General features: G+C 47.2%; 203 protein-coding genes and 1 pseudogene (1 of these 204 only partly in view). 70 read left to right on the top strand and 134 right to left on the bottom strand.

Features of this window, described 5'->3' with window-relative positions; genetic code table 11:
• Positions 1-89 precede the first annotated feature (89 nt).
• The 3 genes from NST38_RS28610 to NST38_RS28620 all read right to left on the bottom strand — a co-directional run bounded on the left by NST38_RS28610 (position 90) and on the right by NST38_RS28620 (position 5,466).
• Entirely contained in the window at positions 90-719 is a 630-nt protein-coding gene (locus NST38_RS28610; RefSeq protein WP_143781307.1) for a hypothetical protein, read from the bottom strand.
• Between the two features lie 550 nt (positions 720-1,269).
• On the bottom strand, positions 1,270-2,751 hold the full coding sequence (locus tag NST38_RS28615) for an alpha-amylase (protein ID WP_076253720.1): 1,482 nt from the start codon (positions 2,749-2,751) through the stop codon (positions 1,270-1,272).
• Between the two features lie 402 nt (positions 2,752-3,153).
• Entirely contained in the window at positions 3,154-5,466 is a 2,313-nt protein-coding gene (locus tag NST38_RS28620) for an ATP-dependent DNA helicase (protein ID WP_076253721.1), read from the bottom strand.
• 137 nt (positions 5,467-5,603) lie between these two features.
• On the opposite strand from NST38_RS28620, the gene NST38_RS28625 reads away from it, so the two are divergent.
• Together NST38_RS28625 and NST38_RS28630 are read left to right on the top strand one after the other, a co-directional pair.
• Entirely contained in the window at positions 5,604-6,101 is a 498-nt protein-coding gene (locus NST38_RS28625) for an antibiotic biosynthesis monooxygenase family protein (RefSeq protein WP_076253722.1), read from the top strand.
• A gap of 231 nt (positions 6,102-6,332) precedes the next feature.
• Positions 6,333-8,255: an LTA synthase family protein gene (locus NST38_RS28630; RefSeq protein ID WP_445933729.1), complete on the top strand. Its 1,923-nt coding sequence runs from the start codon at positions 6,333-6,335 to the stop codon at positions 8,253-8,255.
• 184 nt (positions 8,256-8,439) lie between these two features.
• Here NST38_RS28630 and NST38_RS28635 read toward each other — a convergent pair whose 3' ends face one another.
• Entirely contained in the window at positions 8,440-9,333 is an 894-nt protein-coding gene (locus tag NST38_RS28635) for a LysR family transcriptional regulator (protein ID WP_341344243.1), read from the bottom strand.
• A gap of 166 nt (positions 9,334-9,499) precedes the next feature.
• Here NST38_RS28635 and NST38_RS28640 point away from each other — a divergent pair, with 166 nt between their 5' ends.
• Entirely contained in the window at positions 9,500-10,357 is an 858-nt protein-coding gene (locus NST38_RS28640; protein ID WP_339190817.1) for an alpha/beta fold hydrolase, read from the top strand.
• A 159-nt stretch (positions 10,358-10,516) separates the two neighbouring features.
• On the opposite strand, the gene NST38_RS28645 is transcribed toward NST38_RS28640, so the two are convergent.
• The 4 genes from NST38_RS28645 to cidR form a co-directional block, all read right to left on the bottom strand.
• On the bottom strand, positions 10,517-11,188 hold the full coding sequence (locus tag NST38_RS28645) for a GNAT family N-acetyltransferase (RefSeq protein ID WP_282319989.1): 672 nt from the start codon (positions 11,186-11,188) through the stop codon (positions 10,517-10,519).
• A 46-nt stretch (positions 11,189-11,234) separates the two neighbouring features.
• Positions 11,235-11,909, bottom strand: coding sequence for a GNAT family N-acetyltransferase (locus tag NST38_RS28650; protein ID WP_341344244.1), 675 nt, complete (start codon positions 11,907-11,909; stop codon positions 11,235-11,237).
• 254 nt (positions 11,910-12,163) lie between these two features.
• Positions 12,164-13,021, bottom strand: a complete 858-nt coding sequence (locus tag NST38_RS28655) for a carbon-nitrogen hydrolase family protein (protein WP_282319988.1) — start codon at positions 13,019-13,021, stop codon at positions 12,164-12,166.
• A gap of 109 nt (positions 13,022-13,130) precedes the next feature.
• Entirely contained in the window at positions 13,131-14,015 is an 885-nt protein-coding gene (cidR, locus tag NST38_RS28660; RefSeq protein ID WP_047840818.1) for a cidABC operon transcriptional activator CidR, read from the bottom strand.
• 161 nt (positions 14,016-14,176) lie between these two features.
• Here cidR and NST38_RS28665 point away from each other — a divergent pair, with 161 nt between their 5' ends.
• From NST38_RS28665 to NST38_RS28685, 5 genes are all read left to right on the top strand, one after another.
• On the top strand, positions 14,177-14,548 hold the full coding sequence (locus NST38_RS28665; protein ID WP_341344245.1) for a CidA/LrgA family protein: 372 nt from the start codon (positions 14,177-14,179) through the stop codon (positions 14,546-14,548).
• Entirely contained in the window at positions 14,545-15,225 is a 681-nt protein-coding gene (locus NST38_RS28670) for a CidB/LrgB family autolysis modulator (RefSeq protein WP_076251772.1), read from the top strand. Before NST38_RS28665 ends, NST38_RS28670 begins: the two co-directional genes overlap by 4 nt.
• A gap of 105 nt (positions 15,226-15,330) precedes the next feature.
• The gene (locus NST38_RS28675) at positions 15,331-15,849 is read left to right on the top strand and encodes an AbrB/MazE/SpoVT family DNA-binding domain-containing protein (RefSeq protein WP_036612972.1); all 519 of its coding nucleotides are present in this window, start codon (positions 15,331-15,333) and stop codon (positions 15,847-15,849) included.
• Between the two features lie 127 nt (positions 15,850-15,976).
• The gene (locus tag NST38_RS28680; protein WP_341344246.1) at positions 15,977-16,672 is read left to right on the top strand and encodes a Crp/Fnr family transcriptional regulator; all 696 of its coding nucleotides are present in this window, start codon (positions 15,977-15,979) and stop codon (positions 16,670-16,672) included.
• A 77-nt stretch (positions 16,673-16,749) separates the two neighbouring features.
• Positions 16,750-17,589 (top strand): DNA alkylation repair protein, encoded by an 840-nt coding sequence (locus NST38_RS28685; RefSeq protein ID WP_083677525.1) that lies wholly within the window; start codon positions 16,750-16,752, stop codon positions 17,587-17,589.
• 125 nt (positions 17,590-17,714) lie between these two features.
• On the opposite strand, the gene NST38_RS28690 is transcribed toward NST38_RS28685, so the two are convergent.
• Positions 17,715-18,095, bottom strand: coding sequence for a DoxX family protein (locus tag NST38_RS28690; RefSeq protein ID WP_051447288.1), 381 nt, complete (start codon positions 18,093-18,095; stop codon positions 17,715-17,717).
• Positions 18,096-18,518: 423 nt separating this feature from the next.
• Between NST38_RS28690 and NST38_RS28695 the strand changes: the two genes are divergently transcribed.
• Positions 18,519-18,818 (top strand): winged helix-turn-helix transcriptional regulator, encoded by a 300-nt coding sequence (locus NST38_RS28695; protein WP_026081419.1) that lies wholly within the window; start codon positions 18,519-18,521, stop codon positions 18,816-18,818.
• A 104-nt stretch (positions 18,819-18,922) separates the two neighbouring features.
• On the opposite strand, the gene NST38_RS28700 is transcribed toward NST38_RS28695, so the two are convergent.
• The 5 genes from NST38_RS28700 to NST38_RS28720 all read right to left on the bottom strand — a co-directional run bounded on the left by NST38_RS28700 (position 18,923) and on the right by NST38_RS28720 (position 25,101).
• Positions 18,923-19,927: a Gfo/Idh/MocA family protein gene (locus tag NST38_RS28700; protein WP_076329275.1), complete on the bottom strand. Its 1,005-nt coding sequence runs from the start codon at positions 19,925-19,927 to the stop codon at positions 18,923-18,925.
• 68 nt (positions 19,928-19,995) lie between these two features.
• Entirely contained in the window at positions 19,996-21,654 is a 1,659-nt protein-coding gene (locus NST38_RS28705) for a glycerol-3-phosphate dehydrogenase/oxidase (RefSeq protein ID WP_076329274.1), read from the bottom strand.
• Positions 21,655-22,054: 400 nt separating this feature from the next.
• Positions 22,055-23,542 carry a glycerol kinase GlpK gene (glpK, locus tag NST38_RS28710; protein WP_076329273.1) on the bottom strand — a complete coding sequence of 496 codons (1,488 nt, stop codon included), beginning with the start codon at positions 23,540-23,542 and terminating at the stop codon, positions 22,055-22,057.
• 28 nt (positions 23,543-23,570) lie between these two features.
• Positions 23,571-24,140: a glycerol-3-phosphate responsive antiterminator gene (locus NST38_RS28715; protein ID WP_074092664.1), complete on the bottom strand. Its 570-nt coding sequence runs from the start codon at positions 24,138-24,140 to the stop codon at positions 23,571-23,573.
• Positions 24,141-24,333: 193 nt separating this feature from the next.
• Positions 24,334-25,101 (bottom strand): GTP cyclohydrolase II, encoded by a 768-nt coding sequence (locus NST38_RS28720; protein ID WP_076329272.1) that lies wholly within the window; start codon positions 25,099-25,101, stop codon positions 24,334-24,336.
• A 323-nt stretch (positions 25,102-25,424) separates the two neighbouring features.
• Between NST38_RS28720 and NST38_RS28725 the strand changes: the two genes are divergently transcribed.
• The 4 genes from NST38_RS28725 to gntK all read left to right on the top strand — a co-directional run bounded on the left by NST38_RS28725 (position 25,425) and on the right by gntK (position 30,357).
• Positions 25,425-26,699 carry an ABC transporter substrate-binding protein gene (locus tag NST38_RS28725; RefSeq protein WP_053061379.1) on the top strand — a complete coding sequence of 425 codons (1,275 nt, stop codon included), beginning with the start codon at positions 25,425-25,427 and terminating at the stop codon, positions 26,697-26,699.
• A 128-nt stretch (positions 26,700-26,827) separates the two neighbouring features.
• Entirely contained in the window at positions 26,828-27,694 is an 867-nt protein-coding gene (locus NST38_RS28730) for a carbohydrate ABC transporter permease (protein ID WP_036613110.1), read from the top strand.
• Positions 27,695-27,714: 20 nt separating this feature from the next.
• Positions 27,715-28,542, top strand: coding sequence for a carbohydrate ABC transporter permease (locus tag NST38_RS28735; protein WP_036612996.1), 828 nt, complete (start codon positions 27,715-27,717; stop codon positions 28,540-28,542).
• 264 nt (positions 28,543-28,806) lie between these two features.
• A complete protein-coding gene (gene gntK / locus NST38_RS28740) occupies positions 28,807-30,357 on the top strand; it encodes a gluconokinase (protein ID WP_076251786.1) in 1,551 nt (516 codons plus the stop codon).
• Between the two features lie 456 nt (positions 30,358-30,813).
• On the opposite strand, the gene NST38_RS28745 is transcribed toward gntK, so the two are convergent.
• Together NST38_RS28745 and NST38_RS28750 are read right to left on the bottom strand one after the other, a co-directional pair.
• On the bottom strand, positions 30,814-31,335 hold the full coding sequence (locus NST38_RS28745) for a hypothetical protein (protein WP_083684522.1): 522 nt from the start codon (positions 31,333-31,335) through the stop codon (positions 30,814-30,816).
• Positions 31,336-31,532: 197 nt separating this feature from the next.
• On the bottom strand, positions 31,533-31,922 hold the full coding sequence (locus tag NST38_RS28750) for a nuclear transport factor 2 family protein (protein ID WP_047840828.1): 390 nt from the start codon (positions 31,920-31,922) through the stop codon (positions 31,533-31,535).
• A 391-nt stretch (positions 31,923-32,313) separates the two neighbouring features.
• Between NST38_RS28750 and NST38_RS28755 the strand changes: the two genes are divergently transcribed.
• From NST38_RS28755 to NST38_RS28765, 3 genes are all read left to right on the top strand, one after another.
• The gene (locus tag NST38_RS28755; RefSeq protein WP_076251788.1) at positions 32,314-32,631 is read left to right on the top strand and encodes an ArsR/SmtB family transcription factor; all 318 of its coding nucleotides are present in this window, start codon (positions 32,314-32,316) and stop codon (positions 32,629-32,631) included.
• 281 nt (positions 32,632-32,912) lie between these two features.
• Positions 32,913-33,728 (top strand): hypothetical protein, encoded by an 816-nt coding sequence (locus NST38_RS28760; protein ID WP_076251789.1) that lies wholly within the window; start codon positions 32,913-32,915, stop codon positions 33,726-33,728.
• A gap of 118 nt (positions 33,729-33,846) precedes the next feature.
• Positions 33,847-34,806 carry an MraY family glycosyltransferase gene (locus NST38_RS28765; RefSeq protein WP_036613004.1) on the top strand — a complete coding sequence of 320 codons (960 nt, stop codon included), beginning with the start codon at positions 33,847-33,849 and terminating at the stop codon, positions 34,804-34,806.
• Positions 34,807-34,926: 120 nt separating this feature from the next.
• Here the strand turns inward: NST38_RS28765 and NST38_RS28770 are convergent, their stop codons facing one another.
• The 3 genes from NST38_RS28770 to NST38_RS28780 form a co-directional block, all read right to left on the bottom strand.
• Positions 34,927-35,745: a carbohydrate ABC transporter permease gene (locus tag NST38_RS28770; protein ID WP_074092669.1), complete on the bottom strand. Its 819-nt coding sequence runs from the start codon at positions 35,743-35,745 to the stop codon at positions 34,927-34,929.
• Positions 35,745-36,638 (bottom strand): carbohydrate ABC transporter permease, encoded by an 894-nt coding sequence (locus tag NST38_RS28775; RefSeq protein WP_036613007.1) that lies wholly within the window; start codon positions 36,636-36,638, stop codon positions 35,745-35,747. The genes NST38_RS28770 and NST38_RS28775 overlap by 1 nt, the downstream gene beginning before the upstream one ends.
• A gap of 138 nt (positions 36,639-36,776) precedes the next feature.
• Positions 36,777-38,120, bottom strand: a complete 1,344-nt coding sequence (locus tag NST38_RS28780; RefSeq protein WP_076251791.1) for an ABC transporter substrate-binding protein — start codon at positions 38,118-38,120, stop codon at positions 36,777-36,779.
• 480 nt (positions 38,121-38,600) lie between these two features.
• On the opposite strand from NST38_RS28780, the gene NST38_RS28785 reads away from it, so the two are divergent.
• A complete protein-coding gene (locus NST38_RS28785) occupies positions 38,601-39,632 on the top strand; it encodes a LacI family DNA-binding transcriptional regulator (protein WP_076252206.1) in 1,032 nt (343 codons plus the stop codon).
• A gap of 199 nt (positions 39,633-39,831) precedes the next feature.
• Here the strand turns inward: NST38_RS28785 and cydC are convergent, their stop codons facing one another.
• Genes cydC through NST38_RS28805 form a run of 4 tightly spaced genes read right to left on the bottom strand, consistent with a single transcriptional unit; the run spans position 39,832 to position 46,095 of the window.
• Positions 39,832-41,769 carry a thiol reductant ABC exporter subunit CydC gene (cydC, locus tag NST38_RS28790; RefSeq protein ID WP_083684525.1) on the bottom strand — a complete coding sequence of 646 codons (1,938 nt, stop codon included), beginning with the start codon at positions 41,767-41,769 and terminating at the stop codon, positions 39,832-39,834.
• A 1-nt stretch (position 41,770) separates the two neighbouring features.
• The gene (gene cydD, locus NST38_RS28795; protein ID WP_076251793.1) at positions 41,771-43,678 is read right to left on the bottom strand and encodes a thiol reductant ABC exporter subunit CydD; all 1,908 of its coding nucleotides are present in this window, start codon (positions 43,676-43,678) and stop codon (positions 41,771-41,773) included.
• Position 43,679: 1 nt separating this feature from the next.
• On the bottom strand, positions 43,680-44,735 hold the full coding sequence (gene cydB, locus NST38_RS28800; protein ID WP_244898245.1) for a cytochrome d ubiquinol oxidase subunit II: 1,056 nt from the start codon (positions 44,733-44,735) through the stop codon (positions 43,680-43,682).
• A complete protein-coding gene (locus tag NST38_RS28805) occupies positions 44,680-46,095 on the bottom strand; it encodes a cytochrome ubiquinol oxidase subunit I (RefSeq protein WP_076251795.1) in 1,416 nt (471 codons plus the stop codon). The genes cydB and NST38_RS28805 overlap by 56 nt, the downstream gene beginning before the upstream one ends.
• Positions 46,096-46,478: 383 nt before the next feature.
• Here NST38_RS28805 and NST38_RS28810 point away from each other — a divergent pair, with 383 nt between their 5' ends.
• From NST38_RS28810 to NST38_RS28825, 4 genes are read left to right on the top strand one after another with little or no spacing between them, the layout of a single operon-like run.
• A complete protein-coding gene (locus NST38_RS28810) occupies positions 46,479-47,771 on the top strand; it encodes a tetratricopeptide repeat protein (RefSeq protein ID WP_076251796.1) in 1,293 nt (430 codons plus the stop codon).
• Entirely contained in the window at positions 47,771-48,763 is a 993-nt protein-coding gene (locus tag NST38_RS28815; protein ID WP_083684528.1) for a glycosyltransferase, read from the top strand. Before NST38_RS28810 ends, NST38_RS28815 begins: the two co-directional genes overlap by 1 nt.
• Before the next feature lies 1 nt (position 48,764).
• On the top strand, positions 48,765-50,306 hold the full coding sequence (locus tag NST38_RS28820) for a glycosyltransferase family 4 protein (RefSeq protein WP_256720049.1): 1,542 nt from the start codon (positions 48,765-48,767) through the stop codon (positions 50,304-50,306).
• Positions 50,303-50,974, top strand: coding sequence for a class I SAM-dependent methyltransferase (locus NST38_RS28825; RefSeq protein ID WP_076251798.1), 672 nt, complete (start codon positions 50,303-50,305; stop codon positions 50,972-50,974). Before NST38_RS28820 ends, NST38_RS28825 begins: the two co-directional genes overlap by 4 nt.
• A gap of 250 nt (positions 50,975-51,224) precedes the next feature.
• Here NST38_RS28825 and NST38_RS28830 read toward each other — a convergent pair whose 3' ends face one another.
• The 5 genes from NST38_RS28830 to NST38_RS28850 form a co-directional block, all read right to left on the bottom strand.
• Positions 51,225-53,261, bottom strand: coding sequence for a glycosyltransferase family 2 protein (locus NST38_RS28830; RefSeq protein WP_083684530.1), 2,037 nt, complete (start codon positions 53,259-53,261; stop codon positions 51,225-51,227).
• An 82-nt stretch (positions 53,262-53,343) separates the two neighbouring features.
• Positions 53,344-55,314: a tetratricopeptide repeat-containing glycosyltransferase family 2 protein gene (locus tag NST38_RS28835; RefSeq protein ID WP_179087881.1), complete on the bottom strand. Its 1,971-nt coding sequence runs from the start codon at positions 55,312-55,314 to the stop codon at positions 53,344-53,346.
• Positions 55,271-57,553, bottom strand: a complete 2,283-nt coding sequence (locus NST38_RS28840; RefSeq protein ID WP_076251804.1) for a glycosyltransferase — start codon at positions 57,551-57,553, stop codon at positions 55,271-55,273. Before NST38_RS28840 ends, NST38_RS28835 begins: the two co-directional genes overlap by 44 nt.
• 79 nt (positions 57,554-57,632) lie before the next feature.
• A complete protein-coding gene (locus NST38_RS28845; protein WP_256720050.1) occupies positions 57,633-58,937 on the bottom strand; it encodes a DUF6385 domain-containing protein in 1,305 nt (434 codons plus the stop codon).
• Positions 58,938-58,982: 45 nt separating this feature from the next.
• Entirely contained in the window at positions 58,983-59,480 is a 498-nt protein-coding gene (locus NST38_RS28850) for a DUF6385 domain-containing protein (RefSeq protein ID WP_076251806.1), read from the bottom strand.
• 230 nt (positions 59,481-59,710) lie between these two features.
• On the opposite strand from NST38_RS28850, the gene NST38_RS28855 reads away from it, so the two are divergent.
• Together NST38_RS28855 and NST38_RS28860 are read left to right on the top strand one after the other, a co-directional pair.
• Positions 59,711-60,244, top strand: a complete 534-nt coding sequence (locus tag NST38_RS28855) for a hypothetical protein (RefSeq protein ID WP_076251808.1) — start codon at positions 59,711-59,713, stop codon at positions 60,242-60,244.
• Between the two features lie 30 nt (positions 60,245-60,274).
• Positions 60,275-60,856 carry a hypothetical protein gene (locus NST38_RS28860; RefSeq protein WP_076251810.1) on the top strand — a complete coding sequence of 194 codons (582 nt, stop codon included), beginning with the start codon at positions 60,275-60,277 and terminating at the stop codon, positions 60,854-60,856.
• 144 nt (positions 60,857-61,000) lie between these two features.
• Here NST38_RS28860 and NST38_RS28865 read toward each other — a convergent pair whose 3' ends face one another.
• From NST38_RS28865 to NST38_RS28915, 11 genes are all read right to left on the bottom strand, one after another.
• On the bottom strand, positions 61,001-61,795 hold the full coding sequence (locus tag NST38_RS28865; protein ID WP_076251812.1) for an ABC transporter ATP-binding protein: 795 nt from the start codon (positions 61,793-61,795) through the stop codon (positions 61,001-61,003).
• Between the two features lie 2 nt (positions 61,796-61,797).
• Positions 61,798-62,658: an ABC transporter permease gene (locus tag NST38_RS28870; protein ID WP_051154091.1), complete on the bottom strand. Its 861-nt coding sequence runs from the start codon at positions 62,656-62,658 to the stop codon at positions 61,798-61,800.
• A 193-nt stretch (positions 62,659-62,851) separates the two neighbouring features.
• Positions 62,852-63,901: an ABC transporter substrate-binding protein gene (locus tag NST38_RS28875; protein ID WP_076251814.1), complete on the bottom strand. Its 1,050-nt coding sequence runs from the start codon at positions 63,899-63,901 to the stop codon at positions 62,852-62,854.
• 337 nt (positions 63,902-64,238) lie between these two features.
• Positions 64,239-64,490, bottom strand: a complete 252-nt coding sequence (locus tag NST38_RS28880) for a hypothetical protein (RefSeq protein ID WP_076251816.1) — start codon at positions 64,488-64,490, stop codon at positions 64,239-64,241.
• A complete protein-coding gene (locus tag NST38_RS28885; RefSeq protein ID WP_370511428.1) occupies positions 64,487-64,696 on the bottom strand; it encodes a phosphotransferase family protein in 210 nt (69 codons plus the stop codon). The genes NST38_RS28880 and NST38_RS28885 overlap by 4 nt, the downstream gene beginning before the upstream one ends.
• Before the next feature lie 33 nt (positions 64,697-64,729).
• The gene (locus NST38_RS28890) at positions 64,730-65,659 is read right to left on the bottom strand and encodes an Rpn family recombination-promoting nuclease/putative transposase (RefSeq protein ID WP_076251818.1); all 930 of its coding nucleotides are present in this window, start codon (positions 65,657-65,659) and stop codon (positions 64,730-64,732) included.
• 196 nt (positions 65,660-65,855) lie between these two features.
• Positions 65,856-66,503, bottom strand: a complete 648-nt coding sequence (locus tag NST38_RS28895; RefSeq protein WP_081745846.1) for a helix-turn-helix transcriptional regulator — start codon at positions 66,501-66,503, stop codon at positions 65,856-65,858.
• Between the two features lie 12 nt (positions 66,504-66,515).
• On the bottom strand, positions 66,516-67,403 hold the full coding sequence (trhO, locus tag NST38_RS28900; RefSeq protein WP_036606654.1) for an oxygen-dependent tRNA uridine(34) hydroxylase TrhO: 888 nt from the start codon (positions 67,401-67,403) through the stop codon (positions 66,516-66,518).
• A 238-nt stretch (positions 67,404-67,641) separates the two neighbouring features.
• Positions 67,642-68,748: a TolB family protein gene (locus tag NST38_RS28905; RefSeq protein ID WP_076251820.1), complete on the bottom strand. Its 1,107-nt coding sequence runs from the start codon at positions 68,746-68,748 to the stop codon at positions 67,642-67,644.
• Positions 68,749-68,808: 60 nt separating this feature from the next.
• The gene (locus NST38_RS28910; RefSeq protein ID WP_076251822.1) at positions 68,809-70,314 is read right to left on the bottom strand and encodes a sensor histidine kinase; all 1,506 of its coding nucleotides are present in this window, start codon (positions 70,312-70,314) and stop codon (positions 68,809-68,811) included.
• Positions 70,311-71,021 carry a response regulator transcription factor gene (locus NST38_RS28915; RefSeq protein ID WP_076251824.1) on the bottom strand — a complete coding sequence of 237 codons (711 nt, stop codon included), beginning with the start codon at positions 71,019-71,021 and terminating at the stop codon, positions 70,311-70,313. Before NST38_RS28915 ends, NST38_RS28910 begins: the two co-directional genes overlap by 4 nt.
• Positions 71,022-71,449: 428 nt before the next feature.
• Between NST38_RS28915 and NST38_RS28920 the strand changes: the two genes are divergently transcribed.
• The 7 genes from NST38_RS28920 to NST38_RS28950 all read left to right on the top strand — a co-directional run bounded on the left by NST38_RS28920 (position 71,450) and on the right by NST38_RS28950 (position 80,877).
• Positions 71,450-71,629, top strand: coding sequence for an FDLD family class I lanthipeptide (locus tag NST38_RS28920; protein WP_064641713.1), 180 nt, complete (start codon positions 71,450-71,452; stop codon positions 71,627-71,629).
• A 462-nt stretch (positions 71,630-72,091) separates the two neighbouring features.
• Positions 72,092-72,820, top strand: a complete 729-nt coding sequence (locus NST38_RS28925; RefSeq protein WP_076251826.1) for an ABC transporter ATP-binding protein — start codon at positions 72,092-72,094, stop codon at positions 72,818-72,820.
• The gene (locus NST38_RS28930; protein ID WP_076251829.1) at positions 72,817-73,611 is read left to right on the top strand and encodes an ABC transporter permease; all 795 of its coding nucleotides are present in this window, start codon (positions 72,817-72,819) and stop codon (positions 73,609-73,611) included. Before NST38_RS28925 ends, NST38_RS28930 begins: the two co-directional genes overlap by 4 nt.
• A 9-nt stretch (positions 73,612-73,620) precedes the next feature.
• A complete protein-coding gene (locus NST38_RS28935) occupies positions 73,621-74,391 on the top strand; it encodes an ABC transporter permease (protein WP_076251831.1) in 771 nt (256 codons plus the stop codon).
• Positions 74,392-74,428: 37 nt separating this feature from the next.
• On the top strand, positions 74,429-77,638 hold the full coding sequence (locus NST38_RS28940; protein ID WP_083684541.1) for a lantibiotic dehydratase: 3,210 nt from the start codon (positions 74,429-74,431) through the stop codon (positions 77,636-77,638).
• Positions 77,639-77,710: 72 nt separating this feature from the next.
• A complete protein-coding gene (locus NST38_RS28945) occupies positions 77,711-79,498 on the top strand; it encodes an ABC transporter ATP-binding protein (RefSeq protein WP_180361727.1) in 1,788 nt (595 codons plus the stop codon).
• Positions 79,495-80,877: a lanthionine synthetase C family protein gene (locus tag NST38_RS28950; RefSeq protein WP_076251837.1), complete on the top strand. Its 1,383-nt coding sequence runs from the start codon at positions 79,495-79,497 to the stop codon at positions 80,875-80,877. Before NST38_RS28945 ends, NST38_RS28950 begins: the two co-directional genes overlap by 4 nt.
• 281 nt (positions 80,878-81,158) lie before the next feature.
• On the opposite strand, the gene NST38_RS28955 is transcribed toward NST38_RS28950, so the two are convergent.
• The 10 genes from NST38_RS28955 to lspA all read right to left on the bottom strand — a co-directional run bounded on the left by NST38_RS28955 (position 81,159) and on the right by lspA (position 93,054).
• On the bottom strand, positions 81,159-82,568 hold the full coding sequence (locus NST38_RS28955) for an MATE family efflux transporter (RefSeq protein WP_076251839.1): 1,410 nt from the start codon (positions 82,566-82,568) through the stop codon (positions 81,159-81,161).
• A 236-nt stretch (positions 82,569-82,804) separates the two neighbouring features.
• Complete coding sequence (locus NST38_RS28960) at positions 82,805-83,668, bottom strand: carbohydrate ABC transporter permease (RefSeq protein WP_047841074.1); 864 nt, start codon at positions 83,666-83,668, stop codon at positions 82,805-82,807.
• Between the two features lie 216 nt (positions 83,669-83,884).
• Positions 83,885-84,766, bottom strand: a complete 882-nt coding sequence (locus NST38_RS28965) for a carbohydrate ABC transporter permease (protein WP_036606643.1) — start codon at positions 84,764-84,766, stop codon at positions 83,885-83,887.
• 38 nt (positions 84,767-84,804) lie between these two features.
• Positions 84,805-86,124, bottom strand: coding sequence for an extracellular solute-binding protein (locus NST38_RS28970; protein ID WP_076251841.1), 1,320 nt, complete (start codon positions 86,122-86,124; stop codon positions 84,805-84,807).
• A gap of 114 nt (positions 86,125-86,238) precedes the next feature.
• Complete coding sequence (locus NST38_RS28975; protein WP_076251843.1) at positions 86,239-87,033, bottom strand: response regulator transcription factor; 795 nt, start codon at positions 87,031-87,033, stop codon at positions 86,239-86,241.
• Complete coding sequence (locus NST38_RS28980) at positions 87,023-88,786, bottom strand: cache domain-containing sensor histidine kinase (protein ID WP_083684544.1); 1,764 nt, start codon at positions 88,784-88,786, stop codon at positions 87,023-87,025. Before NST38_RS28980 ends, NST38_RS28975 begins: the two co-directional genes overlap by 11 nt.
• 339 nt (positions 88,787-89,125) lie before the next feature.
• A complete protein-coding gene (locus tag NST38_RS28985; protein ID WP_076251848.1) occupies positions 89,126-89,953 on the bottom strand; it encodes a carbohydrate ABC transporter permease in 828 nt (275 codons plus the stop codon).
• Positions 89,953-90,819 (bottom strand): carbohydrate ABC transporter permease, encoded by an 867-nt coding sequence (locus tag NST38_RS28990; RefSeq protein WP_036606633.1) that lies wholly within the window; start codon positions 90,817-90,819, stop codon positions 89,953-89,955. Before NST38_RS28990 ends, NST38_RS28985 begins: the two co-directional genes overlap by 1 nt.
• Before the next feature lie 24 nt (positions 90,820-90,843).
• On the bottom strand, positions 90,844-92,034 hold the full coding sequence (locus NST38_RS28995) for an ABC transporter substrate-binding protein (RefSeq protein WP_370511431.1): 1,191 nt from the start codon (positions 92,032-92,034) through the stop codon (positions 90,844-90,846).
• Positions 92,035-92,562: 528 nt separating this feature from the next.
• Complete coding sequence (gene lspA / locus NST38_RS29000) at positions 92,563-93,054, bottom strand: signal peptidase II (RefSeq protein WP_036606631.1); 492 nt, start codon at positions 93,052-93,054, stop codon at positions 92,563-92,565.
• 238 nt (positions 93,055-93,292) lie between these two features.
• Between lspA and NST38_RS29005 the strand changes: the two genes are divergently transcribed.
• A complete protein-coding gene (locus NST38_RS29005; RefSeq protein ID WP_076252214.1) occupies positions 93,293-93,760 on the top strand; it encodes a heme-degrading domain-containing protein in 468 nt (155 codons plus the stop codon).
• Positions 93,761-93,838: 78 nt separating this feature from the next.
• Here NST38_RS29005 and NST38_RS29010 read toward each other — a convergent pair whose 3' ends face one another.
• The 10 genes from NST38_RS29010 to NST38_RS29055 all read right to left on the bottom strand — a co-directional run bounded on the left by NST38_RS29010 (position 93,839) and on the right by NST38_RS29055 (position 102,577).
• Positions 93,839-94,786 (bottom strand): nucleoside hydrolase, encoded by a 948-nt coding sequence (locus tag NST38_RS29010; RefSeq protein WP_036671600.1) that lies wholly within the window; start codon positions 94,784-94,786, stop codon positions 93,839-93,841.
• A 58-nt stretch (positions 94,787-94,844) separates the two neighbouring features.
• Positions 94,845-95,249 (bottom strand): DUF350 domain-containing protein, encoded by a 405-nt coding sequence (locus tag NST38_RS29015; RefSeq protein WP_076251851.1) that lies wholly within the window; start codon positions 95,247-95,249, stop codon positions 94,845-94,847.
• Positions 95,231-96,634, bottom strand: coding sequence for a glutathionylspermidine synthase family protein (locus NST38_RS29020; protein ID WP_341344247.1), 1,404 nt, complete (start codon positions 96,632-96,634; stop codon positions 95,231-95,233). Before NST38_RS29020 ends, NST38_RS29015 begins: the two co-directional genes overlap by 19 nt.
• Positions 96,635-96,638: 4 nt before the next feature.
• Positions 96,639-96,923 (bottom strand): hypothetical protein, encoded by a 285-nt coding sequence (locus tag NST38_RS29025; protein ID WP_036671603.1) that lies wholly within the window; start codon positions 96,921-96,923, stop codon positions 96,639-96,641.
• The gene (locus tag NST38_RS29030) at positions 96,923-97,390 is read right to left on the bottom strand and encodes a hypothetical protein (protein ID WP_083684547.1); all 468 of its coding nucleotides are present in this window, start codon (positions 97,388-97,390) and stop codon (positions 96,923-96,925) included. Before NST38_RS29030 ends, NST38_RS29025 begins: the two co-directional genes overlap by 1 nt.
• 393 nt (positions 97,391-97,783) lie before the next feature.
• A complete protein-coding gene (gene abc-f / locus NST38_RS29035) occupies positions 97,784-99,865 on the bottom strand; it encodes a ribosomal protection-like ABC-F family protein (RefSeq protein WP_076251855.1) in 2,082 nt (693 codons plus the stop codon).
• Between the two features lie 98 nt (positions 99,866-99,963).
• The gene (locus tag NST38_RS29040; protein ID WP_017691697.1) at positions 99,964-100,125 is read right to left on the bottom strand and encodes a hypothetical protein; all 162 of its coding nucleotides are present in this window, start codon (positions 100,123-100,125) and stop codon (positions 99,964-99,966) included.
• Between the two features lie 113 nt (positions 100,126-100,238).
• Positions 100,239-100,523, bottom strand: a complete 285-nt coding sequence (locus tag NST38_RS29045) for a YesK family protein (protein ID WP_076251857.1) — start codon at positions 100,521-100,523, stop codon at positions 100,239-100,241.
• Positions 100,524-100,576: 53 nt separating this feature from the next.
• The gene (locus tag NST38_RS29050) at positions 100,577-101,575 is read right to left on the bottom strand and encodes a glycosyltransferase (protein WP_047840852.1); all 999 of its coding nucleotides are present in this window, start codon (positions 101,573-101,575) and stop codon (positions 100,577-100,579) included.
• A gap of 18 nt (positions 101,576-101,593) precedes the next feature.
• Complete coding sequence (locus NST38_RS29055; RefSeq protein WP_076251859.1) at positions 101,594-102,577, bottom strand: phosphotransferase family protein; 984 nt, start codon at positions 102,575-102,577, stop codon at positions 101,594-101,596.
• 160 nt (positions 102,578-102,737) lie between these two features.
• Between NST38_RS29055 and NST38_RS29060 the strand changes: the two genes are divergently transcribed.
• Together NST38_RS29060 and NST38_RS29065 are read left to right on the top strand one after the other, a co-directional pair.
• The gene (locus tag NST38_RS29060) at positions 102,738-103,328 is read left to right on the top strand and encodes a TetR/AcrR family transcriptional regulator (RefSeq protein ID WP_076252217.1); all 591 of its coding nucleotides are present in this window, start codon (positions 102,738-102,740) and stop codon (positions 103,326-103,328) included.
• A 310-nt stretch (positions 103,329-103,638) separates the two neighbouring features.
• Positions 103,639-104,217 (top strand): NAD(P)H-dependent oxidoreductase, encoded by a 579-nt coding sequence (locus NST38_RS29065; protein WP_076251861.1) that lies wholly within the window; start codon positions 103,639-103,641, stop codon positions 104,215-104,217.
• A 477-nt stretch (positions 104,218-104,694) separates the two neighbouring features.
• Here NST38_RS29065 and nikE read toward each other — a convergent pair whose 3' ends face one another.
• From nikE to NST38_RS29115, 10 genes are all read right to left on the bottom strand, one after another.
• Positions 104,695-105,495 carry a nickel import ATP-binding protein NikE gene (nikE, locus tag NST38_RS29070; RefSeq protein WP_076251863.1) on the bottom strand — a complete coding sequence of 267 codons (801 nt, stop codon included), beginning with the start codon at positions 105,493-105,495 and terminating at the stop codon, positions 104,695-104,697.
• 156 nt (positions 105,496-105,651) lie between these two features.
• Positions 105,652-106,458 (bottom strand): nickel import ATP-binding protein NikD, encoded by an 807-nt coding sequence (nikD, locus tag NST38_RS29075; protein WP_076251865.1) that lies wholly within the window; start codon positions 106,456-106,458, stop codon positions 105,652-105,654.
• 39 nt (positions 106,459-106,497) lie between these two features.
• The gene (gene nikC / locus NST38_RS29080) at positions 106,498-107,328 is read right to left on the bottom strand and encodes a nickel ABC transporter permease subunit NikC (protein ID WP_036606611.1); all 831 of its coding nucleotides are present in this window, start codon (positions 107,326-107,328) and stop codon (positions 106,498-106,500) included.
• Entirely contained in the window at positions 107,325-108,269 is a 945-nt protein-coding gene (nikB, locus tag NST38_RS29085) for a nickel ABC transporter permease subunit NikB (protein ID WP_076251867.1), read from the bottom strand. The genes nikC and nikB overlap by 4 nt, the downstream gene beginning before the upstream one ends.
• A gap of 75 nt (positions 108,270-108,344) precedes the next feature.
• Positions 108,345-109,979 (bottom strand): nickel ABC transporter substrate-binding protein, encoded by a 1,635-nt coding sequence (nikA, locus tag NST38_RS29090; RefSeq protein ID WP_076252219.1) that lies wholly within the window; start codon positions 109,977-109,979, stop codon positions 108,345-108,347.
• A gap of 293 nt (positions 109,980-110,272) precedes the next feature.
• Positions 110,273-111,214 carry a glycoside hydrolase family 113 gene (locus tag NST38_RS29095; protein WP_076252221.1) on the bottom strand — a complete coding sequence of 314 codons (942 nt, stop codon included), beginning with the start codon at positions 111,212-111,214 and terminating at the stop codon, positions 110,273-110,275.
• Positions 111,215-111,219: 5 nt separating this feature from the next.
• Positions 111,220-112,257: a glycoside hydrolase family 130 protein gene (locus tag NST38_RS29100; RefSeq protein WP_076251869.1), complete on the bottom strand. Its 1,038-nt coding sequence runs from the start codon at positions 112,255-112,257 to the stop codon at positions 111,220-111,222.
• Between the two features lie 268 nt (positions 112,258-112,525).
• On the bottom strand, positions 112,526-113,359 hold the full coding sequence (locus NST38_RS29105; RefSeq protein WP_076251871.1) for a carbohydrate ABC transporter permease: 834 nt from the start codon (positions 113,357-113,359) through the stop codon (positions 112,526-112,528).
• A 2-nt stretch (positions 113,360-113,361) separates the two neighbouring features.
• On the bottom strand, positions 113,362-114,249 hold the full coding sequence (locus NST38_RS29110; protein WP_017691677.1) for a carbohydrate ABC transporter permease: 888 nt from the start codon (positions 114,247-114,249) through the stop codon (positions 113,362-113,364).
• A gap of 195 nt (positions 114,250-114,444) precedes the next feature.
• Entirely contained in the window at positions 114,445-115,758 is a 1,314-nt protein-coding gene (locus tag NST38_RS29115) for an ABC transporter substrate-binding protein (protein ID WP_047840861.1), read from the bottom strand.
• A 224-nt stretch (positions 115,759-115,982) separates the two neighbouring features.
• On the opposite strand from NST38_RS29115, the gene NST38_RS29120 reads away from it, so the two are divergent.
• The 3 genes from NST38_RS29120 (at position 115,983) to NST38_RS29130 (ending at position 119,569) form a co-directional block, all read left to right on the top strand.
• Positions 115,983-117,173 (top strand): AGE family epimerase/isomerase, encoded by a 1,191-nt coding sequence (locus tag NST38_RS29120; RefSeq protein ID WP_076251873.1) that lies wholly within the window; start codon positions 115,983-115,985, stop codon positions 117,171-117,173.
• On the top strand, positions 117,170-118,354 hold the full coding sequence (locus NST38_RS29125) for a glycoside hydrolase family 130 protein (protein WP_076251875.1): 1,185 nt from the start codon (positions 117,170-117,172) through the stop codon (positions 118,352-118,354). The genes NST38_RS29120 and NST38_RS29125 overlap by 4 nt, the downstream gene beginning before the upstream one ends.
• A 138-nt stretch (positions 118,355-118,492) precedes the next feature.
• Entirely contained in the window at positions 118,493-119,569 is a 1,077-nt protein-coding gene (locus NST38_RS29130) for a substrate-binding domain-containing protein (RefSeq protein ID WP_076251877.1), read from the top strand.
• A 75-nt stretch (positions 119,570-119,644) separates the two neighbouring features.
• Here NST38_RS29130 and NST38_RS29135 read toward each other — a convergent pair whose 3' ends face one another.
• The 3 genes from NST38_RS29135 to NST38_RS29145 all read right to left on the bottom strand — a co-directional run bounded on the left by NST38_RS29135 (position 119,645) and on the right by NST38_RS29145 (position 122,880).
• Positions 119,645-120,322: a hypothetical protein gene (locus NST38_RS29135; RefSeq protein ID WP_076251879.1), complete on the bottom strand. Its 678-nt coding sequence runs from the start codon at positions 120,320-120,322 to the stop codon at positions 119,645-119,647.
• A gap of 325 nt (positions 120,323-120,647) precedes the next feature.
• Entirely contained in the window at positions 120,648-122,075 is a 1,428-nt protein-coding gene (locus NST38_RS29140; RefSeq protein ID WP_076251881.1) for a pectate lyase family protein, read from the bottom strand.
• A 289-nt stretch (positions 122,076-122,364) separates the two neighbouring features.
• Positions 122,365-122,880: a DUF2179 domain-containing protein gene (locus tag NST38_RS29145; RefSeq protein WP_036606590.1), complete on the bottom strand. Its 516-nt coding sequence runs from the start codon at positions 122,878-122,880 to the stop codon at positions 122,365-122,367.
• 345 nt (positions 122,881-123,225) lie between these two features.
• On the opposite strand from NST38_RS29145, the gene NST38_RS29150 reads away from it, so the two are divergent.
• Positions 123,226-124,440, top strand: coding sequence for a Leu/Phe/Val dehydrogenase (locus tag NST38_RS29150; protein ID WP_076251883.1), 1,215 nt, complete (start codon positions 123,226-123,228; stop codon positions 124,438-124,440).
• A 377-nt stretch (positions 124,441-124,817) separates the two neighbouring features.
• Here NST38_RS29150 and NST38_RS29155 read toward each other — a convergent pair whose 3' ends face one another.
• From NST38_RS29155 to NST38_RS29200, 10 genes are all read right to left on the bottom strand, one after another.
• Positions 124,818-126,485, bottom strand: a complete 1,668-nt coding sequence (locus NST38_RS29155; protein ID WP_076251885.1) for a hypothetical protein — start codon at positions 126,483-126,485, stop codon at positions 124,818-124,820.
• Position 126,486: 1 nt separating this feature from the next.
• On the bottom strand, positions 126,487-127,272 hold the full coding sequence (locus tag NST38_RS29160; RefSeq protein ID WP_036606587.1) for an ABC transporter ATP-binding protein: 786 nt from the start codon (positions 127,270-127,272) through the stop codon (positions 126,487-126,489).
• A 233-nt stretch (positions 127,273-127,505) separates the two neighbouring features.
• Positions 127,506-129,014, bottom strand: coding sequence for an RICIN domain-containing protein (locus NST38_RS29165; RefSeq protein WP_256720052.1), 1,509 nt, complete (start codon positions 129,012-129,014; stop codon positions 127,506-127,508).
• A gap of 361 nt (positions 129,015-129,375) precedes the next feature.
• The gene (locus NST38_RS29170) at positions 129,376-130,005 is read right to left on the bottom strand and encodes a PepSY domain-containing protein (protein WP_179087883.1); all 630 of its coding nucleotides are present in this window, start codon (positions 130,003-130,005) and stop codon (positions 129,376-129,378) included.
• Positions 130,006-130,243: 238 nt separating this feature from the next.
• The gene (locus NST38_RS29175; RefSeq protein WP_076251892.1) at positions 130,244-131,044 is read right to left on the bottom strand and encodes a PepSY domain-containing protein; all 801 of its coding nucleotides are present in this window, start codon (positions 131,042-131,044) and stop codon (positions 130,244-130,246) included.
• 373 nt (positions 131,045-131,417) lie between these two features.
• Entirely contained in the window at positions 131,418-132,794 is a 1,377-nt protein-coding gene (locus NST38_RS29180) for a sensor histidine kinase (protein WP_076251894.1), read from the bottom strand.
• Positions 132,791-133,546: a response regulator transcription factor gene (locus tag NST38_RS29185; protein ID WP_076251896.1), complete on the bottom strand. Its 756-nt coding sequence runs from the start codon at positions 133,544-133,546 to the stop codon at positions 132,791-132,793. Before NST38_RS29185 ends, NST38_RS29180 begins: the two co-directional genes overlap by 4 nt.
• 55 nt (positions 133,547-133,601) lie before the next feature.
• Complete coding sequence (locus NST38_RS29190) at positions 133,602-134,246, bottom strand: SDR family oxidoreductase (protein WP_076251898.1); 645 nt, start codon at positions 134,244-134,246, stop codon at positions 133,602-133,604.
• A 316-nt stretch (positions 134,247-134,562) separates the two neighbouring features.
• Positions 134,563-135,744 carry an NAD(P)/FAD-dependent oxidoreductase gene (locus tag NST38_RS29195; protein ID WP_036606574.1) on the bottom strand — a complete coding sequence of 394 codons (1,182 nt, stop codon included), beginning with the start codon at positions 135,742-135,744 and terminating at the stop codon, positions 134,563-134,565.
• A 24-nt stretch (positions 135,745-135,768) separates the two neighbouring features.
• A complete protein-coding gene (locus tag NST38_RS29200) occupies positions 135,769-136,215 on the bottom strand; it encodes a DUF1641 domain-containing protein (RefSeq protein WP_017691658.1) in 447 nt (148 codons plus the stop codon).
• Between the two features lie 685 nt (positions 136,216-136,900).
• On the opposite strand from NST38_RS29200, the gene NST38_RS29205 reads away from it, so the two are divergent.
• A complete protein-coding gene (locus NST38_RS29205) occupies positions 136,901-137,077 on the top strand; it encodes a CsbD family protein (protein ID WP_074092719.1) in 177 nt (58 codons plus the stop codon).
• A 165-nt stretch (positions 137,078-137,242) separates the two neighbouring features.
• Here the strand turns inward: NST38_RS29205 and NST38_RS29210 are convergent, their stop codons facing one another.
• Positions 137,243-138,244: an NAD-dependent epimerase/dehydratase family protein gene (locus NST38_RS29210; RefSeq protein WP_179087884.1), complete on the bottom strand. Its 1,002-nt coding sequence runs from the start codon at positions 138,242-138,244 to the stop codon at positions 137,243-137,245.
• 152 nt (positions 138,245-138,396) lie between these two features.
• Between NST38_RS29210 and NST38_RS29215 the strand changes: the two genes are divergently transcribed.
• On the top strand, positions 138,397-138,915 hold the full coding sequence (locus tag NST38_RS29215; RefSeq protein WP_076251900.1) for a cupin domain-containing protein: 519 nt from the start codon (positions 138,397-138,399) through the stop codon (positions 138,913-138,915).
• 279 nt (positions 138,916-139,194) lie between these two features.
• Here NST38_RS29215 and NST38_RS29220 read toward each other — a convergent pair whose 3' ends face one another.
• The 7 genes from NST38_RS29220 to NST38_RS29250 all read right to left on the bottom strand — a co-directional run bounded on the left by NST38_RS29220 (position 139,195) and on the right by NST38_RS29250 (position 149,999).
• Positions 139,195-139,854 (bottom strand): TVP38/TMEM64 family protein, encoded by a 660-nt coding sequence (locus NST38_RS29220; protein WP_083684553.1) that lies wholly within the window; start codon positions 139,852-139,854, stop codon positions 139,195-139,197.
• Positions 139,855-140,122: 268 nt separating this feature from the next.
• Positions 140,123-141,766 (bottom strand): HNH endonuclease, encoded by a 1,644-nt coding sequence (locus NST38_RS31700; RefSeq protein ID WP_370511429.1) that lies wholly within the window; start codon positions 141,764-141,766, stop codon positions 140,123-140,125.
• Positions 141,767-142,149: 383 nt separating this feature from the next.
• The gene (locus NST38_RS29230; RefSeq protein WP_076251904.1) at positions 142,150-143,322 is read right to left on the bottom strand and encodes an acyltransferase; all 1,173 of its coding nucleotides are present in this window, start codon (positions 143,320-143,322) and stop codon (positions 142,150-142,152) included.
• 281 nt (positions 143,323-143,603) lie between these two features.
• Entirely contained in the window at positions 143,604-144,950 is a 1,347-nt protein-coding gene (locus NST38_RS29235) for a cryptochrome/photolyase family protein (protein WP_076251906.1), read from the bottom strand.
• Between the two features lie 35 nt (positions 144,951-144,985).
• The gene (locus NST38_RS29240; RefSeq protein WP_076251907.1) at positions 144,986-146,149 is read right to left on the bottom strand and encodes a response regulator; all 1,164 of its coding nucleotides are present in this window, start codon (positions 146,147-146,149) and stop codon (positions 144,986-144,988) included.
• 95 nt (positions 146,150-146,244) lie between these two features.
• Positions 146,245-149,340, bottom strand: a complete 3,096-nt coding sequence (locus NST38_RS29245; protein WP_076251909.1) for an ATP-binding protein — start codon at positions 149,338-149,340, stop codon at positions 146,245-146,247.
• A gap of 239 nt (positions 149,341-149,579) precedes the next feature.
• Complete coding sequence (locus NST38_RS29250; RefSeq protein ID WP_036612128.1) at positions 149,580-149,999, bottom strand: SRPBCC family protein; 420 nt, start codon at positions 149,997-149,999, stop codon at positions 149,580-149,582.
• A gap of 227 nt (positions 150,000-150,226) precedes the next feature.
• Here NST38_RS29250 and NST38_RS29255 point away from each other — a divergent pair, with 227 nt between their 5' ends.
• Complete coding sequence (locus NST38_RS29255; RefSeq protein ID WP_076251911.1) at positions 150,227-150,994, top strand: class I SAM-dependent methyltransferase; 768 nt, start codon at positions 150,227-150,229, stop codon at positions 150,992-150,994.
• 265 nt (positions 150,995-151,259) lie between these two features.
• Here the strand turns inward: NST38_RS29255 and NST38_RS29260 are convergent, their stop codons facing one another.
• The gene (locus tag NST38_RS29260; RefSeq protein ID WP_017691643.1) at positions 151,260-152,294 is read right to left on the bottom strand and encodes an NADH:flavin oxidoreductase/NADH oxidase; all 1,035 of its coding nucleotides are present in this window, start codon (positions 152,292-152,294) and stop codon (positions 151,260-151,262) included.
• Between the two features lie 60 nt (positions 152,295-152,354).
• The gene (locus NST38_RS29265) at positions 152,355-152,546 is read right to left on the bottom strand and encodes a tautomerase family protein (protein ID WP_017691642.1); all 192 of its coding nucleotides are present in this window, start codon (positions 152,544-152,546) and stop codon (positions 152,355-152,357) included.
• Between the two features lie 442 nt (positions 152,547-152,988).
• Between NST38_RS29265 and pepT the strand changes: the two genes are divergently transcribed.
• A complete protein-coding gene (pepT, locus tag NST38_RS29270) occupies positions 152,989-154,227 on the top strand; it encodes a peptidase T (protein WP_076251912.1) in 1,239 nt (412 codons plus the stop codon).
• A 136-nt stretch (positions 154,228-154,363) separates the two neighbouring features.
• On the opposite strand, the gene NST38_RS29275 is transcribed toward pepT, so the two are convergent.
• A complete protein-coding gene (locus NST38_RS29275; RefSeq protein ID WP_076213954.1) occupies positions 154,364-155,056 on the bottom strand; it encodes a Crp/Fnr family transcriptional regulator in 693 nt (230 codons plus the stop codon).
• Positions 155,057-155,719: 663 nt separating this feature from the next.
• On the opposite strand from NST38_RS29275, the gene NST38_RS31705 reads away from it, so the two are divergent.
• On the top strand, positions 155,720-156,178 hold the full coding sequence (locus NST38_RS31705; protein WP_223200021.1) for a methyl-accepting chemotaxis protein: 459 nt from the start codon (positions 155,720-155,722) through the stop codon (positions 156,176-156,178).
• Positions 156,179-156,323: 145 nt separating this feature from the next.
• On the opposite strand, the gene NST38_RS29285 is transcribed toward NST38_RS31705, so the two are convergent.
• Complete coding sequence (locus NST38_RS29285) at positions 156,324-157,760, bottom strand: alanine/glycine:cation symporter family protein (RefSeq protein ID WP_076251914.1); 1,437 nt, start codon at positions 157,758-157,760, stop codon at positions 156,324-156,326.
• 329 nt (positions 157,761-158,089) lie between these two features.
• Between NST38_RS29285 and NST38_RS29290 the strand changes: the two genes are divergently transcribed.
• Positions 158,090-159,019, top strand: coding sequence for a response regulator (locus tag NST38_RS29290; protein ID WP_036612142.1), 930 nt, complete (start codon positions 158,090-158,092; stop codon positions 159,017-159,019).
• A gap of 175 nt (positions 159,020-159,194) precedes the next feature.
• On the opposite strand, the gene NST38_RS29295 is transcribed toward NST38_RS29290, so the two are convergent.
• Entirely contained in the window at positions 159,195-159,371 is a 177-nt protein-coding gene (locus NST38_RS29295) for an aspartyl-phosphate phosphatase Spo0E family protein (protein WP_017691636.1), read from the bottom strand.
• Between the two features lie 435 nt (positions 159,372-159,806).
• Here NST38_RS29295 and NST38_RS29300 point away from each other — a divergent pair, with 435 nt between their 5' ends.
• Positions 159,807-160,430 carry an acetate uptake transporter gene (locus NST38_RS29300; RefSeq protein ID WP_036671640.1) on the top strand — a complete coding sequence of 208 codons (624 nt, stop codon included), beginning with the start codon at positions 159,807-159,809 and terminating at the stop codon, positions 160,428-160,430.
• Between the two features lie 206 nt (positions 160,431-160,636).
• Positions 160,637-161,149, top strand: coding sequence for an acyl-CoA thioesterase (locus NST38_RS29305; protein ID WP_026081401.1), 513 nt, complete (start codon positions 160,637-160,639; stop codon positions 161,147-161,149).
• 41 nt (positions 161,150-161,190) lie between these two features.
• Here NST38_RS29305 and NST38_RS29310 read toward each other — a convergent pair whose 3' ends face one another.
• Together NST38_RS29310 and NST38_RS29315 are read right to left on the bottom strand one after the other, a co-directional pair.
• Entirely contained in the window at positions 161,191-162,267 is a 1,077-nt protein-coding gene (locus NST38_RS29310) for an anthranilate phosphoribosyltransferase (protein WP_076251916.1), read from the bottom strand.
• Between the two features lie 18 nt (positions 162,268-162,285).
• A complete protein-coding gene (locus NST38_RS29315) occupies positions 162,286-162,879 on the bottom strand; it encodes an ANTAR domain-containing response regulator (protein WP_076251918.1) in 594 nt (197 codons plus the stop codon).
• 590 nt (positions 162,880-163,469) lie between these two features.
• Between NST38_RS29315 and nirB the strand changes: the two genes are divergently transcribed.
• The 4 genes from nirB to cobA are packed head-to-tail and all read left to right on the top strand — an operon-like array spanning position 163,470 to position 167,931.
• Positions 163,470-165,911 (top strand): nitrite reductase large subunit NirB, encoded by a 2,442-nt coding sequence (nirB, locus tag NST38_RS29320; RefSeq protein WP_076251920.1) that lies wholly within the window; start codon positions 163,470-163,472, stop codon positions 165,909-165,911.
• Positions 165,912-165,927: 16 nt separating this feature from the next.
• A complete protein-coding gene (gene nirD, locus NST38_RS29325) occupies positions 165,928-166,245 on the top strand; it encodes a nitrite reductase small subunit NirD (protein WP_076251922.1) in 318 nt (105 codons plus the stop codon).
• Positions 166,246-166,282: 37 nt separating this feature from the next.
• Positions 166,283-167,164 (top strand): formate/nitrite transporter family protein, encoded by an 882-nt coding sequence (locus tag NST38_RS29330; protein WP_076251923.1) that lies wholly within the window; start codon positions 166,283-166,285, stop codon positions 167,162-167,164.
• Positions 167,161-167,931, top strand: a complete 771-nt coding sequence (gene cobA / locus NST38_RS29335; RefSeq protein ID WP_076213931.1) for a uroporphyrinogen-III C-methyltransferase — start codon at positions 167,161-167,163, stop codon at positions 167,929-167,931. The genes NST38_RS29330 and cobA overlap by 4 nt, the downstream gene beginning before the upstream one ends.
• A gap of 233 nt (positions 167,932-168,164) precedes the next feature.
• Here the strand turns inward: cobA and NST38_RS29340 are convergent, their stop codons facing one another.
• Complete coding sequence (locus tag NST38_RS29340; protein ID WP_076251925.1) at positions 168,165-168,803, bottom strand: TetR/AcrR family transcriptional regulator; 639 nt, start codon at positions 168,801-168,803, stop codon at positions 168,165-168,167.
• A gap of 195 nt (positions 168,804-168,998) precedes the next feature.
• On the opposite strand from NST38_RS29340, the gene NST38_RS29345 reads away from it, so the two are divergent.
• Entirely contained in the window at positions 168,999-169,766 is a 768-nt protein-coding gene (locus tag NST38_RS29345) for an SDR family NAD(P)-dependent oxidoreductase (RefSeq protein WP_036612166.1), read from the top strand.
• Between the two features lie 471 nt (positions 169,767-170,237).
• Here NST38_RS29345 and NST38_RS29350 read toward each other — a convergent pair whose 3' ends face one another.
• From NST38_RS29350 to NST38_RS29360, 3 genes are all read right to left on the bottom strand, one after another.
• A complete protein-coding gene (locus NST38_RS29350; RefSeq protein ID WP_370511430.1) occupies positions 170,238-170,525 on the bottom strand; it encodes a hypothetical protein in 288 nt (95 codons plus the stop codon).
• A 136-nt stretch (positions 170,526-170,661) separates the two neighbouring features.
• Positions 170,662-172,011 carry a sensor histidine kinase gene (locus NST38_RS29355; RefSeq protein WP_076251926.1) on the bottom strand — a complete coding sequence of 450 codons (1,350 nt, stop codon included), beginning with the start codon at positions 172,009-172,011 and terminating at the stop codon, positions 170,662-170,664.
• Positions 172,011-172,688, bottom strand: coding sequence for a response regulator transcription factor (locus NST38_RS29360; RefSeq protein WP_036612327.1), 678 nt, complete (start codon positions 172,686-172,688; stop codon positions 172,011-172,013). Before NST38_RS29360 ends, NST38_RS29355 begins: the two co-directional genes overlap by 1 nt.
• Positions 172,689-172,942: 254 nt before the next feature.
• Here NST38_RS29360 and NST38_RS29365 point away from each other — a divergent pair, with 254 nt between their 5' ends.
• The 3 genes from NST38_RS29365 to NST38_RS29375 are packed head-to-tail and all read left to right on the top strand — an operon-like array spanning position 172,943 to position 176,762.
• Positions 172,943-173,761, top strand: coding sequence for a polyphosphate polymerase domain-containing protein (locus tag NST38_RS29365; RefSeq protein WP_076251927.1), 819 nt, complete (start codon positions 172,943-172,945; stop codon positions 173,759-173,761).
• Entirely contained in the window at positions 173,754-174,434 is a 681-nt protein-coding gene (locus NST38_RS29370) for a DUF4956 domain-containing protein (protein WP_036612177.1), read from the top strand. Before NST38_RS29365 ends, NST38_RS29370 begins: the two co-directional genes overlap by 8 nt.
• A 27-nt stretch (positions 174,435-174,461) precedes the next feature.
• Positions 174,462-176,762 carry a carbohydrate-binding domain-containing protein gene (locus NST38_RS29375; protein WP_076251929.1) on the top strand — a complete coding sequence of 767 codons (2,301 nt, stop codon included), beginning with the start codon at positions 174,462-174,464 and terminating at the stop codon, positions 176,760-176,762.
• Between the two features lie 231 nt (positions 176,763-176,993).
• Here the strand turns inward: NST38_RS29375 and NST38_RS29380 are convergent, their stop codons facing one another.
• A complete protein-coding gene (locus NST38_RS29380) occupies positions 176,994-177,572 on the bottom strand; it encodes a class I SAM-dependent methyltransferase (RefSeq protein ID WP_036671660.1) in 579 nt (192 codons plus the stop codon).
• A 26-nt stretch (positions 177,573-177,598) separates the two neighbouring features.
• Positions 177,599-178,270, bottom strand: coding sequence for an FHA domain-containing protein (locus NST38_RS29385; RefSeq protein ID WP_036612185.1), 672 nt, complete (start codon positions 178,268-178,270; stop codon positions 177,599-177,601).
• A gap of 234 nt (positions 178,271-178,504) precedes the next feature.
• Here NST38_RS29385 and NST38_RS29390 point away from each other — a divergent pair, with 234 nt between their 5' ends.
• A complete protein-coding gene (locus NST38_RS29390; protein ID WP_156946129.1) occupies positions 178,505-178,660 on the top strand; it encodes a hypothetical protein in 156 nt (51 codons plus the stop codon).
• A gap of 374 nt (positions 178,661-179,034) precedes the next feature.
• Here the strand turns inward: NST38_RS29390 and NST38_RS29395 are convergent, their stop codons facing one another.
• Together NST38_RS29395 and NST38_RS29400 are read right to left on the bottom strand one after the other, a co-directional pair.
• The gene (locus tag NST38_RS29395; protein WP_076251931.1) at positions 179,035-181,623 is read right to left on the bottom strand and encodes a DUF2339 domain-containing protein; all 2,589 of its coding nucleotides are present in this window, start codon (positions 181,621-181,623) and stop codon (positions 179,035-179,037) included.
• 189 nt (positions 181,624-181,812) lie between these two features.
• Complete coding sequence (locus tag NST38_RS29400) at positions 181,813-182,853, bottom strand: LCP family protein (protein WP_076251932.1); 1,041 nt, start codon at positions 182,851-182,853, stop codon at positions 181,813-181,815.
• A gap of 335 nt (positions 182,854-183,188) precedes the next feature.
• Here NST38_RS29400 and NST38_RS29405 point away from each other — a divergent pair, with 335 nt between their 5' ends.
• Positions 183,189-184,163: an aldo/keto reductase gene (locus NST38_RS29405; protein ID WP_076251934.1), complete on the top strand. Its 975-nt coding sequence runs from the start codon at positions 183,189-183,191 to the stop codon at positions 184,161-184,163.
• Between the two features lie 144 nt (positions 184,164-184,307).
• Here NST38_RS29405 and NST38_RS29410 read toward each other — a convergent pair whose 3' ends face one another.
• From NST38_RS29410 to NST38_RS29420, 3 genes are all read right to left on the bottom strand, one after another.
• Positions 184,308-184,769 (bottom strand): MarR family winged helix-turn-helix transcriptional regulator, encoded by a 462-nt coding sequence (locus NST38_RS29410; protein ID WP_036612197.1) that lies wholly within the window; start codon positions 184,767-184,769, stop codon positions 184,308-184,310.
• Positions 184,770-184,903: 134 nt separating this feature from the next.
• Entirely contained in the window at positions 184,904-185,581 is a 678-nt protein-coding gene (locus tag NST38_RS29415; protein ID WP_017691614.1) for a TIGR00266 family protein, read from the bottom strand.
• Entirely contained in the window at positions 185,578-185,973 is a 396-nt protein-coding gene (locus NST38_RS29420; RefSeq protein ID WP_017691613.1) for a winged helix-turn-helix transcriptional regulator, read from the bottom strand. The genes NST38_RS29415 and NST38_RS29420 overlap by 4 nt, the downstream gene beginning before the upstream one ends.
• A 164-nt stretch (positions 185,974-186,137) precedes the next feature.
• On the opposite strand from NST38_RS29420, the gene NST38_RS29425 reads away from it, so the two are divergent.
• From NST38_RS29425 to NST38_RS29440, 4 genes are all read left to right on the top strand, one after another.
• Positions 186,138-187,352: an MFS transporter gene (locus NST38_RS29425; protein WP_076251936.1), complete on the top strand. Its 1,215-nt coding sequence runs from the start codon at positions 186,138-186,140 to the stop codon at positions 187,350-187,352.
• Between the two features lie 197 nt (positions 187,353-187,549).
• Entirely contained in the window at positions 187,550-188,407 is an 858-nt protein-coding gene (locus NST38_RS29430) for an aldo/keto reductase (RefSeq protein WP_076251938.1), read from the top strand.
• Between the two features lie 617 nt (positions 188,408-189,024).
• A complete protein-coding gene (locus tag NST38_RS29435) occupies positions 189,025-189,555 on the top strand; it encodes a hypothetical protein (protein ID WP_076251939.1) in 531 nt (176 codons plus the stop codon).
• Between the two features lie 26 nt (positions 189,556-189,581).
• On the top strand, positions 189,582-190,199 hold the full coding sequence (locus tag NST38_RS29440) for a hypothetical protein (RefSeq protein WP_036612205.1): 618 nt from the start codon (positions 189,582-189,584) through the stop codon (positions 190,197-190,199).
• A gap of 754 nt (positions 190,200-190,953) precedes the next feature.
• Here the strand turns inward: NST38_RS29440 and NST38_RS29445 are convergent.
• From NST38_RS29445 to NST38_RS29495, 11 genes and pseudogenes are all read right to left on the bottom strand, one after another.
• Positions 190,954-191,268, bottom strand: coding sequence for a pectinesterase family protein (locus NST38_RS29445; RefSeq protein WP_245838418.1), 315 nt, complete (start codon positions 191,266-191,268; stop codon positions 190,954-190,956).
• 228 nt (positions 191,269-191,496) lie between these two features.
• A pseudogene (locus tag NST38_RS29450) lies at positions 191,497-192,715 on the bottom strand (IS3 family transposase).
• Between the two features lie 152 nt (positions 192,716-192,867).
• Positions 192,868-194,967: a glycosyl hydrolase family 18 protein gene (locus NST38_RS29455; protein WP_076251944.1), complete on the bottom strand. Its 2,100-nt coding sequence runs from the start codon at positions 194,965-194,967 to the stop codon at positions 192,868-192,870.
• Positions 194,968-196,539 (bottom strand): chitinase, encoded by a 1,572-nt coding sequence (locus NST38_RS29460; RefSeq protein WP_076251946.1) that lies wholly within the window; start codon positions 196,537-196,539, stop codon positions 194,968-194,970. It abuts the gene before it with no gap.
• A gap of 375 nt (positions 196,540-196,914) precedes the next feature.
• Positions 196,915-197,979 (bottom strand): pectinesterase family protein, encoded by a 1,065-nt coding sequence (locus NST38_RS29465; RefSeq protein WP_101313496.1) that lies wholly within the window; start codon positions 197,977-197,979, stop codon positions 196,915-196,917.
• Positions 197,976-199,088 carry a glycoside hydrolase family 88/105 protein gene (locus tag NST38_RS29470; protein ID WP_076251948.1) on the bottom strand — a complete coding sequence of 371 codons (1,113 nt, stop codon included), beginning with the start codon at positions 199,086-199,088 and terminating at the stop codon, positions 197,976-197,978. The genes NST38_RS29465 and NST38_RS29470 overlap by 4 nt, the downstream gene beginning before the upstream one ends.
• A gap of 88 nt (positions 199,089-199,176) precedes the next feature.
• Entirely contained in the window at positions 199,177-200,145 is a 969-nt protein-coding gene (locus NST38_RS29475) for a LacI family DNA-binding transcriptional regulator (protein WP_076252227.1), read from the bottom strand.
• Positions 200,146-200,184: 39 nt separating this feature from the next.
• Positions 200,185-201,780: an extracellular solute-binding protein gene (locus NST38_RS29480; RefSeq protein WP_076251950.1), complete on the bottom strand. Its 1,596-nt coding sequence runs from the start codon at positions 201,778-201,780 to the stop codon at positions 200,185-200,187.
• Positions 201,781-201,848: 68 nt separating this feature from the next.
• Positions 201,849-202,730, bottom strand: coding sequence for a carbohydrate ABC transporter permease (locus NST38_RS29485; RefSeq protein WP_036612222.1), 882 nt, complete (start codon positions 202,728-202,730; stop codon positions 201,849-201,851).
• 29 nt (positions 202,731-202,759) lie between these two features.
• On the bottom strand, positions 202,760-203,665 hold the full coding sequence (locus tag NST38_RS29490; protein WP_047841090.1) for an ABC transporter permease: 906 nt from the start codon (positions 203,663-203,665) through the stop codon (positions 202,760-202,762).
• A 366-nt stretch (positions 203,666-204,031) separates the two neighbouring features.
• On the bottom strand, positions 204,032-204,835 hold the full coding sequence (locus NST38_RS29495) for an AraC family transcriptional regulator (protein ID WP_076251952.1): 804 nt from the start codon (positions 204,833-204,835) through the stop codon (positions 204,032-204,034).
• Between the two features lie 117 nt (positions 204,836-204,952).
• Here NST38_RS29495 and NST38_RS29500 point away from each other — a divergent pair, with 117 nt between their 5' ends.
• Both NST38_RS29500 and NST38_RS29505 read left to right on the top strand, forming a co-directional pair.
• Positions 204,953-206,176 carry an MFS transporter gene (locus tag NST38_RS29500; RefSeq protein ID WP_076251954.1) on the top strand — a complete coding sequence of 408 codons (1,224 nt, stop codon included), beginning with the start codon at positions 204,953-204,955 and terminating at the stop codon, positions 206,174-206,176.
• Between the two features lie 78 nt (positions 206,177-206,254).
• Positions 206,255-207,037 carry an ABC transporter ATP-binding protein gene (locus NST38_RS29505; protein ID WP_076251956.1) on the top strand — a complete coding sequence of 261 codons (783 nt, stop codon included), beginning with the start codon at positions 206,255-206,257 and terminating at the stop codon, positions 207,035-207,037.
• A 199-nt stretch (positions 207,038-207,236) separates the two neighbouring features.
• Here the strand turns inward: NST38_RS29505 and NST38_RS29510 are convergent, their stop codons facing one another.
• The 5 genes from NST38_RS29510 to NST38_RS29530 all read right to left on the bottom strand — a co-directional run bounded on the left by NST38_RS29510 (position 207,237) and on the right by NST38_RS29530 (position 212,225).
• Positions 207,237-207,965, bottom strand: a complete 729-nt coding sequence (locus NST38_RS29510; protein ID WP_076251957.1) for a class I SAM-dependent methyltransferase — start codon at positions 207,963-207,965, stop codon at positions 207,237-207,239.
• Positions 207,966-208,118: 153 nt separating this feature from the next.
• On the bottom strand, positions 208,119-209,414 hold the full coding sequence (locus tag NST38_RS29515) for a glycosyltransferase family 2 protein (protein WP_076251959.1): 1,296 nt from the start codon (positions 209,412-209,414) through the stop codon (positions 208,119-208,121).
• A 155-nt stretch (positions 209,415-209,569) separates the two neighbouring features.
• Entirely contained in the window at positions 209,570-210,445 is an 876-nt protein-coding gene (locus NST38_RS29520; protein ID WP_076251961.1) for a diguanylate cyclase domain-containing protein, read from the bottom strand.
• Positions 210,446-210,573: 128 nt separating this feature from the next.
• Positions 210,574-211,683 (bottom strand): glycosyl hydrolase family 8, encoded by a 1,110-nt coding sequence (locus NST38_RS29525; RefSeq protein ID WP_076251962.1) that lies wholly within the window; start codon positions 211,681-211,683, stop codon positions 210,574-210,576.
• A gap of 101 nt (positions 211,684-211,784) precedes the next feature.
• Positions 211,785-212,225, bottom strand: a complete 441-nt coding sequence (locus NST38_RS29530) for a MarR family winged helix-turn-helix transcriptional regulator (RefSeq protein ID WP_256720070.1) — start codon at positions 212,223-212,225, stop codon at positions 211,785-211,787.
• Positions 212,226-212,449: 224 nt separating this feature from the next.
• Between NST38_RS29530 and NST38_RS29535 the strand changes: the two genes are divergently transcribed.
• Positions 212,450-212,890 carry a GNAT family N-acetyltransferase gene (locus NST38_RS29535; RefSeq protein WP_076251964.1) on the top strand — a complete coding sequence of 147 codons (441 nt, stop codon included), beginning with the start codon at positions 212,450-212,452 and terminating at the stop codon, positions 212,888-212,890.
• Between the two features lie 169 nt (positions 212,891-213,059).
• Here NST38_RS29535 and rlmN read toward each other — a convergent pair whose 3' ends face one another.
• The 3 genes from rlmN to greA form a co-directional block, all read right to left on the bottom strand.
• The gene (gene rlmN / locus NST38_RS29540; protein ID WP_076251965.1) at positions 213,060-214,154 is read right to left on the bottom strand and encodes a 23S rRNA (adenine(2503)-C(2))-methyltransferase RlmN; all 1,095 of its coding nucleotides are present in this window, start codon (positions 214,152-214,154) and stop codon (positions 213,060-213,062) included.
• A 179-nt stretch (positions 214,155-214,333) separates the two neighbouring features.
• Positions 214,334-215,689 carry a sodium-dependent transporter gene (locus tag NST38_RS29545; protein WP_036612255.1) on the bottom strand — a complete coding sequence of 452 codons (1,356 nt, stop codon included), beginning with the start codon at positions 215,687-215,689 and terminating at the stop codon, positions 214,334-214,336.
• A 283-nt stretch (positions 215,690-215,972) separates the two neighbouring features.
• Positions 215,973-216,449, bottom strand: a complete 477-nt coding sequence (greA, locus tag NST38_RS29550; protein ID WP_036612258.1) for a transcription elongation factor GreA — start codon at positions 216,447-216,449, stop codon at positions 215,973-215,975.
• Between the two features lie 294 nt (positions 216,450-216,743).
• Between greA and NST38_RS29555 the strand changes: the two genes are divergently transcribed.
• Together NST38_RS29555 and NST38_RS29560 are read left to right on the top strand one after the other, a co-directional pair.
• Positions 216,744-217,613: an arylamine N-acetyltransferase family protein gene (locus tag NST38_RS29555; RefSeq protein ID WP_370511432.1), complete on the top strand. Its 870-nt coding sequence runs from the start codon at positions 216,744-216,746 to the stop codon at positions 217,611-217,613.
• Between the two features lie 163 nt (positions 217,614-217,776).
• Entirely contained in the window at positions 217,777-218,460 is a 684-nt protein-coding gene (locus NST38_RS29560) for a 4'-phosphopantetheinyl transferase family protein (protein ID WP_076251969.1), read from the top strand.
• A 166-nt stretch (positions 218,461-218,626) separates the two neighbouring features.
• On the opposite strand, the gene NST38_RS29565 is transcribed toward NST38_RS29560, so the two are convergent.
• Both NST38_RS29565 and NST38_RS29570 read right to left on the bottom strand, forming a co-directional pair.
• The gene (locus NST38_RS29565; RefSeq protein WP_036612268.1) at positions 218,627-219,373 is read right to left on the bottom strand and encodes a Bax inhibitor-1/YccA family protein; all 747 of its coding nucleotides are present in this window, start codon (positions 219,371-219,373) and stop codon (positions 218,627-218,629) included.
• 208 nt (positions 219,374-219,581) lie between these two features.
• Positions 219,582-219,938 carry a nucleotide excision repair endonuclease gene (locus NST38_RS29570; protein ID WP_036612270.1) on the bottom strand — a complete coding sequence of 119 codons (357 nt, stop codon included), beginning with the start codon at positions 219,936-219,938 and terminating at the stop codon, positions 219,582-219,584.
• Positions 219,939-220,611: 673 nt separating this feature from the next.
• Between NST38_RS29570 and pdxR the strand changes: the two genes are divergently transcribed.
• From pdxR to NST38_RS29585, 3 genes are read left to right on the top strand one after another with little or no spacing between them, the layout of a single operon-like run.
• On the top strand, positions 220,612-222,063 hold the full coding sequence (pdxR, locus tag NST38_RS29575; RefSeq protein ID WP_036612272.1) for a MocR-like pyridoxine biosynthesis transcription factor PdxR: 1,452 nt from the start codon (positions 220,612-220,614) through the stop codon (positions 222,061-222,063).
• A 12-nt stretch (positions 222,064-222,075) separates the two neighbouring features.
• Positions 222,076-222,996 carry a D-alanine--D-alanine ligase gene (locus NST38_RS29580; protein WP_076251970.1) on the top strand — a complete coding sequence of 307 codons (921 nt, stop codon included), beginning with the start codon at positions 222,076-222,078 and terminating at the stop codon, positions 222,994-222,996.
• Positions 222,993-223,451: a GNAT family N-acetyltransferase gene (locus NST38_RS29585; protein WP_235193849.1), complete on the top strand. Its 459-nt coding sequence runs from the start codon at positions 222,993-222,995 to the stop codon at positions 223,449-223,451. The genes NST38_RS29580 and NST38_RS29585 overlap by 4 nt, the downstream gene beginning before the upstream one ends.
• Before the next feature lie 133 nt (positions 223,452-223,584).
• On the opposite strand, the gene NST38_RS29590 is transcribed toward NST38_RS29585, so the two are convergent.
• The 4 genes from NST38_RS29590 to NST38_RS29605 all read right to left on the bottom strand — a co-directional run bounded on the left by NST38_RS29590 (position 223,585) and on the right by NST38_RS29605 (position 227,041).
• A complete protein-coding gene (locus NST38_RS29590) occupies positions 223,585-224,370 on the bottom strand; it encodes a glucose 1-dehydrogenase (RefSeq protein ID WP_076251972.1) in 786 nt (261 codons plus the stop codon).
• 224 nt (positions 224,371-224,594) lie between these two features.
• Complete coding sequence (locus tag NST38_RS29595; RefSeq protein ID WP_076251974.1) at positions 224,595-226,103, bottom strand: copper amine oxidase N-terminal domain-containing protein; 1,509 nt, start codon at positions 226,101-226,103, stop codon at positions 224,595-224,597.
• Positions 226,104-226,311: 208 nt separating this feature from the next.
• On the bottom strand, positions 226,312-226,440 hold the full coding sequence (locus NST38_RS29600; RefSeq protein ID WP_256720053.1) for a hypothetical protein: 129 nt from the start codon (positions 226,438-226,440) through the stop codon (positions 226,312-226,314).
• 133 nt (positions 226,441-226,573) lie between these two features.
• Positions 226,574-227,041, bottom strand: a complete 468-nt coding sequence (locus NST38_RS29605) for a YfbM family protein (protein WP_047840919.1) — start codon at positions 227,039-227,041, stop codon at positions 226,574-226,576.
• 96 nt (positions 227,042-227,137) lie between these two features.
• On the opposite strand from NST38_RS29605, the gene NST38_RS29610 reads away from it, so the two are divergent.
• On the top strand, positions 227,138-227,602 hold the full coding sequence (locus tag NST38_RS29610) for a DUF4385 domain-containing protein (protein WP_047840920.1): 465 nt from the start codon (positions 227,138-227,140) through the stop codon (positions 227,600-227,602).
• A gap of 104 nt (positions 227,603-227,706) precedes the next feature.
• A complete protein-coding gene (locus NST38_RS29615; RefSeq protein ID WP_076251976.1) occupies positions 227,707-229,014 on the top strand; it encodes a VWA domain-containing protein in 1,308 nt (435 codons plus the stop codon).
• A gap of 22 nt (positions 229,015-229,036) precedes the next feature.
• Here the strand turns inward: NST38_RS29615 and NST38_RS29620 are convergent, their stop codons facing one another.
• Positions 229,037-229,852 (bottom strand): SDR family NAD(P)-dependent oxidoreductase, encoded by an 816-nt coding sequence (locus NST38_RS29620; RefSeq protein WP_076251978.1) that lies wholly within the window; start codon positions 229,850-229,852, stop codon positions 229,037-229,039.
• A gap of 249 nt (positions 229,853-230,101) precedes the next feature.
• Between NST38_RS29620 and NST38_RS29625 the strand changes: the two genes are divergently transcribed.
• Positions 230,102-230,686, top strand: partial view of a TetR/AcrR family transcriptional regulator gene (locus NST38_RS29625; RefSeq protein ID WP_076251980.1) — the 5' portion only. 75 nt of this gene lie beyond the right edge of the window; only the first 585 of its 660 coding nucleotides appear in the window; its start codon is at positions 230,102-230,104; the stop codon falls past the right edge of the window.

The raw sequence follows: 230,686 nt of genomic DNA on the forward strand, positions 1-230,686 counted from the left end.
AGTAATAACCTTACTATCTCAAATAGATAACCGGCAGCGTCTACTCAGATTCCTCATACGGAACTGGTGGATGCTGCCTTTCTATTAATCTAATCTCTCTCCAATGACTTCATATACTCAATCGTCCTTGGAGACGGCTCGGCCTGAGCATGAAAATAATCTTCCGTTCGCTGATCATTTGGGCCATAGGAAATTTTGATATACATATCTGCATAACGCTGGAGGATATTGCTGTCGATCTCCGCCTTTGGTTTCAAGACATAACTTCTGCTCAGACTCAAACCAAGCGGTTCCTTGTCAGACTCTAAACTAATCTCGTGTGTATTGCTCACATTGGAATGAAATAACGCTCCGGCATCTATTCGATTTATCATGTTGGGATCGAGGGTGAAGGACTGAATGACATTAACCATGGGCACCCGAGCCTCATTCACCAAAATCTCATAAGTAATCCGATCAACTCCGGATTCATGACTCACATCCACCGTTGCTGTCAAATTATAATCATCTGGCGAGTTCATCAGAAAAGACTCAAGGTTCTTCGTAACCCGCTCATTCAAATCTCTTCGCTCCGAATTCAACGTATACTCATCGGTTCGCTTCGGTTCACCCGCTGGCCCCTGGTTTGGTCCCAAACTGCAAGCCCCCAGACACACGGCTATTACACATAGGTACATGACTAACGGGAAGAAACGGTTCATCTCTCTTTTGGGACTCATGCCGCCCCTCCTCTTCTCCAATCTTCTGCAAAGAATATCGCTTATTACGTTCTCTCATTTTGTTTTCTAACACTCCATATTTGGATTATTGTACCATGTATTAAGATGTGGGACCGAACTGTTTCTTTCTCATTTCATGTTTTTACTTGTAGCAGTCATTCGTTTGCGTATGGCGGCGACACTTAGCCCACGTTAAGCTAACGAATCTGAGAGACCTTATTCGGCTGAAATCCGAGTTACCAGTATTCTAACGAATCTCAAACGCGTTAATCAGGTGATGTTGCTCCAATTGGCGCTATTTCATTCGTTTTTGAGAGTAATAAGGTTACTGAGATTCGTTAGAATTCCAATAACGCTAATTCAGTGCAAATAAGGTGCCCTCGGTTCGTTAGGATGAAGTCTCACTTGCACCTAGAAAAATGCAAAAAAACCACCTGAACACAGGTATGCTCTCTCTCCTGTTCAGATGGTTTAACGATAACGATCTATCCTATATACTGTTTTCATATCCAATCGGTGTACCTTTTCTTATCCTGCCTGGCACATGCCGTTACTCAGCGTCAGCGCAGTCCTCATTCTGTTCAGGAAGGGCCCATACCGAGACGCCTCCACCGCACACATGGAAGGTGGCCCAGCCGTCTTCCTCAATGGTAATCTGATCATCACAGCTCTTCGTCAGATCCACCCAGACTTCACCAGCACGATGCTCTCCGATGAACATCCTCTTCTCACCGTCATCCCCGTTGGAGATGACCACTGCACAACCGGAACCTTCGATTTCCTCTACGCCACGACGTACCCAGCCAATCGTATTGGCGTGATCGAAGTAATCTTCCTGCTCTCCATACGCTTTGTTGCAACGGGCAGACAGCAGAATGTCCAGGATTTCTTTTTTGCCATCCACAGGTTCAGGTCCACCAATACCATAATAATCCCCGTAAAATACAACCGGATAACCATCGCGACGTAATAGCGTCAACGCATAGGCGCTTGGCTTAAACCAGTCTCCAATCCATGATTCCAATGCTTCATGAGGTTGGGAGTCATGGTTATCTACAAAAGTTACCGCATGGGTAGGATGTGTCTGAACCAAGGTATCATCAAAAATTTTGGAGAGATCAAAGTCTCTACCTGCAAGCGAAGCCTCATGCAACTTATAGTGAAGAGACACGTCAAACAGGTCGATCTGATAGTCTACCGTATCGAGGAATTCACGACATGCATCCAGGTTTGAATTCCAGAACTCGCCTACGATGTAGAAATCCTGACCACGTTTGCGGATCATCTCTGCTGCGAATTCCTTAATGAATTCATGGTTGATATGCTTAATCGCATCCAGCCGGAACCCACCACACTGGAGGGTATCGATCAGCCATTTCCCCCAATCGATCATCTCGCGCCGAACATCCGGGTGGTTATAATCTATATTGGCGAACATCAGATAGTCATAGTTGCCAAACTCATCATCAACATTCTCATTCCATTTTTTATTCTCTCCTGCGATGCGGAATACACCTGTTCGTTCTCCCTTGGCATCAAAGTCCGTGCCGTTGAAGTGTTCAGAGTTCCATTTAAAAGAGGAGTATTGATCCCCGCGACCCGGGAATGTGAATTTGGTCCAGCCCTCAATCTCAAACGGCTCAGAAATTTCCTTCGTCCGATCATTCGGATCAACCTCAATCACTTTGAAGACTTCTGTCTCATCTGCCCCAGCCTTGTGGTTCATAACCAAATCCACATAGACGGCAATGCCGTTCTTCTGACACTCAGCAATGGCCTCTATCAGTTCCTGCTTGGTGCCATATTTGGTACGCACGGTACCCTTTTGGTCAAATTCACCCAAATCATACAGATCATATACACCATAACCTGTATCCTCAGCTGATACGGCTTTGGTCACAGGAGGCACCCATACCGTATCAATGCCTTTGGCTTTCAATTCCGGGGCCATTTCAGCCAGTCGCTTCCAATGATCTCCGTCTGCAGCCAGGTGCCATTCAAAAAACTGCATCATGGTATGATTTCTCTTCATTATAACCGACCTCCTTGATTGCTATCGAAGCGGACCGCGGAACGGATAGGGTAATCGCCGTTGTTCGTTCGTTGCTAACCAAGTTATAACCCTTTCACCCTACCCTTCAATCATATAAAGGAAAGAAAATCAAAAAATATATGCTGTATAAGCTTAACAAAGATTATTTACACTGATACTACGATGACAGAATAACCTTCCAATCGCTGTTATCCCCAGATTTTTTGATTCCCTTTTTCGAAGGGGAAAATCCGAGGATAGCGTATGCTTCCGATGCAGCTTTCTTTCAGAAAGCTTTTAGGCGAACGCTTCGCTTTTTCAGGTTTTTTCTGTCCTCTCCGTTATCGTGTAAATGATTAGTTCAACTTATATACATGCATCATTTCATTCATAGTTCTTTCATCAAATTCGTTTATAGTCCCGCCACTCCTCGGGCAGCAAGGAACGATACGGTTCCTGGATAAAACGATCATCGACCAGCACCAACACACCCCTGTCTTCTTCTGTCCGAATCAGCCGTCCACCCGCCTGCAGCACCTTATTCATACCCGGGAAAATATAGGCGTAATTGAATCCGTTGCGTCCTGTCCGATCATAGTAATCACGTAATACGTTGTTCTCCAGACCAATCTGCGGCAGCCCCGCACCTACCACAACGACGCCATTCAAGCGGTCTCCCGGCAGATCGACACCTTCCGAGAATACGCCACCCATGACAGCAAATACCAATCGTGTTCGTTCAGGATTGGGTTGGAAACCATCCAAAAACTGCTCCCGTTCCAGTTCATTCATGCCTTGCTTTTGTATAACCGTATCCGCTTCACTTGGAAGCTGTGCATAGGTCTCATATATCTCGCGCATATAAGGGTAGGAAGGGAAGAAGACCATCAGATTGCTGCGCGGCCATTCACTTACCAGCTGTTGCAGCATCTCCGCAATGGGGCGCCGGGACTGTTCCCTGTCCTTATAACGCACGGATAAGGGCAGGAGTCTCACATCCAATTGTTCGCGCTGAAATGGTGATGGAATCTGCAATGTATAATCCTCTTCCTCTGCACCCAGCATATCCCGATAATAGCGAAGGGGTGACAATGTCGCCGAGAAATGAATGAGGGAGCGGAATCCTTTGGCCGTCTGACGAAGCAGTACCGAAGGATCGAGACAGAATAACTTCACTCTCACTTCACTTCGAACACACTCTGCATACGTAATAAAACGTTCATCATACAGCTTGGCAATACGCAGGAAATTCTGTGCCGTGAAGTAGGCATCCAACAGCAGCTGATCCGTCTCGGCATTCCCTGAACCACCTTCAACAAGACATTGCTCCGCAACCATGACAAAAGGCTCCAGTCGTTCAATCAGTTCCTCCGGTGCTTCCTGCTGGATGATCTTTCCTTCTTCTCCACCGTTTTTCCGAAGGGTAATCAGATACTTATCAATGGCCCCGGTGTAGTCAACAATGGCTTTGGCAGCAGGCACACTGCTGTCCAGCGACTGGAACTCTCTTTTCACATCCAGAAATACTGCCTTCTCCAGCTCAGCGGAAAACATCATTCGGCCACGATCGACCAGATTATGAGCCTCGTCCACCAGTAACACCGTCTTGCGTTTCTGCTCCTCCAACATTCTTTTCAGAGAGATCCGTGGATCGAAAATATAGTTATAATCGCAGATCACCGCATCGGCTGCATATGCCGCATCCAGTGAAAACTCAAACGGACACACCCGATGTTTGCGCGCATACTGCTCGATGACCGGACGTGTCATCAACGTCTCATGTTCCAGCATGTCCAGCACAGCACCGTTAATACGGTCATAATACCCTTCACACATGCCGCATTGCCCCGTATCACAAGCTTCTTCTTCCTTAAAACAAATCTTGTCCTTCGCGGTCAGACTGATCACATGCATCTTCAATCCTTCCGATTGCATCCGGGCAAAAGCTTCTTCTGCCGCCACCCGTGTCGTCGTCCTCGCGGTCAGATAGAACAATCGGCTTGCTTCGCCTTCGCCAATCGCTTTGACCGTGGGGAACAGTACGGACATCGTTTTACCAATGCCTGTTGGTGCTTTGGCCATCAATCCCTGACCCTCACGGATTGTTTTGTAAACGGCTCCTGCCAGCTTTCGCTGTCCCTCCCTGTATTTGCGAAAAGGAAACGGCAGCTCTTTCACACTGATATCACGCTTTTCTTCATATGCAGCGATCATCTCTGCATATGGCGCATAACCGGCAATCACTTCTGCCGCAAACTGCTCCAGTTCCTGTCGTTCTGCCATTCGGCGAAACCGTCTTTCTTCATGGGTAACCGAATGCACATACGTCAACTGAACTTGCATACGTGGTTCGTCTTGCTGAACGGCGTACATATAGGCATACATCATCGCCTGCGCCCAGTGTACGGGAAGACCTTCTCCCAGATCATCCAGATTGCCCGCAGTTGATTTGATCTCATCCACCGTCAACTGACCCTCCAACCGGATCAGGCCATCACATCGTCCCTCCACCACATAGGTCAGATCCCCATGTTGAATCTCAGCTTCGAGCACAATCTCTTTTAAATCCTCTTCCGTGTACTCCTTCTGTACCCGCTGATGAATTCGAGTTCCCTCCTGCATCGAGGCATTGGTACGGAACCCTGGACGTATGCTGCCGCTGCGGTACACATACTCCACCAAAGGTCTAACCGATATCCGAATTGTTGTTGTCATACGATCACCCGTTCTGTTTGTAGTGACTATACTTTATCATGAAAAGACGTACTCAAACCAGTTGATCCGCCGATTGGACTCGCACAATCCCATATGCTATGTTGAGATAGAATGTACTTAATAAGGAGGCAGCTTCTATGTATATCTATTTGGTTCCTTCACCGATTCCGGATGCACTTGCTGCATACCCGCATCTGACTTTGCGAAGCGAAGAGCACGTGCGTCTGGCTATTGAATCCGCAGAACGCCTGATGAATATTGAGTCTGATGATAAAATAGCCGCATATGAAGCTTTCGATGCCGCAGGCTCCTGGACTGGCGGTGGTTATGCTGTTCTCAACAATATCCCTGTCACAGAGGATGGTCGTAACGATTTTGAAGAACGGTTTAAGAACCGTGCCCGCAAGGTAGAAGACGAGCCTGGCTTTGTCGGTATTCGTGTGCTTCGTCCTCTGAAAGATGACACATATGTCGTACTTACACTCTGGCAGTCGGAGGAACACTTCAAAGGCTGGCAGGAATCCCAAGCATATAGTCACGCTCACCGTAACCGCAGTACAAGCGAAGGCCTGACCGCACAGAAGCCCACCATGTTCCCCAGACCTTCTTACGTCACAACGTACACTATAGAATAACGAAATTGGGTCGCATCTGGCTTTTATCGCAGTGGCCCCTGTTTTTTCAAACCTCTTCCTGCATGGAAGAGGTTTTTTGCCGTCAATTGTAGAAGGCTCTCATTTTTGACACAGCCATGCTCAGATAGGATAATACTTGTTAAATGAAACTTCGGAAGGGAAGGCGGTACCTTGTCACGCAGTTCACTCACCCGATTTCTAAGCGGACCGTTTATATTCTTTACCATTATCATGATGATCAAAAGTTCACTGGCCTGGATTGTTATCTTTGATGACATCCCTGTCTGGAAACCACTGCTGACCGAATTGCCGCTCATCTGGATCGGCTTCTGTCTAATCGAGTGGTTTGCTGCCAAGCGGCGAATGTGGATATACCTTGCCATGAATTTGCTGCTCTCAGGGATTTTCTTTGCTGCCATCATGTACTACAAATATTATGGTGTAATCGTTAACTATCACGCGCTGGCACAGGTGAATCAGGTGACCTCGGTCAAGAGCAGCATGTTCTCTTTGCTTGACCCCTATTATTTGTTTATTTTTGCAGACGTTCTCATCATTGGAGGGATACTCATTCGTCGTCGGATCAAACTCGGGAGTACAGAACGTCCGAATCGCATTCCGCTTGAACGACGTGCCAGAAGAAGGGTTGCCTCGGTCATACTGACCTTGTCCATGATCCTGTGCATGCTTAATATCTATCCCAATCGGGCCAGCATGAGTGAGCTTACACAAGCAGAACAGATGGGCATCCTCGGTTACGAGGCGTATACCATCCTGGATCGACCTGATAAACCTGTGCCCATCGCTCACATTGATCAGACTGACATCGACCAGCTGAAACAAACGACCGAACTTCCTGCAATTGTGGAGCAGGGTGCCGCGAGCGGACGCAACGTGATTATGCTCCAGTTGGAATCGTTTCAGAACTTTCTGATTGGATTAGAGGTAGATGGACAAGAGATTACGCCTAATCTGAATCAATTGGCTAGACAGAGCCTGTATTTTCCGAACTTTTATCAGCAAGTGGGACAGGGAAATACATCGGATGCAGAATTTGTTGTGAACACATCGTTCTACACCCCGCCGAACGGGGCAGCAACAACTGTATATGCGGATAAAGCTCTGCCGAGTCTACCTAAGCTGATGTCAGCAAACGGATATCAGACAGCTACATTCCATACAAATGATGTTCGTTTCTGGAATCGGGATCAGTTATACAAGGCACTTGGATTCGACCAGTATTATGATATTAATTATTTCGGCACACAGGACTCTATCGCCTTTTCGGCCTCGGATGAAGTACTGTATTCCAAAACACTGGATAAGCTGGACTCCATGCAGTCTTCGGGCGATCCCTTCTATGCCCATATCATCTCCATGTCAGCCCACCACCCGTACACTTTGCCTAAAAACAAGGTGAAGCTGACGCTGCCAGAGCGTTACAAGGATACGTTGCCCGGTGATTATCTGATATCACAGCATTATGCGGATGAGGCAGTTGGACAGTTGATTGCTGGATTGAAAGAACGGGGATTATGGGAAAATAGCTTGTTTGTCTTGTACGGGGATCACCTGGGGCTTCCTATCTACTCACTGGATCGGGATGACAAAGTCCTTATGAAAGAGTTGTATGGTCGGGAATACACATCAGCAGATATGATTAATATTCCACTCATTATCTCGGCCCCGAGTGTTACCCCGGGTGTACAACTGGAACAGATCGGAGGCCAGGTGGATATTCTGCCAACGATTGCCGGACTCACCGGAGTATCGCTGAAGGACCAATTACACTTCGGACAGGATTTGTTACACGAAGGTGGAAATCTCCTACCCGAACGTTATTACCTTCCTTCCGGGTCGGTACTAAACGATGCTTCTCTCTTCATACCGGCGAAAGGATACGGGGATGGGACGCATTATTCCCTAGCTGATGCGGGCAGACAAGATGCCGAGCAACAGCAGATGAATGTTCCTTCAGAAGAAATACTGAAGAATTCGGGAGATGGGGAATCTCCAGCATTCGCCACGCCCAATAACAGTGTGGTGCCCTCTTCACGGTTTATAACGAAGGAACAATATGATCGGGCATTGGATCTTGCACACTTGTCCAACAGTTATTTGAGCCAACTACCGGATCGAAAGGACGCGAACTGATTTTATTTTTCTAATATTCTAAAAAGAGCTTCATAGTGAATCACCAAGTACTGAAGTTTCTTCAAGATTACACATCTATAACGTACATGATCAATCCTGCAAGGATGAACATGTGCGTTATTTGAATTACACACAATCGGTATTCAACCCTTTTCCATTTCAGAAGGCTACAAGAGCTGATGGATCAATATTCTTTAAAATATTTCAGTAGTTCCGATTGGAAACTTTCAGCAGTAAAACTAAGCTCTCGATTTTTATGAACAATCAGACCATGCGTAAAGCTTATTTTAGAAGTAAAAGGAAGAATTTTTAATCTACCCATCTTTAGTTCGTTTTTGATCGCTATTTTAGGGACCAAGGCAAAACCTTTACCACAGCATACAAGTTCCTTGATCATCTCAAGACTTGAAAGCTCTAACGCATCCTTAACCACAATCCCTTCATTCTTTAGAACATCTACAGCAGTCGTATGATACAAACAAGATGTGCCGTTACTGATAAACACCTCGTCATTTAAAATCTGCGCCCCTACACTTTCCACTTTCCGAACCAAATCCTCAGATGCAACAAAAACAATAGTCTCTTCCATAATCGGATAAAAGAGAATGTCATGTCGCTCAGGGTTTTGAGGAACAATGCCAAAATCCAGGGCATAATCCAGCACACTTTTTAGAATATCTTGATGCGCCCCTTGTTCAACACGTAAATTTACGCTTGGAAAGTTTCTCGTATATTCCTGTACAAATGGAAGCATGCGTGTAAGAAAAAAGGATTCCTGTAGTCTAATATTTATTGTTCCGCACGGCTCATTCATATCATTCATACTTTCTTTAAGGGATTCACTTAAGTGGACATACTGATAAGCATATTTGGAAAATACTTTTCCAGCTTCCGTAGGTTCCACCCCTCGTGGAAATCGATGAAACAACTTCTGTCCGCAGATCTTCTCCAGCTGTTGAATATGAGTTGTTACTGTGGACTGGACATAACCTAAGCGCTCCCCAGCTCGGCTGAAACTCTTCTCTTCAAGCAAAGCAATAAATGCCTGAAAAAAACGACCCTCTAAGGAATTTATCATATCTTTCACCCTTTTGTATTTCGATTTAAAATAGCTAGCATTCAATCTATTCGTTATTCAAATGAATAGTTTAATTATACAATAAAAACACGTCATCACCAGTTCTACAAGTAAGTAAGAGAAATAATATTGGACTTCTTAATGAATCCAGAAGGAGATGTAAAAAATGAAGATTAGTTATCAGCACCAGAAAGTTGGAGATGTCGAAGTTTTTTACCGTGAAGCCGGGCCTAAGGATGGCCAAGTTATTTTACTATTACACGGGTTTCCATCCTCTAGTCATATGTTTCGCGACCTTATTCCCAAACTCGCAGAACAATACCGTGTCATTGCCCCTGATCTTGCTGGGTTTGGTCGCACAACAACTCCACCGCGTAGTCAGTTTGACTTCACATTTGACAGCCTGTTTCGAGTTATTGAAGGTTTCACTGAAGCATTAGCTCTTAAGAAATATGTAATGTATGTGTTTGATTATGGGGCGCCTGTCGGTTATCGCTTGGCAGTGGCTCACCCGGAACAAGTTCAAGCCATTATTAGTCAGAATGGCAACGCATATGTCGAAGGGTTTAGTGACGCATGGGGACCTTGGGAGATGTATTGGCACTCTCCAACACCTGAAAATCGTGAAGCATGTCGTGATTCCTTAACCCCTGAAACTATCCGTAACTTTCAGTATCTTCATGGAACTGATGCTAGCCTTGTTTCACCAGACGGATATTCACTGGATATTGCCTACATGTCACGCCCGGAAGCTGAAGAAATCCAACTGGATTTAATCCTCGATTATAGAACAAACGTGGATCTTTATCCTGAATTTCAGACTTATTTCCGCAGTTATCAACCTCCTCTTCTAGCTGTATGGGGTAAAAATGATCCCGCCTTTCTTCCTGCTGGAGCTGTAGCTTATAAGCGTGATATCCCATCTGCAGAAGTGCATTTACTTGATACTGGGCATTTTGCTCTCGAAACACATGTGACAGAGATCCATGAGCTCATTCACCACTTCTTAAAGAAAATATTTTAAAACCAACTTACATTGGCTCAATCTCAACCTTGAACTAAATAGAAAAAACCCGTAGAAAGCAGGTCCAATAATGGCCTGTTCTACGGGCTTTTTGCATCTGTCATCATTCTTCAAGGTACTTGCAACGCCACTATGATTTAATGTTCTATCCCGTCCAGTTTACAACGGCAGTAGCGCAACCGACTTGCGAGCAGTCAATTGCTCTACCATGGCAAGCCATTCTTGTGGTTTGTTAGGAAGCACTGCATAATATCGATTCAGGAAATCAGCCACCAGACTGGCTGGCAGTTCATCAAGCGACTCATCGCCTGGCATGAAACACAGATCCAATCCGCCAACTGCTTCACCGTCACCTTGCCAGGATGGATGAACATACGGGAAGTCCAGACGCTGATATCCCAGATGGGACAGCACTTCGCGACGCACATACGGGTCCATCGGCTTGATGCCGCCAAACTCATGATCCTGACTCAGATAAGGGTTATAGATTTCGGCAAACATACCGAACAATTCTTTCCCGTTTGCTGCAGCCAGCTTTTGCAGATCACGCTTGCGGTTATTCGCCAGGAAACTGCCGATCCCCAGACCTTCACGCCCAATAATCGTAAAGTCCGTCATGGCTACGTTCCAATCCTCGTAATAACGGTACTCTGTCGCTCCAACAACCTGTCCCTCATGCACAGCCACGAACACCCGAATACCCGGATCTTCCAGTGGTTCTTCCCACAGGGGGAAGTCAAGCACTTCTTCCCGCGGGAAAATCTCCTGCATCAACTTGTGCATTTGGGCAAACAATGGATCTTTAATGGATGTAATACGCGTGAATTCCATGAATAAATACCCCCTAGATTGATGATGTATTTCGTTTAACATTTCTTTATCTGAACGGATTCCGCCACTCCATCAGGGCTGCATAGTTGCAGGATTCCTCATCGTCCAGATAGCCCGCTGTCACACCAACTGGCATGCGCCCACAACGAAGCAGGAACGATATCACCGGATCACGTCTTTCTCCCGCTGCCACCTGGTTCAGATATTCCTGCGCAGACAGTTGGTCTGCAACCAGATGATAACCCGGCATTCTACCAGCACCCAGTAACCGATCCATCCCCTGAGCGATGACAAGGTGGTACATCGCCTGCATCATAAGTTGAGCCAGTCCCCATTTGCGGTACTTTGGACGAACACAGAGATCAACAATATACAGCGTGTTGCCATCCGGCTGGTGGTTACGAATATAACCGTCATCCGTTACTTGGGCCCAGGTATGACTTGCTGGATGTGCAGGGTCCCACTGCATCCGTAGCGAGGTCATTGATCCGGCCAACTCTCCATCGACTTCAATACAGATGGCACCCTCCGGGTAATGCTGTACATGACTGGTGAGCTGCTCGTGACTCCAGAGCAGTTCTTCCGGATAAGGAGGAGGGAAACTCTCCGCCTGAATGCGAATGAGTTCCTCAAAGTCGGCAGTAACATAATTGCGAACGACTGCCTTTACCCTTTTACCACTTCGCTCCGGATCGGTGATCAGCATTTCTTTGGTATACATGTTGCCTGTTCACCCCTTTCCACTGACAAAATGAATTCCCTACTCTGTTTCGCTTAGGTTTTAATTATGTGTTCAAAGAGGTCGGTTTTCAGTACCGAGAAGATGGGATGAAGCTAGAAATGGAGTAGCGGAGCGTAGGGAAGACTACGTGAGCAACGGACATTTCGGCTGAATTCCATATTCGATGCTGATGATGCCACTAGGCATCCTTCGTAATCAAAAGCGGGCTTTTTGAACAACCTCTATAAGGTTGCCTACTCCCAATCGGTATATAGATCAGTACGGCGGTCACGCCAGGTCGTTACCGATCCACGTTCACGTACCTCATACAACAAGTCCAGATCCAGATCGGCGGTCACGATCATATCGTTGTTAATCTCACCCTCGGCCAGAATGCCACGTGGCGGGAACGGAATATCATTTGGCGTAATGATCGCAGCCTGTCCATAGTTGGCCCGCATGAAATCAACGGTCGGCAGATTACCCACTGTTCCGGTTAACACAACATACACCTGATTCTCTACCGCGCGGGCATGACTCGTATAACGCACACGGTAGAATCCATGACGATCGTCCGTGCAGGAAGGACAGAAAATTACGTCTGCGCCTTTGGCTTTGGCCATCCGTACAATTTCCGGGAATTCAATATCGTAACAGGTCAGCATCGCAATACGGCCTTTGTCCGTGTCGAACACCTCAAGTCCCTCTCCGGGAGCCATGTTCCATTCCTGGACTTCGGTTGGTGTAATGTGAATCTTGTCCTGCCGCGCGATGCGACCATCCGGGTAGAACATGTGGGCTGTATTATACAGCTTCCCTTCACGTCGAATGACGTGGGTTCCCCCGATGACGTGCATGCCGTACTTGGTAGCGAGTGACGTGAACAGTTGTTCATATTGCTCCGTAAAGTTTGGCAGATCCTCAATTGTCAGTGCATTGCCTTGTTTGTCCCCAATGGACATTAACTGCGTTGTGAAAAATTCCGGGAACAGCACAAATTCGGTTCCGTATTCACTCGCTGTCCGTATGTAATGCTCAGCCTGAGCGGCGAACTGCTCAAACGAGCTGATTGTTTGTAGCTGGTATTGTACAGCGGATACCCGCAATTTCATGTTCGTACACCTCCATCATGATTATGCTTCCATTGTAACAACGATCCGGGGTCAACAAAAGAGTATTTACACTGGGCACTAGAATGGAACAACCTTCCGATCGCTTCCCTTACTCACCCAGCATCGACTGAGTGAATCCAATCCACTCTCTCGTGGCAAATGAAAGATAACGATCCTTCCGCCAGATCATGCCGAGCTGCCATGGAATCACCGGTTCCACCACGGGTATAATGCGCACGCGCATATGGTCTACCTCACGACAGATCGTCTCCGGCAGTAAGGCTACCCCCAAATTGGCAGCAACCATCGCGCTGAGCAGATCCCACTGGGAGCTCTCATATACCACACGGGGCTGGAAGCCAGCATGCTGACAGGCCACAATAATCCGGTCATGCAATGCAAAATCCTCCCTAAACAGCACAAAGGCGTCGTTTTCCAGTTCATGCAGCGCGACCGATTCTTTTCCAGCAAGTGGATGTGAAGGGTGTACGAGCAGGTTCAGCTTCTCTTTCACAAACACAAAATGATCCAACAGCTCATCCACGGTTGGCAGTACAGCAACGCCAATATCCAGTGCACCACTGATCACATCGGCCTCTACTTTTTTGGCACCATCCTCAAATAGTTGAATGGTCACCTGCGGGTAGGCTTTGTGAAATTCACCAATGATCATGGGGAAAAAGCTGGACCCCACCATTGGCGGCAAGCCAATCCGCAGATGGCCTTTCTTCAAGTTCATCAGATCGTCCAATTCGGACGACAGACTGCGGAATGATTTTTCAATCTCAAGTGCCTGCCGAAAAAACACATGGCCTGCATCGGTTAGTTCAACTTTCTTCCCATAACGGTCCAGTAAAGTGATACCCAATTCCTCTTCAAGACTCTTGACCGTCTTGCTGATCGTGGGCTGGGTGATATACAGGACTTCGGCGGCTTTAGTGAAGCTCTGCTGCCGGGCAACTTCCAGAAAATATTGCAAATGGCGGATATCCATCGGTTGATACTCACCTCTCATAGACAAATGGAATAGTAAACATTCTTAATATGCATTTTACTCATGAAAGAATGCCATGTAAAATTTGTGATATCAAATGAATCATTTTCATTTTCATAATAACTTAAACGATTACGTTGATTATACAAGGAGGGATTGAAGTGAAAAAATGGGGCCTTGGTATTGCACAAGTTGCGCTCTTAATGGTTTTTTCACTGCTCATGGACCTGCTGGCCCGTACTCTCCATCTTCCTGTACCGGGTTCAATAATCGGTATGGTTGTGTTATTCATTCTGCTTCAGACTCGTGTCGTGAAGCTGCGCTGGATTGAAGTTGGAGCTGCCTGGCTGCTCGGTGAACTATTGTTATTTTTTATCCCGTCAGCCGTTGGCATTATGAACTATATGCCCATGTTAGAGCATGACGGACTACAGATTTTATTCATCGTACTGCTTAGTACTTTCCTGGTCATGTCCTGCACAGGCCTGGTGGCTACACGAATTGCCAAACGAAAGGAGCGTCACACCAGATGATTGGATTCCTCTGCCTGTTGTTAACCGTCGGTATCTATTGGGTTACCAAACGAATGTATCGCAATCTGCCTAAAGTATATCTGTCTCCGTTGCTCATTACACCGCTTCTTGTTGTTGGCATATTGCTTGCAACCGGAACGGATTATGCCACGTATAGCAGTGGTGGCAAATGGCTGAGTCTGCTTCTTCAACCGGCCACGGTGGCTTTTGCCGTACCGCTCTATACCTTTTTCCATGTACTCAAAAAACATATTTCCGAGATTGTCTTCAGTGTCATGACCGGTTCGGTCGTTGCCGTACTTTCTTCTGCCCTGCTCGCCAAATGGTTGCGCCTGGATTCCGGTCTCATTCATAGTCTGATCCCAAGATCGATCACCACCCCAATTGCCATGAACGTATCCGCCACTATCGGTGGTATACCCGCAGTGACAGCTGTTTTTGTTATTATGACTGGTCTGCTCGGAGTAATTATGGGCCCTTCCATCGTCAAAATGCTGCGCATCGATGGGGAGATTGCACGAGGCACACTGTTTGGAACCGGTGCCCATGGCACAGGGACATCCAAGGCGTTTGAACTGAGTTCCCTGACCGGTACCATCTCCAGCATCTCCATGGTGCTCGCTGCATTGTTCACTTTAGCGGTTGCACCCGTGCTTTCTAAACTTATTTTCCCATAATGGATGGAATTATCCACTTTTTTGAAATATTATTGTTGTATTAAAGCCCTTTCTTCCTTACAATAAGGACAGGTTTTTAATTGTGAATATTGCGGGGGAGATGCGATGAAAAGAACCGGAATGAAGAGATCTCTGGACCGTCTTGGACGAATTGTCCTTCCCAAAGAAATGCGGGATACGATGGAAATCCATATCGGCGATCCGCTTGAGTTTTTCATTGAAGGAAAAGAGTTGATTTTAAGAAAGTACAAATCAACATTATGTATTTTTTGCGGTGATGTAGATACGGAAATGTATTTCAAAGAACAATTCATCTGCCGGACTTGTGCAATTCAATTAAAACACCCGGATGACTCTCCCAACTGGTTCGTACCTCAGAACAAACAGGCTCCTGCACCCGTGGAGCGTCCTGCTTCCAAATCCGCCCCAGTCTCATCTCCCGCTAGGGAAGAAGGGACCACAGCTGACAACCAAGAATACCCGGACCTGCGGCCAAAGACGGCACGTATGCTGCAACAGATGAAAGAAATTGTTGAACAGAATCCCGGTTTGGCTCAACAGCAAATTGCGGAAAAGCTTGGCATCAGCCAAGGACGCGTCTCTCAATTAAAAAAGTTACTATAATCAAAATGGCATTTGATCATTTATAGTCAGAAGACCTTCCGATCAGGAAGTCCCGCTGCAAGAGAACCCGTTGTTTTTCGTGGGTTCTTCTTTTTTTTATATTCATATTGTAATGGAAAGGAGTTCTATGGATAAAATTCTGTATTTATCACAATTCGACCTCATGTCCTCCTTATCCGAGGCAGACCTGATTGAAATGGATGGGATGACTTCTATTACGACCATACCTAAAAACAGACAGATCCAGACACCCGATACGTTTACAGAAGGTTTCTATTTTGTAAAACGGGGAAAGGTTCGTTTATATACATTAAATCCGGAGGGCAAGCAGTTCACTCTCGATATTTTGACGGAAGGTAACGTGTTTGGAGAAATGAACGGAATCTCACTCGGAACACGCGCCGTTTATATCGAAACGATGGAGGAGTGTGATATTTGCCTGATGAACAAACAACGTTTTGAACAGTTTCTGATTGAACATCCAGAATTTATGATGAGACTGATGAACGTACTAAGCGAGCGGATCAAACGAATGAACGAGTTGACACAGACGCTTGCACTCGGAAACCTGCATGAAAAGGTGATACATAATCTCTTCCGGCTGGCTGAACAGATGGGATGCATCGAAGAAGATGAGTACTGCCGGATTCAACTCGGGCTTACCCATCAGGAGATTGCCTGGATGGCAGGAGCCACACGGGAATCGGTTACGATTGTCATGCAAGAGTTAGCAAGAGCCGGCCGTATTCGTACCGGATTCAAATCAGTCTCCCTTCATCGTGACGAAATCGCTAACCTCCGGAAAATCACTGCCCACTTGTAAGATGCCTTACATCCCTGTTCTCCAGCAAGTTGTATTGTATAACGCATGATGTTATACAACCAAGGAGGAGTATACCGTTGGATGCTAAGCCAAATCTATTTATCCCTGAAGACATTTTTCGTCGCAAAGGTGCCCGTAAAGCAACGGAAATTCCTGAGCATATCCGCAATTGGCTACAAGCAGGACATATCGAATCGGTCAATCTGACCGAATGGCTGGCTGTAGATCATGTTTCTCTTTTTCAGAAGGTTACCCATGAATGGGGAATGGATGCCGAAACCAGAGCAATTACAGAGCAGTTAACACAGATGGATGAGCAGCGGATCATGAAAATCATCCCGGCCATAGCCATGCAATGGCTTGATCTGTTGAAACGTCCATCAGTCAATGAAAAAACGAATCTCTTTTGTTCCATTGCAGAGCATCGTTCAGACAGTGTTCGCTGCTGGGCGGCTTATATCATTGGGCTAGATTCCGGTCTGAACCTGACTGAAAAGTTGGAGCATATTCGGCCCTTTGCAGCAGATCATCACTTTGGTGTAAGAGAAATCGCCTGGATGGCTGTACGGGAGTCCATCTCTGCCGAATTATCCTTAGCCTTGCAGCAGTTAATCCCATGGAGCGTTGACCCTGATCCACTGATCCGTCGATTTGCCATAGAATCAATCAGACCTCGTGGCGTCTGGGCCAAGCATATTCAGGAGTTAAAAGAAAATCCGGCCATGGCCCTTCCCTTGCTTGACGCGGTGAAATCCGATGCCCATAAGTATGTGCAGGATTCGGTAAGTAACTGGCTGAACGACGCCAGCAAGACCAATCCAGAGTGGGTGCGGCAGGTCTGTGCCACTTGGACTCAGCAGTCGGATACCAAACATACGCGGCGAATCGTTACACGTGCCACGCGAAGTCTTACATAAAAAAAGATGACCACCGCTTACTGGCAGTGGTCATCTTCTGCATAGGCATCCGCGTTTACATTCCTTTTGACAGGAATACCTTTTCCTCAGTAAATAGCCCAATAACGTTCCCTCTTATCTTTAACTTACGCCTGAATCGCGTCCATCTGGCCTTCTTCTTCCGCTTCCAATCTGCGCATGCCCACAACCAAAACAATTATGTTAGCTACCAACAACACAGCCGGGAACGGAACAGCAGCGTATTGTGCATAGATCAGATGACTTCCCACGGCCCCAATCAGAATGAATGTCAGTATGCCAGAAGCCAGGATGCGAGTACGTGGAATCAGCAAACCTACTGCACTAAGCAACTCCGCGGCACCCAGCAGATACATGGTCCATGTCGGATAAGAGAAACTTTCGAATGTCTGAATCATCATGTCTGCTCCACTAATCTTGTTAAACCCCGTCATGACGAAGACACCTGCTAACACAACCAGAAAAACGTAACCCAAAATCTTGTTCATATGTATATCCTCCTGTAACAAATTATATGTTCCTACTAGGTAATGATTATTTTGCTTCACATTGTAAAAAAAAGAATCTATGTAAAAGTTCCCAAAGGTCACTCTGTTTTCAAGCGTTCAGCCCCGTTCAATTTTCAGAATAGTACGCGTTCATATTATACGTATTATTTATCACCAACTTACTTTTGTGAAGTTAGTATATAATAATAATATAATTTCTTCAAGTAATTTTTCACTGTATGATGTATAATACATACAAAAGGTATGTTACAGTATATTTTGTAGTAACCCTCATTTACTTGGATGTCCTATATTCTTAAAGCGGCAGAAATCATGTCCTTTCATATACAACTTTGAAGAAAATCATTATGAATCGAGGTGAACACGTTGAAGCTGAAAAAAGTAAAATCACCAAGTCCCTGTATGATCACTCAAGCCATAGACATCATAGGCAAGAAGTGGGTACTGTTAATCATGTACCAACTGTTGTCCGGACCCAAGCGGTTTACGGAGCTTGAAGCAGAGATGGCGATCAGTGGACGACTTTTATCGGAGAGATTGAAGGAAATGGAGACGGAAGGTATCGTAACCCGACACATGTTTCCCGAGATACCTCCCCGTGTAGAGTATGAATTGACACCGAAAGGCAGAGCCATTGAACCTGTCATTGATCAGATCTACAGTTGGTCATCCGACTGGTTGAAACAGCAGAAATCCGAGTAGTTGAATTGCTACTTAATAATCTCTACTCAACACAAATACGCCTGAATCAGGCTGATCTGCGGATCATTCCCTGATTCAGGCGTATTTATATTACCTTCAACCTTTTAATGAGAGAGATGTTTTGAAGGCTGAAGCTGTACCGGCAGACCGGAATCTGCCGATGCCAGCGCCGCCGTCGTAATCTCCTGTGTACGGCAGGCATCCGCATAATCGGACAGAATTCGTGAACGGTCTCCCGTACGCAGGGCGTGAATGAACGCTTCATTCTCACGCTCGTATGGGTTATGTCCTGCCGGAATCTCCAGACCTGCCATCGCATGTGTTGCGGCACTTGGCAGAAGCAAACGTTCTGGCGTCCAATCCCATACACCTGCATCCGTGTAGAACTGGAGTCCTGCGCCGCCCTCTCCGTCTGGCAACAGACATGTATTGGCGATACTGGCAATCGCTCCACTTTCCAGCTTGAGCGTCACATTTGCCACATCGGCTACGGTCACATGCTCATGCTTCTCATGCATGCTTCGCTGAGCTGCTACAGCATATACCTCCGTAACTTCTCCTGCACAATACCGAAGCAAGTCTACAATATGTGTAGTCTGCTCTACGAATTGTCCTCCTGAACCGTCCTGACGCCGCCACCAGGCGACTCCTGGCATTCCGCCCATCCAGCGGCCAAGAGCCATGCCGACCGTCTGTTCTTTCATCGATTGCCGCAGGACCTGCGCAGCCTCCTGATAACGGAAATGGTATCCTACAGAGGTTAACAATCCACTCTTTTGCACCTGATCCAACACCTGACGCGGAACATCCATTCCGGTGCTCAACGGTTTCTCCACCAGGAATGGAATACCGCGGCGGATTAATTCGGATTCAATCGATCCGTGAGACATCGGAGGCACACAGATATACACCGCATCCAGCTTCTCACCATCCAGCATATGTTCAAGTTCCCCGTAACCAACAGCATCATAAACGAAGGCCATAGCCTCTGCCTTTTCGAGCGAAGTTCCACAGACACTCGCAACACGAACACCTTCCATCCGTGCGAGAATATCCGCGTGTACCTTACTGAACCAGCCTGTTCCAATGATTCCGATCTGTAATGTCATGGATGTAATCCCCTCTCTATGTTACACGCTTACATGTTCCATTCGACTCTCGATCTTGAAATCCTGCCTTAGATTTTGCCGGATGCTTCCAGCAACAGCTGACCCAGTTCCTGTGTATGTTTAACCACTTCCTCTTCTGACCAGTCCAAACGACCTGCCATATACGAGATAACTGCTGCTTTATAGCGACGAACTTCATCAATACGGAAGAATAAATCACCTGTTCTTCGTACCAAAAAGTCAGATGGGGTTACAGCCATCTCTTCATCAATCGCGTAACGCAGCATCAGCAATAGCTCCTGTGGCATGCCATGAAGCTCGGACTTGGTGCGTGGATCGGGCATTCGCTCATATAGTGCCTCCACATTGGAACCATACGTGTGAACCAGCCGCTCCGCAGCCGGTCGGGCAAGCCCCAAGGCAACACCATCCTTGATCTTGCGCTCCGCATACGATACAAATCCAGCCGATCCCCCTACATCACCGCCGGAGATGGGCATCTTCTTCGTTACACAAGGGCCTATGGAATGCCCACTCTCCTGCTCCATCTGGCGTGCGACCAGATCAACAACCATCTCGGCCATTTTACGGTACCCGGTTAACTTGCCCCCGGCAATCGTAATCAGATTGGATTCGGATACCCAGACTTCATCTTTACGTGATATTTCGGAAGGATTCTTGCCTTCCTCATGAATTAGTGGACGTACACCCGCCCATCCGGATTCCACGTCCTCGGTACCAATGTGTACATCTGGAAACATGCCATTAACTGCATCAATCACATAATCGCGATCCGCGTCGGAAATTTGCGGGTGTGCAGGATCGTCCTGATATACAGTGTCGGTTGTACCTACATAGGTTTTGCCATCACGTGGGACAGCAAATACCATTCGACCATCTGGTGTATCAAAATAGACGGCCTGTCTTAATGGGAATCGTTCACCATCAAAGACCAAATGAATGCCTTTGGTCATCTGCAGTGTTTTCCCCTGGCGTGAACCGTCCAATTCCCGCAGACCGTCCACCCATGGACCGGAAGCGTTGATCACCTTGCTTGCTTTTAGCGTATAGATCTGCCCATCGATCTGATCCACGGCTTCAATACCTGTAATCTTGCCATTCTCCTTCAGGAAACCTTTCGCCTTAACGTAGTTCACTGCCTGTGCCCCACGTTTGACAGCTTCTTTCATAACTTCAATGGTGAGCCTGGCATCGTCAGTCCGGTACTCCACATAGAGTCCACCACCCAACAATCCCTGTTTGCGTAATAAAGGTTCACTGTCTGACACCGCTCCAGCATTCAACATTTGGCGCCGTTCACTGCGCTTCACCCCGGCGAGCCGGTCATACACCATCAGTCCAATGGATGTGCTGAAGCGGCCAAACGTGCCAGCCGTATAGATCGGTAACAACATCGGTTCCGGTGTTGTGACATGTGGCCCATTCTCATAAACTACAGCCCGCTCCCGTCCTACCTCAGCAACCATCTTCACTTCATATTGCTTCAAATAACGTAATCCGCCATGGACAAGTTTGGTCGAACGACTGGATGTACCTGCTGCAAAATCCTGCATTTCTACAAGCGCCGTCTTCAACCCACGCGAAGCCGCATCTAATGCAATCCCTGCGCCTGTAATCCCACCACCAATAATTAATACGTCAAAATGTGCATTCGCCATGCTTTGCAAATATTCGGTCCGGTGTGCTGACGAGAACGTTTCTGTCATTCTTGAACCTCCTATTGATTTTCTCAATTTTTCCGTAAAAAAACAAAAAAAGGACCACGTCATTCGCTCAGCAATTGCTGAGCGGCACGTGGTCCCTCCCGATCTCCAGACATCATTTTTTAACTTGTGCCTTTATCCTATCACAGATTTTTGACGGCGTGAAGTCCTGAAATGACACATTATTCAAAAAAAATTCAAAAAGTTGTTCTGCCAAAGGATGGAATTTCAAATGAATCCACTAACCTTGTTTTTTTCCTTATAGTGGATATATATTTTGCCTTCTCCAGGAAGAATAACCCTGTAAATCATGCATCATTTTCCACCAGTAAATATCATTTATAACATATGTTTAGTTAAAAAGTACAAATACCCACACCAAGAAATATTCATTTCATTCCTTTTATTTAAAAGCCATTGCTGCGTTCACTGCACGCTTCCAGCCTGCATACAGTTCTGTTCGTTGTTGCTCAGCCATAACAGGCTGGAAGACACGCTCCGTATTTTCATGATCGGTCAATTCATCCGCACTCGTCCAATATCCAACCGCCAACCCTGCCAGATAAGCCGCACCCAATGCAGTCGTTTCATTCACCGATGGGCGTTCGACAGGAATACCCAGAATATCACTCTGGAACTGCATGAGAAAATCATTGGCCGCCGCTCCTCCATCCACTCGCAGAGCATGCACGGGAATACCCGAGTCGGATTCCATTGCCTCCAGTACATCTTTGGTCTGATACGCCAACGCCTCAAGCGTAGCACGGATAAAGTGTTCCTTTGTCGTGCCTCGGGTCAGGCCAAACACCGCACCCTTAACCTCACTATCCCAATACGGACTGCCCAGTCCCACAAATGCAGGTACCATATAAACGCCGTCTGTCGAAGGCACACGTGAGGCGTAATCCTCGCTATCTTTTGAAGAGCGAAGCATTCTTAATCCATCACGCAGCCACTGAACCGCTGAACCTGCAACAAAAATGCTGCCTTCAAGCGCATATTCAACCTTGCCATTCATCCCCCAGGCAATCGTTGTAATCAGTCCGTGATTGGATTGTACCGGGTTCTCTCCCGTATTCATAAGCATGAAACAACCGGTACCATATGTATTTTTCATACTGCCCTTGGTGTAACAGCCCTGACCAAACATCGCTGCCTGTTGATCACCTGCCGCTCCCGCAATCGGAATCCGATGACCGAAGAAATGATAGTCTGTTGTGTGTGCATACACCTCGGATGAACCTCGTACTTCTGGCAGCATGGCCTTAGGAATGTCGAGGATATCCAACAATTCGTCATCCCATTGCAGATCATAGATGTTATAGATCAAGGTACGTGAGGCATTGGATATATCCGTGACATGTGTGCCCCCGCTCAGTTTCCAGATCAGCCAGCTATCAATCGTGCCAAATAGCAATTCACCCTTCTCTGCGCGCTCCCGGGCACCAGGGACATGATCCAGAATCCACTTCACCTTTGTTCCCGAGAAGTAGGGATCGATTAGTAATCCTGTTTTACGTCGGAAAAGGTCCCCGAGACCCTGCATTTTCAATTCTTCACAGATATCTGCGGTCTGTCTGGATTGCCAAACCACTGCATTATAGATGGGTCTGCCTGTTTCTTTGTCCCATACCACAACGGTCTCACGTTGATTCGTAATTCCAATTCCGGCAATCTGGACAGGCTTAATTCCGCTCTCTGCCAGACATGAAGCCATCACGGCAAGAATGGAACTCCAGATTTCATTGGCATTCTGCTCTACCCAGCCCGGTTTGGGAAAATATTGAGGGAATTCCTGCTGTGCAATGTGCACAATCTCCCCGCCACGGTTAAATAGAATAGCTCGGGAGCTTGTTGTTCCCTGATCCAGAGCCAATATATATTTTTCCATACAGCCAACCTCCTGTTGTGGGTTCTTTTTAAGGTGTAAGCGATTTCTCGAAGTGTCGGATCAGATCTGTGTTGGATGTGGTCACTGCCGTAGCCCCGACGCCAAGCGCAAGTTCAACCTCTTCCGGTGAACGGATCAATCCCCCTGCAATAATGGGTATCCCTGTACGCACAGATACTTCCGCAATAATATGCGGAATGACGCCAGGTAATACTTCAATATAATCCGGTTGGGTTTTGGCCAGCAGCAGATAACTTTTCTCCAGTGCATGGGTATCGAGCAGAAAAATACGTTGAATCGCTGTAATGCCTTTCTGCTTTGCCTTCTGAATGACACTCGCTCGCGTAGAGATCAGTCCTGCAGGGCGAATGTGCTGACACAGATACTCTGCCGCATACTCATCATTCTTCAATCCTTGGACCAGATCTGCATGCAAAAGTATCTTTTTGTCGTACCGCCGAGCCTCGTCCATTACACTCTGAAGTTGTGCAATATGCGTTTCCAGCATCACCCCATAGGTATAAGGGCCTTCAATCATCGCTTCAAACTGCTTCATGCTCTTTGCAGCCGGCAATATACGTTGTCCCTCAAATGGCACCTTGGTTCCTCCCGCATTCATCAGATGACTATATTGTATAATCCGCACTGCGGGAACGGCAAGCCATTCCGTGAATCAGGAAAACCTGATCGCTACCCTATCATCCATAGTAAAAAGCCGCTGTTGTACTTCTCCATAACAGAGAGTACAACAACGGCTTAATCAGCTAATCGTATAAGTCTATAAATAAAGATTAAGCCTGCGCATGCGGAAGCAGCGTCTCTGCCCCGGCCCATCCATCACTTTCTGCCAAGTGACCGGAACGATTCACTTTCGTTTGCAGATACTTCTCGTTGAAAGCAGAGCGATCTCCCCATAGTGGCACACGTCCACCCACATTCAATCCCGCTTCCTGCAAAGCAGCCAGCTTCCGTGGATTGTTGGTGATCAATGTAACCGGTGCGGAGCGAAGTGCACGCAGCACAGCAATCGCATCGTCATAATTACGAGCATCGTCCGTGAATCCGAGCTGTAAGTTCGCATCTACCGTATCCAGACCTTCTTCTTGCAAAATGTACGCCATGGCTTTGCTGAACAGACCAATGCCACGTCCCTCATGGTTCGCAAGATAGAACAGTGCACCCGCTCCGTGAGCGGCGATCATTTTCATGGATTGCTCCAATTGGAAGCCGCAATCACAGCGTTTGCTGCCAAAGATGTCGCCTGTATGACAGATGCTATGCATCCGAATCAGCGCTTCTTGTGCGTCGGCAAAGTCACCATACACCAGAACACTGGATTGTTGACGCTCTGCCAGTTCAGCTTCAGCAAGAGATTCGATTAACTCGCCGCTCTCCATCGCTTTGTCTGACTTCATCCAGCTATACCACTGGAATGTCTTGGTCTCCCCATCGAGGTTTACCGGGAGTTTGATTGGCCCCACCAGGTATATGAACTCTTTTCCACTCGGAAAAGTCTGAATTTTGGGGGCAAGCAGTTGAATAATATGTGAATTGATCATTGTCGTTCCTCCTGTTTAGGCCAACTTGTCTGTTGATTGATTCGCATCCAAAGCGAAAATGGATCACTTGGATGTTATATAGTACGTATCTATATTATTCTCATCATCATTAGTTACTTTATGTAAGTTAGTTTAGAATAAAAATTATAATGTGTCAAGTAACTTTTATTTTTAAAGTAACTACCCAATTTATGTTACGCAATCGACACAAATATGTGTTTCATTTTAGGAATATTGGGTATGAGTTTATAAACTGCTCATACACTAATGTTGTAGTCCAAAGCACTTCATGCCTCGAACTTAATGATGAGGGGGTAATACACATGATCCGCCGGAAAAGAACATGCTGGACAGCCATACTGATGGTCTGCGTCCTGCTCATAAGCGGATGCTCCATCTGGCCCGGACAGGACGATTCAGCGAACAACAAAAAGGTAGCGCTTACATTATGGTACTGGAATCGTTCCATCGATGATAAGTTGATTGCCAGGGCTAAGGAAAAGTTCCCCAATATCGAACTGACAGCTCAGAAAATCGGCGGTGATTTCAAAGCAAAACTCAAAACAACACTCGCTGCACGCTCAGGTGAACCAGACATTGTAGCATTGAACGACTGGATCATGGAGCTATTCCCCAGTGAGGACCGTTTCTATAATCTGTATGATCTCGGTGCAGGAGATATTGAAGACCAATATCTGCCGTGGAAATGGAAGCAAGGCGTTACGCCAAGCGGACAGATGATTGGTTTCCCGATGGATACGGGCCCAACAGCCCTCTTCTACCGAGAAGATCTGTTCAAGGAGGCCGGATTGCCATCTGATCCCGAGGACGTTACACGCCAGATCAACAGTTGGGATGCATATGCTGCTGCCGGAGAACAGCTCAAGGAAAAATTCGGAGGCAAGGTTTTTCTAACCGACAATATTGCAACCGTTTACAACCAAGTCATATCGCAGTCTGCGGAGCGTTATTTCCGGCCGGACGGGTCCTTTATCGGCATGGATTCCCCTATTGTGGGCAAGAGCTGGGATACGGCCGTTGCTTTCAAAGAGAAGGGACTGCTAGCCAATGCAGATGGCTGGACTCCAAGCTGGAACGCCGCAATGAATAATGGCGAAATCGCCTCTTTCGTGGGCGCTGTCTGGATGAAACAAGTTCTTCAGGAAGCCGCTCCGGATACATCCGGGAAGTGGCGGGTCGCTCGGGCACCAGGGGGAGATGGCAACAACGGAGGATCATTCCTGTCCATCCTGAAGTCGAGTGAACATCCTCAGGAAGCCTTTGAACTGGTTCGCTGGCTGCAAAGTCCCGAAAATCAACTGGAGCAATATCAGACACTGAACCTGTTCCCTTCTGCACCAGGTGTGTTTGATGATCCTGCCATGAAAGAAAAAGAACCTTTCTTCGGTGGACAGGCGACAGGGCCTGTATTTGCCGAATCGGCACAGGATGTGCCGGATGCTTTCTTTGGCGAAAGATACCCATCCGTACACAACATTATCACCCGACGGCTGAATGATGTCGCGAAGCAAAATGCCGATCCACAGCAGGTCTGGACAGATACAGTACACCGCGTCGAGCGGGAATTGCAGCGTTAACCTGAACAACGTGTGGTTTCGTTATCCGCAAAGGAGGAATTCATATGGCTGTAACTGAACCTCGTCTTACTCCCGATCCCGGAAATGCAAGACCTGATCTGGATCGGCAGAAGTCACTATGGGCGAGAATGTGGGAGCATCGTGCACTCTATGTTGCGATATCGCCGTTTTATATTCTGTTTGCGGTATTTGGGCTGTTCCCAATCGGATTCTCACTCTATCTGGCTTTTCATAAATGGGATGGCATCGGTGTCATGACGTTTAACGGACTCAACAATTTCAAATACATGCTGACCGATGCCGAGTTCTGGCAAGCCGTGGGCAACACGTTTATGATCTGGATCTATTCGACGATTCCGATGCTCTTCTTCGCCCTGATTATTGCCTTTTTGCTGCATGCACCATTTGTGAAGTTCCGTACCCTGTTTCGGGTCGGTTATTTTCTGCCAAACGTCACATCCATCGTGGCGGTAGCCATTATCTTCGGTGCTTTATTTGCCAACAATTATGGCTTTCTCAATTATCTGTTGCAGTCGGTCGGGCTACCGGTTGTGGAGTGGCTTAATGCACCATGGGGCATTAAAGTCGCAATCTCCTCCATGGTGGTCTGGCGCTGGACCGGATATAACGCCGTCATCTATCTGGCCGGGCTTCAGAGTATTCCGCAGACGTTATACGAAGCAGCCAAGATTGATGGCGCCTCAGCGATACAGTCCTTTTTCCGAATTACAATTCCGATGCTGCGTCCTGTGATCCTGTTTACGGTCATTACATCAACGATTGGCGGTATGCAGCTGTTCACCGAGCCACAAGTATTGGTAGGCAATGACGGTGGCGCAGGTGCAGCAGGCATGACGATTGTACTGTACCTCTACCGTGAATCCTTCATTAACAATTACTTCGGATATGGCGCTGCCGTTGGTTGGGGCATGTTCCTCATTATCGCCCTGTTCTCGATTGTGAACTGGAAGCTTGTTCAAGGCAAATCATCCTGATGTGATAAGGGGGAGCGCACATGGCGACCAAACACCTCAAATCGCTGGTGTTGTATACCGGTCTTATCGGGGGCATGCTCATATCCATGTTCCCGTTCTATTGGCTGATTGTAATGTCTACCCGGACAACGTCCGATATCTACAAGTTTCCACCCCAGCTCTGGTTCGGGGGCGAATTGTGGAATAATATTACGCGGGTGTTACAGCAGATTGACTTCTGGGGAGCTTTTCTGAATACGTTGTTTGTGTCGGGCCTCGTGACCATACTTGTACTGTTTTTTGACTCACTGGCGGGGTTTGCGTTTGCGAAGTTTGAATTTCCCGGCAAAAAGTGGCTCTTCATCTTGCTGCTTGCTACCATGATGGTACCTTCCCAGCTGTCGCTGGTGCCTTCCTTCGTGCTCATGGCTACGTTCGGCTGGGTCGGTTCCTTCAAAGCTCTCATTATTCCAGGCATGGTGAACGCCTTCGGTATCTTCTGGATTCGCCAGTATGCCACAGAGTCGATTCCGAACGATCTGCTGGATGCGGGCCGCATCGACGGCTGTAATTTCTTCCGACTCTATTGGAACGTAGCGCTGCCAATTCTGCGACCTGCCTTTGCTTTCCTCGGCGCGTTCACCTTTATCGGCGTATGGAATGATTATCTGTGGCCTTTGATCGTCCTGACGGATGAACGCAAGTATACGTTGCAGATTGCGTTGTCTCAATTAAACGGACTGTATAACACAGACTATGCAATGGTTATCGCTGGTACGTTGCTTGCCGTCATTCCACTCATCGTTATGTTCCTGTTCATCAGCCGTCAGTTTATTTCGGATATTGCCGCAGGGGCGGTGAAGGACTAAGATTGTGGCATTTTGATCCGTCCCTCAAGTCTGATATTCTTATCTATAGTTGAAATAACAGATGCCATATAAGTTGGATGAATAGCGCCACGTGCACGAAGGGACAGAAAGGGCCTGAAGAAATGGAGTTAAAAGCTTTCCAGAGGAAAGCTACTTCGAAAGCATATGCTTCGCATTTACGCGATCGGAAGGCTTTCTGTACCCGAAGTGTTAACGTGTAACAGCATTCTTTCACTTATATATTTAAGAAAGAGGGATGACAAAATGGCTTCTTCACCCTATATGATCGGCGTAGATATTGGCACGACCTCCACCAAGGCCGTCTTGTTCGAACAGAATGGAACCATTGTGGCTCAAGGCAGTGCCGATTATCCGCTGCACACCCCCACACCTGCGATTGCGGAGCAGGATGCGGAAGATATTTTCAAAGCAGTCATCGAGTCCGTTAAACAAGCCACTTCCAAAGCGGGAGTGAAGCCAGAGGACATCCTGTTTGTATCCTTCAGTTCGGCCATGCACAGCATTCTGCCAGTCGATCAACAGGGCACACCGCTGATGCGGGCCATGACTTGGGCAGATAATCGCAGTGCAGAGTGGACGGAAGTACTCAAATCGGAGATGAATGGTCACGAAATCTATCTGAGAACAGGTACGCCGATTCATCCGATGTCCCCTCTCACCAAGATCATGTGGCTCACCCGGGATCAGCCTGAATTGTTCAGACAGACGCACAAATTCATATCCATGAAAGAATATGTTTTCTATAAATTATTTTCTGAATACGTCATTGATCACTCCATGGCCTCCGCCACCGGACTCATGAATCTGGAGAAACTCGACTGGGATGCAGAAGCACTGCATGTGGCGGGCATTACGCCGGAACACTTGTCCCGATTGGTCCCAACCACACATGTGCTGAAACATGGATTGCACCCGGAGTACGCCAAGGAGATGGGCATTGCGTTCACCACACCGTTTGTTATCGGGGCCAGTGATGGTGTGCTCTCCAATCTGGGCGTGAACGCCATTGATCCAGGCGTCGTGGCCGTGACCATTGGTACCAGTGGAGCGATTCGTACAGTCGTAGATAAACCGGTGACCGATCCAAAAGGACGTTTCTTCTGTTATGCGCTCACGGAGGATGCCTGGGTCATTGGCGGACCGGTGAACAATGGCGGTGTTATTTTCCGCTGGATTCGGGACGAGTTTGCAGCTTCCGAGGTGGAGACTGCGAAACGACTTGGCATCGATCCATATGAAGTGCTCACTCGTGTCGCAGAAAACGTACCTCCGGGTTCGGAAGGTCTCTTGTTCCATCCGTATATGACAGGTGAGCGGGCTCCGCTCTGGAATCCCAATGCACGGGGTTCGTTTTTCGGCCTGACGCTACATCATAAGAAGGAACATATGATTCGCGCTGCGCTCGAAGGTGTGTTGTTTAACCTGTACACGGTCATGCTGGCGATCGAAGAAAAGATTGGCCGACCGAAAAAAATCCAGGCCACAGGCGGCTTCGCCCGCTCTGAGTTGTGGCGCCAGATGATGGCCGATATTTTCGATCAGGATGTCATCATCCCCGAAAGTATCGAAAGCTCCTGTCTCGGCGCAGCCGTACTGGGCTTGTACGCCCTTGGCCGCATCGATTCCCTAAGTGCCGTCTCCGGCATGATCGGATCAACACATCGGCACCAGCCGAACCCGGACAGTGTCCGCGTTTATCGGGAGTTGCTCCCGATCTTCATCCGCATCTCCCGTAAGTTTGAAGAAGAGTATGCGGATATCGCTGCTTTTCAGAATAAGACGATGCAAGGGTAGGGAAGGCGTGGGACGGCATGCAGGATAACCAGAGAACGGGACGGTGTGAGGGCTAGAAGGTTAAAAGCCTAGGATGTTGCAACACGTTGGACGGTCAAAAGTTGAGCATGGAATAGCTAACGAATCGTAGACGTCTTATATGAAGCTTTTAGCATGTTTTCAAAATCTAACGAACCTGAGCCACCTTATATCGGCTTACATGGGCACAAAACTGCTCTAGAACCTAATATGTAGCCTATTAACGTGTCTGTGGTTCGTTAGAAAATTACTTTTGCCAGTTACCCTCCAATAGCATGTGTACAGTTCGTTAGAATTAATACGAGATGCCGTAAGTTAAAGAGACCCACCCCGCCATGGTTATGTCCATATGGGAATGGGCTTTTTTTCATGCACAGACTATATAAACTCTATTTAGATTGGATCAAATTTATCTCTCATCATACTTGGAGCTTCCCTTTATGTTCTATTAAAGTATCCAGGGGCCGCCACAGCAACCGTCCTAAAATAGAAAAACCTCTTTTCCAGTTCCTGATTCTCTGGCGTAAACTCTGTCAGAAACTCAACTGAATTCATCATTTCTTCGGTCATCACGCTAGGTCTCCACAAAGCCAATTGGATGTCTTTGAAAATAAAAGAAAATCCCAACTCCGCATCGATGTCTCGAGTATATGGTGTCTTACTATCTATTAGCTTAACGAGATCATCAGCCTTTGTTCGAAAAACATCAATATTATCATATGTAAGGACAACATCAGATTCATCAGGTGGATAATCGTGTGGATTAGTTACTTCAATGAAATAGAGTTTATGTTCCGAATCATACTCCATTTGGTTGTAGAGCTGACTAATCTCCGGGGTGATGCACTCAATAATCTCTTCTACCTCTGATTTACTCATTCCCAACTTAAATGGTCCAATACCGACCATCGGTATGACCTCTAAAGGTTCCATGACGTTTCGGTTCCCAACTTCGTTCATGTAGTTCACTCCTCTTTATTCCAACAAATAAGAATTATAACGTTCATCCCTTTATTCTAATCCTACCCTAAAAAGAATGATTGAGCATGTTGGGTATAACAAAACCCCACAGCATGAAAAAGCGGTGGAGTTAAGGTTTCCTATCTTTTATTGATTCAGATTTCTAACAACTATAGAACTGAAATCCTAGATTTTAATTACTGATTATACTTGCTGAACGCATTCTGGTCGGCCTGTACATTCTCCAGATACACAATCTGTCCCGCATCATTTACACGTGCGATATCAATGCCTGCTTTGGCATATACCGTTCCGTCTGCCGCTTGTCCGCATACCGCCCAGTTCGTTTGGTAGCTGCCGTCAGGCTGTTGCACCCACGCGTCCCACATATGTTTTACATCCTTATTGTACTCGTAGAAAGCTTTCATAAAACCGTCGAATCCCGTTCGGCTGGTGCCGTTAAGTACAATCTCTGCGTCCGGTGTAAACAGAGACAATAAGTCCTGCATGGCGCGCTCGTCTGTACGTGAAGCATCAAATAAACGGAAATAGTTGTTCAACAGTGTAGTGGTACTCATAGTACTCATTTATATTCCTCCTAGAATAAAAAGCCGTTTTCCAATCTTTCAGTTCGAATATTTTCGAACTAATTGAAAAGAAATGTATCATACTTCTTATACTGCCTGCAAGAAATATATAAGTTGAGACCGACTTTTACACTAACACGGAGAGTGCAGAACCAATCTGAAGAAGCGAAGCGTGCGCTTAAAGCTTTCTGAAAGAAAGCTACATCGGAAGCATACACTATCACCGGATTTTTCCCTTGGACCAAGGGAATAAAGAAAATCTGGGGATAAGAGCGATCGAAAGATGGTACCGCAATCGGAGTAAACAAGTGTAATAGTTACAGTTCAACTTCTATAGTTCGATATTTTTCAAACATTGAAAGAGAAAGCCGAATATGCTAACGTCATAGATATGAGAACTCCAACGATACCTATGGCTTCGGAACTGAAGCTGACCACGGTCTGCAATGCATTGGGCGATCCGATCCGCATGAAAATTGCACACTGTCTGGCCAGTTCTGGCGAGAAAAACTGCTCCGCCTTCGAAGTTGACCATATTTCCAAATCCACGTTGTCCCATCACATCAAAATTTTACGTGAAGCTGGCGTGATCCAGCCACGCATTGAAGGTAAACAGCACTTTTATTCCCTACGAAAGGAAGAATTAAACGTACGTTTTCCAGGCCTCGTCGACATGATTCTGAATACAAACGAGGAATACGTAACATAGGCCCTAGATAAATTGAATTAACCCTTTAGACAAGAACGTAGAGGGCAGAAATAACCTGAAGAAGCGGAGCTAAAAGCTTTCTGCAAGAAAGCTGCATCGTAAGCATACGCTATCACCAGAATTTCACCTTTTAAAAGTAAATCGAAAATTCGGGGGATAACAGCGATCGGAAGATTGTTCTGTCATCGAAGTGGCAAGGATAAAAACTCTTTAGTTCAAATCTTATAGATCAAAGCATCACATTCATCATAATTGCAATTCCCATAAAGGAGGCTAACCATATGGACAAAAAGGCAGCAAAGATACTGCTGAGCACCTTCTGGGGAGGTGGTGGCTGGAAAACAACCTCTCCACCCTTCTCTGGAGATGAATTTGAATATGCCAAAAGCAAAGGTGTCATGTTCGATCCACTCACGATCACGCATGACGAGATTGTCCAGCGTCTATACGACATGCATCAGGATGACTCGTTCAAGGAACGGGTGATTTCGGCATTTCTACATAGTCTGTCCACCAAAAAAGTCTATCTGCGCAGCGCATTATCCAGCTGGGCTTTAACATCGAACATGCCTTTACACACCTATGCGGAACGCCCTGCCCTTCACCCTAACACCAGTGCCTGTGGAGATTGTAACTTCCTGCGTTTGCAGTCAGACAAGGCATATTCCAATGTCGACTTAAACGTCCTTAATTTTGAACGGATTAAGTGGGGCGGCGTGCGTCACGGCTGGCTTATCTATTGCCTGATGGATCTGGAATTACTGCTTCAGGACAACGATGCGAACTATGAAGTAACCCCTGAAGACCAAGCCATCCTGGTCAACCTGCTTGAAGCAGCTCAGACGGAAGACCCCAAGGACAGTGCTCGCTCACTTGAGAAAAAGTGGAAGGATCTCTTCCCTTCCAGCAAACAGGAGCGGGATGCCCTGCTGGAAATCTGGGCTGCAGCAGGCATACTGGTTCCTGGAGATAAACCGCGAAAAGGCAAAGGTGGTTCCAGCGATTTCATCTTTGCAGCAACCTGGCAAGGTGATGATGGATATCATACAGAAGCCGTAAAACATTATTTCGGCTCCTATCTTCCTCACATGCAATAAAACCTGAACTTTTGCTCACCTTTGCGTACGTCTGGTTACAATAATGACATCGACAGATTTCCTGTTTAACTCGTATAATAAGGGGAAATTGGTAGATGGGAGTGAAACAAGCGAGTTTATGGTATACATACTGGCTTTTATAGTGTCTTTTGCTGTCGTGGTTCTGCTTATTCCACCGCTTGGTCGATTGGCTCACCGGCTCGATTTTGTGGACAAGCCTCGGGAAGATGTGGAGCGTAAGCTACACAGGCAACCTATCCCGCTCACGGCGAGTTACGCGATATTTACTGGATTTTTCCTGACATACATTGCTCTGACAAAAGAAATCACATGGGAAACAGCGGCTCTGGTCGCTGGTGGTATGCTTCTGCTAACGATTGGTACCGTCGACGACTGGTACAAAACAAAAGGCAAAGATTTTCCTGCCCTGCCCAAAATGCTCGTACAAGTCTCTGCGGCAGTACTCGTATTTGCTTCTGGCATTGCGTTCACCGGATTTGTGAATCCCTTCAACGCGGAATATGTCATGCTTCCGATCTGGCTGCAATTCATTCTCACGATCCTGTGGATCTTCGGGGTGACAACAGTCATCAACTTCTCGGACGGCATGGACGGACTGGCTGGCGGGTTATCGGCCATCTCGGCAATTACCCTGTTCATCGTGGCGCTTGCCAAAGGTCAAAGTGATTCCGCACTCATGTCGATCATTCTAGTCGGTGTAACGATTGGTTATCTGAAGTACAACAAAGCTCCTGCCAAAGTGTTCATGGGTGATGCAGGCGCTACGTTCCTTGGCTTCATTCTGGCGGTTATCGCTCTGGATGGTGCATTCAAACAAGCAACCATGTTGTCCATCTTCATTCCGATTCTGGCGCTGGGTGTACCGATCTTCGACAACATCTTTGTCGTTATCAAACGTTTCATTCAAGGTAAAGCGATCTATCAGGCCGATGCAAGTCAAGCTCATTATCGGTTGCTGCGTGCCGGATTGAATCAAAATCAGGTGGTGGGTGTGCTGTATCTAGTCAGCACATGTCTGTGTCTATCCTCCATTATTCTGATGTTAGTGGAGTTATAAAACCAAAATAACGATGAAAATAATAGAAGCCACCTTCATTGCGTTGAGGGTGGCTTTCTTATGATGTTTTTTGGATCGCTTGCCTTTTTTTCTTTTCAGTTAAAGCGGAGTGATTCTAACTTACGATTTAACAGCCCCTGCCATAGCACCTCCAACAATGAAACGTTGCAAAGCAACGTACAGGACAACCAGTGGCAAGGTAACAATCAGAATGCCACACGCGAGCAGCGGCCAGTTGTTCATGTACTGTCCATAAAATGTAAAGAGTCCTTTGGTTACCGGCTGATAATTCGGATCAGATAAATAAATGGTCGGCCCGATAATATCGTTCCATACACCAATCGCGGTAAGAATAATACCTGTTGCCAGGATTGGTTTCATTAACGGAACAAGGATGGTGAACAGATACCTTGTATACCCGCACCCGTCCATGGCAGAGGCCTCATCCAGTTCACGCGATATTGATTTGATATAACCCACAAACATGAGAAAGGCAATGCCCGTACCTGTCGTCTTCAATAAGATGTAACCGATTTGGGTGTTGTAAAGACCCAGATTATTGATCAGGGAAAACTGCGGAATGAGCGGGTTGGGAAGGTACATGGAAATTAGAAAGAAAATATAAATGAGTGTGCTGAATTTAACATATCTGCGTGCGAGCGGGAATGCAGCAAATATAGATAAAATCAACGTCAGCAGGGTGGACATCCCTGTATAGAGCACACTGTTCCACATATACTGAGAGAAGTTCCCTTTGTTCCATGCTTCGGAAAAGTTCTCAAGCCGGATCCCTTCAGTAAGAGCTACAGGATCGAGCAGATACTCTGTCTGTGTCTTCATGGATACATTGAACAGATAGAATAGAGGGAAAACGTACAACGCAAGCATGAGCAGAACGATAACGTAGCTGACCATTCTGGACGTTTGGCTCTGTTTCATTACGCTTCCACCTCTCTTCTGCGAAGGTAAAATAAAGCGACCATCGATATGGTAAATACAAAGAGGAACTGAATCATCGCCACAGCAGAAGCCAAACCGTAATCAGCCGTTCCTGTGCCAAATGCCGTAGCATAAACATCAAACGCAAGCGTCGTTGTATTGAACTTGCCGCCTGTAAGTACATAGATAATATCAAAGGTTTGCAATGCCCCTATGATAGACAAGAGCATGTTAACCGTGAATGCAGGAGCAATCATGGGGAATGTAATGTTCGTAAATGCTTTCCATCCCGAAGCACCATCCATGTAACCCGCCTCATACAGATCGCTCGGAATAGACTGCAGACCTGCAAGAAAAATCGTCATGGAGTAACCCATGTACATCCAGATTTGAACAAAAATAATCAATTCGAAGGCAATATTATAATCGCCAAAAAAGTTGGAACTGGTACCCAAGAAATTCAGAAAGGACTGGGCTGGTCCGCCCAGCGGATTTGCAACGAGTTGCCAAATGAGTCCAGACACAGTAACCCCCAGCACCACTGGCAAAAAGAATACCGCGCGATATAATTTATCGCCTCTAAGCTTTTTATTGATCAAAATCGCTATAAACAAACCCACTGCATTTTGTATGATCACAACAGCAAACGCAAAGTATAAGGATCGCCCAATAGCATCCATTCGGTCTCCAGCATTGGATGCACCAAAAAATGTTTTATAGTTTTCAAAGCCGATAAAGCTCCATTCCTGGCCCCGAACACCAGTAGCATCTGTAAACGAAAACAGTATCGTCACAAGTGATGGACCGAAGCCAAACACGACATAAAGTAACAACGGAATGCTCAAATACAGATAAGGAATAAGTCTTGCCTTACCTTTCCCAAACGGATACATCGTCCTCACACCTTTCATGGGGTAAAACTAAGACATAAGAAAACCGGAATAACAGCCTTGTCTGGCCTGAAGGCTCAGACCCGAGCGCTATTCCGGCGCATGCGGCCAACTTGTGCCATGAATATGAATGATTATGAATTACTTTGGAGCAGCAGCATCCCAGTCCGCTTGGGATTTACCTGCAAGCTCTTCCGGTGTTGCAATCGGTCCGGCTGGCTTGAGCATCTCTGCGTGAACGCTGGCCTCCGAAATGTACTGTCCTACATTCTGACGGTTAATGAACAACTGATCCCAAGATAGTTTAAAGTCCTCCAGGTAAGGCTGAATGCCTTGGATAAACTCACTTGTCATCTCCACATCAGGCTGTGTAGGCAGGAAGCCGGCTGCATTCACAAATTCCGTGTAGTTCTCTTTCTCCGATAACATATCAAGCCATTTCATTGCGTAATCCTTGTTCGGTGAGTTATCCACCACCATCCAGGTCATATCGTATTTACCCGCCAGATTTTTGTTCTTGGCTGCATCATTGCTACCTGGAATTGGGAAATATCCAAACTTCAGATCAGGGTTGGCCGTTTGAATTGTTGTTGCATCCCAAGTGCCGTCAGCAATCATAGCCACCTTGCCTGTAGCGAACAAACTGGGCAATGTTCCGTAGTCAATACCCATGAAACCAGGCATTGCATTGTTCATCAGATCCTGAGATTTCTGCAAGACTTCAAGTTGAACCGGATCAGTCAGCTTGGTTTCACCAGTCCATAGACCTTTGATATAAGCAAGCTGATCTTCATGAATAGAGGCCTGAAGCCCTTGCACCGCAAGACCTATTGGCCATACATCTTTACCCGCCAGACCCAGCGCTTCGACACCATTGTCTTTGAACACTTTGATAACATGTTGCAATTCATCCCAGGTTGTAGGGATTTCCAGATTATATTTTGCGAAGAGTTCCTTATTGTAGAACAGTCCTGTGAATGCCACCTTGCCCATGTTTACACCGTACACCTTATCGTTATACGTCATTGCGTTCTGTACATCCGCTTCATTGTAGTTTTTGATAAAAGATTGATCAGACAGATCACTGATTAACCCGGCATCGATCCATTGCTTCCACATCGGATCAGCAGCACCACTGGACCATTCCTGCGGAGCGCCTACAAAGCTTGATTTGAGTGGAATGATATCTACGTCCCCATTACTTCCGGCGTTCATCCGTGTTTGCATCAACTGATCGTATGTCGCGTCTGCCGGAACCGTAGTATATTCCACCTTTACGTCCGGATATTTCGCTTCAAATTTCGTATTAAACTCTTTGATGTAGTTGTTAATATTCTCTTGCTGCCAGTGAATGATCTTCAAGGTAACTTTTTTGCTGCTGTCTGTAGCCTGAGTTCCTTCTGATTCCGAAGAGCTGTTACTACAAGCGGCGAGCACACATAATAAAACGGTTACAAGTACAATGGTTAAAGTCATTTTCTTCATTTTCGTTGTCCCCCAAATTTTTGAATTAAATCTACGAAATCAGTTTCGTTAATTCCACCCTTATTATGACTTCAGATCTTTATTTTGTAAATAGTCATTTTGTTTTTTTGATTTCCATGCTTTAACACGCTTGATAAAAGCTTTATTTATTGCTGTATACGTTGAAATCAAGGTACCCTTTACGATAGTTACGAAACACAGCACATGACATAATTTCATTTAAGCCCCAGACAACCCGGCATTCCTTTAAATGGACTCAAAATCTGTAAAATAATTAAGATTACGAGCTAAAATTCGTCCTTATTTTCGCGACAAACCTCCTTGATCACTTCAAACCTATGGATGCATATCATTTCAAGTGTGAAACCCTCTCTCTGCTGTTGACTCTCCGGTCTATGTAGCATAGAATACTTGCAAGAAAGCGAAAAAACCGATACAGCCCCAGTTTACGAAACCAGTTTAGGAATCCGAGGGATGTTTATGAATATCAAAACGATAGCGAGTTTAGCCGGCGTGTCTGTAGCCACGGTGTCCAAGATTATTAATAACTATCCAGATATTAGCGAGGAAACGCGCCAGCGAGTGCTTAAAATTATGGAAGAGACAGGCTATCGTCCATCTTCTTCAGCCAAAACACTGGCAACCAAAAAATCCAGCCTCGTTGGCGTTGTGTTTGCAGGGAAGCTGAACGTGGATTTCAGCCACCCTTTCTTCGTACAGGTTATCAATGCGTTTAAGAAACAAATTGGCTTGCTTGGATACGATCTACTCTTCTTCTCGAATGAGAAGTTTCTGGATCAGGGTGAGGACTACTTGGCGAGATCCAAGTATTTTCAAGTGGATGGCTGTATTATTATTGCGGGGGATGAGGTCGAGAGCAGCATATTCGACCTGGATGCCAGCCCGATTCCTTGTATCGGAATAGATATCGAGCTAACAGGACAAAGCTCCTGTTACATCATGTCCGATAACGATAAGATCTCAACCAAAGTTGTAGAACAATTTTATATGAACGGTTATCGAGATGTTGGTTTTATCGGGCTGGAGCGCGCCTCTCTTGTGATGCAACAGAGAGAGATGGCTTTCAAACGTTCACTAAATCAGTTTAGTCTTGATGAAAAGCCCGAGTGGGTTGTATACAGCAAAGATTATGCCGCAGCGGATGGATACGAAGCGGCCAAGAAAATGCTCGCCTGCAAGACTCTGCCACGTGCCGTGTTTGCAGCCACAGATCTACTTGCCTTTGGAGCTATTCGCGCCTTTAAGGAAGTGGGGTTACGCATTCCAGAAGATATAGCTGTGACAGGTTGTGACGACATCGAAGCCTGCCGTTATACCGATCCACCGCTAACAACCGTCAAGCAGGATACGGACAAAATTGGACGCCTTGCTGCCATGATTCTGTTTGATCTGATGAACAAACAAATGGATAATCGTTGCATTAAAGTAGAGCCGGAACTGGTTGTGCGTCAATCCTGTGGCACAGCCATGCTGCTGGCACAGGAAATCTGAGCGTTAAGTCCTTGGGACTGGCTGCTGCAGATCAATTCACATCATAGACATAGCGATTTTTCATAAAACTCCACATCAAGAAACGAAAAGGGGATGTCCCATAAGTCATGAATATGACAAGTGACATCCCTTGTTTGTGTTATTTGTTTTAATGTACCTGAGACACGCTATCCGCTCCCATTTGCCGAGAAAGTTCCTGCTATCTGGAAGCGGCAGTAGGCAGCTTGCCCTCTACTGTCTGCAAGTCAGACCATCCGGGTCGATCAAGTTCGATGAGACGGCGGTATCGCTCTTCCCCAGCCAGCAATTGTTCGTGAGAACCCTGCATGGCAATTTTTCCATTTTCCATAAAAATAAGTTCGTCCATCTGTTCCGCACCAATCAGGTGATGGGTGACCCAGATCATCGTTTTGCCTTGCAAGCTACCCAGGATAGTCCGCATCAGTTCGCGTTCCGTCACCGGATCAAGCCCTACGGTTGGTTCATCCAATATAATAACAGGTGTCTCCCGAAGCAGTACCCGGGCCAGAGCGATCCGTTGCCTTTCCCCACCGGAGAAACGCAGGCCCGTCTCCAGCATTGGCGTATCATATCCCTGCGGCAAAGATTCGATTAGACCGGATAACCCTACTTGGGCGGCCACCTGACGAATCTCCTCATCCGTTGCATGTGGACGACCAATCCGCAAATTATTGGCTACCGTGGTGTCGAACAGGTGTGGGCTCTGATTCAGTACTGCGATGACATCAGTGACACTCTCACCCAAGGTCTGCACAGGCATATTATTGATCAGAACTTTCCCCGCAGATGGAAGCAATGCCCCCTGAATCAGTTTCAACAAGGTTGATTTGCCGCCGCCGCTTCGTCCAAGAATAGCTAATCGTTTGCCTTGTGGCAGATGAAGGGATACGTCCTGTACGGCGTAGGAATCATCCGCTGCATAACGATAACTTACGAGATTAATCTCGATGTCTGCTCTGAGTTTGGGTGGAATGCGAAGACGAATTCGTCTGTCCGGGATAACATTCGCAGCTGGCAAGGACTCCGATGTCTGTCCGGCCATCACATTGCCGTTTTTCACTACAGAGATCGATTCGCCCGTTCCATCCGCATCACCGACTCCATTCTGCACCGGAAGATAACCTTTCCTTTCCAGCTGTTTCAAGCGATCCAGCGACTCCCGATACTGTGGAAGATGCTCCACCGCATCCCCTACAGGCAGAAGTGTTTCCGTGAGCGGGAATAACACCAGCACAAAAGCAGCAATCATCACGGCAGGCAATTGTCCAATAGCAGCGGCATTTCCGGCCCATAACGTAACCGATACCACCAGCAGGCCAATGACAAACTGAGCCATCAGATCACGCCAGCGTGTCCAACGCCGCAACTTGCGACGAACTGTGTCGACCTGTTCTTCTGCCTCTTCCTGCTGCTGAACAAACTCTGCCGCTCGTCCACTTGCAAGCCAATCTCCCAGTCCAAGTACACCGTCGGTCAGACGGGTATACAACCTGCTGTTTTCCTTTTTCAGCCGTACACGCCATTTCCACGTCACTTTCAGGGAGATCGCAGGTAACACGGCAACGAGAAATAACATATACAAGCCCATCCACACCGCAAATCCCAGATCAACACTGCCAAAGGCAATCATAGCCCCACCGTACATCACGAGCGCGGTAACGGCGGGGAAGACTGTACGCAGATAGATATCCTGCAGCCGCTCCACATCATCGGCGAGTGCTCCAAGTACATCCCCGGTCTGCATACGAGAACGCAGGAACAGGGCCTGCGGCTCCAGAATGCGATATAACTTCACCCGCTGATCGGCCAATACCCGCAGTACGGCATCATGTCCTGCCAATCGCTCGATATATCGAAACACGGCGCGGAATATCCCAAATGCACGTACACCAACAATAGGTACATACACCATCAGAATATTTTCAGGACGCAGCGCAGACTTGGAGATCAGAAATCCGGAGGTGAACAGTAGCAGTACCGCACACAAGGCAGCACATGTACCCAGCGCAATAACTGCGATGAATCTCCAGCGGTACTGTGCCACATACGGAGCAATCCAGCTATTTTTTTCTTTTCCGTTACGGACGGTCTCCATATGCTCATATCCGGACTTCATTTTATATCGCCTCCATCTGGGCCTGAATCATCTGATAATATACGCCTTGTCGTGCCAGTAACTCCTGATGTGTTCCCGTCTCTGCCACTGTGCCGCCATCCATGACAATAATCCGATCCATATGCGGCATCCAATGCAGACGATGGGTAGCCAAAAATACAAGTTTTCCTTCAAATAGCGGCAGCATCGTCTGTTTCAGTTCATACTCTGTCTCTACATCGAGATGAGCTGTCGGTTCATCAAGCAACAGGATGTTTCGTTTACTAAGCAAGGCCCTTGCCAGCGCCACGCGTTGCTCCTGCCCACCACTGAGCTGTCTGCCGCCAGCCCCAATAGGCTCATGCAGCCCACCAGATAATGAAGACAGTAGTTTGGTTAATCCAGCTGCGCTAATGGCCTTGGCCACTTCCGCATCCGAAGCCTCCGGCATGTAGAAACGAACGTTATCCGCCAGACTTCCGCTGAAGATATACGGATGCTGCGGGATAGCTGCCGTCTGTCTTCGCCAGGATTCAAGCATATCCTGTGTCACAGGCTGTCCGTTGGCTAATACTTGGCCTGAAGTAGGAAGCTGAAATCCAGCCAATACATCAATCAACGTGGACTTGCCTGCTCCGCTGGTGCCAATAATACCGATTTTGCCAAGACCCGTGATCTGAAATGTGACATCCTTTAGCGAATAAGGACCTTCATCATCGTGTCGTACCTGTACATCCGTTAGAGCCAATCTACTATTCTCATTCCAAGAGAACACCGAGGAAGAGGAAGAAACAAGCTCAGGAGTAGTAGAAGCAGAAGCAGGAGCAAGATGCCCCGCAGCCGCTTTATCATTCAACACGACACTTATGGTCGAAGTAGCGGCTTTCCTTTTACCCAAAGACAATGATGCAGATCCCGTCCCATCCTCTGCCATGTCCGCATGCGCAACAACATTTGCATAGGCTTCTTTTTGTTTCTGTTCAGCAGCTTTCCCCCGTTCAATCACTTGGTTGATAGCCGCTCCAGCTTCCTTACCGTCCAATGTGGCATGATAATCAGCGCCTAGCATACGTACAGGCAGGAAATATTCGGGTGCCAGAATCAGTACCGTCAACGCAGGGCCAAGCAGCATATGCCCTTCCGTCAGACGTAATCCCAGACCAACCGCCACGGAAGCAACGGACAGCATGGTGAAGAAATCGAGTGCAAACGAAGAAAGAAAAGCCATGCGCAGAGTAGACATCGTTGCTTTCCGATACCGCTGACTGACCCGCAGAATGGACCCTTCATGTGTTTTGCTCTGTCCCAATGTTTTTAGCGTTTCTAGTCCACGCAAGGTATCAACAAAATGGTTAGCGAGTGCTTTGTAAGATCTGAATTGTCCGTCTATCTTACGCTGAGCTGCGAGGCCAATCAGAATCATGAATACGATCAGGATTGGGAGTGTCAGCATCAGAATAACCCCGGACATCAGATCCAGCTTGAACACATACAGCAAAATGACGATGGGTGTGAATCCTATGCCCAGCATGCGAGGAATAAATAGTTCCAGATACGTCTTGTATTGAGCTGTTCCCTCACGTGCCAGTGTAACCAGATGTCCTGTGCCCTCCGTCTTGGCATAACGCGGCCCAAGTCTGAACCACTGCTCCACCATCTGTCTACGCAGATCAGTCCCTGTCTTCTCCGCATATCGTGAAGTCACGAGTTGTAACCAGAAGGATAGGGCGTAGCGGGCGGCAAAAGCAGCCAGGAACAGCAGCAGTACAGGATACTGCTCCGTTACGGATGAACCTTCAAATAATGCCGTTATGGCCTGTGCTAGCCATTTAGCCTGCATAATGATCGTCATCGCCTGTAGCATCACCAGCGCTGAGGCCAGCGCAAGTACCGGCCGGATGCCCGGCAGCTTCATCAGCCCCCGTCCCATATCAGTACTCCAGGTGGTGCTGCTCGTTCAGACGTTTGCGGAAGATATAATAACTCCAGATCTGATACCCAAGAACAAACGGCAGCAATGTGCAAGCTACAATGGTCATTACTTTCAATGAATACGCACCCGATGCGGCATTGTATACAGTCAGGTCATACGCCGCCCCAAAGGAACTCACCATCACTCTTGGGAACAGTCCGATAAATACCGAGGCAAAGGCAATTGCAATCACTGCACCTGTCATACCAAAAGCCCAGCCTTCACGCTTCTGACGAACAAAGTATGCCGCAAGTGCAAGCGAAACTGCGCCAAGTACAACCATGATCCAAAGAGCCCAGCCTCGTACGGCGAACACATCCGTCATGAAATACGTCATTAACGCGTAAACAGCGAGTAGTGCAGCCAGCGGCAGCATCAATTTTTGCGCTGTCTTCAAGGCACGCTCTCTGAGATCACCTACTGTTCGTAGTGATGCAAACAGCAATCCATGAACCAGACACAGCAGGGTTACACTCAAGCCACCAATCACGGTGTACGGATTAACAATATCGAGGAATCCTGCACGCAACTGCATCTCCCCATCAATGGGCAGACCTTTCATCAATGTGGCAAAGACCACGCCGAACAGGAAAGGCAACAGCGCGCTGGAGACAACAATGATGATGTCCCATGTTTTGCGCCAGCGCTGCTGTTTCATTTTACTGCGGAATTCGAAAGCAACTCCGCGGCCAATCAAGGCGAGTAACACCACCACAAGTGGCAGGTAAAAACCACTGAACAACGTGGCATACCAGTGCGGGAAGGCAGCAAACATCGCGCCCCCTGCCGTAATCAGCCATACTTCATTACCATCCCAGAACGGACCGATTGAGTTAATCAGGGTCCGGCGTTCACGATCTGTTTTGGCAATAATGCCTGTAGACATCCCCACACCAAAATCAAAACCTTCCAAAAAGAAGAAACCAACAAACAATACGGCAATCAGCAAAAACCACAACTCACTTAGTGACAACGGAATAACCTCCATCCACGCCGAACGGATCGGCCGATTCATCGTGATCTTCTGGCTTCTCGACCGCAAACGGTCCTGCTTTGATCTCACGTACGAACAGGTATACCATCACGATTCCGAGAACCGTATACGCAGCGGTAAAAGCGATGGTCGAGAACAGGATCGTTCCTGCGGATACGTTCGGCGAGACCCCGGCTTCGGTTGTCATATAGCCAAATACTGTCCATGGCTGTCTTCCTACCTCGGTCATAATCCAACCTGACGTATTGGCGATAAACGGCAGGGAGATGGCGAACACCATCAGATGCATAAACCACTTTCCAGCGACCTCCAGCTTCTTACGCATGGCTAGGAACGTACCGTATAGCGCCAATGCAATCATTAAACCACCCGCTGCGATCATAATGCGGAAACTCCAGAATGTTGTCCGTACCGGCGGGATGTAGTCCCCCGGTCCATACGTCTGTTCATACTCAGCTTGAAGCTCCTTCATACCTTTGACACTACCGGAGAACTTGCTGTAGGACAGATAACTGAGCAATCCAGGGATTTTGATCTCACCCGTACTCTCCTGTTTATCCGGGTCAATAAAAGCGACCACCGTCCATGGTGCCGGATCTTCTGTCGTTGTCCATGTGCCCTCACTGGCTGCCATCTTCATCGGCTGTGTCTCCACCAGATATTGCGCCTGGAAGTGTCCGGAGAAAGCTACACCAAATGAAGAAACAAGAGCGATAATGATCGCGATATTAAACGATTTGCGGAAGATCTCCACATCCTGCTTCTTCATCAATTTGTAGGCACTGATCCCGGTTACAACGAAGGCTCCTGTCATCAATGCCCCAAAGATTGTATGTGGGAACTCGACGAGCAACTGACCATTCGTGATGAGTGCAAAGAAATCATTCATCTCGGCTCGGCCGTTGTTAATCTCAAACCCAACAGGATGTTGCATAAATGAATTGGCTGCCAGAATCCACAGCGCGGACAGGAATGTGCCGACAAACACCAGCCAGATGCAGGCTAGATGCACTTTTTTGGACAAACGATCCCATCCGAATATCCACAATCCAATAAATGTAGACTCCATAAAAAACGCCAGTAGCGCTTCAATAGCCAGTGGCGCACCGAACACGTCTCCGACAAATCGGGAGTACTCGGACCAGTTCATACCAAACTGGAACTCTTGCAAAATACCTGTGACTACCCCGACGGCAAAGTTAATCAGGAACAGCTTGCCCCAGAACTTCGCCATCGTTTTGTAGATTTCCTTACCCTTAACAACGTACAACGTCTCCATAATCGCAACCAACAGTACTAGACCGATGGATAGCGGGACAAAAAAGAAATGGAAAATCGTTGTAAGTGCATATTGGATACGCGATAACATAATCGGATCCATACCGTTACCCCTTCTTTCTGTTCACTTCGCAGTATGCGTATTTGGCATTGAAGCTGCACCTTCGCTGTCTGTCCGCCAAATACGTTGATGAACGTATTGTGCCAGATTACCTATTTTATACATGTGAGAATTATCACAATCTTCCTCTCTAGAGCAAAAAAAAGTGATCCTGGTCACACAAAAGATAAAATTCAGCCTTTTATCACAGCTTGCCAACTTCATCTATTCATGGAAGATACTCATGTTTGGGACGGAATGCCCATATGTTAGTCTCAGGCATATCATGCGAAGTACCGTGAGGGCTTTACATATGAAGTGAAAGCATGAAACACATGCAGAGCGAATGACGCTCCATATTACAGTCAAGGTGAGGTGAACTATTCATGGAAAAACCTGCACCACTACCAGGTGAAGACACCGAAGCCAGCCTGGATAAGGCCAGTACAACACTGCCCCCTGTCCGGTATGTTCTCTTCCCTCGCAAAGGAGGCTGGTCATCCTTTCCCTATCCCGATATTGCTGCACTGCTGTCGATCGAGGGAGAGGTCTACTATGTCAGCAGCCTGACGCAAACAGAAGATGTACCTCCGGTCATTACCATCATCTCCCTCCCTGAGGCTGAGCAGCTATTGCTGGAACCTCGCACCGTAGCCGTAGTCGCCCATCCCTACTGGCTAATGGCTACAGCTTCGCTGGAGCCTGAGCTATGTATTGCCCTGCTCCCTGAGCCTGCTGGAAACGAAGCAGAATCTCCGCTATGGGAGAGCAGTATTTCCAAACTGGTCGGCATCGCCGATCTGGTAGGCACATCCTCCGAAACACGTTATATGAAGCTGTTATTCCAAGGCGTACGTGCCATCTGGCTGGGCGGAGAAGACCCTGCACCTGCGGGTACGATGCAAAAGGATGATCTCGAAGTCCCTCTCCGGGACTACGAACTGCTCTTCTTGCATGCGCTGCGGCAGATCCTGTCAGGCACTCCAGATAGCGTCACCCTGCTTCAATGCAGTGTACGTGCCGACTTCTACCGTCAGTTGCGTGCCAAAGCAGGTGCACATGAGACGATATCCTTTTTGCTGGCAGCCTATGAGTACTTGCTTGAAGATCCGCGGGCCGTCCATTCGTTGCAAGAGGCCTTCACCCATGCGGTCATGAATGGTCGCAGTGATTGTGTAGTCTCCCACTATAGATTCCTGTCTGCCATTCATGCCCGGGCCGGACAGTTGGAGGACGCCCTGCGGGTGTACGGAATTAGTGCAGCCGATGAACAAGAACGGCATCATTATGAACAGCTCTGTCGCTGGTTTGAGGCAGGAGAAGATCAACTTGTACGAGCGGAACTACTCCGTATGAACGATGATTACGGAAACGCCCTGCGTATCCTGGACGAACTTGGCGGAGAAACGGCGAGACATTGGAAATTCCGCATTTACCAGGAGACTGGACGTGTGGAAGAAGCACTGGCTCTGGTGCATGCAGTCGATATTCAGGATGATGCCAGTCGCCGGGATTACCAGCAATTATCCGGCAGTGCGCTGGCACTGCGAGGGGAACGACACGGGGCAGTCCGACATTTCCTTGAGACAGCACTGGAGGATGAAGATGCGCTGGTCCGGATTGTCGAGCTGGAGCTGTTGGATCATGCTGTACAGCAATTGCTTGGGGAGGTGCCATGATGCTGGACCCAAAGAAGCGTAGACAACAGTTGAATGGACCAATGGTGCACAGGGATATCCGAACCGAAACCACTTACACGCCAACCGAAACAGTCGATCGAACACATACAGACGCATTGGAAAATGAAGATCACACCCCGGATCATGCACAACCAACGCAGGACATCCGAAGCCAAGTGCATCACTGGAATGATTCACAAGGTCAGGCAGAACAGAATGCTGCTGTAACACATGAGGAAACAAGTATATTCAAAGAACCCTTCTCCATTCGTCGGGTTCGCAAAAACAAAGGCAACAAGCTGACCGCCATGCTCCAGGTTCGCAATGAACGTGGCCGATACCTTGAAGAAGTATTGCATGATCTGAGTGAGTTCGTGGATGAGATCGTCATTGTGGACGATGCCAGCACAGACGGAACACCGGACATGTGCAAAACCTATCCAAAGGTGGTCCGTCTGGAGGTATTGGAGAAACCACTGTTCGCCGAGGAATGGCGACTTCGCAACACCTTGTGGCAAGCGGCTGCGGGAACATGTCCCGACTGGTTGCTTTCAGTTGATGCGGATGAGCTGTACAGCTCAGAGGCCAAGAAAGCCATACGCACTCTGATTAATCAGGAGTATGCGGACTGGTTTGCATTCCGATTCTACGATATGTGGGGTGGCCGGACCCACTACCGGGAAGATGATCTCTGGTCTCTGCACAAACGGCATACCGCTTCACTTGTACGGTATATGCCTGGATATCCTTATTTTTATCCACAACAGAATCATCATGTTCCCCGCCTCCCCTTGTCCTGCACGGTATTGCCTGGGGTCAGCACGGAATTGAAGGTTCAGCATCTCGGATGGGCAGGCAGTCTGGAGGACCGGGTTCGTAAATATTTGCGTTACAAGCGCATTGATCCTAGCGGTGAGTGGGGCAATCTTGCACACTACGAGTCTATTCTCGATCCGGAACCTCGGCTGATTCCCTGGAAGGAGGGACCGTGAGATGGGCGTGGTGAGTATTCTGACGCATAGTTTCACCGACGGGTACAACCGGGAATTCGGTCGTGTATTTGGTGGTGGACTGGAGCGATATATTCTGGATCTGTGCAGTGTCATCCGAGGACTCGGGCATATTCCCGAAGTTCATCAACTGTCCTATTTTGAAGCATTCCAGACTCGGACGGAGCAGATTGACGTATTTGGTTATTCGTACGACATGGATAATGTACCGGAAGCCTTTGACCGGATGGCAGCAGCAGCGCGCGGCCCAGTGATCTATGCCAGCTGTCTGTGGCAACCCATCACCTACAAACCCGGCAGTCTTGGCATCTGTCACGGCATTAACTGGGATCGTCCCGGACTGCCACTGGAGACCAAACAACAAGTCGCGGAACATATTCAACTGGCTCTGGATGGACTCGTGCGCATTGTATCCGTGGATTCTCACTTCCAGACCTTTTGCCGAGCTGCGTGCACCTATACCGATCCAAGGCAGGTTGTCCTGATTCCCAATGCAGTGGATACGTCCTATTTCACACCTGCCCCACCAACGCGAACCTTTGAGCAAGAACAGGAAGACGAATGGCTTGTCGCATGGAGGAATGATCTGGCAAGTCATGTAGAGAGTGCTGGTGCAGTTATATCAGGAGTGCAAGCTGTAGAAGGCAAGGATGGAACAAGTGGTGCTGGAGCGAACAGTGGTAAGGCTAACAGAGATGGAGGTGGAGATACAGATAGCGATCAAGAACGAGAGGGGAAAGAAACGGTAGATTTCCATTTACAGTTATCGAAACTGGAAGAAGTCGAAGCAGATGGCGTAACGTATAGGTTTGCTCATAATCACCGGAATTCAAAGGATTGGGCTACGGAGATTCTAGTAGAAGCAGATGCTGAGTATCAGGTTAATGGTCGGATTCAGGGACAGGTTGAAAAGAAAACTGTGGATGCCCGTATAACCTCTCCCCGCCCAATTCGCATTATCTATCCACGCCGCATCAGCATGGAACGGGGTATTATTCCAATGATGCTGGCAGCGGATAAACTACTTGGAGCCTTTCCAGATCTGGAGATTGAATTTGCCGGGGAACTGGTCGAAGGCAGCACGGTCGGGAGAGTCTTTCGTTACTGGCATCGTACTCATCCACATGCGGAGCGAATTAACCAGCGCACGTATGATTTCCGGGATATTCGGGAGGCCTACCATCAGGCAGATATCGCTGTGATTCCAACTGTGTTCTCGGAAGGCACCTCCTATGCCTGTCTGGAAGCGATGAGCTGTGGACTTCCGGTAATTGCCTCCAATGTTGGCGGATTGAATGATCTGATTCAGGATGGTTTTAATGGGCTACTGGTACCTCCTGGTGAGCAGGAACTAACCGCTGCACTGGTACGTCTTGTACAGGATCGGGCCGAGCGAGAACGACTGGGAATCTATGCGCGCGAGACTGCACTGTCCTATGATCTTGCCAGGTGGCGGAGCCGGTGGAGCACGGTGTTGGAATCTTTTTTGGCAGAGACAGGATTAAAGGAGGGAATTCGGGGATGATGGATACGCCCAAGGCAACGGAATTCATGGAATCAAGATACATTCGGCAAAGTGACCCTAAAACGGACACACTGGTCTTCCCGCTGCATCCGGCATGGTGGAGCCGTCCCTACGAATATGAATGGGCCCGGCGGTTTGCACGTCCAGATGATGTCGTCCTTGATGCAGCCTGCGGCATCTCCCATCCGTTCAAATTCTGGCTTGCAGAACACTGCCGCGAGGTTCACGCTTGTGACTGGGATGAACGTATTTTGTCTGAAGAGGCGATAAGACTGGATATTGTTTCTGATTTTGGCGAGCAAGCCGCTCAGGATCTGCCAGAATCAACTCTCGCCCGATTGCACCGTGCAAAGGCCAATCTGGCCCAGCTTCCGTACGAGTCGGGTAAGTTTGATCGGGTGTTCTGTATCTCTGTACTGGAGCATCTGGATACAGGCACGATGCTGCGAGCGTTTCGTGAATTCGCTCGGGTGCTGAAACCAAACGGACAGTTAATCGCTACCTTCGATGTGCCCGAGATGCGGCCTGATCTGCTGGAGACAATCATGGCTGTCACCGGATTAACCATTGAAGATAAGCTGAATGTGAAAGAGCCAGACGATGCCATCTGGTCTGATATGTACGGCACGCCGATCCGCTGTTTTCGAGCGGTGATATGCAAAGGTTGAGACAAATTGGGTTACTTAGAGTTAAGTGCAGAGTGGAAAATTGAGGGCTTGAGAGCTCGACCCATTAGCAACGGAACAATACACGGTTCGGGAAATGCTCCGATTACCGGTAGCTCCGTTGCTTTTGCAATTTCAATCGGATGGGCTAGTGCGGGAATATGTGGGGATGTACAGGGGTTGGAGGTTGGGGACTAGAGACTAGAAATAAGAGATTAGTGATTAGTGATTAAGGATTAAAGATTAAAGGAAATTATAGGTGTACCAGTAACATGTTGCACTGGTTGGTGTACTCTTTGGCATAGGCTGCGCCGGGTGCTGTCAGGCGCAACAGGGTTTGCAGGCCCGGCGGGATTGTCGTCGCCGGGCGACCTGTGGCGGCAGGTTGCCGCGCAGTGAGTTGGGCCGAATTGGCCCATTCACGCGCCAGGTTCTGCCGCCCGGCGAGCAGCGCGAGCGTGCCCGCGAGGACTGCGTGAGCGGTGCGCTCCGAGGCGGGCACTTCGTCCGCTTGGGGCTGCTGCGCGCCGTCAGGCGTGCCGCATAGCGCAAGCAGCCCTTCGCGGACGCTCGCGGGTGCGCGCAGCAACCCGCAGCGTGCCGCAGGCGGAAGCGCTGCAAGCAACGCCAGCGCACCGCGAGGCGGCAGGGCTTGCAGCAGGCGCAGCCATGCGGCCCAGGCGCCTACGCCGGCGAGCGCTTGCGCAGCCGCGAGCACGCCGCCCGGCGCAGGCGCGGTCGGGCCGCCTGGCGCTGCGCCGCGGGGCGGGCTGCACGCCAGGCCGCTGCTGCGGGCCGTGGCCCCGCGCAGCAGCAGCGCCTCGGCGGCGTGGGCCGCGGCGGGCATCGCTGCCTGCTGGCGAGCCGCCGCTCGGGCGTTGCGCCCGCCGGGCTGCTTGTGGCCCAGCGCCCACAGCGCCAGGGTCGCCTCTGGCCCATGCTGCGCATGCGCCGCCCAGGGCTGCAAAGCCGCCCGAGCCGCGGCGTCCTCGCCCAGCTGGGCCAGCGCAAGCCCGGCGGCCAGCGGCTGTGCCCGCAGCGGGCCAGCAAGCGCCGCCGCATGGCGTAGCAGCCAATCCGGCCGATGCGCGGCAAGCGCGGTCGGGATCAACGCTTGCCATGCCGCAGGTGGCAAGCTTACCCGAGCGGCAACGCTGGCGATGGCATGCGGCCGCCCTGTGGCTGCGGCCAACAACAACAGCCGTTGCCATGCAGCCATGCTGCCGGGTTGCAGGACCAACGCCGCCGTGTATGCGGCTTCTGCCTCTGCCCAGCGGCTAGCCCGCTCATATGCCATGCCTTCCAGTGTCAGGCTGCGGTAGGTTCCAGCACCAGAGACTGATGTATACCTGCTGGCTGTAGAAGCAGCTGATTTAGCCTGTTTTAACCAGTTCAAGGCCACATCCTCTCTCCCTTGATCCAGTTCTAGTACAGCACCAAGCTCCAACAAATCCGGGAAATCCTCATACACGGGCGCCCATGCTTCCACCACAGCAAGCGCCCGTTCTGGACTGCCAATCTCTCGCCAGGCGTAAGCCGTTTTCAGCACCAGATCCGAGTGATATCCACACTCCGGCTTAAGCTGTGCCAATAATGGCTGTAACAAACGGAGTGCTTCATCATACTTCGCTTGCTGAAACCATTCTGCGGCCAGAGCATATAACAACTCCGGTTGATCACCCTCCTGATTCAACGCGAAACGAATCAACTGCATATTCCGTGCGCCTTTATTTTTGTCGGTAATCACCTGCTCCAGATATCCGTAATGAATGACTTCAAATCCAGAATGAAGCACACCTTGCGGAGCCAGTGCCATGATGGAAGAAGCAATCTCTTCATGAATTCTGCCCTGAAAGGCAATTCGGGGATCATTTCGGAACAAACGACACACCGCATCCGTCACATGCTCTTCACCGGACACACCCAGCAGACTTGTGACCTGTATCCAGTATCCCCACACGTCATCCCTACTTGCCGCTAACAACCGCATGAGTTCTGTCTTCATCTGAGGGGTCTGTACCCATACCTCATCCGCATCAAGCACCAGAATCCACGGTTTCGTAGCAGCGGCCAGTGACAGATTACGGGCTTCACTGAAATTTCCGTTCCACTCCGTTCGGATTACAACGGCACCATGAAGGCGGGCAATTTCAGTTGTATCATCTACCGATCCTGTGTCTACAACGATGATCTCATCCACAACATCCCTGACTGCATTCAAGCACCGCTGGAGTGACACCGCTTCATCCTTCACGATCATACACAAACTAATCCCTATACCCATATTCATCACCACCCCTCACCAACGGAGTTCAGCCCCACCCATTAGCCCGCTGAATTAAGTTGAACCCCCGGACCTGCCTGATCCCCTCTCAGCTCTCAAACCCGTCCGCTCCCGGTAACTCCAGCCGAATATGCTGAACGACAGGCCAACAACGGTGCCGCTGTCCATCTGCATGCTGAGCGAACACCTCCAGATGATGGTCCGCAGCACTGACCAATCCTTTCACCAGCCAGCTTGTTCCCGTCAGGGTATCCGAAGCCCCAGGGAACGAATCAATGTCACTCACCTTCCCGTTTTCCTTTTTCCCTTCCATCTCTTTCTTCTTCTCTCCCACTCGAACGCTCTGTTCCACCGATAACCCTTCTCCAGCCAATTGCTGTCGACACATCTGAATCAGGCTATGCAGCTCTTTCCATCTCCCTGACTGTACACATCCTTCCATCATCAGTCCAAGCGCCTGCCAGCCATCATACTCTGTTCCTGCAACCGTTCCGTCTATGCTGGAGTCCATGTCCTTCTTCTTTGTCGCTCTCAGACCAACCGTTCTCCCTGTCTGCACAGCAGATTCCTCATTCTTTCCTTCACCCACCTGCGAACTACGCTTTAACCACAAGGTCAATGGATCATCTCCGTTGGCTTTCTTCCCCTCGATCCACTCCAAACGTTCGAGCCATCGTGCAGACGAGATCGCGAGCAGCCCTTTTTTCCGCTGCACAGGTTCCAATTTCAGACGCGCCTTATTCCATCTTCCCTGTTGGATTTGGAGCATCGCCTCCGCCACAGATAAACGCTCCCTCATCTCTGCGGAAGGTTGTGAGGATATACCCGATAACAATTGCAAAGCCGCATCATAACAACGAGATTGCTCCAGAATGCCCAATACTTTGTGTGTAGCCTCTTCCGAACTGAGTGCAAAACGCTCCCTCACCAGCGCTGGAATCTGATGTTCCTGCCCGGAGACTCGCATAATTCGGAATATCCGATAGAGCGGCGGTAACAGACTCGATTTGGCACGTACCGCTTCCACGTAAGCATCCACCGCACCCTCCAGATCCGCCCTTCCTTCCAGTAATCGTCCTAACGTATACCACGTCTGATAGGTGCCGATGCCTTCCTCCGTATGATATATGGGTGGAGGTGGTCCCATACGGACAGCTTCACGCAGCGAATATTCTGCCCGATCTGCATCACCCAAGGCGTCTGCACATACCCCGCGATGGTGCATCAGATCCGTGTACTCTGGAAAGAGTTCAAGCGCAGCATCAATGCGATCTAATGCCTCCTGCCAGCGGTTCAGATGCTGGAGACAACGAACTTCATATTTGAACAGCAAATGCGCGTAACTGGTCACCGCAGGATCAATCCCCATCCGAGCCACACCAAACGTCTCCAACGCCCGCTCCGCTTCCCCCACACGCAGATACTCGACACCCAGATTATAGTGATGGAACGGCTGATCTGGTTCTTCCTCCACTGCCTGTTGCAGCAGGCGAACATTACGGTTCACCTTATCTTTGCGCTCCACAATCGCCGTCTGATACCCATAATGATGGATGACCATGTCCGTCACATGAAAAGCAGCCTCTGGGTTCCTACGGCAAATCGCCGCGGCAATCTGCTCATGAATCCGACCTTCGAACCGATGCTCCGGGGCATTACGGAAGAGACGCAAAACCGGATTCACGGTAACCCCCTGCTGACCCGTACCTGTATAGTTATGAATGTTTAAAAACAATCCGTCACATCCGCTGACCGACGTCCAGCTCCTGATCTGCTCCCGCGCAGCCCTATCGAGCGCCTCGTCCGCATCAAGAAAGAGAATCCAGTCGCCGGAAGCGCGCTCCAGGCCAGCATTCCGTGCTGCGGCAAAATCTTCGCACCACTCAAATCGCACAACCAACGCGCCATATTGCTGCGCAATCTCCGCGCTGCGATCCGATGAACCGGTGTCCACCACAATAATTTCGTCCACCGCTCCCTGGACACTGGCAAGACAATGAGGCAGCAACTCTTCCTCATCCTTCACGATCATGCATAGGGAAATTCGTTCCGCTCGCAAGCTGATTCCTCCTTTCCTTTGCATGGAAAAGCGTACGCCACGGCATACCCTCTGTCGTTCGCAGCCTTTGTTCCAGTGCATTATGTTGTGCAGCGAGTACACCTGAAGAAGGAGATCGAACCAATTCCTGCCGAATCGCCTCCATTGCCAATCGCATGTAACATACAGCTGCTCCAACTCGGGCCTGCCACATATCAGGCTCCCGCTCCAGAGCCTGCTCGAACAAAGAGAGCGCTTGATCATTGTGGCCTTTGGCATACAGCGTTTCACCCAGCCAGAATAAACCTTCGGCATCCAGTGCACTCTCGGTCATGCACTGAATCAGGATGTTCGCGGCTACCATGGTATACCCCTGACGATACAGCAGACTTGCAAACTTTCGCCTTCGAGTTAAAGTCGTTCCCCAATGATCACACATCATCATGGCCCGCAACTCATGCAGTTGCTCAGCAAGTGTGAGCTGTCCTGTCTTTACGGCTTGCTGTACAACCTTCTCTGCTACCATTTCTGCCTGCGGACCCCATTGAATAAGCTTCTGTTCTTGTGACGCAGGTTCCATGCTTCGCGGCTCTTTCGATAGCTGATCCAGCAGTCGATCCATGACCTTCCAAACGTTCTTTTCTTGTGGAAGCGTAGTTGCGAGGAATGCCTCGGATAATCGTAATCCGTTGGTCCAACAAGCCAGTGCCCAATCCATTCTGTGCTCAGCCGGCAGATTGACTTCATGCACACACCCCACGCTCCAGTGTTCTTCTGCCAGTTGCAGCGCTTCGGAAACCCTATTCGCACATAACATCCAATGTATTTGATCCGCTACATGGATACGAGCAGTACACGCATCTGTATCCAGCATTTTCAATGCCTGTTCATATGCTCCACAGCCTGTTAGAACATAAATCACCATCACCAGATGATCCTCATTTGTCACTGCATATGAATGGGGCATTTCACCACAAATCGAATCACCGTGACCCGATTTCTCGATTCCTCTGCATCTGGCGAGCAATGTTTCTGCTATGTTCTCATCCGTTTCACCGGAGTGTTGCAGCACATCTGCCAACCCGGCCCATGCCGGAGCATATGTGAACATGCTGTCCAGAGCCAACCCGTACAGATGTGCAGACTCTTTATAGAATCTCCGTTTCTGAGCAAGTCTTGCCATCGCAGTATAGGCTCTGTAACTGTTAGAACCCGCTTCCGTTACATATGACGCGTCTAACGTGCTACCGCCATCACTGTGTCCAACACGGTCTATTCCCTCCCAGTATTCCGTTGCTCGGGCATACGATTGATATGCATGCTCCTCCAAACCTTGCAGCTCCAACGTCTCCCCATACAACAGGTGCAGATCAGCATAAGATGGATAACGCTGTCTTTCCACAATCAGAATTGCATGCGCCTCGTCGTAACGTTCCGATCCCACAAGGGTCTTTGCATAATCTCTAACCAGTGTAGGTCGATATGGTGCGAGCAACTCTGTCAGGTGTAATGATTCACTGAACGCTTCAATTGCCTTTTCGACCTCACCAAGCTGGCAATACGTTACTCCCAGATTGTACAGGTGAAAAGGCTGTGCAGGCTCATCTGCGAGTTCCCGCTCAATCAGTTTCAAATTACGTCTTGGCTTATGCTCTTGCGCAATCGTTGAAGCCAGATATCCATCATGAATTAGACATAATGGAGCAAGCGGTTCAGTCTCGATCAATTGGCTTTGTTCATCTGTATAGGTCTCGCTCTTATTCATATCAATCGCCTCATCCTGGCCAAGCCTGCTTGGGCTACTACGAACCAACTGCTCATGGATGCGTCCCGCATATCGATATCCCTGATGAGCACGGAACAGCCTCACTGGCTGAGAGATAACGCTCTCTTCTACCCCTTCACCGTATCGATTTTCTATGGTAATACGTAATCTTGAAATGCTTTTATGGACTTTAGGTAAATAATTCAGCAGTTCTTCCAATCCCTGCGTAACGTACTCATCGGCATCCAAACACAGGACCCATTCTGTGCTCGCCAGAGGCAAAGTGATATTTCGTGCATGGGCAAAGTCATCTTCCCAACAGGCGTGCAACACCGTTGCTCCGTACGTTCTGGCGATCTCGGGTGTACGGTCAGATGAGCCAGTATCGGTGATAAAACATTCCGTGCTGATATGCTTCAAGCTGTCGAGACAGCGGGGCAGGTGATGTTCTTCATTTTGCACAATCATATGGATTCCAAGTAAACGGTTCTTCAAATCCAACCACCTCCAATACAAAAAAAGTACATGAAGTCCACCAAAGGAACTCCATGTACCTATATGACAAATAAATGGGTTATGTGCCTTGTCCATTGAAGAACACATCAATCGTGCTTGGTGCGCCGATTAGGCTGGAGCGGTAGGAAAGACGCGTGTACTTGAGAAAACGCTGCGGTACCAATACATCGACTGACCCGGACAAAATGCCCGTTACCGTCGTCACATCCGTGTACCAGTTCGTTCCGTTGGCGCTGATCTCAACAAGAGCATCTACCCGGTTTACACCCGGCCCCCGGTTATATACAAAGAAAGAATACGTGCCAAATACACTGGTCGTAACCGCCGGGAGCGCTGTGAAGGTGTTGGCGGTCGGGGTGCTTATGAGTTGGGACTCCTGAAAACTCTTCTGTGAAATGGACGTCACACTGCTAAGTGTTCCCGCGGTAATTGTAGCACCGAGCACGCTGGTGATTGTACCATTTAGCAGATTTGTCAACGTCCCTGCAGTTACCGTTGCGCCAAGTACGCTTGTAATGGTTCCGTTCAATAAGTTTGTCAGTGTTCCTGCGGTAATCGTTGCTCCCAATACACTCGTGATCGTACCATTCAGCAAGTTCGTCAACGTTCCTGCGGTCACCGTGGCCCCGAGCACACTGGTAATGGTTCCGTTCAACAGGTTCGTCAGTGTTCCTGCTGTAATTGTCGCTCCGAGTATACCTGTGATGGTACCTGCTGTAATCGTGGCTCCAAGCACACTTGTGATCGTTCCGGCGGTAATCGTCGCTCCCAATACACTTGTAATCGTACCATTCAGCAAGTTTGTCAATGTTCCTGCTGTCACCGTGGCTCCGAGCACACTCGTGATCGTTCCGGCGGTAATCGTTGCTCCCAATACACTTGTGATCGTACCATTCAGTAAGTTTGTGAGTGTTCCGGCGGTCACCGTGGCCCCGAGCACACTCGTGATCGTTCCGGCGGTAATCGTTGCTCCCAATACACTTGTGATCGTACCATTCAGCAAGTTCGTCAGCGTTCCGGCGGTCACCGTGGCTCCGAGCACACTCGTGATTGTACCATTCAGCAAATTCGTCAATGTACCTGCTGTTACTGTGGCTCCAAGCACACTGTTGATCGTACCTGCCGTGATCGTCGCTCCAAGTACACTCGTGATCGTTCCGTTCAGAATGTTGGTAATGGTTCCGGCGTTAATTGTAACCGTGGTCAGACCTGAGATGTTACTGATGGTTCCGTCCAAAATAATGCCAACCACGTTCCCGCTTGTATCCGTTCTGACAGGCTGGGCTGTGCCTGTACTATCCTGGCCAAAAATCAACGTTCTCAGATTATCCGGATTCGTATTAAACGTTGTAAAGTTAGGCATGTGCCTCGTCCTCCTCCCTGGTCAAATCTGTGAGATCATACTCCCTTACGGCATACGCTGCGCCTGAAAGTAAACATCGAGCCGGGTCGGCTGATCCGGTTCAACGGATCGAATTGCAAGCCGGGTATAGTGCAAAAATCGCAATGGTACCAGCGCTTTGGTCTGGCCTCCCGCGACCACCTCCTGGCTGTCCACAGCATAATCTACGGCATTTGGGCTGATCTGGATCTGTATAAGAGCCGGATGTTTGCCCCGATTCACAACGCCATAGGTATACATGCTGAGTGATGAGGTGTCTTGTGCCGGGAGTGAATCCATGCTGCTACTGGTTTCGGCTCCGACATACGTATGCTCTGTAAAACAATGAATAGCACCAGGGAGTTTCGTACGTGAGGAAGCACCCTGCTTGAACCGGGGACGAGTAATCCGGGAACAAGGGGGTTTCAGCAATTTAGCGCGGCAGGAATGACGGGAGCGGCGGCGACTGACATATTTAGTTGGTTGCTTCGTTCTCTTCTTGCTTTGCTTCGCTGTTCGACTCATCTCGATTTCCCCTTAAAAAATGTGCTTACGCATCGTATGCCCGGATTGGATATACGGGCACGGCAACCGCCGTTATTTCCAGATATACGGCTCAGTCCCCAATCCATTTGCTTCTTTTCACATACACTGCAAGTACAATGAAATGCGAATCAAGAGGCACCCTTCGTAATCAAAAGCGGACTTTTTGAACAACCTCTATAAGTTAATCTGGTCTATGGGAGGTGGATGAGATGACCAACTATAATGTATTCAACCAATCTAATCGTCCCCTGTTTACTCAACTGACCAATACCTTCTCAGCCCCGGGCATTGAAGCGTCACCAGACAGCGGTGCAGCTGCTGCAGGCAGTTTTTTTGCCCTGACGACCAACAATACCTTAATTCCTTCCAACCAGAGTCTTCTTCTACAGATCCTGAATGCGGCTGGCAGCGGCCGAACAATACGTATATCCAGCCTCACAGGAGGCACAACAGCGGCAGCTACTCTTGTTATCTATTCAGGAGGAACCGTGACTGTTGGTAGCACACCAGTGCCCGTCAATACGTTACTTGGAAATACCAACGCCAGTGTAGTTACCACAAGACAAAATACAGGTACTCTGGGGGGAACCTTCACGAGCATCGCAAGTATTCCGCTCACCGCAGGAATGTATTCACTGGATCTGAATGGCTCCATTATTGTTCCACCGGGACAAACATTATCCATTAGCGTAGGCACGGGGAATCAGACCGCATCCATTAATCTGTTCTGGTGGGAATTCTGAGTTCGACCCTGATGAAAGGAGGTGCACACTGTGCCAAACAATAATGTATTTAACCCGTTAAGCCAGCCCGTCTATACGTCCAACACCAACACGTATATTTCTCCCGGCATTGTTGCACCTCCGGAGAATAATGCTGGCAGTACAGGCAATCTGTACAATGCAGGTTCCACCAACTCCACAACACTGGGGTTGCTGGGAGGAACGGTTATCGCCACCGTACACTTGGCCAATCCCGCAGGGAGCGGGAAAACCTTATACGTATCGCGGCTCTCTGGTGGAATTACGGTCTCACTCAATCTGTTATCTTCCTTCAGCGGTTCCATGAGTCTGAGCGCTAATGGAACACTGACATCGCCCACCACACTAACATCGGTAAACAGCAATCTTTCCAGCAGCAATACCAGCGTAGCCACGGTACGGTTCTCTGCTGCTACACCTTCAGGAGCGACGCCATTGATGGCTATTCCCCTTCAAGCAGGGCCGTTTCTGTCCAATGAATTTGGCCGTTACGTGGTTCCTCCGGGTCAGGCCATTAACCTCTCTGTCAGCGGATCACTTTCGGTTGGCGGACTGATGGCCTCCACTGCTTATTTTGCTTGGTGGGAAGTATGATTCGTTCAACGATGTATAACAAAGCAACGTGCAAACAGCCGCCTTCGGATGAGTACCGAAAGCGGCTGTTCTTTATATTGTAGATGCAATGATGATAAAAAATGTTGTCCGATTCCCGCACCCGCGAACAAGTGTTCCCTCGTCTTAACCCAGCACGACACGATCATCTGCCATTTTTTTGCCGCTAATCCGTTCGAATTCACCAAGCAACTCAGGTACAGTTAACGTACGCTTGCGCTCTTCGCTGACATCCAGAATTATTCGGCCTTTGTCCATCATGATCAGACGGTTACCCAGACGAATGGCCTGCTCCATATTGTGCGTCACCATCAATGTAGTAAGTCTCATCTCACGCACAAGTGTCTCCGTTAGTTCCGTTATCAGTTCGGCACGTGATGGGTCAAGGGCTGCCGTATGCTCATCCAATAGCAAAATTTGCGGCTGGGTAAACGTAGCCATTAACAGGCTAAGTGCCTGGCGCTCCCCGCCAGACAAGAGACCCACTTTTGCATTCGGCCGCTTTTCCAGTCCAATTCCCAGCTTCTCCAGTTGCGTGTTGAAAATCTCCCGTCTGGCACGGGTAACTCCGAAGCCCAGTCCGCGTCCTTTGCCACGTTTGTATGCCATCGCCATGTTTTCTTCAATGGACATATGTGGTGCTGTTCCTGCCATCGGGTCCTGAAATACCCTGCCAATCCAGCTGCTACGTTTATGCTCCGGCAGGTTTTTAATGGAGCGGTCATTGATCAGCACATCACCCATGTCCGGCTTCATCACACCCGAAATGATGTTCATCAGCGTGGATTTACCCGCTCCGTTACTGCCAATCACCGTCACAAAGTCTCCCGGATTCATTGTCAGATTCACACCGACTAGCGCGGTCTTCTCATCCGCTGTGCCTGGGTTGAACAGCTTGGTTACTTGCGTAATCTCCAGCATGATCACATACCTCCCTTCGCCTGATGACCCCCGGATCGCATCAACTCTTCCGTTCGTTTGCGAGCCAGACTACGCTGCTTCATGGAGCGCTGCATAGTAGGGAATACAAGGGCAATAATGACGATCACCGCGGTGATCAACTTCAGATCAGATGTATCAAACCATTCCACTTGAAGGGCAAGCGCGACCACAATCCGGTATATAATTGAACCAACGATCGCTGCAAGTGTAGCCCAGAAGACCGTTCTTGCTCCAAGAATGGCCTCACCGATAATGACGGAGGCCAGTCCAATAACGATCATACCGATGCCCATCGTAATGTCTGCAAAACCTGATTGCTGTGCAATGAATGCACCAGACAGGGCAACCAATCCATTGGATAAGCTGACACCTACAATAGTAGTCACATCCGTATTTGCACCAAAGCTGCGAATCATACGTTTGTTATCACCTGTCGCGCGGAGTGCCAGTCCAACATCTGTTTTCATGAACAGATCGAGCATAATTTTAAACACCAGCACCACGATGATAATTAGTACCATGACATGTTCACCCGAGAATGGATTGTCCATGCCCATAATGGATTTATTCGGTGCGCCAAGAATACGCATATTAATGGAGTAGAGCGCGATCATCATCAAAATCCCGGATAATAATCCGTTGATTTTGCCTTTGGTATGAAGCAGACCTGTACAAGCCCCAGCTACCATGCCGCCAGCCATTGCCGCCAAACAGGCAAGCCAAGGAGAGAAGTCATTGGAGATCATAACCGCCGCTATTGCGCCTCCTGTTGTAAAACTTCCGTCTACGGTAAGGTCAGGAAAATCGAGTATGCGGAACGTAATATATACACCCAGTGCCATCAGTGCATATAAAAGCCCCAGCTCGATTGCTCCTTCAATTGAATTCCAGCTTATACTCACGCTACTTCCTCCCTGTCTATCGAAAAGAATGAGGCGAACCCGTTGCACGTTCGCCTCGCATCCATACTGCCGGATTATTGTCCGGTCAGATTATTGAATCAATCTCATAACTCATTAAATTTATGAATTGATTCTATTGAATAATGTTGTTTTCCTGATCTTTTACTTCCGCTTTCATCTCATCCGTAACCGTGATACCTTGGGCTTCAGCCGCTTTCAGGTTCAGGATCAGATCCAGTTTGTCCGGAACGGTGACTTTCATATCACCCGGTTTTGTACCATTTTTCAGAATGTCCGCGGCCATCTCACCCACCTGATATCCATGGTCATAATATTTGAAGCCTACCGTTGCGAAAGCTCCTTTTTCAACGGTATCCCGATCACTGGAGAAGAACGGAATTTTATTACTGTTCGCCGTTTGGATGATCGTATCAACCGCACTCACGACGGAATTATCGAGTGTGATGTAGAAGGCATCTACTTTCCCAACCAGAGAATCCGTTGCCTGTTTTACTTCAGATGTATTCGTAACTGGTGCTTTCACCAGCTTGATATTATGTGTTGCCAGCGCTTTTTCTGCGTTATCTGCCATAACCACCGCATTTGGTTCACCTTCGTTAATGACCAAGCCAACCGTTTTCACATCCGGCAGATTTTTAGCGATAAAGTCAGCCAATTGTACAATAGCCTCCGGATTCGTGTCGGATGCACCTGTAACATTGCCGCCCGGCTTATCCATATCGGTCACCAGTTTGGCACCCAGTGGGTCCGTTACCGCTGCGAACAGCAATGGCTTGTCCTTCACTTGTTGAGCCAGAGCCAGCGCAGATGGTGTTGCAATTCCGAGTACGAGATCATTTTTAGAATCACCTGAGATTTTCTGTGCAATGGACAAGTTGTTCGTCGAATCACCTTGTGCGTTATTGTAATCGATTTTGAGGTTCTTGTTCTCTTCAATGCCCGCTTCCTTCAGGGCTGCGATGAAACCTTCACGTGTAGCATCCAGAGATGGATGTTCAACAATCTGCGAGATGGAAATCTGATATGATTTTTCCTCACTGCCTCCACCTGTTGTAGTCCCTGATCCTTCGGATTCCGAGCCTGTACCGCTGTTATTTCCGCAACCTGCCGCAACGATCATTGAAGCAACCATCATCAGTGACATCCAAAATTTCTTTTTCATGTGTGAGAACCCCTCTCCATCTTATAAAATGTGGTTACCCTTATCGAATTCCATTGACACGATAGGGCGGGACAAAGCAAACGCTTCAACGCATTGTTGCTTTGATCGACAAAAGCAGACAAATATAGACTTTTCTCATGCGACTGAAGTCCATGACCCGTGTTGGTGTTTTATTGTTCCCCTAATATTAAGGGGCGTCCCGATATCCGTCAATGGTTGAACCGCTTCCAATTTACTTTCATCGTATGGTTGTGATAGAAAACATTACATAAAACTTAAAAACCACCCACATTGTTCTGTAGATGGTCGCCATGGGTACAGCAAAATAAGGTCCTACTCATGAAAATGGAGTATGAAGTCTTCTTCTAATCTCGTCCACAAGCATTGTTTTCTCCGCTTCCGATACGGCATCCGCGATCAATTTGCGTGCCGCAACAGGCGCAATCCAGGGTTCGATATCTGCATAGCCAATACCGGACAACTTCTCATACTCCTCCATAAAGAGGCGAATGCTGGCCTCTCTGGTAACATCAAGAGCAATCGTCGCTTCATGTGGCAGATGCGGGGGCAGTATGGCGCATCGAATCATAATGATGTATTCGGCCCCAAGTCGGCTTCCGGATTTCCGGTAGAAGCATTGTTCCAGTCAATAATAACGGTATCATGATCTCGAAGGAGTATGTTACCCGGGTTGGGATCACCGTGACATAGTTGCTGCTTCATCATGAGATTTTTCATATTTAAAATTTTCAAAAAAAAGAGGCATCCCTCCCAATGTACTTTGGGTATGGTCACCTTATATCGATCAATGGATAGCTCCAGAGTGCTTTATTCCTTTTCTTTTTGCAGTTCTTCTAATTCAGATGGTGTTAGCCCGGTAGCTTTAATAATAGTAGCCTGATCAAGACCTAAAGTGAGCATATTCATTGCGATTTTCCGCTTGCTCTCAGCTTCACCTTCTTTGATTCCTTCTTTGATTCCCTCTTTGATCCCTTTTTCGATTCCTTTTTGAATTCCTTCCTCCATGCCTTTCTTGAGACCCTCTTCTCGTGCGCCCTCAATCATGGAAGCTTCGTCCCATAGAAATTTCTGACGGTCGATATATCGTTGACGTGCTTGCTCATCCTGGCTCAGAAACTCCAATACACTCATGGCTTTTTTCAAAGCCGGTTCGGGTTCGTGCATCATTAACGCCTCCCAGCTTGATTTAGTCATTCCTTTCAGAAATAACAGCCAACGCACCAATCCATCCTTTATTTGAATATTTTCATCATTCAGCTTTGGTATTTCCATAAAATGAATCTCTATAACATCCGTCAACGGAATATCAGTATGGTCTTCTCTTAAATGAAATACGTTGTGGTACTGATCATTAGCGAGCATTTTGAAATTAACAATGTTGATCGCTACGCATTTTTTGAGTTGACTATATCTCTGTCCTTCAAGTAATTGTCCGGAATATTGTTTACCCCAATAGAACAAAGTCCTCTTCTCTAAATCATACTGATTAAACAACTGCATTTCAACATTGATTAGCTCACCTTGATCTGTTTTGGCCCGTATGTCCAGTATGGACTGTTTATCTCTCGGTGTATCCTTGTCCAGATAAGGGTTGATTAACACAATCTCGGTCAGTAAAGATTCACCTGCATTTTTGAAGGTATGATTCAGAAAAGCCAGAAGAACATCCTTATTCTCTTCACTTCCAAAGATTCGTTTGAACACATAATCGTTCTTGGGATCAAGCAACTCTGTCATTATTATTCACTCCTACGCGCAAAATGAACAGAATATATCTGCTGAAGTATCAGCAAATATAAGGATGCGAACATGCACTGGATGTTAGCTCCATTATAACACGCATCGCCATACGCAAATAGCGTTTATACGTAATTTATTTATCAAAAAAAGAGACTATTTCGATGATTCGAAACAATCTCTTTGTATAAACCAGTTAATTTCCCGACGCTTCGCGAATCTCATACTTGCACCTTTTACCGCCATCGGCGTAACATTCGGTACGCTCCACCTCAGCTTGAAGTAGCGAGCGAAACAGTTCCAGTTCACAGCGGCAAGCCTGCTTGTAGACACTCGCGACTTGCACAATCGGGCAGTTCATTTCCGTAATGACGTAAGTTCCATCGTCTTCTCTGGACGCATCCGCCATATATCCGTTGGCATTCTGGATTCGCGCGAGTTCCTCCACCCGTCCGGCCAGATCCTGGCCCTCCATCTGTGGCAATCCGCTACGAAGCAGTTTGTCCCGGCGACTCTCGAACAATGCATCCACCACACCGCTACCGGCAGAGTCAGACAATTCTTCAAGCAATTCCAGCGTAAGGGACGAATATGATTTTGGAAAAAAGCTGTCCCCGCGTACCGTCAATTGGTACACCGAGGACGGACGTCCGGCCGTAGCCCGGGCCTCCCGAACCTCAATCCAGCCGTCCTGCTCCAGTGCCGTCAGATGACGGCGAATGGCCATGCCGGTCAGACCCAGATCAGCTGTCATTTCCCTCGCGGTCAATGTACCTTGCTGCTTCAGCATGAACAAAATCCGTTCACGCGTCGTTCGTTCCTCTTCGCGCTTCACGATCAGCACCTGCTCTCCTGCTTATGCGTGTACCGGTGCTGCCTCCCGGCAGGCATCCGAGCAAAAGCGGTTATGCGTCTCTTCGCAATCCTCACAGCTTACATGCTGCAGGTTGCAGGTTGGACAATTAATATATCGGTCATGTGTCGTTCCGCAGTGATAACAGCTAGCAATGACAATATCTTCTTCTGTCCGGTTAATCGGTACAGAGATGCGCTCGTCAAACACGTAACACTTGCCATCGAACAGATGGCCTTGTACTTCCGGATCTTTACCGTACGTGACAATACCGCCGTCCAATTGAGCCACATCCTGGAATCCTTCATTGATCATGAACCCGGTCAGCTTCTCGCAGCGAATGCCGCCAGTGCAATAGGTAATAATCGTTTTGTCCTTCATGTCACCCAGGTTCTCCCGAATCCACTCCGGAAACTCACGGAACGACTCCACATCTGGACGGATGGCCCCGCGGAAATGACCAATTTCGTATTCATAATCATTGCGACCATCGATAACGATAACGTCATCACGTTGTAGATGTTCATGGAACTCTTTCGGCGAAAGGCGTTTGCCGCTAGTCACATTTGGGTCAAGTTCATCTTCCACACGGAAGGTTACCAGCTCTGCTTTGTGACGAACAAAGATTTTTTTGAACGCATGCTCCTCGACATCATCAATCTTGAACACCATGTCGCTGAACAGCGGATTAGCCAGCATATCTTTCATGTACTGTTCCGTCTGTTCTGGCGTTCCGGATACCGTACCGTTAATGCCTTCGGATGCGATCAGAATACGGCCTTTCACACCCAGGTCCTTACAGTATTGCAGATGCTCTTGTGTAAACGTCTCTGGGTCTTCAATCTTCACGAACTTATAATATAAAAGCACGCGGTACGCGCTGTTACACATGTATATCACCTGTTCCTATTCCATGTTGTTATTAGCCGGATCATCCGGCAAAACGACTACGTTGCACCCTTACTGTTAAAAAGAAAATAAACAGCCGCCCGAAACATCGTCTCGAACTGCTGCCTGACATTCGACTTTTATTCCTGCATTCTAGTTTATCGGAAGCGGAACAGCTTAGTCAATATAAATGTATAGAAAGGCATGAAAGATATGGAACATATCTTTCTGCATCATTCCCCTATTCCGAGATCGTAATGACCGAGGTTACAAAGTGATACGATTCATTCTCCAATACCGCCTGCGATAACAGGATTTTATTTCCTTTCGGGCTCCAGGCGAGTGGGTCAGAAGCGTTGTCCATATCGGCCGAGATCTGGAACTGTTCTGCCGACTCCGTGTTGGAGACAAATAGCCCTTTCTCATTATCATTCTCAGAATTGATGGTGTATGCAATCTTGGAATCATCACCCGACCAGCTTGTGCCGAAAACCTGTGTACCTCTGGCGAGAGTGGCCTTCTCATTGCCTTCCAGATCGGTGAGCACCAGCGCCCGTTTGGTATCCGCTGTTCTTTTCACAATCGCAAGCCTTGTTCCATCATTAGAAGGGATGACCCACTCCACACTTTTCAGCACCTGTTTTACGTCACCCGTCTTCGCATCGTATGCATTCAACTGGCCATCTTCGCCCGTAATATAATAGAGCATATCGCCTGACACCTTGATACTCCGTACATTGAAATTACCTGTTTCCACCAGCACTTTCGTTGTGCCATCCACACTTGCCGAGATCAGATCACCCTTCATATTGGGGAAAACGACATGTTCATTATCCAGCCACGCGCCCTCTTGGATAAATCCATCCTCCTTACCCGCAGGGGTTGTCTCCCCGTTATGCAGGTTCAAGAAGTAGCCTTTACCCGTATTTTCCTCCGGTTCCCGGTAAAACAGATACTGACCATCCGGTGACACCAGCGGTGCACCCAGACTGGCTTCACTTTCCTTGAGCGGCGTGTCGGTGCCTTTCGTCAGATCATACATATATAAGTTGTGCGGGTATCTTTCCTGACCTTCAACCGTGACGGGTTTCAGGGACTTGTTCTCCTTGTCGGATACAATCCAGTCATCACTAAGCCATGCAATTCCGCGCATATTCGGCAATTTATCAATCTTCTCCAGCTTGAAGCTCTGGTACACGGACGTGTTGGTATTATCTTTTACCGTAATATCCGTGCCCGTTTTCCCGCCTTGTGCGTTGCCCCCCGGCTCCGTTGTTCCCCCACATGCCGCTGTCGTTAACAGGGCAATGGCTCCGAACGTGCCCATAGCTGCTTGTTTCCAATTCATGATGGTCCCCCCTGGTTTCTCTTGCTATAGACCAAGCATACACATCGCATACTTCCAAAGTTATTCAGACTTGTTTCGAACTTGTAAACTTGAATCAGCCAAAGGGAACATGAGCTGGAACGTCACACCTTCCCCATCTTCTGGATCACTCGACAGCAGGGTGATTGTACCGCCCTGTTTTTCAACAAACTGCTTCACGAGAGATAGCCCCAGTCCGGTTCCGCCGGTTTTTCTGGCTCTGTCTTTGTTCACCGTGTAAAAGGGTTCAAAAATCTTCTCCCGCGCCTCTGCCGGAATCGGCGTACCCGAGTTATAGATCCGAATAACCGCTTGACGCTCCTGCATCCGTAGTTCATTCTTCACCCGGATCACACCATCCGGAACGTTATATTTGATGGCATTATCCAGCATATTGATGAAAATATGCATAAGACTCTCCCGATCGCTGCGGATCACCGCCGGTTCAAGATCCAGTTCCATGTTCAGCGCAAACTTCTCCGCTTTCCCACGCATCCGGCCACAGGCATCCTTCAGTAGCGCGCTGACCTCTACATCTTCGGCCTGGTTCTCAAAGTCATACTTCTCCAAGGCAGATAAATGTAAGACTTTCTCGACCATCTCGTACAGCCGCTCCGTTTCTTTGCCAATGTTACTCGTGGCATCATCAAGCAGTTGCGGATCATCCTTATACATGTCGAGCAGCTCCACATAAGCTTTGATCGATGTCAGTGGTGTCTTGAATTCATGGCTGATGTTACCGATATATTGTTTCTGCTGCTGTTCCAGCGCTTGAAGTTTCTCAATCGCCAGTTGCAGCTTCTGCTGCTCCGCATGCATGGCTGTGATATTTTGCTGAATGGATGTACTCATATAATAAATGCCCTGCCCCAGCTCCCCCAACTCATCCTTGCGCTTTAAAGGAGACTCCGTAATGTAATTCCCTTCGCGAATGGAATCTGCGGACCTCTTCAGTCGGGTAATCGCAACGGCAAACCGATTGTAGAACAGATAACCTAATATGAAGCTCAGCGCAACAACGACAATGCCCGCCCATATGAACAATTGAAGGATGCGAGTATAGAATTCATGGTAGCTTTGGACCGGATATTGCATCCATACAGCACCCATCTGTCCATCCGGACCGTCCAACGGTGCCGCATAGAGCAAGGTATCCCCTTGTTCATGATAGGCAATTTTATTTTGCAGTGCATAGTTGAGCGTATCCTGAACAATCGCACTCTCCCCAGAGCTGATCGATGAACCGACTTGTTGGCCTTTCATATCATAGAGCGCTATCGGCAATCCGGTAGAGTTGGCCAGTTCCTGTGCAAGCCTGCGGCCGTTTTGTTGTAAAAAAACGTCCTGTTCCAGATGAACGGACTCCGTGTAGTAGGACTGTCGCACATTCAGATTCACCAGCCGTGTCTGCTGTGATAAAATACCTTCAATTTGTGACTGCTGATTGCGTTCAATACCGCGCAGAACCAGTGAACTGAGCACAACCACCGTTAGGATAAGCAATGCTGCCAGAAAAACACTGAACTTCAGCTTGATGCTGACTCTCATATGGCCCCGCCTGTTTCAGGTGCAGATGCTTTGTAGCCAATCCCGTATACGGTCTGTAATTTTTGCTGATCCGTATCTCCAATTTTTTTACGCAAACGCTGGATGTGAATGTCCACGGTCCGTGTCCCACCCGCATACTCCATGCCCCAGACCCGGTCCAGCAGGTCGTCTCGTGTGTACACACGCTCGGGATTGGACATGAGAATGGTCAGCAGGTCGAACTCTTTTGGTGTCAGATCCAACTTCTCCTCATTCACGGTCACCGTGCGGTGAGCAACATGAATACGCAGTGTGCCATTCACGATGGCCTGATTCTTCGAATCGTCAGGTGGTGGACTGCTTTTCTCGACACGGCGCATCAATGCTTTTACCCTTGCGAGCAGTTCACGGATCTCGAATGGTTTGGTCATGTAATCATCGGCGCCCATTTCCAGGCCAACGATTTTGTCCACGATATCATTTTTGACGGTCAGCAAAATAATGCCGATATCCTCGCGGTCCTCCAGCCTCCGGCATACCCCGTATCCATCGAGCCTGGGCATCATCACGTCCAGAATCATGACCTGTGGGTGAAACGATGCGACCTTAACCAAGGCCTCTTCGCCGTCACTCGCAGTATCTACTTCATATCCTTCGCGCCGCAGCGCGTAAACAATGGCACTGACAATACTTGATTCGTCATCTACCACGAGCACTTTTTTATTCATGGGATTCATCCTTTGCTGTAATGTCATCAAACGCTTTCTGCATCTATGTTAACAAGGAGTCACGGATTCGCCAACACTATCAATCGTTACTGCTAAAAAACTCACTATTGACTAGATTTCCAGAATTAAATTATGTAAAATATTTGATTATAAGAATATATATTTATTATAATTCCAATATTGTATTAAATGTATGATAAGTGCACATATCCCCTATTTAGTTTTATGATAATCATCCTTAATTTGATATAAATTCAATATTTGGAATTATATTCTTTACTTTATTATTTCCTCATGTTACATTGTTTTATGTTAATACTTTTTTATGGAATATATAGAAAGATGACGATCTTTTTATATTTTTTCATACATCACCTAGGATATTACATAATTCGATTTTTCAAAAAAATTAGAGGAGTGTAACGAAAATGGAAAAAGGAATCTTTGATCTTGATGTACAAATTAAAAAATCAGAAGGTACAGTTCAGCCACAAGCTTTAAGTATTTGGAACTGTACTGGTGGTTGCGGAGAGCAAACAAGAACTGCCAATACTTGCGCTCCTACTGCAGGAGTAAAATGTTTCTCTAATATTGGAGCACTTTGTTAATTTTTTCACAATCATATTTTTTCGTTCAACTACTTGAAGAGACTGAATAAGTCTCTTCTTGTTATTTTGAACAACATTTTTTTTACTAGAGCGTGTCTTCAAGTTTAAGCAAGCTGCACCATAATGGACACCAAAGCTAAAAAGAGACTTGAATGTACACGTTAATTTATCATAACGATTCTCCAAACGAAGATAACTCTTTACTTTAATAAAGAAGCATTCCACCCAATGACTCTTTGTAGATATCACAATCATATTTTAGGATCAATTGGCGATTTTTTATTTTGGGAATGACTGGTATGGCTGCGAGACGTCCTCCTTGTGGTTTTCGTTCAGGTGGACAAATCTTGAATTAGACACAATTTTCTCTAGTGAATTTCGTATCTTGTACGCATTTAACATAATTATCTCATGTATTACCATTTAATCCATTTGAAGAAACGCTCTAGAAGGAGGGTCATAATGCCTGATATTGTTATGGAAGTCAACAATCTAACTAAAGTGATAGGCAAACGTGAAATCATTCAAGATACTTCGTTCAACTTGGAAAAAGGAAAAATTTATGGTTTTATTGGCCCGAATGGTGCAGGCAAAACTACGATGATGCGCATGATGACAGGATTGATGCATCCAAGTAATGGCCATGTAAAGATAGATTCATACGAAATAAACAAAAACCGAAAAAATGCATTGGCACAGGTGGGAGCAATTATAGAATCGCCCATTTTTTTCGAGTATATGACAGGTAGGCAAGTATTGCGCAATTTGGCACGACTTCATCCTGATCTGCCTAAATCTGATAGGGAAAATCATATTCAAGAGTTGCTTGAAAGGGTTGGGTTGGGAGATAGAGCGAATGATCGAGTTAAGGGGTACTCGCTTGGAATGAAGCAACGTTTGGGAATTGCTCAGGCACTGCTAGGAAACCCGAAACTTCTACTTCTAGATGAACCCTCTAACGGTCTTGATCCCATGGGGATGAGAGCATTAAGAGATATCATCCTTAGTTTGAGAAACGAATTTAACTACGCTTTTTTTATCTCAAGCCATTTACTGGATGAGCTCCAGCAGATGTGTGATGAATTAATAATCATAAAAAGTGGAAAAGTTATTTGGAAAGGTCCTACTGCCGAGTTGATCCGTGATGGCGAAAGGTTAGAAGATGCTTTCGTGGAGTTAATGAGAGCATGATTACGTTATTCAATAGTGAGTGGGAACGACTTTGGTCCAAACGTTGGACATGGCTATTGGTTTTGGCTATCCCTGGTCTTGCTTATATGACAGCTAGTTTTTTTGAAACGCTTCAAGTTGATCATGATACTCTATCTCAGCTATTTGTTCTTACAGGTTTACGAAATAACTTGTATTTTCCCGTTGATATCATTATGGCTGTATTTGCAGCTTCTATATTCACCGAGGAATATAGAGGCGGTCAGTTGAGGTATGTTTTTCTTCGTCAATTTACCCGCAGGCAAATCTTTTTCAGCAAACTATTATTGATTTGTGTTTGTATTGTTCTGATGCTCATCTTGTTTGCAGTTTGTCTGATAGTTACTGGTTATTTTTTTCAGTTCAATGAAAATGGTTTGCTGAATTATTCTCTTGAGGCTCTTAGCTACACTTTTGTATATTACGGGTTTGCATTTGTTTCACTCTTGGGGATATCCAGTTTGTTTATTTGTATTTCGATGTACAGCAAAAATGTCACATATGCTATCGGAGGCTGTATGCTTTACATTTTAGCATCATTGTTACTGGACGGTGCAGTTATTCAACTTGCGGCATTATTCAGTGACATTCCTCTATTAGAACTCTGCATTACCTATTCCTTGATACCTTTTCTGCAACATACTGGTTTGAACGAAGTTATAGACGGAAATATGAGTGTAATTGTGGCTATATTATCCGTTGTCGTTGTACATCTTATTGTTTTCCTGTGGGGAGCCTACCATCGCTTTGTGAGAAGTGACTACTTATATTAGGGGGTAAACATGTTAGGCATATGGATTAGTGAATTGGAACGAGACTGGAAAAAAAAGTCTAAAATTGTACTATTCTCCTCTTTTTTAATTGTAATTATTTTCAATATTTGGGGTTTAAGCTCATCACAAAAGGGAGTATTTCGTTTTGGAGAAGGCAGTATTATGCTAAACAATCTTAACGCTCCCTGGTTTATGATGGATGGAATGTCATTATTAATGATGGCCGCAATGCTGCCTATTTTTTATATTGATCAGTTAAGTGGCGAATTGAATTCTGGCGCATACAGATTGTATGCACTTCGTCCATACCGACGGTTCGAACTTTGGCTGGGAAAACTATTGGCGTTGGCTGCAACGACTGTTGTTGGGATCGGAATTGTTTACATTATTTCTATGATTGGATCAAAAGCCTTTTTTTCCAGCAGCGATACAGCAGCACTTTACGGTTTTAAGAATGAAGTAGGAAGGTTACCAGCAGAATGGTATACGATCAAATTTTATGGTATTTTTCTACTTACCTGTCTTGCTAAGTTACTATTCTGTAGTGCTATCTGTGTGTTTATCTCAAGACCAATCATAGCCTTTCTCGTGATTTTTGGATTATCTATTGTACTTTATCATTATATAGCAACAGAATTGGTTTTTTTATTTGACCCTTTTCGTCCAATTTTGCTTTCTCTTCAATCAGGAGGTTCAATCAGTTTTTGGCTATATTTAACTGGATCCAGCATTCTTTTTGGGACAATCAGTTTTTGGGGTTGGCAAAGGAAAGTAATATGAGAAGGTTCTCATGTCTGGTATCTAGTGGGAGGAGAATATGATGAAACGTTATTCGTATAAAACTCTGGATTTTTTCATGTTGAGAACTCCAGTTTTACCCTTAAATGAATTTTTTTCTTGTTTCCCCGAGCAACATTCTCTTATTGAGAATGTTGCTAGTTATTCTTTGGAAAATTTGATAAAACTATCTCGTAAACCTGAGATCAGGGAAGCGATCCTTGTTGCAAGCCCTAGCCTATACAGATCACTTTCTAAAATTGATGAATTCAACAATAAGCCTAATGTGACTGAAGCGCAAGTTGTATCAAGCGTAATGAAGTATGTAATCCGGATGATGAGTAGACCTACCCCTTTTGGATTATTCTCAGGCATTACTGTTGGAAGGTTCTCAGCCGAATCTCAACTTGATATTAAGGAGATATCTCATTATCGTAAACGAGCACGACCTGATATGGGATGGATTCTCAAACTAATAGAACAACTCGAAAACGATCCACAGATATTGGAACAACTAACTATTTACCCAAATGCATTAATATATAAACAAGGTAATAGGGCTAAGCTACCCTTCTTAACGAGATATGGGAAAATGAAGAGTGGAGCAAATGATAGCATTTCTGTTAAGGCGACCATTGTATTTGACTGGATTATGAATTATTTGTCTACACCCCAAAAGTTTTCCAAGGTATTAAACCAAATGGAGCTGGAGTTTCCGGGAACAGACCGCGAAATTATCAATAATTACCTGCAACAACTCATAAAAGAAGAGTTCCTCCTTACTGAACTGCGACCATCCACTGTAGATAAAGATCCATTCCACCATGTTTTCAGCCTTGTGGATGGGCTGCAGGGAGTAAATGATATCGGAAAAAAATTGTATGAGATTCACGAAACAATAATGTTTTATAACGAGACTGCTGTTGGAAAAGGGGTAGAGACTTTCGAACAACTTAGTAGACTGACGAATGATCTAATTCCGATGGAGACACCCACTATGCAAGTTGATTTGTCACTTGCAGATCAGTCTATCAGACTCAATGAGCATATTCGCAAGGACGTGGAAGAGGCAGCATACATACTTAATATGCTTTCACACTATTCAGAAGAGCACCTGAAAAAGTATGTAGAAGATTTTTTAGAAAAGTATGGCGATCATAAAGAAGTCCCCGTTTTAGAATTGATTGATGATGAGCTTGGATTGGGTGCTCCAGCGACGTACCGTTATCCTGAAAATCGTAAGAACTCATATGCGTTAAAGCGCAGGGATTCTCAGGGTAAAATGAAACAGGAACAATTATTTATGGAACTGTTGGTATCTGCAATACATAAAGGCCAACATACAGTGGAGTTGGATGAAAACGTTATACAACAACTGGAAGAATTCAATGATGCCCAATTGCCACCGTTACCATCTATGGAATTGTATTTTTCCCTTCACACGATGGATCAAAACAGTCTTGATCGTGGGGAGTACAAACTGGTGTTGGCGCCCAATCCTGGTTCAAACGGAGCGGGGAAAACTTTTGGTCGTTTTTTAGATATCCTTGAACCCAATCTCCAAAAAGATTTAACACTGATTTCAAAAAAGGAAAAGGACTTGTACCCTGATGTAATGTGGGCGGAAACATCTTTTCTTCCCACTTCGGGTAAATCTGCGAATGTAATGCTTACGAAGAACTACCGTGACCATGAACTTTCGCTTAGTCATGGTTCGATAACTCCAAACGAACAAATCATAGCTATGTCTGATCTTGTCGTAGGTGCGAGAGAAGGAAGGTTATATATTAGGTCCGTATCCCAAAACAAAGAAGTAATTCCAATCGCAGGTCATATGTTCAATTATCATCATGCGCCGAACATCTATAGATTCCTGATGGAGGTTGGCTTGATGAGATTTGATCAATGGTCCGCCCCAGACTTTGGGTATTTGATGCATGCTCCATTTATGCCACGAATTCAATACAAAAAAATTGTGTTGTCTCCCGCAAAATGGAGTCTTCGTTACCCAATTAGTAATCTAAAAGAAAGTATTAATGCAGATAAATTAAAAAATTGGGTTTTAATATTCTTGAGTGAATGGAATGTTCCAAGATATGTTTATTTAATTGATTCAGATTATCGCATTTTGCTGGATTTGGACCATCCGCTACATCTAAATGAATTATTAAAAAATTTAAAAACAACACGACATATCAATTTAATCGAACACGTCGGTGGATTTGAAAATTCGCCTATCAATCGTAGTGATGGTTGTTTAGCTGCTGAATTTGTGTTTCCACTCATTATAGATGATGCTATGCCGAAAGGCAGTTCATTCCTTTTCCCTTTCAAAACGCTATCGGACAGAGGGGGTTTAGAGAAAGATATCTATCTTCCTGGCAATGAGTGGTTTTATGCTAAATTATATGGATTGGATAGCAGACAAAATGAATTCCTTGCTCTTTATTGGGAGGAATGTGTGAACGAAGCTAAAGATACTGGTTTAATAGAACAAGCTTATTTTATACGCTACGCCGATCCTGATCCACATGTTAGGGTAAGGTTCAAGTTTAAATCCAATGATAAATCTCAGCTATTCGCTCAATTATTTCAAAAATGGAGTGACGAGTGGTTTAAGGATGGTTATATAACAAAATTCACCTTAGAAACTTATGAACCTGAAATAGAAAGATATGGCGGAATTGAGTTAATGAAGTTAGCAGAATCTCTGTTCTCCGAAGATAGTTATGTGGTGGCTGGATTAATTCGTCTAAACCGTTTCGAGAGACGTGAGCTTGAGATTGAACAAATAGGTGTACTTAGTGTAATTCATCTTCTTACTCATTTAGGGTACAACAAAAGTGAATGTTTCGAAACTTTAAATGAAAAGTTTGATGTTAAAGATTACCTTCAAGATTTTCGTAAGATACGCATCACATATATGGATATGCTTAATACTTTTTTTTGTTTGAATGCTTCCCAAACCTCTGCTTCAGGAAACTTTTCACAAGAATTATTGCCAGTTTTCGAAGCAAGAGCAAACAGCTGTTTAACATACTATCAAAAGCTGGAGCAACATCGTTCAGAAGTTTCATTGACAAATAGCAAAGATGACATCGTGTTTAGCATTATTCACATGCACTTGAATCGACTAGTTGGAACTGATCGAAAGCTGGAACAGAAAATAATGATATTGACACGCCATGCGATGAACAGCTTGATACAATACCATAAAAGAAAAAGAACAGAAAATTTGAGCAGGATATGATTTTTTTTTTTGTAAACAAAAAATTTATAAACGGAAAATGGAGTCATTATGTGGAATTCAGCGAAAAGCAGCATGAAGTTATTTTCACTAATTTTTCAGACTAATAAAGTATTGTTCATAATTAGTGCAATATTGCATATCCTGCAAGGTTTGATTCCCTTTTTTAGTTTGGTTGTAATGCAGAATATGTTGAATGGGATTTCATATTCTTTGATGCATGGAGCGGATCTAGTACGCATACCTTTTATCTTGTTTGTTATTGTGTACGCAGTAAAATTAATCATTAATTCAGGACAAACCTATGTGGAGGGGAATTTAGAAGCATCATTAGCGAAGTCTTTGAATATCATGATCGGGAAAAAATCAACACAACTTGGACTTGCTGACTTCGAAAATTCGTCTATCAACGATCAATTAAAACGTGCAACTCAGGAAGCAGCATTTCGGCCATATCAGCTATATAGCCAATTAGCAGGTATTATCTCTGGTCTTATCACTGTAATTTCATCTTCAACTTGGTTGTTTCTATGGAAATGGTGGACTGTACCGATCATTCTCGTAGTCTCTTTGACATCACTGTATTCTTTATTCAAATTAAACAAACAACAATTCGATATCTATATGAAAAGGACCCCTTTATATCGTCAATCATGGTATCTGACGCATTTGCTTACAAATGATCGAGCAGTTAAGGAAGTTAAGGTTTTTCAATTGAGCACTCATTTACTCAACCGTTACTCTGAATTGCTCGAAAGCTTTTATAAAGTAGACAAGAGAATGTTAGGAAAGCTAACTAAACACACATTTATTTACAATTTTTTCGAGCTTGCAGTAATGCTTTGGTTGGTTTGGTTTGTCATTCAAGAAACTTTGTTAAGTACCTTGATGATTGGCAGTTTGTACGGGTATATTCAGGCAATAGTACTTACACAAAGTCAGATACAATCCATAATGAGGAGTTTATTGCAATTTTCCCAAAATCATCTCTATATGGAGCAATTGTTCCTGTTCTTTGAGTTACCAACATCTGACCCTGTTGCTCGATCTTCTCTGCAAAACAAAAAATCTGATTTTAGCTTAGAACACCTAGAACTCAAGAATGTTTCTTTTCAGTACACTGGGAATGACAAGATAGCGTTGAAGAACATTTCCTTATCGTTACGAAGGGGGCAGACCATAGCAATAGTTGGGAAAAACGGATCGGGAAAAACAACGTTAATGAAAGTATTAATGCAACTTTATGACAATTACGAAGGTGAAATTATCATAAACGGAAAAAACATAACCGATTATGATCTGAATATGTATCAAAAAAAAATCGGTACTGTTTTTCAAGATTTCGTTCATTATGAAATGTCCGCCAGAAGCAACATAGGTTTTGGTTCATTGGATCAGTTGGACCAAGACGAAATGATACTAAATGCAGCCAAGTACGCATCTATTGATGATGTAATCCATTCTTTGCCCCAAGGCCTTGATACGCAGTTGGGTAAATGGTTTGAAGAAGGTCAGCAATTATCTGGTGGTCAATGGCAGAGGTTAGCCATAGCCAGAGCTTTCATGCGTAATGCCGATTTATACATTTTAGATGAACCTAGCGCGTTTTTGGACCCGGTTGCAGAACGAGATTTGTTGGAGTTATTTCTTGATTTAATGAAAGATAAGATCGGTGTATTCATTACGCATCGGCTATCTTCTGCACGCCTTGCTCATCAAATAATTGTCATGGAGAACGGTGAGATTATCGAACAGGGAACACACGAGAAATTGCTTAATGATAATGGTACGTATGCAGAGATGTATCGTATACAAGCTAAGACCTTTCAGGAAAACAACATTGAGGAGGTATATCAGCATTGAGTATTGTAATAAACCCTAATCTGGATAGATGGTTGGGCTTAGAAGGCGACTTAAGAAACAACGTTGCAAGCACTTTGGCGTCTGTTGCAAACAGATATAAAACTCCAAGCGAAATTTCAATGAAATCTCAAAATTCTATATTAGCAGTTGATGGATTCGAAGTAGAACGGTGGACGGAAGAAAGTCTAAGTAACGGACATTCCGGAATTTGTCTATTAATGGGTGAATTGGATTATCTCCAACCGGATGCTGGTTGGGATTATGTAGGGCATCAGTATTTAAAGGAATTGCAGAATAAGCTTGAACAAACGGGGTTGCATGATTTGTCATTATACGGCGGATTGCCTGGTGTTCTAATGGCCATACGTTCCCTATCCCGGAGAGGCACCCGTTACCAGTCAATGACAGAAGGTATTGCAACTTGGATGGAAGAACTAGCAATTAAAAAAGTTGATGAACTAGTTGAAAATTGGGGAAGTACTGATTTAAAAATAGGAGATTATGATACGATTCTTGGTCTAAGTGGGCTTGGAAGAGTTATTTTATCATATTATGATCGCCCGGGAATGAAAAAGGTATGGGAACAGATTGTAAATTGGTTCAAATTATATTGTGCAAAAAAGGAAATAGGAGAAGAAACCGTCCCAGGATGGCATATTTCTGCTCGGAGCCAATTTCATGCTAGTGAGACAAATCAGTATCCTTCTGGAAACTTCAATTTAGGACTTTCCCATGGAATAGCAGGGCCCATTGCACTTATGAGCATTGCGATCCTTAAAGGACTACCTGCCGAACCCTTTAAGGATCAATTAAGTAAACTAACTGATTGGCTTGTTCAGTGGAAGGTCAATGGTGAAGATGGAATATACTGGCCTGGCAGGGTTTCTTATGAAGAATGGAAATTAGGTCATCTGCATGTTGAAAATAAAATGCATCCAAGAGATTCGTGGTGCTACGGAACTCCTGGAATTGCACGTGCAATATGGTTGGCAGGCAATGCTTTGGAAAATAAAGAATTATCTAATCTTGCACTTGAATCATATCTGGATATGGAAAAACGCATAGAGATGGACGGAGGGCTAATCTCACCAACCGTTTGTCATGGCCTTTCAGGTTGGCTTCTACTCATCCAACGGATGTACTCTGAAACCGGAGAAGAACGTTTAAGAATGATGCGTGACCGCCTTGTAGAAAAGACTCTAGATTTCTACAAGCCGGACTCTATATTTGGATATTGCGACATAAACTGGATTGATAATAAACTTCAATATATTGATGAAGCAGGCCTTTTAAACGGAGCAGCTGGGGTCTCTCTGGTCTTGGCATCATTATTATCGGATAAAAGTCCTGAATGGGATCAAGTATTATTGATAAAATAAATTAAAAAAAACGATCATTTACTGACCCTAGACGCATCCACGATTCATTATCATCAAGCTCTGCAATACAATTAGTTACCGCTACTATCCAAGCAACGTAGCGGCCTTTATTCGGTTACCTCGGGACCGGCTCTCCGTTGTTCGGATAGGAAGTAACACTGCGCGTTTTGGTCATTATTTTGGAAATTGAAGCTTGATCCTTGGCTCAACAAAAAAACGAGCAAAGGATCGTTGCTCCCTTTCTCAGTGATGATTGATCGATAATTTTAGTGTTCGCTGTCCTAAACGGCAGGAACAGTCTGAGGAACGGTCTCTTCATCATCATGCTCCACCAGTTCATGTTTCTCCCAAGCTCTACTCTTCCAGCGGAAGTACATAATGACCGCGCGGGTCCACTCATCCGCCGCAATGGCAAGCCACACACCAGCGAGCCCCAGATGAAGCTTGAATATGAGCAGGTACCCCAATGGCAGACTCATGCAGACCATGGAGATCAGACCCATGTACACCGGGAACTTTGCATCCCCTGCCGCACGCAGGGAACCAATGATCACTATATTGCAGGTACGCCCGGTTTCGAGCAAAAGACTGAGTAAAATCACTTGAGCCCCCAGCTTGATAATTTCCGGATTATCCGTAAATATGCTCATCAGCGGCACACGGAAAAAAATGATGATTACATCAATGATAACCGTGGCCAGAAGGGCCCATTTTACACTGTCAAAAACACGTTTGTACGCATCGTCTTTGCGCCGCGCACCCACAAGCCGACCTACAATGATCGATGTCCCCATACCAATTGCCATACTGAACAAGTAGATATAGCTGGAGATATTACCCGCATACTGCTTGGTTGCCATAGCTTCTGCGCCCAGATAGGTCACATACAGCGTGAACACGAGCTGGCAGGAATGATATACCATCGATTCCATCGCAGACGGAATGCCAATCCGCAGAATTTTGCCAATGAATTTCTTGGACAACTTAATGTAGTATTCAAAATCCACCCGCACCTCGCTCACACGATACAACAACCAGAAGAAGATCAGCAGGCAGATAAACCGGCTTCCCACCGTGGAGATCGCTGCCCCTTCCACCCCAAGCTTCGGCAGGCCGAAGTGTCCAAAGATCAATGCATAGTTACCAACAACGTGAATCACGTTCATGAATACAGCAACATACATCGTTTCTTTGGTGTAACCATGTGTACGAATCGTCGCAGCCAGCGCATTAATGAGCGCCTGGAGGAAGATACCGCCACCGACGATATTTATATACGAACGGGCAAAATCATAAATTTCGCCTTGAATGTTCAGGAGTGATAACAAATGTCCTCCGAACAGAAGGAAGATTCCACTCAGGACCAGACCTACGATAAGATTCAGTGTGATCGCATTACCCGTAACTTGTGCTGCTTCACTTAACTTTTTGGATCCGATATATTGTGCGACTACAATCGCAGCACCATGTCCAATGACTTCCAATACAAGGATAGCGATAGAAATAATCTGATTGGCTGCTCCAACGCCGGAGACCGCATTATCGGATACCGAGCTGAGCATGAGCGTATCCACGCTCCCCATCAACATAAATAAGAAGAGTTCCAAGAAAATAGGCCATGTAAGTCGAATCAGATTCAGATCCTTGGCATCAGAACGAAGGGACTCTTTGGTTGAGGATATTGCTGTCATTTTCTCACCTTTCCCATGTGGGCTTTAATTCTTAGGGTATGTTAGCACAGGTGGTTTGAAAATGCAGTAGTTTTGCGAAAATAGTTGAAAGTTTTTTGCAATTCCATAAATAGGTATTTTCACTGCTTTCATAAAGCCCCATTTCCGTAAGCTTATCCGAGGTTTCAGAAGACAAAAAAGGCCCCTCCCAACTCGCTTTTAAGCAAGTAATGGAAGGACCTTGGACCCTTAACCTTTTAACCTTTAACAGAACCCGCAGCAATGCCCTCCACAATTCGATTACTCAAGATGAGAAAAGCAATCAGGATTGGCATAATGCTAATCATCAGCGTTGCACCAATGGCTCCCCAATCCGTTGTGTATTGTCCAATAAAGTTCTGTACCCCAACAGTCAGGGTTTTGTACGAATCTGTACTGATGAACGTATTAACAAAGATGAATTCATTCCAGTTATAGATCATGTTAATGATCGCCGTTGTGGAAATGACCGAAGACGTCATCGGCAGCACAATCCGAAAGAAAATCCGATGCACGGAGCAACCATCCATCACTGCGGCTTCTTCCACTTCCCGGGGGAGCGCGTAGTAGAATCCAAGTAGAATCATAATGGTAATTGGCATATTAAAGGCAATATAAGACAGGATGACTGACAAAGGATGATCTGTGAGATGAAGCTTCAGGAACAAGCTGAACAGCGGGATCAACGTGGAGTGTACAGGGATCATCAGACCCACCATAAATAGCCCCAGCACCAGCGAACGACCCTTCCAGCGCATACGTGTAATGGCAAAGGTCACCAGGCTGGCAAACAGCACAGTGACCACCACCGAGACCACCGTAATCCATACACTGTTGAAGAAGTACAAGCTGATATTTCCCTCTGTCCATACCTTGACATAGTTTTCCCAACGCGGAGTAGCAGGAAGGGAAAAAGGCGCCATGTCGAATACTTCCTGATTATTTTTAAGCGAAAATAACAGCAGCCATACCAAAGGTAAAATTTGCAGCAAAGCTACCAAGGACAAGAGGAAATACAGCAGAATATAGCCAAATCTCCTTAACCATGCCGAACCTCGGCTTGTCCCCGGGTAAGTTGGCAATCTAACGGCCGTATCCGTCTTCACCGGGATGGACCTCCTTTCATTTCACTAGGGCGTGTCTGGAAACTCCGAAGGTGGCAGATTTTGCCGAATTTTCGTTCCAAGCAAGGAAATTTTCCGCAGGCGTGCCGGGGCACGTCAAGGGAAAGTGACGCAGCAGGGGGCGAAAAGGCGGTAAAAGATGCACTTCAGCGAGTTTTCAGACACGAACTAGCGTCAGGAATACTGGATCGTATCTTTGGATGCTGTCGCTTTACGAAGCAGCCAGGTAACAAGCAGACAGATCAAGAGCAGGAAGAACCCTACAGCACTGCCGTAACCAAAGTCGAAGCTACGGAACGCCTGACGATACATATAGGAGGCCATCACTTCGCTGGAGCCATTTGGTCCGCCATCGGTCATCACGTAGATGAGGTCAAAATACTTGAGTGAGCCCACCACTGCCAGTACCACAGTCACCTTGATGACTTCTGTAATAAGGGGCAGCTTGATTCGAAAAGCGATCTGCCAAGGACTTGCCCCATCAATCCGGGCTGCTTCCACCAGAGATTCCGGAATATTTTTGAGGGCCGCATAATAGATCAAAATATAGAAGCCTGCATACTGCCATAGAATCGGTACGAACAATGCATACAGCACCAGTGATGGCTCCGCCAGCCAAGCTGGCGGATTGCTGAAGCCGATCGCTTCCAGAAAGGTGTTCAGCACACCATTGCTGGGATGGTAGATCTTCAGCCATAACTGAGCGATCGCGACCGAAGACAGCAGCATCGGGATCAAATATATTTTGCGGAACAGATTGGCCCCCTTGATCTTGCCTGACAGCACCAAAGCGATCATCAGATAACCGATCAGACTCAGCGCAGAGAACAAAGCAAGCAAAAAGGTATGGTTCGCACTCTGCCAGAATGTTCCGTCTTGAAGAAGTCTGGCGTAATTATCCAATCCAATAAAGGTCATTGCACCGATCCCGTCCCATTGCATCAACCCATAATACCCGGTGAGCACGATCGGGATGTAAACCAAGACCAGCAGCAGAAGCAGTGCAGGAAGCACGTACAACGCAGCAACGAGACGGTTGGACATGACTTTGTCCATCACATTATCCTCCCTTCAAGCGTTCAAACGTGTGTACGTCAATTGCCTTTATCAATTGCAGCCTGATGATTCTTCACAAAGTCCTCCGGTGTTACCGCTTTGCCAAACAACGCCTGAATCATGTCGAGATGGGCCTGAGCGGCTGCCGGTTTCATCTGTACATCTGCAAAGAGTGTAAGGCTGCTGGCCTGATTCAATTCGTTGAGCAGGTCAATGTAAAGCTGTGGCAGCTGTACTGCAGCTGTATCCACTTTGGTAGCCGGGATGACGCCTGCTTCAGTTACAGAACTTTCACCCCATTTTTCCACAAAGTATTGCACAAACTTCTGCGCTTCTTCCTTCACTTTGGAGTTCTGGGCCACGAACAGTCCTACGCCTGGACCACCTACCCAGCTGTTAATATCGCTCTTGCCATCTTCCATTGTTGGGAATTTGAAAAATCCGATCTTGTCCTTAAATTCCTGCGGGATGTCCGGGTTAGTCGTGAAGTTTGGCAGTTCCCAGGTACCCATCAGGTACATGGCAGCTTTTTCGTTCATGAATTCGGATTTACCCTCATCGTTAGACAACCCGTTGAAACCTTTGTTGAAGGCATTCATATCCACCAGTTTTTGTACCTCGGCAGCAGCTTGAGTCAGCGCAGGATCATCAAACTTGCCAGAGCCATTGATCGCCTTTTCCAGTGCATCTCCACCTAACCGATTCGCCAGATACATATACCAGAGTGAGCCGGTCCAGCGGTCTTTATTGCCCAGTGCGATAGGAACCTCACCGTTCTCTGTCAATGTCTTCAGCACACTCAGGAATTCATCGTACGTTGCTGGCGGCTGCAAGTTATATTTCGCAAAAATGGCTTTGTTATAATAAATGGGGGAGATATTCAACTCGATTGGTAACGCATATGTTTTGCCGTCTATGGCATAAGCTTCTGTTGTTCCGGCTATGAATTTCTCGCCCAGAGAGTCACTCAGCAGATCATCGACCGGTGCGAACAGGTTCCCCTTCACATAAGGGTCCAGAAATCCGGCAGCCCAAGTTACACCAACATCGGGAAGTTCATTGGATGCCGACAGAATTTTCAATTTGTTCTTATATTGTTCATTCTCCAGCACTTCCTGCTTAATGGTTACATTGGGATGATCCGTCTGATACTGCTTGATGATATCGTTGACCAGTTTGTTTTGCTGTGCGGAGCTGCCTGCTGGCCAGAGGTGCATAAACTTGAGGGTTACTTTCCCATCTGTGCCGTTGCTGCCTGATTCACCCTCTTCATCCGAACTTGAACTGTTACATCCGGATAAAATTACGGCGAGAACCAGCGTCCATGACAGAAGAATGGCCATCGTCTTTTTGCTCATTATTCCAACCCCCTTGGTTTTTTCGGTTAATGTAACCGCTTTAACCAAATTGTAGCACGGGCCTATCACACCTATAAGACCAGAGTAATTTGGAAAAACTCCACTTTTTTGAGGTTATTTGTTATTTCGTTCAGATAGGGAATGCCGATATTTGCTTGGACTTAGCCCCTCAAGACTTTTAAATACTGTGATAAAATACTTATCCGTCTGATAACCCACCTGTTCGGCAATCTCCGAGATGGGCATCGTTGTCTGTACAAGCAACTCCTTCGCGCGCTGAATGCGTTTGCGGGTAAGATATTCACTAAAATTGATGCCGATCTGTTCCTTGAACAATACGCTGAAGTAACTGGAGTTGAGATGGAGTAGATCAGCGATTTCACGCATGGTCACATGTTCACCCAGATGGGCATCCACATAGGCCAAAGCTTCACTGATCTGGCTATTTAGCCTTTGTTCCCCTCGCTCCTTAACATCCAGCAGCTTGGGGTCAACCATTTCTTGCATCGTTTGAATACGTCGCTGTTGTTCGCTGAACTTTAGGGCTTTTTCGACGGTCTGCAGCAATTGTTCCTTATCAATCGGTTTCAACATATACTCCACAACACCCAGCTTAATGGCCTGCTGGGCGTACTGAAAATCGGCATGCCCCGACATAATCAGGACAACAGGCTTGTTCGAAAAATGTTGAATGGCTTCAATCAGAGACAAGCCAGAGAATTCCGGCATGCGAACATCCGTTATTAACAGATCTGCCGGCTTTTTCTTGAGCCATTCCACTGCCTCGACGCCACTTTCTGCAGTCTGAATGTGATTTCGTCCTGCCGACCATCCTTCCAGTGTTTTGCGAATACCCTCTCTTGTACGCGGCTCATCATCCACGATAAGAATTGTTTTGTCATGAATCATATGCACCCTCCGTTCCCATGGGAATCTCAAAGCAAATGACAGTTCCTTCCCCAACCTTACTTGTTATGGAAAGCTTGCAACGTTCGCCAAGTTGGCTGCCAAAGTAAAGCATCAGTCGCCGATGTACGTTGATTAGACCTACACCTGTCCCCTTCTTGGACACAGCCGGCCCGCCATGTAAAGCATGAATGACAGATTGAAGCCGTAATTCATCCATACCGGGACCATCATCCCGGACCTCAATGCGAACCAGATTTTTCTCGGTCAAAGCATCCACATGGATGCTTATCTTTCCCGGTCCCAGTTTACTTTCAATCCCATGGAGAATCGCATTTTCCACCAAGGGCTGTATGAGCAATTTCGGAATTGTGACCTTAAGCACCGTATCACTGAGCTGAATCTCCCATTGCATTCTATCTCCCAATCGCATCTGCATAATTTGAAGATAACGTTCAGCGTGTTCCAGCTCGTCGGCAATTGTAACCCATTCATCCTGTTGCGAACTGGAGATGATGTAGCGAAATAGTCGGGACATCGCCACAACCATACGTGCCATCTCCTCGTCTCCCTTTTCCTCAAGGGACCAATAGAATGCCTCCAGCGTGTTGAATAGAAAATGGGGATTAATCTGAGATTGCAACGCCTTCAGCTCAGCCCGGGACTGCATGACTTCCTTCTCATGAACCACACGGGTCAATTCATTCTGCCTGTAGACCATCTGGTTATATACGTCGTTGAGTTCATTGATCTCCATCGTAGAGCTGACCATTAGATTAGGTCTCATTGCTCCCGGCTGTGCACTGCGCATGGCCCGCATCAGCCGTATGAGTGGACGTGTAATCATCGTGGACAGAAAGAAGGACATGATAAGGAACAGAACAACACCAATCATTCCCGAAACGAGCAGCGCCGTTCTCAAGATGGATACACCTTCCGTTGTCTCCCGCAGCGGGGTCAGGACAGCAAGTGTCCATCCCGTTAACTCCGATTTTTGCCGGACGACGATATAGGATTCCTCCCCGTTCTGCACGACTGATCCACTGTCCAATATGGCTTTGGGATCGAGATTGATCTCCAGATCGGAAGTCACCACTTCGCCCACCCCATCCAAGAGCATGATAGAGTCCTGCGAACCATCTGCCCCATTCGAATCATTGAGTTGAAAAAAACTGCGCTGCATCCGCACCACCACATAACCTCCATGTTCAAAAGAATGATCCAGCAGGTTAATCCGTCGAATAGCTAGAAGCACACCCGGATCTTCAGGGTCAGCACCTGCCCATACCAGTCTGCCTTTTCCTTCATCCGCCAGGTTGATCCAGTTGCGCTCCACTCTGAGATCGAGGGATCGGTCATCCATCGGAAAGATGCGGTTATAACCCGTGGTGTATATCTCCATACTCTGCGCTCCGTTGATGAAAGACTGATAACTGCCTGCAATCTGCAAGAGAGCTTGGCGCTGATTAAAGGTTGCCGGGTTGCCTTGCTTCTCATCGCTAAGCAGACGCTGCACGTATGAATCATCCGCCACTTGGGCGGTCAGCGAATTCACTTGTGCAATGAGTGCATCCAATCTGCCACTGGCTTGGACAGCGGTTTGATGAATATGTTTCTCCGCATTGCTTTTCAGCAGGGCAGCTACCCGATCATAGGCCGATATGCCTGCGAGCAAAAGAACAACAAGCATCACCATAACAAAACCAATGAAGATCTGATTGCGAAGTGAGTTAAAATGTCCTTTTTTCCCGTGCAACTTCCCCATTCTCCTCTCTTTTTGGCATGTAAAAGAACCCACCACCTTACGCCCGTGCTCTTGAAGACTGGGTACAAACGATGCCGGATTTATCTACGTATTCAGTTCTTCTCGTTAAAGCGCTTGCAGAAATGAACCTTACTCTTCTTCTCTCTCAGTCTTTGTTTATCGATTAAACTAACGACTAAAAAATAGCATAGTTTTACAGGTTAATCAATCCTCCCGAATAGTTCCCAAACGTTAAATGACAAGGATCAAAAAAAGAGAGGGGACTTTTAAAGTCCACCTCTCTTTGTTCATATCCCTTCACACATATCCTTCTCTGTGACACATCTTCAGTTATTTCACGGACCCTTGGGTAACCCCGTTGATGATCCACTTCTGCGCAAACAGGTAGATGATAATCATCGGCAGCAACGCGAGCAGGTAGGATGCAAACGCAAGGTTAAACTCGGTATTGAACTGTCCTTGGAATACATACTGTACCAGCGGCAGCGTGTACTGTCCCGGATCACTGATAATAATGAGTGGCAGCAAGAAGTCGTTGTACGTGGACAGGCAAGTAAGAATACCAACCGTGGCACTGATGGGTGCCATGAGCGGGAAAATGATTTTCCAGAACGTGCCCCAAGTTGTCGCCCCATCCACAAACGCCGCTTCCTCCAGCGCTACCGGAATGGACCGGATGTATCCAACGTACACAAATACGTTAAATGCCAGACCATAGACCGTGTGAAGCAGAATCAGACCTACCAGATTTGTCATCTCCAGCGATGCGGTCAGCTTAACAATCGGCAGCATGATGATTGGAAATGGAATGAACATCGCGCTGACGAAGTAATAGTACAATCCTTTGAAAAACTTGCGTTTCTCCATATTCCGCGCAATCGCATAGGCCACCATCGAGTTACTGAGCAACGTCAAAAGCACGGTGGATGCGGTAACGATCGCACTGTTACGGAACGATTGGAAGAAGTTTGTCATGTCGATGGCCCTCGCAAAATTCTCCCAATGAAGTGTGGTCGGAATGGCAAAGACCGATTGGGCCATCTGTTCCGGATTTTTCAAAGCAATCGTAACGGTCATATACAATGGGAACAGGATAAACAAGGTACCCAACACAACAAGCAACATAACGGGCCAATTGATTCGTGTACGGCTTCTCATTACAGATCCATCTCCCTTCTTTGCAGGAACCGGATTTGCAGGATTGAAATCACCGCAATAACGATGAAGTAAATAACCGAGTTCGCAGATTGATATGCATATTCGCCGCCTTCAAATCCACCGGTGTAGATCAGATGGGAGATGGACTGCGTCGCCCGTCCGGGACCACCGTTGGTCAAGGCTACGATTTGGTCGAAGACCATAAGTGAATTTTTCATCGCCAGCACCATATTAATGGTGAAGAATGGAGCAATGAGCGGGAAGGTAATACTCCAGAATTCACGCCATTTGCCTGCGCCGTCGAGGTTGGATGCCTCGTATAGTGTCGTTGGTATCGTTTGCAGACCAGCCAAATACAGAATTGTATTCAGGGCCACCGATTGCCATACTGCAACAATGACGATACCGATCCAAGCCAGACTCTCGCTGCCGAGAATGTTGGTGGATAGCGCGTTGATGCCCAGATTTTGTCCCCAGATCGGGAATACGTTGGAGAACAGGTAGTTAAATATGTAACCTACGATCAGTACACTCAGAATATTGGGCAGGAAGTAGATGCCGCGGAAAAAGTTACGGAACTTAATCTTGGCATTCAGCCCGAGTGCAATGAGTAGACTCAGAATATTGGTCAAGATCGTCACAACGATCGCGAACTTGAACGTAAACCAGTAGGCGTTGCCTACATTGTCATCCTGGAACAAGTTGAAATAGTTTTTGAAACCAACAAAATCATACTCTTTCCCGAATCCGTTATAATTCGTAAATGAATAATAGATGCCCTGGAGGGCCGGCAGCGTCATAAATACAAAGAACAATACTACCGCCGGAACCGTCATCCAGTAATAGGGTGCGATACGCTTGTTCATACTCCATCCTCCTTCTGACAAGGCTTAGCGCCGATTAGCAACCTTGTCCCATTCTTTGTCGAGTGTATCTAGATAGTTGTCGATGTTTTGGTTCTGCAAAAAGGACTGTACGATGGAATTCAGCTGCACCGCAGCCGGAATATAGTGATCGGGAAAGTCAATAACCTTGCCCTGCTCGATATATGGCATCAATTCCTGTACGGCAGGATCATCCTGCTTCACGCCTTCTACCGCAGAGAACAGCGTCTGTTCGTCAATGTATCTTCCGATATTTTCAGGCTCTAATAGAAACGCAATAAACGTCTCCGCCTGCTCGCGATTAGGCGTGTCCGCCGCAATGGTAAACAGGGAGTCAATCCCGTTCACCAGCTTGATCCCGCTTGCATCGTTGCCTGTTGGGAATGGGAAGAAACCGATGTCAACATTTGGGTTCGCTTTGCGAATCTCCGAGATGGCCCAGGTTCCCTGGATGTACATAAAGGCTTCACCGTTAGCAAAGGCACGGTTACCGTCCGAATAAGCTTTACCAAAGTTATCGCCGTGACCGTATTTCATGAGTTCCAGTTGCTTCTCAGCTACCTCGCGGTACTTCTCCTTGAACGTCACTTTGTTATCGCGTCGCTCTTGGTAGAAATCAATACCAACCAGATTGGAGGCTAGTGCATTGAACGGCAGGCTCGTCTGCCAGTCATCCTTGTATGTGAAATAAAATGGAATCTCACCTGCATCCTTAATCTTTTGAGCGGTTGCAATGAGTTCATCCCACGTCTTGGGCACGTCCAATCCCATTTCCTTAAACAGCGTTTTGTTGTACATGATGCCGTTTGCATTAGTCGCGTAAGGAATACCTGTCACTTCGTCCATACCTGTGAGATCCTTCAGCATTTGTATGTAGTTCGGATCAATCGTCTGGAGTAATGAGCTGTCCGTCAGATCGGTGAAAATATCACTCTGAGCCAGAATGGAATAGGTGTCGGTTGCACCCATGGCCATAATATCCGGTATATCATTTTTGACGACACGCGTCTTCAGTACTGTCTCCGCATCTGGCGGATTCACCTGTGTCACTTGGATATCGTCATGCTCAGCGTTGAACGTCTTGATCAATTCATCAAAGGTTGTTTTGGCTTCAGGCTTGTTCTGGAAAAATTCAATCTGCACTTTGCCATTCGCGCTATCCCCACTGGTACAGGAAGATAGAAGTACAGCCATCATTCCACACAGCAACATTGTCCCGAGAGCCTTGGTAAGCGTTGTTCTCATGTTGTACCTCCCTCAGCTTAATAAATTGAACTAATGTGATTTACACAGTGTCACTCCGATTGCAGTACCGTCTTCCGATCGTTGTTATCCCCAGATTTTTTTGATTCCCTTCCTCAAAGGGAAAATCCGATTTTAGCGTATGCTTTCGAAGCAGCTTTCTTTCAGAAAGCTTTTAGCTGCGCTTCTTCAGATTGGTTCTGCACTCTCCGTGTTCGTGTATATCTTAGTTTCACTTTATATACGTAAAGATTTACCCATACAAATGGTGAAATAACCATTTGGTTAATCCTTCCAAACCGACTTCAATCTGAATGGATAATATACGTCTTTATTATTTCTAAAACGGTTTCGATAAAAATGAATCAAGGCAGTTCTTCCCATGACCCGAATTGGGCATAACAAAAAGGACACTGGATAATATCCAATGTCCCTCATTTTTTCAGCTTATATTCAGCCACTGTAACGCTTTTATCCAACCTATTACGAACGTTCTGCTTTCGGCAAAGCATTACGTAAACGCTTGGCCCGATAACTCTGATATGCACGAATCAACATGCCAATGATAATCATGACCACACCGATGTTAATTGCGACATCAGCGAGATTCAAAATCCCGCGTCCTGACGGAAATACGAGGAAATCCGTTACCCGGGCATAGATAAATCGATCGATCGCATTCCCTAAAGCCCCACCGACCATAAAACCCGCGCCAGCTTGCATCCAGAAACCGCGAATCTCACCTTTACTCCGGTAATACAGCATGCCTGCTATGAACAGAACAGCAATCACACCAAACAGACGCGCATTTCCCTGAAACATGCTGCCCGCCATTCCACTGTTCTCGTAATGCTGTAACTGCATGCCCGAGTTACCCAGTCTCATGACGTCGCCAACTTCCATATACATCCTCACTGCAATCTTGGTTCCCTGGTCCACCAAAGTCACCAGCAGTGCTACAAAATAAAACAGCATCGTGCTTCTCCTCCTGCCTACGTAGCAATAACTTATTTTAACTTTAAGAGTTATGTATATTAGGTTCCCTTCACTTTAACACAGCCGATGTACGGTCTCCAAATGAGCCATCTTCAACCACGTCTATAACGTCGACTAACATCGTTCAGACTGCATCCAGAAGGGACTACACCAATCCATGTCGAATGTAGACATCAATCATATACGTAAAGGGGATGTCTGTAATTTGAACCTGATCATGACAGAGAAATTAAAGGAAATGCAGCAGGAAGAAAAGGACTTGGTATTTGGCAAATTTTATTCTGAAACGGCGCTTAACCTTGGCCTGCATCTGGTCGAAGAAGCGAAGCATCGTTCCCAAGCCGTGACCATCGACATTACTCTGAAGGGGCATCGCCTCTTTTTGCATGCGATGGAAGGCACTCATCCCGACAACGAAAACTGGATTCGACGCAAAAACAACGTGGTGAATCATTTCTCTTCCAGCTCTTGGCATACCGCTCTGCGGTTGAGAAGCGAAAACAAGACGCTTGAGCAGGATTTCAACCTGCCTGCATCTGACTATGTTCTGGCTGGTGGCGCTTTCCCGCTTATTCTGAAAAATGAGGGACAGGTCGGCACCATTACAGTATCGGGTTTGCCTGATGAGGAAGACCATGATCTGGTCACGACAGGAATCCGCTCTTTTTTGTTGCAGCAAGATTAGATTAAAATGGGCAATAAAAAATCCGTACCTGGGATAGGCACGGATTTTCTTCTTTTTCCTGTAGTTAAATTCCTGCGTTTATTGGATTGCCGAGAGAACGTCCAGCAGCATGGATTTGAACTTGGGCCGATCAATGGCTTCACAGACACGTACATTCGGCTCTTTGCCAAAACGTCCGTTGATATCAACCACACTGTATCCACGTGTCAGTTCTCCTGCCGCTTCCACATCCACATAATATTGACCCGACTTGGTCATGATGGATTCATCTGCCGCTACAGCCATCAACAATGTATCCGGATGAGTGGTGCCATTGAGTTTATGTACCGACTTGTTGAACTGCATAACCACTTTGTTGATTGCGGTGAAGAAGTCAGCACCGGATGTACCGAGAGCTGCAATCTCTGCATGATCGTCATCGTCCATCACTGAATATTGCGTGCACATCTCCCAGCCAACCATCGTAATCGGAATACCTGCATGCAGTACAATTTTCGCTGCTTCTGGGTCTACGTAGAAGTTATACTCCGCCGCCGGTGTGATATTACCCAGTGCATTATTCGTTCCGCCCATGATGTACAGGTGAGCAATCTCCGGAATAATGGTTGGGTCCTTCTGGATCGCCATCGCAATATTAGTCAAAGGGGCAATCGCCAGAAGTTCAATTTCACCTGGATGTGCATGCACCTTCTCAATGATAAAATCAACCGCATGCCCGCTCTCGGGACGCTGATCTGCCTTCGGGAAATGCGCGCCGCCCATGCCGTCATCGCCATGCACATCTTCCACTGTGCGGTGCTGAGCCTTTCCGTAGGCCATTAGCGGACGCTCGCAACCTTTATACACAGGCACCTTGCCGCCATGTCCAGCAACCTGTACCGTGTACAGAGCATTTTCAACCTCCTGGTCGAATTGTACGTTACCGCCCGTAATGGTGATGCCTTCCACCTGAAAGTGATGCAATGCCGTCAAGATCGCAATCGTATCGTCTCCTGCTGTATCTGTATCGATGATGACTCTTCTCATGATGCCGCGCTCCTTCTTCCGTTCATATAGTACATTCTATAAAACACTATGTCTTATTTTACATCAAAAACGTACCAATGACGATGGAAACGCCGATGATAATCGAACGCAGCAGCTGGGCTACCGCCATATTGCCTCGTGCAATTTCGTCACACACCCGCATTTTTGGAATCAGGAAATCAAATATAATATAGACCAGGCACAGCACAATAATTCCAAACGCCGACCACAGCAGCATATCCAACCACGAATGCGTCGAGAAAGATACCATGCCCACAATAATACACAGTCCCAGCAATTTGCTGCCCATGTACATGCCTGCCGCCTCGTTACCTTTGGCAATTTCCTCACTATCGTTATACCGGGTCAATTTGCTAAAAGCAAAATATCCACATACCAATATCACCAGCAGAATGCCTACACCCACCGCCACATTCACGAGGTTTAATCCCAAGTTTTCCATTCCTTCTTCTCCTCCTCATCATTCATCCGTTCACTAACCGTAGCCGCGCAATAATAGGCCATATCTCCGGTTACTTTCTCCCCGACCCGTGGTAGTATCCCAGCCAAACGCCCACCGATAACAAACACTCCTGTAAGCAGATAACCGTTGTATACTCCAGCTTCCGTCTCAATCACAACCTGTTCCATCGGAACCAGCTGCTGATAGATTTTGGGCTGATTTTCGTAATACGCTGTAATTTCTTCATCCTCGTCCGTTGCCCCAGATGCAAGATTGGATTCCAGCGCCTCATTAAGAGGATGCTCCCTATCCTGCTTTCCAAAGGCATTGTCCGTTCCTTCATCCAGCAAAAGAGTTCCTCTGCCTTCGCGCCCCCAATAACTCTTCGCTACATATGGCGTGGCGTTCAGCTCGAAAGGCTCTGTCGAAAAATAGGTAGGCAGCAGATATTGGGAGATCACGTCCATCTCTGCTTCATCAAAGAGGGTAAACCCGCAATATTCCGGGGTTTGCTCGTTCCGCTCGTAGAGCGACCAGATTGCCGCCATGAAACCTTTGCTCTGCATCAGTACATGCTGAACCGGATTCATCAGGCCTAGTCGTCCCTCCCGTACAAGTTCAAGCAGCGCAGCCCCAATCTCCACCCCTGTCGTCTCATCTCGATCATCGATCAGATACTCCAGTGGATAAAGGCGATACAGTAGATTAATCTCCCGACCCTTATGGTAAAGCGCCTCTCCCGGAACAATCTCCAGTTCCTCAAGTGGAGCATAGAAAACCTCGTATCCCGCTTCCTGACAACGTCTCATCAGGTATTCCGTATTCGTTCGGTCTTCGACATGTTCGCCAAAAGAAGTGAATGTCACCGGACCCTTTAATCCCTGCTCTGTATAGAATTCCAGCCACATCTTGAAACATTCCCGAATACGTGTATCCATCTCGGCAGATGGCGCAGTTAACGCGGCATCCTCAGCAAGACCGACCAGGATATTTTCCAATGCAGCAGCCTCCGGTATGCCCGTTGGAGTGTCCGTATTATTTTCAATACACTTGGGCCCAGCTTCTCCGATAATCCAGTCCTGACGGGTAATGCCTCCAGTTACCAACTCCATACGTGCCGCCGGGATAAGCCCCGGATGAATACCCAACTGATGCTCTAAAAAAGAATCCGGCATATATTGCTGGATAAATCGCATCACTTTACAGTAAATGCCGTCTACCGCCTCGGCTGCCGCACGCAGCTCCTGCATCTCCGAGGGAGAATAGACCGTCAATGCAGGCACACAATATTGCTTCCCGTACATTCGATGATATGGAATCTGTTGTTCCGTTTCACCCTGAAATACCTCTTCGTGACTTAACGGTAGTTGAACCACTTGCCTCATCCGGTTATCCTCCCGAGCTGCGGAAGAAGCTACCGAAGCCGCTTGATTTGGACTTGGATTTGCTATAGGAGCTGTTACTGTCCTTATTGCTTCGATACGACGACCCACCGTAGTAATAGTGCCCACTGCTGGAATCATATTCACATCCGGTATCATACTCCGGGTCACATTCATCATTGTTGCTACCACAACCGGATAACACGGCAGGAACCGCCAGCATCAGGGAGAAAGCAACCAACTTTGCTTTTGATCCGGGTTTCGATGCTTGCCCCCGCTCTTGGTCACTCATCACAGATCCACCTCTTTCATATAAAACAACACTTTCTTGCGATCCGCATCCAGCACGGAATACAGGAACTCATACGTCTTGCCACCGCGAACCATGTAATGGTCCAGCAGTTGTTCGGCAAGCTCCATCGTATAGGTGGAGGATACTGTGAGTTCCAATTCCTGAAATGAACTTCCATTCCACAACATATACTCTGCACTATACATGGAAGACATTTTGCACATCGCCAGCGCAGCATCCGCAATGGCTGCACCGTACTCGTCCGGCATCTGTTGGTCATACGCCGTCACGTATACTGCATGTTCCCGCCCATCCTGGCATTCATTGGACAGATGCGCCCAGAGTTTGTTTTTCACCAGGGTGGCATCCACCAGTTTGCGCATGAACAGTTCATCTCGTGTGACTGAAGCCTGTTCCAGCACCCCCGTCTCCGCCTGTCGATCATCCGACCAACTCCGATACGTCAATGAATAATAGATACCGATAACCTCCCTTTTTGCGAGCTCTTAGGTGAGCCGTTTCAATTCATACAAACGTATTTAACGCATCAGAAGGAAAAAAGTTACACTAGTGAATCAATTTCATAGTACCTTTAGCTGCTTCAAATCAAGGCTAGACATAGATCAAAATGGTTTAATTTGTCTATGTGTAGTTACAAAACTTCATTTTTAGTGATTTATGAAATTGATTCTATTCACCATGACATGTAATAAAGAACATGTTGGCTACCTTCGTTCTCCGATTAACGAAGCAGGAAATAACATACTGTTTTCTACTTTTAGTATGTAATCCAGTTCAAAAAGGCCGGAGAAGACTCTCCGACCGCACTTTTTTTAATCTTATGCTCATGCCATTCTGACTTATAACTCAGCCCACTGTGCCAATACATCATTATATTCAGCGGACAATTGCTCGCGATCATTCCAGATTTGTTCCAGTTCAAGCGGATTGTTCTGCACCATTTCCAACTGTTGATCCAGCACCTGAATCTCTGCCTCAAGACGAGCCAACGTCTGTTCCAGCTTCTCCGCAGATTGTTGGTTGCCACTGCCACTTCTATGTTTCGATGCAGTTGCTGCCGAAGGAGTCAACGCCTTACCTGATTCAGTAGAAGCTTTATGATCATGACTTCCACCGGCAGCTACAACAGTGGATCCGTTCATTGTCGAGGTTGCTCCTGGCTTCTTCCCTGATCTGGCAGTCCCGCCGGGCGCGGACGTTAAACCTGACTTCATCTCTGACTTGGTGTTCCCACGAGAAGAAACGCCCACGCCTGCTGTAGCCTGAGTTGTCGCCGCCGCACGAGCTTGCAAATCAAGCTTCTTCTCACGATACGCCTCATAGTCTCCCAGATAAGCGGTCATCTGACCGTCCTCCAGTTCCCAGACACGGGAAGCGAGGCGATTGACGAAGTACCTATCATGCGAGATGGCAAGTACGGTTCCTTCAAAATCAACCAGTGACTCTTCCAGCGCTTCTCTCGATGCGATATCCAGATGGTTGGTTGGCTCATCGAGCAACAGTACATTGGGTTTACGTTGCACCAGCAGAGCCAAACGCAGACGCGTCCATTCCCCGCCAGATAATTGCCCGACAGAGCGGAATACATCCGCTCCATAGAACAAATATCGTGCCAGAATTCCGCGAGCCTCTCCCTCTTCCACGCCTGCTTCTAGACGGAAGTATTCGAGCACATTCAGCTTTGGATTCGTAGGTTCCTCCTGTTGAGCCAGATACCCGACATCCACACGCGCCCCCCACTCCAGCTTGCCCGCATTGGGCTGCTCGTCACCAAGCAACAGCTTGAACAGTGTCGTCTTGCCGGAGCCATTGCGGCCAATGAGTGCAATTTTATCTCCATATTCCAGCAGACCCGAGACCCCGTGCAGGATTTCACGCTCACCATAGCTCTTCTCGACCTGTTCCAATACCGCTACCCGTTTACCCGTTCGATCCGTAGGACGCACATCGAACTCGGCATTTCGGCGCTCCAGTACAGGACGCTTCACCTGTTCCATCCGCTCGATGGCTTTACGCATAGAAGCCGCCCGTCTGAAGAACTTTTCATTCCCACCAACTCGGCCCCACTCCTCTAACTGGCGGATCGTTTCTTTCATTTTTTTGATAACCTTCTGCTGCTCCTTGAACTCCTCGAATTGCTGCAACAGCCGTTGTTCCTTCACTTTCATATATTCCGTATAACCGCCAGCAGATGTTTCCGCTTCTCCATCCTCCAGCTCCAGTGTTCGATTCACGACCCGATCCAAAAAATAGCGATCATGCGAGATCAGGACAATGGTGCCGGGATATTCTCGTAAAAATCCTTCCAGCCACTCAACCCGCTCCAGATCAAGATGGTTTGTCGGCTCATCCAGCAATAACAGGTCGGGTCTTACGATTAGCTGTGAAGCCAGAACCACCCGAGTCTGCTCCCCACCAGACAGGGAACCAAAGCGCCAACCATAGTGTGCCTTGGCGATATCCAAACCGTCCGCCACCTGATCGATCCGGGCATCCATTTCGTATCCACCCTCACGCTCGAACTGGTCTTGCAGTGCCGCGTAGCGTTTCAGTAGGCGCTCCAATTGAGTAGGGTCTGCTGCACATGCCGGATCGGACATCTGTTGCTCCATTTCCTTCATTTGCGTGCGACATATCATAAGCTCCTTGAATCCAAGACTCAGTACATCCAGTACGGTATGGTCATCCAATCCTTCTGGAACCTGAGCCACATATCCCATTCGTGTATCTTTCTTGATCATCAATTGCCCTTCATCCGGCTTGTTCAGTCTTGCCATCAGGCGCATAAGTGTGGTCTTGCCGCTTCCGTTGCGGCCAATCAGGGCGACCTTGTCACCTTCCATAATTTCAAACGTAATGCCGTCCAGCACCAGATGTGCTCCGTGGTATTGAGTCAGTTGTTGCGCGCTAATCATTATCATAATAAGGTTCCTCCTATGGTATGGAAGATCCTGACCGCAACACAAAAAGAGCCGCAGGAGGTTAGCTCCGCGGCCCTTCAGAATTCAAGCAATATCGCTTATCGTCCGAAAGAGGTCAAGGCAGGCATCTTCTCGCAAATGTTAACTTCCGTATATTCAAAATTGGACAGACTTCTCCCGTTGGTCAGAAAAGTATGAACAATGCCAGCCATAGCAATCGGCAGCTGGCTAATACGGTTGTTAAGCATCTCGTGATTCACCTGTCTTCACCTCCCTTGTCATAATTAATGTCAATATATCACAGACGAATGCGTTTCCGCAACCATCCCTTCGCCCAATTCAATCATACTGTACAGTAGTTTCATTCTTACGCTTAATTCCTGCCCCGTCGCCGAAGCATTACATCCCTGATCGCTACCGTAATGAGTGTTAACATTCCCGCGGTACCCAGTGATGCGCCCAGCAGGGCATATCCGATGCCGTTCCACCCGCCAATATCGATGCTGATCATGATTACAACGGCACCGCCGAGCAAGGCCACACATGGCAATATATATTGTACCCACGTCATTCGGCGTCCTTGCAACCGGTAGATAAGCCATTCAATCAGCAGCAGCACCGCCCACATTCCCAATGTCCACAAGATCAGTACTTCCATAAGGTTCCCCTCCTGTTGCTGGATGGATTAAGCCCTTTGTTACAGACCTTACGTTACTTCAACCAATCCGAGAAAAAGTTCCGGTACCCTTCTTTCATTTTCGTGCGCGAAAAAGCACCAAACGCATACTCCCGGTTGTCTTCTGACACACTGCGCGGCGCAGCCGCAGCCATGTTCACCAGTTCAAACCAGTTATCCTCGTTGCCTGCAAATGCATGCGTGGATCGAATGTGACCGTAGCAAGCATGCTCCGGTTTCACGACCATTTTGCCCATCGCCATCGCTTCCGTCAGCGGCATCGCAAACGTATCAAAGGCCGAACAGTTCCAATACACCTTGGATGAGTTCATCAACGTAAATATCTCATCCTGCGTGAGCGCAAACTTCAGCTTCACGTTGGAAGGAATGTCGTACTTCTTCATGGTTTCCTTATAGCGTACACCGCCAAACACCATATATACTTCCTTGTCCGGGTTCTGCCGAGCATATTCCAGAACTAAATCCGGGCGACGATTCGCCTCATCCCGACCGATCCAGAGCACCCGATTATGCACAACCTGACTCGGATCATAGTGCCGGTTCGCCAGCTCTTCGCTAAAGCCAATCGGAATAACGTTCACGTCATGTACACCGAAATTGCGACCCAGTTCTGTTTTTAAAAACTCCGTCTGTACAATCGCTTTATCCACCATCGTATAAAATGGCTTCATCATCTCATATCCCGTTAGCGCGGGATCGGGGAAACTGTGCGGGAACAATACACTCTTTGGTAAGAACATCTTCAAAAACGTAAACCCGGATACGGTGTAGATGACATGCTCTATATTTTGGCTATGAATCTGGTCCAGCACGATATCGTAGTTCACCAGGTCACCTTTCTCATGCTCATAACCCGGCAACCAGTCGTATCCGCTGACATGACGCTCCGGTGAGATGAACACAATATCAACACCCAACTCCAGACCAATCTGCTTCAGCCGATCCGCAAATACGCGTGGCCCCTGTGCTTCCGTGAATTGAATTTTACGCATAACAAGTCCGACTTTACGCAAGCTTCTCACCCCTCATTTCTATTCCTCATCCAAGTGCTTCATGCACTGTTCCAGCGTCGCTGCCGTCTCATGCCACTGGTTACGCAACTGTTCCTTCGGCCACACACATTCCTCACTTCTCAGGTCACCATCAATTAAACGCAGCATCCAGAGTGAGAATACAATAGCATAAGCGTCGTACCATTCTGCAAAAGAAACCCGTTCAATCTGTACGCCCAAGCTCCCCAGTTTGTCCAAATAAACATCCATAACCCGCTCTCGCAATGCAAGCGTAACCGTTCTGGGAAACAGTGGATGCGAGAGATCCACCAGATGATATATATCCCACAGTGGCGTATTCAGATGGGCATGCTCCCAGTCCAAGATGACCAGTCTGCCGTCCACCTCAGCCATGTTACCGGGATGCAGGTCTCCGTGACACAAAACGGTTGGAAGTTGCTCCTCAGCTGTGACGATCAACGTGGTAATCTTGTCCCAATCCGATGAAGACAACCCCATATCCAGTCTGGACAACAGGTCATCCGTAGATTGTCTGTGCATTTGCAACTCATCCAATATTGTGCGAATAGACGGTTTCTGGCCCACGCGAGGCAGCTCACTCCAATCCGTAACAGGCAATGCATGCCATGCTGCCATATGTGCCGCTACGCCGAGCATCGTCGCTTCTTGCGAATCATGTACCAGTTGCCCCAGATCCTCGTAGATCATCCAGCTCTGTGCTGGAGCAATGGTAAGATCCGACGCTGCAATGAGTTGCGGATAGATTGGTGGTAAGCCAGACATCACACGCTTGTACATCCATCGTTCCCGTCCATGCTGTACAGGATTCGTTAACGGTTTGAAAATATAACTTTCACCGCTAGGAACAGTGAATCGCTCCACATATCGTCCGTTCATTCCTTTATACAACTGTTCACGGCTTGTTATATATTGATCATTCAGCATTCCTTCGGGCGTCACCCAGCTGTATGCATCCAACTCTTCGTTCACGCTACCCACCATCCATTTCGTTCTCCCTGCTACTCCGATGTTGATTTCTATTCATCATACGTTGCCGCTCACAAGCCTGCAAGCTTTGGTCGTAAGCGCTTATTCAGTGTCTCAATTCAGAGTTTCAAAATTGCTTATTGCATTTTGGTTAGTAATCACTTACTATACAATCATGAAGAACAAATCTCATGTGGATAGCAAAAAGAAAGATATCCTACAAGCGGCGATGCGCTTGTTCGCAACCAAAGGCGTTGACGGCATATCCGTCAAAGAGATCGGTGACGCCGCCGGAGTAACCGATGCGGCGATCTACAAACATTTTAAAAACAAAGATGCCGTTGCCCTGGAAGCCTTCACCCAATACTGTGTCGACTATACTGCACTGATTGACGGGTATGTTCGACAGGAAGGTCCGGTGTTGGAACGCTTCAAGCAACTGGTTACCGAGGTTCTCCATCTGCATGATGAAGATCCCTACGGACTGCTGCTGATTTCACAGAATCATGAAATATTCATTGAAGCCGGAAGCAGCGAGGATTACCGTCAGCCATTGGATGCGTTAATGGATCTGATCGATCAGGGAATGATGCGGGGCGAACTGCCTCAGCAGGATTCACGGCTCACAGCCGTGCTGGTGATCGGTGCAATTACACGTATGGCGGTCTCCAGTATGCAAGGTGAACTACCGGAGCTGTTGGTACCTTATACGGGGGAAACGGTTCACAGACTTGCATCGATGTTAGGGCAGATACCCCAGGAGTAACAATGGAGATGGGATGAAGCTAGAAATGGATTAGCGGAGCGTAGGGAAAACGACGTGAGCAACTACATTGTTTCCGAAGGAAACAACCTTCGTAAGTTTCCGCTTATTTCGGCTGAATCCCATATTCGATGCAGATGATGCTGCTAGGCATGATTTGTAATCAAATACGGACTTGTTGAATAACTTCTAAAGAGAATCGTCAGCATACCATTAGGATATAAGAATGGATTACCGGGTCACACGTGACCTTTTCTTTTTGCACATGAGGTTAGTGTTCATTAACTAAAATAGTCAGGACGTGTCATCTTCCATGAAAAAAATATTAATTATTCAAGGCAATCCCGTCTCCCCCAGTTACAACGGCGCACTAGCCGAAGCTTACCGTAAAGGTGCGGTGCAGGCGGGTGCCGACGTCCGCATGATCACCCTGAACGAGTTGGCGTTCAACATGAATCTGGAGGGAGGATATCGTAATAAACTTCCACTTGAACCAGATTTGCTACAAGCTCAAGAAGCGATTAAGTGGGCTGAGCATCTTGTATGGGTATTCCCAATCTGGTGGGGAGGACCGCCTGCCCTGTTGAAAGGTTTCGTTGACCGAATCTTCATGCCAGGTTACGCCTTCAAGTATCAAAAAGGAAAACCTTTCCCGGATCAACTGCTCAAAGGCCGCACCGCTCGCATGATCACCACGATGGATGGTCCAAGCTGGTACTTCAAATGGTTCCAAGGTGAGCCTGCGCATAAAATGATGAAAATCTCCACATTTGCACTGACTGGCATCAAACCTGTGCGGATAACAACTGTAGATCAAGTTGGTAAAAAGTCAGATGAACAGAGAAAGAATTGGCTTGATAAGATTGAGCAGCTTGGGCGGAAGATGGGGTAAAGATTTCTGCAAGAAAGCCTCATGGGAAGTATATACTTCTCTCCAGATTTTCACGTTGTAAGTTAAATCAAAAATCTGTGGATACGCGCAATTTGAAGGTAGTCCTGTAATCTGCAAGTGGCACAATTGTAATTATAGTCTGACTTATAACAGAAAGCAGAAATGTGCCTATTCCCAGTTACAAAAAAAGGGTTGTCCCCTACGTCTTGAACAAGACGTAGGGGACAACCCTTTTAGTATTCATTATGATCTAACGAACCGTAAACACGTTATTAGCGCCATTTCCGATAAGTCTGAGGTTTAACGAATCGTAGACGCGTTATATCCTCGATCTGTGTATCATTTAATGATTTTAAACTAGTTTGCACCGGAATAACTTCACTGAGGTTCGTTACATTTTGCATTCCACGCTAAATCGCCATTTAACACTGACTCGGTTCGTTAGCGACTTGCCCATCTACAAATACAAACAACGCATTACCTAAACGAAATACGACCTGATGGATGCTCAGGCAAAATAGCTGTAACCAACTGCTGCACAGCCGGATGATCAGACTGCATTACCGAATCCCCGGCATCACCGCTATATACCAGCTTTCCCTGATCCATCACGGCAATGCGGTCACAGATCGTCATGGCAGCTCGAATGTCATGTGTGATAAAAAGGTAAGACAACCCGTAGGATGCTCTTAACTCTCCCAGTAAGGATAGGATTTGCGTCTGGTGCACCATATCCAGGCTGCTGATCGACTCGTCCAGTACGATTAACTTTGGCTTGAGCGCAATGGCTCGTGCGATGTTAACTCGCTGTAATTGCCCACCGCTGAACTGGTGCGGAAGCTTGCTCCCATCCTCAGGTGTAAGCCCAACCTGCTCAAGCAGTTGTCCGACCACACGAAGTTGTTCTTTTGCCGAAAATCGCTCGTAATTATCCAGTGGCTCACCGATGATCTGCGCGGCAGTCATGAGTGGATTCACAGCCGAATAACAGTCCTGGAATACGACCTGCAGATCGCGCCGTAATCCCTTAAGCACGGGTTTGCTGGATCGATAGATATCCTGACCCTGAAACAAAACCTGACCCTGGCTGGGCTTCTCCAGACCAAGAATGATTTTACCCAAGGTACTTTTACCTGCCCCGCTCGTACCCAGGAGCCCCAGACACATACCCTTTTCGATCGTAAGTGAGATATCTGCCAGCACAGGAGGACGCGCTCCCGAACGATCCAGCCAGTTGCGTTTGCCATAGCTATGGCTTACTCCACGTACCTGAAGCATCAGGTCATCCTCCTCTCTTGTACTTGGCAGAAGCAATCTCCGAAGAAGCCGAATTTAAACATCACCATGTTCATTCCACCCCTCCGCTACCCACTCAAAATACAGTTCATACCCGATCTAAACACTCACTGAACGCTTCATCACATCTGTCATTCGCTATCGTCCCAAAGACATACTGGGTCTGGCATTTAACAACATCCGGGTATACTCATGCTGCGGGTGATCGAACAGTTGGTACACATCTGCCTGCTCCACAATTCGCCCCTTCTGCATGACCGCGACTTCATCCGCCATTTGCGAGATCACGCCCAGATCGTGGGAGATGAGCAAGATGGATGTGCCATACTCCGTACGTAGCCGATCCAATTCCTGAAGCACCTTGAACTGATTCACGACATCCAGTGCCGTCGTTGGTTCATCAGCAATAACCAAAGCCGGTCGCAGGCACATCGATATGGCGATCATCACACGCTGCAACATACCGCCACTCAGTTGGAAGGGATATCGCTTCATCAGTTTAGCTGGTTCGGGTAAGTTCATATCTGCCAAGGCAGCAATGGCCCGCTCCCTGGCAGCTGCTCTGGACATTCCCGTATGCGTACGCAAGGTTTCAATGAATTGAGATCCAATCGTATATACGGGTGTAAAAGCATTCATCGGATTCTGCATAATAAATCCGATTTCCTTGCCGCGGATGCGCCGCATCTCCTCACCTGACAACGAGCCAAGCTCCCGTCCATTCAGGTGGATGCTGCCCGACACTTCCATCCTGCGCGGATCAAGCAGATGGAGCAACGCGTTACATGTAACGGTCTTACCGCTGCCACTCTCACCGACGAGACCGAAGACACGACCTTTTTTCAATTCAAAATCAATGGGCTCCAGTAACGGGACTGAACCCTCCGCTGTTCTTAGATTCACTTGCAGACCACGAACTTCGAGTACCTTCGCTGCATCATCCATCGTTACGTTCACCCCTCATATGCCTTCGATTCCGAACCACTACCTTTTTGCAATGCCATAACGCTCGGATAACGCTTCTCCCAAAATGTTGAACGTAATGACTACGAGCAGAATCAATGCCCCCGGGTAGATCATCAACTCCGGATGACTGCGAATATAACCTGTCCCCTCATGAATCATAGCGCCCCATTCTGCATTCGGTGGTTGAATACCGAGTCCCAGGAAAGACAGAGCAGATATATCCATAATCGCCCACCCCATCTCCAGAGTACCCATCACAACGATCGGACGCTGCACGTTGGGGATGATATGTTTCCGAATAATCGTCCACGAAGAGGAGCCGCTAATCCGCGCCGCTGCGATGAAGTTCCGTTCTTTCAGACTAACGACCATGTTCCGGCAGATACGTGCATAATACACCCACTGTACCATCATGAGTGCTAGAAGCACCTGCATCAAACCTGGACCAAAGATCCCTACAATACCGAGTACCAGCACCAGATTCGGAAACGCCATAATGCCTTCACACAAGCGCATCAACAGACTGTCCACCCAACCACCAAGGTAACCGGAGATTGAACCTACAATGACACCTATGAGCAAAGATGACAGGAAGATCAGGGTAGCAAATCCAAGCGACACTCTCGCTCCATACATCAGCCTAGTGAGATTGTCGCGTCCCAGATGATCCGTTCCGAGCCAATGCTCAAGCGATGGACTCGCCAGCTTCTGCAACAGATTCACCTTCACCGGGTCATGAGGAGCAATCCATGGGGCTAATAACGCGATCACGAAGAAAAGCAATATGATCACCGAGCAGATCTGGATGGCTCTCTGCCCTTTAAATACCGCACGCCATTTGTTTATCAATGTTCTGCCCGTCCTTTCGCTGAAATCCGTGGGTCCATAACGAGCTGCACCAGATCAACGAGCAGATTGCATACGATGAACAGGCAGGCCGCCAGGAAGACATAACATTGAATAACGGGAATATCCCGATTAAATATCGCATCGACAAAATAACGTCCGAACCCAGGCCAGGAAAACACCTGCTCTACAATAATGGTGCCTGTGAGCAGCTTGCCCATACTCATCCCCATTCCTGTAATAAGGGGCGATATGGCGATTTTCAGGACATGCTTGAGCATAATCACTCTTTCGCGAATTCCGCGTGTTCTCGCATACTGTACATATGTCTCCTGCAATTGCTCCAGTACACTGGAACGTAACAATCGGGTGTAGACCGCAATAAGAATCAAGGAGAGAGTAATCGTAGGCAGAACCAGATTCTCCCACGATCCACGCCCCTCCACAGGCAGCCAGTCCAATTTCACTGAGAAAAAGAAGATCAGCAAGTAACCGAGCCAGAATTGCGGAATAGATGCTCCTAAATAGGAAATCGCACGACTGACCATGTCAATCCAGCTATTCTTATACACCGCCGCCAGTATTCCCAAGGGAATACTCACCAAAGCCGATAACAATATACTCCAGAAGGCTAGTTCAGCCGTAGCGGGAATCCTTAGTTTCACTTCATCCCATACGGGTTTGTTGGTGAGATATGAGGTGCCAAAGTCGAGCTTGGCAATCTTCTGAATCGTATGCACATACTGGGTTAATAAAGACTGATCCAGACCGAACTCATGCCGCTTTTGCGCAAGCAGCTCCGGTGTTGGATAGATATGAGCGGCTGTCAGATAAGCCTCGGCTGGATCAACTGGCGATATATGAATAAGCGCAAAGGTAACAAGTGTAGCGATAAATACGATAGGAATGATCGCGATCATTCGTTTACCGATATAACTGATCAACAAAACTTCCTCCCTTTTATCAAGCTACATGACCTTGCCAAGGCCTTACCACTCCGAAATTAAAGTAAATACAACTTATTGGTTGCCCAATTCAATGCCTACAAACGGATTCTCATCACGGTTTGCCGGGAAAATAAAGTTGGAAATTTTCTTCTGATATACCGCCGTTTTCTTAACATACGAGATGGGGACAATCGCCGATTGTTCCTGAAGTGTTGTCAGGATGGAGCCATACAGCTCCTGACGTTTCGTCTCATCTGTTGATGATAGTGCGGCATGTACCTGCTCGTCCAGTTCCTTTTTCATCGGCAAGGCACTGAGCGTCTCAGAGATACCAAATCCTGGGCTCGCTACAACGTTAATGAAGGAATGTGGATCATACGGAGCACCATAGTTGTACCAGAAATACAGGTCAAAATCATTGGCTTTCAAACGTTTGATCTGTACCGTCAGTTCCAGCCCAGTGAGGTTTACTTTAACCCCAAGCTCGCTCCATTCCGCCTGAATGGTCTCAGCCATCGCTTTCTGAATCGGGTCCGTCTTGTCAAAAATCATTTCGAATTCAAGCTGTTGGCCGTCTTTCTCACGAACGCTACCATTCGCAGGCATCTTCCAACCCGCTTCATCCAATAAAGCTTTGGATTGTTCCACATTATATTCGATCGGTTTCAGGTCAACATTGGTGTATGGGTAGTTTTTGGATAGTGCCGTATCTGCCGGTTCTTCCAGACCCAGAGTGATGCCTTCCACCATCGCTTTTTTGTTAAATCCTTGCTGGAGCGCCATCCGTACTCTGAGATCAGACAGCTTCGGATTGGAGGAATTCAGCAGCAGATCTCGCGTACCTACCGGATCAGACAGCTGACTCACATATTTATCGTTGTCACGAAGCTGTTGGAACGCATCCAGACTGATCATACCTTCACCATAGATCAGGTCGAGATCACCTTTTTCAAAAGCAAGCACGCGGGTTTCTGCATCAGGGATGATCTTAACCGTAATCTGATCCACCTTCGGTGCGGTTCCCCAATAATTCGGGTTGCGTTTGAAAACAGCATATTCGTCCTGCTTGTAATCAGCCAGCATCCACGGGCCCGTTCCAACTGGCTCTTTGATGCCTTGGGATGTATCTCCGTCATCCGGGAATCCGGCTTCACCCAGGAAGCGGAAAGGACGAACCACAGACAAATCCTGAAGAACAGGATAGTACGGCTCTGTGAGTGTCAACCGGAACGTGTGGTCGTCCACAACCTCTGTCTTGTCGAGCACACCTACAATGCCCAGCCAGCTATGTGTAGCTTTATTTTTCATCACAGCATCAAAATTCTTTTTCACAATCTCAGCATTAAATGGTGTACCATCTGAGAATTTCACACCTTGGCGAAGCTTAAATGTATATACTTTGCCGTCATCGGAGATGGTCCATGATTCTGCCAGCGCAGGTTCCAGTTTTCCGTCCTTCTGGTAACTGATCAGTGGCTCATAGAGCATGGATTGGGCAAATAATTGCGAAGGATTGTACGTGTGCGGATTCATTGTACCGATATCACGTGGCCATGACATCGTAATCGACTTCGTAGATGTTTGATCCGAAGCAGCAGATGAGGATTCATCTCCACTTCCTGTATTGCTGCAACCCACAATAACGAGTAGCAACAAGAGCATAGTTGCCAGCGTGAGGGCCGAAGATTTGCGATGTTGTACAGACATGAATGTTGAACCCCTTTTCTCTATTTTATGATAATGATTATCATATTCATCCATTAAGAATAGGCAGGAGCCCTCCTTTTGTCAACAAAATTCGACATGGTATGTGTTGTTACTAAAATAGCCAAAAAACCTTTCCTGTGGGAGTAAAGGCTTCTTGACATGAATGTGAATTACAACTAAAAAAATAAGCTCCATCATAATCTGTTATTCCTTGCTCACAGCATGGAAATCACGAAAGTACATATGCAGATATATCACTGAAATCCATCTTCATACGCCTTCTTGTTTCTCATTTAAACTTCTACAGCGATGCCCTCATAGAACCGACGAATAACCTTCTCCGCGGGCTTACCATACACCCCGTATCCGTCATCGGTCAGCGCATCCTTCTCCGCATGCAGATGTGCGCTCCAATCCCATAGACCGAATCCGCGCACCCAGTCACGCTGACTGACATGCCGGAACATCGCTTCATAGAAACGCTCCTGTTCCTCCGCGCTGACTTCGCCTTCCAGCCCCCAATCGTTTGGAACCTGGGCCGATCCGTTGCGGCTGGGACAGCCTGCTTCCGCGAAGAAAAAGGGTTTGCCATAGGGAGCAATCGCCTGTTCAATGCGATCCAGCTGTGCCTCCCAATCTCCGATGGGATAGTAACCACTGGAAGAGATGACATCCACGGCATCCCACCATTTCACATGACCTTCCTGATATTTGTCCGTGTTGTATGACACCAGCCCAGTATACACTTCACGCACACCGGCGATCACCTGGCGCCACTCTTCATCCCGACGCTCGGATTGCACCATCTCACAGCCAACAATGAACATCTCACACTTTTCCTGCTCTGCAATCGCTGCATAATGCTTCTGAAATGCTGTGTAGCTACGGAACCAATCCTTCCACTTCGGCTCACAAGGTACATCGATATCAAAAAAGTTAATATGTGCACGCCATGTGCCATCGGTACAATTGACGGTTGGTTTCAGAATGACACGCAGCCCGAGTGTACGGGCATAACGCATCATGTCCACCAGTTCATCATCCTCCACCAGATGTGTGCCCCGATACTTGACCTCTACCGCCTGCGGATGATCCTGATGTGCCGCCAGTGCAAAAATAACATGAGAACTGCCTGTACGTTCTGCCATCAGGCGCAAAGATTCTTTGGCTTCCGGCTTACGGAAGTCACCCTTGCCACTCATCCAGCCAAATGTAAATCCCTTGATATAATCCATATGCATTACAGCTTGCCCTCTTCATGATCTCCGGCGATGACTTCATCCGTCTCGATCACATAGTTCACGATCTCTTCGATGGTTGTGTAAGCCACGCCCACATACGTGTCGGCGGCGCCGTAATAGATAGCGATACGTCCGGTCTCGGCATCATGCAGTGTTGCACACGGGAAGATGACGTTATCAACGAAACCTTGTTCTTCGTACCATTTTTCCGGTGTCAGCACAAAGTTGGAGGAACGATATTTTACTTTGGAGGGCTCATCCAGATCCAGAATGACCGCACCCATGCTATAGACAAAACCATTACAGGTCCCAGTGACGCCATGGTAGAACATCAGCCAGCCTTCGGACGTTTCGATCGGAGCAGGCCCGCCGCCAATTTTTACCGATTGCCACCAGCCTTGGCCGCCCTTGCTCATCACATGACGATGCTTGCCCCAATACACGAGATCCGGGCTTTCACTCAGGAAAATGTCCCCGAATGGCGTGTGTCCACTGTCACTTGGTCTGGACAACATTACATAGTTATCGTTGATTTTGCGTGGGAATAACACGCCATTACGGTTAAACGGCAGCATTGGATTTTCGAGGCGGACAAATGTTTTGAAGTCATCTGTTTTGGCCAGGCCCAGTGCTGCGCCGTAGAAGTCTGTACACCAGATGATGTAATACGTGTCCTCGACTTTGACCAAACGTGGATCGTACGCATAGTTCGGCATAAACGGATCGCCATTTTCATCTACAAATGCAATGCGTTCCTCTTCAATTGTCCACTCCAGACCATCTTCGCTTGCGCCCATGTGAAGGTGTGGACGTCCATTAACGGTTTCGGCGCGGAATACACCAATGAATTTTCCTTCATATGGTACAACAGCACTGTTGAAAATGCGGGCAATGCCTTTGACCGGATTACGCGGAACCACCGGGTTCGCCGAATGTCTCCATACCGGGCCTTCCGTTCCCTCCGGTTTGTTCTCCCACGGCATATTCAGCAAAGCATCCCCAACAATGTGTACGTTTTTCGTTTCGGCAACTGACATTTTTCATTTCTCCCTTCGGTTAGGCTTTATGAAATGAATACTTAAAATTGCACTAGACCACTTTGATGACAGAACAACCTTCCGATCGCCGTTATCCCCAGATTTTTTTTGATCCCCTTATAAAAGGGAAAAATCCGGTTATAGCGTATGCTTACGGAGCGCGCTTTCTTTCAGAAAGCTTTTAGCGTCCCCTCCGTTTCTCCAGCTTTTTTCTGTCCTCTTCGTTCCTGTGTATTCTCATATGCATTTCATATAGCCTTTCGTTTTTTTATTTAACTGAGCCTTGCGCGAAGCCATTGTAGATGTACTTCTGTAACAGCAGGAAGATGATCATCGTTGGAATAATGGCGATCATGATGCCGGCGCTGATGACTTCCCACTGCGATCCAAACGGTCCCTTGAATTTGAACAAGGCGGTGGATATGACCTGTAGATCGGTCTTTGGCATGTACAGGAACGGTGTGTAGAAGTCGTTATAGATGTTCACACCCTTCACGATAATGACCGTTACAATGGCCGGTTTCAGCAGTGGCAGAATGATTTTCCAGTAGATCGTGAAGTACGAAGCGCCGTCCAGCATGGCGGATTCATCCAGTGCACTTGAGATGGAGCACAGGAACTGCAAGAAAATATAAACCGCGATGATATCTGTACCCAGATACATCACGATGGCCGCCCAGCGTGTGTTGAACAGGTCGAGCGCGTTGATGATCTGGAATGTGGCGACCTGTGTCGTAACACTTGGAATCAGGGTAGCGAGCAGGAATGCCGCGACCATGATTTTCTTACCTTTGAATTTGAACCGATCCAGCACATACGCGATCATGGAGCCCGTTAAGGTCGCTCCTATAATAGAGATGATCAGGATAATAATTGTATTTTTGAAACCAACCAGCATGTTGCCATCCACAAAAGCCTTCGCATAGTTCGCGAAGTTCAGCCAGTTGGCTGGCGGGGCAAGCGGGCTGCTGGTAGCGTATTCCGCATTCGTTTTGAGAGATGCAAACAGGATGACCACGATCGGTAACAGCGCGATAAACGCCGCAAGCACCAGGGAAGCATATTTAACCACGCTCGCAAGGGTGTATTTGAGTTGTGTCACGTTTATTCCTCCCCTTTCATGGTGACGCGCTGCACAAGCGTAACGAGAATAACGATCAAGAGCAGCACCACAGCCATGGCGGATGCCAGTCCCAGCTTGCCATATTTAAACGCCAAATGAACCGTCTGGATTACAAATGTCATACTGCCGTTGGAACCATCGGTCATGATATATGGAATATCGAACGCACTAATTGCGCCGCTAATCGCCAAGATCAGGTTGAGCTGCAGGATACGTGTAATGCTTGGCAGGATGATGTGGCGGAATTGCTGCCAGCGATTGGCGCCATCAATATCGGATGCTTCATACACATCCTTCGGAATGGAAGAGATTGCACCCAGGAAAATGATAAAGTTGAAGCCCATGTATCTCCATACTGATGCACCTGCGAGTGACACGTTGATAATATTCGGATTACCGAGCCAGAGCTGCGTGTATTGTCCCAGCCCTACAGCATGCATGAGCATATCGAGTGTACCGTCCGGTTTGAAGAAAAAGAGGAAGATAAAACCGATGGCTACCCCATTCAGCAAATAAGGGAAAAACAGTATGCCTTTGAAGAAGTTTTTGCCTCGAACTTTGAAACTCAGAATGGTGGCAAAGTAAAGCGCCAAGCCCATCTGTAAGAACGTAGCCACGAAGTAATACAAGCTGACAATAAATACTTTGAAGTATTCGGGATCACTGAATATGCGCGTGTAGTTCTCAAAGCCAACATAATCGAACCTTTTACTGTATCCGTTCCAATCGGTGAAACTGTATTTGAACATGTTGATGACCGGTAAGTATGCAAACGTGAACAGCAACGCCAGCGGAATAATTGAGAAGGCACAGATAATAAATATGCGTTGCGCTGAGTAGCCCCAATTCGAAAGTTTTAAGTACTTCATGCTCTCCACACCTCCAAGCGGTTCTCCCGCCTATATATCGAAAGACTCCCGTCCAATGGAATTCCTGCGGAATAACTGCCGGGGAAGAGCATGGGTACCATGCTTTCAAATACCACATATTCCATGCTCCATTCATATATGGATTCCTATATCCCCGCAGTCCATTCATCACCTGATCCACTTACGTTAATCCAATTATTTCGTGAGTTCTGCTCTTGCTTTGACCCACTTGTCGTTCAGATCTTTCATGATGTCGTCATACGATTCCTTGCGGTTCCCAATACCTGCTTCGATAATGCGTTTCTTGAAGTCAGGCTGCCAGAGACCGATTTCGCCTTCGTTATCAATCTTGTCAACCAGACCTTCCTGACCTTCTTTGGCAGGTGTAAGCGTGGAGAATTTCACATCTTTATATTGATCCAAAATTGGTGGTAATTCCGCGTTTTTGTCTGCATCCATACCGCCGCCCTGTTCAACTGCATAGTTCGATTTCGCCAGGAACCAGTCAATCCAGGCTTTGGCAGCAGGTTTATTCTCACTGTTTACGTTCATGCCGATGTTATAGTCGGCGGAGAGCGGAACCACAACCTCACTAGCATTGGTTGGGAATGGTAAGAATCCAATGTCGTCCGGGGTATCCGTCATACCTTGGATCTGTGTGATGGCCCAAGAGCCCAGTGCCATTGTGGCAATTTTGCCTTTGGCAAGATCTGCTTTGGAGCTTTCCCAGTCGGTTGTTGTTGGATCTTTCTCGATTAGACCGTTCTTGGCTGCATCAAAGAGCACTTTATATAGTTCATAATGCGGCTGACCAGGCACAAAGTTCTCATCTGTGTTCGGTTGGTCCACGTTAACGTAATCCACACTGCCTGCAACGGTTGGCAGATCCGATTCCCATTGGGTGAGAGCCCAGCCGGATGCATAGTTGGTGTAGAGCGGAACCGCATCTGTATTGTCTTTGACCAGTTGAAGCGCAGCCTGGAATTGCTCCGGTGTTTTGGGAACTTCCATAATGCCTGCGTCTTTGAAGACCTGTTTGTTATAAATGATTCCGGAGAACGTAATCACGGTAGGGATACCGTATACCTGACCATCCACCATGCGTTCTTCAATAGCCGTGTATTTGTCTTTCAGTTCATCGTACGTGCCAAGCGGCTCGAAGAAGTCCGGGATATCCGCGATCGGAACACTGGTCGGGATCATCAGTACATCACCATAATCCTTGGTGCTCATACGGATTTTAACTTGTCCTTCGTAGTCGGCCAGCGCCTGAAAGTTAACTTTGACATCAGGATATTCCTTGTTGAACTCTGCTGCGTAGTCTTTGAATACGGTATCAACAATATCTGTACGTTGCGTCAGAACGGTTATTTCACCTTTGATATCTGCCGGATCTGTGCTGATCTCCTCCCCTGCCTGCGAAGATCCACCTCCGGATGAACATGCAGCAAGTAGCGAAGTGATGAGCAACATCGTCAGCAACATCATCCAACCTTTGTTTTTTTTCAATTGTTTCGACCCCTCTCTTAAGTTAATTAAGTTATCGTTAAGGTTACAAAATGAATTCTATTATGGTAACGCTTACCTGTCAATTAAATTATTTATAACTTAACAAGAAAAATTGCGAGTTAATTCGTTGACATCTGTTTTTCAGGGCACTAATATTATTTAATAAAGTTACCGTTAACTTAATTTAATTAGATTGATGCACTATTTTGAAGGAGCGCTCATTTATGAATACAAAAACAACCGAACTTCAATCTGAGATTAAGGAGCATTGGGAGAAGCAGATTTTACCCTTCTGGTCCAACCTAAAAGATACAACCCACGGTGGATTCTACGGCTGGGTTGGCAACGATCTTCAGGTTAATCAACAGGCACCCAAAGGCGGGATCGCCACGGCACGGCAACTCTGGTCTTTTGCAGCAGCGTATCGGGTTACCGGAAACGAGAGATGGCGTGAGCATGCTGAACATGCATACCGTTTTCTCGCCGATCATGTGATGGATACCGAATATGGCGGCATGTACTGGATGGTAGATTACACAGGGGAAGCACTGGATACGAGCAAACATGTGTATACGCAATCATTCGGCGTGTATTCACTCAGTGAGTACTATCGCGCTACCGGGGATGCTTCTGCATTGGAACTTGCGAAAACGCTTTTTGCTCTAATCGAGGACAAAGGTCTGGATGCCGAACTACCTGCGTACAAGGAACAATTTGATCGCACATGGAGGGAACAGCCCAATGAAATGCTGAGCGAAAATGGGGTTATTGCGGATTACACAATGAATACGCATATCCATGTGCTGGAAGCCTACACCACGCTCTATCGCGTGTGGCCGGATCAACAAGTGAAGGCGGCGCTGGAACGCCTGCTCGGAATTCTATATGAACGGGTGTATGACCAAGACACCAAGTTTCTCGGGGTATTTTTCAACAAACAGTGGGAATCCATCATCGATCTGCGCTCGTTCGGACATGACATTGAAGCCAGCTGGCTGATCGACGAAGCACTGAAAGTTCTGGGGATGGAACAACATCCGGAGTATGCAGCGATGGTTACGGATATTGCCTATAACATCTCCAATGTAGCCGTGAATGCGGATGGTTCCCTGTTAAATGAACAAGAAGGTGAACATATCGATGAGAAGCGAATTTGGTGGGTTCAGGCCGAGGCGATGGTGGGCTTCTATAATGCATATCAGCGTACAGGTGATCCATTGTTTCTGGAGAGAGTGGAACGCTTGTGGACCTATACAAAAGAAAACATCATTGATCAGCGCGCTGGCGGGGAATGGTACTGGTCGGTTGACGGCAACGGAACACCGGATCAGAGCGAAATTGCCGGACCGTGGAAATGCCCGTATCACAATAGCAGATTCTGTATTGAACTAATCGAGAGGATGGGATCAGAATGATACACCCGAAATACAAGGAGTTACTGGAGAAACAGGAGCAGTTACTTAGTCGCCCTAATGAGATCAATTCTTCCTTCTACAACGGCATATACGATCGGTACCAATATCCGGTTATCACTCGTCATCATGTACCGCTGCATTGGAGATTCGATTTGGATGAGACGACGAACCCGCATTTTATGGAGCGTCTCGGTATCAACGCTACACTGAATCCGGGAGCCATCTATTTCAATGGCAAATACGTCATGGTCATTCGTACGGAAGGATTGGATCGCAAATCAATCTTCGCGCTCGCCGAGAGCGATAATGGTATCGACGGATTCCGTTTCACGGGTAAACCATTGGTCTGGGAAGATATCGATGCGGATGAAACCAATCAGTATGATATGCGCCTCGTTCAACATGAAGATGGCTGGATCTATGGCATCTATTGCTCGGAACGCAAAGACCCGGAGGCTCCTGCATTTGATACGTCCAGCGCAGTGGCACAGGCAGGACTGGTTCGGACACGGGATCTCACAAGCTGGGAACGGTTGCCCAACATCACAACGAATTCCCCTCAACAGCGCAATGTAGTTTTGCACCCGGAATTCGTGGATAGAAAGTATGCCTTCTACACCCGTCCACAGGACGGATTCATCTCAACAGGCAGTGGCGGCGGAATCGCCTTCGGACTGTGTGAGGATATCTTGAACCCGGTCATTCATGAAGAGACGGTTATTGATGAACGGCAATATCATACGGTATATGAGGTCAAAAACGGCCAAGGCCCTGCTCCGCTCAAAACGGATCGTGGCTGGATTCACATTGCTCACGGGGTTCGGAACACTGCAGCAGGCCTGCGTTACGTGTTATACACATTCGCTACGGATCTGAATGATCCAACGCATGTGATTGCCAAACCGGGCGGCCACTTCATTGCCCCTTATGACGATGAGCGGGTAGGCGATGTGTCCAATGTTATTTTCTGCAATGGTGCTGTGGTCAATGAGAAAGAAGAAGTCTTTATCTATTACGCATCCAGTGATACTCGCTGTCATGTGGCAACAACCACTCTGGAGAAACTGGTCGATTATACGTTCAATACACCGGCTGATCCTTATCGTTCCCTGGACTGTGCCAGCCAGCGGGGTCAGCTGATAGAACAGAATGAGAAGCTTTTACAGAAACAATTGACATAACATCGGTAGAGCGTCCTCTCATGCAAGCCTGAAATATGCTGAAAATAGCGAACAACAGCCAGAATTGCTTTATTCCAAGTTGGTAACGATGTATACTGATATGGATTGTTATTATGTGCGGAGAAAGCGCTCATCATAATGACAGCACATTGTGCCTATACCGGCTTGAAGGAGGCGACCATACTGAAGAACAATATCACCATGCGGGATATCGCCGACAGGCTCGGGGTCAGCAGTGTGACCGTCTCGAAAGCATTGAATGATAAAGATGGCGTGAGTGGCGAATTAAAGGAAAAAATTAAAGTACTTGCTGTCGAAATGGGCTATCGGTATAATGCCGCTGCCCGTTCGATGAAGGAAGGCTTAACCCATAATATTGGCGTAATTATCCCGGAGCGTTTTACCGGGCCTACGCAGTCGTTCTATGTACGCGTGTTCCAGCGCATCACCAAACATCTGGAGGAACAAGGCTACTACGGCATTCTGCACATTCTGAATGTGGAGGATGAGGAAGAATTAACGTTGCCCAAGCTGTACAGCGACAACAAGGTCGATGGTTTCATCGTGCTCGGACAGATCAGTAAAGAGTATATTGAACTGGTGAGATCGATGGAGGTTCCCAAAATGTTTCTCGACTTCTACGATGAACATTCGGACATCGATTCCGTCGTTACCGATAACTTCTACGCTGCCTATGAGCTGACAAACTATCTGGTTCAGCAGGGCCACCGGAACATTGCTTATGTAGGAAACTTGTATTCCACGAGCAGTATCCAAGACCGATTCCTCGGGTACTACAAATCCTTGCTGGAACATCGCTTGCCGATGAATCCAGATCTGGTTCTGAATGATCGGGATGAACGGGGTACGTTTATTGAGATTGATCTTCCGGAACAGCTGCCAACCGCTTTTGTATGCAACTGTGATCAGGTCGCTCATCTGCTCGTTCAGAAACTGACTTCAATGGATATTCAGGTGCCTGGCCAATGCTCTGTTGTTGGTTTTGATAATGATATCTATGCCACGCTCTCCGATCCCAAGCTCACAACCGTCGAAGTGGATGTGGAACAGATGGCACGCACGGCAGTTCAGTCCATGCTCAAAAAGGTCGACAACCCAAACCGCAGTTTCGGCCGTGTACACGTGAAAGGCAACATCATCTATCGTGAATCGGTAAGTGCTGTGTCTGCCTCATCAGATACTATGGATATTTGAATAAAAAAATGAAATCAACGAACACAGATGACTGGCCTTTATCTTACTGGCCAGTCTTTTCTGATGCATCGGAGCTTAACGACGGCGACGATCTGTTGAATCCTTCAAAAATGTAGTCGTTCTCCAAATCGAGAGGATGAGGATCAGCTCATACACATTGGTTAAAGTACCGGTTTCCACTGGCAGGGAGATTAACTGCCCTACAAACAACAAGGCAGTTCCAACAAACAGCCAAACCCATTTATGTTTGAAAAGAACGATCAGGCTAACAAATAAGAGTACAAGCCCCACGATGATCACCATCATCGGCGGACCTCCATGAGCTTCTGCCATATATCTCAGTACTCCATACTCTTCTATAACCCTGAGATTTTTAACCTCGGATAAAGTAAAGCCTACAATCTGGTAGACAACCAGACCTAAAGTTATCAGCCATGCTACCACACTCGTTATACTTCTATTGGCAAACTTGGCACCTGAGCTGCGCAAGATATGGTAGCCAACAAGAATAAGGGTAGGGGTAGCAAAGGCATGTAGCCAAAATCGAAGGCTACTGAGAACCATTAACACTTCCCCATCCCCTATCAAATTACCTATAGCAATAATTCCATTGTCATATGCCAAGCTGAACGCTACGAATAGCTGAAAACTGGAATACTCGAGCCATTGCTTCCTATGGGTTAAATCGACGGCCATCCAAACAACAAGTATCAAATAAACAAGAGTAAGTGCGGAGTATATCCATACATCCAAGCTGCTTCACCATCCTTATTGGTCAATTCTAATAAATTATATTTACCGGTAAGTAAAATTACAAGGCGTACTTGCATAAATGGTTAATTTGTCATAAATTACTCACTGATGTAATGAAGATGAATATCGATATATAACGTTTACCCGGAAGACTAACACATGCTTTAGCTCGAGATAATTCACCCTTACGAGGAATCATTATTCAAACAACCCGCAAACTGTATATGGAGCTAAATTATATAAAAAGAGCACCCCCGGCTATCGTAGCTGCAGGAGCACTCTTTTCCTTATTTGAAGAACGTAAAAGCAACAGGTTACTCTGATATCAATAACTTGTCTTCAACCAATTATCCTTGGACCAGGTCAATTTACCCGAACCCGCGCCATTGGAAGCCGTGAGGCGTGCATTCAACGTGGATGGATCATCCGTGGTGTAGCTGTAAGGAAGTGTCGAGAAACCGTTCCAGGAGAACGATTTTACCACCGCCGGAATTGGCGCCAGCGGACTGCCAGACGTATCACTGCTGCCCCGGAATGAGCTTCCATCCAGGGAGTACATGGTATCGGTCACTCTGATTTTGCCGGTATAGGTTGGATCTGCCGGATCGGTCTGATTGTTACGAACAGGATACAGCACGTCCTTAATGACTGATTTCTCAACCAATACAGCTCCGCTTTCCGTAGAAATCGCTCCGTTGCCAATGATATCGAACTTATAACCTTTGGACGCAATCGCTGTTGCCATCGCCGTTGTAATTTTGGCTTTAGCGGCACGTGCCCCTGTTGCATCCATTACGATGTTGTACGCATGTGCGTTGCCTCCACGCAGGCGTGGCATCCGGTCCTGAATATCTTTGTAGAGATTATGGTGCAGCGTCATGGACAGGTTGGCATTAGCCGATTCCAGGCTGGTCGAACCGACCAGATGTCCTTTCTTTTGTGGTCCCGAGATGGCGATAATATCGGCTTTGCTGAGACCTACAGCACTGCTGCGCAGGTAGTTATACATGGGATAGGAAGCCTTGTTTGCTTCCAATTCGTTAATCTGCTGGGTAACCCAGCTGTTCGAGCTGCCGTCATCCCCTTTGAAGAGGGACCAGGAGATGGTCACGCCGCTGGTTCCTTTTTTCGAATCGACGAGTCCGTCATAGGCTTTATTAAATGTGCAGTGATCAATCCATACGTTGCTGTTCTCCTCCAGGGTGATGTAATCCCAATCGTTCTTGTCGTAATCACCTTTGGTGGATTCATCCCATTCCCATAACTCATCAAATTCCAGATTGCGGATGATGACATTTGAGCTTCGTTTCACGCTGATCGCAGCGTGTTTGATCTTGGAACCATTGGCGGAGAAAATCGTGAGTCCATTGAAACCGTCAATCGTGAGCTTGCTGACACCGGTCTGTTTTAATACGGGATGTGTCAGCGCATCATTATGCTTGGCAAAAGGAGAAGTCTGCGCTGCGCTCGGAATTTCATTCCATCCCAGATTCAGATCGTTCATGATCTCAACAACTTTGACACCGGAGTTCTTTTTCAGCGCCAATGCCAGATCGGTCGCATTATACACTTTCTTATACGTGGCTGTGTTTGATTCGCTAATGATGCCGCCGCCCGCATTCCCTTGGGAGAAGCCTGTTAGATTGTAGTCTGCGTTACCCGCTGCCTGCACACTTGCCGGGCCGGACAATAAAGTTAACCCTAACGTTAGAGCCAGAGCTGTGCTGCATAAGCTTCGAAATTTGCTTTTCATCGATTCCATTCCTCCCAATATATGATGATGACATTCGTCCATCGCTGCCATGCCAGGTACGAAGGACATGTTCTCAATGTAGGTTATGAAAGCGATTACAACAATAATCCCTATCTCACATGTGGTTAGGAAAGGCTGGTAAGGTAAGGGTTTGTACTGTAAGCAACCTTGAATCGTACAGAGTTAACTTGGGGAGTAAGGTTTCAGGAATATATCGTGGTAACAAGAACATTCCAGATGGGATGAAATTAAAAAAGCAGGACTGCATCTGCCGCAGACCTGCTCGATTTTACTTTTTGATGGAACGTGTCCAGAAGCCGCCATGGAACTGTTTGGGCTCCACGGTAATAACAAATGCTTTGGGGTCCAGATCGAGAATTGTCTGGTAGAGCAGTTTCTGGTTTTTTCGTTTTGCCAGAATCTCCATCACAAGCCGATCCCCATCACGTCCACTGCCCACCCATGCAGTAACACCATATCCTTTATCTCGCAGAGCATTCGCGACGTTGTTGCCCATCTGGTTACAGATGACTTTAACGGTAACGTAACCGAGCGCGATCTTCTCTTCAATCCACGCACCGAGCAACACTCCCAGTCCATAACCCACCGCGTACACGATCAGGGCCGAAGGCTGAGTCAGGTATTGGAGCACCAGATTCAGACCGAGTACATAGATCACAATCTCACCCATGCTGATCAGTGCGGCGATGTATTTCTGTCCTTTGAGTGTCAGAATCATCCGGAGTGTATAAGCGGATACGTACACAATCTGGATCAAAAAGATAAATACCAATATTTTAAACAATCACAATCCCTCTTTCCTGGCCCTCCCAACGGAATTGGCCCTTTGCTGCATATACTCGACGATTTCGGTTCATCTATGCTTCCTGTATGTTCGCTCTATCTCCATCATTGGACGTTATGCCCTCATTCTAAACGGTTGAATGTAAATCCGTAGGCATTTTCTGCTCTCTGGCATGCCGGAACTGCAATTATAGAACCGTTTGTACCGATTATCAACCCGGCAGAGGTCCCAGGGTCGAAAACGGTGGTCTTTGAATATGCTGTATCATCATAAAGCCAAGCACGCTCGCACAGGATATCAGGTCAGAACCAGGATGGATGGGTCAAAACAAAAGGGGGTGCCGTCATGCAGCTATGGCAGGAGATGGAGCGGGAAGGCATGGAGGAACTCATTTTTTGCCATGATGCAGATAGTGGATTGAGGGCGGTCATTGCCATTCATAACACGGTCCTTGGACCTGCGCTCGGCGGATGCCGCTACTGGACGTATGCGTCCGAGGAAGAAGCTGTTCGGGATGCTGTGAAGCTTGCCAAAGGCATGACGTACAAAAATGCAATCTCTGGACTACCGTATGGTGGCGGGAAAGTGGTCATATGGGATGTACCTTTTGTGAAGAATGCAAAACCGGATGAGGATGGTTGCGGATCTCATAGTGGTGAGCGGGTCGCTGGAGAGCTAGGGGTAGAGAAACAAAAGGGCGCTGCCGCTGAACGGGAAGTCGTCGCTGATGAGGGTACGCATCCACAAGATAAAAGTCTGGATACGGACGTATCCAAGCGGGCGCAGCGCTTTCGCGCACTGGGTCGTTGTCTAGAGCGGCTAAATGGACGATACGTGACCGGTCTTGATCTGGGTACTACGGCGACAGACATGGACCAGATCCGACTGGAGACCGCACATGTGACGGACACCACGGGTTCGCTTGGGGCGCAGGATGACTTCACTGCCGAGATGACCGCCTACGGCGTACACATCGGCATTGTGACCTCGCTGCGCCAGCAAGGCATTGCATCTTTGCAGGGCATTCCCGTTGCCGTCCAGGGACTGGGCAAGGTCGGGTATGCCCTGTGCCGTTACCTGCATGCAGCCGGGGCACGGCTCATTGTGGCAGACGTTGTACCGGAGCGTGTACAACGTGCCCTTGTGCAGTTCAGCGGCGCCATCTCGGCCGATCCGGCCCATATCCACGCCGCTGACTGCAAGGTCTTCGCCCCCTGTGCCCTAGGGGGCGTACTGACCCCGGCAACGGTGGGGGAGCTGCGCTGCTCCATCGTTGCCGGGGCGGCCAACAACCAGCTGAGTGAACGACAGCTGGTTGCAGGCCGCATGCAGGCGCGCGGCATCCTGTACGCGCCTGATTATGTGCTCAACGCAGGCGGAATCATCTCCACCGCCTACGAGCTGGAAGGCGCCGGGCCTGACCTGATCCGCCAAAAGGTGGCGGGGATTGCAGGCACGCTGAGCAAGGTATACGCAGAAGCTACGCAATCTGCGATCTCCACAGCCGATGCAGCCGATCGGCTAGCCGAATCCATCCTCCGCTCAGGCCATACAAGATAGGGTGCCTCCTCCTGGGGAACCTCCACTGCTTTACTTCATTCTAACGAACCTGATACACGCTATTTGGTCCTTTTAGCGCGAACCTAATATCTAACGAATCTCAGACGCACTATTTCGCCTAGTTTGGTTCTTTTTCAAGCGAAATAGCTACTTTTCCGAAGGATAGCGTTCCTGAGGTTCGTTAGAATTTATATTTCAGATTTTCACCCTGAATAGGTTGTCTCAGGTTCGTTAGCGCTGCGGCGAAGGTTTCTTTGGGGTAGTATCTATGGGGGAGTATCACCTATCAAAAGAGCTAACCCCGACATCCGTGTCCAGGTTAGCTCTTTTACCCTCTCTTATCGTTTAGCGCTCTTACTCTCTTACTCTACTACTCCTTAAACTGCAACCGGCCTCTTCTTCGCTGTCTTCTTCTCTCGAAACAGCAGCGTCCACAGCAACACATTCGCTACGATCAGTAGCGCACCATAGATCCACACGCCCCCCGACACTGATCGGAAAAAGACATGGACTCCCCATAACATAGCAAGCACAGGAAGGGCGGCGAATACATACCAGCCATCACTTTGCTGTGCCATACTGAAGGATTGGGAGAACGGTGGCTTACGCAACAACAATTTGCCTGCCAGTGGGACAAGCGCCGTAGCTGTCAGTATAATAATTGCAATATCCGGCAGTATCCGTGACCCAAATGTCCAGGTAAACAAAATGGCATTTGCCAGAAATATAGGCAGGAACATGTTGCATAAGAATGCCTTTAGAGCTCCTTTATATAACGCGCTATCATTCGCCATCGGTGCAGTGCGAAAAGTCCAGAATGCCTTATATTGTCCTGAAAATTTCAGCATGACTACAACCGTTACAACCAGCATCAGCACGATGTAAAAGGTGTATACAAACGAACTTTGTCTAAACTCCGCCCAACTAGAAGATTGCAATTCAGTAAACCAAAATACATAAGGTAAAACAAATGATAAACCAAGCGATGGATACACCTTCAGCTTGAATTCCCGTTCATTACGCATCATGCTGGCTGACAGACGGAAGCAAGCCTGCTCCTCTCTCGAACGACTGACCACCTTGGAGATCAACCGATCCCATCTTCCACGTCTGCGTCCGGAGGACTGACCCGAATGTGCCATTTTTTCCAAATACAATTCAAAGGAAGGCATTAGCTTCACATATACGATCATACTCACCACAGGAACCAAGACTGCCAGTGCTGTGAACGTATAGATCCACACATTCCCGCCCCCTGCAAATAACCATTCATATGCAGCCGCATACCATAACGGAGGTAACAGCAACTGCCACCAAGCCGGGGTAAATACCATACCAAAATCAATAATGCTGAACGAACGAATGACCAGCTGATAACCGATCGCAATCCCCACGGAAAGCAGAATCTGCACCATATTGATCATATCCTTCAGCTTCTCACCATCCAGAAACTTCATCATGAACAGATAGATCAGAGACGTTGTCACCAGAATTAGCATATTGATCAGAATCAGTTCCACAAGGAAAATCAGAAAGAATCCGATCCCATGCGTCACCAACGCGGCAATTAGCGGTATACCGGTTAATGAACCCGTCAGTAATAGCAGATATACGCCCGCATGGATGGCTCGGGCCATCCCCACCGTTCGTCCATTAACGGGCTTAGTCATAATGATATTACGATCCCGAATGTCCAGCAGCACGGAGGAAAAATCCGAGATCATGGACGTCATGATCATAAACATTAAGATGCCAAACACAAGGCCCATCTGAAGCATGAAATGCCCCGTATCCCAGACGATGAAGGGAACCATCATCAGTCCCATTAATCCATACAACCACAGGGATCGAAGAAACTGATTACCTTCCTTGCGCTCCTTTTTCCCTGAATTGCTGGATAAAATAGTAGGTACTCTGCGTTGATCCATCTGGAACTTCACTCGCAAGATCAGGCGCAGTACATCATAATCCGCCCCTGTTCTGGCGATGAGCGGACGAAAGCGATCCAGAATCTTGAGTGTGCGGAAGTCGGAGGATTCCTCCATATCAGTACACCTCCTGCACAATGGATACAAAACGCTCCGCAATGGCTTTATGTTCATTGAAGCCTGTCAATTGATTGAATACTTCCTCCAGCGTGCCTTCCATGGATTGCTGTTGGAGCTGCTTGAACGTACCGTCTGCCACTACGCGTCCTTCAGCGATCAGTACAATTCGACTGCTGATCTTCTCCACCACATCCATGATGTGTGACGAATAGAAGATCGTTGTGCCTTTGGCTGACAATTGTGACAAAATCTCTTTGACCACCATCACACTATTGGCATCCAATCCGCTGAGCGGTTCATCCAGAAACAACAGATCCGGGTCATGCAGCAGCGCAGAGATCAACAGCACTTTTTGACGCATACCTTTGGAAAAGGATGCAATGCGGGAATGATATGATTTTTCCATTCCAAAACAATCCATCAATAGCTTTGCTTTGTAATCCGCATCCTCATAGGACATACCGTATAACTCTCCCGTAAAAGTCAGATACTCCGCAGGCGTTAATTGTTCGTACAATTCCGCCACCTCCGGAACATAGCCGATTCTGCGTTTATACTCTACATCGCCATCCGCAATATCTTTACCAAAGATTCGCACCGTGCCTACATATCCTTCAACCAGCCCGAGTAAAATCTTAACCGTCGTACTTTTGCCAGCCCCGTTTGGACCAATATATCCAATCATCTCACCGCGATTCACTTCCAGATCGATGCCGTTCAGCACATAACGTCCGTTGTATCTCATACGCAAGCTTTCAATTGATAGCACTTGTTGTTCACTCACTTCGTTATCCAGCTCCTGTCTCTATCTTTTTCTACAATTCTACTAGTTTACCACAGATTGGGATGGTAATGATCGGAGATAGGTCACGATATGAGCCATCAACTGGATATCCCTTTCGAGTAAGAGCATCACGTAACAAGTGCGAACACATCACAAAGCCCCTGTTCCACCTTATGGTAAGAGACAAGGGCTTCCACTTTATAGTGAACCTTATTTCTAATATCTAAAAAGTCTTATTGCACCTTAACAATCTGAAAATGTTGATTCGTGCCGCCATTATCCGTCCACTGGATGGCCGCAGCCCCATCTGCCAGGGATTGACTGGAGATATCCAATACTTTGCCTGTACTGCGATTCTTCAGTTTATAATAACCACCACCTACATGGACGAGCTGCCATTGCTGGCTGGCCCAGCCACCATCATTCCACTGTTCAATGACAGCCCCGTCGTTCGTGGCACCATTCTCCACACCAATTAGCTTGCCACTGGAACGGTTGATGATTTTGACATAACCGCCACCCGCATCGGTAATCTGCCACTGTTGACTTGTCGTCCCCCCATCTGCTCGCTGCTCCAGATCCGCACCGTTGGCGGAAGAACCCCCGATGACATTCAGTAATTTATTGCTTTTACGGCTAATCAGCTGATATGAAGCATTCGGGTCCCAGACATCCGGTGTACTCACTCCGGTCACAGTCCCTGTTGCTGTATCAATCGTAATACTGCTGGCCCAGTTCATCGCCAGACTAGTTGCGCTAGGGAACGATAGGGGCAGCCAAACATACTTGGAATCCTGCACAGGTCCGCTCCATGCACCAGCCCAGCGATCACCCATGTAGAGATAGGATGTGGTCTGTGAACCTTCTACAGGAACGACATAGGTGGATTGGGAACCATACGTTGTGCTGTCTCCAAAATTGCTAAGCCCGCTCCATGTGCCTGTAATGCTGGAGGCTGTCGCATATTTGGCCTGATTTGGATTCCAGCCGGTCGCACCTGAGGTAATCAGGAAGTAGACGCCGTCTTTTTTGAATAGGGCTGGTGCTTCACGATATTGTCCAGGCCACAGCGTTGTGACTAGGGATTCCACACCCAGGAAATCCGGGGTCAGCTTATATATATTCAGATCTGCATTCACTCGGGTCGCAGAGATCAGATAAGCGGTTCCGTTATCGTTGTATACCGTCATGTCTCTGGAATCATACCCAAGTGGACGATAACTGCCCACATACGTGTAGTTGCCATCCACCGTATTCGAAGTAGCTACCGCCACTCGGGCCTCGCCATAATCCAGACCATTCTCCTTGTGCATCCACAGCACATATTTGCCAGTAGCACTGTTGTAGATGACCTTTGGGCGTTCAATGTTAGAGATATTTAACTCGGCTGCCGAACTACTGGTGAGCACATCATTGCGATACTCCCAGTTCTTCAGATCCGATGAACGATACACGGACACTGCCTTGAACGTTCCATTCGTATTGCGGTTCTCTCCAAACCAGTAATAATACCCATTTGCCTTAATCATCCCGCCACCATGAGCATGAACGACATTGCCATTGGTATCCTTGAACTGTATCCCGTTCGTTACACTAAGTGGAGCAGCTGAAGCATTCGGTCCGGGTACAAGCAGCATACCTATGGATTGCAGCGCCAAAACCAAAGCAAGCAGATAACTTAAGCGGCGGGTAAAGCGACGTGATTGTGTATTCTTTTTCAACCATCCATCGTTCATAGCCATATCGTAATGCACCTCCATGTTTTTTATGAAGCGCTTACATAAAATAAAATCGATATGTCTTATCTGCCTCCGATCGATGATGCATTTCAGCATTAGAATTCCTGGCAATACTGGCTGGGCGTTCACCTCCCTGATTCCGATTGTATCCGCCACGTTCCTGCTCGAATAGTGAACAATCCGGCGGAAGATGTACAATTTTATACTCCGCTCTCTCGATCAACAACAAAAAGACGCTTCCCCCGAAGCGTCCTCTGCTATACCTGCCCTGCCCCTCCATGATGTAACGATCTCTAGCTGTGTGCGGCTGTTCATAGGCAGGTTTTTATATGATGTTTTATCGGCGTATACTCGCCCTTATTGCTTAATCTTGGTCGTCAAAATCCTGGTCAAACGATAACACTTTACCTGTGTTGGCATCGATATCTACATCTGCTTCACCTTGAGCGGTTCTCAGCTCGATCTCATACACATAGCGACCATCATCATGATCCAGCTCGACTTTGGTTACTTTACCACCCGTAACTTGTTTCAACGCAATGTTTGAAGCTTGGGATGCCGTCAATTTGACCTGCTTGGAAGCAGAGTTATTAGACGTGTTGCCTGATACAGTACCTTTATAATCGTCGTCATCATCGTAGTCTTCATCATTCACGACCGCAAGGATTTTGCCTGTATAAGCATCCAGACGAACGACAACATCATTGGTTCCTTTTCTGTCGATCTCAACTTCATAGAACGTTTGGCCGTTTCTACGCTCCAGATCCACGTCATCCACTTTACCATCGGCTGCTTTTAACGCCAACGCTTTCGCTTGAGATGCATTCAGCATTTTACCTGTGCTGTTCTGATTCTGTGTTGCAGATTGTGTTGTTGACGTTGGTGTAGTTTGCACCGATTGTCCGTTCACATTTCCGCTAGCCGCTACGGCCGATCCACCAAGTAATACTGCTGCTGACAAGCTACCAATCCAAAGTTTATGTTTGTTCATCATCATCATTCATCTCCTCGTTGTTGTTGTTTCGTTCTTGTCTACATTTATAGAATAACCTGCAGGAATGAGAGATCAGCGAGAGTTAGATTAGAATTTGATGAGAAAATGAAGAGAATGCTCATTTAATGAGTGTTCATTATGTATGTAATCTAAAAGAAATGAAAAAGATGACCCCAACATTAGGAATCATCTATCCAACAAGGTGTAACTCTATATTAAATGGATTCCTGTACAAATGTTAATCCTCGTCCTCATCCCAAGTCACCGATCGAATCGCTCCTGAGATGGCATTCACTTGCACAATAGCCTCCCGGCCATCCTCCAAATCAATTTCAACCAGATAATATGGATTCCCGCTGTTGGTTCCACGCAGTTCGATGTCGTCCACTTCCCCCGGAACCTCCGCAAGTGCCTTCTGTTTGGCTTGTTTCTCGCTCAGAAACTGAGGTTTGGGATCATCCTTGGTTGGTTCAGTTGTCGGGGCTGCTATCGTTTTGGAAGCTATCGTCTCTCCCGTGTATGGATCAATCGTGAGTTCTTCACGACTGTTATCCTTTGCCTTCACTACCGCGGTGTATACCGGACTTCCTTGCTGCTCCACAAGTTCAAGCGAGACCAATTGGTTATCTGTTTGTTGTTTTAACAACGCCGTCTTGATCTGCTCGCGGCTCCATAACGTCTTCTCTTCCGCTTGCGGGTTCGACTCCAGCCGTTTAATGGAATTCACAGCAGCTGTAACGGCATCCACTTGCACATCATATAGGCCGGTCTCCGAACGGAGCTGCATGATATACGTCCCGTCCTTCAACGTCGAATTTACAATCTCTCCTGGATATTGATCAAGCACCGATTGTGCTGCCGCATCTGCCGTAAGTACCGCACCAGTCGATTGCCAAGGCTTCCACCACACCACAACTGCCACAATCAGCACAACGAGAAGCCCTGCACCCCACCAGAGTGACCTTCGCGATTTCGCCCATCCGCTATTCCCCTGTTCATGCCGTTTCATCTCCGGTGGTCGCTGCTCATGCTCTGTCATCACGTTTCCCCCTTATAACTCTCCCAATAGCCCGAGTTCATCTGTTATATATTCGGTCTGAGTTTAGTTTCCAATGCTACTACATAAAATGAACTAATCTTTTACACAGTAACGGAGAGGACAGAAAAACCTGAAAAAGCGAAGCTACAAGCTTTCTGCAAGAAAGCTACTTCGAAAGCATACACTTCGCCTGAAAGCTTTCTGAAAGAAAGCTGCATCGAAAGCATACGCTATCCCCGGATTTTCCCCTTGAGAAAAGGGAATCAAAAAAATCTGGGGATAACAGCGATTGGAAGGTTGTTCTGTCATCGTAGTGTCAGTGTGAACAATCTTTAGTTCAGTTTATTTAGTATATAAGAGAAGAATGAGAATTTCATGAGAGCGGCCCGTTCTGAACCGATAAAGGCAAAATAATTGAAGCCTCGGTGCCTTCACCCTCGGTGCTGGTCAGTTCGATCCGTGCTCCAACTGCTCCTGCAAGCTCTTTGGCAAGTGACAACCCCAGACCTGAACCACTTGCGCCTAAGCTGCGTGTCCTGGCCGGATCAACCCGGTAGAATCGGTCAAATACCTTCTCCAGCTCGTCCTCCCGCATACCAATCCCGGTATCCACAATCCGAATACGGCACTCTTGCCCCTTGGCTTCTAGCCTGACTTCAATGGCATCCTCACTATACTTCCGGGCATTATCAAGCAAAATAAACAACAGTTGCTTCAGCTTACTCTCATCGCTGATCGACCATATTGAACCTGGATCTTCACACCGGACTTCACGGTGATAGGCTTCGCGAAATGCACGTGTCGAGTCTGTAGCCAGTCTCGTGATATCTACACGCTCCAACTGCACATTCCACTGCTCTGGCTGCTTCGCAAGCAGTAACAGTTGCTCGGTCATCTCTCGCATGCGAACCGATTCGGACAGAATCGCTTCCACCGCTTCATCAAATACCTCGGGCCGCTCTTTTCCTCGTCGCTGTAGCAGACTGGCATAACTCTCAATAATGGTCAGCGGTGTTTTGAGCTCATGAGATGCATCGGATACAAACCGTTCCTGTCGTTCAAAGTTGGATTCGAGTAAATCCATCATCCGGTTGAACGTCTGTCCCATTGTTTTCAGTTCATCCTTCGACCCTTCCTCCAGTGGAAGACGCTTAAATTGGCCGCTGGACTGGATGTCAGTCATCGTGCGTGTCATCTGCTGAATCGGTCTGGTCATCCGATTCGCCAGAATCCGGCTGGAGATAATGGCTGGGATCAGAGCAATAATCGTGACCGCCACAAGCACAGTTCGAAGTACAGACAGACGATTCTCCGTCTCTGCAATGCTCTCAGTGACCTGTACATTCACCACCTCGCCATCAGGCCAGATGACCGGGACTGATACCCACACATAACCAATCTGTTCAACTTGGGTATACTCCGATTTCTTCTCACTTTCGTACTTATAAGGCAGCTTGCTCAGCTGCTCGGAAGCTGCTGTTGTTGTCACCGGGGAACTGGTGCCGTCTTCATTAACAATCCGGAGCATGCCGTTCACAGGCGCGTAGGCCCGTAACAAGTCATCCGGCGGAATGGAGCCGGCAGACTGACGCACTCCTTTGACAATAGACTCCGCTTCCGCTTCCACCCGATTAACCTCGTTATCAATCGACATTCGTTCAAACACGATGTAGACCGACAGGTTCACCGCGATTAACAGCACAGCAAATAATACAGACGAATATCCGTAGATTTTACTGCGCAGACTCATAACTGTTCCTTCAGGACGTATCCTACGCCCCGTACGGTATGTATTAAGGGTGGTGTGAATCCGTTATCCACCTTTTTGCGCACATAACGGATGTACACATCCACCACATTGGTATCTCCATAATAATCGTATCCCCACACGGCCTGCACAATCTGGTCACGACTGAGCACCTGACGTTGATTCTGCAGCAGATACACGAGCAGGTCGAACTCACGTGGAGTAAGCTCAATGGCCACACCATCTCGGGATACCTCTCGCGTTCCTTCATTTAGTTTCAACCCGGCAGCCGTCAACCAGCCCGCCTCAGCTTCACCCTTATGCCCAGAAGAGTCATTCCCCGTATCAGCAGGTGTAGACGAAGAGGCGGAAGAAACAACAGACGCCACTGCACTAAGCCGCAATGCAGCCCGAACTCTCGCAAGTAGCTCTTCAATCTGGAACGGTTTGGTGATGTAGTCATTGGCTCCAAGATCCAGGCCGGATACTTTGTCTTCTACAGAATCTTTGGCAGTGAGCATAATGATCGGGACCGTAGCATCTTTGGCCCGAACTCGCCGCAACACTTCAATTCCACTCAGACCAGGCAACATCACATCCAGCAGAATCAGATCCCACTGTCCTTCAGCATACTTCTCCAGTCCTTCTGTTCCACTACCAGCCTTGCCCACCTGATATCCCTCATACTGTAGTTCCAGTTCCAGCAGACGTGCTATTTTGGGCTCATCCTCTATGACCAGCACGGCTTCGTTCATGCAGCGCTCCCCCTCATCCCCATCATTTCATTCTCCCGTTATCTTACAATAACATCTACAATTTGCCCAAGGCATCTTCAACCGGATGCTCCCCGGCAATCAGATCAAAGGCCATTCGGTACGTCTTCTCTTCCTGCAAAGAAGCCACGATTACGCGGGCTACATCTTCACGTGGGATGCTTCCTGGCTCCAGATCGGTTCCAACTGCAATCTTGCCTGTGCCCGGTTCATTCTTGAGACCACCTGGACGTATAATCGTGTAATTGAGATCACTTGCAAACAACACACGATCCGCATAATGTTTCGCCACGTAATAAGGCTTGATGGACTCTGACCATTTCTCCCGTTGATCTGCGCCATACGCACTGACCAGAATATATCTGGAGATTCCTTGCTGCTCTGCGGCTTCCATCGTTTTCACCGCACCGTCGAGATCAATCAGCAGTGTTTTGTCCTGACCGGTAGATCCGCCAGAACCTGCCGTAAACACAATGGCATTATGATCCTTCATTGCCTCAGCCAAATCCTCCACACTACCCTCCAGGTCACCAATTACCACATCTGCACCGAGTTCCTTCAGTGTACCCGCCTGCTCCGGTTTGCGGATCATGGCCGTTACTTTATGTTTGCCTTCCTGTGCCAGCTGCTCCACCACAAACTTACCGATTTGTCCATTCGCTCCTATAACTAAAACGTTCATACGTCATTTCTCCTCTCAGTTGAACGGGCTGCTTGTTGTTGCTCCCCGTTCTTTTTATTTAAAGATACTCATCCTATAATTTAAACGAAAGCCGGCGCTTCTAAGCGCCGGCTTTATGTCCATGCCCGTTCAGTACCTCTATGAAATCTGAAGGATTCCATCGTTCCATTAATATGCCATATCCCCTAGGTACTTTATACGCGATCTCACATCGACCACTTCTGCCGTACCTTTTTCCCATCTGAATATCTGTTTTCCTTTGTAATGGTGACAACCAAAAAGGACGCCCAAAGGGCGCCCTTGAATGGCATTAAGATTAGTAAGCCAGTGCGAACAAACCGTGAATATGAGCCAGGTAACGGATGTTACTTGCTTCTTTCATCATGGTTGCAGGCAGACCTTTCAGACGAGTCTGGTTGCCACCGATCATGCCGACAGCATCTTTACGACCCAGACTTCCCAGCGTACCGGAGAATACTGGTGTGAAGGATTCCATTGCGCCACCTTTGAACATAACGCCCAAGTTGTGACCAATAGTCTCACCCATTTGCCAAGCCAATTGTGCTGTTGGAGGGTAAGGGCGAGCGCCTTCGCTAGGGAAGACCACTGCGCTGTCACCAGCAACAAACACGTCTTTGTGAGAAGTAGATTGCAGAACTTCCGTAACTTTCGCACGGCCACGATCCACTTCAATTCCGCTGTTAGCAACAACAGCGTTGCCTTGTACGCCACCTGTCCATACGAGTGTGTTCGTAGGGATGGAGCTGCCGTCTTTCAGCAGAACTTCGTTTTCTTTCATCTCGGTAATCGCTACGCCAACGATGAAGTTAACGCCACGTTTCTCAAGACTTGATTTAGCACGCTCAACAAGCTCTGGCGGGAATCCTGCCAGGATGGAAGGACCTGCTTCAACTGTGTACAGGGATACTTCTTTGAAGTCGATGCCTTTTTCTTGACATACTGCAGGAAGCAGGTCAGCGAATTCGCCAACAAGCTCAATACCTGTCAAGCCGCCGCCACCAATAACAAACGTAGCGTCTGCTTTGTTGCCGGACTGTTTGTAAGCATCAAGACGCGCTTCAACGTGTGCACGAATACGGTTTGCATCGCTAACCGATTTGAGCGTGAAGCTGTACTCTTGCAATCCTGGAATTCCGAAGAATGCCGTTTCGCTGCCCAAGGCAACGACAAGTGCATCGTAAGAGTATGTGGAGCCGCTGGTCATCAGAACTTTTTTCTCGTCCGGCTTGATTGTATCCACCGTATCGATTTTCAAGTTCACGTTTTTGCCACGCAGCAATTTTTCAAGTGGAAGAGCAACTGCTTGTTCAGCAATGCTTCCCGCTGCAAGACGGTGCAGTTCCGTGATAATTTGGTGTGTAGGGTAACGGTTCACGACAGTAATTGTCGCTTCTTCCGGAGACAAGTATTGACGTGCAGTCAATGCAGTCAACAGACCGCCGTATCCTCCACCCAAGATCAAAATTTGCTTCGACATATCCATCCTCCGTTCTTCTAAGTCTTAACGTTTCGGTTGTTGACGCTCGTTCAAGATGCTCAAGAAAGATTGAGCAAAACGAAGCGATTGTTGTACGTTTGGATCTTTAAGCATTTTCAGCATAGCGAACAAGCCAACTGAAGTTTGCTCTGTTTGCGCACGGTCATTGGCTTCGATGGCAGCAGAAGCTACACCTTTAGCTTTGTCTACAACAGGCTTAGCGAACTCGCCCATTGCGCTCATTGTGTCGCTGATCAGAACTTTGTCTGTTGCTACACTTTGTGCAAAGTCATAAGCTTTTGTCATAGCAGTAACCATTTCAGCCAATTTAGGCAGGTTCTCCACCAGAACGGTTAAAGACTCCTGTACCTCAGGCTTCATCAGTTGATCCAGAACGTCCAAGGACTGGCGCTCGGAAACGTTGGCACCTTCTGTAACTGGCACCTCTTGTTGAGTAGGCGATTGTGACATAAGAGAAAGTCCTCCTTTACTTTGGGATAGAAGTCCGCGACTTTCATGATGCCTGTCAAGCAGAGCCGAACCACAAAATACATCGAATACATTTAAATGTACCAAATTTCACACAATAGGATGAGCGTAGCTCAGGGCCACTCCCATATCATGCATTGTATCTTGGATCTATTGCGGACAACATGTGTTGACGCACAAAACGACAAGCAGGCCGAAACCGAACTCTATACCCTTATATTACACCTCTTACACATGAACATGAAAAAGAAATTTTTTACACTTGTGAAGATATTGTGAACATTGTAACAAAATCGATTTTTTTGTCAACCCATTCAGGCAAGCTAACGCCGCCGATCCTCCTGTCCAAGATCCGTATTCCTACCACATGTGGTATTAAGACAAGATCACATATGACCAGATGTGCGATATGTACACAAGGAAGGATTCGTTTATCCAAATGTTCAGGAATTGTTTTCCAATATCACAATTTTCATGCAACGAAATTGGTCACTGTCGTTATTATGCAGCGTTGGGCTCAGCCTTATTCCATCATTGAGACATCTTTTCTATTTCAAGTATGAACCTCTTGCGTCACGAATGCAAAACTTGGAACAAAGCCATTGCGTTTAGAATGCGGACATCCCGGTTAATAAGGACTACACCAGAAACGAAGGAGATGTTCGATATGAGTAATTCAACTGGCGATAAAATCAAAGCAGGCGTAAACAAGGCCAAAGGCGAAGTGAAGGATCAGATCGGTAATGCAACCAATAACAGATCCCTTCAGGCTGAGGGTAAAAAAGACAAAGCCAAAGGTGCTGTACAGGATAAAATTGCCGACATTAAAAAAGATCATCACTAGATCCTTTTAATGTGAGGTCCAACAGCACGAAGATTTCGTGCAATAGATTATTTTAAAATAGCCTGACTGTCCGTGTTCGGATGAAATCCGAAAATGAGACGGAGGCGCAAAAAAGCCAAGGAAGGTGTTACTCAATACACCCTTCCCTGGCTTTTTTTGTGCATTTTATACTGCTGGAACTGCGTATCTTGCCATATCGACAATGAAACTGCGTGTTTCCCTTGTTGTATGGTATTCACGGCTGAACTGTCTGACCCATTCGGGATGTTCCTGATACCAACGGAAAGTTTTTTCCAATCCCTTTTCCAACGTGGTTTGCGGTAACCAACCCAATTCCGCTCGCAATCTGCCTGAATGTACGACCAGACTCGACCCTCTGGACTGGGTTGGTTCTTGCTCCCGGATCTCTACAGCAGCTACGGATCGATCCATTGGTTTCAATATCTCCCCTATTTCCTGCATGGTTGTTCCAAGCCCTGTCGATATGTTGTAGACCTGTCCGTCTTTGCCTTTCAGCATGATCTGTTCAATGGCCCGGAGGGCATCATCTACATACAAGAAATCACGCACTGCCGATCCCTGGATATCCAGAGGCAGTCCGTCCAACATCCTACCAAAATTTCGGGGAATAATACGGTCTGGCAACTGCCATGGACCATAGAGGTTGGTCAAACGAAAGAGTTTGACTGGAAGCTGGTAACATTGAGCATAGGAGTGAGCCAGCATTTCACACGCGACTTTGGACGCGGAATAAGGAGAGACAGGTGCATACGGATCTGATTCATGATAGACTCTGCCCCAATCGCCGCCATACACTTCAACGGATGAAGCCAGCAAGACTGGAATGTGATGTTCCGTAGCATATTGAAGGACAGCCTGTGTGCTGAGTGTATTATTGCGGAAGACTTCCCCTGGCTGATGATACGAATAATCTACGTGTGGCATGGCCGCCAGATGGATAATGTAATCTGTTCCTGGAGGTAAATGAATCCGGTCTGATGCAAGGTCACAACAGATGAGCGCCATCTCATGCAGAGGAGAGATATGAACAAGCCTCTGACAATAATCATCCCGATCCAGAAGGGTAATTCGATGCCCCTTTTGCGCCAAATACTGTGAAAGGTTAAATCCCACAAATCCAGAAGCCCCTGTAATCACAATGTTCACACACGATTCCCCCTTGCGATTTATACAACCTGTGGATTGAAGAGAGTTTATGTACTGAGTATACCCTTAAAATGATACATTTTGTATCATTTTACAATTGTTTTTTGTTCGTCCTTGAGGTTATCGGGTAATTTATAGTGAGGTGATGTGAGATGAATGAACGGAAAAAGGCCATAGAGACGTTATTCTTTCAGGATGACGGTGTAATTCCCAATCATCCGACCCTGCCTGTGCTTTTGTATAAGAATGTATGGGCTGAAGAGGCCCTTCACGCAGAATCGTTGCTGAACCGTAATGGATGGGGAAATAGCTGGTTGAATGGTGTGTTCAATTATCATCATTATCATAGTAATGCTCATGAGGCTCTTGCTGTGGTGAGTGGATTCGTGAAACTGATTTTAGGCGGAGAAAATGGGCAGAAAGTTTACCTTCAAACAGGCGACGTTGTCGTGCTTCCCGCTGGAACAGGGCATAAACGTCTGGAGTCCAGCAGTGATTTTCGTATTGCCGGTGCTTATCCGGGCGGCATGAGTTACAACACACGCACAGGTGAAGAAGGCGAGCGACACAAGGCTCTTCAGGAAATCCAAAAGGTTCCGATCCCGCGGACTGATCCGGTCTATGGGCAGCACGGACCGCTACTAGAAATCTGGAATGGGCAGAAATCATAACAGATATGGAGATAATCAAGAAGCATGTTATTGGACAATGCACAGGAGAAGTCGTTCCAGTAATCAAGCATGAAAAATAGACTGTTCCCCGGACAAGTAGGAGTCATGCCGGAGTACAGTCTATATGTTTTTTCTAATTTCTAATCTATCGCACGCCAGCAAATTTTAGTTCCGCTCCATACTCGCAAGTCGGATACTGTAGTACCTCATCGCATGTGGCCTACCTTCCATCCCAGGTAATTTGTAAATACCAAACAAATATACCACTGTACCCCGAAACTAGGAGGAGATCGATTTTCCAGAGGGTTGATTCAGATTATTCAGCTCTTCACCATCTGACGATGACCGGGTAAAGTGTCGCTCCAGTTTGCGGCTTGCCCACAGGGATACCGCAATGAACAGTAATACGCCTACCCAGCGTATTGGGTGCTCCAGAAATTGTTCCACATTGGAACCGATATACGTAACAGAGAAGATCATGATCGCTTTACCACAGCCCACCGCAAGCAGGAAAGATAATAATCGCATTCGCGCGATACCTGCCGCCACATTAATAATGACAAACGGACCTACCGGGAAGATACTCAGCAGAAAAACATAACTGAATGCATTCCTTCGAATCCATACCATGCTGCGTTGCACACGAGGTTTGCGTGCCCATCGCTCTACAAAAGCGGATTTCCCAATCTCCCGTACGATCAGGAATGTAACAGTGCAACCGAGCACCATGCCGATCCATGAATATAAAAACCCTGCCCACAGACCGTATACCGCACCGTTCACGCCCACAATCAACAGCGTTGGAAGTGGCGGTACAAATGATTTCATAAACGTAAGCAAAATTCCCGGTAACGGGCCCAGGGAGCGAAACTTCTCTAGCCAGAAACGAATATTTTCTTCCGTAATATAGGACATAATGTCCAATGCTGCCGGGGTCATCTGCATCCATCCAATCTATACAGTCTACGTTCTCAGGTTTGATGTTCACTATACATTTCATCATTCATATGGATGATGAAGCTTCTTTAGTAACTCCCTCCCAGTATAACGTACATCTTCGATGAACACCGTTGTCAATTTGAAGAAATTATTGCACGGCAAACTCACTTCCCACTCAAATCACAATTAAATCAAAAAAGCACACCTAGACCTCTGTGGTCTTGGTGTGCTCTTTATATCGAAACCCCGATCCATCTTCGGGGGCATATTATCCTTCTTCCAGCTGCGCTTCCTGCATGGCCAGTTCAATCAATTCTGCCTGATGGGCAGCATTCCATTCGGGAATACCGGAATGCATGAACTCTTCGGCATCCATCGCTGCTTTGGACTGGTTGCACAGATTACAGGCGCAGACACAGTTGAGCGGAGTGGTATGTCCACCTTTGGCACGCGGCAGCAGATGGTCAATCGTATCTCCATACGATCCACAGAAGTAACAGGTGTAGTGATCCCGAGTCAGAATATACCGCTTGAAATCCTTGTTGCTGAACAATCGGCGAATCGTGTACCGATTCACCACCACAGCGGCTTTTTCCTTCACTAGCGTGACCGCAAGCTCCATGTCCACTTCCTGATGCCAGCGTCTGCCCTTGTCCGTCTTCCCCCTCATCCGTACCATGCCTTGACGGTTGGTCCGGAGCGAAGCCGGATCTTCCGGGTCAATGGCCACCGGGGCCGACGGGGTCTGGCGGCGGGGACGGCCATCCGTGCCAGCCCCGTGGCTACGGCTGGCATGCGCGGGTCGCTGCCCAGATGCAACGCGGGCAGCGTCTTCGCCGTTCGCCTTGGGCGCACGCTCTTTGCGCGCCTGGCGCGGCTTGGACCCTGGCGAGCCAGGCTGGCGCACGGGCGCAGGAGGCCCTGCCTCCGTAGCGGCCCCCGGCGCTTGCCCAGGCTCGCGCCCGGTGGCGGCAGGCTGTGCCTCCGCCGCCGTAGGCGCAGCGACCGTGGTGGCATCGCCACGGTCGCTCAGGGCCGGCGCATGGGCCTCAGCAGCTACGCTGCGGGCCTGCCCTGCGCCGGGCGCGAGCGCGGCAACACGCTTGCGGCGCCGCTTGCGCTTGCGTTTGGCTGCGGTCGGTTGATCCGCAGCCATGGGCTCTGCTGCCGGGCCTTGCGGCTCAGCGGGCAGCAGAGCCTGGTGGGCCGCCGCAGTCTGCTCGGCGGCCTGCACTGCAGCGGCTGCTCGCGCGCCAGCCCGCTGTGCACTGCCTTTCTCATTCGCAACAGCATGCCCCTGCGAATGCCCTTCTTCCCCACGCCAATGCTCACCTAGCTGTGGCTTATCTCCTACCTCACCCGCCAAACCATCATGCTCCAGACTTGTCTCTCTCAGCTCATTGCCCGTCATGCTCTCTGATCGCTTGCTCTTCCTCCGTCTTCTCCTCTTCTTCCGTATACCCGAAGAAGAGGGTGGAGAAGCCACCAACTCAGCGCGTTCATCGTCATTCGAAGAACTTGAGTCTACTGATGGTTGAGACACCAGAATTCTGTCAGACTCAGCCAACGTAGCAGATCCTTGCTCCATACCATGGGAGGTACGACCTACCTCATCTCTCGCAGATGCAGAGCGTCTGGCAGTAACAGCACGTGTCTCCAAACCATCCCGTTGATGCTCGATCCGTTCATTCGTTCGTCCGCTCACGCTTGAACCTGACTCGTGGTCAGCCTGTCCACCAAGTTGGCGACAGCTGCGGCAGGCTCCACGCCTGGCTCCGGGACCTGCCCGCTTTCCGGTTCTGCGCCGGAATTCGGACATCGGCCGCTGTTGTCCGCAATACATACACGTTTTGCTCAGTCGCGCTTCTTGTTCCGTCTTTCCTTGCCGGAAAGGGGCTGGACCCGTCTCCATGTTGTCACCTCGGTTCCGTATGAATCCGGTTTCTTTCTATTGTATCACATCTGCTCGTGAACACCCTCATGGCCATAGGCCTGATAATCTTTCGAGTTGTACTCCTGTGTCTGTTCACTGCATTCGTGAAGAATGTGTTCCACATATTCCAATATATCCTGCATCGGTCTCCCGCATTTTTCGCATGTTGTCATTATATTCACCTTAATCCTGTTATCCATAATGTATTATCGTTCCGCCTTATGATTACCCCTCATACATGAAAAAGAAACACTCGTTCCCCATATTACACATATCTGCATACATCAAAAAAACCGCTTCCTGCTCTCCCCTAAGGTCGACCAAGAAACGGTTTATTATTCCTATGTTGGAAATACATCTTATCAAACGTCCAATTGCCCCGAGTTCTGTTGTGGGACGAGACGTGGTTTGGGTTTTGGCAGATTGCCAAAGATGACCCATGCATATGGAACAAACCTTGCCGTCAATCCAACGACGATCCACGAAGCGATCAGAGCTACACCGAATCCTCCGGCATACCACAGATGCACTAACCAAGAAACACCTGTTTGCGGTGGAAATTCACGATACACCAGCAGGAAGAAGGGATGGATCAGATAGATGCCAAAGGACAATGCCCCAAGCCGATTCAGCGGCTTGACGATGAGTGAAGGCCCTTTGCGATAGAGCAGATAGGCAATCTGGATAAGCACCAGTGCACAAGCAAAGGTATGCACATTCCAGAAGAATTCATACCACAGTGTGTTATACGTTGCGATCTTCAGACGCAGCAGGTAATAGATATACACATGGCCAAGCCCAGCAATGATCCATACCGCCCAGAGCAGAATCCATGAAGCTACGCGTCCTTTGGTTGCATTGGCTCGACTGATAACAAACCATTGCTTGATTTTAGGGAAGTACACTCCGATAAAAGCACCTAGCATGAAATAGGAGAAGTACGAAAACGCCCAGCTTCCCTTGTTGGGCACCTGGAATCCATATTTATTACTTACGATGAATGCCCATTGAATCAATAGTCCAATCGGAACAGACCATTTCACCACAGTAGGATATTTCTTAAGCAACCATAACACCAATGGGAATAACAGATAAAATTGCATGTTAATAAACACAAAGTACAGATGTGTATATGCCTTACCTGTAAACAATTTCGTGATAAAACTTACTGCCGATTCGCCGAAAGGTCGGCCCTGATAATGCGTGAAATGTAGCAAAACAAAATACATCAATGAAAACAGGAAGTACGGAAGCAAAATATACACAAATCTTTTCTTGTAAAAGTTACTCACAAGTTTCTTATCCAGCGGACGAGAATAATAGTTATAGAACAGCACAAAACTGCTCATAAAAATAAAGGTTGGCGTACCATATTTCATAAAGATATTAATAAAATTGTACAGCCAGTAGTAGCCTGAGCCCGTCATGTCCACCGTTGCATAGGACGTGGAATGCACGCTGAGTACGCCGATAATTGCCAAGGCACGAACCAGGTTCAGCTCTGGAATTCGCTCTCTTTTCAGTGTTTCACTCATTTTAAAATTTCTCCTTAATGTGTTCGTCAATATGTCAGATATGACTTAATACAATAAAGCTCTCTATCTATTAAAAGCCATAATGCTTAAGAAGGGTAGTCCAATTTCTTAATAATTCCTAAATTTTCAACACATTTCACACTATTTTCATGTCTATATATGTAAAAAAGACCGCGAGTACGCGGTCTGTGTAACATCCTGCTCTCAACCAAATGAATATTGGATCAACCGGATGAGAATGGTAAATTTGGGTTTGGGCATGCATCCCGCCCTGACTGAGTCTACTTCGCACGACTCGCCAGAATCTGTTTATACACGTCAATAGCTGCCTGTCTCGATGCCTTCATATCAACAATGCCATCCTTGCGCGGCTGATGGATGTCCTTGCTATGCAGATCCTTCAATTCAGGCAACCACTTGCGAATATAATCACCTTGCGGATCATATTTCTCGGATTGCGTTACCGGATTGTTCACGCGAAAATACGGAGCCGCATTCTCACCAAGCGAGGCACACCATAACCAGTTACCACGGTTTTGAATGTTATCATAGTCACTCAACTTGCGCCTGAAATAAGCTTCGCCCAAGGTGAATGGGCACTGCAGGTTTTTGGTGAGAAACATCGCCGTGAGAATCCGCAGCCGGTTTGGCATATGTCCGGTTTCATTCAGTTCCGTCATCGCTGCATCAATAATCGGAATGCCTGTCTCCGCCTTGCACCACCGTTCAAAGTGATCATCATGGAGAGCCGAGAGATCGTACACCTTTTCATATGTAAAATAGTGACTCTCATAGACCGCTCGATACAGATAGAAGTCGCGGAAGCACAACTGCCTGATCCATTCCCCAGCCTCAACTGCGCGACTCGCCGCATCATACATTTTGCGAATGGATACAGCCCCCACAGCTACGTAAGAACTGAGATGACTTGGCTCGTACGCCTCATATTCATCCCGATGATCCCCATATTCAGCAATTCGATCCGACAAAAATTGATCCAACAGCAGATGCGGGTCCTCGTCATTCGAACCACTGCCCTCCAGCAACTCCGGAGATACCTGCATTGCATCCGGCCATTCAATCTGACGATCACTCACCTTCAACTCTGCAATCGTTGTTGCCGAAGGAGGGTTGGGATGTTCATTCATGAATTCCACCCACCGCCGATGGAAAGCCGCAAATACCTTATATGGCTCCGACTTGCCTGTAAAATTGGCAAATCCATTCAGATCCATCAACAGATGATCCGTCAGTTGTGTGAATGTAACCTCGTGCGCCTCACTAACTTTGCGTATGGCCCTATCCCGCTCGATTGCATATGGCGTCATGTCCCGATGGACCACAATCTCGTTAATCTCACCTTCGAATTCGTTCAGGATGAAATCAACTACTTCAGCCGGTTTGCCATAAGCAACATGCAGTTTTCGTTTGGCTTCAAGATACTGTCTGCCTAAATCCGCTGCGTGCTGCCTGAAATTCACACCGCTGTGTTCCTTCTCTCGGCCTTGCCGCAGGAGGAATGAATCATAGATGAGAACATGCACACTCTCTTCTTGGTGTTCCCGCAAATAATCGAATGCGGCCAGATCATCCGTACGCAAATCTTTGCGGTGTATGAATAGCTTCATGCTCACCCTCCTGTCTGAACTTACATTACATACGTTTATTTGTCCGTCAGGTTCTGATATAACCTGCTTGTTTCGGGCTCGGGCTGATACCCCAGATCTTCATTTAATGTCAATGTAAATGAATGATACAAACGAAGTATGCCTTGCTGATCATCCATGGATGCATACACTTCCATCATGAGTCGGCAGATCTCTTCCGAATAAGGCTCCCGTTCCTGTAATATCGTTAATTGCTCAATCGCTTCCTTGCCACGACCATGCTCCATGTCCCATCTCGCGATATCCATAACCAGCGCTGTGTACTTGCGTCTGAGTTCCCTTGCTTTGGCCTGTGCCCAATGATAATCATGCTCTTCCAGATAATCGCCACGATAAAGCGGTATCATATGCCTCAAGTCATCGACATTGTCGGATGTGATGACGTGGTAAACCATGGATTTTTCAAATTGATCCACATCACTTACCAGATTGCCTGATAACAGACGATAACGGTTCATATTATACTCCAGCTTGCCTGTCATGTTCCATTCCTTAAGCAGCTTTCGAATCTGGTACACGGAAGTATGTAGGTGGGTTAATCCCTTTTCTTGGGAAACATCACCCCATAGCTTATCCAGCAGAATCTCCTTGCTTACCCATTCTTCCCTGTGATGAAACAAAAAAGCAAACAATTCCTGTGATTTGGTTGTGCGCCACTTATGTTTCTTGGCACCCTGATCTAAACTTCTGTAGATATCCAGATGTTTGAACGTAAGCAGCCCCGGAACTTCAGTATCCAACTCCACAGGTACGGGTTCCGATCCCTGTACCTCGGCGGTGGCTGCAACTTGAGAATTATGCGACATTATGCCCGCGATTCGATCAACGGTTTTGGCCAATCGGGTCGAGCTGACCGGTTTCAGTACATAATCCAGTGCATGCAGCTCAAATGCTTCCACTGCATGGTCCGCATAAGCCGTAACAAAGATAATACGAATACTCTGATCCAATTGCTGTATATATTCAGCCGCTTCCAGGCCATTCATCTCCGGCATTCCAATGTCCAAAAATACAACATCTACACGTTCCTTTGCCAGAAAATGCAGACCATCACGAGCTGTTGAAAAACATTGCACGGGTGTAATTCGTCCGTCCGTTCGTAGTAGTCGTTCCAGATGAAGCTGCGCTGGCTTCTCATCATCGATCACAATGGCTCTCACCGTTCTTTCAGCCTCCTGCCATGAAAGATTCAATAGGAATACCGATTTTATCGGCACCCCCTAGTCTGTTAACCATAATTGCTTCACTTGGCACACTAATTGGAATAATCCACCTTTTGCACGGGGATACGGAATCGGATCTGCGTGCCTTTACCCACATGGCTATGAATCTCCAGCCCCTGACCATAGAGAGACATCAGGCGACGGTTTATATTTTGCAGCCCCACACCTCCCGGACCTTCGGTACGCCCAGACTTGACCTGAGCCATACGCTCAGGAGGGATACCTACACCATCATCCTGGACCTGTACGACTACATGCTCGCTCTCTTGGAAAATCCTAAGATGAACTGTCCCGCCGGCTGCCCGCTCCATCACGCCGTGACGAATGGCGTTCTCCACAAGAGGCTGAATACTGAGAGGTGGCAGATACAGATGTACGTCCGATTCCACCTCATACTCAACCACCAGTCTTTCCTCAAATCTCGCCTGTTCCAGATGCACATAAGACTCCACCAATTCCAGCTCTTTGGTCAAAGGAACAAGCTGCTCCCTGTTCTGGAAGTCAAAACTTCCGCGCAGGTAATGACTCAATTCAATCAGCAGATCGGTTGCTTTGTCCGGATTCACTGCACAGGTTGCGATAATAACATTGAGTGCATTATATAGAAAGTGTGGCTTGATCTGGGCCTGCAAAAAGGCCATTTCGGTCCGAATAGCCTCCTGCACAGAACTCCGCATCTCAATTAACGTCCGAACTCTGGCGCGCAATTCACCGGCATCCACCGGTTTGCTCAGGAAGTCATTGGCTCCCGCCTGAAATCCGTGTTTGATATCCTCAGGTAACCCACGGGCGGTCAGCATCAGAATCGGTAACTCAGACAAGGAACTGTGCTCGCGCAGTTTGCGACATAACTCAAGCCCGGACATCTTAGGCATCATCCAGTCCGTAATAACAAGATCAATGGACGGGAACTCCTCGCGGAGTTTCAATGCAGTGGACCCGCTGTCCGCTGCAATCACACGATACCGCTCCGTCGATAACAGGTTAAGCAATACCTGTCGATTCACGGGGTCATCGTCTACAATCAGAATCGTATGCTCCGCTTCCGTAAGATCATCCTGCTCATCTGACTCTCTTGTCACAAGCTCCTTCGCCCCTGCCCCCTGTGCAGCAACATATCGGGCGGCAGCTGGTTTCGAATGAGTTTGCAAAAGTGGCATCTTCATAACAGGCAGGGTGAAATGAAAGGTCGAACCTTGCCCCGGCTCCGATTCAACCCAGATCTCACCACCGCCAAGCTCAACGAGTTTTCGCGTAATACTCAGACCCAGTCCGGTTCCATTATTCAATCGCTCAATCGTGCCGTTACTCTGCTCATACGCCTGGAAGATATCCTCCTGTTTGTCCAAGGCAATGCCTACCCCTGTATCAGCGACCGATACCTTCACCCAGTCCCCTTCAACGCTGGCGTACAATCGAATCTCACCCTGCTCAGTGTACTTATAGGCGTTACCCAGCAAGTTATACAGAACTTGCCTTAGGCGATCTTCGTCTGCCTCAACAAGTGGCAAGGACTGGGGCCATTGTTGAATCAATATAACCGGCTTGTCCTCAAACGTGAAACCCGAGACTTCAACCACAGTACGAGCAACGGATTCCAGATCGACAGCTACCCGTTTTAACTCGATCTCACTATTTTTTAATTTGGCAAAATCCAAAATATCGTTAACCAGCAGTGAAAGGCGCTTCCCGGTTGAAGTAATCATGGAGAGATTTTTCGCTTGCTTGGGCGTGACTGCTCCAGCCGCCCCTTCCAGCATGGATTGTGCAATATTAATGATGCCATGCAGGGGAGTTCGTAGCTCATGAGACGTATTCGCCATGAACTCGTCCTTCAGGCTGTCGATGGCCAGCAAACGCTCCGACAGAGCTTCCACGTCTCGGAATGATTGTGCAAAGCGGATTGCGGTCACAATCATCTGGGCAAATACAAATAATAAAAGTTCAATCAGCGCAAAGAACGCTGTGTCTAGGGTAGTGAACGCACCAAGCGTATATAACACAACAACCATGAGTATGCTCATCATACTCACCAGTGCAAAGTGGCTGTCATTCGGCCGTCCTTTCAACCAATAGAAAATGGCTCGCAGCGTATAGAACATGACAACAAGTGAGATCAGCAACATGGGAAGCTCAAGAGACGAGAAAAGCGTTGGAGGAAGCGTAAGACCCACAATAGTCTGGGTAACGATTAGCACTACAGCCAGACGTACAAACCACTGATGAACTGCTCCTGGTACACGGGCATCCATATACCGAAGCAAAAAATAATAGGCAAAGGCTGAACTAAGGAGCTGAATCCGAAGTATCTCATTATTGGTCAGGAACGGTACAAACGTACCCAGTAACTTCTCCCCATGTGTCAGAGCGTACACCGCACCAGAAAGGCTGAATAATCCGAGAAAACGAAGCTCCTTCTCCGTACGTCGTAATCTGAACAGAAGTAGAAAAAAGGCGGCTGGCAAGATAAAACCAAATAAGGCCATCAGATCCTTGAGCCAACCTTGTTGCTGGCTTTTCAGAATACTATGCTCGTCTCCAAACAAAATGGGCGCTACAATGCCCCCAGACGAGTAACTATAATTTGATACTTGAATGATAATGTCAGCCGTATTGCCCTCAATGGACGTGAATCCTGTAAAGGGTAGATTTAATTGTATATCTGCTGCCTTGGTCTTTCCTGGCAAGCCTTTGCCGCCAATCTCTTTCCCATCGATAAATACCCGGTGGGCCATGCGTATATTCTGTGTGCGTATACCATAATCATTTTTCATCGTCCGGGGTGTAAGCTGGACTTGCAAATGATAGGTTCCATACCCATGCGCTTGCCCCAGAGATTTGTTCCATCGGGCCGGAACCTGAGTGCCAGAGGAAGCCGGCAATGGCTTGCGACCGGATACACTTGCTTCAATATCTGCCGGGCTCAGCAACTGCCCAGGGTAGAAATCCCAGATACCCTTTAGAGACGCTACACCCTTGCGATCAAAGTCCCATTGGGTCAGGTCAATTTTCCCATCTGAAGCTTGAGGGTTAATCCGCTCGCTAATTAACGTCTGGGCGATCCAACCCAGTGGAACAATGACAATACATATGAAGCTTATGGTCAGCATAATCCAGTGTTTTCTCATCTATTTATTCCTTCCATCCACAATGGCGAGAGACGTCTAATTTTGTCGATTTATCACTATAATTCATGTTACACGTTTCTGGTGCTCACGGAAATAGTTTCCGTATCATAATCGGTCAAATTCGTTATAATTTGACCGATTTCTATCTTTTCCACCAGCTCTTGGTACACCAAGGAACCCCAGGCCGAATTTCACCGGAAAGAACGGGCGAAATGACCTGGGGTTGATTGAATGAGGATTTATTTAACAACTTGGGCAAGCTTCTGAACGATTCCGGCCCATCCCTGTTCCATACGTTCGCGTACGATAGCGTGGGCCTGTCCAAACTCGGTCAGTTTATCCGCATCCCAACCGCTGTGAATCAGTGTGAAATCCGTACCTTCGGGCTGTTCATTCAGTTGGAACGTCAACGTCCAGTCCTTACCCCAGCGGAATGACAGCTTGTGCAGCGGAAGAACTTCCGTCACCTGACATGGTGATTGGCCGAAGGGGCCTGCTTCCAATATAAACTCGTGACCTTCCACGGGTTCCAGATTGCCTGGCATGAACCAGGTTCTCAGTCCCTGCTCGGTCGAGACCATCTCCCACACTTTCTCTACAGGTGCATGGAGCATAAGTTCCTGCCGGATATCTGGCAGTGCACTTGATGATGAATCCATTCGAATCACCTCCTTATACATTTCATTTCGTATAACTACCCGAATAGAAGTTGACCTCCGCTTTATCCCCACCCTATAATTGGAACATATTACATAAAAGGTGCGTGATTCCTATGATAGTCTGCTCTGAAAAATCCAATTCCAACCGTTGCCGGAAGGGATAATCCTGCTCATTCCCCTTCCACGTTTTTATTTTAATACATTTACATGTGGGGGACACCTATACTATGTCATTCAGTTATTACGGTCCATTATGCACCGCCGTTTATGATCTCACGAAACCTGTGGGACACTCCTTGGGAGGAGACATTGAATTCTATCGCCATTATCTTCAGCGCTGCAATGGACGTATCCTTGAAGCCATGTCAGGATCAGGCCGAGTGCTCATTCCTTTGCTTGAAGCAGGCTTGAAGGTGGATGGAATTGATTATTCAATGGATATGATTGACTCTTGCCGTTCTCGTTGTATGGAACGGGCATTACCCATGCCTGAGCTGTTCGTTGCCGATCTGGAGAAGCTTGACCTTCCATATCGATACGAGGCAATTATCATTCCCGGAGGTTCTCTGCTCCTCATCCAAGACAGACAGGCGTCGATTAACGCATTACGTAATCTATTTCAGCATTTAGAACCCGGCGGCAGGCTCGTGTTTGATCTGTTTCTGCCCGATGTGACACAACCCTCTTCTGTAGAAACATCAACCGTTTCATTACCCGATGGTGATACGATCACGGTAGAAGTGAAAACCATTGAAGTGAACCTTCTACAACAGTACAAAGTGAGTCTGATCCGCTACGAACAATGGCATCAGGGTGCTCTTGTTGCTACAGAGCTGCAACAACTTACCTTGCGTTGGTACGGCATAGAAGAGTTACGCCTAATTCTCGAACACATTGGTTTCTCTGACATTAAAGTGTACGCCGACTTTAACCCGGATCAACCACCTACACAGTCGAATCAAAAATTCGTCTATGAAGCGACTCGAAGAGCGTAGCCATCCGTAATTGGATGGATATGCTGATGCTTCTCACTATAAAAAAATTAGGCCACAGCAAAGGTTATCCCCTGCTGTGGCCTATTTTACTATATAAAATTTGCAATAACATTTACATGAGAACGCAGAGGGCAGAAATAGCCTGAAGAAGCGGAGCTACAAGCTTTCTGCAAGAAAGCTACATCGAAAGCATACACTTCGCCTTTATCCTCAGATCGGAAGGTTATTCTGTCATCGGATTGGTAGGTGTAAATGTTATTGCAAGTTAGTATCCACGAGAATATTGCTCTGCAATGGCTGCTTGATCCTTGCTGACACCCAGTTCCAGAGCCGCATGGTTCGCCCAGTACGGATCACGCAACATGCCTCTACCAACCGCGACCAGATCCGCATCGCCGTTGCCAATAACCGCCTGAGCCAACGCTGCATCCTCCAGCATACCCACTGCGATTACAGGAACGTTCAGTTCTTCACGGAAGCGACGGGCAAACGGTACCTGATACCCCGGATAGTTCCCCGGTTTCCGCTGTCCGGAAGGACCTTCGCCACCTGAACTGATATGGAACATGTCCACGCCTGCATCTTGGTAGGCACGAGCGATATTGATGGTGTGGTCGATATCGTATCCACCATCCGCGTATTCTACAGCCGAAATCCGCAAAATCAGCGGCATATCTGCTGGCATTTCTTTTTTCACTGCACGAATGACCTCAACGCCAAAACGGGACAGATCCTGCCCATATACATCCTCACGATGGTTCATCAGCGGAGAATGGAACTGGTGGATCAGGTATCCATGTGCGCCATGCAGCTCAATGGTATCCACTCCAGCCTGTACTGCGCGGCGAACACCGTCTGCGAACTTTTGCACCATGGCTTCTACTTCTTCCGTACTTAACGCGCGTGGTTCCTTGTACTTTTCTCCCGGGAATGTAACTACCGATGGGGCAACCGGCTGCGGAGCATCCTCTGCTTTTCGTCCCGCATGTGCGATCTGAATAGCTACTTTGGAGCCGTAGGCATGGATTCCATCTACAAGTTTGGTGAAGGCAGGCACATGCTCATCTGACCATATCCCCAAGTCATTATCGGTAATACGTCCATCCGGATCTACATCGGTCATCTCGATTACAATCAGTCCTGTTCCTCCAACCGCACGGCTCACATAGTGAACCTGATGCCAATCGTTCGGAATGCCATCCTTCGCAGTGACAGAATATTGGCACATTGGTGCCATGACGACACGGTTATTTAATTGCAGGCTCTTGAATTGATAGGGCGAAAATAATTGTTCAGTCATTAATGTTACATCTCCTGTTCCATGATCATGATATATATGAAGATATATATGAACCCTTACTTATTTGTCTAAGTCCGAAAACAGTTTTCCGTTCTTGCCGTAATTGTCCTTCTCCAAATCCTCAATGAAGATAAAGACTTTGCTCGGATCAACATCCAGTGTCTCACAGGCCACCTGAGTCATACGTTCAATCAACTGACGTTTCTGCTCGACCGACTTGCCTTCCAGTACCTTAACCGTGATAAATGGCATGTCTTGAACACATCCTTTCTTCATCATTTATTATGAACCTCAGTTATAGAAATACAAGTACGTACATTTTTGTGACCTAGTACCCTTTTTGATACCTAGTCATCCTCCTATTTCGGTTTTGCCCCATTCTGGAAATGACTGCAAAACATGATATGATAACCGTAGAGAACCACAATAATTACTATACCCAATTTACATAAGTTGTGACTAACGGTTACACGATAACGGAGAGGGCAGAAATAACCTGTAGAAGCGGAGCTAAAAGCTTTCTGCAAGAAAGCTACATCGAAAGCATACGCTATCCTCAGATTTTCACCTTTGTAAAAGTGGATCAAAAAATTTGGGGATAACAGCGATCAGAAGGTTATTCTGGCCTCGTAGTGGATCAGTGTAAAACAAGTTGCTCAACTTATATACTACTCAAGCTAGGGAGCGATAATAGATGAAAGATATTTTAATTCAAAGACTGAGTACTTATGTTCAGATGGATACCCAATCCGATGAAAATAGCGAGACATGCCCTTCCACACCCGGCCAATTGGCCTTGGGCAAACTGCTCGTTGAAGAATGTACCTTCATTGGTCTGCAAGATGTGACGATGGATGAGAACGGTTATGTCATGGCTACACTGCCATCCAATACCGACAAGGATGTTCCCGTAATTGGTTTCCTGGCTCACCTCGATACAGCGACCGACTTTACTGGCAAAAATGTCAAACCACAGGTTATCGATAACTATGATGGTGCTGACATTGTGCTGAACTCGGAACTGGATGTCGTACTGTCCAACAAGGATTTCCCAGAACTGCACGAGTATAAAGGCCACACCCTGATCACAACCGATGGTACAACATTGCTTGGTGCAGATAATAAGGCAGGTATAGCCGAGATCATGACGGCGATGGCCTATCTGATTGAACACCCGGAAGTGAAACACGGTAAGATTCGGGTTGCTTTTACCCCGGATGAAGAGATTGGCCGTGGACCGCACAAGTTTGACGTAGCTGCTTTTGGAGCCAAATATGCTTACACAGTCGACGGTGGACCACTTGGTGAGCTGGAATACGAGAGCTTTAACGCAGCTGCCGCCAAAATTACCGTACGAGGCACCAATGTGCATCCCGGAACAGCGAAGGATAAGATGGTGAACTCTCTGAAAATTGCGATGGAATTGAATCGACGCCTGCCTGTGGAGGAAGCTCCTGAATTCACGGACGGTTATGATGGTTTCTATCATCTATTGTCTTTGGAGGGTGACGTTGAGCTGACAAAGATGAGTTACATCATCCGTGATTTCGACCGGGAGAAGTTTGAAGAGCGCAAAACAAATCTGCTCCATATCGCAAACGAACTGAAGACCAAGTACGGAGAGAAAAGCATCACGGTTGAATTGAATGACCAGTACTATAACATGCGCGAGAAAATTGAACCCGTACGCCAGATCGTCGATATTGCCCATGAAGCCATGACCCGACTGGACATCGAACCTGTTATTCGCCCCATCCGGGGAGGAACGGATGGTTCCCAGCTATCCTATATGGGCATGCCAACACCAAATATCTTCACTGGTGGTGAGAACTACCACGGCAAATTCGAGTATGTATCGGTAGACAATATGGTGAAGGCCACCCGTGTTATTGTAGAGATCGCTCAATTGTTCGAAGAACGCGGAGATATCTAATCCACTTGAAGTGCAGAGCAAAAAGGGCACCCCTTGGTTTATTCGTGAGGGTGCTCTTTGTTGTGCCGTATTGTATTTTATTGTGTCGCGTCATGTCGCTTAGATATACAGGCTTGGTCTTACTTTTAAAATACTATCACTCATATATATTGCCTCCTGCGATGACACGCAACTGTTCCAGATCACAGATCACTAGCTTTCGCTGCACTTTGCGAATAATATCTCGATTACACAGATCTTGAACAACTCTATTAAGATGTCTATAGCTGGTGCCCAGCATATCGGCCAGTTCGGTGAGCTTGGAGGTCTGGATCTCTTCCGAAGAAGACTCGTCCTGGCCCATTGTGGACAACAGATAGCTGGCAAATCGGCTCTCGACTGGATATAACATATTCAGACTCGACAGGTTGGAAAAGGTATACAATTTGTGCGTAACTTGACTCAGCATAAAGTGGAGAAACTTAGGGTTCTCTGCATACGTATTCTGGAGAGCGCGATAGCTGATACCCAGCAGCAGGCTTTTGCTCACAGACTCTACCGTATTCATAGCCTCCTTGCCATTTACCAGTTCCAAATCTCCCACAAGCGCAAGTGGTGTACTGAAACGAAGTAACAGAGACTTGCCGTTAGGCAGGGTGGTATAGATCTTGAGCTTGCCCTGCACGAGAAAATACAACCGCTCGGGTCGTTCACCTTTGGCACATATCATCTCGCCCTTCGCAGCCTCAAGTAGTCGCAACTCAGCGAGCGCAGGCTCGTCCAGCACCTGATCCAACCCATTCTCACGGGCGAGTTGCCGCACAAGTCCAAAGTCCATAATTTCTTTCATTCCGACTTCCCTCCGTTGCCCTATATAATGTACACAAAAGGACACATGTCCTATATTTGATATACATTCGTACAAATATCTTGATATAAAAATAGTTACAACTAACACTTATATCCAATAAATCATTTTAGATGGGAAATATTTTAAAATTTAATCATAAAATGTTCATTCTTTCATGCAAAATGCCGTTCACGAAAAGTCATTTCCGTCCGATGAAAGATAGAGCATTCCATAGATCGTTAAAAATAATACACTCAAATATTGAAAGGATGGTCCTCTTCCATGAACGTTGTAGATGCCCTGCTTAAAGTAATGCCTTATATCAGCCTGATCCTCAGAGAACCAGCTAGTTTAACTCTTTACGATCACGAAAAAGTATTAGATGTCATTATGACAGATAAATTTGATCTTGGTTTTGAAAAAGGAATGTCACTCTTGGAATCGTATCAAAACTTTGCCATCTTAAAAAATGGAAGAGAAGCGACCCTTGCTACTCTCTCCAAGGAAGTTTATGGTATCGAACTGGATATTCTGAACATTCCGATCTTTGATGATCACCAGAAAGTTGTTGCTGTTTTCTGTGTATCTTACGACCAATCTAACCAGAACCAACTTGAAGACATTATACAAGAAAATCAAACCATCAATGGTAACCTCGTTGATATGGTGCAACATGTCGCCGCTCATGCCGAAGAACTGCAAGCAACCAGTGAGCAGATCTTGCAGAACACCAGACTTGCTGTTCAGAACTCTTCCCAAATCAACAAAGTAGCCGGGTTCATTCGTGAAATCTCTGAGCAAACCAACTTGCTTGGCCTGAATGCCGCTATTGAAGCCGCTCGTGTTGGTGAAGCTGGTGCCGGCTTCGGTGTGGTTGCTTCCGAAGTACGCAAGCTCTCTGTGGATGCCAAACAAGCTACAAGTGACATCGATACCAGTCTGAGAGATGTACAACAGGTCATCAAACAGATGGAAGTTGAAGTCTCCCAGATTGCAGCCTCTTCACAGGAACAAGCAACGCTTGTATCCTCCTTTACGGATGTGATTGAGCAGCTTAATGAAACAGGGGAGCGAATGAAAGCTCTGTCCGAACAACTGATCAGCTATTCCGTTAAAAATTAATCAAATATATCTTTGATGAACTTTGGCTAGTGCAAAGATACATTTTATATGCAACAAACAGGACTCGGGTTGCCCATGATGGATAATCCAAGTCCTGTTGTTTGTTGTGCCCATTTTATATAACCAACTACGTTCAGATAAAACCTTAATTGGCTACATGTATTGATTTATCTCCAATCACTTCTTCTTCCGACTGCCAGCATTCCACTTCACCCGGAATATGAATCCGGTCCCGGGTAAAGACGGGATCACGTCCTTCAGCCTTCTGTTTTTTGTAGTCCTTCAACGCTTCGAAAGTCACCTTGGACAGCATCAGAATTGCAATCAGGTTCACCACCACCATGAGCCCCATGAACAGGTCAGCCAAATCCCATACCAGCTGCACTTTGGCTACCGCACCAAACACCACCATCGCGATAACGCAAATGCGGTATACCCACAGCCAAACTTTGTTGGATTTGATAAACTCAATGTTGGTTTCTCCATAGTAGTAATTTCCGATTAGTGTACTAAAGGCAAACAGGAACACCATAACCGCCAGGAATCCCGATGCCCATGAACCAATATGTACACTTAATGCAGCCTGAGTTAATTCAATGCCACCCAGATTGGAACCTTTGTATACCCCGGATAGCAAAATAATCATGGCTGTGCTTGTACATATCACTAACGTATCTGTAAGCACGCCAAACGCCTGAATAAGTCCCTGTTTCACCGGATGGGTTGTATCCGCCGTTGCAGCAGCATTCGGGGCGCTACCCATGCCCGCCTCATTGGAGAACAATCCGCGTTTCACACCGTTCATCAGCGCAGCGCCTAACGTTCCGCCAGCCACCTGTTCGATGCCAAAGGCATTTTTGACAATCAACGCAATCATGGCCGGAAGCTGGGTAATATTCGCAAGCACCACAAAAGCCGCTACCCCAATGTACAATACAGCAAGCACAACAACGATGTATTCCGATGCTTTTGCAATCCGTTTGACACCGCCCATAATAATTCCTGCAAATATCACAGCCATAATGATACCCACCGTTAACCGATCCGTGCCAAATGAGTTCTCAAATGCAACAGTAATCGTATTAGACTGCACCGCATTAAAGACCAAACCGAATGAAAGCGTAATGAGAATGGCAAATAAAATCCCCATCCAGCGTTTGCCCAACCCACGTTCCATATAATATGCAGGACCGCCGCGGAATCCGCCCTTATCCTTCACTTTATAGATCTGAGCCAACGTACTCTCCACAAAACTGGAGGCTGACCCGATAATCGCAATGATCCACATCCAGAATATAGCACCAGGTCCACCCAGTGCGATCGCCAGTGCAATACCGGTAATATTCCCTGTACCTACACGGGCCGCCATACTAATACAAAACGCCTGAAAAGGTGAAATTTTGCCTGGTTCCTTGCTTTTTGGCTCTCGAAGCACCTTTACCATATCTCCAATCATGCGGAATTGCATGAATCGGGTCTTGGTGGTGAAGTATATACCACATACTACCAATAATATAATTAACACTTTGGACCATAGAAAATCATTGAAAATGACGACAATATCTTGTATTGTTTGCTCCATCGGTATGCCCCTTTTTATGGTGTATTTCAAGCACAGAGATGGTTACGCGAAAAGTTTGTACCATTCTGCACAACACTAGCCCCGGACTTCGGGATGTTACTTATACTACAAGAACATCTACGAAAAACGACAAATACCTACATGCAATTCCTACATTTATTTTAAAAATGGGCTTTGACTGCCCAATCATTGTCATTTAACCTGACATGTCAGGTTCTATGCAAGAAGGAAAGGAACGATTACACTGGAACGAGAGTTCATCGCGGCGTTAACCGCCTTTACCATAGATTTATCAATCACACCATTCGCAGAGAAAGGGAATGACTGACATGCGTTATTTTATCGTGGATGATGATCCTGGCGTTCGTTCCATGTTGATGGATATTATTGAGGATGAAGGCCTGGGCGATATTGCCGGGGAAGCTGAGGACGGAGCACATATTCACGCGGAACTGTTGGAACTGCATAAGGTGGATGTACTGCTGATTGATCTGCTGATGCCCCAACGAGACGGGATTCAGACTGTGCGAGCGCTTGAAGGAAGGTTCGAGGGCAAGATCGTCATGATCTCCCAGATCGAGTCGAAAAATATGATCGGAGAAGCCTATTCACTAGGCATTGAATATTATATTACGAAGCCGATTAACCGGTTGGAGATTCTATCTGTTCTGCGGCTGGTGAGCGAAAGGCTTCGGATGCAGCAATCCATCGCAGATATTCAACGGACATTGCAGGGATTGTCCGGTTTGAATTCTACCGAACGTGCTGGGGCTCCGGTTCCGGACAAAACAATCACGACTGCTGGACATTTCCTGCTGTCCGAGATGGGCATGATCGGTGAAGCGGGCAGCAGGGATCTGCTGGACATGCTGGAATATCTGGAGCAGGTAGAGACAGATGAGCATAAGCTGTCCCCCTATACGTTCCCATCCCTCAAAGACATCTTCCAGAATGTAGCGATACGTAAACTGGGAGAAGACGCCTCTCTCGCAGAGGTGAACAAGGAGATCAAGGCATCGGAACAACGTGTTCGCCGGGCCATCTTCCAGACTCTGAGCCATGTGGTTTCTCTGGGATTAACAGATTATACACATCCCAAGTTCGAGAACTATGCATCCAAATTTTTCGATTTCACCGAAATTCGCAAGAAAATGCTGGAGTTGCAAAACAATGTGGAGCCTTCCTTGTCCCAGACACGCATTAATACAAAAAAGTTCGTGCAGGTTCTATACTTGGAAGCCAAACGATTGCTGCATTAAACAGATGCATGATGGATACGATGCAAAAACAAACGGGCATGAATATTACGCCGGTAGGATACCGCCTCTTCAACTGAGGCTGTCCATACCGGCTATATTCATGCCCGTCTGTACGATCAAGCGTTACAATCTATGTGATTTGTTCCGTGTATAAAATTAAAATCGCTTTTTTGGTTCAGGCCCGTGAATGGTTTCGGCTAATTCGGTTATACTCATTAATCAATTCGTCCAATGCCATAGACTGCCGAATCACATCGGGATGCCCAAGACCACCCTTGTTATGCTCTACCAGCATATGAAGGTTATGTCTGGCCTTCTCTATTTTATTTTTCAAATCCAAACTCATAACCATGACCCCTGATACCTCCTTATTCTGTGAACCATTTTAGTTTTTCCTGTCAATCTATAGTTGGATTAACATATGGCATAGGAGACAAGGATGTTTTGTATTCTTCTCCAAATTTTGATAAAGATTATTTTATCACACTAGAGCTTATCCGAAAATGGCTGATATGACGCAATTTTAGTGGTAACACCGAGGGTTGGATTCTAACGTCTGGCCTCATCATCCACGGCCAGAACGGATTGTGTCGTAAATGTGTATATTGAAAAAACAAAAAGTCTATTGGTTCAAAAGGTAATAAAATCCCTTTCCATAATGGGGTCATTCAGGTACAATAGGGCGATGTGTGTGTCCGGACCCGGCGGATACAAATGATGTAATGTAGAGGACGGCCAACGACGGCCATTGATCCTGATTTGATATTATTGGAGGCTTATCATCACCATGCAGACCGATTCACAGACTAAAGTCAAAATTGTTAACGCCGATCCCAGCGCAATGGGATTATTTGGGTTGGCTATCGTAACCCTGGTCGCTTCTTCCCAAAAGCTTGGCATTACAGAAGGACTTAGCTACGCTATTCCTTGGGCGATCTTCCTGGGTGCTTTTGCCCAGTTATTCGCATGTATTCAAGATTCCAAACGCAACAATACCTTTGGCACAACAGCTTTTGGCGCGTACGCATTCTTCTGGTTTGCCATGGCTGCCAACTGGATGATCAAAATGGGCGTATTTGGCTCCACTCTCGCTGAACAGGCCGATGGCAAGCAACTCGGATTTGCTTTTGCCGGATACCTCGTATTCACCCTGTTCATGACGATCGGTGCTATTGAAGCGAATAAAGTATTGCTTATCATCTTCATTCTGATTGACTTCCTGTTCCTTGGCTTGACCTTTGACGCTTTCGGCGTAGCTCCTCACATTTTCCACACCATTGCAGCATACGCTGAACTGGCGATCGGAATTGTGTCCCTGTATGGTACAGGTGCTTCGGTACTGAACGCTCACTTCGGTTATGCGTTCTTGCCGATCGGCAAACCGTCCGGCATTTTCAAACCCAAGGCTTAATATACAGCAGTAAACCGCCAGCGCGCCGGTCCGCGCCTGGCGGTTTTTTTGCAGTCCAACTTCATTTGAATATGTATCAGACCGACACCTATACTAGGGATTATAGATCAAAAATAGACCCTGCAACACACGAAATGTCACAGCAGCCATACTGTCAGGAGGAAAAAAGCATGAGAGAGATACCGAAACCAACGGAGATGGATCAGGTGGAGAAAAAATATGTACGCGAAACACGTTGTTTCAAGACGGCACGGGTGTTCCCAACCGATGTCAACAATCATAATACGTTATTCGGCGGCAAGTTGATGTCCTACATCGATGATATTGCATCCATTGCCGCTTCCAAGCTATGCCGGGTCAATACTGTAACGGCTTCAACCGACTCTGTCGATTTCCTGTACCCGATTAATCCAACGGATTCGGTTACACTTGAATCGTTCGCGTCCTGGACAGGACGAAGTTCCATGGAGATTTTTGTGAAAGTGATTCGAGAGGATCTGAAGACCGGAGAAAAGAAAATTGCAGCGACTGCATTTCTGACATTTGTGGCCCTGGACGAAAATAATCGCAAACTGATCGTACCCCGCATTATCCCGGAGACGGAAGAAGAGAAGAAACTATACGAGACCGCTCCGGATCGGGCGGCCATGAGGAAACAACGGCGGGAAGAGAGCAAGAAATTCGCTGACTTCCTGACCGTTACTTATCCTTGGGAATAAAAACACGCTAAACAATAACAAGATTGAACACTAGCATTACATTATCTGGAAGATGCCGGATAGATGGACACCGCTCTGCTATCCGGCAGTTCACCACCCATGGAGACACACCACTGCTGATAGATGCGATACGCTGCACCGCTCTCCAGCAAGCCCTGACAAGTGTATATGCCCTCTTCGATGGAATTGACACGCCCCGCCGCGTATAAGCGGAAACCTCCATTTAACAAGACCTGATTCACAAAAGCAATATGACCATCACCGCTTAACACACTTTCCGCCACTTCAAGCTGCTTCGCAGCCGTCCAGACCAGTTCCGGCACGGGCATATCCAGTTCATAGGCTGCAGGATCAACCAGTTCCAGCTTCATATCACCGTCTTCCACGGCGTATACGCGGGTTGGCCGATCAATATACAGATCCTCAGAACCTTCCATCCCCTGTACAACATAAGCACGCCGATAGTTAAACCGGGTGAGCAACTTCGCAATCCGATCCAGAAAGGTATTATGAAACACACCAAACACCAAATACGGTGAATGGTTATAATCAATCAGTTTCTCCGCTGTGTTAAACACCGTTCGAAAACCCAACTCTTCCCGTAACGGACGAAGCTTACGAAGAGGTTCGCACCAATCCTCGGAGGATACGTACATGACACCCGAACGCAATGCAGCGCTCCGTGCATCTTCCCGATCCATTTTACGTGTATCAATGCCCACTTCCTTCAAAAGTACAGACAACGTGACGCCCCACTTGGGTGGTAAAGGATCACTCCCATGTAAAGTCACCGGCAACCCAGCCGCCGCGAGTACAAATGCAACCGGAAACGTGGCCATGAACGACTTTGTTCGTCCATCATAGGGACCCGCACAGTCCAATCCATCCTGAAATATGGAGAAACGTTCCGCACTGTTACGACATGCATGAACAAAAGCTTCCAGTTCCTCGACGTTTTCCATTTTCATACGTTCAGCCATTAGAAACGCAGCCGTCTGGGCAGGGGAAACCTCCTGTTTCAGGATTTTCTCTGCTACAGTCAGTGCTTCTGTATAATTCAGATCACGCGAGCCTCGTTTCCCACGTCCGACCTCTCGGAGTATCTGAGACATATCCATGGAGAATCCTCCTTCCAATTAAGACTGGAGCAGTTGATGGGCCTTCACAATCGCTGTAGCTACATCGACCATCCGTTTGCGTTCATCCATCGCTTTCTTGCGTAACAGGTCATAGGCTTCGGCCTCCGAGATCTGCTTCAGATCACTAAGGATAGCCTTCGCCATATCAATCCACTTCCGATCTTCCAGCCTGGATTGCAGCTGCTTCCGTTCCTGCTCCCACTGTTTGCGTTCCATGTAGCGCCGGGCTGCAAAGTGAAGAGTCCAGTGAATCTCGGGCCCAGTCATGGACGGTGTAAGTATTCCATCAAATGAGGTTTCGACCTCGCAAGATTCTGCGGAGGAAGAGGCTGTATCTGGCGCGCACCACCAAAGCAGCGGTGAATCCGACTTCCCCTTTCCCAGGCAGTTCACCCAATACTCCACATCAGCCAGCGACAGATGCAAAATGGACGCTTCGGCCGCACGAGCTAGCTTCACCGCTTCCGCTTCACTGCCCGCCACCTGTACATGGTACCCGTTTGCTCCCAGTAGCCTCTCCGGTGTCAGAGGGATTGCATCGGATGAGGCAGCTATCGTTGGTTGAACACGGATGACCAATAAAGATCGCATGATGGATCAATCCCTCCCCTATTGCTATAATCAGAGTCCACATCATTTAAGACGTTAATACATGAAAGCAATAAACATGTTACATTACCTAACAAAAATTAAGTAGTGACGATTATGCGTCTTATTTTTAACATTAGAATGATCTTTTCATGCCTCATCATGTTGCAATAAAAAAGGGTGAAACACTATACATGGCACCTTTTCTACAGTATTTATCGTATCCAGCGTGCTAACGTTATCTAAAATCCTTCAAACTAAGAAGATATACTCGTAAAACTTCGTCGTCCATTCGATATTCCAATAAACTCATGTAAACATAATTAACTTTAAATTTCAAATACTTTTTTATGTTAACTATATTGACATGAATAGATCGATCTTTTATAGTTAAGCCATAACAACTCCATATTTGAATCGATCACAGTTACAACGGCGTAGCTGGTTGAAACGGCAATGAAGCCTGTTTTGCAATCTCGGAGCAAGGGATGCGTATGTATATGCGCAGTCCTCCGAGGCATAACAGGCTTTTTCGATTTTAGAGACAAGGTTTTGAGGCAGTTTGCAGAATGGACCTAAGGGGGCTAATCATAATGAGTACAACGAAAAAACTGGTGCTGGTCGGCAATGGCATGGCGGGAATCCGCACAATCGAACATATCCTTAAGCTTGCTCCACACGCTTATGAAATTACAGTCTTCGGCGCAGAGCCGCATCCCAACTACAACCGGATCATGTTATCTTCCGTACTGGCTGGCGGAACATCCATCGAAGATATCGTAATCAATGAGTGGAGCTGGTACGAAGATAACGGCATTCGGGTGTACCCGGGTGACCCGGTCGTTCAGATCGATACCAAACACAATCAAGTTGTATCTCAGGATGGTGTACGCGCAGCCTATGATGAGCTGATTATGGCAACCGGTTCACAGGCGTTCATCCTCCCTCTTCCCGGCGCTAACAAGGAAGGCGTGATCGGTTTCCGCGATATTAAAGACTGCGAGACCATGATGGCAGCATCACAAAAGTATCGCAAAGCTGCCGTCATTGGAGGTGGATTGCTAGGACTGGAAGCAGCGCGGGGGCTGCTCAATCTGGGCATGGACGTCACAGTCATCCATATTAACGGTCATCTGATGGACCGGAACCTAGATTTGCCGGCAGGTCTGATGCTCCAGCGTGAGCTTGAAGAACAGGGCATGAAGTTCCTTTTGAACAAACATACCGAAGAAATCACAGGCAAACAACGGGTAAAAGCCATTCGTTTTACTGATCAAACGGTGCTTGAAGCGGATCTGGTTGTCATGGCTGTCGGGATTCGCCCTCAGATTGAACTGGCTCGCAATACCGGCCTCGATGTGAATCGTGGAGTCATTGTAGATGATTATATGCATACCAGCATCCCTAGTATATCTGCCGTCGGCGAATGTGCAGAACACCGCGGTATTGCCTACGGACTGGTTGCTCCATTATATGAACAAGGTATGGTGCTCGCAAAACGCCTGGCTGGCGCGGCAACCGAAGGATACGAAGGTTCAGTCACTTCTACCAAACTGAAAGTATCCGGTGTGGACGTATTCTCTGCCGGACAATTCAAAGACGCTGCGGACACTCGCAGCATTCGTATTCAGGATGACGTTGATGGTGTGTACAAAAAGATGGTGATCAAAGACGGACAGCTGATCGGAGCTGTATTGTTCGGGGATACCACGGATGGCGCATCGCTGTTTTCCCTCATTAAGAGTGGTGAGAACATCAGTGGTCGGGAGAAAGAAATTTTGCTCGGTGTACCTTCCGGTGGTTCAGGCTCGGGTCCATCTGTCGCAGAACGAATGGCGAGTATGCCGGATGACGAGATCGTCTGTGGTTGTAACGGTGTGACCAAAGCTTCCATTGGAGACGCCGTTCTGAATAAAGGCTGTAATACACTCGGTGCAATCAAATCCTGTACCAAAGCTTCCGCTTCTTGCGGTGGGTGCAAACCTATTATCGAAAACCTGCTCACATATTATGCCGGTGATAATGTAGGTGAACAGACTAAAGAAGGCATCTGTGGCTGTACATCCTATGATCGGGATGAGATTGTTGCACAGATCAAGGAGATGGGACTCAAAAGCGTCAAGGAAGTCATGAATGTTCTCGGTTGGAATGAACCGGAAGGTTGCTCCAAGTGCCGCCCTTCCCTCAACTATTATCTCGGGATGATCTGGCCGGCTGAATACACAGATGAGCGTGTATCCAAATTCACCAATGAACGTTATCACGCCAATATCCAGAAAGACGGTACCTACTCCGTTATTCCACGGATCTATGGTGGTGTCACTTCCCCGGCGGAATTGATCAAGATTGCAACTGTCGCAGAGAAATACGATGTGCCGTTGGTGAAATTCACGGGTGGGCAACGACTCGATCTGCTCGGTGTACAGAAAGAGAACCTGCCGAAGATCTGGGAGGAACTCGATATGCCTTCCGGTTTTGGTTATGGCAAGGCGCTTCGTACGGTGAAGACTTGTGTAGGTAATACGTTCTGCAGATTCGGCACACAAGATTCCATTGAGATGGGTATTCGTCTGGAGAAAAAACTCGACAAGATGGTGGCTCCAGCCAAAGTGAAACTCGCTGTCTCCGGATGTCCGCGGAACTGTGCTGAAGCGACCATCAAGGATCTGGGTGTTGTCGCCATTGATGGCGCTTGGGAGATTCATGTTGGCGGTAACGCGGGAGTCAAGGTTCGTGCAGCCGAGTTGCTGTGTACGGTGAAGACCGATGCGGAAGTGGAAGAGTGGACTTACTCTTACCTGCAATATTATAGAGAGAACGCAAAATGGAATGAGAGAACAGCGGCTTGGATTGAACGGGTTGGTCTGGATCATGTGAAGGAAGCATTGGCGGATCGGGATGTACGTCTCGCTCTGGTTGAACGTCTGGAAGTTACACTGGGTCACACGGTTGATCCTTGGAAAGAAATCATACAAGACGAGAAATTACGTAAAAACTTCACCCCACTGTCCGGTGCCGAGCCGGTAACCCACTAGAAGAGGAGGAACAGCGATGAACAAATTCCGGATTGGACACCTTGCAGATATTGATGAAAAGGGAGCACGGACCTTCCTGATACAGGATACCGAAATTGCAGTCTTCAAACTGAGCGACGGAAGTCTGCATGCCGTCGAGAATCGCTGCCCTCACAAGGGCGGCAAGCTGTCGGAAGGCATGGTGTGCGGGACAGCGGTTCATTGTCCTTTGCATGATTGGAAGATTGATCTGCGTAACGGTAAGGTACAAGAGCCAGATGAAGGCTGCTTGAATACCTACAAAACAGAAGTAGACGGCAACAGCGGAGAAATCTTCATCACAATTGCGGGTTAAAGGCTAGAGATACCCTGACATCAAGGAGGCGTGCGCTATGGATTTTGTTAAACCTGCAGAAGTGCTGCAATCGATGATCGAAGCTGGTGAGAGCAAAGCCAGAATGAATCGGGTACAGATGCTGATCCGCGGTTTTCTGGCGGGGGCTATCCTTGCCTTTGCAACCACACTGGCATATACCGCTGTATCTCAAACTTCCGTTGGTTTGGCAGGTGCACTGATATTCCCGGCAGGATTTGTCATCATTATTCTGCTGGGTCTCGAATTGGTGACAGGAAACTTTGCGATGCTTCCACTCGCGGTGTTGAAACGTAGAATTACATGGATGGAAATACTCCGAAATTATTTTTGGGTGATCACAGGACATCTGCTCGGATGTGCATTCTATGCTCTCTTATACGGCCTGACCATTACCAAGATGGGTACGGATATGAGCAACCCTCTAATTCAAACGCTGATCCAGACCAGTGAAACCAAAACATTGGGGTATCAGCACTTGGGCGGGGCTGGCATTGTACTGGTCACCATCAAAGCCATTCTATGTAACTGGATGGTCACACTCGGGGCAGTGATGGCAATGACGTCCACTTCCACACTGGGAAAAATCGTAGCGATGTGGCTGCCCATTACCATATTTTTCGCTCAGGGATTTGAGCATGCTGTGGTAAATATGTTTGTCATCCCGGCAGGCATGATGCTCGGTGCACAGGTCAGTATGGCTGACTGGTGGCTGTGGAATCAGATTCCGGTATTGCTGGGCAATCTCATTGGCGGAGCTGTATTTACAGGCCTCGGTCTATATGCCGCCCACCACTGGGGAAATCCAGTAAAGCTCTCGTCCAAACTGGCATCCATTCAGGGTGGTCGTTCAGGATTGGCAAGTTCCGATGTTGCACCGAAATTGGGGACACGATCATGAGCCGGGGCCTGGTTAGTATTGTTGGCGCTGGTCCTGGAGATCCGGATCTGATTACGGTAAAAGCCCTGAAACGTATTCAGTCCGCAGATGTCATTATGTATGATCGGCTTGTGAATGATCAATTGCTCGCTGAGGCTCGCGAAGGAGCACTCCGCATCTACTGCGGCAAGGCTCCAGGCCTTCATTCCATGAGTCAGGAGATGATTGGACGGATGCTTGCTGCACATGCGGCGGAAGGCAAACAAGTCGTAAGACTCAAAGGTGGCGATCCGTTCATCTTTGGCCGTGGTGGTGAAGAAGCGCTTGTGCTGGCGGAAGCAGGGATTGCATTTGAGATCATTCCTGGCATCACTTCAGCTGTAGGTACATCCGCTTCATCCCTTATTCCGTTAACTCATCGCGGGATTGCTTCATCCTTCGCATGTGTCACCGGAACCGGCAGTGATGGAAGTGTATCTTCGGTCCGCTGGGATCTACTCGCCCATAGTGTGGATACACTGGTCATCTACATGGGCATTAGCCAACTGCCCCAGATTCAACATGAATTGCTTCACCATGGCAAAAGTGGACACACCCCTGCGGCTTTAATCGAACGGGGAACCACCTCGGAGGAACGGATTATTACCGGCACACTTGCCGAACTCCATTCCCTCGCCAAGTCGCATCAAGTGAATAATCCGGCATTAATCATGATCGGCGAGTCCGTCCTGATCCGCGAACAGCTGCTTCAGATGCAACAGGCCGCGAACGCCTCCATGACCGGATAATCGAATTGGATTTCTTCATCTATATCAATTGAACTAAACATTTACACAAAACGGAGAGGACAGAAACGACCTGAAGAAGCGGAGCGTTCGCCTTTATCCCCGGATTTACCCTTTATAAAAGGAATCAAAAAAATCTGGGGATAACAGCGATCGGAAGGTTGTTCTGTCATCGGAGTGTGCAGTGTAAATATTCTTTAGTTCAATTGATATAGAACAAAACTCTCATTCGACCTTTAATCCAACAGCATACGCTCGTGAATAGTCCGACCCTTCTGCCCTGGTTCAATCAGCAGACGGGTCGGTTTGATGTTAATCAGCGCCGTAAGCTGCTCTCCCATATAATGCGCAGAATATTTGAATCCAATCTCCGCCCAATGCATGATTACACCTACCGTTGCAGATACCAGATAACTTAACATGATGTCGTAATTAATCGTCCACTCACTATCCTCGGTCACCAATACAAAATCTTCGGTTAGATACGTTCTAAACATATTGCATAGCCGAGAGCTCATATCTGAATGCATTGTTATTAACGCACGAAAGATATCCTGATGGGCTTCAATATATTCGAATACAGGCATCGTGGATGGTAGCAATGCAGTCATGTCCACTTCTGTAAGCTGTACGTATGGTTCTGCATAAGCTCGCCCCACTCCCTGCATGAAATCATCCAGAATGAACTGCAACAACTCCGGTTTGCCGGGAAAATGTAAATAGAAGGTTCCACGGTTGTAATCCGCCCGTTCCGTAATATCCCGGATTGTGAGGGCATCCGCTCCCTTCTCTAATATCAAAGAAACCGCCGCAGCGATGATCGCATCCTGCGTTCTTCGTGCTCTCCGGTCCTGAGGATGTTCAATGATCAACATTTTCGCCTCCTTTGTTCATTATTGTAATATAAATGAACACCGCTTACACCTCTGTCCGATAGCTGACATATGCGATGTCAATGATTATTGTCACATTGCTATGTATATCTTAACATTGAGACAGGAAAGATAGACGACAGGTTGAAACTTTTTTTGAGAAATACCTGCCAATAATGAATAAGGAGCGGATAGTTCATGAGTACATCTTATACACATACAGCCGTAATTACAGGAGCAGCCGGGGGCATTGGTAAAGAATTGGCACGCCGCCTTGCTGAGCGCAAAATCAATTTGGTTCTGGTGGACCTGAATGAAGAAGCCATCCAGCAGACAATTACTGATCTGAACCTCGACAAAGAGCACGTCATCGCCGTAAAAGCGAACGTATCCCAAGAAGCAGACGTGAAAAACTATGTGCAAAAAGCATTGGATGCTTTTGGTCGAATCGATTATTTTGCCAACAATGCCGGAATTGAAGGTCCAACAGGGCTGATCGAAGACCTGAGTGTTGAAGCACTGGATACGGTATATAACGTCAACATTCGTGGGGTATTCCTGGGTCTGCAAAATGTCATTCCAGTGATGAAAAAACAAAAATCCGGTGCGATTCTTAATACCTCTTCCCTCGCGGGTCTGATGGGTGCACCTGCTGTATCTCCATATATTATGTCCAAACATGCCGTAGTTGGTCTCACGCGTACCGCTGCAAATGAACTGGCACCTTATAATATCCGAGTTAACGCTGTATTGCCAGGTACAATCAATACACGCATGATGCGTCAGATCGAAGCTAATTCCGGTAACGTGGAAGACTATCAATCAGCAACCGTGTCCAGCATTCCAATGGGCCGTTATGGCGAACCGGAAGAAGTAGCAGCGGTCATGAACTTCCTGTTATCCGAAGAAGCATCTTATGTAACAGCTTCCCTTTACACCGTAGATGGCGGTATGGTGGGTCAATAAGAAGCTATAAACGGTGGGATTGATAGGGATTGGGTCGATAGAACTTCAAGTCCATCCTTAAAAAAGTTATACCGACAGGTGTTCCCGAAGGGATGCCTGGTCACTACAATCTAAAAAAGGCCTCAACACCACAGTATTGTGGAGTTGAGGTCTTTTTGACAGTTCAACACTTGCCATGCATTAGGCTTCATCTGTGAGATTTCACTTTTGAAACAGCCATTTAACGCCTCGTTGCACCATGTGATCACTCTAAGTTACTCTAACGAACCTAGGGCACCTTATTTCGGCAAAAAGCGCTTATTTCCCGAACTAACGAATCTCAGACACGCTAATTCCGCGGAAATGCTTTAACAGCATGGGAAAGTCCTAAAATCCATAGAATAACGTGTCTGAGATTCGTTACATTCCCAAACGAGCGAGAAATACTCTTATAAGGCGTATCAGGTTCGTTAGATTTTGCCCACACTTAACTTAATCGACGTATCCCGCGTGACCCTTGTCCATCAAGTAGTCCATCTCAGCATCCAGGATGCTTTCCACTGTCAACTCATCCAGCTTCACATCTTTACGACTAAGAATGTAGTCAGCCAGATCATCGCCGTCAATATCAACATCATTGCCTTTGGAATTCTCATGCGCCTTGTTGATGTACGCTTGCTCATGCTTCAGCACAAGGGCGATATTCGCCTGGCTTGCCTTCGTTTTATCTGCAATATATTGCATCATTTCTTGTTCATTAATTGCGTTTGCTTCTGCCACGTTCAGTCATCTCCTTGATTCATACATACTGTTGCCATTGTAGCATAGGTTAACCCATTACAGGCAGAACTTATGCCTGAAGAACGATTATATAGCGGTAGCGAAGGTTAGTGTGGAGCCGGCTCATCACTCTGCCCTACGACAACCGCACGTAAAATGTAGCACCCTCTCCGACTACACTTCGAGCGTATAGCTCTCCTTTATGCTGATCCACAATGGAACGAGCAATCGCCAGACCCAGACCATGCCCACCATGCTTGCGGGCTCTTGACGAATCGGTACGATAGAATCGATCGAAGATCCGATCCAGATGTTCGGGTGCAATGCCTTCACCTGTATTGGACACGGCTAGCATGACATCATTATTCTGTTTCTGAAGGGTGACGTTTACGGCGCCTTTTGGACCGGAATACTTCACCGCATTATCGAGCAGGATCAGAATGACCTGTTTGATCTGCTCACTGTTCCCATGAACCGTAAGATTCGGCTCAATGTTGTAGTCGAGGGAAATGTTTTTCTCAAAAATAACGGCCTCCATCGGCAAAATAATACTCTCTACCGCATCGCTTATATTAAACTTCGCATGAATCATCGTGGAGCGTGAGTCATCCATCTGTGTCAGATAGAGCAGATCATTCGTAAGTCCGGTCATGCGCTCAGTTTCCGACTTGATATAATGAAGCCACTTCGCCTGGTTCGCTATAGTATCCTCCTGATTGGCAAGCAGTACGTCGGCATTGGTATTGATGATCGCCAGCGGTGTCTTCAGCTCATGTGAAGCATCCCCGATGAATTGTTTTTGCTTCTCAAACGCTTCTCTGACTGGTGCAATGGAGCGATTCGCAAAATAACGACTCAGGAAGTAGATCACAATCAACATGACCAGTCCAACAATAGCAAAGGTATAGATCAGATTCGTTAGAATGCCTTGTTGTGCCGTCACATCAATAAATACGATCATATGCCCGTCACCGCTCGGATCAACCACATAGGCCCAGTCCGTTCCATCCAGCGTAAATTGCCCCGTCTGCCGTTCCGAATCACCAACTTTATTCTGGTCAACCTTTTGTAACGCCTCGGTGTAGAACGTATCTTCCATATCAAATCGGGAATGTGTATCCGTAATCTTCCACTTATCATCCGTCTTAATCATGAACGAAACGGAACGTGCCGGAGGTGAGTTGGGATCACCTCCCGGTCCTCCATTATCACCACCCATGGTATCGGAAGGAAACGAATCTGAACCGGAACTTGAACTTGAGCCTGTATTACCACCTGTACCGGAACCCTGCCCTTCCCCGCGCGGCATCTTGGATGAATTATAAGGACTGTGATAGAAATCAGACACCTTGTACAACTCCATATTTGTCTCACGTTGCACATTCTGATAAGTAATCGTATAGATCGTCGCAAATGCCACCAGCATCATAATGGAGATGGACACCAGATTCACGATCAAGAATCGATTTCGAAGTTTCTTGAACATCAGGACGTCACCTCAAGTACATACCCCACACCCCGAATCGTGTTAATGCGGACGGCAGAGTTCAAGAAGGTTAATTTTTTGCGTAAAAAAGAGATATATACTTCCACATTGTTATACTCCACTTCCGAATCAAATCCCCATAACTTCTCAATAATCTGCTCTTTGGAGGTAATCGCCTGTTTGCGGGCAATCAACAGCTCCAGCAGTTCATTCTCCTTCAGATTCAGCTTAATCTCCTTACCCTGTACGCTCAGCTTCAGTTGAGTTGTATTCAGCTCAATGTCGCCAAACTTCAGTCCATCCTCGGGAACCACTTCTCCCTTCCGTCGTAAGGCTGCTCGAATTCGGGCCAGCAATTCCTCTGTGGCGAAGGGCTTGGCGATATAATCATCGGCACCATAATCGAGGCCTGTGACTTTGTCCGATAGTTCACCCTTGGCAGTAAGCAGAATGACAGGCGTATGATTGCCTTCACTGCGAAGTTTCTTCAGGACGGTGATCCCGTCCATCTCTGGCATCATGATGTCGAGTAGTAACAGGTCGTAGATGCCGCTCTGCGCATAATCGAGTCCTGATCTGCCGTCGTGGACCATGTCCACGGAGTAGTTGTTTTTTTTCAAAATCTGCGATACAGCCTCTGCCAAATGAACCTCATCTTCCGCAATTAATATTCTCATCATCTATTCATTCCTCTGCTTGAATTATTTCTCTCAATGGACTTGTTTTATATGTTCTTATTCTATCAATCAAACCTTGAATCAATCTTAATTCATTTTGTGTATGCGCACTATTATAGGAAGGTAAAAAAAGTGTTAACGCAATGTAAAACCATTTAAGATTCATTCAAGGTTGGGGCTCTAAGATACAGACATGGAAGCAATACACGATGCAACAAAACATACAACCCACCAACGAAAGGAATGAGTCCCACATGGCAATTGAAGTATTCAACCGATATGAGAGCAAGTATCTTCTGACGGATGAGCAGTACGCGCATTTCTACAATGACCTGCTGAAATACATGGAGCTGGATGCCTACAACAAGAAACATGAGTATTACTCCATCAGTAACCTGTACTTCGACACTCCACAGGATTCGCTGATCCGCGCCAGTCTCTCCAAACCAAAATACAAGGAGAAGCTGAGACTGCGAGCTTATGGAATCCCTGAAGAGAATGCCAGAGTGTATCTGGAGATCAAAAAGAAAGTCTTTGGCCTGGTGAACAAACGCAGAACAGCCTTGAAGCTGGATGAAGCTTACGAATTCGTGAGTTCGGGACAGGCACCGGAGCTGGCAGATTACATGAACAAACAGGTTGTGGAGGAAATCAAATACTTCCTTCGCCTCTACGATCTGGAACCAAAAGTGTATCTGGCGTATGAACGCAAGGCACTCTTCGACAAGAACAGCCGGGATCTTCGCATTACCTTTGACACCAACATTCGTAGCCGCAGATACGATCTGAAGCTCGAACAGGGAGATTACGGTGAGCCGCTGGTGAAGGACGGTCGATGGCTGATGGAAGTGAAAGCCGAGAAAACCGTTCCGATGTGGCTGTCACAACTGCTGTCCGAACATGGACTGTACCGTACCGGATTCTCTAAATACGGCAACGAGTTCAGACATCTCGCGAGAACAACCAACCTGAATTACCAGACAGAGCGGATTCTTGTACCAGGTACCGATTTCAACCCATCCATAGAACAAGATAAAACGATTATAGAAAGAGAGCGTGTCCTATATGCTTGATTCACTATTCAGTTCAGCCCTAACCGATACTAACCTGACGTTTAACAACGCAGTCATTACCATTGGTCTTGCCATCATTCTGGGATTGGTCATCAGCCTTACCTACATGAAGACTAACCAAAGCACATACTCCCAGAGCTTCACCTTAACGATGGTTGTCCTGCCCGTCATCGTCGCCATCATCATCCTGCTCATCGGCAGCAACATCGCACGAGCTTTCAGCTTGGCAGGTGCCTTCTCGATCATCCGATTCCGAAGTGCCCCTGGTGATCCAAAGGACATTGCTTACGTATTGTTCACGATGGCTTCCGGTCTTGCCTGCGGTGTAGGCGCTTTTGGATACGCGGTGCTGTTCACCATTATCCTGTGTGTACTCATGTTTGTTCTGAGTCGCTTCAACTTCGGTGGCAAGAAAAGTCAGCTGAAAACGCTGAAAGTCACCATTCCCGAAAACTTGAGTTATGAAGAAGCTCTTAATGAAGTGTTCCATACATTCAACGTACCTTTTGATCTGAAAAAAATCAGAACGACCGAACTCGGCAGTCTGTATGAGCTGGTCTACAGTGTAACCATTCACGAAAGTGTTAGCCAAAAGGAATTCCTCGATGCGATCCGCACACGGAACGGCAACCTGGATATCTCATTAACCATGAGTCCAACAACGGAATATTAATTTATAATTCGAAGGGAACGATCTAATATGAAGAAAAACATGATAACAGGCAGCAAACTTTGGTCCATCGCCATGATTACCAGCCTACTCGCCGCATGCAGTTCACCAGCAACGACAAGCACAACCGCCAATGCCGCAACGTCAACGACAGGAACAACCAAAACGGTATCCGTCAGCGAGCAAACTTCAGTAAAATATGCAGATCTGGTCTCTCTGGATGCTGACGATACCAACATTAGCTGGAGTGAGGCGGATTCCACAGCGATTAAGCTGAACGGAACAACTGCAACGGTGACCGGTTCGGGTGCTAAAGCCGCGAATGGTTCGGTAACCATCTCGGAAGCAGGCACTTATGTACTTAGCGGTGAGCTAACGGATGGCCAGATCGTGGTTAACGTTGCCGATAAGGGTACTGTGCATCTCGTATTAAACGGAGCAACCATTCATGATAACGACAGTGCCGCAATCTACATTCAGAAGGCTGGTAAAGCGGTAATTACGCTCGAAAAAGGAACCAAAAACACCGTATCGGATGGTAAAACGTATGTGTACGCTGACGCTACGACAGACGAGCCGGATGCTGCAATCTTCAGCAAAGCAGATCTTACATTCAATGGTGCAGGTCAATTGACCGTCACAGGTAACTATAATGAAGGTATTACGAGCAAGGATGATCTGAAGATCATCAGCGGTAACATCAGCGTCAAAGCAGCCGATGACGGCATCAAAGGTAAAGATATGGTCGCCATCCAAGCGGGTACGATTACCATTGAAGCCGAAGGCGACGGCATTAAATCAACCAATGACACAGATACCACCAAAGGTTACGTTGCTATCGATGGAGGTACCTTCGATATCCAAAGTGGTAACGACGGTATTCAAGCCGAAACCGCACTTGTTACGGATGGCGGCACATACAACATTGTAACGGGTGGTGGTAGCGCCAATGCACCAGCCAAAGTAGAAGAAGATCCATTTGGTGGTGGTGGATGGGGTGGCGGCACACGTCCAACGGATATGGGCACACCACCAGATGGCGAACCTCCTGCGGATATGCCCGAGATGCCTACTAACAGCGGTACGAATGCCGGAACTAACACAAACGGCGCAGCAGCATCCAACTCTGCCAACACAACAACAACAACAACAACGGATAACAATGCTGATGCGGACACTGCAACAACAGCAACCGAGTCCACAAGTGCCAAAGCGCTCAAAGCAGGCACAGACCTTACGGTTAATGGTGGTACGTATACCATTGATTCCATGGATGATTCCCTGCACAGCAACAATAATGTGACCGTCAACGACGGAATATTCAACATTGAATCTGGTGATGACGGCATTCATGCCGATCAGGCCCTTACGATCAACGGTGGAACCATCACCATTGCGAAGAGCTATGAAGGACTTGAAGGTGCAATCATCACCCTGAACGATGGCGATGTGGATGTAACGGCATCCGATGATGGCGTAAATGCTGCAGGTGGCGAGACGGAGACAGCTACGAATACAGCGGCAAGTACAGATAGCGCAACTACAGCAACCGATGCAACAACGACATCGAACATCTCTGTAACCGAAACGACAGGCACAACATCGACTACCGATCAGGCATCCCAAGGTACAGCTGTTAATCAGCAAGGACGTGGACCGGGCGGTATGGGAGCAGCGAGCAATAACGAGTTCCACATTAACGGCGGCTCCCTCACCGTGAACGCAGGTGGTGACGGGCTAGATTCCAATGGTTCCATTAACATGACTGGCGGAACGGTTATTGTGAACGGACCGACGAATAGCGGCAACGGAGCATTGGATTATGACGGTACATTTGAAATCAGCGGTGGGTACCTCGTGGCTGCCGGAAGCTCTGGTATGGCACAAGGAACATCCGCTGCATCTACGCAAAACACCATTGTGATGACATTCCCTGCAACACAAAAAGCTGGAACACTTGTACATGTACAAGATAGCGAAGGCAACAACATTCTGACGTTTGCACCAGCAAAAGATTATCAAACCGTGGTTGTCAGCTCCCCGGATCTTGCAAAAGATGGTTCATACGTGATCTACTCCGGTGGTACGTCTACAGGTAAAGCCGTGGATGGACTCTACACAGACGGTACCTATAGTGGCGGAACTCAAGTGGTTGCATTCCAATCGACTAGTAATGTAACTTGGGTGAATGAATCTGGTGTAACCACAGCCAATACAGGTATGGGCGGTCCTGGTGGCGGCGGTGGACAAGGCGGATTCGGAGGCGGCAGAAACAGATCCCAATCCGGTACAACATCCGACAGCACAGGCACTACCGATTCTGCAAAATAATACGTGCGGTAAGCAATAATCAAGCAATCTCTTGCCCTAACTCAAAGGCGAGACAAAAAGGCTCCGAATCACTTCATAGTGAGTTCGGGGCCTTTTTCGTATCCTCGTTCTTACGTGGTATCTGCATTACTATGATATGGAGCACACTCTTTCATCCATTAACGTTATGGCAGAAGATTTACAGCACTCCAGCTGAGCAAAAAACTGGTGATCACTTTCCTGTTCTTTTCTTTAAAAGGAATACACATACACCTTGGTGCGCAAGGCATCCCGGCATGTAATGGTACGTAGCGGTTCTTTTCCTGGCAGCGCAAAACAGACACTAATCACCTTGGCACCCGGCGGAAGCTCTCGACTGAACTTGTCCAGAAGCCGGGTCATGGCTCCCGGGAACAGATAACAAATCACACAATCTGCATGTTCATAGGAACTGGTGTAGATGTCTCCGCGCATGAAGCGCAGCCTGCCCTTGAGAGAGTGCTTGTTTCCCTTGGCTCGACGTAAGCGAACACTGAGATAGGCAATTATTTGGGAAGACCATAAGGGAATTCTCGAATTCTCAATCCCGGTCAGCCTTTTGCCAGGGCAATGCCTTACAACATCCAGTCCCAATGTACCCCATCCGGAACCGGCTTCGAGCACATCCCCGTACCCTGGAATGCGGTTTACTTCCTGTATAACCACCTGTCTTACACGACTGGATGTGGGCATCGGGGAAATCCCGTTTTTCCAACTAACAAGTACGATAGATATGACACATATCAATGTCACCACAGCAATCAGCCATGGAATCAGGTAAATGATGAACATGAACTCATCCCTTTGTTATCACTCATTCATTCCGGCACATGAGACTTCATATATACACCCTTTTTATAAACGGACTTGATGGTAAAATGTACACCCAGCTTGCGATTCGTCCGATAGATTAGCGAATTAATCTCGTCGATCCCTACCGCTTCACTCTCCAGCATACTACGCTCTGGCCACACCTGAGCCACAATCTGTTCCCTTGTCACAAAGTGGTCCAGTTGACTATACAGCAACTTGAACAGCTGGTACTCCTTCTTGGACAGCGGAATCTCCACTTCGCCGATCTGTACGGTTTGCAGGTGATCCAGTAAACGTACGCCCTCACCCAGCAGATCCGACACACGATATTCCCTTGTCTCTCCAAGATCCCCTTCAGCGCGAAGCTGGATCAGGCCGTTGACCAACGTCAGGCTGTCTCCCTCGCCAAACGGATATTTCTCATAGGGAATGAGGCGCTGCCCGTTCAGTTCCGTTCCATTTTTGCTATCCAGATCCTCGATCCATAACTGTTGCTGTACATCATAATGAATGCGGCAATGCCGCTTCGATATCATCTGATTATAAACAGACAAGTCCAATTCACTGCCACCTGTGTAACGTCCCACCGTAATGGAGCGACCCTGGCTTACATAAGCAAATGAGCCGTCACTTTCCTGTCCTGGCGTACGAATGACGATTTTTGCCGTCTCCCGCATGTTATTCTCCCACCTTCAATGATCACTCACTCGATCTCTATAAACATATCTTCAACAATAATGATAAGATCATCAGATTTGTTCCATTGTTTGCACCGCTATAGTTCAATATAGTGGTACACAGGAACGATTTATGTTCGGTTCTACTCACTCTACTATACCAGACGTTGTGCTTTTTTTCTCATGACGGCCGGATGTCTACTTTAGCTCATTCAACAAGAGAGGTACCTTCTAATGAACAAAAAAAATATTTTCATATACGTATTGCTCGCCTTTGCCCTGTCCATGACATTAACCGTGCTCTCCCGTATGAATGATGATGGCGGAGAATCACTGAAAGGCACCTCGGCTGCCGAAAACTCATGGTTACAAATGAAGATCCAGCCCTAAGTCTACTCTATTATAACGTGATCTCCGCGCAAAACGTTTCACGAATGTCATATTAGGCTAAGCCATAGACTCACATCAATAAGGCCCCAGATTGCTGGTCACAGCAGCCCGGAGCCTCATTTTAATCCAAAAAATCTATATTACACGACTTATTTCCCAAAGCAAAGTGAAGTCGACAGTGAACACTACCACCATCCGCACTCACGTCATTGTCGCTTCTTTCTCACACCGAATTTCCTCCACGCATACACGATAAGAGCTACAGGGCCAGCAATCCATAACAGTTGCCATAGCATAATTTTCAGGTCGAATCCCATTTCAAGAATCCCTCCTCCGATAATCGCAAAGGTACATACAATCGTTCAAAACCCAAATCAATCTACTTCTTCCTCCGGTACAGTCGGCTCGTCGTCAGGCTTCGCTGTCTCTCTGGACTGTACTTCCTCCATCCGGCTGGACACCTTCTGATATAGGTAAGAGATCCCCAGCAATAGTACGCCGAAGCTGAAATAGGCAAAGATTTTGCTACCCGAGGTAAGCATCCCCACATCATAGAACACCATCTTCCCCGTAGCGAACAACGTTAGGCCAAGGCCGAGGCGCCGAATCATGACATATTTTCTACGGAATCCATAGGCAATATAGAGAATCGCCAGCAGCAGATAGATCAGGCTGAACATCAGCCCCACATCACCCCACTGGAACTGAATCGTCAGGAATACGGTGATGACACCGAGCAGATACACCCCTGCGATAACCGGGTACCATTCAATGCTCTTGAACTGCCCGCGGATGCCTGCAATCAGCAGATCCCTTCCTGCAAAGAATACCCCTACGTTAAAGATAATTAACACCAGCAAACCAACAATCTCTGCCGCTGTATGCTGTTGAACTTCCGGCTGAAGCGCTGGCATGGTTAAGGTTACGGCCAGTGCAATACAGCAGCCAATAGCATGCAAGAAAGTGGTATACACCTGCACGTATCGATCACGCAGCAGCTTCACCTTGTTCAGTCCATAGGCCAATGCAATGGTGAGCGCTGCGAACATGAGCAACTTGTAGAACATGTATAACAGGAACGTCCCATCGACAGCTCTGGTATACAATTCATTCGACTCATACAGCACATATAACCACAGATTCCCAAGTGTCACATACTTGAATCCGTTCAGAAAACCCAGCTCCAGCGGGCTGTAATTAAATCTCTCTCTGGAAGATGAATTGCTGTGAACTGCCCAGGCATAATACAGTGTAATAAGCACAGTTCCCAGCGTGATGCTGGAGTACTTTAACATGAAGTAAGAACGTTCCCCGATGAAGAATAGCGCCAGCAGATCGTAGTACACAAAAGTGATTAGACATAGAAGCACGATACCCCATCCGGCACGTTCCACCGACTTGAGCCGTTTCATATGTCCGAGCGCAACCAACAGAACCCCTTCGATTAACCAGCCCATCGATAACCACTTGGCCCCGAATTGGAACGGAATAATCAGAATGGCAAAGGTCAGGGAAGTGACATAGAAGAGTAATATCGTCTGTTTCTCCTGAGCCATATGGCGCTGGACGAATCGTGCGAGGCCCAGATACACCACGCAGAAGATCAACGCCAGCAAGCCCTGAGCATCATTCCAACCCGCCACATCAAATAATACGTATAACATCAGACAACTAATGCTCGTATTCATGGCGAGTAGAGCGAAATCCCACCAGGTTAACTTCATTCGGTGTTTGAACGGATATGCCAGCGTAATGCCCAGATATAATGCAAACGTCACAATGGAATACAACATGCCAATCTTCTCACTTGGCGACAGCCATAATAGGATGAGCATGGATGGTGTATTGAACAGGAAACTGATATAGTGCACCACCGGCCACCGTTTGCCAAACGAAATGAACACAATAATGCCGTTTAAGAGCAGCAGATAGATCATGGCTACATAGACAGCAGGGCCCTCAAGCCCGAACGAGAACATGTAGGAGAATAGCGGAAGATATCCGCCCACCAAACCTAGTGAACAGATGGTCTTCGACTGGTATCTCAAGGACAACAATACGGAGATTGCCGATACCAATACAGACAGGGCAAGTCCCGTATATAATCCGATAATATGCAGTAAAAAGTAACTATAGAAGACGGAGCCAAACAACACGGATATCCCACCGCCGAGCAGCCCCGACGCAAACGTCTGCCTTTTGCGGCGGAACAGCCACTCTCCTCCGGCGAGCATCAGAGCACCAAGCAGGAAAAAGGCTCCGCTCTTCATCTCGTCATTAAACCAGGTCGAGTACGAGTACTGAAACGCTGCTCCAACCCCCAGAATGAGGAGCAAGATGGCTACTTTGTTGATCCAGCTGAGTCCAATCTTCATCTCCATGCGATTCTGCTTAATCCGGCGTTGAATAGTCTCTTCGCTCAACCCTTCCTCCGCCATATGCCCATATCCACGTTCCATGTGCCCACGCAGAGCCTCTTCTCTATCCCGTACGGCTCGTCTGTGCGATTCAATGCGCTCATTCACCTCTGCCGCAAGGTAAGCAATCCTCTCCTTCACCTCGTGGGAATCCTCTTGCAACTCCTGTGCGGCCTGGTTGTACAGCGCGTTTAGATTGGATTTCGTTCGATGTTCATGGAATGCAATTCGATCATTATGTACCGCTGTTTTCCCTTGAAAATAGGTCTCCATCTTCTCCCGCGATACCCGGATCAGATTCAGCTTCTCATCCAGCATCTGTTCCGATAACGCCATGCGAAGACGTGCATTCTCTTCTTCCATCTTGCGTGAGCGAAGTTCGAGCTGTTGCAGCTTGAGCTTGTGGGCTTCATACTGTTCCTGTAACTGTTCATTCTGAACGATCAGGTCATCGGACTGGTATTCCTGGAGCAAGGCGTGATACTCCTTCGCCAGTTGCTTTTGTTGCTCCTGAACCTGTTGAAGCCGATCCTTAAACTCCTTCATGAGCTTCCTCCGTTGGTTGATGTTTAATCTTTTCCCTATATTTTACTATATGTATGCCATAAAAAGAGGTTTAAACATTAGATATATCTGTGCAATATTTCATCCGTAGGATCTCAAACGCAAAAAAGCCGGGAAGCAACTGCTTCGCCGGACTTATATTCATATGAGCATTTGCACAAGAATCGATGCTTATGCCGCATCACTCGTCTCCGATTGGTCCGCTGACTCGGGCTCAATTATCTCGGTCGCATCTGGGTCCAGCCAACTGGCGATCATGCCACGCACATATTGCAGATCGTCCTCAGACAGATCGTAGTACCATGTGCCACTGCGCGTTGCACCCTCACCCTTCAGCATGTAATTGCTGATCGTTGGTATGCTATCTTTCATATATAAGGACTCGGCAAATTTCACGATAAAGTCCGAGGTCATGTTGGTTGTAAAATTCGATCCGGCAATCTGGATTACGTCCGGGATCTTGGTCAAATTTTTGACTTCCAGCGCACGATTCATGAAGGCACTTAGGAAAATCCGGTGACGCATCGTCCGATTGAAATCAGAGTCCTCCCGGTAACGCACATATCCAAGCGCTTCTTCACCGCTATAGATTGGTTTATTCGCTTCAACAAACAGCTTCTCATGAATTTTGAGCTTGTTCTCAATATTTTTCTTGATTGGCAGTTCAACGCCACCCACCGCATCAACAATATCCTTGAGCCCGTTAAAATTAATCGCGGCATAGAAATCCACTTTGTTCCCCAGCAAATTCTCCACCGTATCCATCGCCATCTTGGCTTCACCGTGGGCATATGCTGAGTTGATCTTCGACTTCACATCCCGGCCGACAATCTCGGTATAGGAATCACGTGGAATGGACAGCAGCAGCACTTTATTGTCTTCTGGACGCACAACGGAATAGATGATGGTATCCGAACGGCTTGGTTCGTTATCGCGTTGGTCAATCCCTAGCAGCAAGAGCGAGAACGGGTCCGTATGTTCCACAACAGGGGCATCCTTATCACCAGCTGGTACAAAGGAGTCATCCAAGGCTTCCTTCACCGTAGCTGAAGCGAACAAATTAAAGGCAAACACGACGAGTTGCTTTTGATAGATAAATCCGAGTCCTCCCAACACAAGCAGCACACTTAGGGTGATGATCAATGGCTTCTTCCATTTCTTCTTCGGTTTCTTCGGCTTCCGTCTTGTTAAATGTGCGGCACTGTTTTCCATCATATCTCCTTTAATAACGGGTTCTTAGATTCATTTAACTATATTAATAACACGTTTTCAATAGATTACGTTATAATCTGCTATACAAATGCATGTTCAAAAAGTCTGATTTTCAGTACCGAGAAGATGGAATGAAGCTAGAAATGGAGTAGCGGAGCGTAGGGAAAACTACGTGAGCAACTAAAATGTTTCCGAAGGAAACATACTTCGTAAGCATATGCTTATTCGGCTGAATTTCATATTCGATGCTGATGATGCCACCAGGCATCATTCGTAATCAAAAGTGGACTTTTTGAACTACCTCTATAAGATGTACATAAAGGGAGCGATGAATGATGGAGTATCGACGTTTGGGCAATAGTGGTTTGCGTGTGTCGGCACTGGGGCTCGGCACCAATGCGTTTGGCAAACGCGCGAATGAAGCAGCTTCTACCCGCATTATTCATGCAGCGATGGATCAGGGCATCAACTTTATCGATACCGCCAATATCTACGCAGGCACGGAATCGGAACGCATTATTGGACAGGCTCTCACAGGTCGACGGGATAACGCGGTGCTTGCTACCAAGGCCGGATTACCCCGGCATGATGGTCCTCATGGGCGGGGTTCCTCCCGCTACCATCTGCAACAAGAGCTGGAACATAGCCTGCGGCGCCTGCAAACGGATTATGTCGATCTGTACCAGATCCATACTTTTGATCCGCATACACCGCTGGATGAGACACTGCGCACACTGGATGATATGGTCACTTCCGGCAAAGTCCGTTACATCGGAGCCTCCAACTACGCAGCTTGGGAGCTGATGAAAGCTCTGGGCATCAGTGAACAGAAAGGTTATGTGCGCTACATCTCCACCCAAACCAGCTACTCTCTGGCAGACCGTACACCCGAGCTTGAACTGGTGCCGATGTGTCTCGATCAGGGTGTAGGCATTATCCCGTATTTCCCGCTGGCAGGTGGTATTCTGACCGGTAAATATAACGGACAGACCCGTGTGCCTTCTGGTTCCAGAGCAGACACCGATCCGTCCTTCAACCGTTTCCTGCTGGAGCATAATATCCAACTGAGTGAACAAGTGAGTGCTAAAGCTGCCTCATATGGCTGCTCCCCGAGTGTGCTATCACTCGCATGGCTGCTGACACGTCCAGCTGTATCCACAGTGATTGTCGGGGCTACACGCACCGAACAGCTGGAACATAATCTGGCTAGTCTGGACATGTCACTGCCCGATAAACTGTTGGCCGATCTGGACCAGATCAGTGACTCTTTCCGTCGCCGCGAGCCGTTTGCATCCTATCGAATCGATTGAGCAACCGAAATAGACCTCCCGACAAGATGAAGTCAGGAGGTCTATTTGTATTTTACAGAGGTGTTATAATTATTAATAATCAGAAAATTTTCCAGTTCCACTACATTCTGTAGTTTAATACATTAAAAAAAGATATATTACGGATCAACTCTCTGTTTTTTGGCGAAGAAACTCCTGCATGATCTCCAAATACTCTCCCTTACGTTCATCCAAAGTTTCGAAAAATGCCTTGTCCGATTCCTCGACCAGATGGATTCCCTCCACAGCCAATCGGGTTCCTTCTTCCGTTGTTGTGATAATATTGGCACGCGTATCTGTCTGATGACGAGCGCGGGTAATTAATCCCCTTTTTTCAAGCGCACGTAGAACCTGAGAAGTCACGTTAACATCCACCTTGGCAAACTGAGCAATCTGAACCTGAGTCACTCCCTTGCCTTCCTCATCGTGTTCATTGAGCCATAAACAGGCGTGCAATAATACAAATTGAGGTTGTGTCAGTTCGAGGGGCTCCAGCACCCTGCGTACTTCCTTTTGCCACATGGCTGTAACCTGCCATAACAGATATCCCGGACTTTCTTGTGCGTTTTTATACCGTGAGCTTGTCATCTCATACCTCCATGATGTGCGACCTTATGCAACAGAATATATACCCGTCAGTCAATGAAGTAAATCCATTATTCATATAACGATGATGGAAACATATCCGTTGCAACTCTGTGTGTTCTTTCTCAAAAAAATAATTAGCGCGCAGGGATAAACTGCTTCACCCATTGTCCGAATCCTTGCGGATTGCGGCTCTGTATAAGAATGGTTCCTTCTCCCCGGAACCGACATACCAGTCCTTCTCCACTTGTAACACTGGATAACCAGCCCTGTGAAGCTTTCTCAATACGGTAATCTACATAATGAGGCCATGCCACCAAATGGGCGTTATCCACGATCATTTCTTCACCTGCTGCCAGATTAATCGCATGGATGGCACCATAGGAAGACAGAAATACAGTTCCACGTCCACTGATCTCAATAATGAAGAAACCTTCTCCCGAAAAGAGACCTTTTTTCAGGTTTTGCATTTTGGTATTCACCTGAATGCCCTCTGTTCCTGCCAGAAATCCGTCTTTCTGCACATAGAGTGAATAGGAACCGTCCAATTCAACAGCTTCTACATCGCCCATGCTTGAAGGTGAGAGCAGAATCTCTGCCGATCCGCCCGCAGCCGTCAGTTCCTGAAAGAAAAACTTCTCCCCGCTCAGCATCCGACCGAACCCGGCAAACATCCCACCTTCTGCTGAACCCTTCAGTTCAACCGTAGGAGTCATAGATACCATCGCACCACTTTCGGCCTTGAACCGCTCTCCCCGCTGCAAATGTACCTTGAGCATCGCAAAAGCACCATCGTATAAAATCTCATAGTTCACGGTTGCACCAGCTCCCTATTGTCAGAGTTAAAATCATTGAGTCCATTATCTTCCAGAACTGCTGATTTGTCTCCGTATTCCTTCACAATATGTTGATCTCCCCAATTACAGAGCGCATTGAGAATCGGTTCAAGACTTCTCCCGTAATCACTCAATTCGTATTCTACTTTGGGAGGGACTTGATTATATACGATTCGGTTTACGATTCCGTCGTTTTCAAGCTCTCTGAGTTGCTGTGTTAACATTTTTTGTGTAATTGCGGGCATAATACGCTTAAGATCACTGGTTCGTCTTTTTCCATGTGTCAGATGACAGAGAATCACGCATTTCCACTTGCCACCGATCACTTCTAGGGTAGCTTCAACCGAGATGTTATATTTTTTTCTAACCATAACTTGCTTCCTCCCTGATGAATTGAATTACATCCGTCGCATGCTGTATAGGCACCAAAAAGTACGTAGGGTACTAAAAAGTACGTACTATTCAATCTATACCGAATAACTCATAATAGCATTTGCCGGTACGTAAATCTACATTCGGGGGAGTTGAGCAAGAAATGTTACAAGATTCAAAACGCAGCACGTGGGCACTGCTGGCACTGGCCATTAGTGCATTCGCGATCGGTACCACAGAGTTTATCAGCGTTGGGCTACTGCCCCTCATTGCAGATGACCTGGGCATTTCCGTAACTACTGCGGGACTGACCGTTACTTTATATGCATTAGGCGTTACCTTTGGGGCTCCTGTTCTGACCTCACTGACGTCTACCATATCACGCAAAACGCTATTGCTTGCCATCATGATTGTCTTCATTGCGGGTAACACGATGGCTGCACTATCGACGGGCATCACCATGTTACTCATTGCACGAGTAGTGTCCGCTCTGGCACACGGGGTGTTCATGTCCATTGGCTCCACGATTGCAGCTGATCTGGTGCCTGCCAACCGTAGGGCGAGTGCCATTGCCATCATGTTCTCCGGTCTAACCATTGCCACAGTAACCGGTGTACCTCTCGGTACACTCATTGGTCAACATTGGGGCTGGCGCGCTGCCTTTATCCTGATTGTTGTGGTTGGCATCGTTGCAATGATCGGTAACCTGATACTCTTGCCATCCACGTTGAAGCGAGGAACACGGACGGCATTTCGGGATCAGCTGAAGCTCGTTACAGGTGGACGCTTGCTGCTTGCTTTTGCCATCACGGCTGTTGGGTACGGAGGAACATTTGTTGTCTTTACGTATCTGTCCCCGTTGTTGCATGATATTAGCGGTTATTCCGAGAAAACAGTAGCGTTCATTCTGTTGTTGTACGGAATCGCCATTGCTGTTGGCAACATCATCGGCGGCAGAGCAGCCAATCGCAACCCGCTCAAGGCGCTCTTCTACATGTTCATCATTCAGACCATCATTCTCGGCGTGATGTACTTCACCGTCCCGTTTAAGTTGGCAGCACTGCTCACCATTATGGGTATGGGCCTGCTCGCTTTCATGAATGTGCCTGGTCTTCAGATGTACGTTGTAACCTTGGCTGAACGATATGCACCACAGGCCAAGGATGTAGCCTCAGCCTTTAACATCGCCGCATTTAATGCAGGGATCGCTATAGGTGCCTATTTGGGTGGAGTGATCAATGATTCCATCGGTTTGATTCACACGACATGGGTCGGAGCCTTGATGGTTCTCGTAGCTGTAATCCTGACCGCATGGGCTAAAATGCTGGAAAGCAAAGATCAACATGCATCAGTCGAAATGGAGAAAGCTTCGTGCTAATTTCCATCCGACCATAGGTCTCACTCTTATATATATATCAGTTCCAGCCTTCGAGGGGAACCGGTTTCATATGGTATTTTATTATACTATAATACGTTGAACCCAATTTGATCTACTATGATTTAATTTTGTATGATAAAACAACAAAAATTCAGCTTAATATGACTGATTTTTACACACTTTAAGGAGGAAATCTCATGACAACAGCTCAAACCGCACAACATTTACAATCCACAGTAACTCTGCATAACGGTGTTTCTATGCCTTGGTTCGGACTTGGGGTATTTAAGGTAGAAGAAGGATCTGAACTGATTGAAGCCGTGAAAAATGCGATTAAACATGGATACCGCAGCATTGATACTGCTGCAATATACGGCAATGAAGCCGGTGTTGGTCAAGCGATTGCAGAAGCTTTGCAAGAAAACAACCTGAAACGCGAAGAACTGTTTGTTACATCTAAAGTATGGAATGCAGACCTCGGATATGAAGAGACACTTGCGGCTTTTGATACAACCTTGAACAAACTGGGACTGGAATACCTGGACCTGTATCTGATTCACTGGCCTAAGGCAGGCAAATACAAAGCAGCCTGGAAAGCAATCGAGGAACTGTACGCGGCTGGTCGCATTAAAGCTATTGGTGTAAGCAACTTCCAGATTCATCATCTCGAAGACCTGATGCAGGATGCCAAAGTGAAACCGATGGTCAATCAGGTGGAATACCACCCTCGCCTGACTCAGGTTGAGCTTAAGGCTTTCTGTGAGAAGCATGGTATCCAGCTTGAAGCTTGGTCTCCTCTAATGCAAGGTCAACTGTTGGACAACCCAGTGCTTACGGCGATTGCTTCAGACAAAGGCAAATCGGTTGCACAAGTCATCCTGCGTTGGGATCTGCAAAATGGAGTCATTACTATTCCGAAGTCCACCAAGGAAAACCGGATTATCGAGAATTCCTCCATCTTCGACTTTGAACTTTCAAATGAAGAGATGGATCTGATCAGTGCTCTGAACGAAGATGTACGCGTTGGACCTGATCCGGACAACTTCGATTTCTAAATTGAATCGACTTGCTGTTATTCTGTGCTGATTTGCAGGTAAAATAAAACAGTGAAAAGCCTCCAGACTTCTCGTTACGTACGAGAGTTGGAGGTTTTTCACTGTTTTTTGTTTCTCAACAGATGACATTGTCACTTCTAAAATTCTGAAACCTCAATCTCTATAATCAATCAGCTTAACTTTCAATTTGATCCGCAACAAATTCATTCTCGCATTGTCAAATTTATAAGTGACATTGAATTCACACACATATGTGGTGGTAGACCGGCCAACAGATCCCCTGAGGTTCAATTTTTTCCAAAAAAAATAAATGTATACACCACCAAACCCAAGGCTATCTTGCTCGTGATAATCCGGAACTGGATCAAATTCATAATTGAAGTTGTATTCTTTTCCTTGCACTTTAACCGAAAGATGTTTTTGTTTGACTGCTAGTGTATTTAAAAGAGTAAAATAGCATCTACTTTTTCGTTTAGTTTAAAATTTTCAAAATTATTCCTTTTTTTCTAGTAGATCGCAACCTTTTGTTGAAGTATGACGTTAAGTATATGTGGAATAATTTTCCAAACCACTCAGAAAACAAAAGCAAGAATAAAAAAACTATGAGGTGATAATGAATGAAGGTTAATTACGTAAAAAATGGTATTATCACATTAGCTCTCGCTGTACCACTTATGTTCAGTTTTAACCTTACAACAAGCGCAGAACTTACTAACTCCGGTAGTCCAGACGCAGGAATTAGCGTAAAGTCTCCAGATAACCTGAATGATACCTGGAAGACACCAATCAATGAAGGAATTATTGCTTGGAACGGTACTCCTACTCCAGTTACAATTGGATACTTGAGTTCATCAACCAACACAATTACAGCGGCTTCTTATCCAGATACCTGGTATGGCCTAAATTCACAGTGGTTTTTCCCAAAGTATAGATACACAATTCAATTAAACTCAAGAACAATTGTCAGAGACGCCACTAATTTCTCCAATTTTGTTAAAGGAGCGACCGTTCATGAATTTGGGCATTCCTTCTTCTTGAAAGATAACCCGAATACAACTAAGGCGTCTATTATGAAATATAGCAATGATTTTAACACAGTCACTACCCCTAGGCAGTATGATATTGACGATGTAAATACTGCTTACTAATTTAAAAGGATTGGGAGGAAGATAGCATGAAGAATTTTACATCTGTAGCTTCAGCATTTTGTATCACTGCAATGTTACTCGCCGGATGTGGAACAGCAGAGCCATCAAAAGAAGGATCCGCTGCAACAGAAACAGCAAAAAAAGAAGTGGTGCTGATGGATGCCTCTTTTCCAACTTACAACAACATTGATGAGTTGGCTAACCAGGCGGATTTAATTATTGAAGGAAAGATTTTAAAATCATCTTTTAAACTTATAAATATCGCAGAAGAACCTGCTGATCCTAATGATGAAAAATTAAACCCAGGTGGGGATATATCAGACAGCCCCGCTATTCCATATACGATCTATGATGTTGAAGTACAAAAAAACTATAAAGGGGAAGCAGCCGAAAAAGAAATCATTCAAGTCAAACAAGTAGGGGGAGAGGATCAAGAACATACATTTAAGGTAGAAGATTCTGAAGAACTCAAAACGAATGAAAACTACGTTATGTTCCTAGCGACGTTTGAAAATTCACCGGCATCACTGTTAAATCCAGTTCAAGGTTCATACACGGTAGAAGATGATGGTACGATTAAAGGGAATGAAAAAAACCAAATCAAAATTGAAATGAACAATTTGTTGAAGTTAGAACAACAGTAAATACTCGAAAGAAGGCACTGACTGGATTAATTTCAGCGCCTTCTTTTTATCCCTCTACTAGCCATTATTTTTCGAAAAACAATAATGGCGTATAGCGCTTGAACAACATTATAATCATCATGATCGGCAATAATGCGAACTTCCGGATTTTGCTCTTAATGAGTTTGGACGTACTGGTATACCTCCGCTACCGTTTCTAATGGATCTGGCGGAAGATACTTTCGCCACGCTTTAAAAATCTGTACGCCTTAAACATCAAATTTCCCCAATTTAAAAAAACCATGATGTGAAAGATACACTTCTATAAATCTAACTTCCATTTTGGAATCATTATTATATGAATCGTTCTTGAGTCCCCTCTCTAGAAATAGATCGGTAGTATAATCATTGCTCATTATGAAAATGCCATCTTCGGCACTACTTTTAAGCAGTTCCACATTCAAATTCTCCCACAAAAATTTTTACGATTAATACAACTAGTGTTACCTGAGCGCCAATGTAAGACGTTATAACCTGTAACGCCTACATTAACGTTGAAGCAATCTAGGCCAGCGTCACCGAGTCTACTGTTACGCCTGTAGAACAATCGCGTTGGAGGCGTTACAGCGATAAGGCCCCTTGGCAAGTATCGTTCCAGTACCCCGTGTATCAGTTTTTGTTAATGTAAGCCCACAAAAAAGGCCATCCACCAAGTCCATAAGAGATTCGAAAGACAACCTTTCATTATAAATATCGCAAAGTAAATATACTTGGCTTAATGCCGATTAATCCCTCTCTCCCCAAAAGGCTGCCACCCGTCCTCACCAGACAAAATAAGCGGCAACGCATATTCGGCGGCTTCCTGTTCGCTCAGCACTTTTGCCCATGAAACTCTCGTTGTCGCTTTTCCCGCCCCAGGCCCGACACTGTTATATTCCGCATACTGAACGGTCTGCTCTGCATCTGTCTTGTTCCAGTTGTGCCATCCCTCCCGCTTCACATGAGCGCCGATCCAGCAGTTCACTTGTCCATCCGCATCCTCCGCTTCAGTCAGGCGATGCTTCGTAACGATCTCGTAGCCCTTAAACACCACCGTAGCCGAGCCAAGAATAAAATCGATATCACCTTCGATGTAACAGTCCTCGAAATACTACCGAAGTTTGCGCCGCACTGAACGAAGATGTATGCATTGGACCTGATCCGGACAACTTCGATTTTTAATGAATAGCCTTTTTGGAGCCTGCTTTGTTTGACATAGCATAACGAAAAACCACCGGACCAGGTGAAGTGACCCTGTAAAGTTAGACAGATTATAACGTTAAACAACTTGTTGGGCATTAGTCCGGTACCGTACCGGACTAATGCCTTTTAGTTTTGCCTTGATGCGTTTGTTGATGTAATAATCGATGTATTTGGATAGCTCTTGTTTAATATGTGAGATATTTTCAAATTTCTTTAAAAACAAGAACTCGGATTAATGATGCCAAAGAAGTTCTCCATGACGGCGTTATCGTAACAGTTACCTTTCCGGGACATACTTGCGTGATGCCAACTTCTTTAAGGGTATGACGATATGTTCTCATCTAGTAGTGCCAGCTTGGTCCGAATGAATAAGGAGTTTATCTTCATTTGTTAAACTGCAAAATGGTCGGTCTAACATCGTGGAAACAAGCGAGTAGACCGGTCTTGAACCAATCGTATATGTAATGATTTCTACGTTATACAGATCAAGTATGGGAGATAAATATAGTTTTTCTCCGAACAATTTAAACTCTGTAATGTCCGTTAACCCACTTCTCGTTTGGCCTTTCAGCGCGGAAATTGCGTTCTAATAGGTTCGGTGCAATCTTGCCAATCGAATCTTTATACGAACGATATTTCTTCATATGTACCAAATACTTTAATCCCAATACTTTCATCAAACGCTGTACCTTTTTATGATTCACATGGTGTCCACGATTGATTAACTCATCGCGATTACGACGATAACCATAGCGTCCCTTATGCTCCTCATAAATCGCTTGTATCATGTCTTTTAGCTCTAATTCTTGTCTACCGTACCAAATGCTTTTACCACGTAATAATACGTGCTACGAGGGATATCTGCTAGTTGTAGAAGTGCTTTCACCGAAAATTCGTTCCTTAGTTCATAGACTACTTGCGCTTTGTCTTATTTGGTGAGTTTTCCTTGTTTCGAACTAAGGCATTCAACTTTTTTTTAAATAAGCATTCTCCATTTTCAAACGCTCTACCTCTGCTTGTAAAGCCTCTACAGATCCTTCTGTGCTTTATATCCTTTTTTCATGGATGGGCGCCCCTTTTTCTTTGGTTGAAGGGCGTCTAGTTTAATCTGTGTAGGATATGATGTATAGCCCTTTATAAAAAGCTTTTTCCCTATGATGCTCATATTGTCTAATCCAGTTTAAAAAGACAGAATCGTGAAGCCCGCTCGATTTTGCAATGCTTTTCAAGCTTTCTGATCCCTTTTCATAACGCATAACGGCTTGTATTTTTTCATCTGAACTGAATTTAGTCATAAAAAAACTGCACCTCCAATTGGTAGTTGTGTCTAACAATTGGGGTGCAGTTCAACCAGAAACCGGTGTTTTTTCGTTATGTTCTCTTCCCGATAACCAAGCCTCGCTAAAACTACATGTTTCAATTCAAAATGTGGTAATCCATTTTTTAACTATTGAACCTGCCACAATGCAGGGACATTGGATGGTTCCCACCCAGACAAGGATGTGTGGGATTGCAAACATTTATACGTCTTACCGCTATAGGTGACCAGCTGTCCTACAGTATAGGCTGTATTCGCCTGCCAGGCGGAAACGCCCGGATTTGTCGTTCCTGCTGCCGTTTTCACAGTCACCGCATTGCTCGCAGCAGAACCATTCCCCGCCGCATCCTTTGCTTTTACCGTAAATGTATACGAGGTATCCGCTGCAAGCCCGCTGATCGTTGCTGTCGTTCCGGTCACGGATGTCGCCAGAGCCGCTCCATTGTACACATCATAACCCGTTACACCCACGTTATCCGTGGATGCCGCCCAGCTCAGCGTTATACTGGATGTTGTTTGCGCGGTTGATGCGAGGTTCGTTGGCGCAGTTGGCGCCTGCGTATCTCCACCCGGCTGAGCTGTCGTGCTTACAGTTACAGCATTACTGGCTGCAGACAGATTACCTGCCGCATCCTTTGCTTTTACCGTAAAGCTATAGGATGTACCCGCTGACAGTCCGCTGATTGTTGCGGTCGTCCCGTTGACGGAGGTCACAAGATTGGCACCATTGTAGACGTTATAACCGGTAACACCCACATTATCTGTTGAAGCATTCCAAGCTAGCGTAACCGAGTTGGCCGTCACGCCTGTCGAACGGGCATTACCGGGTACGCTTGGCGCCGTCGTATCTGCTGGAGGCATTGTACCTCCGGTAGGCAGATCGGCTTTCAGTTTATTTTGAAGTGTTTTGTTCCGGTCACCGCTAAGTTCCCAGAACATCGCTCCGCCGAGTCCTTTGCTTTTGATATAAGCGGTTTTATATCCAATAGACTCCGCATCGTCATAGCTAATAAATCGCTTGTTGGTCGCATTATAGAGATATGGCACCTTGGCTGTGTCATTCCAGTAACGCGTGTACCCGTTTTTGTTAATGTAGTTGGTCTCCAGATCATACAAATCAAAGGAGCCTGCTTCCCATGTTCCAACGGAAGAACCTCCCGCACAGGTCTGATACTGACCATTGCCCGCCTGTGCGCATCCATCCCAGCCGCGGCCATAGAACGGAACACCAAGTACAAGTTTAGCGGCTGGTACGCCTGCATTCAAATGCCCTTGTGCTCCGGCAGCCACATTAAATGTATTGGCATCCGGCACCCCAGCAGCCGAAGCCGCAGGGTCATAGTTCAACGGCGCGTTATGCGCGCTGACTTTTTGCCAAGCCCCGTTAAAATCGTATGTCATAATATTAATCCAGTCGACGATGGCAGCTATATTGGCAAGCTCAGTATTCGCAGCATAGGTCGTCGATGCACCGCTTGCAATCGTAAGCAGATACTTCTTGCCGTCCACAGCTCCGGCAGCATCCAGCTTCTCACGGATTTTGCTCAGAAGCAGTGTGTAATTTTGCTTATCCTCAGGACGTTTGCTGTTACCATCAAGTCCGCCTGATACCGGGTACTCCCAGTCCAGATCTACCCCGTCAAAATTGTATTTCCGCAGGAAGTCGACGGCAGAGTTTGCAAATACCTCTCTCGTTGCAGCAGTCGCAGCTACATCGGAGAAGCGGTTGGACCATGTCCATCCTCCCACGGAGATGATTGTCTTCAGATTAGAATTGATCTGTTTCAGCTTGTTAAGCTGATTGATATTGCCTGCAATGGGCTGATCCCACGTATCCCCTGCAAATGTCTTGCCGGTATCAATCCATGGATCGCCAAGCACGATCGTTCCATTGGGTACATTGATTGTCTGGCTCTTCTCATTCTGACACGACCAGGTCACCGGGTTAGGGCCCGAAGGGTCCGGATTTCCATGAATACCGTTCCAGCAAATATCGGCAAACGCATAGTTGATATGCGTGACTTTGGTTGGGTCGATGTCCGTTACATTATAGTTTCTCCCATACGCAGCCCAGGACGGGTAGTAACCAACAATTTTATAAGAATCTGCAGCTGCTGCCGTAGCGGGTTGGAGCACAAAAGAAGGAATAATGACGGATAAGAGCAGGGATAGACCCAGGAGAAACTTCGCGGTTTTCTTGACAGCAGTGTGTTTATTTAAATGTATCATCTAATATACAACCTCCTTTGTCGTTTGCGTACTCAGCCTGGTCAGGAACGGACGATGTGCGCTCGAAAACTGGTTATTCGTATATACATCCCAGTTGATTGACCAGGTCATAATCCCTTTTATCCCCGCATAGCCCGCAGGCTGGAGCAAGGTATAGGAACCGCCGTATGACACACCTTTGATTAGGTAATTCAGTGCCTTTTGCAGCTCGGCTGGCGTTGTATAACCACCTCCAGCAGCCTGCTGGGAAGCCGGTACACCGATGGCAATCTGATCCGGTCGTAAGGGACTAAAGAAAGGGCCTGTGCTGCCGCCTACATGAAAGCCTTGAAGCAACATCTCCGCCATGGCCACATGGAAATCAGCTGTTCCTTGGGCGTAAGAGCGCCCATCCAGCCCCACCATGGAGCCCGTGTTATAGTGTTGCACATGAAGCAGGGTCAGGTCATTACGCAATGCATGGATGACTGGCAGGTAAGCTCCCCAAGGGCCGCCGTAGCTCAGATATCCACCCTGTACATAGGCCGTCTCCGGCGCAGCCGTCAGGATGAAATTGGCGCCGAAGTGTGACTTAACCGCTTTCACACCTTGGATGAGGTTAACAATTTTCGGTGTAGTTGGACTACGGAAATCGGTATCCCCTGCATTCAGAGACAGGGAACTTCCTTCCAGATCGATATCCAGACCATTGAAACCATACGTGGAAATGATTGATTTTAACGAATCTTCGAACTGCTGTCTCTTGGTCGCATCGGTGAGCTCAATGGTACCGTTGGCTCCCCCCATGGAAAGAAGTACTTTTTTCCCCTGGCTTTGCAGATAGGCAATATCGGATTTGAATTCGGCTACCGTCGCATTGTATGGAGTAAAAGCAAGCGTTCCGCTGCCATGTGAAATCGGTTCGGCAAAGGAGACATTAATAACGTCATAGGCTGTTGATACGTTACGAAGTCTGATATTGGTTGAACCATTGTCGAAGTTATGCCAGTAGCCAATCAGCCATTTGCCGCCGGTTGGCCCCGGATTGGATGATCCATTGGAAGTTGTCACACTGAGGGAGGTACTCGCAGCGGATATATTGCCTGCGGCATCTTTGGCTTTTACCGTAAAAGCATAAGTCGTGCTGGCTGTCAGTCCCGTGACTACAGCTGTTGTAGTTGAAGTACTTGTCACAAGAACGCCGTTCCGGTACACCTCATACCCCGCTACGCCCACATTATCCGTGGATGCATTCCAGGAAAGACTCACAGAGGTGTTCGTGACGGAGGATGAAGTCAGACCCGCAGGAACAGAAGGTGGTGCCGTATCTGGCGTCGGCGTTTCCCCTCCCGAACCTTCCCCGACGTATTTCCACAACGCGGGCACAACAGAGGGCTCCCATCCGGTCAAAGCTGTGTGTGCCTGAATACACTCATAATCTTTATTTTGATATGTTACGAGGTCTCCTTTCTTGTATGCGGTGCCTGCCTGCCACTGGGCGGCGGCATCGGCTCTCGGTGCAAACCACGAAATAAGAAGAAGAAATGCCAAAGCAAATGTAATGACCGGGCGGAATCGAACAGCTTGATTCAAGCAAAATCCCTCCTGTACTAAGGATACGTTCACCTTGCAAACAAAACTTCAATTGTCCACCTGCATCTGATCTGTGATCGATTAGAACCAGCCCCATTCAGCCATCTGATGTTGCGTGTCACTTCACTCCCTTCCCTTACCAAAATGGACCTTCCCTCTCGTGTTCTTTTTTTGCAGACACCATCCAAATTTTACAGGGAATTTACAGATCCTCACCCTGTATTTAATCAGTAAAATGCAAAAGAGATAAGGGATAAAATAGTTCTATGGGGGGCGAAAAATGTAATATAGCGCACAAAAAAGGTTTTCTTTCAACTCCTTAGGAGACTTGAAAGAAAACCTGTGTTAGATATTGCGCAGAGAAGAGGGCGTATCTTACTGCCGCTGCTCCCCTCTCCCTTCAAAAGGCTGCCATCCATCCACGCCGGACAGAATCAGAGGTACAGTGTACTCGGCCGCTTCCTGTTCGGTCAGTATTTTGGCCCAAGGCACACGATCAGCAGCACATCCGGCACCGGGCCCGGCGCTGTTGTATTCCGCATACTGAACGGTCTGCTCTGCATCTGTCTTGTTCCAGTTGTGCCATCCCTCCCGCTTCACATGAGCGCCGATCCAGCAATTCAGAAAACAGACTTTGGCATGATGACGCCACGGTCTACCCAGATACACCGACTGCGGCGGAGCATTGCTGGTCAGATCACAGTCCAGAAATACATAGCCGTAACGCACATCCTCCGGCGTAGAGGCTGCGGTAATCCAACCGTTCACTTGTCCATCCGCAGCCTCCGCTTCAGTCAGACGATTCTTCGTAAAGATCTCGCAGCCCTTAAACACCACCGTAGCCGAACCAAAAATAAAATCGATATCACCTTCGATGTAACAGTCCTCGAAATACTGCCGCAGTTTGCGCCGCTCGGCACCATCGCGTGGCCCGCCAAAATAACTGCGATCCATGGGCTGCTCCGGCAGCGGGCCGGTGAAGATCGTATCCTGGTGACCGATCAAACGACAGCGGCGAAAGGCAGCCCGGTCTCCATCCACATAAACGGCCAGCGCCTGACCAACCTGCTTGCCCGGCCCGGCAGCATTTACGAAGGTAATTCCCTCTGCCGTGAAATCATCGGCACCAATGAAAGCCGTATAGGAATGAAACGTATGATATGGCGAACCATCCGGGAACTTCTTGAGTGCATAATCATCATACGTAATGATCGTCTGCTCCGCCCCCTCACCAATCAGGTGGATGCCCGGCTTCTCCATATGCAGCTTCTCATAATACACACCAGCCTTCACTCGAATTGGAACGATTCCGATGCCATTCTCCGGCAGCGCATCAACTGCGGCCTGAATCGTCACATAATCCCCTGTCCCATCTGAAGCAACAGTCAGACAGGGAGCCGATGATTCCAATGCTGTATTTGGCAATCTCTGCTGCGTCATGGCAGTCGCTCCATTTCCAGTGCTGCCAGCAGAAGCGGAGCCACACCCATAAAGGAATCGCTTACAACCGCTTCGGTTACATAGTAGTTGTACGAGCCATCCCGATCCAGGCTTAGTCCTGCGCCATGACAGATCCCGTTTAACCGAACGCCGTCAGCCGTCTCCTCCACCAATCTGGAGGACAGTCCCTGCCATCCCTTCTCCGCCACCTCTCTGAAATGTGGCTCCAGATAACGCAACCGCACACCCTTCGCAAGCGCATATACAAACATGCTTGACCCGGATGCTTCCAGATAGTTGCCTTTGCGGAAGCCCTGATCCAGCACTTGGAACCATAACCCGCTTTCCTGCTCCTGCACGCGTACCAAAGCATGACACATCCGTTCGAAGATACCGATGATGGTTCCGCGCTTTGGATGATTCACGGGGAAATGCTCCACGCTGTCTACAATCGCCATGGCATACCAGCCCATCGCCCGGCTCCAGAAGTGTGGCGAGCACCCTGTAGATGAATCTGCCCAGACCTGCTCCTTCGATTCATCCCAGCCATGATAGAGCAGCCCGGTCCGCGGATCACGGGTCTGACGTTCGATCAGCAGAATCTGATGTGCAACTTCATCCCATAACTCGGGACGATGAAATGTCTTCGCATACTCGGACAAAAAGGGAGAGGACATATACAGGCCGTCCAGCCACATCTGGAATGGATAGATTTTTTTGTGCCAGAAGCCGCCCTCCGACGTGCGGGGTTGCCCTGCGAGCTGTGCTGCCAAAAGATGCGCCGCTTCTGCGTAACGCTGATCTTCAGCACCATCCAGTAATGTAAACAGGTTTTTTCCCTGATTAATCTGATCCAGATTATATTCTTCCAAAGTATAGGTGCCAATAGAGTCGTCCGGCTGGATATACAGGTCCATATGTTTTTTCATAAAATCAACATACTCTTGCTTGCCATAATACTGCCCGGTTCGTGCCATCGCCATCAAGGTCATGCCTTCCACGTATGCCCATCGTCCCGAAGGGAACGCATGATAACCGTCCCCGTCACATTGCTGGATGATCGTTGCTGCAATTCGCTCAGACCAGGATAACTGTGTCTGTACCTGCATAAGCAATTCCTCCTTGAATGTTGTACTCACCTAATACATACATGTATGACTAACGGATAACCGCTTCACTCTTCAAAGGTTGCTGTCCTTATTGCCGGCACATTGCCGTTGAATTGCGAAGGTTCAGCTTAGGCTGAATGACTACCGGAACATCGACCTGTTCATCACGGATTAACGAGACAATCAGCTCTGCTGCCTGCACGGCCAGTTCATCCAGAGGCGGGCCAATTGTCGTCAAGGCCACTTCCGCATATTGCATATCCGGCAGATCATCATACCCGATTAACGAGATATCGCGTGGAACACTGTAACCTGCCTCAAGTAAAGCCCGTAGTGCACCTCGGGTGACCAGGTTGTTCAGTCCAATAAAAGCTGTCGGCGAATCCGCCCCAAACGCATGATTACGTATGGCAAAATACCCGTCTTCCCAAGAGGAATGCGCTGGCAGCACATGGTCTTCGTTAAAATCCAGACCCGTACGCTGCAACGCTTCCCGGTATCCCTCCAGCTTGACGTGCTGGGAGTTGCCGATGAATCCGATTCGGCTGTGGCCCAGCGATTTCAGATGCTCCACTGCTTTGAACAGCCCTTCTTTGCGATCAATCTTGATGTAAGGAGAGTTCGGCGCTTCATCTGTACCCAGCACAAAACATGGCATGTTGAGTGTTGCGAATTTTTTCCAGAACATCTCCCGATTGTCCAGTGCATAGTCCCACAGAATACATCCGTCCACGCGCAGCTGGCTGAAGACATCCACTCCATCATCCGCCACAACCAAGATCATCTGATATCCCCGCTTCTTCAGCTCGGTGTGCAGACGGCCGGAGATGTTCGAAAATAACGGATTGCTCAGCTCATCCAGCACAAAACCGATGATGTTGCTTCTGCCTGTGGAGAGCTGCCGGGCCAGCATGTTTTTCCGATATTGATGTTTCTCTGCGACTGCAAGCACCTTCTGCTTTGTTGCCGGTTTGATTCGGGGATCATCATTCAGCGCCTTTGATACCGTGCTATAGCTCACCCCCGCCAGTTTGGCAATGTCTTTAATGGTTATCAAAATCAATCAACACCTCTCATACGCCTGAAGCCCTATTTCTTATTTCTGTGCAGATTTATAACGATCATATTGTGCCTGTCTGCCCGCAATAACCTGCTCTATATTCATCTTTTTCAACGTCTCAATATAACTGTCAAACTGGTCCAGACTGGCGTCCCCGCTAATAAACTTAAAGTTCATCTCTTCCACATATGTCGTGATGTCAGGCATCGCCATGCTCTCCACACTCGCTTCATCCGGCAGGGCATAGACAAACGGGAACGGTTCGCGCACATACGGCTCCAGTTCTTTATCCATCTTCGCATGCCAAGGGGCTACGACGGAATCAGCAGAATCGGTGGATTGGATGTTCGGCAGATTCACCGGACCAATGCCAAGCTTCTGGATGTATTCATTGTCCTTGCCTTTGTCCGTAAATGTCTTCACGCCATTCTCTTCCGTATACGTGTCATCCTTGATGCCCCACGTATAATACGTCTGTGCTTCCTCACTTACGGCATAGTCCAGGAAACGGAAAGCAAGTTCCGGATTTTTACTATCACGTGTAATGCCAAAGATGCCACTCACTGGTGTACGTCCTACATAGAACTGATCCCCATGCGGTCCTTTCAGTGGTAAAATGCCTTTGATGATTGGCTCTTCCGGGTTGTAATCCTTGAACAACGGACTGTAGACCATCGACATATACCAGCTAAAATTAAACGTTGCTCCCGTCACATCCTGAGAGATGCGCGACGTGACCTGATCACTCGTGGTACTCGCATAATCCACCCCAAGCAGACCTTCCTTGTACAGTCCGTTCAGATAGGTCAAGTACTCCTTGTAGGTAGGCTCATAATAGCTGAAATGTACCTTGCCCTGATCGTCTGCATAGAACTGGTTGGACAAATCAAGTCCAAACGCGGGGCCAAAGGCCATGGATACAAATTTTGCTTCCATGGACAGTGGAATCTCATCGGCTTTTCCGTTGCCGTTCGGATCCTCTGTCTTGAATTTGCGCAGCATCGCCGTGAATTCATCCAGCGTGGTCGGCTCGCTTAATCCCAGTTTATCAAGCCAGCGCACATTGACCATAAATACCGGCATGTAGTTGCGTGTTAACGTCTGCTGCGGGATATAATACATTTTACCATCTGGCGTTGTTAAACTGGCTTTGACGGAAGGCGACTTTTCATATATTTTTTTGAGATTCACGCCGTACTTCTCTACCAGTTCATTAATCGGAATGAATAGACCGCTGTTAATGTACTTCATCAGCTGATCCTGATCCGGCAGGTACACGATATCGGGCAAGCCGGTACCAGCAGCCAGTCTCGGATTGACGGCATCCGCATAGTTCTGCGGCGGAATCAGATCCCAATCCACCGTCACACCGGCGTTGCTCTCAATTTTCTTCACGATGGCTGCGGTGGACAAGTCCACATTGGTCGTCCAAGCGTTGGTGCCGAGAATAGACAGCTTGGCATCCGGCTGATCCGTCACCGGCCCTGCTCCGGTATAATTGAAGGCTGGCTCCGAACTGGACGGGGTGCTCCCCGCATCGGTTCCCGCCCCTGTTCCGCCGCTACATCCCGCCAGGCTGATTGCCAGTATCGCTGCGATTACACTTTTTCTTCCTGCCCCTTTAAATCTCATCCATCATTCCTCCTTGGTATGAACCATTTTGAACTCCCTTGAATGACATGACACTTAAGTAAGTAAAGCTATCCTTTCACGGCTCCGAGGGTAATTCCCTTAACGAAGTACCGTTGGATAAACGGGTAGATCGTAACAATAGGCAGAATGCTGACCACAATGGATACATAACGAACCTGAAGGGAGGAGACCGCCAGCGCACCAGATGTCATCGTACCGCCCATCTTCTGCATCACTTCCGGCGAAGCCATGATCAGCACTCTTCGCAGGAACATCTGTAAGGGCTGCATATCCTGTTTGCCCAGATATAATAGGGCCGTGAAAAAGTTGTTCCAGTGGAATACCGCATAGTACAGCGTGAGCACAGCCAGTGTTGGCTTAATGATCGGAACCGCCAGACGATACAGCATCGTCATCTCGTTGGCCCCGTCTATACTGGCACTTTCGAAAATTTCATTCGGAATGCCTTCGAAAGCTGAGCGGCAGATCATGACGTTAAATGTAATCACCAGCACAGGCAACACCATAACCCAGCGGGTATTGTACAATCCAAGCGAGGTAATCAGCATGTAGACCGGAATGAGTCCACCCGAGAAATACATGGTGAAGGCGATGAAGAAATTCAGCTTGCGACGTAAGAAAAACTGCTGTCTGGATAATGGAAACGCGGCAAGACATGTTGCCACGATGTTCAACAGTGTGCCTACCACGGTGTACCAGAGGGTGTTGTAGAACGAAACCCATAACTCCTTGTATTGCAGTACCATTTGGTAACCTGACAGGGTAAATCCAACGGGCCACAATACAACTTTTTGTTTGTCGATGGCATCCACCGAGCTGAATGAAATACTAATGACGTACAGAAAGGGATACAACGTGACAACAACCGCCAGTATGGTCAGCAGGTAGACACATCCGTAGAACAAACGGTCACTTCTCGATTTTTGCATACAGGTCTCCTTTGGTCCGGGTTATAGTCTTACCAGAGTGACATCTTGGTCAGGCGGCGGGTCATGGAATTGGCAGCAAAAACAAGGATAAAGGTGATGATGGAGTTGAACAGGCCGACCGCTGTGGCGAAGCCGTAATTCTGGCCCTCAATCCCCATCCGGTATACATAGGTGGACAAGACATCAGCCGTTTCGTAGGTGGCTCCGTTGTAGAGCAGATATACTTTCTCGAAACCTACACTCATAATGCCGCCAAGCGACAGAAGCAGAAGAATGACAATGGTTGGTTTGATACTGGGTAGGGTCAGGTGCCATAGCTCCTGGAATTTGTTGACGCCGTCAATTTTGCCGGAATCGTACATCTCGGGGTCGATCCCCATAATGGCTGCAATGTAGATGATGGAGCTGAAGCCAAAACTTTGCCAGATATCGGAACTTGTGAAGATGGTACGGAACCAGCTCGCATCCATCATGAAGTTCACTTTTTCCATGCCAAGACTCGCGATGAGGGTGTTCACGATACCGTCTGTTGGTGACAGGAAGTTAATAATCATACCGGCTACAACAACAGTGGAGATGAAGTGAGGAAGGTACGTAACGGTCTGGGCAAATCGCTTGAATGTCCGGTTCTTGATCTCCACGATGCAGACAGCGAATAAAATCGGAATGGAGAAGCCAAACAGGAGTGGCAGGAAGGCGAGCAGAAATGTGTTACGCAGCAGTCGCCAGAAGTAAATGGAATTCACAAACTGTTCGAACCAGCGCAGTCCCACCCACTCCCCGCTGAGCATGCCCTGCCCCGGCAAGAAATTACGAAATGCCAACAGCACGCCAGGCATCGGAAGGTACATGAAGATGAGGTAATACAGAAAGATAGGCGAAAACATCAGTAGCAAATACTTATCCCGTCTGATCAGGCTGAACAGCGTGGACATGCGTTTTTTCAACGTGAAACACTCCCCTTCGCTACATAATTACAACGTTTGAATTCTTGAATAAAAAAACTATCAATCCACTGACGTATTTGTTATTCATCTCATTCACATTTTGTAACAACCTATATCATTCTGCGTACTAATGAGATAATTAATTAGAAATAATCCTCCTCACACCGTATTTCTTTCTTTTCAATAATCGCCATAACCATAATTACAACGTTGTAATTTTAATCTAAATGTATACGCTTACATAAACTTTTTCCCATCTTAGCAAAGTCTTCAATGTTTGGCAACAACAAAAATGAGTGGCATGCTGTAACGTACTAAATACAGTCTCGCATGCGCGAGACTGCCCGTTAAAATCTAAATGTGATTCCGATATTCCATCGGTGTCATAACATACACTCGCTGAAAGGCTCTGTAAAACTGACTGACGCTGGAAAATCCCAGTTCATAACTGATTGTGGTCACTGAATCCGTTGTATGGCGAAGCCTCCTGGACGCTTCTTCTACGCGCAAATTCAGCAAATATTGATACGGTGTTGTTCCCGTAAGAGCCTTGAAAGAACGCATAAAATGATACCGGCTCTGATGTGCAACCATCGCCATCGAATCAATATCCATTGGACCTGTGTAGGCACTGTGAATGTAATCCAGCACTCGTTGGAGATGAGGGTCAATGAATGTACCGGGATTTACAGTTCTTTTTCCATTTTCCTGCCCCGTCAACATACGTCTTAGATACGTCTCGATCGCCATTTCTGTTTCCTGCACTTGCAGCATTTCGGGCACATCATCTAACAAAATGGAATTCCAGCCTCGAAACAGACTGCTGATCTCAGCAGGATCAAATGTCTGGGTAGGTCGAAACTCAGCTCGCCCCCCACTTAACTCCGCACCTTCGAAACTGCCTAATGGCGGTTTACGGAACTTGATCACAATGACAGCCGAATCCGACCCTATCTCAAAATAATGCTCAGTCTGGGGATGAGCAATAATCCCTATCCCTGCTTTTAGCGGGTATGCATGCCGTTCCTGTACCAGATGACATTGGCCTCTGACCGGCAGCGTTAGCTGATACCAGTCGTCATGTACATGCGGCTCATTCGCAAACCCTCCGGTAGCTTTCCATAATTCCAACCCATTTAGCGTCATGTTTAATTCCATCGTTTGCTCACCTGCTGACATTATAGCAAATCGTGCTCACTTTCCAAGCACTTTTCACAAAGACATGATCTGCCCCCATCTTTTATCATTGAAAAAAATAATTCGAGGTGATCTCCCATGGCTCAGGCCACTTTAAGCAAAATGCAAATCAACTCTTCAGCCAATTGGGCACTTGCCGGAGTCAGCTTCGCCCATCTGCTGAATGATGCGATGCAGACAGTGGTTCCGTCTGCATTTCCACTATTCCAGCAGACCATGCAGCTCAGTTTCGCCCAGATGGGCTGGATTGCCTTCACCCTGAATATTACCGCATCCGTCCTTCAGCCACTGGTCGGTTATATGTCAGACCGCAAGCCAATGCCGATCCTGCTTCCCGGAGGTATGCTATTCTCCCTGATCGGTGTTCTCGGTTTAGCTTTGTCTTCCGAGTTATGGATGCTGCTTGTTTCGGCAGCATTAATTGGCATAGGCTCATCCATCCTCCACCCCGAATCCTCACGCGTGGCTCATATGGCAGCCGGCCGTGGACGAGGAATGGCACAGTCGATCTTCCAGGTGGGAGGCAACACAGGACAGGCTATTGCTCCATTACTGGTCGCCTTCATCCTGCTGCCACATGGGCAGCGTAGTTTTCTATGGCTGATGGGTTTTGCCCTGATCGGCATCTTCATTCAGTCTATGGTCAGTCGTTGGTACAGAGACAAGCTTGCTGAGACTCGCATTCGTCAGCAACTCCCTCTAAAATCAAGCGGCGCAGGGCCAGCAGCTCGGCCTGTGAGCAGGGGATTCATCGCTTTTACAATGGGAATTCTCATCCTGCTGTTATTCTCCAAATTCGTATATATTGCAGGCATGACCGGATACTACGCCTTCTATTATGCCGATGCATATGACTTGCCGCTCTCCCAGGCACAGATCTGTCTGTTTATATTGCAATTTGCAGGCATGGTCGGAACCTTGCTCGGTGGCCCACTCGCTGACCGCTACGGACGCAAACCGATGATCTGGTTCTCCATTGCAGGCACTGCACCGTTTTCCCTACTACTACCTTATGCGGGCCCCATCCTGTCGATGGTGTTGTGCGGAATGATTGGACTCATCCTGATGTCCGGCTTCAGCGTCATCATTGTCTATGCACAGGAATTGCTTCCTCGTCATATTGGAACGGTATCCGGATTGTTTTTTGGCCTGTCGTTTGGCATGGCTGGACTTGGCTCGGTTGTGTTAGGTTCCTTAATTGACGTGACCAGCATTGCGTTTGTTATCAAGTTATGTTCGTTTTTGCCACTGCTTGGTGTGTGTGCTGTATTTCTGCGCAAGGACCAACCAAGAACAGCGTGATAACCGTTGAAACCTCACTGATTTTGTGACTACAATACATCTAGGACACTCGAGGATAACAGAAGGGAGGAATAACGCATGATTATTGATGTACAGCATGTCACTTGGAAAAGGGGACCACTTACCCTGCTGAACGATGTGAGCTGGCAGGTTAAGGATGGTGAACACTGGGCGTTGCTTGGCCTGAATGGCTCCGGCAAAACAACACTCCTGAACATGATCACCGGTTATCTCTGGCCGACCGAAGGCAAGATATCCGTGTTAGGCCATGAATATGGGGATGTGGATCTAAGGCAGCTCCGCAAATCCATCGGCTGGGTCAGTTCGTCTCTGCAAGAGAAATTGTACGGCACGGATCGCACACAGTATGTCGTGATCAGTGGCAAACACGCCACCATTGGCTTGTATGACAAGCTATCGGAGGATGATCTGGAACAAGCACAGGAATTGATGCAAACGCTGGGCTGTCAGCATCTATGGGATCGCGAATATCGTACCTGTTCTCAAGGGGAGAAACAGAAACTTCTTATTGCCCGAGCACTGATGGCCAATCCGCGCGTACTCATTCTGGACGAGCCTTGCAATGGACTGGATCTGTTCTCTAGAGAGCGATTGCTGGAGAGCATCCGTGAATTATCACAGCGTCCAGATACCCCTTCACTCATCTATGTCACCCATCATACCGAAGAAATATTGCCTGTCTTTAGTCACAGCCTCCTGCTTCGCCGGGGTGAAATAGTCCATAGCGGATTAACTAACAATCTGATGAACACCGAAGTGCTGAGTAACTTCTTCGAGGCACCTGTGGAAGTTGATCGGCACGGGGATCGTGTCTATGTCAGAGCTGCGGCGGATTCATAATTGCGGGGTTATACACAGCAAACGTAACATAGGTGTAGAAACATAACAGTAAAAGCCCAACATCTTATCCACATGTGGATAGATTTTGGGCTTTTCACTGCTATATCTAGTGTTATCCACCGTTTTCTGTGTAGAACTTTCTAATTTATGAGTATAACTTAGTTATGTCCTTCTATTTATCTATACGCTTTATCACTATCTACTTCCGGGCACTTAAAAACAGAAACAATGGAATACGCTGCCTGCGCAGATAGGTTTCCTCGTTTACAAAATAAGCACGTTGTGGTGCTGACTCACGTAAATGCTCTACATGGAACCCTGCCCGCTGCAATGCCATAAAGTAAGATTCAATGGAACGATGCATCTTTTTCACAGAACCGCCCAGCCACTGCTGCTCACGATATCCTTCTACAAAATACTGATCAACCACCCAATCCGTTCGCGTCCCGGAAGGTTGCAGTGTGGACGTGATCACAGGATGTTCTACAGAGAATACAAATGTCCCGTTCTCTTTCAAAGTATTGTATATGTTGCGGAACAGGCTCTCCACATCTTCAATATAGTGAACAGCCAGTCTTGATATAACCAGATCGTATGCTCCGGCCGGGTAGGTCCAGTCTTCCATGAACGCTTGCTCAATCCGGGCATTTAATCCTTTTACCGATTCGTTAGCTGCCTGAATCATATTCACAGAACCCTCAATCCCCGTATACGTCGCACCTTCGCGCTCCCTACTCAGCAATTCTGCGGCGAACCTTGCATCTCCACAACCAAGGTCCAGTATGTTCTTGCCGGCAACATCTCCAATCAACTCCAGCATCACCGGCTTCTCCAACGTATCATTGGCATTCTCCTGCCACTGGCGACGTTCCATGTACTTCTCAAAGTTCGCCTCATCATCGTAAAAGTCCGATCCTCTGTCCTTCATTCCGCGACCCTCCATTTTGGATAAGCATGCTTCCTATATACAGCCTGTAAGAGTATACAGAATATGGATGTGTCTGGCTATAACAAAAAAGGCTGTTGTCTGGAGTTATCCAGCAAACAGCCTTTCTGCCTTACACTTATAAAATTTCGCCGCTTAGCCAAAACGTTCTGTTTTGTACCATTTGCTTTCGCGTTTCCGAATCTTGTCCATAATCAAGGAGTAGAATGCCTTGATCGAGATCAGGATGAACAGCTGTGCATACGTGAAATAGGACACGCAGGCATAGATGAAATTACGAGTATTGCTCTGTCCAATATCTGCGGCAAGTGCCAGATTGATCTGTAACACGTAAATAAAGTACATGAGTGCCCAACCAATGACCAGGAACACATACGCATCGCCGGCAAACTGGAACGGTGAACTTACCTCTGGTTTAAATATCGCAATGACCCGATAGACCAGATTCACGAGAAATATAATATCCGATACAATGATCGCAAGCATAAACCAGAAATAACTGACGGCATAATAGATGACCAGCAACTTATTACGCCAACTGGAACGGTTAAACAGGTTATGGATATTATCCAGTACCACCTGGTAGTTCCCCTTGGCCCAGCGTTCGCGCTGCTTCATGTACACACTAAGCTGTTCCGGCTCCTGCTGATAGGCTTCCGCTTGCGGCGCAAGTGCCACAAACTGTCCGCGATTCAAAATCTCAAATGATAGCGCCGTATCTTCTGTAATGGCTGTCACATCCCAGCCGCCAATCTCCCGGATCAACTCGGTTTTGATAATGTAATTCGTTCCCGGGATGGAACCAAGCTGGAACAATTCCCACAGACCCGTGTGATACACACGTTGCGAAGTAATGATCTCCAGATTAATGCATTTGGAGAGGAAATTCTGTCCTCTGTTGCGTGCTTTGTTTCTACCAAAAACCACGCCATATTGTTCAGGGTTCTCCAGCGATTTTTGCGTCAAAAACATTAATGCATTCCGTTCAGGTGCGGCATCTGCATCGAAGATACAGATCCAGTCGCCCGTGGCAATTTCCAGTCCGTCATTTAATGCCCCGGACTTGCCACCTGTTCCTTTACGCTCCATTACCGTCACATTGCGATGCCTATAACTGGTCTGACTGAGGAATGATCTCAGCTTCTCTGCGGTATCATCTGTACAGTTATCCGCGATCACGATGACCTGGACTTTATCCTCCGGATAATTCAGGCACAGAATATGCTCTACTGTCGCAACAATAACTAGACCCTCGTTATGCGCAGGTACCATGACCGTGACTGTTGGATAATGATCCATATTTTCAGGGATCTGAATCCCTTTTTTGTCCTGTTTATTAATAAAACGAATCGCACCTGCCATAATAACAATCGACTCGAATACGGCAATCCAGATACTAAATATGGATAATATTAATATAAAATCAGCCACTTACTTTCCTCCGATCATACTTGCGAATAACTTTCGACCGAAAGCGAAGGGTTGCAATTGTTAACCAAATCGTGATTACCGCAAATAAAGAACTGACGGCGATACAGATCGGGATGAACCAGGACATATAGTCCACAGCGCCTCTCTCCTTCCCGTTATATATATTCTCCGATGAGATCGGTCTCTGTGTTTCGTTCAAGGGCAGCAATAACCGCGTCAATGTCCTCGTACTTGCTGAATTGCTCCTTTTGGAATACCAGAGCACCAGAGCGTATCACCGTTTGCAGCTCATTTCCCTTTTTATCGATAATATGAAGATCCATTATGGCTTTTTTGATCCGCTGTGTAAGAAGTGGAAGATATTCCACATTCACCATAGGACATATGATGACAAATCGCCCACGATCCACGAAAAATTTATAGTCCTCATACCGAATCTGCTTCTGAATCGTACCCGAGATTTCAAGCAGGAACTGTGCATACCGGACAGAACCGAGGGATTCCATCACCAGTGGCAAAAATTCAATCTTGAACATGGCAATGCTGAATCCATACTTTTCGGAGTACCGACGCGCAAGGTTACTATGTTTGATTAACGTATCTGCCAGCGCTCCCTTATTACCAAGCGTGGTATCCAGATCGATTTCCGGGTTACGGTCCTGCATATCCTGGAGACGTTCCACTACACGTGCACTGCGCAGCAGACTTGCCTTGATGAACGCAGCCACGGCAACGTTGGCAGGGATGAGCAACCACCAGGAGAACACAAGCACATTTGCATCAGCATAAGTAACAAGCCACACAAAATAAGAAACCAGATATACAAACCCCGTCACGACGGATACACCAACAGGCAGAAAAAGACCAAAAACCAAGGCACCCAGCGACACGATACTAAAAATCAAATCCCCTGTAGTGTAGCTCTGATCCATGTACACTTTAAGATAAATCATCATTTGCTGCATCAGGGCTAGTCCAATTAAAAGGGCATATCCCCACGCAATACGGCGGGTAGGTGCTTTATTCCTCATAGTTCCTTCTCTCCGTTGAATTTATAGAACTCTTGTTCAACCTCACTTCTTTTATATCGCAACAATTTATGACATGTTTAGACAAAGCTATGCTAACACATTGAAGAATTCATTAAATGACAAAATCATTACTTTTTCATATTTTTCTGTAAATTAACTTCTCCCAATAAAGGAAAAAGATTATCAAACAGATGTGTGTTACCGTCAAATACATATCCACCTGGATAACGAGAGTCCTGACCACGCAACGTAGTCATATGGTTATACAACTGTTTGGCCCATTTTGGATCACCTGAACGAACAGCGAGTAAAATGGCAAGGCCATATACCGAGGAAGATTCATAAGAGACGGCAGGTGTGCGTGATTCTCGCTTATACTGTCCGGGCAGCTGATGCCGGGTGTTGAACTCTTTTTTCAAAAAAGAAATGAGCTTGTCCGGTTTGCGGTCGGTCACGGTTAGATGATTCGCCACGATCAACTGGTCGATCAGATTCACCGTATCATCATACGTATATTTTTTACGGACTACATCGAAGGTCTTCGGATAGAACAATCCATCGTCAGGCATCTTCTTCAGCAAAGCTTCGTACTTGGTATAGGTTCCCGGTTCCACCAACTGATGTTTTTCCATCAATTGAAGAGACGGGAGATCAACATAGACCAGACTTAATGTATCTGTGGAGTGACCACTCGCAAAATCGTGAAAATCCACATAATATCCTTTATTCTGAACCGATTGTGAAAGTGTACGGGATATTTCCGAAGCCGTTTTCAGTTTGGCTCCTCTTCCTTGTTCCCATTGATCTGCTGCCTTTAATAAGGCACCGACAATTCTAAAATCATCGCCAAGCGCGTTGGTTGTCACTTGAGATTGACCTTCGTCATCCAGCTTCCAGGCAATATATTTTTGCGGCATGAGGAAATAGGTCGTCAGCAGTTTATAGCTTTCCTCGAATAACGCCTGATCATTCTTGGCTACAGCATATTGCATCCAAAGACCAAGTGACTCAGATAAAGCCTCTCTGCCTGCTACGATGTCCGCTCTCTCTGAGGTAGCATCTTGCAAATAGGTCGCAAGTGTACCATTGGGATTAGTCATATGATCTTGAACAAAGGATACCGTAGGGGATGATTCATTCATCACAAACCGCTCCTTCACAAAAATAATTAACGCTGCTGTGATACTGACTGCCAATATGATCCACCACGTTAGCCTTTTCCGGTTTACCCGTCTCATGACTCCCTCCTGTACTGATGCTTCTCTGGCATAATGGCTCTTCTCCTTTGGATAGGTTCGGCTAGAGTCTGGGATGCAGGGGTCAAGAATCGTTCCTCTGTTCATTCCGAAATATCCATGTAGGGTCGCCGTCCACCCTTTTTGACAAATTTCCAGTCCACCTCGATATTATGTCGCATTCGACGGAGAAGCATGACCGCGGTCTCGATCTCTTCCTCCGTCAGACCATCCAGAGTCACCTGATCCGAATGCACGCCCTCTTTACGAATGAATTCCCATGCTTCAAGCCCAGCTTTGGTGGGATACAACACCTTATTCTTCTTATTACCCATTGCTGGCTGTTTAATAATGAACCCATCGGATTCGAGTTTGCTAATAGCTCTGGCCGCCGTTGTGCGATCCACTTTGATCAGTTCAGCAAGCTGATTCGGAATTATGCCCGGATTCTCACAGATTCGATACAGATATAGATATTGTCCACGGGACAGGTTCAGATGCTGAAACTCGACATTACTGATTGAATCCAGACAGCGGGCAATCATACCAATTTCACGTAGCACTTCTTTTTTCTCAGTCAACACACTCACGCCCCTATAAAATTGTTGCATTCGCAACATAATTGATGGTATAACTACAGTTGAATTGGTTTCAATTTTAAACATATAGCTCAAACCGTATATATGGAACGAAAATCGTTCCATATTCCTGTTATGTACCAGTTTATCACGTCAGGATAACATTACGATCACCCAAAGGAGAAACATTCATGAATACAACGATTGTTGAAGTTACTAATCAGGAATTGCTCGATGCCTGCTTCGCCATTCGTACGGCTATTTTCGTCGAAGAACAAGGCGTATCCGCAGCGGACGAATTCGATGCTTATGATACATTAGACGCGGAGGCGCGCCACATTCTGCTCTACGTAGACGGTGTACCTGCTGCCTCCTCCAGACTGCGCATTGTGGAACAAGTTGCCAAATTGGAACGGATCTGTGTCATGCTTGATTACCGCAAACACGGCCTGGGCCGTGTGCTGATCGACAAACTGGAGCAGATGGCTGTTGCTGATGGTCTTGAGAAAGCCAAGCTGCACGCACAGGTACAAGCTTCCGGGTTCTACGAACGTCTCGGATACGCACCCGCTTCGGAAGTATTTATGGAAGACGGCATTCCCCATCTGCTGATGACCAAAAAACTGAAATAATGAAACTCCAAAAAACGCCTCCGTTATCACTTCTCAGTGATATACAGAGGCATTTTGCATTCAGGCAACGCATTCGCGAATCCAACAACGGTAGATGGCACGTACAAAGTACAGGCACTGATTATAACAACCAAGTATCCTAACTTACTTGCCAGCTCCGCGTTGTGTCTTATCCCAGTGCCAGACGGCCTGGCTCGGATTCGGCAGTGTTGTTCTTCATTTGTTTACTGCGCAACTGTCCGCAGGCAGCATCGATATCCGTACCATGTTCCATACGTACAGTGGAGTTGATGTTGTTCTTTTTGAGTGTATCATAGAAGCCCAGAATCGACTCTTCTGTACTCCGTTGATACTGACTGTGCTCATCCACCGGGTTGTATGGGATCAGATTCACACTGACCATACTTCTGCGACTGGACAACAGTTCAGCGAGCTCCGCGGCATGCTCACGTTGATCGTTAACATCACGTAACAGGATGTACTCAAACATGATGCGTTTGTTCGTTGTAGCCAGATAATAATCCACCGCATCCATCAATTGCTCAATCGGAAAAGCCCGGTTGATCTTCATGATGTGTGTACGCAATTCATTATTAGGTGCATGCAGAGAGATCGCTAAGTTAACCTGCAGACTGCTGTCTGCAAATTCCTTGATCTTGTCCGGAAGGCCACTCGTGGACACAGTAATCCGTTTGGCGGCAAGTGCCAGTCCTTTGCGATCCTTGATGACTTCGATGAAATCACTCATGTGCTGGAAGTTGTCGAATGGTTCACCAATCCCCATCACAACCACGTTAGTTACCCTCTCGTCTTGACCCGCTGCATCCAGATGTCGCTGCACATGCATAATCTGTTCCACAATCTCTCCAGCGGTCAGGTCACGGCTCTTCTTGATCAGACCGCTCGCACAGAAGCTACAGCCAATATTACAACCCACTTGTGTGGTTACACAGACGGTAAGTCCGTATTTCTGTCGCATTAATACCGTCTCAATCAGGTTGCCGTCCTGCATCCGAAGCAGAAACTTCACGGTACCATCTGCCGATTCCTGCTTCACATGTTCGCTCAGCGAGTTCATGGTGAAATGCTCGGAAAGAACATCCAGACATTCTTGACGGACATCAGACATCGCGGGAAAATCGTGTACACGCTCTTGATATAACCATTCCCAGATCCGGGATGCACGGGATTTTTTCTGCCCATGCTCCGGCAGCCAGGAACGTAATTGCTCTAATGTTAATCCATATATGGATGATTTGTTCATTGTATAATCCTCTTTTCGCAAAAAAGCATATGGCTTATCGGTCCTACCCAAAAAACCTCTACTCCGTATTGTCCCAAAATTGACGAGGGAAAACAAGGGCTTTTGCATTTCTTCCAAGAGGTTTTATCCATGGTAAATCTGCACAACAGACCATATTTAACCCTATCGGGCCTTCACCATTAGAAGTGAATGATGCCGGATGTGTGCAGTAGAACCAGCAAAACCAGGATCGGAGCCACGTAACGCAGCATGAACAGCCACACCCGGAACCATCCGGAACGCAGGCCGGAAGCTTCCGCAGCCGTTTTCCAGAAGTATCCGGCAAAAATCGTTACAAGCAGTCCACCTACAGGCAGCAGGATGTTGGATGCTACAAAGTCCATCCAGTCGAACACACTCTTCGATCCAATCGTCCATTCAGGCAGCAAGCCGAGCGACAATACCGAAGGAAGTCCTACGATGAAGACCGCTAGAGAGATAACCCACACCGAACGACTGCGGCTCCAGGACAAACGTTCCATGAAATATTTCACCGGAACTTCCAGCAAGGATACTGCTGACGTTAATGCCGCAATAGCCAGCAGGATGAAGAACAGTCCACCAAACAAGAAACCAAGTGGCATCGCCGAGAAGGCCGCCGGAAGTGCCACAAAGATCAGTGAAGGTCCTTGGTCCGGTGCAATACCAAACGAGAATGTTGTTGGGAAGATGATCAGACCCGCAATGAATGCATAGATCAGGTCACCCGCGCCGACGGCGACGGTTGCCGCACCGAGGGACTGATTTTTATCCACATACGAACCGTAGGTTACAAGAATACCCATCCCAAGTGACAGGGAGAAGAAGGCATGCCCAAGCGCCACCAGTGCAGATTCCGTTGTAAGCTGCGAGAAGTCCGGATTCAGGAAGAAGGATACCCCAGCTCCTGCACCCGGCAATGTAACTGCACGAATCATCAGGATAATAAGCAGTACAAGCATAGCTGGAATCAGAACTTTGTTGAATTTCTCGATTCCGTTGGATACCCCTTTGGCTACAATCCAGCCTGTAATTAGGACCGCGACCAGTTGCCATACAATCGGCATATAGCCACCTATGAAGGAATCGAACTGTCCGGCATAATCCGGATTGTTGAACAGTGTTCCACTGAATGACGTAATTGCGTATTGGAGGGTCCACCCTGCAATAATGACATAAAAAGAGAGGATGATAAAAGGCGTCAGTACTTGCAGCAAACCGGCTGCGAGCCAACCTTTATGTCCACCTGCTTTGATAAAAGCCGTAGCTGCACTACCTCTGCCACTGCGACCAATCGCAAGTTCAGCCAGGAGCACTGGCAGACCAATCAGCAGCAAACAAACGATGAAGAGCAGGAAAAACGCAGCCCCTCCGTTTTCACCCGTAATGTATGGGAATTTCCACATGTTGCCCAGACCAACCGAACTACCAATGGCCGCCAGGATAAATCCAGCTTGAGAGAAACGTTCTCCTTTGCCAGCGTTGTCTTGATCTAGATTAGGCTTACTAAAATTCATCGTATCTACTCCATCACTTTAAAGTTTTCCCGTAATTATATACTACTCACCTTGTCAGGTCATTCGAAATTCGAAATTTGTCGAAATGTTATTTTTTTACATATAAAACGCACGGAAATCTTCATCTCATAAGTTCCTTAAACACAGTATGTGATAAAGTCCGTTAGTCCAACCGTATGAAGTTTCAACAAATCCGTATTCCCAACTGTTCAAAGCCCAATAGAATCAAAAAGAGGTGTCCCCTCAGCCATTTGGATGACTGCGGAGCACCTCTCTTTTTGAATTACACTTTAATTTGAAGTAACTCGTACTTGATAACGCCCATCGGAGCATTGACATGAATGACGCTGCCCACTTCTTTGCCCATTATCTCCTTGCCCAGCGGGCTCTCGTACGAAATTTTATTATCCGCAACATCGGCCTCGGCAGGGCCAACCACTTTATATTCAATCTTCTCGGCGAACTCAATGTCATTAAGCAACACCGTGGATCCAATGCTCACTTTGTTGGAGTCTATATTGTCTGAAGAAATGACTCTTGCTTTTGTCAGCATCTTCTCCAAGATCAAAATTCGGGTCTCCATAAAGGCCTGATCATCTTTGGCTGAATGATACTCACTATTTTCCTTCAGGTCACCGTAACTGATCGCAAGTTTCAGACGAGCTGCCAATTCCTTACGCTTCACCGTCTTCAAATCCTTCAGTTCGTCCTCCAGCTTTTCCAAGCCTTCCTGTGTCAAAATCACTTCATCATTAGCCATTTTTCCATCTCCTAATCCTGCTATCTATCTATATTCTAACCTATATCCACTCCAAAGGGTTAGCATACCCCGGAAAAAGAAATAGCTCATCCATATATTGTATTTCAATGAAATCAGAACCATGCCCATCTCTTGAGATGAATTTCAAGGCTTTGTTCAATAATTGTACCGTTACAATCTGCACAACTGATGATGTCGTTTTCATCCGTTCGCTTTTACAATGAACACAGGGCAGCAGAAGTTTATAACCATCGCCTGCAGCCCACTATATGACGTGAGGTGATCTGAATAATGATTGAACTATTGAATACAGCTGAAATACAGGCCTATCTGAAACGGATCGGCATAGATGATATAAAGGAACCTACACTGGAATTCTTATTTGAACTCCAGCGAGCACATGTGCAATATTTATCCTGGCAAACGGTCGATATTTTTGCAGGTCTTCCTGCGGAAATCAGTCTTCAAGATTCAATTCAGCTTATATTACAGGGACGTAGCGGCTACTGCTTTCATCTAAATGGTGCATTTAGTGTTCTTCTCCGCTCGCTGGGTTATACGGTTGATTGGCATCGCGGGGGAGTACAGCCTCATGGGGAACAACCCCGTGTGAACTCATTCCATCTCGGTCTATCTGTGCTTCTGCCAGATGCTGACCCGACAGTTGAACGCTGGATTGTAGATGTAGGTCTCGGCGGAATGCCCTTTGAACCTCTGCCACTTCGTTATGGAACCTATGGTTCAGCTCCGTTTACGTACCAATTGATGCCATCATCTGTTGTGGCTGGGGGATGGCGGCTTGAGTACGAGCCGCATGGGCCAAGTGAAGGTGTGGACTATGCTCCTGAAGCAATTACCAGCCTGGAAGAGTTCATTCCCAAACATGAATTCTACAGTCGGGCAGTCGAATCACCTTGGCATAACGTATTTTTGCTTCGTCAGCGGGATGAGATCCGCAGTCATGAACTACGTGGATGTATGCTCCGAACACATGATATCGAAGGAATCCAGAAAAAGGAGATCCGGGATTATACCGAGTGGCGTAACGTATTAACTGAAATATTCTATGAACCCTTGGTGAATTACAACGAACTGGAATGCCAAGATATGTGGGAGCGAGTGCAGTCTGCGCATACAGAATGGAAACGAGTACAGGAAGCATGATGAAGAAGATGCACAACCTGAGGCCTTAACATAAAAAGCGAGACAACCGGCTTGCTTTTTAGGGGCATCCGTATAGTGATGATTTGGGAGGAAGAGTTGAGGGCCCATTCCATATGAAGGAAAGTTACTGATCCACGCCGAATATGTCCTCAGGTGATTAATGATGATAACTATTCGTGTACTCCAAGTTCCAGAAGTATTGCCCGAGGCGAACTGGAACCAATTGCTGTCGCAAGTTTCTGCGGAGCGACGTGCTCAAGCTTCGCGTTTTGTGCATCAGGCTGACGCGTATCGTTCCGTGCTGGGAGAGATATTGACCCGTGTGACTTTGAGCAAGTTAACTGGACTGAGACCTGCTGAGCTTTCTTTTACCCGTAATTCCTACGGCAAACCTTCGCTCATTCACCATTCGGATGTACAATTCAACGTCTCCCATTCTGGTGATTGGATTGCGCTGATCTCCGGGAGTACAGATGAACTAGGCGTGGATGTGGAAAAAATAGCTCCAATTGACATGCAGATTGCAGAGCGTTTCTTCTCTCCTAAGGAGAGCCAGTTCTTGGTCGCCGAGCCTGACGATCGTCGGCTGGAAACCTTCTACCGTCTATGGACGCTGAAGGAAAGTTATATCAAGGCAGTCGGTATGGGGTTGTCCATACCACTGGACTCCTTCGCCATCCTTCCCAATGAGCGGGAAGATTGGCATTGCAAACAGGCTGCAGCACATCGCTTCTATAGTCAGCGTTTGGATGATCAGCATATGCTTGCAGCCTGTTCAGCCGGGGGAGAGCTGTCGAGCAAGCCCGAGATCATCACTCTGGAGGATCTGTATACAGAGTTAGTATAAAGTGGTGCCGGGCCTCAACGAGTTGGAATCAGTTGAGTTTTATAAGAGGCGCCATTAAGGAAATTCTGCTAATGTTAATCAAAAAAAGCTAACGACGTGAGCATCACGCGTTAGCTTTTTAGCTTTAAATTCACACTCCGTTTACGTCTCTGACGTATGGATAGGACTAATCCCGGCTCCGCAATTTGCCAAGCAGACGGATGATCTCAATGTACAGCCATACCAGCGTTACCATCAATCCAAATGCACCGTACCACTCCATATACTTGGGCGCACCACGTTCAGCACCACCCTCGATGAAGTCGAAATCAAGGACGAGATTGAGGGCAGCCACAATGACGATAACGACCGAAATACCGATGCCAATCAAGCTGTTATCATGCAGATAAGGAATTGAAATGCCGAAGAAACCCAGTACAAAGCTCAACAGATACATGATCATGATGCCGCCAGTTGCAGCAACAACGCCCAACTTGAAGTTCTCCGTAGCTTTGATCAATCTGGTTTTGTATGCCACCAGCAGAGCGATGAATACAGCCATGGTCAACAGAGCCGCCTGCAAGGTAATTCCGTTATACAGTGACTCATAGGTTGCGGAGAGTGCTCCCAGGAACAGGCCTTCTGCCACGGCATAGACAGGTACGAGATACGGTGCCGCTACGGGTTTGAACGAAATCACAAGTGCCAGAATGAAACCAACAATTAATCCACCATAAGCGAGCGGCATCACTTGTTGTCCGTTAAAGAACATCATCCATGTTGCAAACGCACTGCCCAGCAGAATCACAAGCGTAATAAACGCTTTGTTCACCGTGCCGTTGATTGTCATGTAATTCTGATACCGATCTTCTCCATATCCTCTGTTTTCAAACGTGCTGTCTTTAAGTGTAGGGTTACCGCTACGACCGATCAACACAATCACCTCTTCATATGTATTTGGTATATCTATGATACTAAGCTTGGGTTTACTACGTTTCAAATTCTACAAGCTACTCCCTCAAAAAGATCGGGATAGCACCAGAAGGAATCGGATGCAATCCTTCGATCACATCCTTACCCACTGGCGCAACACTTAGGACATATGTCCCAGACATTGCATGTTCATGTGCTTTTTAAGCGTCTTATTTGTACAAGACTTTATCTACATTGTATTTCGCACGCATCGTGTTGATGATATACGTCTCGTAAATTTCACGATCTACAGGATCTTCAACCAGGCATACTTCAATCTTCGTTACTTCTTCGCGGTGATTCTTAATTGGTGATACTGTGTCTTCAAAATGCTTTTTGATACGTGGTCTTAATTTTCGTGCTTTCCCGACAAATAACAACTCTCCAGCGGCATTGTAAAACATGAAAATCCCGCCTAGTTCCCGGGTAATCAGGTGAAAATCAGTAAATCCATAAATGTGGCTAAGCTGTGGATCAGCCTGCTTTGTGATGGTTACATCCGGTGTTGGCACGGTAATATTAATCAATAGGCTCACTTCCTCATTATCTATAGGTTTTCATCCTATCACATATTATAAAGGGACACCATTTCAATCTATATGAAGTACAATTCACGCAATTTTCGCTATTACGACAAATATTTCAAAAAAAAGGTTAACTTCCCTGATTCAAAGTGGTACTATAGGGGTATGAGGAAGAAATTGGGCACTGAGACATACGTCTTTATATCTACCTCCGTCTATTGTACCCTATGATTGAAACTCTTTTTCATGCTGAATTCTGTTACGTGATCACGACAAGAGTACAGTTAGCAAGAACCCTAGCTTATAGATTGTGGATTCATCATCTAATCGACCCTTGCAGCAAGCAAACCTAGAAAGACCTAGATTCATGATTCACTGTAGATTTTAAGTATCACCTAGAAAGCCTGCAATTATAGTCGTACTGAAGTTAATAGACACACGTAGAAGGTCAGATAGCTATCGATCCTAGAGAGACTAGTCATGCAATACAACTGTAGAAATTATAGCAGCAGTACTATAGAAAATGGATCAAGTTTCACCACCAGGCCCCGGCATACTGCCAGGGCTTTTTTGCGTTTGTGCGAACAACCAACCACACGCTCAGGGAAACAGAGGTATCGTGGTTCTTTCTGCGGGGTTTATAATATGACAAGATACCAGTAGAGGGAGTGATGGGATGTATTCCGATCTGCAACTGACGGAGGACCGCCCTGTATATATACAAGTCAAAGATTATATGAAGCGATTGATGCTCAAAGGCGGCCTGCAAGCTAAACAAAAACTGCCCTCGACCCGTGAACTCAGTACACTCATGAAGGTTAGTCGCAGCACGGTCCTGCTCGCTTATGCCGAGCTTGAAGATGAAGGTCTGATCTATGCAGTCAAAGGCAAGGGCAATTACGTCAGTACCTCCATCAAAACACCTGAGGCAGCAGCAAGCTGGGAACTGGACTGGACGACGGAGGTAAGCGAGTATGCAATTCAGGCAGAGCAGTACGATCTGATGAAGCATGGCTCCGGAGCAGAGCGCGGTGAGATATCGTTTACCAGCATAGCGCCGGATGAAAAGCTGTTTGATCTGCACAACGTGAAACGGGCTTTTCTGGATCGCATGTCACTTGAGGGCGAAGTACTGCTGAATTACGGATATGCGCAAGGATACAGACCGCTGATGAACTATTTACTACGTTATATGGAGAACAAAGGTGTTGACCTCCGTGGCAAGGACATCCTGATCACCAACGGATTCACGGAAGGATTCGATCTGGTGCTTGGAGTGTTACGCAAAAAAAGCGGAAAAGCGCTCTGCGAGAATCCAACGCACCACACGGCGATCAAAAATCTAAAGTTGCACCAGTTCCACCTGACCGGTGTGAACATGGAGCCGGATGGCTTGGACTTGAAGCAACTGGAACATGAACTTGAGGCAAGTCCATATGATCTGGCGTATCTCGTGCCATCCTATCACAATCCAACCGGGATTGTGACGTCCCCTGCGAAACGGGTAGAGATCATCCGGTTGATGAACAAGTATCAGGTACCGATTATTGAAGACGGTTTTAACGAAGAATTGCGATATTCCGGTTCGCATGTCTCTCCCCTGATCGCCAGCATGGGCAAAGGCAATGGACTGGTGTATCTGGGCAGCTTCTCCAAAGTCCTGTTCCCAGGTCTGCGGGTGGGTTGGATTATTGCGGATGCGGCGCTGATTGATTATCTGGAGAGTATGAAACGGGCACGCAGCATCCATACCTCCACGCTGGACCAATCATTATTGTATCAATATCTGAGCAACGGTAATTTCGAGAAATATTTGAAGCGAGCTCGCACCGAATATAAGCGAAAATATGAATTGGTTGTGCGTTGCCTGAAACAGTATCTGCCAATGTGCCGAATTTCCGGTGCGGGTGGTCTGCATCTGTTCGTGCAGTTCCCGTCCGAATACAGAACCCGTGAACTGCTGGAAGCCTGTAAAGTGAAAGGTGTAACGTTCACACCAGGGGATACCTTTTATCTGGAACCCGGTCAGGGTGTAAACACGATGCGTCTGGGTTTCTCCAGAGTCAGCGATGAGAATATACGTAAAGGCATTCGCATCATTGGCGAGACAGCAGCTCAAATGAGATAAGGAGGATTTCACATGAAAGTTGGCGTGATTATGGGCGGTACATCTTCAGAGCGGGATATTTCCCTGCTCACCGGACAGGAGATGATTGCAAACCTGAATAGAGACAAATACGAGGTTGTACCCATTGAGCTGAATACCAAGCGCGATCTAATCGACAAGTCAGCGGGGATCGATGTGGCACTGCTTGCCCTGCATGGCAAATACGGCGAAGACGGTACGGTCCAAGGCACATTAGAATCTCTGGGTATTCCCTACACAGGCTGTGGTGTGCTTGCAAGCAGTGTATGCATGGATAAAGACATGTCCAAACAGCTCATGCAGCATGCAGGTGTACTTACTGGAGAATGGCTGCGAGTGAGCCATATGGAGGCACTGTCCTCTATTGCTGTTCAACAATTAACGTACCCCGTGGTGGTCAAACCCAATTCAGGCGGTTCCAGCATCGGTACCCAAGTGGTGAAGGAAGCTTCCGCCCTGCCAACTGCTGTAGAGGCTGCCCTCGCCTGGGATGATACGGTCATGATTGAACAGTATATCGAAGGTGAGGAGATTACCTGTGCCATTCTGGATGGTAAGATGCTGCCGGTGATCTCCATTCGTTCGAGCGCCGAGTTTTTCGATTATGCCTCCAAATATGATGACCACGGGGCCGATGAGCAGGTTGTGCAATTGCCTTTGGACCTTCACAATCGCGTCGAAGCCGCGGCCTTGGCCTGTTATCAGGTGCTCAAATGCAGCGTCTACGCTCGCGTGGATATGATGATTCGGGAGGGCATGCCGTATGTGCTTGAAGTGAATACGCTGCCGGGTCTTACCCGTAACAGTCTGCTGCCCAAAAGTGCAGCTGCTGCAGGCATTTCTTTTGCAGAACTGCTGGATACCATTATTGAACTTTCGTTGAAGGAAAGACCCAAGGAGGATACAACATTATGAGCCTGGATGTGACGATTAGACATAGCTCCACTACCGATCTGCAAGATATGGTCATTCTGATGGACCAACTTGGTTATCCCACCACGTACGCCGAGATGGAAGAGCGCTATACCCATATCTCTGCGGACGCAAACTTTACTACACTCGTTGCTGAAGCACGAGGCCGCGTAGTTGGACTGATCGGATTACAGACTTCTTATATGTATGAAAAAAACGGAAGACACTGCCGCATCTTGGCATTGGTTGTACACGACCAGTTCAGGGGCTCAGGCATCGGCCGTCAGCTCATTCTTGAAGCCGAACAATGGGCAGCCACGCATAACGTGGATTCCTTGTCTCTGAACAGTGGCAATCGCCCAGAACGTGAAGCTGCACATGAATTCTATCGCCAGATGGGCTTTACAGCCGGGAGTACCGGCTTTAGCAAAAAGCCGCAGATTCTACAGCATACTTAACCTGCCGGATACGGGATACGCCCCCTTAAATATCAAATCAAAAAAAGAACGCCCCAATCCACACATTGGCGAAAAAGGGCGTTCCTCAGTATATATCTATGCCACATTGATATACTTTTTGATGAATATGGGATCAATATTTGGCTGACTGCGCACCATCAATCGGAATAATGGCTCCATTGATAAACGGTGCTTCGCCAGACAGCAGGAAGGCAACGAGACGCCCTACTTCCTTCGGTTCACCCAAGCGCTTCGCCGGGTTGTCCTTCACGAACTCTTTGGATGCTGACTCCCAGTCATTCGGATTGATCTGTTTGAACGAACCGATGACCATATCTGTCAGAATGGCTCCGGGTGCAATTGCATTAACGCTGATCCCGTGCTCGGCGTATTCAATCGCTGCGTCTTTGGTCATGCCGGCTACGGCATGTTTGCTCGCTCCGTAGGCAACCAGGTTTGGCACGGCGCGAATCCCTCCAACAGAGGACGCGTTCACGATGTAGCCTTCGCCCTGTTTTTTCATCACAGGTAGAACATGCTTCAACCCAAAAAATACACCCTTCAGATTGATGTCGATAACTTTATTAAACATCTCCGTCTCGTAGTTCTCGATCAGGTTTTGCTTGCCTTCAATGCCTGCATTGTTGAAAAATGCATCGATACGCCCAAATTCATTGACCGTATCACTAACATACTTCTTCACAGCTTCTTCGTCCGATACGTCACCTTCAATTAACAGAAACTCGGCATGCTGTACCTCTTCCGAGATCACACGCTTGGTCTCTTCCAGCGCCTTCATGTTCACATCCACTAGGGCAAGCTTCGCCCCTTCACGTGCAACTTCCACAGCAGCGGATCGTCCAAGACCGGAGCCACCGCCTGTAATCAGTACCACTTTACCCGCAAATCGTTCAGTCATAATCCATAGACCTCCCTTTGCTGTTTTTGACATCCTCCATACGTAAATACCCATTTCTTCATTTGCTCTAATCTAACGGGGATCTGTTACAACCATCATCTCAACCGGATTAGTATTCTTCCGTATGGGCCCTGCCATTCCTCTGACCTGGTACGAAATGACAAAGAGGAGAACCTCTACTAGAGGCACTCCCCATGCATTTCATTATTTTAAGTCATAAGAAATTAAGGACGGTCAATGTAGATCCAGCCTGTTTCTTGTTCCTTATCTACAGTAGCTCCAAGGGATTCAGCCATAAAGCGCAGCGGCACATACGTCTTGCCGTCTTTGCCTACATAAGCGGATTCCACCATGGTTACTTCTTTACCAGCAACGGTTGCCTTCTTGGAACCTACGGTCAGGACAATCTCATCACCAGTGATGTCGTCAATGACAACGATTTGGTTCGAGCCTTTGGTCCATTTCACTTCAGCATCCAATTCTTCAGACACGTAGCGAAGCGGTACAAATGTTGTGTTCTTCACAGTGATCGCCCCAGCGTATTCATCATCCGGGAAGAGCACTACACTTTTACTCGTGATCCCAGCCTCATCTTTCAGCAATTGGTATGCGAGTGAATTGGAATCAAAATTGCGCAGCATCTGTCCAGGCGTAATATCATCCTTCATCAGATCCATAACGCCACCCGATACATCCACTTCATCAACTGCAACTGTGCCACCGATATTCCACTGTTCACTGTCTCCACTTACGGTTACAGAGTTTACCGGCAGATCCTCAGAAGCAGGCAGTGCTACTTTCAGTTCAAAGTTTTGCTTGCGAATATCCAGCTTGCTGTCGAGATAAAAGTCCAATTTCAGTTTGGTTTCTGTGCCAAAGACCGTTTTGAATTCAGGAGTCTCATTCAACAGGTTGTTCAGCTCCTGATCATAATTGACCAGCATACTGTCCAGTCCTACTTTGATGATGGCATACAGAGACGCAACGGCTTCATCTTTCGATTCAGGAACGATCGAATTCAGCGTGTCGTCTCCCCCACCTTCTACCTCATTCACTGCTTCCAGTACAGGGTAGAACACATCGTACAGATCGCCAATCAAATCTTTCAGTCCTTGCTCATCCTTCGAAATACTCGTCAGGAACGGTTTAACCATGGCAAGCATCTCTTCACCACTAACTTCCAGATGCAGCTTGGAGAGGCTAAGTGCTTCGCCATTCACGGATTCCTGTACCGGTGTTACGGAGATGTTCTTCGGATTGGACAGATGCTTCAGGACAAAAGAGAACAGTTTCGGGGAAATTTCCTCGAGTTGTTTCTCCAGAGCCTTCGTATCTACCATCGGAAGCGCCTGTGCATCCTGGAACGTATCCAGAGACATGTACAGCGGTTTCTGGGCTCCGTCCAGATCAATGACCAATTGGGACTCATTCATGGACACGTGGAAAGGTAACTTCGTTCCCTCCATGCTCAGTGTACCTTTGATCGATGCTGTCTTCGCATCTTTCATTTTGGCTTGATCAATATCCAGGGAAATGGAATTAATTAGTTCGATCATTTCAAGGTCTTTCTCTGTAGCAAATTCCTTAGCCGGTTCTATGTTTATATTCATGGATTGTCTGGATTCACCGGACTTGATACTCGCGCCATTGGCCATTGCTTTGCCAACGTCTACTCCACCCACAGCCTGACATCCTGTAAGAACAACCATTAAAAGTACTAGTGGCACTGCCATCCATTGGACTAACTTCCGATTCGTAATATGAACTCCTCCTTAGAAAAATATGGTTCATTTCCATTATGAAGGTATAGGTAATTCTTGTAAACGGATACGCAAAAAAATAAACCAAAAGGCCGGAACATGTCCGACCTCTGGTCTATCTATATTTCAGCATATCGTATGTTTCGATAAAACATCCTGCTTCATTGTGCAATGCTGGGAGTTATTCTTGCTCCTGATCTTCTGCAAGTTTCTCATCCGTTTCTTCATCTTCCGCAGTTGGGGGAGTCTCGAATTGATCCGGCTCATCCTCTTGAATCGCTTTGTTTTCTTCGTTCTGATCCTGTGTCATATCGCATTCCCTCTCTCTACCGGATTGTCATGCATCAAGGCCTGAGCCTTGTGTCTATCAATAACCCGAATAGGCGTAGTTCAAACCTGCTCTGTGTCGGCCAACCATTTTCCATCATAATTTCAATGCTCACTTAGAAAACATAAAAGATGATCCCGTTCCCACTTGCAGCCGTGGCCTGAAATAAGGCTTGGACATCATCCACAGTCTGAACGATCTCCTGAAATGTCTCTTCCGCATCCCAATCTTCCATGACTGGATAGACGCCTTCAGCGATCATCTGGTCCAGACTATACCGCTGCTTTAATTCTTCCGGTGTGAGCTGCTCCAATGCCATGTAGGCTTCCAGCACCTGCTCGTTACTAAGCAAAAACAGATCCATGTCTGAATAGTTTCCCACGTATTGCTCACCTGCGAGAGGCACCACAAAACCGAGAGGTGGTTCCCCCTGTACCAGGTTACCGTTCAGCGTGAACTGCAGCATCTGCCATGTTTTATCGATATCCAGATCCACTGCACAATCATGCACACTAACCTCGCCTGACTTGATGGATTCAACTAGCTCCTTTGTTACCACAAGATATCTGCCGGACATTCCCATACCGCTACCCCTCCTGTGTAATTCCTTCTATTGTTCCCCATTAACCGTGCTTGTTGGTTCAGAATCGGGGTAATCCCTATCAAGGAGGGTGTATACATGAAAAAATTTGATTACAGTCTCAATTATGATGAGTTGGATCTGCGCAAACACCCTGAGCTGTACACCGTAGGCCGGGGAGAGCAGGGCGTTCTCATGGTTGAGCCATACAAGGGCGAGATTCTGCCACACTGGCGATTCAAAACACCCGAGATTGCGACGGAGTCATCGGAGAAAATCTATGAGCTATTTTTGGAGTATAAGAAAAAGGGTGATTTCGTCGGTATGGATATGGCTCGTAAATTTCTCCAGATGGGTTATACACGGGCCAGACGGTATACAAATCACAAAGGAGGACGCAAATACTCAAAAGAGGATGGCTCAATCTTACCCTATCAGAATGATAAGGTGAAGGCAGAAGCCGCGGCTATATTCAAAGCACAATGGGAGATTGCGAAGACCGATCCAGACTATGTGAAAATGAAGAAGGAGCATCGGGAAAAGTACGAGTCTGATGAAGCGTAGGATCAACGGTGAAAAGATTGACTTATGGAAACATTTGTCTCAGAATCGATCTTGTTACTGTACATTTTCAACCATTATATTGGAGAAGAGAGGCGCATCCGATTATGACAGACTCGTTCATCCACTTAAACACAGGCCAGAATATCAGTATCAACGAATGTGCTCAACTTCAGGTAACCATTCAATGTACATCATCTCCTTCTCCCTTGGATGTTAGCTGCTTTATGGTGAACGAAGAGGGAAAGGTCCCATCTGACGACTATTTTGTATTTTATAATCAGAAGGCCGATCCCCATCAAAGTGTACTTCTTCAACAGGCAGAGGAACTGAAATCCTCGTTTGTACTGGATACGAATCAATTACAGCAGGCCTCTGTGGAAAAATGTGTGTTTACCGCTACTCTGGATGCGGGAGGGACTTTCGCCGATGTTCAGGCATGTCAGGCGATTGTACAAGCTGGTTCCCAGCAGATCACCTATGAGATCACACAGGTCACTGCGGAAACAGCACTTATTCTCATTGAAATCTATAAGTATCGTGACGGGTTCAAAGTTCGTGCGATTGGACGAGGTTTCTTTGGTGGATTGCAGCCGCTGGCAGAGTCATTTGGTGTTGAAATTGAGAGTAACGACACCTCGGAAGCCGAACAGGTTCTTCTCACGGCACAAGCTGAAGTGGCAGCGGCCTCTCCAGAAGTCTTGGTACCTGATGCTGCACCAAACACGAATCATGCGCCGCTTAACCTGACCAAGATCGATCTCCTCAAGCGTAAAGTAACCCTGTCTCTACAAAAGAAAAAGATCGAACCTATACAGGCACGTGTTGCCGTTGTGTTTGACGCATCAGGTTCCATGTACCATCTATATCGTAAAGGCATCGTGCAAGAAGCCTTCGAGCGTATCCTGGCGATTGCATCCGCTTTTGATGATAACGGAGAGCTGGACGTCTGGTTCTTCGCCAAAGACTTCTTGCGTGCACCTAGCGTCACCGCCAGGGATTTCGAGAATTATATTGAACGCACATATACGCTGGGAAGCAAAGGCGGTACCAATAACGAACCTCCTGTGATGCAGGATGTCATTCGCAAATATACGATCGAGGAACCCGATGTGAAGATTCCAACGTATATTATCTTTTTTAGCGATGGTGGAGTCAGTCAAAAAGGGAAAATCATGCGGCTTATTACCGAAAGTTCAACCAAAAACCTGTTCTGGCAATTTGTTGGCCTAGGCCAAGCCAATTACGGTATTCTCGAGAAACTTGATGACATGACTGGACGTTTCATCGATAATGCTGATTTTTTTGCTCTCGACGACATCTCCAAGATCAGCGATGAAGAATTGTATGATCGTCTCCTCACTGAATTTCCAGGCTGGATAAAGGAAGCTCGGGCCAAAGGCATTTTGGCCTAAAGCTTTTACCCTATACCCCTAATCAGGCTTGTACTTTTTCTGCTTTACCATCCTTGGAACGTGGACGGAGCATACTTCCTACGATTCGCAACATCAACTTGCGTGGCACGAGGCGGGTGAACTGCGCTGTCCAGTAATTACCGGCCCCCGGCACAGCATAAGGTTTGCCTGACTCGAGTGCACTCATGGCCACCGCCACGACATGCTCAGGTGTATCACGTTTACCCACCGAGGCTTCATCAGCACCCACTACATCAAAGAACGAAGTCTCGGTTGAACCTGGGCATAGTGCCAAAAACTGAACGCCACGCTTCCTGTTTTCTTCGTATAATGCCTCTGTAAAAGAAAGTACAAATGCCTTCGTTGCTCCATACACAGCCATATAGGGATCAGGTTGAAAGGCAGCCGTCGACGATACATTAATTACAGCACCATTTTTCTTCTGTAACATGCCTGGCAAGAAAAGATGTGTCATGTTTGTCAAGGCGAGCACGTTCAACATAATCTCCTCCTGTTGCCGGGAACCATCCAGTTGTTCAAAACATCCATGGGTAGCAAATCCCGCATTGTTGATCAGCATATCGATGTGTATTCCTCGATTCTGACATTCCTCATATACGTTCTGAGGTGCCTCTACTTCGGAAAGATCCGATACGATTACCTCAGCCCTTACTTGATATGTACGTTCTATACGTTCTGCCAATTGATTCAGTTTGGATTCTGTTCTGGCCACCAGCACGATATTTTTACCCTTAGAAGCCATTTCGAGTGCAAAAATTTCCCCAATACCTGAAGAAGCACCTGTAATAAGTACCCATTGATGCTGTTCCTTTATCATCTCTCATCCATCCTCTGTGTATAATTTAAACACTCGTTTTCATTAGGAAACACTGTTTCTGTATAGAATCATCGTAACCAAAACCCATGACGATGTCAAATGCATTTGTTAAATTTGATTCTAGAACGGAGTGCTTACTTACTAAACTCGGATTAAATTGACGTTATCTGGCGTAAAACAGTAGAATGACCTTAAGAAAAGGAAACGTAGTTTCTGTTCAACAACAATACGGTTACGAGGATGAAATCAATGAAGGATCTTAATTCGGGTTCCACGGAATCTGCACATACGGTAACAACCTTTCAGGAAGCCAGACTGCAGCACTCGCATAATCTGCGGCAAAATATTGTGCATGCTGCTGCTGCTTTACTGCAAGAGCATGGACCAGAAGCCGTCACAGTACGCCGTGTAGCTGAACGCATGGAGTGCTCGACCAAAATCATATATAACCTCTTTGGCAAAAAAGAAGGGTTAGCCAAACATCTGTATCTAGAGGGATGTTCCCTCATGGCCCAGCGTTTTGAAGCTATGCCCCGGCAGGCATCGTTCGAACAATATTTCCGTGATCTGGCCCATGTCTATTGGGACTTCGGCATTTCTCAATCCAGCTTCTATCAGCTGATGTTTGGAGGATCTTTTTCCGAATTCAAACCAGATGGAGAGACCTTACAGGGAACAGCAACTGCACTGAAACAAGTGTCTGCCTTGGTTGAGGTAGCGATTGAACAGGGAATGCTTCAGGTGCAAGATCCCCTGCTTGCGGTTCGGATGATCTGGGCTCCCTTACACGGTGTTATTCATCTGTATTTGGGAGGCCATATTGAGAGCGAAGAA

This window comes from Paenibacillus sp. FSL H8-0104 (assembly GCF_038050215.1).
Taxonomy (GTDB): domain Bacteria; phylum Bacillota; class Bacilli; order Paenibacillales; family Paenibacillaceae; genus Paenibacillus; species Paenibacillus amylolyticus.

Bases quoted from the DNA above. Each gene is read 5' to 3' on its own strand.
- NST38_RS29125 (WP_076251875.1), top strand. From the start codon at position 117,170: ATGATACACCCGAAATACAAGGAGTTACTGGAGAAACAGGAGCAGTTA.
- NST38_RS28880 (WP_076251816.1), bottom strand. From the start codon at position 64,490: ATGATTCGATGCGCCATACTGCCCCCGCATCTGCCACATGAAGCGACG.
- cidR (WP_047840818.1), bottom strand. From the start codon at position 14,015: ATGGATATCCGCCATTTGCAATATTTTCTGGAAGTTGCCCGGCAGCAG.
- NST38_RS28785 (WP_076252206.1), top strand. From the start codon at position 38,601: ATGAATATCAAAACGATAGCGAGTTTAGCCGGCGTGTCTGTAGCCACG.
- NST38_RS28875 (WP_076251814.1), bottom strand. From the start codon at position 63,901: ATGAAAAAGAAATTTTGGATGTCACTGATGATGGTTGCTTCAATGATC.
- cydD (WP_076251793.1), bottom strand. From the start codon at position 43,678: ATGGGACGGGGGCTGATGAAGCTGCCGGGCATCCGGCCGGTACTTGCG.
- NST38_RS29560 (WP_076251969.1), top strand. From the start codon at position 217,777: ATGATAACTATTCGTGTACTCCAAGTTCCAGAAGTATTGCCCGAGGCG.
- NST38_RS29530 (WP_256720070.1), bottom strand. From the start codon at position 212,225: ATGATTGCCCGCTGTCTGGATTCAATCAGTAATGTCGAGTTTCAGCAT.
- NST38_RS28865 (WP_076251812.1), bottom strand. From the start codon at position 61,795: ATGCTGGAGATTACGCAAGTAACCAAGCTGTTCAACCCAGGCACAGCG.
- gntK (WP_076251786.1), top strand. From the start codon at position 28,807: ATGGCTTCTTCACCCTATATGATCGGCGTAGATATTGGCACGACCTCC.
- NST38_RS28645 (WP_282319989.1), bottom strand. From the start codon at position 11,188: ATGGAATTCACGCGTATTACATCCATTAAAGATCCATTGTTTGCCCAA.
- NST38_RS29485 (WP_036612222.1), bottom strand. From the start codon at position 202,730: ATGCAAAAATCGAGAAGTGACCGTTTGTTCTACGGATGTGTCTACCTG.
- NST38_RS29315 (WP_076251918.1), bottom strand. From the start codon at position 162,879: ATGCGATCTTTATTGGTCATCCGTGTTCAACCAACGATAGCTGCCTCA.
- NST38_RS28700 (WP_076329275.1), bottom strand. From the start codon at position 19,927: ATGACATTACAGATCGGAATCATTGGAACAGGCTGGTTCAGTAAGGTA.
- NST38_RS29190 (WP_076251898.1), bottom strand. From the start codon at position 134,246: ATGAACGTTTTAGTTATAGGAGCGAATGGACAAATCGGTAAGTTTGTG.
- NST38_RS28675 (WP_036612972.1), top strand. From the start codon at position 15,331: ATGAAAAGAACCGGAATGAAGAGATCTCTGGACCGTCTTGGACGAATT.
- NST38_RS28745 (WP_083684522.1), bottom strand. From the start codon at position 31,335: ATGAACGAAGTTGGGAACCGAAACGTCATGGAACCTTTAGAGGTCATA.
- NST38_RS29360 (WP_036612327.1), bottom strand. From the start codon at position 172,688: ATGAGAATATTAATTGCGGAAGATGAGGTTCATTTGGCAGAGGCTGTA.
- NST38_RS29605 (WP_047840919.1), bottom strand. From the start codon at position 227,041: ATGGGAATGTCCGGCAGATATCTTGTGGTAACAAAGGAGCTAGTTGAA.
- NST38_RS29425 (WP_076251936.1), top strand. From the start codon at position 186,138: ATGTTACAAGATTCAAAACGCAGCACGTGGGCACTGCTGGCACTGGCC.
- NST38_RS29370 (WP_036612177.1), top strand. From the start codon at position 173,754: ATGCTTGATTCACTATTCAGTTCAGCCCTAACCGATACTAACCTGACG.
- NST38_RS29260 (WP_017691643.1), bottom strand. From the start codon at position 152,294: ATGACTGAACAATTATTTTCGCCCTATCAATTCAAGAGCCTGCAATTA.
- NST38_RS29615 (WP_076251976.1), top strand. From the start codon at position 227,707: ATGACAGACTCGTTCATCCACTTAAACACAGGCCAGAATATCAGTATC.
- NST38_RS29015 (WP_076251851.1), bottom strand. From the start codon at position 95,249: ATGGAAAACTTGGGATTAAACCTCGTGAATGTGGCGGTGGGTGTAGGC.
- NST38_RS28775 (WP_036613007.1), bottom strand. From the start codon at position 36,638: ATGTATCCGTTTGGGAAAGGTAAGGCAAGACTTATTCCTTATCTGTAT.
- NST38_RS28655 (WP_282319988.1), bottom strand. From the start codon at position 13,021: ATGAAATTGCGGGTATCCGCTGTACAATACCAGCTACAAACAATCAGC.
- NST38_RS28620 (WP_076253721.1), bottom strand. From the start codon at position 5,466: ATGACAACAACAATTCGGATATCGGTTAGACCTTTGGTGGAGTATGTG.
- NST38_RS31705 (WP_223200021.1), top strand. From the start codon at position 155,720: ATGGTGCAACATGTCGCCGCTCATGCCGAAGAACTGCAAGCAACCAGT.
- NST38_RS28705 (WP_076329274.1), bottom strand. From the start codon at position 21,654: ATGACAGAAACGTTCTCGTCAGCACACCGGACCGAATATTTGCAAAGC.
- NST38_RS29480 (WP_076251950.1), bottom strand. From the start codon at position 201,780: ATGAGATTTAAAGGGGCAGGAAGAAAAAGTGTAATCGCAGCGATACTG.
- NST38_RS29355 (WP_076251926.1), bottom strand. From the start codon at position 172,011: ATGTTCAAGAAACTTCGAAATCGATTCTTGATCGTGAATCTGGTGTCC.
- NST38_RS28730 (WP_036613110.1), top strand. From the start codon at position 26,828: ATGTGGGAGCATCGTGCACTCTATGTTGCGATATCGCCGTTTTATATT.
- NST38_RS29265 (WP_017691642.1), bottom strand. From the start codon at position 152,546: ATGCCATTTATCACGGTTAAGGTACTGGAAGGCAAGTCGGTCGAGCAG.
- lspA (WP_036606631.1), bottom strand. From the start codon at position 93,054: ATGCTGTTTTATTTTGTAGCACTGCTGGTGACTTTGGTGGACCAGGGA.
- NST38_RS28695 (WP_026081419.1), top strand. From the start codon at position 18,519: ATGATCACTCAAGCCATAGACATCATAGGCAAGAAGTGGGTACTGTTA.
- NST38_RS29250 (WP_036612128.1), bottom strand. From the start codon at position 149,999: ATGGATTCATCATCAAGTGCACTGCCAGATATCCGGCAGGAACTTATG.
- NST38_RS28805 (WP_076251795.1), bottom strand. From the start codon at position 46,095: ATGGATCCGATTATGTTATCGCGTATCCAATATGCACTTACAACGATT.
- NST38_RS29395 (WP_076251931.1), bottom strand. From the start codon at position 181,623: ATGAAGGAGTTTAAGGATCGGCTTCAACAGGTTCAGGAGCAACAAAAG.
- NST38_RS28640 (WP_339190817.1), top strand. From the start codon at position 9,500: ATGAAGATTAGTTATCAGCACCAGAAAGTTGGAGATGTCGAAGTTTTT.
- NST38_RS29025 (WP_036671603.1), bottom strand. From the start codon at position 96,923: ATGAGTGACCAAGAGCGGGGGCAAGCATCGAAACCCGGATCAAAAGCA.
- NST38_RS29155 (WP_076251885.1), bottom strand. From the start codon at position 126,485: ATGGAGGAATCCTCCGACTTCCGCACACTCAAGATTCTGGATCGCTTT.
- NST38_RS29185 (WP_076251896.1), bottom strand. From the start codon at position 133,546: ATGAACGAAGCCGTGCTGGTCATAGAGGATGAGCCCAAAATAGCACGT.
- NST38_RS28650 (WP_341344244.1), bottom strand. From the start codon at position 11,909: ATGTATACCAAAGAAATGCTGATCACCGATCCGGAGCGAAGTGGTAAA.
- NST38_RS29060 (WP_076252217.1), top strand. From the start codon at position 102,738: ATGAAGAACAAATCTCATGTGGATAGCAAAAAGAAAGATATCCTACAA.
- NST38_RS29255 (WP_076251911.1), top strand. From the start codon at position 150,227: ATGTCATTCAGTTATTACGGTCCATTATGCACCGCCGTTTATGATCTC.
- NST38_RS29430 (WP_076251938.1), top strand. From the start codon at position 187,550: ATGACAACAGCTCAAACCGCACAACATTTACAATCCACAGTAACTCTG.
- NST38_RS28850 (WP_076251806.1), bottom strand. From the start codon at position 59,480: ATGAGTCGAACAGCGAAGCAAAGCAAGAAGAGAACGAAGCAACCAACT.
- NST38_RS29300 (WP_036671640.1), top strand. From the start codon at position 159,807: ATGCAGACCGATTCACAGACTAAAGTCAAAATTGTTAACGCCGATCCC.
- glpK (WP_076329273.1), bottom strand. From the start codon at position 23,542: ATGGAAAAATATATATTGGCTCTGGATCAGGGAACAACAAGCTCCCGA.
- NST38_RS28635 (WP_341344243.1), bottom strand. From the start codon at position 9,333: ATGATAAATTCCTTAGAGGGTCGTTTTTTTCAGGCATTTATTGCTTTG.
- NST38_RS29290 (WP_036612142.1), top strand. From the start codon at position 158,090: ATGCGTTATTTTATCGTGGATGATGATCCTGGCGTTCGTTCCATGTTG.
- NST38_RS28670 (WP_076251772.1), top strand. From the start codon at position 14,545: ATGATTGGATTCCTCTGCCTGTTGTTAACCGTCGGTATCTATTGGGTT.
- NST38_RS29055 (WP_076251859.1), bottom strand. From the start codon at position 102,577: ATGGTGGGTAGCGTGAACGAAGAGTTGGATGCATACAGCTGGGTGACG.
- NST38_RS29410 (WP_036612197.1), bottom strand. From the start codon at position 184,769: ATGACAAGCTCACGGTATAAAAACGCACAAGAAAGTCCGGGATATCTG.
- NST38_RS28735 (WP_036612996.1), top strand. From the start codon at position 27,715: ATGGCGACCAAACACCTCAAATCGCTGGTGTTGTATACCGGTCTTATC.
- NST38_RS28905 (WP_076251820.1), bottom strand. From the start codon at position 68,748: ATGAATTGGAAACAAGCAGCTATGGGCACGTTCGGAGCCATTGCCCTG.
- NST38_RS29400 (WP_076251932.1), bottom strand. From the start codon at position 182,853: ATGGAAAACAGTGCCGCACATTTAACAAGACGGAAGCCGAAGAAACCG.
- NST38_RS28965 (WP_036606643.1), bottom strand. From the start codon at position 84,766: ATGGACAAAGTCATGTCCAACCGTCTCGTTGCTGCGTTGTACGTGCTT.
- NST38_RS29580 (WP_076251970.1), top strand. From the start codon at position 222,076: ATGAAAGTTGGCGTGATTATGGGCGGTACATCTTCAGAGCGGGATATT.
- NST38_RS28780 (WP_076251791.1), bottom strand. From the start codon at position 38,120: ATGAAGAAAATGACTTTAACCATTGTACTTGTAACCGTTTTATTATGT.
- NST38_RS29365 (WP_076251927.1), top strand. From the start codon at position 172,943: ATGGCAATTGAAGTATTCAACCGATATGAGAGCAAGTATCTTCTGACG.
- NST38_RS29620 (WP_076251978.1), bottom strand. From the start codon at position 229,852: ATGATAAAGGAACAGCATCAATGGGTACTTATTACAGGTGCTTCTTCA.
- NST38_RS29200 (WP_017691658.1), bottom strand. From the start codon at position 136,215: ATGTCACAATCGCCTACTCAACAAGAGGTGCCAGTTACAGAAGGTGCC.
- NST38_RS29455 (WP_076251944.1), bottom strand. From the start codon at position 194,967: ATGATACATTTAAATAAACACACTGCTGTCAAGAAAACCGCGAAGTTT.
- NST38_RS28975 (WP_076251843.1), bottom strand. From the start codon at position 87,033: ATGATTCATGACAAAACAATTCTTATCGTGGATGATGAGCCGCGTACA.
- NST38_RS29140 (WP_076251881.1), bottom strand. From the start codon at position 122,075: ATGAAAAGCAAATTTCGAAGCTTATGCAGCACAGCTCTGGCTCTAACG.
- nirB (WP_076251920.1), top strand. From the start codon at position 163,470: ATGAGTACAACGAAAAAACTGGTGCTGGTCGGCAATGGCATGGCGGGA.
- NST38_RS28830 (WP_083684530.1), bottom strand. From the start codon at position 53,261: ATGAATATGGGTATAGGGATTAGTTTGTGTATGATCGTGAAGGATGAA.
- NST38_RS29380 (WP_036671660.1), bottom strand. From the start codon at position 177,572: ATGTTCATCATTTACCTGATTCCATGGCTGATTGCTGTGGTGACATTG.
- NST38_RS29130 (WP_076251877.1), top strand. From the start codon at position 118,493: ATGACAGCACATTGTGCCTATACCGGCTTGAAGGAGGCGACCATACTG.
- NST38_RS29245 (WP_076251909.1), bottom strand. From the start codon at position 149,340: ATGAGAAAACACTGGATTATGCTGACCATAAGCTTCATATGTATTGTC.
- NST38_RS28825 (WP_076251798.1), top strand. From the start codon at position 50,303: ATGATGGATACGCCCAAGGCAACGGAATTCATGGAATCAAGATACATT.
- NST38_RS29180 (WP_076251894.1), bottom strand. From the start codon at position 132,794: ATGAGTCTGCGCAGTAAAATCTACGGATATTCGTCTGTATTATTTGCT.
- NST38_RS28755 (WP_076251788.1), top strand. From the start codon at position 32,314: ATGAGAACTCCAACGATACCTATGGCTTCGGAACTGAAGCTGACCACG.
- abc-f (WP_076251855.1), bottom strand. From the start codon at position 99,865: ATGATAATGATTAGCGCGCAACAACTGACTCAATACCACGGAGCACAT.
- NST38_RS29285 (WP_076251914.1), bottom strand. From the start codon at position 157,760: ATGGAGCAAACAATACAAGATATTGTCGTCATTTTCAATGATTTTCTA.
- NST38_RS29390 (WP_156946129.1), top strand. From the start codon at position 178,505: ATGAACAAAAAAAATATTTTCATATACGTATTGCTCGCCTTTGCCCTG.
- NST38_RS29220 (WP_083684553.1), bottom strand. From the start codon at position 139,854: ATGACCCCGGCAGCATTGGACATTATGTCCTATATTACGGAAGAAAAT.
- NST38_RS29600 (WP_256720053.1), bottom strand. From the start codon at position 226,440: ATGACACAGGATCAGAACGAAGAAAACAAAGCGATTCAAGAGGATGAG.
- NST38_RS28945 (WP_180361727.1), top strand. From the start codon at position 77,711: ATGAAGTTATTTTCACTAATTTTTCAGACTAATAAAGTATTGTTCATA.
- NST38_RS28680 (WP_341344246.1), top strand. From the start codon at position 15,977: ATGGATAAAATTCTGTATTTATCACAATTCGACCTCATGTCCTCCTTA.
- NST38_RS29500 (WP_076251954.1), top strand. From the start codon at position 204,953: ATGGCTCAGGCCACTTTAAGCAAAATGCAAATCAACTCTTCAGCCAAT.
- NST38_RS29205 (WP_074092719.1), top strand. From the start codon at position 136,901: ATGAGTAATTCAACTGGCGATAAAATCAAAGCAGGCGTAAACAAGGCC.
- greA (WP_036612258.1), bottom strand. From the start codon at position 216,449: ATGGCTAATGATGAAGTGATTTTGACACAGGAAGGCTTGGAAAAGCTG.
- NST38_RS29590 (WP_076251972.1), bottom strand. From the start codon at position 224,370: ATGACTGAACGATTTGCGGGTAAAGTGGTACTGATTACAGGCGGTGGC.
- NST38_RS29435 (WP_076251939.1), top strand. From the start codon at position 189,025: ATGAAGGTTAATTACGTAAAAAATGGTATTATCACATTAGCTCTCGCT.
- NST38_RS28970 (WP_076251841.1), bottom strand. From the start codon at position 86,124: ATGAGCAAAAAGACGATGGCCATTCTTCTGTCATGGACGCTGGTTCTC.
- NST38_RS28720 (WP_076329272.1), bottom strand. From the start codon at position 25,101: ATGATCAATTCACATATTATTCAACTGCTTGCCCCCAAAATTCAGACT.
- NST38_RS29295 (WP_017691636.1), bottom strand. From the start codon at position 159,371: ATGGTTATGAGTTTGGATTTGAAAAATAAAATAGAGAAGGCCAGACAT.
- NST38_RS29215 (WP_076251900.1), top strand. From the start codon at position 138,397: ATGAATGAACGGAAAAAGGCCATAGAGACGTTATTCTTTCAGGATGAC.
- nikD (WP_076251865.1), bottom strand. From the start codon at position 106,458: ATGGATGATGCAGCGAAGGTACTCGAAGTTCGTGGTCTGCAAGTGAAT.
- cydB (WP_244898245.1), bottom strand. From the start codon at position 44,735: ATGAATCGGCCGATCCGTTCGGCGTGGATGGAGGTTATTCCGTTGTCA.
- NST38_RS28890 (WP_076251818.1), bottom strand. From the start codon at position 65,659: ATGACAGAGTTGCTTGATCCCAAGAACGATTATGTGTTCAAACGAATC.
- NST38_RS29525 (WP_076251962.1), bottom strand. From the start codon at position 211,683: ATGAGACGGGTAAACCGGAAAAGGCTAACGTGGTGGATCATATTGGCA.
- NST38_RS29175 (WP_076251892.1), bottom strand. From the start codon at position 131,044: ATGACAGAGCATGAGCAGCGACCACCGGAGATGAAACGGCATGAACAG.
- NST38_RS28915 (WP_076251824.1), bottom strand. From the start codon at position 71,021: ATGAATAAAAAAGTGCTCGTGGTAGATGACGAATCAAGTATTGTCAGT.
- NST38_RS28990 (WP_036606633.1), bottom strand. From the start codon at position 90,819: ATGAACAAGCGTATCGCACCCTATTACTGGATGACGGTTCCGGCGGTA.
- nikA (WP_076252219.1), bottom strand. From the start codon at position 109,979: ATGTCTGTACAACATCGCAAATCTTCGGCCCTCACGCTGGCAACTATG.
- cydC (WP_083684525.1), bottom strand. From the start codon at position 41,769: ATGAAGTCCGGATATGAGCATATGGAGACCGTCCGTAACGGAAAAGAA.
- NST38_RS29165 (WP_256720052.1), bottom strand. From the start codon at position 129,014: ATGGCTATGAACGATGGATGGTTGAAAAAGAATACACAATCACGTCGC.
- pdxR (WP_036612272.1), top strand. From the start codon at position 220,612: ATGTATTCCGATCTGCAACTGACGGAGGACCGCCCTGTATATATACAA.
- NST38_RS29275 (WP_076213954.1), bottom strand. From the start codon at position 155,056: ATGAAAGAAATTATGGACTTTGGACTTGTGCGGCAACTCGCCCGTGAG.
- NST38_RS29045 (WP_076251857.1), bottom strand. From the start codon at position 100,523: ATGGAAGTACTGATCTTGTGGACATTGGGAATGTGGGCGGTGCTGCTG.
- NST38_RS29345 (WP_036612166.1), top strand. From the start codon at position 168,999: ATGAGTACATCTTATACACATACAGCCGTAATTACAGGAGCAGCCGGG.
- NST38_RS29465 (WP_101313496.1), bottom strand. From the start codon at position 197,979: ATGACGCAGCAGAGATTGCCAAATACAGCATTGGAATCATCGGCTCCC.
- NST38_RS28925 (WP_076251826.1), top strand. From the start codon at position 72,092: ATGCCTGATATTGTTATGGAAGTCAACAATCTAACTAAAGTGATAGGC.
- NST38_RS28985 (WP_076251848.1), bottom strand. From the start codon at position 89,953: ATGAGAAGCCGTACACGAATCAATTGGCCCGTTATGTTGCTTGTTGTG.
- pepT (WP_076251912.1), top strand. From the start codon at position 152,989: ATGAAAGATATTTTAATTCAAAGACTGAGTACTTATGTTCAGATGGAT.
- NST38_RS29595 (WP_076251974.1), bottom strand. From the start codon at position 226,103: ATGGCAGTGCCACTAGTACTTTTAATGGTTGTTCTTACAGGATGTCAG.
- NST38_RS29065 (WP_076251861.1), top strand. From the start codon at position 103,639: ATGAAAAAAATATTAATTATTCAAGGCAATCCCGTCTCCCCCAGTTAC.
- NST38_RS29385 (WP_036612185.1), bottom strand. From the start codon at position 178,270: ATGCGGGAGACGGCAAAAATCGTCATTCGTACGCCAGGACAGGAAAGT.
- NST38_RS29235 (WP_076251906.1), bottom strand. From the start codon at position 144,950: ATGAAGCTATTCATACACCGCAAAGATTTGCGTACGGATGATCTGGCC.
- NST38_RS28690 (WP_051447288.1), bottom strand. From the start codon at position 18,095: ATGAACAAGATTTTGGGTTACGTTTTTCTGGTTGTGTTAGCAGGTGTC.
- NST38_RS31700 (WP_370511429.1), bottom strand. From the start codon at position 141,766: ATGGAGACGGGTCCAGCCCCTTTCCGGCAAGGAAAGACGGAACAAGAA.
- NST38_RS29120 (WP_076251873.1), top strand. From the start codon at position 115,983: ATGAATACAAAAACAACCGAACTTCAATCTGAGATTAAGGAGCATTGG.
- nikE (WP_076251863.1), bottom strand. From the start codon at position 105,495: ATGCTTCAGGTACGTGGAGTAAGCCATAGCTATGGCAAACGCAACTGG.
- NST38_RS28820 (WP_256720049.1), top strand. From the start codon at position 48,765: ATGGGCGTGGTGAGTATTCTGACGCATAGTTTCACCGACGGGTACAAC.
- NST38_RS29170 (WP_179087883.1), bottom strand. From the start codon at position 130,005: ATGATGAACAAACATAAACTTTGGATTGGTAGCTTGTCAGCAGCAGTA.
- NST38_RS29150 (WP_076251883.1), top strand. From the start codon at position 123,226: ATGCAGCTATGGCAGGAGATGGAGCGGGAAGGCATGGAGGAACTCATT.
- NST38_RS29095 (WP_076252221.1), bottom strand. From the start codon at position 111,214: ATGGATTATATCAAGGGATTTACATTTGGCTGGATGAGTGGCAAGGGT.
- NST38_RS29470 (WP_076251948.1), bottom strand. From the start codon at position 199,088: ATGCAGGTACAGACACAGTTATCCTGGTCTGAGCGAATTGCAGCAACG.
- NST38_RS28870 (WP_051154091.1), bottom strand. From the start codon at position 62,658: ATGGCACTGGGTGTATATATTACGTTCCGCATACTCGATTTTCCTGAC.
- NST38_RS29520 (WP_076251961.1), bottom strand. From the start codon at position 210,445: ATGAGGAATAAAGCACCTACCCGCCGTATTGCGTGGGGATATGCCCTT.
- NST38_RS29110 (WP_017691677.1), bottom strand. From the start codon at position 114,249: ATGAAGTACTTAAAACTTTCGAATTGGGGCTACTCAGCGCAACGCATA.
- NST38_RS29010 (WP_036671600.1), bottom strand. From the start codon at position 94,786: ATGAGAAGAGTCATCATCGATACAGATACAGCAGGAGACGATACGATT.
- NST38_RS29610 (WP_047840920.1), top strand. From the start codon at position 227,138: ATGAAAAAATTTGATTACAGTCTCAATTATGATGAGTTGGATCTGCGC.
- NST38_RS29005 (WP_076252214.1), top strand. From the start codon at position 93,293: ATGACAGAGAAATTAAAGGAAATGCAGCAGGAAGAAAAGGACTTGGTA.
- NST38_RS29510 (WP_076251957.1), bottom strand. From the start codon at position 207,965: ATGAAGGACAGAGGATCGGACTTTTACGATGATGAGGCGAACTTTGAG.
- NST38_RS29420 (WP_017691613.1), bottom strand. From the start codon at position 185,973: ATGGTTAGAAAAAAATATAACATCTCGGTTGAAGCTACCCTAGAAGTG.
- trhO (WP_036606654.1), bottom strand. From the start codon at position 67,403: ATGTGTAACAGCGCGTACCGCGTGCTTTTATATTATAAGTTCGTGAAG.
- NST38_RS29585 (WP_235193849.1), top strand. From the start codon at position 222,993: ATGAGCCTGGATGTGACGATTAGACATAGCTCCACTACCGATCTGCAA.
- rlmN (WP_076251965.1), bottom strand. From the start codon at position 214,154: ATGAACAAATCATCCATATATGGATTAACATTAGAGCAATTACGTTCC.
- NST38_RS29495 (WP_076251952.1), bottom strand. From the start codon at position 204,835: ATGGAATTAAACATGACGCTAAATGGGTTGGAATTATGGAAAGCTACC.
- NST38_RS29100 (WP_076251869.1), bottom strand. From the start codon at position 112,257: ATGTCAGTTGCCGAAACGAAAAACGTACACATTGTTGGGGATGCTTTG.
- NST38_RS28610 (WP_143781307.1), bottom strand. From the start codon at position 719: ATGAGTCCCAAAAGAGAGATGAACCGTTTCTTCCCGTTAGTCATGTAC.
- NST38_RS29490 (WP_047841090.1), bottom strand. From the start codon at position 203,665: ATGTCCACGCTGTTCAGCCTGATCAGACGGGATAAGTATTTGCTACTG.
- NST38_RS29375 (WP_076251929.1), top strand. From the start codon at position 174,462: ATGAAGAAAAACATGATAACAGGCAGCAAACTTTGGTCCATCGCCATG.
- NST38_RS28765 (WP_036613004.1), top strand. From the start codon at position 33,847: ATGGTATACATACTGGCTTTTATAGTGTCTTTTGCTGTCGTGGTTCTG.
- nirD (WP_076251922.1), top strand. From the start codon at position 165,928: ATGAACAAATTCCGGATTGGACACCTTGCAGATATTGATGAAAAGGGA.
- NST38_RS28910 (WP_076251822.1), bottom strand. From the start codon at position 70,314: ATGAGAGTCAGCATCAAGCTGAAGTTCAGTGTTTTTCTGGCAGCATTG.
- NST38_RS28935 (WP_076251831.1), top strand. From the start codon at position 73,621: ATGTTAGGCATATGGATTAGTGAATTGGAACGAGACTGGAAAAAAAAG.
- NST38_RS29340 (WP_076251925.1), bottom strand. From the start codon at position 168,803: ATGTTGATCATTGAACATCCTCAGGACCGGAGAGCACGAAGAACGCAG.
- NST38_RS28630 (WP_445933729.1), top strand. From the start codon at position 6,333: ATGATGATCAAAAGTTCACTGGCCTGGATTGTTATCTTTGATGACATC.
- NST38_RS28920 (WP_064641713.1), top strand. From the start codon at position 71,450: ATGGAAAAAGGAATCTTTGATCTTGATGTACAAATTAAAAAATCAGAA.
- NST38_RS29535 (WP_076251964.1), top strand. From the start codon at position 212,450: ATGAATACAACGATTGTTGAAGTTACTAATCAGGAATTGCTCGATGCC.
- NST38_RS29195 (WP_036606574.1), bottom strand. From the start codon at position 135,744: ATGTCGAAGCAAATTTTGATCTTGGGTGGAGGATACGGCGGTCTGTTG.
- NST38_RS29505 (WP_076251956.1), top strand. From the start codon at position 206,255: ATGATTATTGATGTACAGCATGTCACTTGGAAAAGGGGACCACTTACC.
- NST38_RS28625 (WP_076253722.1), top strand. From the start codon at position 5,604: ATGTATATCTATTTGGTTCCTTCACCGATTCCGGATGCACTTGCTGCA.
- NST38_RS28955 (WP_076251839.1), bottom strand. From the start codon at position 82,568: ATGACAGCAATATCCTCAACCAAAGAGTCCCTTCGTTCTGATGCCAAG.
- cobA (WP_076213931.1), top strand. From the start codon at position 167,161: ATGAGCCGGGGCCTGGTTAGTATTGTTGGCGCTGGTCCTGGAGATCCG.
- NST38_RS28810 (WP_076251796.1), top strand. From the start codon at position 46,479: ATGGAAAAACCTGCACCACTACCAGGTGAAGACACCGAAGCCAGCCTG.
- NST38_RS29310 (WP_076251916.1), bottom strand. From the start codon at position 162,267: ATGGATATGTCTCAGATACTCCGAGAGGTCGGACGTGGGAAACGAGGC.
- NST38_RS28855 (WP_076251808.1), top strand. From the start codon at position 59,711: ATGACCAACTATAATGTATTCAACCAATCTAATCGTCCCCTGTTTACT.
- NST38_RS28845 (WP_256720050.1), bottom strand. From the start codon at position 58,937: ATGCCTAACTTTACAACGTTTAATACGAATCCGGATAATCTGAGAACG.
- NST38_RS28725 (WP_053061379.1), top strand. From the start codon at position 25,425: ATGATCCGCCGGAAAAGAACATGCTGGACAGCCATACTGATGGTCTGC.
- NST38_RS28815 (WP_083684528.1), top strand. From the start codon at position 47,771: ATGCTGGACCCAAAGAAGCGTAGACAACAGTTGAATGGACCAATGGTG.
- NST38_RS28750 (WP_047840828.1), bottom strand. From the start codon at position 31,922: ATGAGTACTATGAGTACCACTACACTGTTGAACAACTATTTCCGTTTA.
- NST38_RS28615 (WP_076253720.1), bottom strand. From the start codon at position 2,751: ATGAAGAGAAATCATACCATGATGCAGTTTTTTGAATGGCACCTGGCT.
- NST38_RS29545 (WP_036612255.1), bottom strand. From the start codon at position 215,689: ATGAATTTTAGTAAGCCTAATCTAGATCAAGACAACGCTGGCAAAGGA.
- NST38_RS28930 (WP_076251829.1), top strand. From the start codon at position 72,817: ATGATTACGTTATTCAATAGTGAGTGGGAACGACTTTGGTCCAAACGT.
- NST38_RS29330 (WP_076251923.1), top strand. From the start codon at position 166,283: ATGGATTTTGTTAAACCTGCAGAAGTGCTGCAATCGATGATCGAAGCT.
- NST38_RS29405 (WP_076251934.1), top strand. From the start codon at position 183,189: ATGGAGTATCGACGTTTGGGCAATAGTGGTTTGCGTGTGTCGGCACTG.
- NST38_RS29440 (WP_036612205.1), top strand. From the start codon at position 189,582: ATGAAGAATTTTACATCTGTAGCTTCAGCATTTTGTATCACTGCAATG.
- NST38_RS29230 (WP_076251904.1), bottom strand. From the start codon at position 143,322: ATGAGTGAAACACTGAAAAGAGAGCGAATTCCAGAGCTGAACCTGGTT.
- NST38_RS28995 (WP_370511431.1), bottom strand. From the start codon at position 92,034: ATGATGGCTGTACTTCTATCTTCCTGTACCAGTGGGGATAGCGCGAAT.
- NST38_RS28760 (WP_076251789.1), top strand. From the start codon at position 32,913: ATGGACAAAAAGGCAGCAAAGATACTGCTGAGCACCTTCTGGGGAGGT.
- NST38_RS28770 (WP_074092669.1), bottom strand. From the start codon at position 35,745: ATGAAACAGAGCCAAACGTCCAGAATGGTCAGCTACGTTATCGTTCTG.
- NST38_RS28940 (WP_083684541.1), top strand. From the start codon at position 74,429: ATGATGAAACGTTATTCGTATAAAACTCTGGATTTTTTCATGTTGAGA.
- NST38_RS29020 (WP_341344247.1), bottom strand. From the start codon at position 96,634: ATGAGGCAAGTGGTTCAACTACCGTTAAGTCACGAAGAGGTATTTCAG.